A 230686-nucleotide genomic window follows, 5' to 3' on the forward strand; every position below is an offset into this window, starting at 1 on the left:
ATCCCATGGAAATTTTAAAAATGAAATTAGTTATTTGTGCTATTAGTATCATGTTTTTACCATATTTATTAACTAATATCTCATCTCCTTTCTATTTATTATTGTTGCAGTTTTTTATATTGATATTTAAGACAGAAGCATTTCCTGCGGAATCAATATTTTATAAGCAATTTCCTGTATTTAAACGTTTTAGATGTGTCAGTATTTCATGTGCTGTAATAAAGGCAATAATGTATGTCGTTACATCTTTTGGATTAGTTTATTTAATAGAGTATTTTGCTAATTGGGGAATAGTAATATTATTTATACCGTTTCTTGTATTATATGGCTTTGGTTTGCGTCATTTTGAAACATTAAAGAGGTTACGCAATAGCTCAATGTAAGATAAGTATACTACTCGTAAATGAAGAGTTGGTAGACGATAGTATAACTTCAAGAAGAGCTAGGCAGTAGCAAAGTCGAGCTGCTAGGCGTACATTAGTACGTGAGCAGCGGAGATATTTAGGCACGACGACGCCAATTCTTGAAGTTCTACCTGAGTATATAATTATTCTTAAAAAAAATGACTTCATGCTATTAGTGCAGATATATTTCGTGGTATAATATTATTTTAAACAACATTGACTTTAATAATTTAGGTATATAATGATTACAAATGAAGAAGTGCAAAGAATAGCAAAACTTGCTAGGTTTGACTTTAACCAAGATGAATTAAATAGTTTTGCTCAACAATTGACTGAGATAATGAATATGATTGACATTTTGAACGACGTAGATTGTAGTAACGTTCAACCACTTACTTCAGTTTGTGACATGAACCAAAGAATGCGAAACGACCAAGTATTGTATGGTGACATTTCTGATGAGTTATTTGCTAACTTGCCAAATGATAAAGCAGAACTTGCCAAGGAAGTAAAATGTTTTGTAGTACCAAAAGTAGTAGAGTAAAATATGTCAGAAATTATAAAATTAACCATAACACAAGCCTTGAAATCGTTAAAAAACAGAGAGTTTTCATGTGTTGAGTTGACTAAAGCTCATATTGCAGAAATGGGTAAGCATAAAGAGCTAAATGCCTATATTACTGAAACTACAGATACTGCTTTAGAGGGAGCTAAAATTGCTGATCAAAACTATCATAAGGGGGTAGAAAGATCATTAGAAGGTATTCCCATTGCTGTAAAAGATCTTTTTTGTACAAAAGGGGTGCGTACTACTGCTGGTTCAAGAATGCTTGGTAATTTTATACCAACATACGAGTCAACTGTCAGCCAAAAAGTCCAGGATCATGGGACAATAATGCTCGGTAAGGCTAATATGGATGAGTTTGCCATGGGTTCTGCTAATATTACCAGCTATTTTGGTAACGTTATTAATCCTTGGAAAGCTGTTGATGCACCTGCGATTCCACTAGTTCCTGGTGGCTCTTCTGGAGGCTCATCAGCGTCTGTCAGTGCTTTTTTGGCTATGGCAGCTCTTGGAAGTGATACAGGTGGTTCTGTTCGTCAGCCTGCTAGTTATACGGGAATTGTTGGATTCAAACCAACATATGGCCGGTGTTCTAGATATGGTATGGTTGCTTTTGCTAGTTCACTTGACCAAGCTGGCGTGCTTACAAGAACCGTCGAGGATACTGCCTTAATGCTACAAGCCATGATAGGTTTTGATGAGAAAGATTCTACTTCTATAAATTCCGATATACCACAACTAAGACCCGCCTGTAATGCTAGTGTAAAAAACATGAAGATAGGTGTTCCATTTGATATTATGAAACAAGATGGTATACAACCGGATATTATTAAAATGTGGCGTCATGCTATCGATGTTCTTAAAAATGATGGAGCAGAAATTATTGATATTTCATTGCCACATTCTAAATATGCTCTAGCTGCATATTATGTGATAGCACCTGCTGAGAGCTCATCTAATTTATCAAGGTATGATGGTATAAGATATGGTTTTAGGACAGAAAATAATGGAAGCTCTATTGAAGAAATGTATGAAAAAACAAGGAGTGCTGGTTTTGGTTCTGAAGTTAAAAGACGTATTATGATTGGTACTTATTTGCTTTCATCTACTCTTATGGATGCTTATTACTTAAAAGCACAAAAAATAAGACGTTTGATTTCAGATGATTTTAACAAAGCTTTTGAGCAAGTTGAGGCAATAATTATGCCATCCGCACCATCGGAAACTTTTAACTTAGGTGAGAAACAAGATAATCCTGTGACAATGTATTTGAACGATTTATTTACTATTCCAGCTAGTCTTGCCGGTCTTCCTTGTTGTTCTGTACCTGCTGCATTATCTTCTAGAGGATTACCTCTTGGCATGCAAGTAATAGGTAAAGCCCTTGATGAATATAATACTATAAAGGTAGCAGCAGCAATCGAACGTGGTTCAAGTAATATTAGTTTTATATATTCTAATAAACGGAGTTAATTGGATTATTAGAGCTTAGAATGTCAGAGTTACCTATCTTATCAATAAGCATTTTCTTGCCTTTACTAAGTGCATTATATATCTTATTGTTTATTAAACAAAGTAGGTCGGTTAATAAACAAATTTATGCGATATATGTTGCAGTTCTAAGCTCGGTATTGACACTAATATCTACTATTTATTTATTAGTTCAATTTGATAGTAAATCAAAACTTTATCAGTTCGTAGAACGCTATAGTTGGATTCAATCTATAGGTCTTGAATTCCACATTGGAGTTGATGGAATCTCAATATTTTTTGTTGTTCTAACCAGCTTTTTAACCCTTATTTGTATTATAGCTAGCCTATTTACCATCAAAAAATATATCAAAGAATTCTTGTTTTGTTTTTTATTAATTGAATCTTTCTGCATTGGGGCTTTTTCCTCAATGAATTTATTATTATTTTACTTGTTTTTTGAAGTAATATTAATCCCTATGTATATAATTATAGGAGTTTGGGGAGGTGAGAATAGAGTTTATGCGGCTATAAAATTCTTCTTGTATACTTTCTTTGGTTCGGTATTTTTCTTATTGTCACTCATATATATTTATAGTCAAGTTCATAGTTTTAATATGCTTGAACTGAACGAATTATTACCTTCATTAGCATTATCGGTGCAGAAAGTTTTGTGGTTGGCAATCTTTATAGCCTTTGCAGTAAAAGTGCCTATGATACCATTTCACACTTGGCTTCCTGATGCACACGTACAAGCACCAACGGCTGGGTCTGTCATTTTGGCAGGTATCTTATTAAAACTTGGAACATATGGTTTTTTACGTGTATCATTGCCAATGTTTCCGAATATATCAAAAGAATTTGCATTTTATGTATTAGTGCTGAGTATATTTGCTGTAATATATAGTTCATTAGTGGCACTAGCTCAAAGAGACATGAAAAAGATGATAGCTTATTCATCAATAGCTCATATGGGATATGTTACTGGGGGGATTTTTAGCTTGACAGAAATGGGGATTAAGGGAGCAATATATCAAATGATTAGCCACGGTGTGGTAGCATCTGCTTTGTTTTTGATAGTTGGTACTTTATACGACAGATTGCATACTAAAGAGATAGACCAATATGGTGGCGTGGCAAATAAAATGCCAATACTTGCTACTTTTTTTATGATTGCTATGCTTGGCTCTATAGGTTTACCAGGCACTAGTGGTTTTATAGGAGAGTTCCTAAGTTTGATAGGTATTTATCAAGCTAATGTAGTGATAGCCATGGTAAGTGCTGTTGGTATTATTCTTGGAGCTGTTTATATGCTAAAACTTTACAAAGAAGTAATGTTGGGACAAATTACTAATGTTCGGGTTGCAAATTTTAAAGATATGTATCTCTATGAGATAGTTGCAATCACACCATTATGTATAGTAATAATTTATTTAGGTTTGCTGCCAAATACGATTATGAACATGCTTGATATATCAATTCACAAAATTTTGTTACAACTATTATATGTTGTAAAATAATCGCTTAATTCGATATAATTAATAGGTATAATATGGCAGATCCTACTAAAATAGAGCCGAAACAACGGTGGAAAGATGCAATAGGAAAATTTAAACGAGCAATAATATCTGAGCAATATGGTCATGACGAATTAGTTGATTGCGTTAGAGTAAGGATATCAGGCACTATAGAGCAGGATAAAATTAAGCCATATCTTGAAGAAATTACTCAAGCTAAGCAAACTCTTAATGGTTACGAATATCCAATTCTACGGATGAGTGAAACTGAGTTAAAAAGTCATCAACTATTTTATGATAAACAATCTAATAGTTTAGTTGATAGTAATAATCAAATCGCCACTACTTTTGGTAAGGAAAGTAAACATACCAAAAACATTCAAGCTTTTGTAATGGCAAAAGATGGATCATTTTATATTGGTACTCATAAAGGGCAATATAATCCCATAGAGCCTACTCTAACACATGCTTCGTTTTTAGGTGGTAGACCAGCAGAACTGGCAGGTATGGTTAGTATTAATGAGGATGGTAAGATAGATATGATTAGTAGTGATAGTGGTCATTATGCCCCCGAATCATTGGATATGTATCGAGGAATTAAAAAATTACAAGAATTAATGCCAGGAGTTTTTACTTCCGATTCTAGCATCGGCTATTATTATAATGAAACTACCCATAATATGAAAGTGAGTGAATTCCTAGAAATGATGGAAAAACCTACTATTAATGGTATACCACTAAATCAAGAACTTAGAAATGAAAGAATTAAACAAACAAAAGAATATACAGAAAATCTAAAAAATGCTGTTTCTATCAAGATTGATAGTAATGAAGCAGATTTACCAAATGCTATAGCAAACTTAACTAAAGAAAAACAACAAGAATTAGCAAAAGGGCTAAAGCAACCAATGGTTAGCTTGTCTGTGATAGGTTCTGAACAAAAGCCTAAAGCTTATAGTGTATCTGAGCTAACAATTGCGGTTCTAAATTCTGGTAAAGCAGATTCTATGCAAAACTTATTGGACTCTGGGATCAGCAATAGGAAAGAATTTTATGAAATAAGACCTTTATATTATGCTACTGCACAAGGTAACACAGATATTGTGAAAACAATGCTTAATAATCCAAATATGCAGGAATCTTTAAAGCAAGAAACACTTTATCCAATACCTACTACTTTACATATGTCAGCTGCACTTGGTAATACTGATATAATAACTGAAATACTAAAATATCCTGTAGGACGTGAACTATTAACGCAAAAAGACTTGAACGGCGATATTCCTTTGGAAGTTGCTAACAGATATGGCAACAACTTAGCAGTTAATATTCTAGAGAAAGAATATTTTGAATTAGCTAAGGAACAGTTGGCAAAATATTTTAAAACACAGATGGAAGGTAAGGAACTTATTACTACAGCTCATCAGAATGAAATGAAAAAGGGTGTAATAGCGATATTATCTCCTATGATTACAGGAAATAGAAAATATGATGACATTACAGAAGTTGCCGGATCGATAGTTAGAAAATCTGCTAAAATTGCTGATAAAAAATTAGATTGGAAACAGAAATTTGCAGAAATAGGTGATATCATAAAGGATGCATTGCCAAAAATCTTTTTTAATGAAAGAAAGCAAAAATTTAGAAATATATTAAATGACAAAAATATTACAAATGAATTACAAAAACTCCGCAAAGATTATCAAGTAAAGAATGATAATAGCAATGTAAAAAAAACGACTCCCATAGCACAAATAAAAACTGTAAAAAATAATAAAAGAGATCAAATGAGTTTATAAAGATTTACTTTTAGTCAAGCCTATTTCTTGGACAAATAGAGCAGGGCGATTTAAAAGTCACAATTAATGGTAGAAAAATTTGTTTTAGAAAATGCATAAATGTCATTGCGAGTAGTCGCAAAGCGACGACGTGGCAATCCAGAAGTTGCAGCGGTAAAAATAAAACTAGCCAGCTGTTTATTTGGATTGCCACGCCACTTCGTGGTTCGCGATGACAATCATTCGTTTCTGTAATTTAGCGCCTTCTGTCATTAGTTGCAATTTTTAAATCGCCCTGTACTATACATGAAGTACGTGTGTGCTAGACTGATATTTTCAAAAAATAATTATTCAAAGCATTATTAGTTATTAATATTAATTAAATAAAGATATACCAATGAGCAAAAGCAAAATGAACAACTTAGTGTTCAATCTTATCTATGATTCCCTTTTCGATTCGTTTACTATAGGATTCCTTAATACAATATCAAAGAATTTAGCATTCTCAAACCATTTGGCTAAATCAACAGATCATATGCCATCAGGGTATGATGAACAAGTAAAAAAGATATTATGTGTTTTACATAGAATGAAGTTAAGGGAACTAGGAGACGAGCTAGAGCATAAAAAACATATTATTAGTATCCTCAGTAATGAACTATTATAGCACTTAACATATATGTTCATATTAGTGCTAGGTTATAAGAACGAACAACCGTCATATGTGGACGAAGTCCATTGATGGGTTTGGACGGAGTCCATGCCGTCATTGCGAGGAGTCACTTTAGGCGACGAAGCAATCCAAAAGTTGCAACAGCACGCTGTTCATTTGGATCGCCGCACCACTTCGTGGCTCGCGATGACGGTTGTTCGTTCTTATAATCTAGCACTAATATGAACATATATGTTAAGTGCTATACCTCTAAAGGAACTTGCCGTTACTTTATCTTAAGGCAATTAAGGAGGCAGCTACAGATGAGCGTAATGACATATTGAGTAAGTGTCAAAATAGTTCTGAATTGCTTCAGATAGAAAAGTTATTCTCTATTAACCGTGCTGTTAGCAATCCAGACTCTATTATTACTCAGTTTGGATTTATAATGAGAGAAGACGTTGTTGTATTTGTAGGAGAAGCTAGTGATAATAGTCTATATCATGAAACCTCTGTATAGATTAATAATCATAAACCTCTGCCAATAATCGCTCTTAGCTGGTTTGCTCTATCTTTTCTACGACAATAGTCGAATCTGCCTGCTTAGTGACTTTTTCAATCTTTAAGCGAGCGGCTTGTAGCTTTTTTTCACAGTGATCTTTTAGTAAAATCCCTCTTTCAAAGCTACTAATTGATGAATCTAAACTTTCTTCGCCAGTATCAATTTTTTTTACAATTTCTTTTAGTTCAGCTAAAGCTGCTTCAAAGCTCATATTTTCAATAGATATTAAGTCTGACATCACGATCTCTCCTAGTTCCTAGCGTATTTTCTATCTAGTTCGTTATATAACCTATAAATTGCCATCTCACGATCTTTAATCTTTTTACTAGCAATTTTTAGTAATCGCTCTGACGATTGCTCTGTTAACTGAATTGATGACTGCAATTGTTCAGCAAGCTTTTTCAGTGATTCCTGAATTTCTATAAAAGATTTTTTTAATTGAGATTTAACCGATATAGAAGAGCTTTCAATCTCATTAAGTTTTACATATACACGCTCTACTAGTTGATTAATTTTATCTTGCAGTAAACTTAATTGTTGTTTTCTGCCCTCTATTAGATATTTACTAGTCTCGTTTGCCCTCGCTTGTATTCTAATTTCAGGTGTAACTTCTAAATTCCAAGCTAGCCCTAATTTACTCATCAGATATATTATCCATTTATGGACATCGAAATGATACCACTTAGCACCATTACGATAATCTGATGGGAATGCATGATGGAAATTATGCCAATTCTCACCTAATAAGAATAAAGCCATCCACCAAATATCTCCGGCAGTACCTTTGTAATATTTCTTACTACCAACGAAATGACATAGAGAATTAACGCAAAAAGTTGCATGTTGCTGCAGTGCTCTACCAATAGCAATAAACAAGAAACCAGCATAGGCAGAGGTAATAGTTCCGCCAATCAAATAACCTATTAATGCAGGTGGTACAGTGTTCATAAATATAGAAATTCTCCAGTAATGTTTTAATTGCCATCTTAGCAATTTGTTCTTACCAAGTTTAACCATAGTAACTCGGTCAATGGACTTATAGCTTCCATCAATGATCATCCAGCCAATATGTGACCATAAAAACCCTAAAATTCTATTCTCAAACTTTAACGGGCTATGCGGGTCTTGTTCTTTGTCAGTATAAGTATGGTGTATGAAATGATTTGATGCCCATGATAACGCTGGTCCTTGTAACGTACCCGCTGACATCATGACAAGAATAAATTCAACCACCTTATTTGTTTTAAATGCATGATGTGACCATAGGCGATGCAACCCAACACCAACAGTAATATTAGAGCCATAATAACCTATTATAAACAAACTTATCTCAAATATGCCTATCTTATGGATAGTGTAGTATTTTATAGCCAAACATGAAAGTATGATTGGGTATATAATTAGCACAAAGAAAATAGACCAAACGATTCTTTTTAGCATATATCTAACTTTTAATTAAATAAAATATCCTCAGTATTATAGCAGGTAATGCAATATATTGCAATATGTTGTATTACATTTTACGCTTCCATAATTTATTAAACATACGTTGTCCGAAATAGAAGCTAATAATGCCGGCAAAAATAGCCTGATCATCTATATTCCATAAAACATCAAGATATTCCACAAGGATTGCCGTACTTTGTATGGTTTTATATTGCACATATTTAACATAGGCATACATAATAAAAAAACTATAGGCTAGAACAGGTCTAACTGAGCCATTCAAGGCATCGACCCAATTAATGCCTAATTTATATGTTGAATATAAAGTATTATTCTCCGCCATGTCTTTTGAAACGTTAAGCTCTGTGAGTAGTTTGGTATTACCTAATTTATGGCTTTCAATTTGCCGATCTAAAAGATTAAGCTCATGTTTTTTATCATTTTGATCCTTTAGAATTTTTAAAATTTCTGGGATAATTGAGCTAATAAAGCTCGTTATTGAAGCAAGTAGTGTAATCATAAAAATCTCATTAATTCTTGTATGAGATCATTATACTAAAATTTTTCTTTGCACTAATAGCTGTCATCCACTTTTTTTTAATTCTAATCAAATTATTTGACTATATAGCTAACCCTTTAAGATTCTAGATATTTTCTCCGTCATTGCGAGGAAGGCAATAGGTCGACGAAGCAATCCAAATCCAACTATTTTTCTGGATTGCTTAGTCGCTAAAGTAGCTTCTCGCAATGACGGAGAAGTTGTCTAGAGCCTTAAATGGTTAGTTGTATGCATTAAATAAGTCACAATTGGTAAAATTTTATAAATTTTTTGTAAACTATTTAAAACCTTCTTGACTCTATAATTATAGTACAATATCCTAAAAATTCCATATAATCCCAAATTATCCCAAATGTGACCAAGCCTAATTATGGAATAATTTGTATAGGGTATGGTTATATAGCTAATTTGATTATTACTCCATCTATTATCGAGGAGTGGGTAAGTATAGCACTTAACATATATGTTCATATTAGTGCTAGGTTATAAGAACGAACAACCGTCATATGTGGACGAAGTCCATTGATGGGTTTGGACGGAGTCCATACCGTCATTGCGAGGAGTCACTTTAGGCGACGAAGCAATCCAAAAGTTGCAACAGCACGTTGTTCATTTGGATCGCCACACCACTTCGTGGCTCGCGATGACGGTTGTTCGTTCTTATAACCTAGCACTAATATGAACATATATGTTAAGTGCTATACTACGAAGCAATGAATGTGGATTGTCACTACACTCACGTAGTCTCGCAATGACGACACTACCAATTCTTGGAAGGTAAATAGGTAAATGAATATTTTTTTGTCAAAATATATAAATAATCTTGATAAGAAAGGTAGGGTTTCAGTGCCAGCTAGCTATAGAGTCGCTTTGTCTGGTCAGTCATTTAACGGAGTCATTGTCTATCCGTCTTTTAGAAATAAGTGTATTGAAGGCTGTAGTTTAAAGAGGCTTGAGGAATTAAGTCAAATGATCCAAACTTTAGACCCATATTCTGAGGAACGAGATGCTTTTGAAACAATCATTCTTGGTGAGGCCATCCAACTTACGTTTGATGGTGAGGGTAGGGTGATTTTACCCAAATCTTTAATAGAGCATGCTGATATATCAGAACAGGCGTGTTTTGTAGGGAAGGGATTAGTTTTTGAAATTTGGCAGCCGCAAAATTTTGAAACTTACCTTTCTTCAGCTCGGCAAATTGCTCAAGATAACCGTTTAACTCTTAAGAATATTAATAAGGATATATGATACAAGAATCCGCATTATCTCATATAGCTGTTCTGTTAAATGAAGTTAAGGAAGTCTTGTGTCCTAAAGATGGGGGGAATTATCTAGACTGTACTTTTGGTTTTGGTGGTTATAGTCGGATGATACTTGATTGTTGTAATTGTCAATTAGTGGCAATTGATCGTGATCCAAATGTTATAACTTATGCTAAGCAATTGATAAATGATTATCCTGGTAAAGTGAGATTTATTCAGACAGGTTTTGCTGAAAGCTTTTCAGAATTAGGTCCGTTGAAATTTGATGGGATAGTTATGGATTTAGGGGTTTCTTCTATGCAGATTGATTCTGGAGATAGAGGGTTTTCTTTTACTCATGATGGACCACTTGATATGAGAATGAGTGGGATAGGGGAGAGTGCTGCAGATTTTATAAATAAGGCTGATGAACAAGAAATAGCTGATGTGATTTATAAATATGGGGATGAATCTTATTCTCGAAGAATTGCTAAAAAAATTGTAGAACATAGGCGGTTAGAGCCGATTATCAATACAGCAAGATTTGCCCATATTGTTCGCAGTAGTATAGGTTTTCGCAAAGGTAAAATTGATACTGCTACTAAGACTTTTCAAGCAATTCGTATTTATATTAATGATGAATTGGGGCAATTAGAAAGATTTCTAAGTAATAGCAAGAATATTTTAGCCCCAAATGGTTGCCTAGTAATTGTTTCATTTCATTCGTTAGAAGATCGAATTGTTAAGAATTTTTTTAAAGCAAATTCTGCTAAATTAGTTGCCAGGTCTAAATATGCGGCAAAATTTCTAGTTGAAGAAAATTCTAAGGAGTGGCTTAAAATTCTTACAAAAAAACCATTATGTCCATCGTCTAGGGAAGTTGCACTTAATCCAAGAGCAAGATCTGCAAAATTAAGGGCTGGACAAAAAATAGATGGTACTACATATGGTAGTTAGAATATTTAGTTGTATAATTGTATGCACTATAATTTTTTCTATTTATGGATTGTTTAGAGTTAAAGATCAGGTTATTGCCTTGCATTATCAGCTTGGTGAGGTTTCAAAACAATTGACTGATGAGAGTGATAGAATTCACGTGTTAAAAGTCGAACAATCATACCTTACTTCTCCTGCTAGACTAAGAAAATTAGCATCACTTTATTTACAATTAGATACTGTTAAAGTTAAGCAAATGATTAGTGATCCTTTGCTACCTGAGAGTAAGAAATATGCAAAGTATAACGAAGTAGGTGGTTCATATTTTAGTAAAATCAATGTTAAGTGGCGTTATAAAACAATTGCTAATAAATACATAAAAACTGTTTCAACTAGAAAATCAGAGTATATTCGATGAAAGGTGTTCTTTCTGTCTGGGCATATATAGCTAACCAGATTAATATATTTACTATATACGATCCACCCTTTAAACAGTTCGAATGTATAGATGGATAATAATATATTTTTATTAGCATTTATAAAAAATACTCTAACTAAAATGAAAAGAAATTTTGGTAATATTATTTTATGGGATATTTGTGCTGACAATACCAAAATTAGATTATTGATAGTCAGTTTTTGTTTTGCTATGTTGTTCTGTGGATTATCATACCGCTTAATAATTGTTGCAACTAATGGTTATGTTAAGCCGGAATATCAAGTAAAGAGTAGCAACTTTAGAAAAGAAATAGTAGATCGTAATGGTAATTTATTAGCAGTTAACTTACCCTCTTCCTCATTATTTGTCAATCCACAGAAAGTAATCAATCCAGAGCAATGTTTAGAAAAATTATCTAAGATATTACCTAAGATTGATAAAACGAAATTACTTGCAGAGCTAAAAAGTAATAAAAGTTTCGTATGGGTACAAAGAGATTTATTGCCAAAGGAGCAAGAGGCGATATTAAATTTGGCAATGCCAGGTTTTAGTTTTGAACAAGAACAAAAGAGGATATATACTTTTTCCAATTTATTATCACATATTATAGGATATGTGGGTAGGGATTTGGTTGGTCTTGCTGGGCTAGAAAGGAGTTATGATAAATTTCTAACTAATTCCGATACTGACCTGATACAACTAGAGCAGCTTAAAAAGCCACTTGAACTATCTATAGATGTAAGATTACAGAGCATCTTAAACGAAGAAATAGATAGGACATTAAAGGAATTTAGTGCAGTAGGAGCGGTAGGAATAATTGTCAATCCTAATAATGGTGAGATTTTAGCTATGGTTAGTAAACCTGATTTCAATCCACATTATCCGAGTAGTGCAAAGCCAGAAGAATTGTTTAATATGGCAAGTCTTGGTATTTATGAGATGGGATCGGTATTTAAAACCTTAACTATGGCAGTAGGCTTTGATACTGATGCTATAGCAATGAACGATGCTTATGATATTAGCTATATGAGGGTAGGGGGGTTTAATATAAAAGATTATCACCCAAAGCAAGGATGGCATAGTGTCCCAGAGATTTTTCTACATTCATCAAATATTGGTGTTAGTCAAATCATGTTAGAAATTGGCAAAAATGATTTCAAAAAATACTTAAAGAGGTTGGGTCTACTAGATCAGCTTAAAATTGAATTACCAGAGCGAGGCACTCCGTTATTTCCATCTGATAAGAGATGGAGTGATTTGACTAGTGCTGTTATGTCATATGGTTATGGTATTTCAATTAGTCCTTTACATTTTATTCAAGCAGTATTGCCGGTAGTAAATGGTGGAATATTATATGATTTAACCTTAATCAAAAGGCAAGATGAGCGTCTTGTTGGTACGCATATTTTTAGTGAAAAAACATCTAAGCAAATGAGTGAATTATTTCGTTTGGTGGTAAAAGAAGGGACGGGGCGTAGAGCTGATGTGAAAGGGTATCTTGTTGGTGGAAAGACTGGTACTGCTGAAAAATTAACTGCAGATGGGCATGGCAAAAGAAGATATCTTAAGAATAGCAGAATGTCATCATTTTTAGGTTTATTACCTGCCTTTAATCCGCAATATGTTATTTTTATAATGTTTGATGAACCTAAAGGGACAAAAGAATCATTTGGTTTTGCTACTGCCGGCTGGACTGCAGCTCCTACCGTTGGGAGAGTCCTTGAACGAATGGTGTCACTATATGGAATAGAGCCGATTGAAAAAGGCGAAGAATTGTGACATAGCTAACCAATATGGGCTATTTTTTAAGCCCCACCCCAATGAATGATTAGGTAGGTGTAGTATGCATATTTATCCAATTATCTCCTACTTTAGTTTCGACAATAAGTGGAACTGTTAATTTAGGTGAGTTTTCCATAGTAGTTTTAATTAGTTGTGTTGCTAGTTCTACCTCATTAATGGGGGACTCAAAAAGTAACTCGTCATGGATTTGTAAAATTAGCTTGGTTTTCAATTGTCGCTGTCGCATTTTACGGTCAAGATCAATCATCGCTATCTTTATTAGGTCGGCACTAGTTCCTTGGATTGGAGCGTTAATTGCTGCCCTCTCGGCAAATTGCTGTAAGGATTGTTTCTTATCATGAATTAGTGGAATAAAGCACTTTCGTCCAAAGAGGTTCAGGACATAACCATGTTCTTTGGCGTAGTTTTTTGTATATTCCATATATCTCTGAATTTCTGGATATTCTTCGAAATATTTCTTTATATATTCAGCGGCTTGTGAAGAGCTAATATGTAACTGTTTTGCTAGCCCAAAAGCACTAATACCGTAGATAATGCCAAAATTTATGGCTTTTGCTTTACGTCGATGTTCGGATGTTAACTCCTCTTTGGTAATTTTAAATATATTACAAGCTGTTTTACTATGAATATCCTCACCATTAACAAAAGCCTGCTGTAAGGATGGTATATCTGCCATGGCACTTAAGATTCGCAATTCAATTTGTGAGTAGTCAGCTGAAATTAATTTGTGCTTATCTTCTGCAATAAAAGCTTCTCTGATTTTATTACCTTCTTTCGAGCGAATTGGTACATTTTGTAAGTTGGGTTCTTGAGAACTAAGCCTACCAGTACTAGTTGAAGTTTGTAAAAATGTTGTATGCACTCTATTAGTTATTGGATTCACCTGAGTAGGTAAGCTATCCGTATAAGTATTTTTTAATTTAGTTAATTGACGCCATTTTAGTAATAAATCAGCAATGTCAAAGCCACTCTCGCTAATTTTTTCAAGAATTTCTGCACTAGTAGAATATGACTTAGCCTTTGATGACAATTTACCAAAAGGTAATTGCATTTTCTCAAATAACATTTCTCCAAGCTGTTTTGGTGAGGCGATGTTAAACTTTGTCCCAGTAATGGCAAAAATTTTCTGTTCTAATTGAGTAATTTCATCACCAAATTCATCCGATAGCTGATTAAGATATTGGGAATCGATCTTGACCCCGGTTTTTTCCATTTCATCTATTATATAACATAAAGGTAAATCAATCTCTCGATATAGTGTTAAGGCATGGTTATCTTTTAGTTCTAATAGCAGCTTTTGGTAGTTAGCACTGAAGTTGCTAACCACTTCTGCCACTCTTTCCAAGCTATCCTTCTGTGCCCCATCAAATGGATTTTTCTGAGGTTTGCCGGCAGAAATCAGATATTGCATTAGTTCAAGATCCTCGCATGAATATACTTCACTATCGACAAAGAATTTTAATAATGATTTCAGTTTATAAGTGATCTTCTTAATAGACTTGTTTTTTGGCAATTGAAGAATATCAGACATAAACCATTGATTCAGGTAGTTTTGACGAAAATCGTAAGCAAGTAAGTCAGACATATTGCCAGAAAATTTAGCAATGAATTTAATATTATAACATTTACCGTCAATAGATAAAATTATAGAAGGAGTTTGTCCGGGATAATCTAATAGATGAATATTGACGATCCCATGCTCTTCTGCCTTAGTTAGCACAGCATCAAGCTGTTGTTGAGAAGAAATTTCTTGAATTGTAATTTGCTTAGTAGGTAAAGATTCGTTGGTAATTTGTATTTGGAATAAATTTTCCACCCGCTTGTTTAGAGATTTAAACCCATATTCTGCCAAAAAATCAGAGATTTGCTTACTATCAGGTGGGGTATATTGCAATACACTAAAATCTAAATCAATATCAACATTATAATCTAAACTAAATAATTGCCAGGAAATTAATGCTAGCTCTTTTGAGGAGCTGATTATTTCCCTTTGACGGTCATTAGTGATTTGTCCGAGTGAATTTAATAGCTCTGCTAATGAACCAAACTGTTTAATAAGTGTCGCAGCAGTTTTAGGACCAATGCTTGGAACGCCTGGTATATTATCGGACTTATCTCCGATTAACGCCATTACTTCCCGGACTTTACTGGGTTCTACACCAAATTTTTCTATCACGTCATCTTCGGAAATGTATTTTGCTTTTATGGGATCATACATTTTAGTATGCGAATTAATTAACTGCATTAAATCCTTATCAGAAGAAATAATGATAGTATTTTGTTGTAATGCAGAGGCTTTATGGGCTAAAGTTGCGATTATATCATCTGCTTCGTAACCGGCTCTCTCGATTATTGGGAAATTTAGGCTACCAGCAGCTAGGCGAATAAGTGGTAATTGAGCCTTTAAATCCTCTGGTATAGGTGGTCTATTTGCCTTATATTGCTCATAAATATGGTGACGAAAATTCTTTCCCCCAGAGTCAAAAACGACAATAGCATGTTCTGGCTTAAAATCGTTCAATAGTTTTAACAACATTGAAGTGAAACCATAAAGCGCCCCGACAGCTAAGCCATCCGGAGAAGTTAATGGTGGCTGAACATGATATGCTCTGAAGACAAATCCGTAACCATCAATTAGTAATAAAGTATTTTTGTTAGTCATTTTGTTATTAGGACAAATTGTTATAACACGTAGTATACAACAATTATAATGTACACTAAGCTTTATTAGTAATTTTTTATAAAAATATTTAATTAATGCAGCTGTAGCTAACCAGATTAATATTTGTCCATAGTAAGCTGGCGTCATTGCGAAACCACGTAGTGGTTGTGGCAATCCATATTTATTAGATTGCTTCGTTGCCGCTAAAGCGGCTTCTCGCAATGACGTTTGTGGTTGGTATTACTTAAGCTAAAACCCTTTCTTCTACGGACTCGTCTATTGATATTTGAGTTTTTAATCTTCTAGATAAATACCAAAGACCGATGATCCCGATAAGACAACAAATGGGAATTATAGAAATTGCCGTAATAAAATCATAACGACTATAGATAGGTGTACCAGATTCACTCAGTAGTCCATCCCAATTATAAGAGATTAAATAACTCATAATTTTGTGAAAGAAATGACCGAAGGACATGATGATACAATTGACTATTGCAACGGCAAGTCCAACAGATTTTTCCGTAACAAGGTTACCGACAACGGTAAAAATTAGAACTTGGTAACAACAAAAAATTCCTAATAAAAACATTAAAGAACCGGTAGCAAAGAAATTTAATGAAGGAAAAGATAATAGAATGACAAAAATTATGCTCATTACCAATCCAGTGATTGTTATTACAAAATTAGGTGATTTTACTAAATTAGCCATAAGTGCAAGCACTGGTCCACCAAAGCACATACCTATATAAACGAATGAAGTAACCAAGTTACTTTCTATATCATTCATTTGATAAATTTGTTTGAAGAATGGGATGGCCCATAGATCAGCAAAACCTTCCAATGCTCCTACCATTAGAGCATCAAAAAATCCAATTAATAAAATTGTCGGATTGAATAGTAGTTTCCATATTGAAGGTTTAGAATTAGGAACAGTATGTGAGTTACTACTTGTATCATCATTTTTTATTACTAAAATAATTAGTCCAATGATAAATCCGACTAGAGCTAAACTATAAAAAGTTACGTCATAACCAAAATGAGTAAATAATAATTTCATTGGAGTAATACCAAATACTGCTCCAACTAAGCCAAAGGTAAAAGAAAATCCCAATATCATAGAATGATATTTTGCTGGAAAATAAGTCCTAGTAATCTTATTTACTGATAAAAAACCAACAGCAGAACCTGCTCCGATCATCAATCTTCCAATGATTAGCTGATTGAAATTTGAGCTTGCAGTAAAAACTAAAACCCCAAGAGAGGTAACGGAGATAGATATGAATGCAACAATTCTAAAACTAAATTTATCTAACATTATGCCGATTGGTATTTGCATTCCGGCATAACCTAAATAATAATATCCAGCAAGTGCACCAAATGCCATGGTATCAATGGTGAATTTTTGGATAATTTCTTCTCTAAGAATTCCAGTCGAAAGTCTTAATATAAACTGAAATGCAAAAAATAGGCTGGCAAGAGACCATAATAGAAATGGTTTTTTCAAGGATAGAGCTTTATTCATAAAAATTTTAAATTATAATATGTTGTATTTTGAGGCGTTAAATCTATAGTATAGTAGGGTATTTTGTCAAACTTTTATAAAAATAGTCTGAATTATGGACCAGTTGGAAGCTTATTCGTTATTATTTATCGATAGTTTAGTAGGTAATTTGGTTCTAAGTTTAGATAGTGAATTCATTGTTCATTCTATGAAGGTGTTTGGTGTTTATAATAATTTAATAATAGTTGTGGTAGCAACTATGGCCTCATTAGTTGCTACTAGTATCAATTATTTTCTTGGTATAATGTTATTAAGAATTTTTTATTTTTCTAAGAATACTCAGATTCATACTAATCAGCAATTATTATCTCAATTTTTTTTAAAATATAACATATTGATATTTTGGCTTATGCTAATGCCATTATGGGGAAGATTTATCCCTGTAATTGCCGGCTTTACTAAAATAAATTTTATAAGAGTTTTAGCTATTAGTGGTGTTATTAAATTATGCTATTATAGCTATAATATCTATAGCTAACCCGATACTCCGTCATTGCGAGGAGGCACGAGCCGACGAAGCAATCCATTTCTAATCATTTTTGTGGATTGCTTCGTTGCTACTAAAGTAGCCCCTCGCAATGACAGAGTAATACCAATCTAGTTAGCTATATACTCAAATGATTTAAAGAATTGTTTTTTGAAAATATCAGGGACTCGTATACTCACGTACTATAGTACGCTGCGTGTACTCGCCCCTCATTTTCAAATCCAATTCTTCAAATCATTTGAGTATACCTAATCGAAATAAAGGTAATTTAATGAATCTCTATAGAATTAACCCATCTTCATCGTTTTTAGATATATTAGCTGATTTTATTTTAGATAATTTCAGTAAGAAGAATTTTGTTGGCAATCTTAAAGTTATATTGCCGAGTGGTTTTGCTTGTTGGAAATTACAAAATATTTTGATTAACAAACAGAATATTGCGATTTTGCCGAATATTATCCCTTTATCTAATATTATGGCTGAAGGTGCAGAAGTCTTTGCTATTGCATCAGAAAATTTACAGCCTATAACGTTGTTGCAAGAAAGAATTATTCTAGCAGAAATCATTCATAGTTACCGTGAGTCACAATTCAGCATAACACAATCTTTGCAATTTTGTTCAACAATAGCCGAGTTATTTTATCAACTAGCTTGTAATAATTTATCGATAGACTCTGTAAACGAAATAGAAAAAATCAATGCATCGCAACATTGGAGTGTTATTTATCAATTTCTTAAATACACCCATTCCGAATGGCAAAAAAAGATAAAATTGTTAAGATTACTAGATCGGGTAAATTATCAAATAACTATGATGGATGCAGAGATAGCAAGGCTGAGAAGAGCTGGGACTAGTTTAATAGTAGCCGGTATAGTAGGGGATAATCCCATATTATGGAATTTTTTGAAGAATGTTGCTAATTCGCCTGATGGTTTTATAGTTTTGCCGCCTATAGCTAACCCGACTAGCATTACTCCTAATTTACAGGAGTCATTGCGAGTAGCCACTTCAGTGGCGACGAAGCAATCTAGAGAAGTGATTAGAGATGGATTGCTTCGTCGGCTCACGCCTTCTCGCAATGACGAAAATTTGTTTAGTAATTTGGCAGATTCTATTAGACCTCTTTTGAAACTCGCTTATGCTGAGGGATTTGAAGGAGACGCGGAACGCAGAACCGCAGCGTACTCTAATATACGTGAGGATTCGAGTACCGCATCGACGTACAAATCACCAGCAGAAGTAGAGTTTCAAAAGAGGTATATTGGTAATCCTGAAGAAGATTGCTTATATAATTTTAAAAAATTACTGACCATTCTCAATAAAAATTTATTGGATTTCCAACTTTTGGGTAACCATCAGTCAGATCATTTGATTTTCGATAAGATAATTTTTGACGATATTGATGAATCTCAACAATTAGCTATAGATCATATAAAATATTTTGAACTTGAAGATATTTTTCAAGAGGCAGAGCAAATAAGCCGAACTTGCCAACAATATAGTGATAAGAAAATAGCTATTATTGTTAATAATCAAACAACCAAGAATTTTTATTGTAATTTTTTAACCAAATATTCCTTAGAATTTCAAGATTTACTAGGTGATAATTTATCAGAAACACTGGTTAGTTCTCTAATTATTTCTGTTAGTGAAATATTATGTAATGATTTTGATATAAAAAAGTTATTTTTACTATTAAAGAATCCTTTGATTAACTGTAAATTAGTTGAAAGATTAGAGCTTTTAATGAGCGGCAAAAACCGTTTTATCCGGCAACCCGATCAAATGCTGTCTTTAGTAGAAAAAACCAATGATAGTGCATTAATAAAGTGGGGTAAGAAACTAATAGACTTACTTTATACCAATAGTGGTAATAATTTTGTTAAAATACTAAAATCCTCGATTAGCATTGCGGAGAAACTTTACCGAGATATTTGGCATGAACAGTCAGCTGCTGAATTATCAAATTTTCTATCGGAGTTAATAAAGACTAATTGTAATTTAACATTAGACAATAAAAAAGATTTTCCAAGGTTATTGAAGGGCTTAATGTCTAGTTGTAAGTATTTTGCCCATCAAAATTATTCTAAAAATATAATCATTGGTAAAGCTGAAGATTTAATGTTACTTAAATTTGATCTAGTAATTTTAACCGACTTTAATCAAGGATGCTGGTCGTCATCATCATCTATTAGCCAATGGATTAATGAGCAAACACTAAAAAAATTGCACATGGTTATTGGAGCTTCTATAGATCAATATTATTTCTATTTATTTCTGCATAATACCCAAGTAATAATTACTAGAGCAAAAAGACAAGATGGTAAATCTAGTTTATTACCATCGAATTTATTACTAAAATTACAATTTATTTTACAACAAAGTCTGATTTCAGAAAATTATTTAACATATTTATCAGAAAGTGACTTATCGTCATTGCAAGGAGCTACTCTAGTAGATCCTCGCAATGATGCCAATTTACTTAGTTATGTCAGTAGCCCAATTTTTCCCGAAACAATATCAGTTACTGATATAGAAATGTTAGTACGGAATCCTTATAGTTTCTATGCCAAGAAGATTTTGAACGTCAGAAGTAGAGATATGATAGGGCATGAGCCTAAAATATCTGAATTTGGTAGTTTTGTTCATAAGGTTTTAGAACAATATTCAAAAAATTATAATAAGTTAGAAAATAACAAAGTTGGCTTAATATTGGATATTAGTAATAATATTTTACAGAATACTATTTTGCCAACCTATACGCAAAAAATTTGGCAAATAAAATTTGTGCCTATTGCTGAGTCTTTTATTGAGTTTGATGAACAACGTAGAAATGATTGCAAATATATTTATTCTGAAAGTAGAGGAGAAATTTCATTGAATATTGGTGGGCAGAAATTAACAATAATTGGAGTAGCTGATAGAATTGAGATAGATGAGTTTGGGGCAGCTGTCATTATCGATTATAAGACTGGTAGTTTGCCGAGTAGAAAAGATGTGGAAACTGGATTATCCCCGCAGCTAATAATTGAGGCGTTAATGTTACAAGAAGGTGGTTTTGGTATAGAAGTTCATAATGTTAAACAGGCCGTTTATGTAAAAATTTCTAGCTCGAAGCCAATAATCCAAACTTTGGAGATAGAGTTCACTAGAGAAGAGTTGGCTCGTCATAAACAAGGTATGATGCGATTACTGGAATATTACATAACCAATAAAAGCTTTTCATATGATATTGACTTACTCAAGCATGATGACTGTGCTTACTTGGCGAGGAGAGGTAATTCCTGTGTTTCTTAAATAGTTTATAATGGATGGGTTATAGCTAACCAAGGATAGGAGACTGTCGGAGATAACTAATTAACCTGAGTTCGATGTAACAAGTTACATCGAACTCAGGGGTGTATATAGAAACAATCAGGCTTAAAGCGGTTTGGCACCTAACCCGGATATTGCATGAAGGTATCAATATTTATCTCTGAACCCATTGTAATATAAAGAGTTTAGAAGAATTGCACAAAAATACAAATTGTATATTTAAAATTTTATATATTTTAGCCTGTAGCCCTCATGAGACAAGGGCTAGCACAATTGGTTCATTTCTATCATGCAATATCCGGGTTAGGGGGGCATTATAGTTAAACACTATCTCCTGTAACTCGTACTATATTTGCCCCACAATTACTTAATTTTTTTTCCAAGGTTTGATATCCACGATCTAAGTGATAAATTCGACGTATTTTTGTTGTATCATTAGCAGCAAGTCCAGCTAATACTAGAGATACAGATGCTCTGAGATCGCTTGCCATAACTTCAGCCCCTGTCAGAAAAGGTACACCGTGTATTATAGCACTATTTCCTTTAACTGTTATCTTAGCCCCCATTCGACATAATTCAGGAACATGCATAAAGCGGTTTTCAAAAATAGTTTCGGTGATTGTTGCAGAACCGTTGCAAAGAGTCATAAGACTCATAAACTGGGCTTGGCAATCTGTTGCAAAACCTGGATATGGACTTGTATGGATATCCACGGGATTTAATCTGTCTACATAAGAAACTCTTAAACCATTATCAATAGGCTCAACTTTTATGCCAGCTTCAATGAGTTTTAATACTATATTTTCAACAATATTGCTGTTAATTCCATAAATATTTAAATTGCCTTTAGTAATGGCAGCCGCCATCATGTAGGTACCAGCTTCAATACGATCCGGCATGACTGAATAGTGGGTATTTTTTAAATAAGATTTGCCAATAATTCTTACTTCTCTTGTCCCAATTCCATCTATTTCTGCCCCCATTTTGTTAAGGCAATGGCACAGATCAACAATTTCTGGTTCTCTAGCACAGTTAAATAATATTGTCTCTCCTTCAGCCAAAGTGGCTGCCATTATGGAGTTAATTGTTGCTCCAACAGATATTTGTTTAAAAACAAAATGTACAGCTTTTAATTTGCCTTTGATCGTAGCATTAATATAACCATGATCAACATTAATATTGACTCCCATAGCTTGCAGAGCTGCTATATGTAGGTCTACTTGCCTAGCACCTATAGCACATCCTCCAGGTAAGGAAACCTTAGCTTTAGAGAATCTAGAGAGTAACGGTCCAAGAACCCAAATAGAAGCACGCATTTTACGCACTATATCATATGGGGCAGTAAAATTATTAATATTGCTGCTATCGATATCCATGCTCAAGTGATCTTGATGATCAGTTACAGTGATAACACTACCTAAATTCTCAAGTAATTTTTTCATTGTGAGAATATCAGTAAGCTTTGGAATATTATTAATACTAAGCTTATCCGTAAGCAGTGCAGCTGTCATAATCGGTAATGCTGCATTTTTAGATCCGCTAACGCTAATACTACCTTCAAGGGGAACACCCCCTTTAATCATTAAACTGTCCATGGGAATTCCTTATATATAATAGTCTGAATTTGATATGACAAGTTATATTAAATTCAGCTATAAGTCAATCAGGTTTAAAGCAATGTAGCCCCTGTATATTCTTCTGCTTTGAAGAATTGGCTTCGTAATAAAACTTCAGGATACTCATGTATGAACAATCCTTATCTACGCTCCGTTCGCTCACCCCTTGTTTTACGTTCCAATTCTTTAAATCATTTAAGTATATTAGTTAACCTGAGTTCGATGTAACAAGTTACATCGAACTCAGGTTATATAAGAATAAGATTATTAGCGTAAATCACTTATGTATGGAACTACCCTATATACAGAATGAATAGCAGATGTTATTCTTCTAGATTTAATGTTTAATGTATTAAAACAACAATAGGGAGCTCCAAAATGGAATATAACATAATAGGAATAGATTTAGCAAAAAATATTTTTCATTTGCATGCAGTAGATAAATATGGAAAAAATATTTTTAAGAAAAAATTAACAAGAGAAAAGTTTTTAGATTTTATGGCTAACCAACCAAAATCATTAGCCTGAATATTGCATGAGAAGAGGTTTATGGTATGGTTGTATGAATTTTGAAAATTAAAAATTAGCAAAGTAGAGAAAAGGGGGTAAAAATGCTCTAGCCTGAATAATGCATGATAGATAATAAACCAATTGTTCTAGTCCTTGTCTCATGAGGGATACGGGCTAAAATATATAAAACTCTAAATATACAATTTGTATTTTTGTACAATTCTTCCAAACCCCTTATATTACAAGGGGTTCATAGGTAAATCTTGATACCTTCATGCAATATCCGGGCTAGACAAACGGGACCACCATAATTTGTTAAACCATATGTTAAAAGCAATAAAAATGATTTTAAAGATGCAGAAGCAATATGCGAAGCGGTAGGTCGTCCTACGATGAGATTTATCCCAATAAAGTCGGTAGAGCAACAGGATGTTTTGTCTATTCACCGGGTTCGAGAAAGATTGGTAAAAAATCGTACAGCTTTGGCAAATGAAATTAGGGGTTTATTGCATGAATTTGGTATAACTATACCAAAATTCATCAATCAAATAATCTTTGTTAACAGTGTCTAATAGGTATACATTAATGACCAAAATATATAGATATATAGACTTACCAACTGCTCTAACATCTTCAAATCATTTGAGGATGTTATTGACAGCGAATGACAATTTCTTAACAGGTTTATATTTTGTCGGACAAGAACACATGCCAATTTTAAGCAATGATTATCATGAGCAGCAAATTTCTAGCATATTTGATCAAACTTACCAAGAATTAACAGAATACATAAATGGTTTTAGAAAGGAATTTACCACAGCTTATCGTTTCACGGGGACTAATTTCCAAGAAAAAGTATGGTTCGCTATCTCTACCATACCTTATGGTAGGGTGGTAAGCTATAAGAATATTGCGAATTTAATATTTGCTCCTCAAGCTGTACGTGCAGTAGCAAATGCTGTTGCACGTAACGCTCTGTCAATTATAGTACCATGTCATAGAGTTATAGGTACTGATGGCAAGCTAACTGGCTACGCTGGGGGGCTTGAGATCAAGAAGAAACTTTTAGAACTAGAAGAGGGCTAAGTTTTTTTTAAGTTTTAGAATATAGCTAATCTGAATAGGTTCTTGATATTGTTATAAGTTCCATACATATAAGTTCCATACATGAGTAGTTTTTTAAACTGTCCTGAAATACTACATAGAATTAATAGTTGACAATAGTTAAAGAGTGTAGTTAAATAAATTGAGGTAATATAACTAATTATAGCTATCTTGATTAACATTAGGCCAAATTCACAAACATCACTGTGAAAAACTGTTCACTAGGAGCAAAAAATGAATAAATACTTAATATTATTACTGATATTTATAATGCCCTTTAATTCATTTGCTCAACAACAAATATCTAATGTCGTTACACCAGTTACTTATTTTGTTAATCATGTTAAACAACTAAATCTACTCAAGAACAACTTAATTAAGTATCGGCAAGCGAGTATTATAGGTACCAGTGGTATGGGAAAAACCCAGCTTGCTAGGATGTATGCTTATGAGAATCAAAATGATTGTAAACTTATTTGGTTTATTGACTGTAATTTAGATATTAATCAAGAATTATTAAAACTAGCAAAAGTGATTAATAGTACTGCTAAATCTAATTTAATATCAGAAGATATAAAATTAATACGAAAAGAAGTAATGGACTATTTATCGAATCAAGAAAAATGGTTACTGATATTTGACAATCTGAAGGTAGGTGAAAATAAAAAAGTTCAAGAATTCGTTGATTGGGAACATAACGGGCATATTATATTTTGCTCCCAAGATAGTGAAATATTACCTAACATAGTTAAAATGACTGCATTTGAAAAAGGTGACATCATTACTCTTGCTAACAATATTTTAGAACATAATGATCCAAAATCAGTGGAATTCTTGAGCGAAGAATTTGCTGGTTATCCGATCTTGATAGTACAGGGTGCACAATTATTAAATAATGTACAAGGTTTAGATGGAAAGGGATATAGGGAGAAAATCCAACAATCAACAGACAAAATTAAATTAAATATTACATTAGTAATCAATGAATTAAAGCCAAGTGCAAGAAATTTATTAAATAAAATAGCCTTAATAAATAATCACGGTTTTTCAAAGGAATTGCTAAGTTTTATTACTGACGATCAAAGTACTATAAATGATGATATTTATCAATTATCTAAATTTGCCTTAATATCTAATATTACTCCACAGGAAACTAACCCTATCTTTGAGATGCATGATGTTATTGCTCAGAAAATAGCTGAAATTAATGGTAATAAGAATAATAAAGCTTATTTAGAGGATATCGTTACTAAATTAATCGGATGTGTACCAAAGGCTGTGGTAAAAGCTCAGCTTTTTAGGAAAGCAAAAACTATACATGAGAATCTTGAAATTCTTGCTAGGAATGCTGCAAAATATAATTCAAATATATATAAACTTCTGCAATTGAATGCACAGCTAATAATACAATATATGAATTCTGCCGATTACCTTAATGTAGAGAAATTAATTAATTGGTTCAATGAGAATGATCAAAATGGAACTGATAAGTTTAAATTATGGTCAATGAATAATGATGAAAAATATGCATATGCAGTGTTCCTACAAGCAATAGCATGGAATCATGCTATTAACCGTTCTGATTATATAGTAGCAATAAATTATTGTACAAGAGCAAAAGAAGTATTTGACAATATGAAAGGTTATGAATTTTCTGCGTGGAGTTTATATTATGCTTTAGCAATGTATAATATCTCATTAGGACGGGTTCAAGAAGCGGAAAAAAACATTCAAATTGTAGAACGAAGGTTTAATGAAGGTTTAATGGATAAAAGTGACCTGTCCTATATACATAGTGCGAAAACAGAGTTGTTCTTGCTACAAGGAAAGTATAGCGAATCATTAGAGCAAAATAACAAAACTATAGAAATAGATACTAAAAATGGATTAAGTCTTGACGATCTATTTCTTATAGAGCTTTACGTTCGTAAAGTAGAGATATTAAATTATCTTGAAGAATATCAACAAGCATATACTCAAGTTAAGCAACTATATGATTTGTGTAAATCATCCCAAAAAGATGTTCACGAAATATTAGGTCGTATTTATAGTCAAATGGCAAAAAGTGAGTTAGGACTGGATAAGATAGAGCAAGCCCTAAAACATGTTAACAAGGCTATCTCTATATTTTTATCCGACGAGCGTAGGAATCCCAAAGGAGCAGATTATTCGGAAGATCCAAATTTAGCAGCTAGTTATGTAATACAAGGTGATATTCTATTTGTCCAAGATAATATAAAAGCAGCAATAGAATCCTATAATAAAGCTAATACCATATATTATTACTTGTATAGAAATAATCGTAAGAATGTAGCCCAAGTTAGTTACCTATATACTCAAGGAGCAAAAGCTGCCTGTAAAGTAAAAAACTTATTTAGTTATAAATTTTTTGGCAAACTGCAAGTCAAGGAGTTTGGAATAAAGCACCCTAATACTGTATCTATGTTCGAATATTGTAAACAATATGATATGGATTTGTGGGCGAAAGAAAAATAAATGAGGAGTATATTCTTGCTTTAAATAATAGGACTCCTTTTAAAAAATGAACGAATTACAACAACAAGCATCAAACCCACAATATTCTGTTTGGGTTTCTGCATCAGCTGGCACAGGCAAAACAAAAATCCTAACAGACAGAGTACTCAGATTGCTAATTAATGGGACTCCATTTAACAAAATCTTATGCTTAACTTTCACTAATGCAGCTGCCCTTGAAATGCAGAGCAGAATTAGAAATAAACTTGCTGAGTTTGCTGTAGAGGAAAATACTAAACTGGCTAAAGAGTTAGGTTTATTACTTGCCAGGGAGCCTTTAGAAAGTGAGGTGCAATATACCAAAACTTTATATTACAAACTGCTAAACTCTGAAGAGGGGATTAACATTTATACTATCCATGCTTTTTGTCAAAAGATGCTTAAATTATTTCCTTTTGAAGCAAGTATTAATCCAGAATTTCAGATTCTTGACGAGATTACAGCCCAAGGGGTTGTTAACAAAATAAGAAACCAAATCTATTTAGATCCAACTTATAACGAGCTGATCAGTTTTTTTTTGACAAACTTTCATGAAGTAACCATCAATGATATTTTCTCTGAAATAATTCAGCAAAAGATTAAGTTTAAGAAATTATTTGCTAAGCAAATGGATTACAAGGAACATCAAACTATTAGTTCTTATATTCCTGAACAATTATCAAATATTTATGACAAGGCTCGGCAATTACTTGCAAAATATTCAATAGATATTAATCTAGATCAGGAAATTCAACAATTTTTTTTTACGAAAGAAGGTACTAAGCGTAAAAACATGTTGCCTAAATCTATGGCAACAAACTACCCAAAATTATTGAATGAGCTTGAATATATTCAGGAAGAAATCTTTCAGTTAGAGCAACAAGCTAAAATGCAAGATATGGAGAATTATTCAAATTTATTACGTAATTTGGCAAAGATTTTTCTTGATAAATATGATTCCTATAAAACTGAGTACAGTCTGCTAGATTATGATGATTTAATTTATTTGACACAATTATTATTAACAGATGATAGTACAAAAAGTTGGGTATCATATAAACTTGATGGCGGGATTGAGCATTTACTTGTTGATGAAGCACAAGATACTAGCCCAGAACAATGGACCATTATCACTGCAATTATAGCAGACTTTTATTCTTCCACTAAGCATAAAAAAAGTACTATTTTTGTCGTAGGCGATGAAAAACAGTCAATTTTTAGCTTCCAAGGAGCAAATCTTAGCTCTTTTAATGATGTTAATAAAAAATTATCTGGGGCAAATAAAAATTTCAGAGATATTACTCTTGAATGGTCCTACAGATCTACCGAAAAAATTATCGATATTGTTTATCTAATTTTACAACAAATTAAAAATACTACCCCTCAATTATTTCCCCCTGAAAATCCTAAAATTTTACCATTTCGCCAAACTGATAAAGGTAGAGTTGAAATCTGGCCGCTAGTTAGAGGCGAGAAAGAGACTAAGTTATTTTGGCCCTTACCAGAAGAGCATAATAAATCAAAATCTGCTCAGCAAGTACTTGCGGAACAAATTGCTAATTTTATAAAAAGCCAGATAGCAAGCCAAAAAATTCTACCTGCTACTAATTCGCCAGTGAAAGAATCAGATTTTATGATTCTGGTACGCAAGAGAGATGAATTGGTTTTTGAAGTTATTAACTGTCTTAAGCAACATGGTTTACAAGTAGAAGATGTCGACCGAATCACTTTAGACAAAAGTTTGTCAGTATTAGACTTAATAGCTATAGCAAAATTTGTGCTACTACCTCAAGATGATTTGAATTTGATTAGTCTATTAAAATCACCAATAATCGGTATGAGTGAACAAGAAATACAGTTGATTGCAATTTCTCGAGGGAAGAATTCTATTTGGGCATATCTGAAAACTATAGCGGAATATACAAATATATATAATAAATTATGTTGTTTTTTACAGCTATACAAAGTTAGTAATTGTAGGAATTTCTTCTCATTAATTGTCGATTGTTGGGATGTTAGAAGAACTTTAGTTGAGTCTAATGGGTTTGATAGTAATGACGTAATAAATGAACTGATATATTTAAGTACTAATTATGCCAATAATATAGATAGCTCTCTACAAAGCTTTGTTTATTGGTTTGAAAATAACAAAATTGACATTAAAAGGAATCTAGAATCGTCAAGCAAGATAAAAGTTATGACCGTACATGCTTCTAAAGGTCTACAAGCACCAATTGTTATTCTGTGTGATACTAGTTCAGTACCAACTAATAGCAATAAATTTATTTGGGATCAAGATGGCAAGATGTTCTCTGTCACTCAATCATCTAATAGCCCAGAATTTTTTAAAGCTCTCAAGGAACAGGAACAACAAAAAGATTTACAAGAATATATCAGGCTACTTTATGTGGCAATGACTAGAGCGGAAGATTATTTAGTGATATGTGGTTATCAGGCAAGTGGTAATAAGCTGCCACAAAATTGTTGGTATGAGTTAATTTCTAGAGCAATGAATATGCATGGTAAGCCATATGAGAATGGAATTATAGTTTATGAAACGGTTATTGATAAGGAGTGTCATCAATACGAAAACAAGGATAACATTAAGGAAAGTAGGAATAACACCAGTGATGGGGGTTACCCTTGCGAAAGTAGGGATATAGATTCTTACCTACACGGGGACGACATTAAATGGATACCTAATCTTTCTCTTATTAATAAAATTACCAAGCAAAATTATTCGGTCAATTCTCCTCTTATAGTTAATGATCATTTGGAATATGGTTGGATATTTCATAAAATTCTAGAAGATGCCGTAAAGATTAATGATTTTTCTAGTATGCATACCCACCCGTTTATTGAAAAGTTACCAGTAATTTTACAAGAGAAAATTCATGAAAATATTGATAAGTTACTAAATAATGCAGAATTTATGACACTTATTTCTCAAGAACTAAAAACTGAAGTAACTATAGGAACAAATCTAAATGATGATGCTAAAATAGGAAGGATTGATCTACTTGCCATTGATGCGAAGACAATAACCATTATTGATTACAAATCAGATGCCAACCCACCTAAAAACCGTCAACTAGTTAAGGAATCGTATATTGATCAATTGAATTTTTACCGACATATAGTAGCGAAGCTATATCCTGACAATGAAATCATTTGCAAAATTTTATGGCTAGAGGGTAGCAGTTTTATGACTATTAGACACTGTTAACAAAGCTTATTTAGTTGGTGAATAAAGTCTTTTTTGCTGCAAATTATAAGATTTTTTTGAAATAGGTACACTATTCCAGCAAAAATCTTATTAATTTTTGCTAAAAAATCCATTAATTCATCAATTAAATAAGCTTTGTTAACAGTGTCTAGCTAATCGTATAAGTGTCTAGTTTGTTGTGAACATTTCTTTTTTAATGGGAATAGATTACCATAGCTACATTTTTTATTTTATCGTGAAAGTGTAATTCGGTACGTGTATAAATTTAAGTAAAAAAGTTCTTCCCGACTTCCGCAGTTTTTGATAAGATCAAAGGTTAGAAGAGGCATGGATATAATGGTTACAGATTTTTAGGCACAACATTATTTACTTATCTGCTTATTCTTCTTTCAACTGTTCTATTTCTTCAATAGTTAACCCGGTAAATTCAATGATTTCATCCATTGGCTTTCTTTTATCCAACATTTTCTTTGCCACAACTATAGCATTTTCTTTAATACCTTCAGCTTTGCCTTCAGCTTTACCTCTAGCCTCAGCATCTTCAATCTTCTGCTGTTCTACCGCTAAATTATCAAGACGAGCTTTGGTCATTTGCTCATAGGTGTTAAGCTCTGCCTCTGACCAGCTAGCTTGGTCTACCGCTTCAAAGGCTCTTCTAATAATTTCATCTTTACCTATTAAATGCTCTATTTCTGTTAATGTTAATTTACTATCTCCGGCATGCTTAAAAAAGTACACCCACTTTTCTTCTATAGTCTTCAACTCATCTACAGCTTTGTTGAATTTTGCTAACTCTAAAAATACAAAGTAAAAATCTTTTAAATCATGGGCATAGCTCTCCGTATCTAAAAGACGATGTTCTGATTTCCAATGTTTTTTATCTTCAAACATCACAAAATCTGCTATTGCTAAAAATATTACTCCTTTTAATTTGGCGTATACTGCCAATTTCTTATGCTTCTCATCTTCCTCAACTCTTTGCTGAGAATATGCTTTAGCAGCATAAAATTGAGCTCTTTTTTCAAACCCTGGGTGTTTGCTTACCTGCATCTCCACTATGAATTGATTACCGTGTTGATCTTTACATAACACATCAACAATAGACTTTCTATAAATAGCAATATCAGGGTCTTGGATAGTGGGTAAAAACGTCACCTCAATTATTTTCTCATTTCCTTCACACTTAAGAACATCATTTAAAAAATGCACAAGTATATCTTTGTTCTTTTCCGTACCAAAGATTTTACGAAAACAAAAATCATTTTTAGGATCAAGAAACTTTGATAAAAACATGTAATCCAACCTCTTAATTATTATTAAATGTTATCTTTATTTATCTGGTTCATTAGCCCATTTGAGCTGAACCCTTTATGCTTATTTTACCATCTTCTTTACTAAAAAGCTTGCAATAAATTGATTTTAATGGCTCTTTTGTTAGTAAATTTGGTAGGGATGAGTTAATTGATAGTTTCATTTGCTCCTTACCATTATACCTGTTACATTTGCAGCATTGCGGTTTGTTGTGCCTAATAATCCATAATCCTTCCAACCTCGCTCTTTCTCAAAAATTGCGGAAGTCGGGAGTTCTTCTCCAAGCACCACTGCAAGATCACTTAGTGGTCGTGGCAATCCAAGAAAGTGATTAGAAATGGATTGCTTCATTGCCACCAAAGTATCTCATAGCAATAACGGCGTAATGTTAGTTGGGTTAGCTATAAATACCATTAATATAAATATTTTTGTTTGAGATAGTTTAAAAATATTTCTGATTGAATTTGATCTTCGCCCGTAGCGTCTTTAATTAATTCACCAGTGCTTTTTAAGGACCCATAGTTTCTAAGATTATTATTCAAGAATTGGTTTATACCGTTGAATTCTCCTCTGGTGATTTCCTTTTTCATATTGCGATTAACTTCTTGTGCTTTCTTCATAAGCATTGAAGCAATAATTGCTCCATTAGTATAAGATGGGAAATAACCAAAACTTCCCATTGGCCAATGTATATCTTGTAAGCATCCATTTGTATCTGTTTGTGGAGTAATTCCTAAATATTCTTGCATCTTATTATTCCAATAATATGGCAAATCATCCAAAGTTAGCTCTCCACTAATTAACAACTCTTCCAGTTCAAGCCTAACTATTACATGCATTGGATAAGTAACTTCATCTGCTTCTACTCTAATAAAACTAGGTTTTACTCTAGTCATTAATTTGTAAAGATTATCTCCAGAATATTCTTGTCCTTTAAATCCAAATTCGTCCTTAAGTAGCATTGATAGAAATTCACAAAATTCTCGTGATCTGCCTACTTGCATTTCCATAAATAAAGACTGACTTTCGTGAACAGCCATACCCTTAGCCTTACCTACGGGTTGATTTTTATATTTACTAGGCAAGTTCTGTTCATATAAAGCATGACCGGTTTCATGCATAATTCCCATAATCCCTGAAATAAAATTACGCTCATCATATCTATTAGTTAATCTAATATCATTAGGAGTGCCTTGACAAAATGGATGAGCCGATTCATCTAATCTACCTTTAGTGCAATCAAACTCCATTATTGTCATAAGCCTTTTGGCAATTAGTTTTTGCTGTTCTTTACTGATAGCATCAACTATAGGTAAAACATGTTCTTTGCTTTGTTTTTCTACTATCTGAGCAATTAATCCAGGTATGGTTTTTTTGATATTATTAAAAGTTATTTTAATTTCATCTAGCTTACGGTCAGGGTCATATGTGTCAAGCAAAGCATCATATACTGTGCAATTTAGTACTTTAGCTTTAGATTTGGCCATTTCTTGTACGCAATCTAATACTGTTTGTAGGTAAGGTTTAAGCGATAGGTAATCATTATTTTTTCTAGCATTCCGCCAAATTAACTCACATTTTGCACTAGCAATAAGATATTTTTTCCTTAAATCATCATCTATACAGTTAGATTCTACAATCCGTCTTTTTGTTTCTTGTAAATTTGCTAACTGCCAAATATCTAGTATATTTAGGTTTTCAGAAACCGCTGCTACTAATTCTCCGAGTTTTGGTGATGTTAATCTAGAATGTACCATGGAAGATAGTAGTGATATTTCGTTTGTTCTACTATCAATCGATCCTTGTGGAATGTTTACTGCAATATCCCAATAAAGTATACTAATCACGTTATTAATTTGAGAAATTTGCTCTAATTCTTGCTCTAACAATGTATAATGTTTCATATAATTATTCCCTACTGAATAAGTTATTTTAACTATTTTTATAGTATACTAGTTTAGCAAAATAACTATAATAAATATACTATATTTGTTTCCAACAATTGACCATTATGAAAAACACATATTATATTACTACTCCGATTTATTATGTCAATGATATACCTCACATAGGACATGCTTATACAAGTGTTGCATCCGATGTGATAGCAAGATTTATGCGTTTATCAGGTAAAGATGTAATGTTTCTAACGGGTACTGATGAACATGGTCAAAAGGTAGAAAAATCTGCTATTGCCAAAAATGTTGAACCGCAAATATTTACTGATACAGTATCTGAAACTTTTCGTACGTTAATGCATTCAATGAATATCTCTAATGATGATTTTATTAGAACTACAGAAGCTAGACATAAACAGGCGGTAAGTAGTTTGTGGCAAAAATTGCTTGATAATGGTGATATTTACCTAGATAGCTATAAAGGTTGGTATTCTATGCGTGATGAGACATTTTATAATGAATCAGAATTAACAGCAGACGGATTAGCTCCGACTCAGGCTCCGGTTGAATGGCTTGAAGAACCAAGTTACTTTTTTGCCTTATCAAAATGGCAAGATAAATTGTTAGATTTTTACGATGCCAATCCTGATTTTATCAGGCCAAATACTAGGCGTAACGAAGTTATTAGCTTTGTTAAGTCAGGGCTGCATGATTTATCTATATCACGCTCTAGTTTTAAGTGGGGGATTAAAGTACCAAACGACGAAAAACATGTAATATATGTATGGCTTGATGCGTTAACAAACTATATTTCAGCTTTAGGATATCCAAATGATACAAGCCAATATAATAAATTTTGGCCAGCTGATGTGCATGTGGTTGGTAAAGATATATTACGCTTTCATGCAGTATACTGGCCAGCATTTCTGATGGCAGCGGGATTGCCTCTGCCAAAATGTATTATGGCACATGGTTGGTGGACTAATGAGGGGCAAAAAATATCGAAATCTATAGGAAATGTCATTGATCCGCTGCAATTAATAAAAGAATTTGGTTTAGATCCAGTTAGATATTATTTGATGAGAGAGATAATATTTGGTTCAGATGGAAGTTATTCTCGAAGTGGTTTGATTAATAGAACCAACAGTGAGCTGTCTAATAAAATTGGTAATTTGTTACAAAGAACTCTAGCCTTTGTGTATAAGAATAATGATGCAAAAATTCCGGTAATTATCCAGGAATCTATCAATAGCATTTATGAATCATTTTTAATTAAAACATCACAACAAATTATATCAGAAAATTTAATATTTATGGATAGATTTGATATTAACTCGGTGTTAGAAAATATTATTACTTTAACTGAAGAAGCAAATATTTACATAGACCGAGAAGCTCCTTGGCAGTTAAAGAAAACTGATCCTATAAAGATGGGCAAGGTGTTGTATACGCTACTTGAAACACTAAGATATATTGCCGTAATGTTACAGCCATTTACCCCTGATTCAGCTAGTAAAATGCTTGATCAGCTTGGTGTGCCAGAAAGTCAGAGGATGTTTAAGCATTTAACCAAGGAGTTTAATTTAACTCCAGGCAGTAATATTAGTCAGCCAGAAGCTATATTTCCAAGATTCTAGGTATAGCTCTGACCGACTAACATTACTTCGTCTATTAGCAAAGAGTGTGTAAAGCCGCATACCCTATTTTTTATTTTGTAGTAAAAGTGTAATTCGACATAATGTACTAATTTAAGGAAAAAAAATGCTCTCTAACTGTCGCGAGAAGTCACTTTAGGCGGCGAAGCAATCCAAAAGACCAGAAGTGGATTGCTTTGTCGTGCTTATGTACTCTTGCAATGACGAGAAGTTATCTAAAACCTTAACGAATTAGCTATATGAACCTAATATGTTAACTGCTATAATTAAAGTATCTACGGTTTTGATATCCCCCCTACGAAAGTAGGTATCTGGAATAATATTTAAAATTAAATCTCTTTTGATGTTATTTCTTCTTGATCTTTTTATAGTATATCCTATATTTATGATTTGTTTTTGTACAAGCGAGTCTTTTACCTCAATTTGGGATAAGAACAATTGTTTTTATCCACAATTTTTAGTGTTTTAAAAGCGGGTGTAGCTCAGGGGTAGAGCGCTACCTTGCCAAGGTCGAAGTCGAGGGTTCGAATCCCTTCACCCGCTCCAGTACAAAAATTGTTCTAATTAGTAATACATATTCTCTCTACGGAGATGACATTATAAACATGTCTGGAATAGGGATGGCTGGAATAGAGTTAAATAAAATTGTTGCTTCTATTTTATTAGCAAGTTTAATTGCAATGATGGTAGGGTTTGTAACAAATATTCTGTATAAACCAGCTTTACATCCTGAGCCTCGAGGCTACAAAGTAGAAGTAACAGACGATTCTCCTAATAACCATGATGCCAAAGTAGTTGCAGAAGCACCAGTGAATATAGAAGAATTGATGAAAACTGCTAATGCTGAGGTGGGAAGGGAAATAGCGAAAAAATGTTTGATGTGTCATTCGTTTGATAAAAGTAAAGCTAATAAGGTTGGGCCACACCTATGGAATATCGTTGGGACGGAAAAAGCTAAAGCAGAGGATTATAAATATTCAAGTGCTCTATCTAGCAAAGGGGGAATATGGGATGAAGAAAGTTTATTTCATTTCTTGCATAAACCTAGCCAATATATACCTGGTACAAAAATGTCCTTTGCTGGTTTAAATAAACCTCAAGATATAGCTAATGTTATAATGTTTTTAAAGACATTTGTGCATGACTAAACACTGTTAACAAAGCTTATTTGATTGGTGAATAAAGTCTTTTTTGCTGTAAATTATAAGATTTTTTTGAAATAGGTATACTATTTCGGCAAAAATCTTATTAATTTTCGCTACAAAATCCATTAATTCATCAATCAAATAAGCTTTGTTAACAGTGTCTAGACTCCCCAAGGCGATTTAAAAGTCGCAACTAATGGTATAAAATACTAGGTTATAGAAACGAATAACCGTTAGCGAGCCACGAAGTGGCGTGGCAATCTAAATGAACAGCTTGTTGTTTTATTTTTACCGCTACAACTTTTGGATTGCCATGTCACAGCGAATAGACTCCTCACAATGACGCCAGTTTACTATGACTAAATGCTAATCGGGTTAGCTATATATACGAGCAACATGATTAGTTTTACAATCTTGTGCTTTTTATTTTTGCAAGAGCTTTTTTTATTATTCTATTCAATCCAGTTCTTGTATAGGCAGAAACTGCAAAAATTTCTTCACTGGTAATTTTTTGTAATTCAGTAATTTTGTTTTGAATTTCTTCCTCTAACAAAACATCGCATTTGTTTAAACAGATTATTTCTGTCTTATTTTTTAGTGAACTTGAATATGATTCAAGTTCATTTCTAATAGTCTTATAATCAGCAAGCAAATTATCACTTGTTGCTGATATCAAATGAATCAATAAATTACACCTCTCAATATGTTTTAGAAACTTATCGCCGAGTCCATGTCCCAGATGGGCTCCTTCTATTAAACCTGGGATATCAGCTATGACAAATTCTTCATCATCTATATAAACTACACCAAGATTTGGGCTTAGTGTGGTAAATGGATAATCAGCAATTTTAGGTTTTGCGGATGTTGTTGCTGCAAGAAAAGTAGACTTCCCTGCATTAGGTAAACCTATAAGCCCAACATCTGAAAGTAGTTTGAGTTGTAAATTTACCCACATCTCTTCTCCCACGATACCTTCAGTTCTACGTCGTGGAGCTTGATTGATTGATGATTTAAAATGGCTATTACCCAGTCCTCCTTTCCCCCCTTTGATTATTTCAAAAATTTGTTCATCTGAAGTAAAATCATATAGTAGAACATCATTATGTTCTGAAAATATTTGTGTTCCAACTGGTACTTGTAAGAGTAAAGCTGGTTTAGATTTACCAGTTCGGTTTGAACCTTTGCCATTTTCACCATTTTCTGCTTTAAAATGTAGTTTATACCTAAAATTTACTAAAGTATTAAGATGAGAATTGCTCTTAAAAATAATGCTACCACCACGACCGCCATCACCGCCGTCAGGACCCCCCATATCAATATACTTTTCTCGATGGAAACTAACCGCTCCATCACCACCATTACCCGCTTTTAAATATATTTTAGCTTCATCGATAAAATTCATAATTTATTATTATAAGTTATTAAGAGTTGAGTATACAGTTCCACAGCAACCTAGCAGAAGCCTATTATAGAAAATATTCTTTGCTAAATCCATTACAATTGTGTTACATTCCGCTATAGCTTTTCAGAATTTAGGAAAATCATTGATTGGATTATTCCATTATTAATTATTTCCTAATAATTTAAAATTATAGTATAATTATTATAGTATAACTTACAAAAAATTTAAGTGGATATGTTTAATATTACTGCAAAAAATAAACAACTAGATAGAGCTAAAGTATCTAGTGTTTTTTGCAAACTAGGACAAAAAGAAAAAAAAGAAAAGACTAGAATCAGTGAGTTGTTAACTGACTTTCATGAAAATGGTCTTCTATTAACAATGCTTTTCTTTGCCATACCAATTGCAATTCCTCTACCGTATCCTCCGGGTTTTACTACTATAGTAGGGATACCCTTGATTATTTTATCTATGCAGATGTTGCTTGGCTTTAGGCAAGTTTCTTTACCATCGAAAATTAATAACTATCAAATTAGCAATGATGTACTTATCAATATAAGTAACAAGATTGTACCAAAAATTAAATTGGTGGAAAAATATATACGACCAAGATTTAGTTTTGCATCTTCTATATATTGCGAACAATTTATTGGTTTAATATCGCTGATTTGTGCTATTGCCATATCAATACCTTTACCTCTAACAAATGCTGTACCTGCTTTTGGTATCACTATAATGACAGTAGGTCTTTTAAATCGAGATGGATTAACTATATTTCTTGGGTTTATAGTCTCTATAGTTGGTCTTATTATAGCTGTTATAGCAATTACTGCCAGCTGGATTAGCATAAAGTGTTTATTTAATCTATTTTTCTGACGTTATTCTTCCAATGAAACAAAAATTATATCAAGGATCAAGTAAAGCTCTTTATCAGTCACAAGAAGATTTTGCGTTTATTATGTCCTTTACTGACAAAATTACTTTAGAAAACGGTGAGATTTTTGATATTTCGGGTAAAGGGGTACTGAATAATAATATTTCATCCTTTATAATGAGTAAGCTTGATATGGTCGGGATAGAGAACCACTTAATTGAAAAAATGAATATGCGTGAACAATTAATACAATCTGTGGATATTTTCCCCATTCAAGTATCGGTTTCTACAGTAGCATGTGGCAGGTTTGTAAAAGAATTCTCCATGGAGGAAGGGTATGTATTTGATCACCCAGTTATCGATTTTAGAGTTAGAAGTAGAGAATTAAAGAACCCTATAATTAATGAGCATCAAATACTGAATTTTGGTTGGTTAAATAAGCAAGAAATTGATGAAGTGAAACATCAAACCATTAGAATACATGATTTTTTAAGTGGATTATTTGCAGGTATTGGTATAAGACTTGTTGAATGCAAGCTAGAATTTGGTAGAGTGTTTAATGGTGAAGACTTTATGGTAATGTTGGCAGATGAAATCAGCCCTGATAATTGCCGTTTATGGAATATGAGTAATAATGAGAAACTGGGAGCAGAAATGATTGCCACTGATCCTGAAAGAGCTATTAAATCTTATCAGGCAATAGCTGATTTATTAAGAGATAGAACTTATACTCAAATTATTTGAAGAATTGTTAGCTATAACCATCCGCTTTTATTGTCGCCTGAGCGGCAGCAACCCTTGCTATAGGGATGCGGTATGGTGAACATGATACATAATGCAAACCAACTTTATGAAAAAACTCTATAGAGTAGGGATTGCCTGCATGCTCCCCACATGCACCAAGTTTTAATGTAGGATTGTTTTTTAATCCACGTTTTATAGCAATTTCTATTAACTCCCCGACCCCTTCCTCATCCAATTTACTAAAAGGATCAAATGCAAAGATTTTTTTTTCTAAATAATCCGGGAAAAATGATGCTACATCATCTCGGGAAATACCATAAGTTGTTTGCGTTAAATCATTGGTACCAAAGCTAAAATAATCTACCTCCTCAGCAATTTCTCCAGCTTTTAAAGCAGCTCTTGGTAGTTCGATCATAGTACCAAGAGTGAAATCAAACTTGCATTTGTTAATATCTTCCATGTGAGCAATAACATCTTGTATATGGGTCTTTAATATTTTTAGTTCATTAACATCACTAATTAAAGGAATCATTAACTCCAAAATAGTATTTATATTTTCGTCAACTTGTAATTCTCTGATAGCGGTAAGAATCGCCGTTATTTGCATTTGATAAATTTCAGGATAAGAAATACCGAGGCGACATCCTCTATGTCCAAGCATCGGATTCACTTCATATAGTGCGTGCAAACGTTGTTCAACAACAGCTAATGGTAGATTCATCACATTTGCTAAGTTTCTTTTATCGTCCTCTGTTGTTGGTAGAAATTCATGTAGAGGTGGATCAAGCAATCTAATATTTATAGCTTTACCCTGTATAATTTTAAATAATGCTTTAAAATCTTGAATTTGCAAGGGTAATAATTTACTTATCGCCTGTTTCCTTCTCTCTATATCGGGAGCAATGATCATTTCTCGTACTAACGGAATTTTATCATGATCAAAAAACATATGTTCTGTTCTACATAACCCTATCCCATTTGCTCCAAATTTTATGGAAACACCCGCATCTAAAACAGTTTCCGCATTAGCCCTAACTTGTAGAGTAGCAAACTCATCTGCCCAATCTAGAATTGTTTGAAACTCCTTAGTAAAAGTAGGCTGAATCAATGGCACTTCTCCCAAGAAAATTTTTCCCGTTCCACCATCTATAGTTATTAAGTCACCATAATTGATGATAGTGTTACCTATTTTAAATAGCTGTTTTTTTTCATCTATTACCACATCATTTGCCCCACAAACACATGGTTTTCCTAGCCCTCTAGCAACTACCGCAGCATGTGAAGTCATCCCACCTCTGGCTGTCAGAATACCAGATGAAACATACATACCACTTATATCTTCAGGACTAGTATCATGGCGTACCAAAATTACTTTATGATGATGCGACATTTTCTCGGCATCATAAGGAGAAAAAACTACCATACCAGTAGCGGCCCCTGGAGATGCTGGCAACCCTTTAGAGATATGGTTTAAACTATTACTATAATCAATAGCCGTATGCAAAAGCTGAGTTAACGATTCCGGATCTATACGCATTATTGCTTGTTGTTTAGAAATCAGCCCTTCTTGTACCATATCAGTGGCAATTTTAATGCTGGCTAAAGCTGTTCTTTTAGCACTGCGTGTTTGTAAAATATACAAAGCACCGTTTTGTACGGTGAATTCAATATCTTGCACATCCAAATAATGCAACTCTAACTTCTTGCATATTCCTTGTAATTGCTCAAATATTTGGGGCATAACCATTTGCATTGAGGAATCTATATCATGCTCATTTGACATAATAGGGCTTGGGGTTCTTGTCCCTGATACAACATCCTCACCTTGAGCATTTACTAGATACTCACCAAAAAGCTTGTTTTCACCGGTTGCAGGACAACGCGAAAATACTACGCCTGTAGCAGAATTACTTCCTTGATTACCAAAAACCATTGACTGTATATTAATCGCTGTACCCCAATCATCGGGTATATTATGTAACTTTCTATAAGTTACCGCTCTATCACCTGCCCAAGATTTTAATACAGCTTTTATTGATTGTTCTAGTTGTCTATATGGGTCAGAAAATGATTGATCACAATGATTAGAAATTATCTTTTTAAATTCTTCAACTATGACTCTTAAGAAATCTCCTGTAATTTCTTTTTCTTGATAGAAATTACATTTGACCTTATGCATTTCAAATGCATTTTTAAATAAACCATTTGAAATTGATAATGCCATTGATCCATACATTTCTAAGAATCGCCGATAGCTGTCAAGAGCAAAAATTTCATTTCCAGTAATATTTGACAGTGCATCGCAAACTTGATCATTATATCCAAGATTAAGTATAGTATCCATCATACCAGGCATAGAAGCTCTTGAACCTGAACGGACAGATAATAATAATGGATTCTTATGATCCCCAAAGACCTTACCTGTAGAATTCTCCAAATTTTTAATAGCTATCACTAAATCATTATTAAAATTCTCAGGCAAACTGTAATTATTTTTGTAGAAATAATTACAAAGTTCCGTAGTAATAGTAAAACCATCTGGAATAGGTAAATTTAAGTTAGACATCTCGGCAAGACCAGCTCCTTTACTGCCAAGTACGTCTTTCATTTGGGCATTACCATCCCCACCTTTAGTACCAAAATAATAGATCCATTTGTTCATAAATACCAAAATAATTTATACGAATATAGTTTTCAGATCAGATTGCTGTGAGCTTTAATTCATACCCTACATTTTTTATTCTATCGTAAAAATAGCAAAAAATTATAAGGATATTATGCTGTACAAGCGTCATTGCGAGGAATCACTAGGCGACGACACAATTGTAATTTGTCATTCCCGCATACCTGCTTTTGCAGGTATGACACAAAATAGGATTGCTTCGCAGTGCTTATGCACTCCTCGCAATGACGGTTAGAGAATTTACTCAATCTACAACTGTAGTATATAATAAGAGCGTGATCTCTTACTGTTAAGTTTACAACATTTTTTATTTTACATTATTTAAGAAAGACTTTAGGAATTCTTAAGCCTTTTGAGTTACCAATTTTGATAATTTCTGCATGCATTTTTTGTTACCGATAAGACTCAAAATATTTTAATATACTGTAATTACTTTGTATGTCCATGTCAAGTAACTAGACACTTATATCTTTAAATTATGATATAAGTAATTGTAAGAGGGTGACTTGATAGACACTGGACTGAAATAGTCGTAAACAGAATAAGTACCCTCTTACAAAGTTTGCTTTGAACAAATTGCAGAAGGTGCTGGAAACAGCAGCCTTGCACAATAAGATGAAGGAGATTATATCATGAGTAAAATAATAGGTCTAGATGTAAGTAAAAAATGGTTAGATATATGTTTATATGAGTCTAACAATAAACCGATATATAATCGTTTTTCCAACGATAAGTTAGGGCATGAAGAACTGATAAAATTAACAAAAGAACAAGAAATTAAGCTAATAGTATGTGAACCTACTGGAGGTTATGAAGCGGATATTTGCCAAAAATTGTATAATAATAAACAACAGGTACATAAAGTCAATACATATAGCTTTAATTCATTTAGTAAATCGGTGAATTTGTGTAAAACTGATAAGAAGGACGCATTTAAATTAGCATATTATGGCGATAAGATGCAGCTTTCAGCTAATTATTTATATCAAGTTGAATCCGATACTTTGAAGAGATATCAGCAAAGGCGAGAAGATTTAGTATTAATGCTTAGCAATGAAAAGAAGAGGCTACATCATAGTATTGATGGTATTGATAAAAAGAGTATAGAAAAGCTCATTAAATTTTTACAGAATGAAATAGCTGAGCTTGATAAAAAATTAAGTGAAGTAATAGATGAGTCAGAAGAGTTGAAAGAGAAGGTAAAAATATTAGAGAGTGTGCCTGGTATTGGTAAATGCGTAGCTAAAAAACTAATTAGTTTTTTACCTGAATTAGGGAATAAAAATTATAGTAGTAATGAATTGTCAGCAATTGTAGGGATAGCTCCTTATGCCCGTGATAGTGGTAATAAGCAAGGACGAAGATTTATTAGAGGTGGCAGAAAAATACCACGATATGCTTTATATATGGCGGTATTGGCTGGTAAAAACGGTGTCAAAAATGGTTTTCAATATTTGAAAGCTTTATATGATAGGCTTGTTAACAATTTTAAACCTAAAAAGGTTGCTATAGTTGCATGCATGCGTAAACTACTTGAAGTATGCCATAAACTTATTCAACAAAAACGTTGTTTTGTTATTTAGATAAATATTTTTATTTTTTTGAAAATTTAGATAAAAGATAATTGCTGTTAACAAAGCTTATTTAATTGATGAATTAATGGATTTTTTTAGCGAAAATTAATAAGATTTTTGCTGGAATAGTGTACCTATTTCAAAAAAATCTTATAATTTAGATATATTATTGGTGCGCCACGAAGTGTAAATAAGCTAGCTGTTGCAAGAGCAGCCATAGAAGTGTTGACCTAGCACACTATGTATCGAGTCTTGAGCTGAGTTTGGTAACAAAGTCAGTTAAGCGTAGACAGAAATATTATAGGCCGTAAGCCGTAAGGTTGAAGCAATTGAGCCTCGTTAATGTCTTCTTTTGAGATCGCAGACTGTGTCAATAAACAGGAATGCAACAACATACATATCATAAATAGGCAGATATGTATGGGATCTCCGGGGTCTGAGAACATGGCATGTAATAAAAGTTTATTTATAAACGTGGGATATCCTATATTTTCTCTGAATTAGGAGTATTAGCTAACAAGTGTAAAAGCGAGGAAGCTGAAAAGAAATATAGGAAGTCAGATCCAGCATAGTACTGATGAAATTGGGTAATGCCAATGGAGGGAAGGCTGGTGGGTAAAATCGATCTCTAGAGGGAAATGTTATGATAACAACAGATTATCAAGTAATAACAGAAACAAAACTAAAGAGAATAGCATGGTTATCTTCATTGGATAAAAGTAAGAGATTTAACAACCTCATGCATTTGTTTAGTGAGAACGCACTTGCTGTCTGCTATCATGAGCTGGATGTTAAGAAAGCAACTGGAGTAGATGGAGTAAACAAAACTAATTATGGCTTAAAACTTACAGAAAATATTGGAAAATTGTCTGATAAACTAAAGAGGATGGCTTACATACCGGGCAATATTCGAGAGGTAAAAATACCGAAAGAAGGAAGCAATGGCAAGACTAGAACTTTAGGTATCAGCAACTTTGAAGATAAAATATGTCAGAAGATGATGCACAAAGTGCTTGAAAGTATATATGAGCCAATATTCTTGGAATGTTCCTATGGTTTCAGAACGGGAATAGGGTGTCATGATGCAATAAGAGGATTAACGCAACATCTTTATAGCAATGAGGTAGAGAGCGTAATAGACCTAGATTTGGCTAACTTCTTTGGTACTATTGATAGAAGGATATTGATAGAAATGCTGCAAGAGAAAATTCATGACAAGAAGCTAATAAGATATATAATCCGCATGTTTAAAGCTGGAATATTGTCTGAAGGAGAACTGATTGTTCAAGAAGAAGGGACGATTCAAGGAAACATTGCTAGTCCCATCCTTGCAAATATTTTTGCTCACTATGTTTTAGATGAATGGTTTGAAGAAGTGGTAAAGCAACATTGCAGAGGAACAGTAGCATTATTTCGCTACTGTGATGATGGTGTAATATGTTGTAGATACGAGGAGGACGCCAAGAGAATAAAAATAGCTTTAGCAAAACGACTTGAGAAGTACAAACTTAAACTCAACGAAGAAAAGACCAAAATGGTTAGATTTTCAAAGAGAAAATTTTCTCAGAACGAAAGGCAAGAGGCTTTTGATTTTTTGGGTTTCACCTTTTATTTTGGTAAGTCTAGGAAAGGTAAAATAATACCTAAGGTAAAGAGTTGTAGTAAACGAATAAGTGCCAAACTGAAGAAGGTCAATGACTGGTGTAAGGACATTAGAAACAAGCATAAACTGCATGTCATATGGAGAAGTTTTTGTAGCAAGTTGAGAGGGCATATACAGTATTATGGTGTGACTTTTAATATTAAAGCAGTGAATGGCTTCATAAGGCAATCAGTGAAGACATTGTTTAAGTGGTTAAATCGTCGCAGCCAAAGAGAATCATTCAGTTGGGAGAAGTTTTGTCTGTTTATCGAATGCAATCCATTACCAAAGGTAAGAATATACCACTCCTTAATGCAAGGCAGTATGTGAATGATGATATCTTGAGCCCATTGCCTTAATAGGGCACGATGAGGTTCTAACGAGGGGCGTAAGTGGCAACGCTTACGTCTACTCTATAAAATACATTTCAGAAATTTAAAGAATGGCGTGGTATAGCAACAAGATATGATAAAAATACAAAATCATACATGGCGGCTCTTTGTCTAAGGGGATTACTAATGTGGGCTAAAATCTCATGACGACATACCCTAAGACAAAAAAATATTTAAATACAGGCATACTATATGAAAAGCAAACCCATATAAATAAAAAAGCCCATATTTAGACTTAGAGCGTAATAATTCAAAAACTAGGTTCCCCCCCCTGCCATAACGATACTAAAAAGCCGTGTAATAGCCTTAAAAATAGCTAAAATAGGAGTTTAATAACAAATTAGCTGATGTAGTACTACTCCAAGCCAGAACAATTTATTTACAATAACTAAAAATTATTAATACTGAAAAAAATGTTATATTTGGCCCTAATACTGAAGGGAATGGGGTAATTTAATAATAATTCAACTTGACTTGTGCGGTGCTTGATATATCTCTGCTCTTTGAATACATACTAACTTTCTAATTAAAGCAAAATTTATTATCTAAGGAGAAAATATGACAGACAAAGCAACAAAATCAATAATTTTAGTTCGTGTTTCAACAAGGGAACAAGAAGAAGGGTATTCAATTGAAGCTCAAAAATATAGATTAGTAGAATATTGCCAACGTAAAAATCTTGAAGTTATCGAAACTTTTGAAATTATCGAATCTTCAAGCAGAGGGGAGCGTAAGCAATTTAAAGAGATGATCAAATTTGCTAAAAGCCATAGAGAAACAATTGCTATAGTTGCTGATAAAGTAGATCGAGTACAAAGAAGAATTTCAGAAATTTCATTACTAGAAGAACCAATAAAAGCCGGTAAGATAGAATTACATTTTAGAACAGAAGGTTACATAATAGATAAAGATTCTCAGTCTCATGCAAAGCTAATGTGGGGGATGAACGTATTAATGGCACAATCTTACGTTGATAGTTTAAGTGATAACGTTAAAAGGAGTCTAGATCATAAATTACGTAAAGGACAATGGATAGGTCCAGCCCCCCTTGGTTATCTAAATAGCAGGGACGCAAGTGGCAATAGCATAATAATTCTTGATCAGTCTAGAGCTTTTATTATCAAAAAACTATTTGAAGAATATGCGAGCGGGATATATACTCTTAGGTCTATGGTAAACATGGCTAAAGAATTAGGCTTAAGAAGTAAAAAGAATTGTCACCTAAATAAAACTGTTATACATCGTTTAATACAACAACCATTTTATTACGGTGAGATGAGAGTAAAAGGAGAGATGTGGTCACATGGTTATCAGGCAATTATAACAAAAGAGACTTTTATGGCATGTAAAGATGTACGTTTAGGGTGGAAGAAGAAGCCTTTTAAATATGGTGGTAAGGATTTTCTCTTTAGAGGATTAATCACCTGTGCGGTAACTGGCAAAATGGTAACATCTGAAATTCATAGTAAAACATATCCAAACGGTAAAGTGGATGAATGGACATATTTAGCTACTTGGGATCCACAGAATTTAGACAAGAAAATATATATAAGGGAAGATGAGGTTTTAAAGCAAATAGAAGATGTTTTTAAAAGAATAGGTATAAGAAGACCCCGAAATGCTAAAAGAGACTCTAGCCTATTTAAAAAACACAAATGAGCTAAAGAAAGATGAGCATGACCAAGCAACAGCTTCATTAAAGAAAGAACATACCGAAAATGAGAATAGATTAAATTCATTAATAGATTTGCGACTCAATGGAGAACTTAGCACAGAAGAATTTCAAAGAAAAAAACAACAATTAAAAGATCGCCAATATGAAATTGATCGTTTACTGAAGACTTATGATGAAGCAGATGATAAATTTACTGATACCGCTACAATGCTGATAACTCTAGCTTCTGAAGCCTATGAAACCTTCAAAGGTTCTGAAATGCCCCAAAAACGCAAAATGATAAATTTCGTATTTCAGAACCTCAAACTAAGAGGCAAAAAACTTGAGACCTCCCTACGTTTTCCGTTCGATATTTTTGAAAAAACGACGACCTGTACCGAATGGCGGAGAGAAGGGGATTCGAACCCCTGACACGTTACCGTGAACACGCTTTCCAAGCGAGCGCCTTAAACCACTCGGCCACCTCTCCATAACTACTACATACACACATTCAGGATAAAAAATTATCCGAATTCGGCTCTGTCCAATATAGGATAGTGACCCCAATTGTCAAACCAAAAAAAATAAGTTAATCCGTTTTTAACTATTTAGAAATTAACTATTTTTTATAATTAAAAAATACAGATAATACAAAATTTCAACATTATAATGGTCCCCATATTTTGGACACAAAAAAAGAAGAAATGAGATAGAATTCTTTAGCAAAAAAGGAGAGCTAGAGATGAAAAAACAAGTAAGGCAATATAGTGTTGAGGAGAAATCAAAAATTGTCATAGAGACAATCAAGGGCGAGCTAACAATAGCCCAAATAACTAGTAAGTATGGCGTTCATGCAACACAGATAAGTAATTGGAAAAAACAGGGACTTGAATTATTAGTACAAGGCTTTAAGAGTAAAACACAGAGTGCTGATCCAAATCAGCAGGAGTTAATCAAGAATCTATATGAACAAATTGGACAGTTAAGTGTAGAGCGTGACTGGCTCAAAAAAAATCTGCATTGTTTGGACTTAAAGGTTAGGTGTAATATGATAGAGCCTAATCATAATAAGTTAACAATTATACAACAGTGTAAGTTGTTGGGTATTAGTAGGTCAAGCTATTACTATCAACCTACTGGTATTAGTGAACAAGAGCTTAAGATCATGGCAATAATTGATGAGACCTATACTATGCATCCATATTATGGTATGCGACGGATGGCTAAATATTTACAAGCCCAAGGTTTTTCGGTAGGTCGTAAAGCTGTTAGACGTTACTACCAAATAATGGGTCTTGAAGCTGTTTATCCTAAAATGAATTTGAGTAAAAGAAATCAGGCACATAAAATATATCCTTATTTACTAAAAGATTTAGAGGTAACATACTCAAATCAAGTATGGTGTTCAGATATCACTTACATAAGGTTGCAACAAGGATTTGTTTATTTGGTAGCCATTATGGATTGGCACAGTCGTTATATACTTAGCTGGCGGGTATCTATTAGTTTAGAAAGTACTTTTTGTGTAGAGGCTCTTGAGGAAGCTATAGAACAATATGGTATACCAAAGATTTTTAACACAGACCAAGGAGTGCAATTTACGTCTGAGCAATTTATCTGTATTTTAAAAAAATATAATATTCAAATAAGTATGGATGGCAAAGGTAGAGTTTTGGACAACGTGTTTATAGAGCGATTTTGGCGTTCGTTGAAACAGGAAAAAATTTATCGAATAATTTTAACAATTGTAAAGGAGGCAAAAGCAGCTATTAAGGAATATATCGATTTTTATAACCACGAAAGAATGCACCAAGCATTGGGGTATAGGACTCCTAGCTTGATGTACTATAAACAAAAAGTTGCATAATAGTGACAATAATAATTTTATGGGAATTATATCTCTAAATTGCTAAAATTTTCTCTAGGTGTTTAGTCCCAGGGAGTGGAGGTTAGGGTTAATAATAAATTTATTTGGATCAGATGTCCATGTTTTTATGATAAATTCATAAGGAGTTAAACCTTTAAGAGCTTTAAGTCTTTTTGCGAAATTGTAGGCATTGATAAAATCATATAAATGTTGTTTAAGTTGCTGATGATTGTCATAATAAAAACGTTTAACAGTTGCCTCTTTAATAGTACGATTCATACGTTCTACCTGTCCATTAGTCCATGGATGATTAACTTTTGTTAGCCTGTGTTCAATATTGTATTCATAGCAAATACGATCAAAAATATGCATCCAAGCATGCTTATCTACTGTTCTGTTAGTAAATTGAATACCATTATCTGTCAAAATAGTATGAATTTTATAAGGTATAGCTTTAATTAAATTACGAAGAAATTGTGCTGTTTCTGTCTTGGTACATCTTGGTAAAAGTTCTACATACACAAACTTTGAAGTGCGATCAATAGCAACAAATAGATAGAGTTTACCTTCTTCTGTTTTGACTTCAGCAATATCTATATGGAAATAACCAATTGGATAAAGTTTAAACTTCTTCTTGGTTTTGTTATTTCCTTTTACTTCCGGTAACCTACTAACATTATGGCGTTGAAGAAGTCTATGTAAAGAAGATCTAGTAAGCTTGGGAATACTAACTTGTAAAGCATATAAGCAATCATCTAAAGATAATAAAGTGTGTTTACGAAATGCTATACACATAGCTTCTTCTTCAGAAGTTAATACTGTAGAAGATGGTTCTTTGGGACCCATACAAGTATCTTGTAATGTAGTTCGTTTCTTCCACTTAGCAACTGTTTTAGGATTAATAGAATATTTTCTTGCTAAAGTCTTTAAGCTCTCTTGACTATTTTGGATTGCGAAACGTATTGCCTCTGTCGTTTTGGCACAGCCGTGTAATATTTGTCCCATAATTCCTCTCTTGATGGTAATTCTTTATAATATACAACATTACACCCTGGGACTAAACACCTAATATTTTCAACTGCTTATTTCTTTCTGATTCGGGCAGAAAGATATCTTTAGCAGAATCAAGTAATTTTGCTTTCCACTCATGTAAATTGGTTTGAGGCACCTTATATTCACTACTAATCTTCACTACACTCTTTTTATCACTGATTAATTCTATATCTAACTTCGCCTTAAATCCTGGTGCATATTGTTTCTTAATACTCATTTTCTTTCCTTTCAATTTATTTTTAACAAATTTACTCGGATTAATCTATTTTTTTGGTCCTATTTTAGGGGGCATTATAAACATTTACTGTTTTGTAACTGTGGAATTCTTTTTGTTTGCCTCTAAAGCCTTTGTTAATTCATTTTCATCTAATGTTTTTATAGGCTCAAACATGGTACCTGATGTTTTTATTTTAAGATTTATAGGAGTATTTTTATTATTAGAGTCGCTCTGATTAGGTTTTAAGTCTGCTATATAGAAAGATAATATTGAAGATAATGCCATGTCCCAATTATATATATTTACAGCTAATGATGCAGCCCCACTAGTATATTTCGTGTTAAATATTATGTCTTTTACTGTAACTATTCCATTTTTTAACTGAATGTTACCACGAACACTATCCAACTCGGTTTGCCCTTGATACATAGCTTGGGTTACATCCTCTTTTAAATAATTTAGGTTATAGTCTTTATTATTAACTTTCTCTATAAATGAATCAATGGAGAAATTACTGATCTTAGCATTTTTTACTACAAAATCTGATTGAATGTTAAGCTCATATAATAATTTTTTCAAATTATCACCATTAGTGGTGAGTGTTCCATTGATACTCATTCCCCCATAATTGTTTAATAATCCTTTCGGCAAAATATTAGATAATTGAGCTAAATCAATAGAATTCAGTGCATAAACAAAGTTAATAGTATATGGATCTAATAAAATATTACCTTCTGCTTTTAATTTACCCAAAAGTAGATTTACTTCAAAGTTATTGATCTTAAATAAAGCATTATTATTTGCTAGACCAAGTTTTAAATTTTGCAACACTAGAGCACCTTGTATTATTGTTGATAACATGCAATCTAATTTTAATTCTATTTTTTCTAAATCAAATTCATTCAATAATTTATTTCGTAGATTAAGTAAAGATTCAGGAGTTAAAAAATTAACATTAAGAGAGCCATCATTTATTGTAACTTTTAATTGTGGTTTAATGTTACTTGCTAACAAATTAGCACTAAGATTGAGGTAATCACTACTGGTTCTTATATCAAAATTACTAATCTCAATATTACCTGGTGAAACATTTGCTAATATATACGCTTTACCAAATGAATTATTTCCAATAAGTAAATCATTGATCATGATGTCAAAATTACCTAAATAATCAACTGTCCTAATGGGGATATATTTAGCTAAGTATGATTCACCTTTCATATTTTCTGATAAGCTTTTAGCAAATTTTACTATTGGTGAGATTATCGGATAATCTTCCTTATTTAGATCTATCGAGGAAAAGTCAAGAACAGCTATAAAATGCGGCATAGAACCAATGAATCTAGCCGTAATATTGCCTGTAACTTTAGTATTTTCAGTTTTTAGCATAAGATTTTGTAAATATACATCTATTAAGGTTAGTTTTAAATCTGAAGATAAAATAAAAGCTGTAGGCTTTGTACTAACTGCCTGTTCATAACCTAAAGTATTCAAGATAGAATTAAGGTCATTATGCTGCAAGTGGATTGTGCCATCAAATATACTTCGTACTGAATTTTGCGTTACATTGCCTATCAATTGAAAACGGCCTCCAGATTTTATCATACCAGAAAAATCATTAACCACTAATACCCCTTTGTCTAAATTAAGCAAAATTTTGGTATTATTTAATACCTCATCGTTATTTAATATTATTTGATCAACTAAAATATCGGTTATGATTGATTTATTATCAAAAAGAAATCTTAACCCAAAGACTGAATTGCTAAATTGTTTAATATTATTGGATGAGGTAATCAGTGATTTTGCATTTATCTTAGGAAAATATAATTTTATTGTACTAGTAACATCGTCACTTTTATTTAAATATATTGAACCGTTACCTGCCAACGAATTAGACTCTATAGTTATATTCTCTAACTTAAGTAATTGTGGAGTAGGCAAAATATCAAATTTGATATTTATCTTTTCATTCGGATTAAATTTTCTAAATAAAGAATCTAAATCTGGCACTAGAATATGTAATATATCCGCTAAATGTTGTATTAGATATTCTGCTTTGCCATTTATCAGTTTAGAGTCTATATAAGTTTCTAACAGGTGAAAATTATAGTCATTATTAGCGATAGTAAGGTCTAAATTTATTTGGTTACCCTTTCTTTCAAAGAATCCTGACAATTTTCCCACATACCCCCCATCTCCTTTAAATGAGGTAATATTAGAAATAGGGTTATTTTTAAATAAAGAACAGTTATTTAAAGTGATAATAGGTTGTTTGTTTTTATTGAGAATAGTAAGGTTTTTAACATCAAAATTTATATTGATTATACCATTGGTTATGAATGAACTAACTATCCTATCATGGTTTATAATGTCAAAATCTTGTTCATCTGAATATATTGTGGCATTATATATGGTTACAGCGCTAATTTTTGGTCTGAGAATTAATAGTGACCATGGAGCAAAATGAATTTCTATATTTTCTAATTCTAATCTCCCGTCTTCTTTTATGTGATCAATAGTCAAATAAGGTACAGGAAATTTAGTTATTTTTATGTTCTTTAGATTTTGAGGAGAAATTTTTAATTCATTGATAAAACTACTACTGACAGAATCATAATTAACAAAGTTTACAGTAACTAATATAGAGCATATTAACAATGAAATAGCAATGATAGCAGATATAATTATTTTTTTTATCATAAAAGATTATCCCCTATACTAAAATAACTTGGTAAGGTTGTATCAATTATTATTTCTTTACCAAATATTTCCTCAGGTAATATTATGCTTTTTGCATGTAGTAACATTTCCTTGGATAGAGCTATTGCTTCTAAGGTGCCATATTTCTTGTCACCTATTATAGGGCAATCTAGCGTTTTTGCATGGAATCGAAGTTGATGCATCCTACCGGTAAGAGGAGTAAATTCCACCAATGTTAAACCATTATTGAAATTCTTAAGCAATTTATAGCGAGTTATTGATAATTTACCATTTTTTTCATCATTTTGGACAGCTTCATGCACTCCCCCCCTGTTTTTGCCTATCATACCACTAATTTCTCCTTCAAATTGTGGAAGCCTACCTAACACTACCGCAATATAGGTTTTTTGGATATCCTTTTCTTGAAAGGCTTTAACCAATTTTATACTACTTGTATAATTTTTGGCAATTAATAATATCCCTGAAGTATCTTTGTCTAACCTATGGACTAATTTAAAATCTGCCCCCTGACTATTTAAATATTGCAGTGCATCATCTATAGATAGATTTATCTTGCTACCACCTTGGGTGGCGAGACCTGCTGGCTTATTGATTGCTATAAGCCATTCGTCTTGATAAAGTAGATAATCCTTCAACAACTTGCCGGCCAGTATAATCGCTGAACTGGCAAAAACCCTATCAGGAGTTTTCTGAGGTTGTAAATTTAAACTATCCTCTATAAAAATTTGATCACCAATGTTTATTCGCAAATTGGCTGATACCTTACAAGAATTAACCATTATCTGCTTAAACCTTAAGGCACGCTCAATTACTCCTTGAGTAAGGCTAGGATATAATTTTTTCAAGTACCGATCCAACCTACAAGGTAGTTCTAGATCAACATTTAATATTGCCACTTATGCACTCTTTAATAAAAAATAACTCCATAATATACAAGATAATAGTATGATTGCACAAATCTGATGCAGTAAAGCTATTAATACAGGTACTGAATATAAAATGGTCACTATGCCAGCTAACATTTGTAATAGTAATACACCAACAATATAATAAGCAACTCTATTTAATTTAGGATGCTTGGTTTTTATTAAGCTCACTACTAAAAATCCAGCACTAACACAAACCATATATGCTCCCATTCTATGGAAAAACTGAACGATTACAGGATCATGTAAACTATCTATAGTAAGTAGTTTAAACGATAGTTCATCAGGTATGAAATTATTACCCATTAAAGGAAAACTATTATATACCTGCCCAGCATCAAGTCCCGCAACCAGCCCTCCTAAAAAAATCTGTATGTAAATTATACTAATAGTTATTACACAACAGAATTTTGCTAGATTCAAACTTGTTGTTTTTTCACTTAGTAAAATATCGAAACTATTTTTCATCAGCTGATAGAACAGCAAATTATAGATAATAATCGCTATGATCAAATGACCGGCTAAGCGAAAATGACTAACATATGGCTGCAAAATTAACCCACTTTTCACCATATACCAACCCATAAATCCTTGAACCGCAAATAATAACAATATCCCCAAATATACTGGTAGCGATTTACTAGCAATTTGCTTCGTTACCAAAAAATATAGTAATGGTATCAGATATAATAAACCGACAAGTCTACCAGCAAAACGATGAATAAATTCAATCCAAAAAATAAATTTAAACTCTGAAAGAGTCATGTTAGTATTCTTTTGCTTATATTCGATTGATCGTTGATATTTACCAAACTCGTCTTGCCACGCAGCATTGCTGAGTGGCGGTACAACACCTGCTACTGGTTTCCATTCAACAATTGATAATCCAGCGTCAGTAAGCCTAGTAAGACCACCCCAAAAAATCATAAATACCACCATGCAGCAACACACAGCCAACCAACGCTTTACTAATATTTGTAACATTAAACCCACTATCTTTAATATCTATAGCTAACCAGACTGACATTATATAGCACTTAACATATATGTTCATATTAGTGCTAGGTTATAAGAACGAACAACCGTCATCGCGAGCCACGAAGTGGCGTGGCGATCCAAATGAACAGCGTGCTGTTGCAACTTTTGGATTGCTTCGTCGGCTTATGCCTCCTCGCAATGACGGCATGGACTCCGTCCAAACCCATCAATGGACTTCGTCCACATATGACGGTTGTTCGTTCTTATAACCTAGCACTAATATGAACATATATGTTAAGTGCTATACAAAATTCAAAACATCTATTAGCGAGAAGCCACTTTAGGGTATGTCGTCATGAGATTTTAGCCCACATTAGTAATCCCCTTAGACAAAGAGCCGCCATGTATGATTTTGTATTTTTATCATATCTTGTTGCTATACCACGCCATTCTTTAAATTTCTGAAATGTATTTTATAGAGTAGACGTAAGCGTTGCCACTTACGCCCCTCGTTAGAACCTCATCGTGCCCTATTAAGGCAATGGGCTCAAGATATCATCATTCACATACTGCCTTGCATTAAGGAGTGGTATATTCTTACCTTTGGTAATGGATTGCATTCGATAAACAGACAAAACTTCTCCCAACTGAATGATTCTCTTTGGCTGCGACGATTTAACCACTTAAACAATGTCTTCACTGATTGCCTTATGAAGCCATTCACTGCTTTAATATTAAAAGTCACACCATAATACTGTATATGCCCTCTCAACTTGCTACAAAAACTTCTCCATATGACATGCAGTTTATGCTTGTTTCTAATGTCCTTACACCAGTCATTGACCTTCTTCAGTTTGGCACTTATTCGTTTACTACAACTCTTTACCTTAGGTATTATTTTACCTTTCCTAGACTTACCAAAATAAAAGGTGAAACCCAAAAAATCAAAAGCCTCTTGCCTTTCGTTCTGAGAAAATTTTCTCTTTGAAAATCTAACCATTTTGGTCTTTTCTTCGTTGAGTTTAAGTTTGTACTTCTCAAGTCGTTTTGCTAAAGCTATTTTTATTCTCTTGGCGTCCTCCTCGTATCTACAACATATTACACCATCATCACAGTAGCGAAATAATGCTACTGTTCCTCTGCAATGTTGCTTTACCACTTCTTCAAACCATTCATCTAAAACATAGTGAGCAAAAATATTTGCAAGGATGGGACTAGCAATGTTTCCTTGAATCGTCCCTTCTTCTTGAACAATCAGTTCTCCTTCAGACAATATTCCAGCTTTAAACATGCGGATTATATATCTTATTAGCTTCTTGTCATGAATTTTCTCTTGCAGCATTTCTATCAATATCCTTCTATCAATAGTACCAAAGAAGTTAGCCAAATCTAGGTCTATTACGCTCTCTACCTCATTGCTATAAAGATGTTGCGTTAATCCTCTTATTGCATCATGACACCCTATTCCCGTTCTGAAACCATAGGAACATTCCAAGAATATTGGCTCATATATACTTTCAAGCACTTTGTGCATCATCTTCTGACATATTTTATCTTCAAAGTTGCTGATACCTAAAGTTCTAGTCTTGCCATTGCTTCCTTCTTTCGGTATTTTTACCTCTCGAATATTGCCCGGTATGTAAGCCATCCTCTTTAGTTTATCAGACAATTTTCCAATATTTTCTGTAAGTTTTAAGCCATAATTAGTTTTGTTTACTCCATCTACTCCAGTTGCTTTCTTAACATCCAGCTCATGATAGCAGACAGCAAGTGCGTTCTCACTAAACAAATGCATGAGGTTGTTAAATCTCTTACTTTTATCCAATGAAGATAACCATGCTATTCTCTTTAGTTTTGTTTCTGTTATTACTTGATAATCTGTTGTTATCATAACATTTCCCTCTAGAGATCGATTTTACCCACCAGCCTTCCCTCCATTGGCATTACCCAATTTCATCAGTACTATGCTGGATCTGACTTCCTATATTTCTTTTCAGCTTCCTCGCTTTTACACTTGTTAGCTAATACTCCTAATTCAGAGAAAATATAGGATATCCCACGTTTATAAATAAACTTTTATTACATGCCATGTTCTCAGACCCCGGAGATCCCATACATATCTGCCTATTTATGATATGTATGTTGTTGCATTCCTGTTTATTGACACAGTCTGCGATCTCAAAAGAAGACATTAACGAGGCTCAATTGCTTCAACCTTACGGCTTACGGCCTATAATATTTCTGTCTACGCTTAACTGACTTTGTTACCAAACTCAGCTCAAGACTCGATACATAGTGTGCTAGGTCAACACTTCTATGGCTGCTCTTGCAACAGCTAGCTTATTTACACTTCGTGGCGCACCAATAATGTGCCTTAACTTATATAAATCCTTATCTATCTCTCTTTGAATCTTCCTGTTTCTTTTTGATGGTATTACAGGAATTATATTTGCTTGCTCAGCAAATTCTATTATAGTATTTGTGTCGTAAGCTTTATCTGCCATAAGGCATTCCTCTTCTATATTTTTATTAACTCATGAGCTTGAGTGCAATCATTTTCTGGAACCTTCTGTAATAATAATTCTGAAAAAAATGTAGGGTATAATCTTAGATTCCTGCCATTGCTAAGAATAACAACTTACAACTTGGGTTAACTATATTACCCCCATTCCCTACTTGCTTCGTATTTGCAACATTGCCAAAAGCAGTAACAAGCTGGTGAACATCTGTATACAAAATATAATACTACTCAGCTCTGGTAAGAATATAACAATCACAGGCTGTAATAAAATTGCCACGCCACTTGAAAACAAGGTTATCCTGATACAAGTTTGCCAAGAGGATTTAGGGCCAAAATAGTTAGTTAACAAATATATTAAGATGATAATAAAGCTTTTTTCAAATAAAATTGTTACAAAACGAAAGGCTACTATTATAGGCATTAAAATGTAAATAAATATCTTTGGTGCTTGTATTAAGGTTTTAGCAAAATGCTGTTTAATAACCTCTTCAGTAAGAATTTTTTGATCATCAGCAAATAATTTAGCATATCCAATGCTGAATAGACTCTTTTTTTTATCGGTTATTTCTACTGTAGTAATGGTTATATTATTACTACTAAATAGGATAGGAATTTTAAGTCTCTCACTATAAGATAATTGATTCTTTGAGTCTATAACCGCAAGTTTATTACCATCTTCATCGAGTAAATATATAGGTTCATCCTGATCAACTAAAATTTTAGTGCCATCATAATAGATTTCTGGTAATTGTTTTAATATATATTCAATAGTCATTGTGCCTTTTGTTAAACGATTTTCAGTAAAGTAATCGGTGAGAATTAACAAATAGTTAAAGATAACAATACAATAAACCAATGAAGATATAAAAGATACAGTAAATATATACTTAATTCCATATCCTTTATATGATTTATAAACATCTTTGTAGAAATTTACTGAACTAATTGATAGCCATAATTGATGTAATAAAGTACTAAACCATGAAAAAATGGATAATAGTGTTGTTGTCATAATATCTATTTTGATGTAGATTCATAAAAATTTTTATTCCTATCTTTTAACACAAAATTAATATTTATTATAATGAAGTTTAATAAAATCCCAAAATATTCAGAAGAATATTGTAAATTAAGTAATTGTATTAGGATTTTAGCAAGTGATAGCATAGAATATGCAAAATCAGGACATCCAGGTATGGTACTTGGCATGGCAGATGTAATGACCATGTTAGTATTTAATTTTCTAAAATTCAATCCTAATGATCCAACTTGGTTTAACCGCGATCGCCTAGTTCTATCAGCTGGACATGGTTCAATGTTGCTTTATAGTTTTTATTATTTAACAAATTATAAAAATTTTCACCTAGAAGATTTAAAACAATTTAGGAAATTACACTCAAAAACTCCTGGACATCCAGAATATGGGGCATATGAAGCTATTGAGGCTACTACAGGTCCATTAGGTCAGGGATTTGGGATTTCAGTGGGTATGGCGATTGCTCAAAAAAAATATCAACAAAAATTGGGAAAAAAGCTTAGTACCCATAAGATTTATTGTATAATTGGAGATGGATGCCTAATGGAAGGTATCAGCTATGAAGCCGCTTCTTTAGCTGGACATCTAGGCCTGAATAACTTAATCGTTTTATTTGATGATAATAAAATCTCCATTGACGGTCCTACCGACCTTACCGTATCTGAAAATCATCTGCAAAAATTTGCTGCCATGGGATGGAATACCGAGTCAATCGATGGACATGATTTTGAGCAAATTAATGCCAGCCTAATTAAGGCCCAAAATTCTGATAAGCCATATTTCATTGCCTGCCGCACTTTAATTGGCAAAGGTTCTATTAACAAGGTAAATTCAAATACCGCCCATGGCTCCCCGCTTGGCAAAGATGAGGTTAAGCTTCTTAAAGAAAATTTAGGTTTCAACGATCAGGAGTTTAATATACCGGCGGAATTAAAAGAGATATGGGGTACAGCTTGGTTAAGAAATCAAGTGAGTTATAATAATTGGCAGGAGAATTTTGCTAATATAACTCAAGAGCAAAAGGCTTATTTGAATAAAGCTAATATAGATTGTTCTTTTCTTGATAATATCCCTATTCCACAAGAAGATGAAGCAACTCGTTGTTTGTCTGGTAGAGTTATCGAATATTTAAGCAAACTATCAGATAAAATTATTTTTGGCTCAGCTGATTTATCATTATCCAATAATATCAAAAATACGTTTAGTAGAGTAATTAATAGAGATGATTTTAGTGGCAATTACATCCATTATGGTGTTCGCGAAAATGTTATGGGAGCTATCATGAATGGACTAGCATTGTCAGGGTTTCTACCTGTAGGGGCTACTTTCTTAGTCTTTTCTGATTATATGAAACCAACTATACGACTTTCTTCTATTATGCAACAACAAGTGATCTATATCATGACTCACGATTCAATTGGTGTAGGAGAAGATGGCCCCACTCACCAACCAATTGAGCATCTAGCGTCCTTTCGAAGCTTACCAAATATGATGGTGTTCCGCCCAGCAGATTATCTAGAAACAACTGAATCATGGCGAATCGCTTTATCTAATAAAGACCGGCCTTCTATTATAGCTTTAACCAGACAGCCGGTATCTCAAATAGTTAGCCGAATAATTTCACAAAATTTATGTTCCAAAGGTGGCTATATGCTATCAGGGAATGATCAACAAATAGTAGATATTGCTATATTTGCCACAGGTTCGGAGTTGTCAATTGCTTTAGAAGTAAAAGATATACTAAGTAAGAATGGTTTTAGTACTAATGTAATTTCAATATTATGTTTTGAGTTATTTTTTCAACAACAACCTAGCTATATCCAAAATATCTTATCCAATGCCAAGTTAAAAGTGGCTATAGAAGCTGCAACTAGCTTCGGCTGGCATCGAATCATCGGAGAAAACGGTATGTTCTTTGGCATGGAACAATTTGGTCTTTCCGCTCCATCTACTGATTTATACTCATATTTTGGGCTTACTGCCTCAAATATTTCCGAAAAGATTATGACGAAAATTAAGGAGATGTATAGCTAACCCGATTAGCATTATGCTATCATTGCGAGAACACTTAGTGGTCGTGGCAATTCACATTCACCAATTAAATAAGCTTTGTTAACAGTGTCTAAATCGCCCTGCAGTGTTTCAAACAAAAAAGTATTAGGGGAATTTTATGGTTAGCAATATAATCGGCTTCATGCCAAATAATTTATACAAAGATCAATGACTATTTTTTTGATAATCATTATTGTTCTAATGATAGGATGTTCCGCACTGCTCTCAGCTACTGAAACAGCTATAACCGCTTCTTCCCCTGGGAAAATACAAAAATTTAAGGTAGCAGGTATCAAGCGTGCTACGATTGTGTTGCAAGTTCTAAAGAACAAAGAAAAAGTAATCGGCACATTACTAATTGGTAATACCTTATTTAATACTGTTTGCACTACGATTGCTACTAGCATGTTTATCGATTGGCTAGGCGATAATGGTACTGTCACAGCTTCCGCAGTTATGGCATTCTTAATCATTGTTTTCGGTGAAATAATACCAAAAGCTATTGCTGTAGCAAAAGCAGAACAGTTAGCTTTATTCACTTCTCCGGCCATTATGTTCCTTCTAAATTTTTTGAGACCAATTAATTATGTTTTTGAGCTGGTAGTTAAGGGGTTTTGTTTTATTTTTCGTATTAATCTACAACAAAATATCTCAGGAGCAGAAGAAGTTAGGGGAGTTATTGAGCATTATCATCAAGAAGGTAATGTTTATAAGTCTGACCGTGATATGTTAGGTGGTATATTAGATATTAGAAAAATGACAGTATCTGAAATTATGATACACAGAAGTAATGTCATAGCCATTAATATAGATATGCCTAAAGAAGAAATAGTAAGGAAAGCATTGTTATCAAGCCCTCATACAAGAATACCATTATGGAAAGATACTCAGGACAATATAATTGGTGTGCTTCACATAAGAGATCTACACCGAGCTCTTTATGAGAAAAATAACGATGTAAAAAAAATTAATATCGAAGAATTGATAAGTCAGCCTTGGTTTATACCTGATAATGCTTTGGTAACTCATCAACTTCATGCTTTTAGAGAGAGAAAAAACCATTTTGCCTGTGTTGTTGACGAATATGGTGATTTACAAGGTATTATTACTTTAGAAGATATTTTAGAAGAGATTGTTGGTCCTATTATCGATGAACATGATTACCCTATTAACACAATCATAAAAAAATCTGAAACTGAGTTTATTATTGATGGATCTGCAACTATAAGAGATGTAAATAGAGAGCTAAATTGGAATTTACCTGATTATAACGCAAATACCATAGCTGGTTTGATTATCCATGAACTTGAACGTATTCCTAATCAAGGAGAATCTATCAAAATATTTAATTTAAGTATTACCATTAACAAAAAGGTATGTAACAGGCTTGATAGCATAAAAGTTACTGTTCTACCAAATGAAGAATTTGAAAGTGATCAGTAGCCTTGGCAATTATCTACAAATATTGGCAATGCTGTTCAGTATACTAGCAGTGATTAGTGCGTCATATCGGGCGGGTACTTTATTTTTTTACTTTAGCTGGTTGTCAACATTACTATCTTTTTTGCTATTAGTATGTGGATTTATTATATCGGATTTTTCTATACAGAATGTTTTTTTTAATTCTAGTACATTAAAGCCTCTAGGATTTAAGATTGCTGCTAGCTGGGCGAGTCATGAGGGGTCTATCCTATTATGGCTATGTTTGTTACAGACTATAGGTGTTATTTATATTGCACTATTTAATAGCCGTCCAATTCGAGTCTATCACATAATTGTACTAGCACTAATACAATTATTATTTGGTAGTTTCATTTATTTTACCTCTAACCCATTTGACAGCCTATCCTTCCGTCCCGCCCAAGGGCTCGGCTTAAACCCCATGCTGCAAGATATTGCCCTAATAATACACCCCCCTATATTATATTTAGGCTATGTCTGTTACGTCGTACCTTTTACATCAGCTTGCGTTATGTTGTCCACCTCTAGCTTAGATTGGGCTAATCTTAAAGCTATTAAAATATTTAGCAATTTAGGTATGCTGTTTTCAACCTTAGGCATAGCCCTAGGAGCATGGTGGGCTTATAGAGAACTTGGCTGGGGTGGATTTTGGTTTTTTGATCCAGTAGAAAATATTTCACTACTACCATGGCTGTCGGCTATCGTTCTACATCACTCAATCTTGGTAACGATAAAATCTGGACGAATGACAAACTGGAGCATAACCCTATCAATTATCACTTTTTTACTAGTAGTATTTAGTACGTTTTTGGTACGTTCAGGGCTAATCACCTCAATTCATTCTTTTGCCTCATCACCTGAGCGAGCAATTTACATGCTGGCAATATTTGCTATTATTGCTATATCAAGCTTAGTTTTACTATTAGTAAAAGGACAAAATATCACTCAACCCGATCCAGCAGGATTAGACAAACATAAATTTAAGTACAAACTTATTATTTGGGGTAGTATATTTTTCTTAACAGCCCTAGTAATATTACTATGTGCCACCATTTACCCAGTAGTTTATTCTTTATTATACCAAGAATCTATTACCATTAGTGAAAGATTTTTTATCAATAATTTTATAATCTTCCTTATTCCAACAGTTCTACTAGCTGGTATTGCTCAGACAAATCATATAGCTGACCCAACTAACTCACAGACGTCATTGCGAGGAGAGCTAAGGTTGACGAAGCAATCCAGACAAGTGATTAGAAATGGATTGCTTCGTAGGCTTATGCCTTTTCGCAATGACGTCTGCTTACTATTTATTTCTTTTTCAATAACTTTTATTAGCTCATACCAAATTCAGTATGGTTTTATTTCAGCATGTGCCGTGACATTCTCTCTTTTCCTAATAATACAAAATTGTTATTATATATTAGCAAAAAGCAATTTTTTTAGAACCAAACTAAAAGCTAATATTGCTATGATCTTAGGGCATTTAGGCTTTGGCTTACTTGTTTTAACTATTACTCTTAATTCATTATTACAAAGTGAAGTAGATTTTATAGGAAAAGTTGGAGACAAGGTAACAGCCGGTGGGTTTGAAGTTACCTTAAAAGATATGAGAGTATCCTCAGCCCAAAATTATTATCGGCAAATTGCTGAATTTTGGATTGAGGATCAACAAAATAATATTACCATCTTAAAGCCTGAGAATAGATTATATATAATAGAAAAACAACTATCCCAAGAAAGTAATATATATTCTTATTTAACTTATGATCTTTACGCAGTATTAAGTAAAATTGCCGATGATGTAATTCATGCAAAAATATATTACAAACCGATGATGAGTCTTATTTGGCTATCTATTATACTTATGGTTGGAGGATTGTTAATTGGATTATTTAATAAACTTAGCATATAGCTAACCAAATTAAGATTAATTTTATCCTTACAAAACTTCACAGCAACCTAAAGTAGAACGTTTAATGCCAATACAATGAAGTCGGAAGCAATACAATTATCCTGCAATAGCTCCATTTCTGTATAGAGGATAAACATAGGAAACATAAAATAAATGATTGACTCCGTTTCCTCTATTATTTCTGGCAAGTAGAACAATAAAAACTAGTCCTACCGGATTGTTTTATTTGTCTTATTATTCCTTGGCAGTTCAAACATTTTTGATTTTCTCGGGCATAGACCTGTAATTCTTGTTGGAAATAACCAGGTTTACTATCACCGCTAACAAAATCCTTAAGAGTGGTTCCACCTGCCGATATGGCTTTTGTTAGGACATGTTTAACGGCTAACAACAAATTGCTTATTTCGTTGTTTGATAAACTACTACCCAGTCTGCCTGGATGTATTTTAGCCATAAAAAGGCTCTCAGAGGCATATATATTACCAACACCGACGATAATACGATTATCCATTAACAAATTTTTTATCGGAACAGAGCGGCCCAGCAATTTCATTTTTAGATATTCACAAGACATATCCTCTGACAGAGGTTCTACACCTAAATTTACTAAAAATTTCTCCTCAATGAGATTTGTTTGCACGGTATAAATCATACCAAAACGTCGTGAATCGTTAAAAACTAATTTCTCGCAAGTCCCCAAAGAGAGAATAACATGATCATGCTTTTGTATTTGATAATTGCTAGGTTGGAGCGTTAGTCTGCCGGTCATACCAAGATGGACAATAATCGAATAATAATTATCTAGATCAATTAGCAAATATTTTGCCCTACGCCTTAAAGCGATAATTTTTGCTAATTTTACATCTGGCTCTAACTGACCGCTAAGCTTATAACGTAGTTTGTCTCGTCTTTTGTCAAGCTTATTGATGGTAACCCCTACTATTCGCTGTTCTAGACAGCGTTTTAATGTTTCAACTTCAGGAAGTTCAGGCATTCTTACATTTTAATATTATTTTTAATTTATTATATATTATATATACCACAAAAACAACTTAGCACTAGACACTGTTAACAAAGCTAAGCCGATTAGTATTTATCCATGTAAACTGGTGTCATTGCGAGAAGCTACTTTAGTAGTGACGAAGCAATAAAAGTGATTAGATTTAGAGTAGTTCGCTATTTCCTTGCAACTACGGTGTATTGCAAACTGACTCCTCGCTAATAGATATTGTGTCTGTAAATTCAAATTTTAATCGCTTGTAAATTTTTCAGATGGTAGCTTTGAGGATAGATTTCCCATGAGATTTTTGGCTATTTCACTATCTGACATGCCATTGTTTTTTGTAGATTTCATATATATAGCTACTAATTCTACCATTTTATCACAAAACTCAGATTGCAGTATTTGAGAAGCTTCTAGTTTTTGCCTATTCATTAAGTCTATAGTCTCGAGTTTCTTACTTTCTAGAAACTTATCAATTTCTACGTTTTGTTGTTCGATTAGGTTGTTGGCAGTTTCCCTGCCATCTTTTAGCATTTCTTCTCTTAGCACCTCAATCTGTTGTATCTGCTTTACAGCATCTTCAAATAATAAGGCCATATCTTCGTTAAGCTTTTGGGCTTCTACAACTTGGTTTTTGATAGCAATAATTTTGTCATCTAACGATTTTAAAATTATATTTTTTATCGGTCTATAGACTAAATACACAAAAATTAAGAAACAAATGGCTAGCCAAAATTTTTCGTCAAATAATTGCATTACTTTATCTTTTTGTAAGATTTTTTTAGTAATTCTAGATCAACTGGTTGATTAGTAATTTTTTGAATTAATAATTTTGCTAAATTGACACATGAATCATTTTCATCAAGCCAAAATGATTTGTTAGTTGTTTTAATATCATGATGATTATTTTTAATTTGTACCTTCAATTCATTATGGAGTTGCTTTTTTTTTGATAAAAAAGACGCTTCCATCGCATCTTTAGCTTCTTTCTTAATATTTTCCACGATATTTGATGTTTCTTCCAACTGACTAGCATACTGCTTGTGCAGGATATCAGCTTTTGCTGCAAGACTTTCTGCACTGGCAATATTAGTATCTATATAAGTTTCCCTACTCTTAAGAATCTTTTCAGTTAATGGCACAATGAAATTATGAACTATAAGGTATAAGAAGCTGAAGACTACTACCAACCAAAAGATTTGTGAACAATAAAAAGCAACGTCAAACTGAGGCATACTGATCTTAAGTAAATATCAACAAAATTGCAATTACAAACGAGAATAAACCCATAGCCTCGGTAAGCCCCGCTCCAATTAATGCCACTCTTTGTAATTGATCACTAGCTGAAGGGTTACGAGCAATTGAATTTAGTAATGCACTGAATATATTACCTACACCAATGGCAGCACCTAGCATACCAATAGCCATAAGCCCTACACCAATAAATTTTAGAGACATCGTATCCATATTATATAAACTCCTAAATATAAAATTTTTTAATGTGAATTTACAGCATCATTCAAATATACACAAGCAAGAATTGTAAAGATATAAGCTTGAAGTATTGCCACAAAAATTTCAAATCCAATAAGGATAACAATTAGTGGAATTGGCAAAAATTTAAGAAAAATCATTAATGAAACTATAAATCCTGCCATCACCTTTAATAATACATGCCCTGCCATCATGTTAGCCGCTAATCTTAAAGATAAACTTATGGGTCTTGCTAAATACGCAAATAATTCTATTACGATCATCAGCGGAGCTAACCAAAGGGGAGTACCTTTAGGTAAAAATATTGATAAAAAATGGAGACCATGATTAATAAAACCAATAATTGTCACCATAAAAAATATCGTGATTGCTAAGGCAAAGGTTACCGCTATATGACTAGTAACAGTGAACCCATAAGGGAGCATTCCGAGCAAGTTACATAATAAAATAAACATAAACAAAGTGAAAATGAATGGTATAAACTTACGCCCCTTCTCTCCAACATTTTGACTTAACGTCACTGTAATTATATCATAAATTATTTCTGCACTAAGCTGTAATCTAGACGGAATAATTTTTTCTGATTTTAAAGCTAAATAAAAATACAATAGAGCTATAACCCCAGCAAGCATCATATACAAACTGGAATTGGTAAAACTAATATCAAAACCACATAAGTTAATTTCTACTAGTTTCTTTATTGCGAATTGATCTAAAGGACTATGGGACATTATTTTTTATATTTAATTTATGCCAAATTATTCTAAAACCTACAAGCATACCTATTAATAAGAATATTATAATACAAAATGGTTTAGAATTAAACAACTTATCTAATGTAAGACCAATTAATTCCCCTTTTTCTAAAGAGTATCTCTTGACTTTTACAGCTTATATGAAATACATACAATATCATTCTTTGTTTTAATTTTACCCAAAATTATACTTATAATTTCTTTTGTTGTAGACAAATGTGTACCACCGCAAGGTACAGGTGCAAAGTTTTCAATCTGCATAACACGAAAGACTTTATTATTTGGGATGTGATAAGGCAATTTATAAAATTGCTGCTCAAACGATATGGGGTCGCTTTCAAAGATTATTATTTTATATCCTACAGCTATAATTTTATCTATATCATCTTGCAATTTATCTATATCTGGTATGTCAGAACCTTGAAAATTAACATAACTCTCATTAGGGAAAGAGTGTCCTTTAATAGCTTTTAAAGATGGGTATAGAGCTTCAACTATATTACCAAGTGGGTGGGCAGCAGTATGGTATCTTGCATTTAATATGCGTCTATCTTTATCTAATAAACACTTAGTTTCCTTACCATCTAAAGATAAAGTTGTATCTTCTAGATAATGACGTACTTCATTTTCTACTTGGCGTACTGATACAACTTTTAGAACAAAGTCGTCTCCCCTAATAAAGCCCTGATCAGAAGGTTGTCCTCCACCTTGTGGATAAAAAATTGTTTGATCTAGTAGGAGGTAGTTACCTCTATCATCTTCCTTTTTTGTTATGATATACGCATTTGATTCAAATAGATAAGTGTCTGTAAGATATAATTGCTTAGTCATATAATTATTATTCCTATCATTTAGATATAGGGCGAGTAGTAGAGTTATTTAATGCTTTATCAATTGCCTTAGAAAGAGTTTGCAAATCATAGCCGTTGGTTAGCATGCCATTAACAAAAAATGTAGGTGTACCAACAAAATTTGGAACGCTAGCAGCAAGGTTAGTATTGGCTAATAATGTTTCAACAATTTGGTTATCATTAAGACATTTAGCATAAGTTTCTGCTGACACTCCACCAATTTGAGCTATATTTGTTAGTAATTCACGATATCTATTACTGACTCCCCATTTATCTTGTTGTGATAATATTACACTTTGGAATTTAAGGAAACTATCTATATTATTTGGACAACGCTGCAAAATTGCTGCATCTAAATCCTGTTTATTACCAATAAATTCACGAATTATGTAAGCAATTTTATTAGTATCAATATATTTTTCTTTAAGTTTCGGTAGAATTGTGTCATGATAATAGGCACAGTGTGGGCAAGTTGGAGAAAAATACTCAACTACCACTACATTTGCCTTAATATTACCAAGGACTATATCATTTCGGCTAACATTGAACGTTGGCTTGTAAGGCATCTGTTGTGGACTAACAACCTGTACATCGGTCTTTATATCAGCAGATTCAGTTTTTACAGAATTCGTTGTCGTGTCTATAGGCTTATCCGTATTAGTTGAAGTTGTACGGTTAGGGTCTTGTTGGTCTACTATTATGTTCAATGGTTCATTAGCAATGTTGTCATTATTTTCTTCTGTTGGTGTTTTTTCCTGAGTCAGCTCAGTCTTATTACCAAGTTGCTTGTTTTTATCATTAGATTTATCACCTTCTTCTGAGCATGATATTAACAATAATGAGACTAGGATGATAAGGACATTATGCATAGTTTGGATATTATATTCTTCTAAGTTAAATTAAAACACAAATATTATGTAAATATAAAGTTTTACTTACCTTTAAGCAATAAAAACTTGTACTTTTAGGGCAATATATTTTGCTTCCCATTTTGGAAATTACATTAGACTTTGTTAACAGTGTCTAAATCTCTAATAGAGTTGTTGGTTAATTTACTAATTGGATGGTATAATAGTGGCAATTTGATTTATTTTTTAAGTCTAATGATTATGTTCAAACTTGCAGCAGTTACTGATATAATTGTTATTAACTTGGTCATTTTTTAAAGCTTATTGATAGCTGGATAAGTAAAAAATAAAATATGAGTTAAATTAAGCATAAAATGAGCAATTATACTTGCTTCGATTCTTTTCGTTACTTTATATATCCAACCATATAAAATTCCAGCTATTGTGGCTAAAATCACATATTTTAATCCTCCTAGATAGTGCATCCCCCCAAATAAAACTGCAGGTATTAGCACTGCTATATTCTCAGAATATTTATATTTTAACTGACTTAATGCCTCCTGGAAAAACCCTCTAAATAACCCCTCCTCAGCAACACAGGTAAAGAATAAATTACTGATTACCCATATCCATAAATCTTGTGGTATCTTTGGAGCAAATTTGATGTACCCAAATGCAATAGATAACAATACCATTACTGATATAACAATGGGTAATCTATAAAAAACTTGTGAGAGTAATATTTTCCATTCGTTGCGAGTAGATGCTAAATCTAAAGTTAAGCCTATAATAATTAATCCTACAATTGTTTTATCTAAGTTTAGATATAGCGTAAACGGCAAAGCATCGGGAGTAAATTGTATTTTATCTAAAACTAATAAATTATTAAATCCTGGCACTAAATGCAGCTCTAAAGCCGCTCCAAATATGAACACTACAGCCCATAAGGCACATTTCCGTTTAGTAGAAGATTTATGATACGAAAATACTAAATAACAAAACAACGAAATCGCTAAAATAGCAATCAGGTTAGCTATATTACTGACAAAGGACAATATTAAAGAAATAGACAGAAATAACTGCCATGGCTTAAATTTTCCTTTGACAGGAAGCCATAATGATAAAACACTAATTAATAATGTTATATATGTAAGATATTTTAGCCACATATTTTAGCTCTAATTACATTCGTTAACCTGATATTTAATTAAAAATACCCCAAGCTTGAGAGGCATTTGAACTTTGAATTCAAATGCCTCTTGCTTCTTCTGTCTATAATTTATTATCCAATATCAGAATGATCAGGTTCGCCTCCCAGCAGGTCTACTTTTGTACTTTCTTCTAGATTTACTGGCAAATCTTTTGTTAATTGCACTGTGTCTATACTTCCAAGTTTAACGTCACTTTCAGATGCATCAATTTTATATGTATCACTTTCATATTTAACGTCTCTCTTTAATGCTTTATTTATTTCATCCCTAGCTATTTTGTGTTTTGATGCTTCTTCCACTTCTCCAAGTCTTTGATAGACCATTACTAAACCGTCATTGGCATCTGCTTTGGTAAAATCATTACCTGTGGTTTTTGCTTCTGCTAAAGTAAATATCTGCTTAATAAAATTCAAATCATCTTCTTCTGTTAGCTTTAAACATTCACTTAACTTAGCCTTGAGTTCACCAATATCTACCCCTCGGTCATATAGCTTTATTAATATTTGCCCTAAAGTATTCTTTATAGAAGCATCCTTCCTTGGATTAACTAACATTTTCAATAGAGCAGACGATTCATCCTTCCCAACAAATTGATCGGCTATTTCCTGTACATATCCTGAATATTCTCCTTTTGGAAGAGCGTCAAATTTTATAGATAAGCATTTTGCTAATTGTTCATCACACTCTGCTTTATTATAAGCATCTTGAGCTGGTACAACCAAATTATACTTCTCATATCCTTCTTCTGTACCAGGTTTATACCCCTCCTTACATTCTATACTAGAATCTCTTAATTCTTTATATTTCTCTATAACTTTATTTATTTTTTCTAATGCTTGCTGGTAATCTCCATTTTTTATATCCTTCTCTGCTTCCTCTTTTAGTATTATCTGAAGCCCACTCCTGGCGCTTAAACATCCCTCAAAAAGCTCTAATTTCTTTCCTAAATATTCGGATAATTCAAAATATTTCTCGCCATCAACCTTATCTCCTTGATACATATAAGTTCTACCTAGTAAGTAGATTATACCTGTATACATTTCCGGTAAATCTTTAGCTACACGAAGCGCTTCCAATACCTCTGCTGGCTAACTATTAAAATCAAATGGAACAGCACTCTTATTTAATACATACTGCTCTGCCAATTTTTTAGAGCTAAGTAATATTTCCCGAGCTTTTTCTCCATTATGGTCGTAGTACATACGACAGCTTGCTAATACTTGCATAATATATACAGTATCTAATAATAGATCTACCGATACTTCTTTGCTCTTAAAATACTCGTTTATCTCTTCGTTGAAATAGGATAGGTACTCCTCAACTGCAGCGCGCTTAGGCTCTCCTTTCGGTCCTACCACATTATTAGCAGAACAAGTTTTAACCAATTCTGCAGCTTTCTGCTGCATCTCTACAATTATTTCTTCTCTAGATTTAGACATTATTATCCTCATTGTTTTATTGTTGATATTAATTGTTGTTTCTACATCGTATTATACTTTTATTATTATTACCATTATTTATTTTACTTTTTTATTACCTTACGCATGGTATTTAAAGTCACAGGGAAAACAGCCTAGCGTCATGTATGGAACTACCCAAAAATGCAAGAAAAAATAATACTTGACAGAAAAAAAGCAAATGCACTCATGTATTCGACTTAAGGCTCAATAAAGTGCCTTAGCCTTGATGGAATTCGCTAACTTACGAACTTTAACATTATCATTGCGACGGCTTCTATGAGCCTATGAAGATACCAGTTTTTTCGTAAGCTAAGGTTTGTCTTATTCACCATCAATATTATCATCTCTCACATATTCCTTGGTAGGAATTCCTTACTTTAATTATTTTCTCCTGACCACGGTAACCTTCTTCTTCTTCTAAGAAACTGCTAAAAAGTATTTTAGCAAGGTTCTATTGTAACCAGCTCAAAACCTAGCTTTACCGCTTGTTTTCTTAAATTTTCTATCATTTTTTCCTGATATTGCTTTTCATATGCTTCAATTCCTTGCTCTACATAATCCTGACCGTATTTTAGTAACCGATAAAATAAACATGCTAATTTTCTTGCAGTAGCAGTAATGGCTTTTGGTGACCCAATCTTGTTTTTCATCCGTCTATAATAACCAGCTAGTGCCGATTTCCCTTTCCCTAAACTCAAAGCAGACATTCGAAGTGCTATGCTTGCTTTATTAATTACTTTCTTGGTTCTTGTTTTAAAAACTTTTCCACCAGTAATTTGATTATTAGGGCTAAGACCAAGCCATGAAGTAAAATGCTTTTCTGTCTTCCATTTACTCATATCTAAACCTACTTCCGCTATCATTGTTTGCACGGTTAATACATCAAATCCTGGTATTTTGCTAAAATCTATCCCTGATACATTATATAAAGATTGTCTCAAATCAAATGTTTTAGGGGCATTTTTGCTTACTTTACGCTTTTTATCATTTCCCTCTAAAATAGCATCGCCATTATATTTATCAAATTCCTCGTAACATTCTTTGATTGATTTATCACATTCTTCTATTTTAGTGAGATAGAATTCATATAACTCTAACTCTTGCTTTAGGATAGCAAGCTGTTCTTTTCTATAATCTCCCTCTAATGCCTTAATGATAGTTTCACTGTTGCTCTTAATACGATAATCTTTAAATTCAGCTAACTTTTTAGCGTCTCTTTCTCCAACTATAATAGCTTTAATTATCTTCATTCCACTAATACCAGTGATGTCACTAATTACATGATGTAATTGGATATTCATTTCATTAAGGGCTTTTTGCATACGATTAATATGAATTCTACTACTTTTTATTAATCTATCTCTTTGCCTTAGATAACTACGCAATACGCATATTTGGTTATTAGGACGAAATGAACCGTTTAATAAACCATAGCTATGTAACCTTTGTAACCACTGACAATCTTTCACATCTGTCTTACGTCCAGGGACATTTTTTGCATAACGGGCATTAACTAATTTAACCTCAAACCCATTAGTCTCTAATATTTGAAACACCGGTATCCAATATACACCTGTTGATTCCATGGCTATCGTCTTAATCTTACATTCTTTTAACCAATTTACCATTTCTTTTAAATCACTAGTAAAAGCAGCAAATTTTTTAACAACTTCTTTATCTCTGCCAACTGGTACACAAACATAATGTTCTCTAGAGCCGATATCAATCCCTGCTGCATTAGGATTCATTATTTCCAATTTCTGTTTATCATTATTTTCCTTTACCATTTCACCTCCTTTTTGTAGAATATTGTTAAGCCAAGCTAATTTTAAGTTGGAGGGGCAATAGAATTACTCTTCTAAACGAGGTCTCTCATACACTTAAATATTTGTGTATGATGCCATCAATGATGTTACCAAAACTCCAAAACCATGCTGATGAACGGGCTGTGATCAACGCACCAATGGCATCGACGATTATTGTTCTTAATAATTAGCTTGGTTACTTTATTTTATAGAAATATAGCAAATAATACATCTGTTACTTAATGAATGATTATTGTTAAAAGGGGTACTACGCTGAAGTGTGGTACAGAGCCAGTTTCTTATATTTTGTTACATGGTGCGTAGTATACCAATGTTTAGGCTGATGATGAAATTCATGGCAATCAAGAGGGTAAGTTTTATCATGGATATTATCGTCATAATTGCTTTCTACCTTTATATGTTTTTTGTGGAAAAAAGCTCTTAGTAAGTTATCTCCGCAACTCAAAGCAAGAGCAAGCAAAGCATAGCTGGGCAATATTATCGTTACTAGTAAAGCGTTTTCGTCAATCATGGCCTGAGGTAGAGATTGTTTTTCGTGGAGATGGTGGATTTTGTCGCCATCAGATGCTGGATTGGTGCGATGAAAATAATGTAAAATATATAGTTGGGATAGCACAAAATACTAGACTCAACAAGCTGCTTGAACCCACTATGAAACAATCAACCCAAGCCTTTGCAGCTACCCAAGAAAAGCAACGTTTTTTTAGTGAATTTAACTATCAAGCAGATAGCTGGACTTGTCAACGTAAGATAGTTGGAAAAGCGGAAGTAACTAGCCTTGGCGAGAATCCAAGATATATAGTAACCTAGACACTGTATGCGTGGAGATATGGAAAATCGTATAAAAGAGCAACAGTTAGAGCTGTTTGCCGATCGCACTTCATGCCATAAATGGTGGGCTAATCAACTCAGACTAATTTTATCGAGCCTTGCCTATACATTAGTAGAATATATACGTGACAAGTTTTTGCAGGGTACTGAATTAGCTAAAGCACAGGTAGGAACGATACGTTTGAAATTGTTCAAAATCGGAGCAGTAATTATTCGCAATAGCAGACGTATCAAGTTTCTGCTATCTTCTTCATATCCTTATCAACATATATGGAATGATATATTGCAGGTTTTAGCTCTAGAATGAGCTAAATTAGCACTGTTCCCGGTGCTTAGATAAAATGGGGTAAGGGGGGATTTTATCTAAAATCAGAAAATTATCGATTTTAGAGCATTTTTACCCCCTTTTCTCTACTTTGCTAATTTTTAATTTTCAAAATTCATACAACCATACCATAAACCTCTTCTCATGCAATATTCAGGTTAGCAAACGTTCCCTCTATTTCCTAACTTTTTTCAATTATTTTCTTTCTTGGTATTTTGACTATCGCTAATAGTTGATTGTTGTTGATTCCTCAGTTTGTTCTTTTCTTCTATTGAGTTAAGGAAAAAATAAGTAAATGTTAGGAATCCAATTAGCATAGGAATAAAAACAAATATAATGGCATTGCGTTTTCTGACAGATTCTTCCCGATCTAAAAGACTTTCCTGTTCTTCGTATGTTTCTCCTAATTCATTACGCCATGTATCTTCTTGATCTGAGTTATGTTCTAGCATTTTATACCTTCTATTAAATATTTTATTTACAATGGTTTAGCAATCAAACTACAAAAAACTATATATTAATTTAAATTAAATCTATTGTAAAGATTATTGATTTTCTAATTAGTTATAAAACTTTAATATAGTGAAACCCTTTATATTAGGCGACAAGGATGCAGCGATAATTTCTTAAAGATTATTCCTATTCATATCACCTAATTCAATAGGTTTCACTATAATACCAATAATTTTGCCTCCTTATGATACCATACTGATAGAAAAAGTATATTGCTAAAATACTACAAGAATGCCAAATTATGCAAATTTAGCTCTTAATTGGCATCATTAAGTAATAATTCCCTAAAGTAATAAAAGATATCTGGCTAAAATACCACACGAAATTAAGGAGCTATTAACTATCAAAACCATATCCCATGCCGGTGAATTATTGGATATTGTCTTTATGGATATGAAACTGTAATTTATACAACAAGATTAGAAAATATGCATATTTTTAAAAATAAAAAGTAATAAATGCTTTAAGTAGTAAAAATTATAGTTTATAATGACTTTATAATTAGAGCATTATGGTTTCTTATGGGAGATACTAATAACTATTGTAATAATTCAATATACCAGTCTTGTGAATATGCTGAAAGGTTGATTAATGAATTAATTTTGTTAAATACAAAAGTAAAGCAACCAATAGATATTGATGTAGTAAAAAAAGGCATCTACTATGCTAAAAAATATCATGGCAGTCAAATGAGGCAGTCCGGCGAGCCGTATTATTCCCATCCAATAGAGGTAGCATATATGGTTGCCCAGTACACAGCACTAAGAATTCCAAAATATTTCAGAACAGACATGATTGTTACCGCATTACTGCACGACACCATTGAAGATACACAGCTGACCGAAAAGATGATTTTCTATGTTTTTGGGGATCAGGTTGCTAGTCAAGTGCAAGACCTAACTAGGGTCAAACCTCATGGCAAGATTAGCTCGGCGGAAACATTAAATATATTATTTCAACAAAAAAAATATGATGTAGCACTGATTAAAATTTTTGATCGGATTCATAATTTAGAAACGCTAGGAGCTAAATCACCGGAGAAAATAAAGAAGGTAATTCAAGAGACAATGGAAGAATTTATAATCGTTTCTATGTATTTAAGAATACCAATAATAACGCAAAAGTTAGTAGCTTTATGTTATCAAAATTTATCTATATCACAGAAGACTTTATCTATGCTACAGTTTGTTGAACATAATCTGTATAATACTTTTATCGATAATTCCCAGTCACTTTCTCCAATTTTTCTAGATGCAATAATCCAAACACATACCCTAAAATAACTGGAATCATTAAAATTAATAACCCCCAATGACCAAAATATTCTGTTAAATATACTACTCCAAAAGAAGTAATAACATACATTACAGCGCGTGATAAAGCAAATGTAAGACTAGCACAACTAAATCGTTTAAAGATAGGAAAATGTCTATACAGAACAGGGCCTGCTGGTAATTCACCAATAACACAAAGAATAGCAAAAGATTGAAGTAATAACAACTCAAACGGACTATTAAGGTGGGTGAGTAATTAAGGACAAACTAAAATAAAAGAGGTAAATATTATGGCAAAAACCTTAAGAATCTTTAATGGATGAATGTAGTAACTTAAATACGCTAATATTGCAAACCAACATAATTGTACAATTGAAATAATAAAATTATGGTGAATAATCTGTGCAGAATTATATCCAAAGGAGGTTTTTAGAATACTACCACAATAAACGTAGATAATATAGAAACATACTGGCCAACCGCATCCTATTAGAAACACAGACAGGATAGTTGTATTGTTACTTTTTTCTTTCCTTATAGGATTATCCTCCACTTTTCTCTGATCTATAGTGATAATATTCGAAACCTTAGCAATAGTTCTTTGTAATTGACGGTTAGCATCAGCAAACTCTGGCGTTTCTCTAAGAGCTGACCTTGCCACAGATCCAATAAGTGCAATTCCTGCACCAATCCAAAAAGCTATCCGCCAATTAAAGCCATGAGAAGTAACAAGGGTTGCTATACCTAAAGCAGCAGCTGGTCCTACAGCACCGAATACTCCAATTAATGCAACAGTCGGATATTGTATTGGTGGTTTCGTGATTTCAATCAAATAAAGCTCTGCTCCCACTATCTCTCCCATAGAAGATATTCCTTGAATAATTCGGCATATTGTTAATAGCCAAGCGGCAGCCACTCCTATTTGTTCATAAGTTGGTAAATTAGCCATGACAACACAAGAAATTGACATCATGAAGGTTGTAATAATAATAGTTGATTTACGTCCTATTGTATCCCCAATATAACCAAAAATTAATGCTCCAACAGGTCTAAAAATAAATGTAGAGCAAAAAGCTGTAGCAGAGTAAATTGCTGTAGTATGCTGATCAGCAATTGGAAAAAACAACTCATTAAGAAGTACAGCCATATGAACGTATAACATCAGATCAAAATATTCTAAAAATGTTCCAATTGATAATAGTCCAACTGCTTCTTTTTGTTCCATTGTTAAACTTTTTTGTTCCGATTGATCCCCTATCATCTCTTCACCTTAATATTTATTAATACTAAAATAGTATTTTGATATATTTGATTAATTAATAGCAAGAAAAAATAATACAGAAAATTGAAATAATAAATTTTGGTTGTAACAATATCACGGTTCTATAAACAGAATTAGAAGGGAAAAAGAGATATTGGTAAAAATATAGGCTGAGATCAAAGAGATGTTGATTATCAAAATCGTACAGCATATGAGTAGAATATTGGGTATTGTGTTAGTTAATGAAAAATAAATATTTTTAACTAAAAAAATTAGTTGACTATTATTTTAGAATTGATTCTAATTAAAATATGGCAACGTAAACCAACCCAATAATATGGCAAAATATAACATGGCTGATGATTTTGATGATGGGAATATGAGCAAAGGAGACTCTGCTTATGTTAGTCAGTTTGAGAATGTTATTAATGACATCAAATCTCAGCTGCATACTACTAACCCGGCTGAGCTAGCAAGACTCAATAGTGCCATAAGCAGTTTGTTGGCTAGTAATCTTCCAGCGGAAATACTAAAAAGTTTAGAATCTTTACAAGCTGCTGTTGCCAAGGAAGAGCAGCGTGCTGAACAAATGATTAATTACAGGCAAGAGGAGGAAGCCGGGGCAGCTAGAACTAAGTTACAAGAACAAATAGAGTTTTTAGAAAAGGAGGCTGAAAGGCTAGAAGCTGAGCAATCAGCACAGTTTCATCAAGAGAGCATAAAATTAAAAGAACAACATATAGAGTTTAACAAAAATGCTGATGCATATTTGACCGCAAGGAAAAGCGAGACCAATCAATTGCGTGATGTGGTTAAAGATCTTAAAGATGGCAAAGATGTAGAAAGTAAACTGCAAAAACTGGTAAAGAGCGAAGAGCAGATTAAACAACAAAATACAGAATATAAAAATTTACTTGAGCATCGTGATAAAATAAATGAACATTACGATGGAGTAATGAAGCACGATAAAAAATTAAGAGCAGAGAAGGTAAGGTTAGAAAAGGAAGCTGAGAAAGAGAAACAAAAACCGAAAGAAATCCATTCACCAAGTGTGCTTGAAGCAGTAACGCAAAAAATAAAACATCAGGATAAGAAAATTACAGATTTTGCTCCAGTTGTGGAACAAGCTCAAAAGCAGAAAGATGAGATGGATGCTAAGGTTCAGAAGATAGAGGCGGATAAAAATGAAGATAAGGAATTTAATGATCTTGATGAGTTAGTTAAACAATTACAACAGACAGATCCTGATAAACATAAGAAATTAAGTAAATTTACTACTTTACTTAAAAATCAAGAAGAGGCTATTGCTGGCAATGGAGTAGTTAATGACACATTGCTGCGTAGTGAAGTTACCAATAAAACTAAAAATGCAGAAAATTTAGAACCTGAAATAGCAGGAACTAACGTACCATCTTCCCCCTCTAAGCTAACTGAAGTAGCAAATGATAAAACACCACAAGATTCTAAAACTATTGACCAAGATAAAACACCAACAACCAATCTTAATAAAACTCTTAAAGACGAATCACGTAAGCTTGGAGATAAAATGATACAAGGATTAGGATATGATGACCAAGTTGAAATAATGAATCAAGTATCAGAAAAGCACTTAGAACAGCATATTACTAAGGGATTATCTGAGGCAAAGCCTGCTTCTCTAAAACCTGTGTCAACTCCTAATCCCAAATTTACTACTCTACACAAAGGTGACAAACAAAGGTAATCATTAAATAATAGGTAAATTATGGCAAAATCGAAAGACTCTCCAAAAAGATATTTAGACTAAAATAAAACTACATTACGCACTAGTAATAATTTATATAATTATGCTTCTGAACAATTTGACAAGGCGGAAGGTGCAAAAGAACAGGTTGGTTTAGTACCTCAAGTGATTGGTGGGTACAAAGCAGTTGCTAGATGTTGGAACGAATCCTTACTTTTTGGAAAAGCAGAATCTGCTGCTGGGCTTGCTTACCTTTATCGCGAAGGTTTAGGAGTAGAAAAGAGTGAATATAAGGATAAACTTTACGTATCTATTGGAGCTAAATTAGGCGATCCATCTTGCAAAGAATTGCTGCCTCAACGAGATCATAAAGATGTTGATTCGGAAGCTAAAAAATGGCTTGAGGCTATTAAAGTCATTACCACAAAATATCCAAACAAGGATGCAGAAATTTCTTTGTCTGCTGCAGTTTGGGCTGATAAACAATTAGAATTGTATTGTGGGCAATCTCACGCAGGTCAGGGGGCATCTTCTTCCCGGCATGATACTTCGTACGAAACTTGTCCTGATACGTCTGACTCGGAAGAAGAAGGTATAGTGCTAGCTGGAAAGACGACTGAGCTTCATATGTGTTGTGACATTATGTAGTATCAAAGTTTATAATAAATCACCCCTATGCCAATTGGTGTAGGGGCAACAATACTACAACTGTTGAAAGTTAGAAGAGGAAAGGGTTTTAAATAGAGTAACGTCATTGCGAGGAAGACCGTAGGTCAACGAAGCAATCTAGTAAATGTGGATTGCCACAACCACTACGTGGTTTCGCTAATAGCAGTTTGGGTTGCTTCGTCACTACTAAAGTAGCTCCTCGCAATGACGGAGAGGCTATCTAAAACATTAACGGGTTAGCTATAATGCATTGAAGAATGAAAAAAATAAGCAATTCTGCAGAAATAATGAGAACAGCTATTAGTGGAGAATAAAAATCTGTTATATTTATTCGATATAACCTAATAAAAATAATAAATCTAACCCAAATAAGTTATTAATATTCAAACCGTCCTTGCGAGACCACGTGAGTGTAGTGGCAATCCACATCTACTGGATTGCTTCGTTGACCTACGGTCTTCCTCTCAATGACGTGGGGTCGAAATGACACAATAGAAATTATGTTTAATAAAATTAATAACTGGAGAAATATGGATTATCCAACATCAACAACAAAATCAGGTCAACTACTATGAGCGAAGCTGTTCAAGAAAATGCTAGGATTATCCCTAATCAGCAGACTAGCCTGACAAAAGAACAAAAAGAAGCTGTTGGATTGCTTTCAATTGGAACATTCCTTGAGTATTTTGACTTGATGTTATATGTCCATATGGCAGCATTTCTTAATGAGTTATTTTTTGAACCAACTGATCCTCACACAACCTCATTAATGATGGCATTTGCTTTTTGTTCTACCTTTGTTTTTCGACCCATTGGAGCAGTATTATTTGGCTGGTTGGGCGATAATATAGGGCGTAAATCAACAGTGATCATCACAACTTTTATAATGGCTAGCTCATGTCTAGTAATGGCTAATCTACCTACTTATGCTCAGATAGGGATAACAGCTACTTGGATAGTGACCATTTGTCGGGCTGTACAAGGTGTATCTTCTATGGGAGAAATAACAGGGGAAGAACTTTATTTAACGGAAACGATTAAACCACCAGTCCAATATGCAAGTGTCGGATTAATGTCGGTTTGTGGTTCCTTGGGAGGATTAGGGGCTTTAGGAATTGCCTCACTTGTCACTTCGCATGGTTTTAACTGGCGTCTGGCATTTTGGCTTGGTGCGGCAGTGGCAGTGATTGGTTCTATTGCTAGAACAACCTTGCGAGAAACGCCAGAATTTGCTGATGCCAAACGTCGACTCAAAAGAATCTTTGAAAAAACTAATACCGATACAGCTAGCTTAACAAACCACCCCGCATGGCAAGAGAAAGTTAATAAAAAAACCATCATAGCTTTCTTTTTATTACAATGTGCTGGACCAGTATGTTTTTATTTCATTTATATATATTGTAGCAATATTTTAAAAAATACCTTTAATTATACAATGGCTGAGGTTATTCAGCATAATTTTATTGTCTGTCTAGTAGAGTTCTTAACCATATCAATATTATGTTACTTAAGTTTAAAAATATATCCATTATTAATCGTAAAAATTGCACTAATTATATGTTCTATTTTTATCATATTTTGTCCATATTTATTGAATAATGTTAATGCTCCTTACCAATTATTTCCGATTCAATTTGTTATATCTTTATTGCATGAATGTGTGGGACCTGCTCTTCCCATTCTTTATAAAAGCTTTCCGGTTTTTAAACGTTTTACCTGTGTTAGCATTACATTTGCTATATCTCGATCTTTGATGTATATAGTCACTGCTTTTGCTTTTACCTACCTTTCTGATAATTTTGGCAATTGGGGATTATGGGTTATTATGATTCCTCTAATTATTGGCTCTGCCTATGGGCTACGTTATTTTGAAAAATTGGTAAAAGAGTGTGGGAATTATCCTATTGGTTGGTTAGCCGAAAAAAAAACAATTACTTGAGTTAGCTATGAGTGAACCTGTTCAAGAAAATACTAGGATTACCCCTAATCAGCAGACTAGCCTGACAAAAGAACAAAAAGAAGCTTTAGGATTACTATCAATAGGAACATTCCTAGAATATTTTGACTTAATGCTATATATCCATATGGCAGCTTTTCTTAATGAGTTATTTTTTGAGCCTACTGATCCTCACACAACTTCTTTAATGATGGCATTTGCTTTTTGTTCTTCCTGTGTTTTCCGACCTGTTGGGGCAGTAATATTTGGTTGGTTAGGTGATAATATAGGACGAAAATCAACAGTGATCATTACAACTTTTATCATGGCTGTGTCATGTTTGGTGATAGCTAATCTACCTACTTATGCTCAGATAGGGGTTACGGCAGCTTGGATAGTGACTATCTGTCGTGCTGCTCAAGGTATATCTTCTATGGGAGAGGTGATAGGGGCAGATCTTTATTTAACGGAAACAATTAAACCACCAGCTCAATATGCAAGTGTGGTATTGATAGGGGCTTTTGGAGGACTAGGAGAGATAGCTGCTTTAGGTATTGCCTCACTTGTCACTTCACATGGATTTAATTGGCGTCTAGCATTTTGGATTGGTGCAGCAATTGCATTGGTTGGCTCTGTAGCTAGAACAACCTTACGAGAAACACCGGAATTTGCTGATGCTAAACGTCGAATCAAAAAAATCTTTGAAAAAACTAATACCGATACAGTTAGCTTAAAAGAGCATCCCGCATGGCAAGAAAAAGTTAATAACAAAACAATAATAGCTTTCTTTTTCTTACAATGTGCTTTTCCGATATGTTTTTATTTTATTTACATATATTGCGGTAATATTTTAAAAACTAACTTTGGTTATACAATGGCTGAGGTTGTTCAGCATAATTTTGTTGTTTGTCTAGTGGAACTCTCAATCACATTAATATTATGTTATTTAAGTTTAAAAATATATCCATTATTAATCATGAAAATTATACTGATCATAAGTTCTATTTTTATCATATTTTGTCCATATTTATTGAATAATGTTAATGCTCCTTACCAGTTATTTCTAATTCAATTTTGTATGATTTTATGGAAGAAATGCTTAAGTCCTACTCTTCCCATTTGTTATAAAAGCTTTCCGGTATTTAAGCGTTTTACCTGTGTTAGCATGATATTTGCTATATCTCGAGCTTTAATGACTGTTATTACCTCTTTTGGTTTTGTATATCTTGTTGACCATTTTGGCAATTATGGATTATGGTTTATTATGATTCCTGTAATTATCGGTTTTGCCTATGGGCTATTTTATTTTGACAAATTGGCAAAAGAGTGTGGGAATTATCCTATTGGTTGGTTAGCCGAAAAAAATAATTAGTTGAGTCAATTATGAGCGGAACTGTTCAAGAAAATACTAGGATTACCCCTAATCAGCAAACTAGCTTGACAAGAGAACAAAAAGAAGCCGTTGGTTTACTATCAGTAGGAACATTCCTAGAATATTTTGACTTGATGTTGTATATCCATATGGCGGCATTGCTTAATGAGTTATTTTTTGAACCAACGGATCCTAAAACAACCTCGCTAATGAGGGCATTTGCTTTTTGTTCTACCTTTGTTTTCCGACCTATTGGAGCTGTAGTATTTGGCTGGTTGGGTGATAATATAGGACGAAAAGCAACTGTTGAATTAACTGAATTAATTAAGAGTTATGACAAGATAGATGACAAATTATCAAAAAAGCTTGTAGACCTGATAATTATTACTACAAATGCCTATGAAACTTTTAGGGATTCGACGGTAGCTGAAAAACGGGAATTATTAAGTTTTATGTTTGCGAACCTAAATCTTAATGGTTCAAACCTAAAGTACACCTTGGCTTTCCCCTTCACAGAACTAGCAAAATTAACCAATTGTCCCATTTGGCGGAGAGAGAGGGATTCGAACCCTCGATACGGTTAACCCGTATAACGGTTTAGCAAACCGTCGCCTTCAGCCTCTCGGCCACCTCTCCAAGTCATGTGACCACAGCTGTTGAAAGTTAGAAAAGGAAGCCGTTTTGGAGGGCTTTCATAGGTAAAATTAAGTAGATATAATCAAGTGTTAGTTAAAAGATAAACCGACTAGTATAATTTACTTTGTTCATTGAGAAAAATTTTATCAAAGACATTATACTTTTTATCTACGAAATCTTACTAAAAGTCCTTTCCTTTGTAACTTTTTACAGCTGTGATCACATGACCATAGCACAACTCACTTATAGCATTGAATTGTTTGTATTTCCATAATTATTTTATATAAATTCAACTAGGGTGGTTTAAAAGCAATTAAAAATCTATTATCTTATCTCTTTCACCAAATACGCTATTGCTTAAGACCTTCTTTCCTCTTGAATTCTCTAACTTTATGAAATTTGCATTACTACTACTAAACATCCAACACCAAGCTAGACACTTATATCTTTAAATTATGATATAAGTAATTGTAAGAGGGTGACTTGATAGACACTGGACTGAAATAGTCGTAAACAGAATAAGTACCCTCTTACAAAGTTTGCTTTGAACAAATTGCAGAAGGTGCTGGAAACAGCAGCCTTGCACAATAAGATGAAGGAGATTATATCATGAGTAAAATAATAGGTCTAGATGTAAGTAAAAAATGGTTAGATATATGTTTATATGAGTCTAACAATAAACCGATATATAATCGTTTTTCCAACGATAAGTTAGGGCATGAAGAACTGATAAAATTAACAAAAGAACAAGAAATTAAGCTAATAGTATGTGAACCTACTGGAGGTTATGAAGCGGATATTTGCCAAAAATTGTATAATAATAAACAACAGGTACATAAAGTCAATACATATAGCTTTAATTCATTTAGTAAATCGGTGAATTTGTGTAAAACTGATAAGAAGGACGCATTTAAATTAGCATATTATGGCGATAAGATGCAGCTTTCAGCTAATTATTTATATCAAGTTGAATCCGATACTTTGAAGAGATATCAGCAAAGGCGAGAAGATTTAGTATTAATGCTTAGCAATGAAAAGAAGAGGCTACATCATAGTATTGATGGTATTGATAAAGAGAGTATAGAAAAGCTCATTAAATTTTTACAGAATGAAATAGCTGAGCTTGATAAAAAATTAAGTGAAGTAATAGATGAGTCAGAAGAGTTGAAAGAGAAGGTAAAAATATTAGGTGTTTAGTCCCAGGGTGTAATGTTGTATATTATAAAGAATTACCATCAAGAGAGGAATTATGGGACAAATATTACACGGCTGTGCCAAAACGACAGAGGCAATACGTTTCGCAATCCAAAATAGTCAAGAGAGCTTAAAGACTTTAGCAAGAAAATATTCTATTAATCCTAAAACAGTTGCTAAGTGGAAGAAACGAACTACATTACAAGATACTTGTATGGGTCCCAAAGAACCATCTTCTACAGTATTAACTTCTGAAGAAGAAGCTATGTGTATAGCATTTCGTAAACACACTTTATTATCTTTAGATGATTGCTTATATGCTTTACAAGTTAGTATTCCCAAGCTTACTAGATCTTCTTTACATAGACTTCTTCAACGCCATAATGTTAGTAGGTTACCGGAAGTAAAAGGAAATAACAAAACCAAGAAGAAGTTTAAACTTTATCCAATTGGTTATTTCCATATAGATATTGCTGAAGTCAAAACAGAAGAAGGTAAACTCTATCTATTTGTTGCTATTGATCGCACTTCAAAGTTTGTGTATGTAGAACTTTTACCAAGATGTACCAAGACAGAAACAGCACAATTTCTTCGTAATTTAATTAAAGCTATACCTTATAAAATTCATACTATTTTGACAGATAATGGTATTCAATTTACTAACAGAACAGTAGATAAGCATGCTTGGATGCATATTTTTGATCGTATTTGCTATGAATACAATATTGAACACAGGCTAACAAAAGTTAATCATCCATGGACTAATGGACAGGTAGAACGTATGAATCGTACTATTAAAGAGGCAACTGTTAAACGTTTTTATTATGACAATCATCAGCAACTTAAACAACATTTATATGATTTTATCAATGCCTACAATTTCGCAAAAAGACTTAAAGCTCTTAAAGGTTTAACTCCTTATGAATTTATCATAAAAACATGGACATCTGATCCAAATAAATTTATTATTAACCCTAACCTCCACTCCCTGGGACTAAACACGTAGAGAGTGTGCCTGGTATTGGTAAATGCGTAGCTAAAAAACTAATTAGTTTTTTACCTGAATTAGGGAATAAAAATTATAGTAGTAATGAATTGTCAGCAATTGTAGGGATAGCTCCTTATGCCCGTGATAGTGGTAATAAGCAAGGACGAAGATTTATTAGAGGTGGCAGAAAAATACCACGAGATGCTTTATATATGGCGGTATTGGCTGGTAAAAACGGTGTCAAAAATGGTTTTCAATATTTGAAAGCTTTATATGATAGGCTTGTTAACAATTTTAAACCTAAAAAGGTTGCTATAGTTGCATGTATGCGTAAACTACTTGAAGTATGCCATAAACTTATTCAACAAAAACGTTGTTTTGTTATTTAGATAAATATTTTTATTTTTTTGAAAATTTAGATAAAAGATAATTGCTGTTAACAAAGCTTATTTAGTTGGTGAATAAAGTCTTTTTTGCTGCAAATTATAAGATTTTTTTGAAATAGGTACACTATTCCAGCAAAAATCTTATTAATTTTCGCTAAAAAATCCATTAATTCATCAATTAAATAAGCTTTGTTAACAGTGTCTAATCTATCAGGTAAGCTAGAAGATTTATATGATAAAATTTACTGTATGCGTGGAGATATGGAAAATCGTATAAAAGAGCAACAGTTAGAGCTGTTTGCCGATCGCACTTCATGCCATAAATGGTGGGCTAATCAACTCAGACTAATTTTATCGAGCCTTGCCTATACATTAGTAGAATATATACGTGACAAGTTTTTGCAGGGTACTGAATTAGCTAAAGCACAGGTAGGAACGATACGTTTGAAATTGTTCAAAATCGGAGCAGTAATTATTCGCAATAGCAGACGTATCAAGTTTCTGCTATCTTCTTCATATCCTTATCAACATATATGGAATGATATATTGCAGGTTTTAGCTCTAGAATGAGCTAAATTAGCACTGTTCCCGGTGCTTAGATAAAATGGGGTAAGGGGGGATTTTATCTAAAATCAGAAAATTATCGATTTTAGAGCATTTTTACCCCCTTTTCTCTACTTTGCTAATTTTTAATTTTCAAAATTCATACAACCATACCATAAACCTCTTCTCATGCAATATTCAGGCTAACCAGAATAAGTTCTATATAATTCCTTTGTCATTGCGAGGAGCTACTTCAGTGGCGATGGCAACGAAGCAATCAAAAAGACCTGAAGTGGATTGTTTCGTCATGCTTACACACTCCTCGCAATGACCGCCGGGATGTTTTCCTGTGACTTTTAAATGTCATGCGTAAGATAATGGTATGGAACTACCCTATATACAGAATGAATAGCAGTTGTTATTCTTCTAGATTTAATGTTTAATGTATTAAAACAACAATAGGGAGTCCTAAAATGGAATATAACATAATAGGAATAGATTTAGCAAAAAATATTTTTCATTTGCATGCAGTAAATAAATATGGAAAAAATATTTTTAAGAAAAAATTAACAAGAGAAAAGTTTTTAGATTTTATGGCTAACCAACCAAAATCATTAGTGGGAATGGAAGCATGTGGAGGTTCTAATCATTGGGTTAGAGAGATAACAAAATTTGGTCATGATGTCAAGTTGATGGCACCACAATTTGTTAAACCATATGTTAAAAGCAACAAAAATGATTTTAAAGATGCAGAAGCAATATGCGAAGCGGTAGGTCGTCCTACGATGAGATTTGTGCCAATAAAATCGGTAGAGCAACAGGATGTGTTGTCTATCCACCGGGTTCGAGAAAGATTGGTAAAAAATCGTACAGCATTGGCAAATGAGATTAGGGGTTTATTGCATGAATTTGGCGTAACTATACGCAAGAGGAGTAAATAAAATAATTAGCCATGTAAATACAGCTATGGACGGCAATAAACTGAGTAATAAGAGTAAAGAAACATTTGGTTTATTACTGGAAGAATTTAGAGATAATAATAAGAGAATTATAGATTTAGAAAAACGATTAAATCAGATTGCTAAAAATAATGAGAACCATGCTAAATTAATGGCAATACCAGGGTTAGGTTTAATAACTGCAACGGCATTAACAGCCTCAATTGGCAATGCAGCAAATTTTGAAAATGGTAGACAATTATCAGCATGGCTTGGTTTAGTGCCAAAACAGCACTCAACTGGTGGGAAAGAAAGATTGCTAGGAATTAGTAAAAGAGGCGATGTATATTTACGTAATTTATTAATCCATGGCGCCCGGTCTGTTTTTACCGTTAGGGTATTAAGAACTAAGAAACTGGATAAAGTAACAGATGATAAGAGCAAATTCACTGATTGGATGCTTAAACTACAAGAGAGACGAGGTTATAATACTAGTGTAGTGGCGGTGGCAAATAAATTAGCAAGAGTAGTATTTGCGGTACTGAGAAATGATCAGCCATATAGTGAAACAAAAGTATGTTACTAAAAGTTTAATATTAATTATTTTTATAAAGGTGGCTGATTTTTTAAAAATTTAAAAAAATAAGGTTTAAATTTTAAAAAATCAGCGGTTGGAATAAAATAATTAAAGTAAGGAATTCCTACCAGGAATATGCGAGAGATGATAATATTGATGGTGAATAAGACAAACCTTAGCTTACGAAAAAACTGTTTTACTCATAGGCTCAAATGAAGTCGTTAAGGTGATAATGTTAAAGTTCGTAAGTTAGCGAATTCCATCAGGGCTATGGCACTTTATTGAGCCTTAAGTCGAATACATGACTGCATTTGCTTTTTTTCTGTCAAGTATTATTTTTTTTTCTTGCATTTTTGGGTAGTTCCATACATGAGTAACTAACAAAAAACATTAGTAGGCATGGAAGAATGTGGTGGTTTCAATCATTAGGCTAAAAAATAGTAAATTTTGTTCACACCTAAAATAAAACAAATTAGTTGCTTTAAGGCAAAATATTATCTAGCATCAAATACTAGTTATCATTTAAGAATGAGGGGGGAATGAGTAAAGACAGAAATTCTAGAGAATATTTTGAGTATTATGAAGATTTTAAAGATAAGATAAAGGGAGTTAGGGATGCATTAAAGGGTGCTGGAACAGTATATCTAGATGAAACAGCTCAATCTTTACTTGAAATCGTAAAGGGAACTTTAAAAGACAGTGCAGTCAGTTTTGATGCTAAAAAAAATATATTAGAGGGATTTGCTGAAATAATTAGAAATAATACAGAAGAACAAAACGAGTTGCCAGAATCTGACAAAATAGAAGTGCAATCGGAAGTGTTTGATAAATTTGCTGAAAAATTGGCAGAATCTATACAGAATGGAACAATTTCTGAAAATTGGCAGAAATATGTGGAGCAGTTGCAGGAAATCGTTACTGCTACCAAACCTCAAGAACGTACTCAGGACATCTTTTGCTTACCAGATGAGGAAAAAACACCTATAGAATTAGATAATTCTTCGATTGATATTCCTTCTTTTTCTGTTGATGATCTTAATGTTGATCCTATAACCCAAGCAATTAGAACCCAGATATTGACCAAGCAGAGAGAGATAATAGCGGAAGCTTTGGTAACTAATAATATAGCAAAACCAGAAGAACTTGATGATTTAAATAAGTTTCGTACATACTTTGAAAATGAACAAAATAAAGAAAAAGTCAGTGAATTTCTAAAAAAAGATGAAAATTTAAAACATACTTTAGAACAAGTTGAAATTTCTGGCTATAAAAGCGTTCATACGCAGTTTGCTGGTAGATTCAGTACTATGGAATGGCAGGATGGAGTTGCGCAAAATGCTGGTGGTATTAAACAACAGATCGTACGAGATGCAAATGGTCGTGAGATTGCTACATTAATAGAGACAACACACCAGATAAATCCTCCTCATACAGTACAAAAAAGTGATGGTACTAACGTAACAATTCGCAATTATAGAACGATAGATTTTCCGATAACGCTTGAGAATAAGAATGGTCCGATGCATTTATCATTAGCTGTCAAGGATCAGAATGGTAGGAATATTGCGGCAAGTAATGCTGTATACTTTACTGCTCACTATGATGATAATGGTAAACTTGTCGAGGTCAGCTCACCACATCCAGTTAAGTTTACTGGAAATAGCCCTGATGCAATTGGTTATATAGAACATGGTGGACAAATCTATACCTTACCAGTAACGCAAGCAAAATATAAAGCAATGATGCAAGAAGTTGCCAAAAACCTAGAGCACGGCGTGGATATTTCACCATCTATCGAGTCTGCCGAAGCACCTGATTTTACCGTAACTTCTAGACAGAAGATTGAAGAACAACAGTCGCATAAAGTACAAGAGACTATGATGCCTACTAATATCAAAAGGGAAGAAGTAGCATCAAAGGTTGATATTCCCGCATATCCTAAAGAACAGCAAGTTATTAGAGAGGAGAGGATAGAGTCTGTAGCTAAATCTCAAACTATGTCAAGAAACAGTGACTTTAGTCCAGTAGTAGTAGATCAAGTTGAAAACATTAAAGCCAATTTATTAAAATTACGACAGCCAAGTATTCCAGCTCGAAAGAATGATGAGGATATTGCAAAATTAGCAGGAATTTTGTCTAAAAATTTGTTAGGAAAAGATACTGAAGAACAAAAAAATCATATTGATAAAGAATTAAAAAATTTATCAACCCCTCAACAAATAAAGCTATTGCAGGAATTAGCAAAGACTATAGCAGAGAAAAGAGGAGAAGAACTTAAGAGAATTGATGTGGGAGAACGAAAAGCAGATGTAGATCCGGTTAGATTAATAACAGAAAATAGGGAAGTAGGTAAAGACGGATTAGCAAAAATAGGACAGAAGCAACGAAGAGCAGAACATGCTAATATTAAAGATGATGTAAAGTTACAAGCACTTATACATGATAAAATTAATGCAATATCCAAGAAAACAACTGTTGTTCCTAAGATTAAAAGTGCAGGAAGTTTTCAAAGTATGTAAATGTAATAATGATGGATTAATATATTATACCCTAAATTTTTTATTTTGTAGTGAAAGTGTAATTCAATATAATGTACCAATTTAAGGAAAAAAGCTGTTCTCTAATCTGTCATTGTGAGTAGACACTTTAGTGGCGCCGAAGCAATCCAAAAGGCCAGAAGTGAAGTTCTTCGTCAACCTACGGTCTTTCTAGCAATGACATAGAGGTTATCTAGAACATTGGCGGGTTAGCTTACTATAGGAGTATATTTTGTCTTGCTGCTTTAACTGTGTTCTTGAGTAAAAAAGCAACAGTCATTGGTCCAACACCGCCAGGAACAGGTGATATATATCGTACTTTATCTACAACATTTGGGAAATCAACGTCTCCTACCATCTTGTCACTATGGCTAAGTTTACTAATACCAACGTCAAGCACTATAGATTGAGAGTTAAAATATTCTTCGGTTAAGGTCAAAGGGGAGCCGATAGCTGATATTACTATGTCAGCACGGGAAGTTATAGAATTTAAGTTTTGAGTTTTTGAGTGACATATCGTCACAGTACAATCTTCTCTCACTAGTAAAGCTGCTAATGGTTTTCCTACAATATTAGAACGTCCTATAACTACAGCATTTTTGCCAGCTAAATTTTTCTCAACGTGTTTAAGTAATTCAATGCAGCCAAGGGCCGTACAGGGTATAAGGCCATTGCCTGAGTTACTATGTAGGTATCCAACATTTATAGGGTGAAAACCATCAACATCTTTGCTAGGGTCAATAGCAGATAAGATCAAATTTTTATTGATATGTTGGGGTAAGGGAAGCTGTACTATGATCCCAGAGATATTCGAGTCATTATTGAGTATATTGATTTCATTCAGTATATGGTCAATTTGAATTTCATTAGATAAATTTATTTGCAAAGCATTCATACCAATTTTTGTAGCGGCTTTTAGTTTATTTCTTACATATATACTACTAGCTGGATTATCACCCACTAGTATAATAGCAAGAGTTGGTATCAACTGATATTGCTCTTTGAGCAAGTTGATTTCTATCTTTAGTTTAGATAATATTTGTTCTGCAAAATATTTACCGTTGATTATATTGCCGTATTCTTTCACTATTTATTCGCTCCCTATTTGTACAGGGTAGTTTAAAAATTTTAGGAAAAACAATTGGTGTCATTGCGAGGAGGCGTAAGACGCACAACTGTCGAAAGTTAGAAGGGGGGGGGGTTAAATAGGGTAACGTCATTGCGAGAAGACCGAAAGTCGACGAAGCAATCCATTAAAATGATTAAATTTGGATTGCTTCGTCGTAGCAATGCTACTCCTCGCAATGACATTTCCTCGCCTAAAACAGCTTCCTCTTCTAACTTCCAACAATTGTGGCGCAAGACGACGAAGCAATCCATTTTTGGTAATTTTTTGGATTGCTTCGTCGCCGCTAAAGCGGCTTCTCGCAATGACGTAGGTTGTTTTTCTACGACTTTTAAATTACCCTACTATTTATGTATTCCTTTGGTAGTGGAATATTCGAAATGTAAGGCTTTACCTTCAAATACCCTGCTATAGGCATGATGTAAACTACTTGCTGCTTCTGCAAAACCAGTAAGAATTAATTTTAATTTTGCTGGATAGCTAGCAATATCACCAATTGCATAAATGCCTGGGATATTAGTTTCGAAATGACCTGACTCGACAATTATATGATTCGTTTTAACATTCAATCCCCAATTTTTTATCGGACCAAGTTCTTGGCTAAGTCCAAAAAATGGCAATAATATATTTGCCGGTAAGGTGCGAATGTTCCCTTCGAAATCTTTTACTCCAACTGCTTCTAGGATGCCATCTTTTCCTGCTAAATGCTCTAATTGATAATTAACTACCAACTCAATTTTGCCATTATCTGCTAATTCTTTCAGTTGTCTTATAGTTTTAGGAGCTGCCCGAAATTTCTCACGTCGATGTACTAGATATATTTTTTTAGCAATTTCACAGAGTGATATTGCCCAGTCTACCGCTGAATCTCCGCCACCAGCTATAACAATTTCTTTGTTGGCTAAATTATTGCGGTTGTTGATAAAATAAAATACTGATTTCCCTTCAAATGCTTCTATACCAACTAGTGGAGGTCTGTTAGGTCCAAAAGAGCCACAGCCAGCAGCTATAATAATAGCTTTAGCAGTTATTGTGACGTTTTTAGAAGTGGTAATTTGAAAATGCTCCTCTTCTCTTTTCAATTGGATAGCTTGCTGTTCGAGATGATAAACCGGATCAAACGGTTTAGCCTGCAATGCCAATTGTGCTACCAGCTCTTCTGCCATAATTTTAGGGTAGGCTGGTATGTCATATATCGGTTTTTCTGGATAAAGTATGCTACATTGCCCGCCTATTATTGCTTGCGAGTCAACAACATGGCAACGCATACCAAGCATTCCAGCTTGAAAAATTGCAAATAACCCAACTGGACCTGCTCCAATTATTATGATATCAGTGTCGTGCATAAAATAAATTTTTATAAATAAAAAAATCGTAAAACTCTTAGTGATACCAGGATATTATGCTAGAATGGATAAATAATCAACTAGGTTGTAAACATTTCTCTTGAAAATTAGGTCTATGATAAATTTTTATTTAGTCATCAATATTTTATTCGTTGCTTTAATGATTTATTTATTGCTTAAAAATATAAATATTTTTGTTAAACTATTAGTGTTGAATAGTTTAACTAGTATAATGACTTTATTCATTTGTTTTCTTGGATCATTTCAAATGAATAATTGTTATTTAGATATTGCTCTAATTTATTTTTTGTTAAGTTTTATAGCAAGTGGAGCATATTTAAAGTATTTTATCGGTCAGTCTAATAATGGGATGTGATGAAAAAAGAAATAGTAATATTAGGTTGTGGTTTAAGTGGCATGCTTACGGCGTTATCGTTTGCCGAGAAGAATATTAAAACTACTATCCTTGAGTATCAATCAATAAATTCTAGTAGCTTTTGTGCTGATATTAGGGCTATTGCCCTAACTCCTGCTTCTTCGCGATTCCTAGAAACGATTAATGTGTGGTCTGAGATTAAGCAAGTAGCTAGCAAAATGTTGGAAATTTATGTTGTTGATAACAAGGCGTCAGAAATGTTGCATTTATACTCAAAGCAGAAGAGTATATACTCAAAGCAGAAGAGTATATACTCAAAGCAGAAGAGTATATACTCAAATGATTTGAGTATACCAAATATCAAAGGCAATGATGCATTAGGTTACATAGTAAAAAACAGTGAATTTAAGCAGATATTACTAGAAAATGTTAAAAAGAACTCATTGATTAACATAATTGATCAGTGTGATTATAAAAAGATTGATAGTAAAGCTGATCGTTCGATCATATATTTGGATAATAATAAGACTATAAATAGTGACTTATTGATTGTTTGTGATGGGCATAATTCTAAAGCACGTCAATATTATTTTTTTAATAAAATAGAGAAAGCATATAACCAAACTGCCTTGACGTTTAATATTAGGCATGAGAAAAATCATGAAAATTGTGCTATTGAACATTTTATGCCATCAGGTCCTTTTGCCATTTTACCTCTTAAGGATCAAAAAACCTCATCTATAGTATGGACTGTCAGTCAAGAGCAAGCTGCATTATTGATGAGTTTACCTAGCGAAGAATTTGAATATTTGGTAGGTAGAAATTGTGGAAATTCTTTAGGCTCTATAGCGGTGGATAGTGATATTAGTTCTTTTCCTCTGAAAGCTCGAATAGCTAGTAAATATTTTCATAATAAAATAGTAGTCGTGGCAGATAGTGCGAAGGTAATTCATCCATTAGCTGGTCAAGCCTTGAATCAGGGCATCAAAGATATTGAGACTTTAACTGGATTAGTGGCTAGTAGTGGTATAAATTCAGCGATGCTAGAGAAATATCAAAAATTAAGGAAAAATGATAATTTTAATATGTATATGATTACTGAGGGATTAAATAGTATTTTTTCAAATCACTCAAAACCCTTATGGTATCTAAGGCGTTTAGGACTTAAAGCTATTGATAATATACAGCCTATTAAGAATTTGTTAGTAGAGTATGCCATGGGTCAAAGGTTTAATCTGAAAAATTAGAAGGTTATGCAAAAAAAGTTCAAAATACCAGTTGACAGGATGGTAGATTTTGCATATAATTACTCCTACGAAAAGATGAACACTAATTGTTCGTAGCTGTTTTTAAAAGTAAATAATCAGATATAGGTAGTGACAGCAAAATGTACTTATCACTAAAAGTGGTAAATTAAACCTGTCAATTTTTTGAATAAAAAGTAGACAGAATCAAACTTGAGAGTTTGATCCTGGCTCAGAACGAACGCTTTCGGTATGCTTAACACATGCAAGTTGAACGAATTAATTTTAGGGCTTGCCCTAAAGTCATTAATTAGTAGCAAACGGGTGAGTAACACGTGGGAATCTACCCATCAGTACGGAATAACATTTAGAAATAAATGCTAATACCGTATATTCTCTTCGGAGGAAAGATTTATCGCTGATGGATGAGCCCGCGTCAGATTAGGTAGTTGGTAGGGTAATGGCCTACCAAGCCAACGATCTGTAGCTGGTCTGAGAGGATGATCAGCCACACTGGGACTGAGACACGGCCCAGACTCCTACGGGAGGCAGCAGTGGGGAATATTGGACAATGGGCGAAAGCCTGATCCAGCAATACCGAGTGGGTGACGAAGGCCTTAGGGTTGTAAAGCCCTTTTCAGCAGGGAAGATAATGACGGTACCTGACCAAGAAAGCCCCGGCTAACTCCGTGCCAGCAGCCGCGGTAAGACGGAGGGGGCTAGCGTTGTTCGGAATTACTGGGCGTAAAGAGTGCGTAGGCGGTTTAGTAAGTTGGAAGTGAAAGCCCGAGGCTTAACCTCGGAACTGCTTTCAAAACTACTAATCTAGAGTGTAGTAGGGGATGATGGAATTCCTAGTGTAGAGGTGAAATTCTTAGATATTAGGAGGAACACCGGTGGCGAAGGCGGTCATCTAGGCTACAACTGACGCTGATGCACGAAAGCGTGGGGAGCAAACAGGATTAGATACCCTGGTAGTCCACGCCGTAAACGATGAGTGCTAGATATCGGGAGAAATTCTTTCGGTTTCGTAGCTAACGCATTAAGCACTCCGCCTGGGGAGTACGGTCGCAAGATTAAAACTCAAAGGAATTGACGGGGGCTCGCACAAGCGGTGGAGCATGCGGTTTAATTCGATGTTACGCGAAAAACCTTACCAACCCTTGACATGGTGGTCGCGGGAAGCAGAGATGCATCCCTTCAGTTCGGCTGGACCACACACAGGTGTTGCATGGCTGTCGTCAGCTCGTGTCGTGAGATGTTGGGTTAAGTCCCGCAACGAGCGCAACCCTCATTCTTATTTGCCAGCGGGTAATGCCGGGAACTATAAGGAAACTGCCGGTGATAAGCCGGAGGAAGGTGGGGACGATGTCAAGTCATCATGGCCCTTATGGGTTGGGCTACACGCGTGCTACAATGGTATCCACAGAGGGAAGCAATACGGTGACGTGGAGCAAATCCCTAAAAGATATCTCAGTTCGGATTGTTCTCTGCAACTCGAGAACATGAAGTTGGAATCGCTAGTAATCGCGGATCAGCATGCCGCGGTGAATACGTTCTCGGGCCTTGTACACACTGCCCGTCACGCCATGGGAGTTGGTTTTACCTGAAGGTGGTGAGCTAACGTAAGAGGCAGCCAACCACGGTAAAATTAGCGACTGGGGTGAAGTCGTAACAAGGTAGCCGTAGGGGAACCTGCGGCTGGATTACCTCCTTTAAAGACTTAACATAGCAAATATTACTTTTGTAATATTTGCCTAAGTTCGACTTTCGCTGTCACTACCTTTAACTGATTGTTTATTAAGCTTTTAAAAACAGCTATTTCTTTAATTTTTCCTTTGTACATTTATACTCTTTCCGTCAGTGCGCCAAGCAAAGTTCGTAAGTAACAGCTAGTGAGAATCCAGTCTACGTAAAGAATAGCCAACAGCGTAGAACCAAAATTTATAGTAGATAGTCTCCCCGTCAGAAGTCTAGAGATATAAGTATCTAAGGCACTTTATTGAGCCTTAAGTCGAATACATGACTGCATTTGCTTTTTTTCTGTCAAGTATTATTTTTTTCTTGCATTTTTGGGTAGTTCCATACATGACGGTTAGAGAATTTACTCAATCTACAACTGTAGTACTAATCTTGTAGATTTAAAATTATGAATGTTAAATTATTGATTATGCATAATTTAAGGTTGTAATATGTTGTAGTTTTTAACTTTCAACAGTTGTGACGTTAAGATGACGAAGCAATTTTTAATCACTTTTATCGCTTAGTTGCTACTATAAGTAGCTCATCGCTAATAGACACAAAATGCTAGTTTGGTTAGCTATACTGCTGTTCAATTTTTTGACTACTTAATTTTGTTTGTATAACTATAATAATATATTGCTTTAAAAATCATGATTCCCAATACCCAACTTGAAATTATTAATTCTATTATTTTATATTTTGTGGCTAGCTCTGGCTTTACAGCTTGCATATACCCAAAAAAATATTTGATTGAAAAGATGATGATTATCAATAGGAATGGTTGCCATGAGCCTGGAATAATTATTTTATTATTATTAATTTGTATAGGAGGTTTATCAAAAAATTGCCAATTAACAATAATCGAGATAATCAGTACTATAAAAAATAACACTAAGTCTTTTACATTAGAATACTCCTTTATAGAAAATAACAAGAACACGACAGGAGAAATAAATAATCTTAGTGGGAATACAACTCTTTGCTTAGTTGCTTTAACTCCTATAAAAACTAAGTAACCAAATAATAAGTATACATATAATGGTGTAGCCTTTAAAAAATATAAGACTTGCATGTTTGTTCCTTATAAATTCAAATGGTTAACATAATATAGCTAACCCTATTAGGTTCTTGCTATTGTTATAAGTTCCTAAATATTAATCGGATTAGCTATAACACTATTATCCTAGTTATACAATTTTTAAAAATTCCTCTAACTCTACAATAGTAGAAACATTAATCAAATTAAATTTATGATCCGTTTTTTTCAGCATATTCGTTAGAACCTTACCCGCACCGATTTCAACTATTTGTTCTATTTTTAGATGTTCTAATTTATCCAAGGTTTGACGCCACCTCACTCTACCACAAATTTGTGAGATTAAGTTTTGTTTTATTTCTATAGGATTAGTTGTTGGCTTAGCTGTAACATTTTGTATTACCGGAACAAACGGTTTGTTGATTGTTATTTTATCTAAAGCCTTTGCCATTTCATCTTCTGCCGGCTTCATCAAACCACAATGAAAAGGAGAGCTTACATTCAATTTAATAGCTTTATACCCTAAATCTTTCACAATAGACATTACCCGCTGCACCGCTATAATCTCCCCGCTAATTACTACCTGCCCCTCTATATTATCGTTAGCTATATCAAAGTTATCAACCTCTTTAACGATCTCTTCAAGCTTCCCTAGAGGAATGCCTATACATGCCGCCATTAAACCTTTGCCTAACGGATATGCTTCTTGCATGGACTTACTACGTACTGTTAGCAATTCGGTAGTCACTTGTATATCTATACTTTCCGCTGTACATAATGCACTATATTCTCCTAAAGAATGACCGGCAACATATGAACACAGATTACTAATATTTTTATTTGTTTGTTGTTTAATGACGTTCACTATTGCCATAGATATGGTCATTAATGCTGGTTGGGCATTAGTTGTCAGAGTCAAATCTTCACTTGGTCCATCAAAGATAATCTGACTTAATTTTCTGCCAAGAGTATCATCAACAATTTCAAAAGTCTCTCTTGCTACTTGAAAATTATCATAAAACTCTTTTCCCATACCAACTATTTGCGATCCTTGACCAGGGAAGACAAATGCTCTATTCATAATAACACCTTAATAATAATTATAATTTATACACTGCCGATTATGAGAATTCAGACAACACTGTCAATAGTTTTAATAATTCTAGAGCTATTAATATCAGAGTCAATAGCATACTCAAATGATTTGAGTACATTTGACTATGTTAAAGAAACTTTTATCCATCTAAACAACAAAGAATGGCAAGATTGTCAGAAGATGGCAAAAGCCTCAAAAGATCCAGCTTTAATCAAAATTGTTCTGTCTCAACAGTTCCTAGACCAAGATTATAAGAAAAATAGCTTTGCATCGGTAATAAAATTCATACAAGACAATCCCCACTGGCCACAGGTCAATAGACTAAAGGAGAAGGCTGAGCAATATTTAAATTATGACACAGACAAAACTTTAATCGTTAATTGGTTTAGTAAAAACGAGCCAATTACTGCTTTAGGCTATAAGTTCTACGCTTTAGCTAGTAAAAAATTAATAAAAGATCAACAAAAATTAGCGAAGATTATAAGAAATGGTTGGATTTATGGAGCCTTTACTGAACAAGAAGAAAAAGAGTATTTGATTAATTTCAAAAATATATTACGTGAAGAAGATCATGTGAAAAAGATTGATCAATATTTATGGGCAGCGGATATTAATAGTGCCAAAAAATATATGCATTATGTGGGTAAAGGCTATAAACAAAATTTCCTTGCCCAAATTTCTATACTAAACCAGTCTAGTAACGGTGAAAAACTTTTTCAAAAACTACCAGAAAAATATTATACCCCGGCTTTATTATTTCACTATTTGGATTCCAAGAAAAAAGAAAAGCTAACTAGCAAGAGTATTGCTCTATTTAAAAAAGTAAAGCTAGATGGTATACATTCTGCTCATTGGGGTCGTTTACAATCTTATTATGCACGAGAATTTATTGAACAAAAAGATTTTGCCAACAGCTATAAAATAATTACTATACCTCTTGCTGTTAACCATGGACATATAAGAGAAGCCGAATGGCTTAGTGGTTGGCTTGCCCTCAGGTTCTTATATAAACCTGACCTTGCTTTAAGTCATTTTAATAAATTTATGAAAGTTGCAACAAAGCCATTAAGTATATCAAGGGGACAATATTGGCTAGCTAGGACGTATCAAGCTAAGGGGGATATGAAACAAGCGAATAAATTTTATAATATGGCTGCTAAATATTCTGATCGTTTTTATGGGCAGTTGGCAAATATTGAACTTAACAAGAATCACTTAATTCTACCACAAAAACCAAAGTCCGTTAAGCCTAATATGGGAAATAGTGAGATTGTTAGAGCAATAAAATATCTAATTAAATATGGTAAGTATGGTTTAGCTTTCTCCTATGCTGACTCTGCTATTAGCAAATCATCAGAACCGTCTGAAATTTTATTAATTACCGACCTAATTAGTAGTTATGACAATATTTTTCATACGGTGGAAATAGCACGAATCGCTTGTCAATATCATGTTTTTATTAAAGATTATGCTTTCCCTATTATACATAGGAAGGCAGTAAAAACCGTTCCTATAGAGGGAGCTTTAACATATAGTATTATAAGGCATGAATCGGGTTTTAATCAATACGCAATTAATGACGCTAAAGGTCATGGGCTGATGCAACTTGAAAAGGCAGCCGCCTATGATACTGCAAAATCTCTTAATCATCAATGTCATATCAAAAAACTAACCTCTGATCCTGAATATAATATTATGTTAGGTAGTAATTATTTAAAAAAACTGCTACAGCAATTTGAGGGATCATATATTCTAACTATTGCAGCTTATAACGCTGGTCCCAATACGATACCAAGGTGGATTGATCTATTTGGTGATCCACGAAAACTAAAAAATTTATGGCAAATAATTGATTGGATGGAGCTAATACCATATCCTCTAACTAGGAATTATGTGCAACGTGTTTTGGAAAATATACAAGTTTACAGGACTATTCTTAATAAAAATAATAATTTAAAGTTAAAACAAGATCTTTTAACTTAGTGGAAATACAATTATATTGTATAATCTAGGGAGGGTGCTTATGAAATTATCAAAAAACAAGAAACAAAAAAACTATACACTATTATATATACTTGTGGTTATGGTGCTATTAGTGTATTTTGTAACTTTGATAAAGCTTTCGAGTTAAAATTATGGAAAGAAAAACTATCATTGGACTTTTTATAGGTGTTGTTCTCTTATCAGGGATAATAATTTTTGTAATGCATAATAAAGTTGCCTCTAAAGATAATGTAGATAATTCTATGTTAGAAATTGTAACGGTTATAAAAAACCATAGGTTTGAGCCTGATATAATTACAGTGCCTAGTGGTAAGAAAATTCGTTTTATTATCCACAACCAAGACAGTACCGTAGAGGAGTTTGAAAGTCATGATCTGCACCGCGAGAAGATCATTATGCCAAATGACTCTATAAGCATAATACTTGCCCCTTTAGCCCCTGGTAAATATGATTTCTTCGGAGATTTTCACCAAGAAACGGCTCAAGGGTCTCTCATTGTTAATTAGATTTATTTACGGTTTAAATGTTTAAAATAGCCTTAGTAGTATTTAGAGAATGCCTAGAAATAGCTTTGTTGCTTGGTGTAATACTTGCTGTAACAAAACAATTAGAAAAATCTAGAATTTATATAATTGCTGGAGTTATGCTTGGTACAGTATCTGCTGCATTATTTGCTTTCTTCACTCGCATTATATCCATATCATTTAGTGGTATGGGTGATGAGATATTTAATTCTGGGGTTATTTTATTAACAGTCGTGTTAATTGGTTGGACCATAGTATGGATGCAAGGTTATGGTATTAAGATAAAGCGACATCTTAATGATTTATCTATAAAAATTAGTAGTGGTGATAGTAGTTATGTAATGTTAGTATTGATTGTTGCGGCAACTATTCTTCGAGAAGGAATGGAAATTATTTTATTAGTTTATAGTATTTCCTCAGTTGAAATAATTGATGCTAATAGTTATCTACTAGGATTAATTATTGGCATGGTCAGCGGTCTAACACTTGGTATCGTTATATATTTAGGTTTTATAAAATTAGCTAACCAACAATATATATTTCGTATATCTTCAATTTTATTAATGTTTATTGCTAGTGGTTTTGCAGCAGAAGCGGCTGGGATATTAACCTCTTCTGGAATTGTTACTATCCTACCAAACCAGCTTTGGGATAGCTCATGGCTAGTTTCGGATAAAAGTATCTATGGTGAATTCTTACATATGATTACTGGATATATTGCTAAACCCAATGGATTACAAGTTGTTTTTTATATTTGTACTCTAGGTTTAATTAATATCTTCATACAAATAAAAATCAGATGCACAAAAAACTAGTAACGGAAAAATAAACCTAATTTATGCTTAACTTTTTATCAGAAATTGCTCCGCTTATAGCCTTTTTTGTCGGCTATTTTTATGGTGGTAGCATGCAAAGTGCGACGTTATATATACTCATTACTTCAATTATTTGTGTTAGTCTGTGTTATTTTATAGAAGGCAAGGTTTCAAGATCATCATTAATATCTTCCGGAGTTTTATTAGTATCAGCTAGTATAGTTTTGATCAGTGGTAACTCTATGTATATCAAGATAAAACCGACTATTCTATATTTAATTTTTTGTGTTGCATTTTTTATCAGTGCATTAAGAAATAAGGCATTCATGAAATATATGTTCAATCATTTTGTCCAACTTGAAGATAAGAGTTGGAATATTTTAAGCTATAGAACTGCAGCTTTTCTCTTATTCATGGCAGTATTAAATGAAATAATATGGCGTAATTTTGCAGAATCTACATGGGTTATATTTAAAATATTTGGAGCAATACCTATAATGTTCGTCTTCCTATTACTACAAATACCTTTTATCTTAAAGAACAAATTACCAGATTCAACAGATGACATAAGCTGAACTCCAAAAGTCATTACAAAGAGTTACTTGTATACTCAAATGATTTGAAGAATTGGATTTGAAAATGAGGGGCGAGCACACGCAGCGTACTATAGTACGTGAGTATGCGAGTCCATGATATTTTCAAAAAACAATTCTTTAAAGCAGAAGAGTATATCTAGGGGGTGGATGAGATTTGGTAACAGAGCATAAAAGATGATTTTGCTTCTATAAACCAAATTCTAAGACGCAATTCTCACATCTTTTAATTACAATTCTTAATATAAAATATACTAAAAGAGAGTTGTTGCTAAGTCTCAGCCAACCCCTTGAACAGATACGTTAGAAGAAGGGGCTTTAAGTAGGGTAATGTCATTGCGAGGAAGACCGTAGGTCGACGAAGCAATTCAAAAAATGATCAAAAACGGATATTTTTAACTTACAATTGCTTCGTAGGCTTACGCCTTCTCGCAATAACAGAAAATTATAACAATATCAAGAACTTATTAATGTTAGTACTACCCTGGATATTGCATGATAGATAATAAACCAATTGTTCTAGCCCTTGTCTCATGAGGGATACGGGCTAAAATATATAAAACTCTAAATATACAATTTGTATTTTTGTACAATTCTTCCAAACCCCTTATATTACAAGGGGTTCATAGGTAAATCTTGATACCTTCATGCAATATCCGGGCTAATATGTTAAGTGCTATGACAGTTTTATATTTTGCTAATTTTTACATTAAAGTGACATTAATTCCCTTTGCAAATCCACAATTTTATACTAGTATCTATATAAATTATAGTAGCTATATTATAGCTACTCCGACTAGCATTTGTCCTAACGAAAAGATGTCACCCCTAACTGCGACGGGTATCTAAAATAGTACTCAAAGTATAGATTCCTGCCTTCGCAGGAATGACATCCTTTTTGTTGAAACAAATGACTAAGTGTTAATCGGGCTAACTATAAATAATAAATGCAGGAATAATGATATTAAGATTGTGGCAATGACCTTAATGTTGAAGAGTATGAAAATGTACTACCATCGTGACGTTGCTAAAAGAGTTATATTAAAAGAATCTACAGCACTAATTGAATTATCTAATAATATTCCCAATAGCTTTAATAATGTAGTAGATCATATAATTAATTGCAAAGGCAGAATTATTTTAACTGGTATAGGAAAAAGTGGTTATATAGCTCATAAGATAGCAGCAAGTTTTGCTTCTACTGGTACAGCTGCTTTTTATATGCACCCAGCTGAGGCTAGCCATGGTGATCTTGGGATGGTAACTGAAAGCGACTTAGTTTTCATGTTATCTAATTCAGGAGAGACCAAAGAATTATTTGATATAATGAAATATTGTAAGCGATTTTCTATAAAGATAGTTGCCATGACTATGAATGCTAATTCTACTATAGCAATCAATAGTGATTTCTTATTATTAATACCAAGAATTAATGAAGCATCTTATATTGCCGCTCCAACAACTTCTGCAATAATGATGTTATCTCTTGGAGATGCACTTACTACTTCTGTACATGAAGCTCGAGGTTTTTCTGAAGATGATTTTCGGTTATATCATCCTGGAGGAAAGATTGGAGCTAATCTTATCAAGGTGGAAAGTTTAATGAGGGTAAAAGATCAGTTGCCTTTAGTATATGCCGATACTTCATTTACTGATACTATATTGGTTATGAATCAAAAAAGCCTTGGATGTGCGATGGTGGTAGATAAAGATTCATCTTTGGTTGGCATTATAACAGATGGAGATTTGCGTAGACATATTAATGATAGAATAAATATGAAATATGCACGTGATGTAATGACTGCTAATCCACAACAAATTTCTTCCTCGAAATTAGCCGGGGAGGCTTTAGGGATAATGAATAATAAATCAATTACTAGCATACCGGTAACTGAAAATAATATAGTTATTGGCATTGTTCACATCCATGACTTACTTCGGGCAGGAATTAGTTAATGAATGTCCATGATAATGTTGGTGATATTATGGTCAAAATTCCCTTCATCGATAAGAGTAGTGGTGCTATCATTTCATCTTATAGACGTTCAATTAGTTTATCAAAAGTCTTATCTTTTTTAGGGATAATATTAACCTTATATTTAATTTATGTAAATTTTAATCCAATCAATAGTAATAATTTAGAATTAACTGAAAAGCATAGCAACCATAACCATTTTAATCCAAATGATAAAACAGATTATGAAATAAAAATTTTAAATTCAACTTTTAAGGGTTTAAATAAAAACTTAAATCCTTATCAAATTCAGGCTATACAAGCGGTTAGGACTTTAGATAATAAATATGCCCTAGAAAAAATTAACGCTACATATAAAATAAGTGACAATAAGGTATTAGTGATCAATGCAAAAAATGCTATATTAAATGAGAATAGTCATATGTTAGAATTAAGAGATGATGTTCAGTTTTTTTTAGAAGAAAGCATATTAAAAGTCCAGGAAGCCAAACTAAATCTACTAAATAAAGAGACATTTGGTAAGGTAGGTGTGGTATGGTCTTATAAAAATTGTGAGATTACTTCTAATAAATTTAGTTCCACAAATGACAATAATATTATCAATTTCAAAGGTAGTGTATCAACGATTATTGATGTATCAGATTTTTAGCATGACTTGCTATATGTTGCTTTTTCTAATCATGAATTCAGCAATAGCTTACGGAGAACGCCCATACTCAAAACATTCTAGTATGGATAAATTATATATTAATTCTGATAATTTAGTAATTGATCAAACTAAGCAGCAGGCTTGTTTTACGGGCGAGGTGATTTTATGGTTTGATGATATAATGGTAAAAACGACTGATTTAGAAATTTTTTACAAAATAGTTGATAATAAAAAAACTATTAATTACATATCCATACCATCAAGATTGACTGCTAAGAGGAATGATAGTCAGGAGATATTAATTGCTACTTCTGCAAAATATTTTGTGGAAAGAAAAGAGCTAGTTCTGCTTGGTGATGTAATAGTACAAAATAAGGAAGGTATTATAAGAACCGACAAGCTAGTATATTATACGGAACTCAATAATATAGGTTATAGCAAATCCAAGAATTAATTGGAACAAAGAAATATGTCGCATTTAATAATAGATAAATTACAAGTAAATAGTATTTCAAAATCTTACAATAAGAGAGTAATACTAAACGACGTATCTCTTCAATTAAAAACAGGAGAGATAGTTGGGCTTTTTGGTCCAAATGGTGCAGGAAAAACTACCTGTTTTAGTATTATTATAGGACTTACCAAAGCAGATAGTGGATCATTGTTTTATAATGATCATGATATTACTCATTTACCAATTTATTTAAGAGCTAGGTTTGGTTTTAGCTATCTTCCTCAAGAACCATCAATTTTTCGTGGACTATCTGTCGGCGATAATATTAGATTAATGCTAGAGATTTTAGAAAATGACCAAGAAATTATTGAACAAAAAACATTAGCTTTGCTTAAAGAATTTTCTATTTTTCATCTAAAAGACATGCTGGCAATAGGATTATCCGGTGGAGAAAGACGTAGGCTAGAAATTGCAAGAGCAATAGCATTAGACCCCAAATTTATTATGCTTGATGAACCACTTGCAGGTATAGATCCATTAGCGATTGAGGATCTTAAAAACTTGATTGTCCACTTACGCAACCGCAATATCGGCGTCTTAATTACTGATCACAACGTTAGAGATACTCTCAATATAGTTGACAGGGCGTACATTATTTACGAAGGAAAAGTCTTATTAGAAGGACCTCCACAAGAAATAGCCACAAGCTGTCAAGTAAAGGAAGTCTATTTAGGGCAATCTTTTTCTTTATAACTCATGTATGGATCTACCCAAAAATGCAAGGAAAAAATAATACTTGGCAGAAAAAAAGCAAATGCAGTCATGCATTAGACTTGAGATATAATAAAGTATGATTTAATAAAAATGGCGCACCTTAGACACTTATATCTTTAAATTATGATATAAGTAATTGTAAGAGGGTGACTTGATAGACACTGGACTGAAATAGTCGTAAACAGAATAAGTACCCTCTTACAATTACTTATATCATAATTTAAAGATATAAGTGTCTAGCTTTGGATCAATTTGAGTACTTTGTGGTGATTTTAAATATGATTTATTGGAATGTAAAAGCCCGAAGAAGCATATATAATTGATTTCTACTAGAATACAAAAGTTAAGGTTTTACTTTGGATAAAAAATAGTATGATTAGCAAAAATTTTACTAATATCTATTAGTGGATAATAAAACAGGTGTATAATGATATTATATTCCGTAGAAACTCGTAAAAACAATGACAGAAAAAAAGAATATTAATTATCAACCAAAGATGTTAGGTGTTTAGTCCCAGGGAGTGGAGGTTAGGGTTAATAATAAATTTATTTGGATCAGATGTCCATGTTTTTATGATAAATTCATAAGGAGTTAAACCTTTAAGAGCTTTAAGTCTTTTTGCGAAATTGTAGGCATTGATAAAATCATATAAATGTTGTTTAAGTTGCTGATGATTGTCATAATAAAAACGTTTAACAGTTGCCTCTTTAATAGTACGATTCATACGTTCTACCTGTCCATTAGTCCATGGATGATTAACTTTTGTTAGCCTGTGTTCAATATTGTATTCATAGCAAATACGATCAAAAATATGCATCCAAGCATTCTTATCTACTGTTCTGTTAGTAAATTGAATACCATTATCTGTCAAAATAGTATGAATTTTATAAGGTATAGCTTTAATTAAATTACGAAGAAATTGTGCTGTTTCTGTCTTGGTACATCTTGGTAAAAGTTCTACATACACAAACTTTGAAGTGCGATCAATAGCAACAAATAGATAGAGTTTACCTTCTTCTGTTTTGACTTCAGCAATATCTATATGGAAATAACCAATTGGATAAAGTTTAAACTTCTTCTTGGTTTTGTTATTTCCTTTTACTTCCGGTAACCTACTAACATTATGGCGTTGAAGAAGTCTATGTAAAGAAGATCTAGTAAGCTTGGGAATACTGACTTGTAAAGCATATAAGCAATCATCTAAAGATAATAAAGTGTGTTTACGAAATGCTATACACATAGCTTCTTCTTCAGAAGTTAATACTGTAGAAGATGGTTCTTTGGGACCCATACAAGTATCTTGTAATGTAGTTCGTTTCTTCCACTTAGCAACTGTTTTAGGATTAATAGAATATTTTCTTGCTAAAGTCTTTAAGCTCTCTTGACTATTTTGGATTGCGAAACGTATTGCCTCTGTCGTTTTGGCACAGCCGTGTAATATTTGTCCCATAATTCCTCTCTTGATGGTAATTCTTTATAATATACAACATTACACCCTGGGACTAAACACCTAGATGAATTTCTAGAAAATAATAAAACCATAAAGCAAATAAGTCTTAGAGGTAATGATATTGGTGATGAGGGAGTGGATATACTGGCAGGACTTCTAACAAATAATGAAATTATAAAGCAAGTGGATATCTGTAGCAATAACATTAGTGATAAAGGAGCAATCATACTAGCAAGACTTCTAAAGAATAATAACACTATAAAGAAAATATGTCTTAATAATAATATTACTGACAATGGAGCAATAACACTGGTGGGACTTCTAGAGTCTAATAATAAAATTACAAGCAAAATAATAATAGATTTCACAGATTTTGAAAATGCAAATATTAGTTATCAAGTACAAGAGCTGTTAATTGAGACTCTAGAAAGTCACAACAAAAAACTGGAGGTATAATTTTAAAAATATTTATCTTTTTTTAATAGTGAATATATTGATGTGGTTAAAAAGGTATCTATTACACCAAAAAAGATCATGTTTTGCTTGCAACAATATCACGGTACTCAAATAAAAGCCTAAATGTTATAGGGGAGATTTTTGTACATAGGTGAATTTGCAAAATTCTTTTTGCAATATCTATGCCAATTGTAGTAATCTGTATTATAGATAGCTGCATTACAAATATATGAAAACTGTTTTACCCGAACGCTCCGTGATAATTCAAGAAAGACTTGATAATATCGTCAAAGAAATTCTCGCTGTATCAAAGCACAAGATTGCGATGATTATTTTATTTGGCTCTTACGCTAGAGGAGATTGGGTACAAGATGAGTATAAAAAAGGTCACATTACCTATAGCTATCAAAGTGATCTCGATATTATGTTAGTCATGAAGAAAGGCAAACATGCCGGTCTTGCAGGGTTAGCAATAGAAGATAAAATAGAAAAAAGGTTGGAAAAAAATCATTAAGAAATCCTTTTGAGTTATGGGTAACTTTGGTACTAGAATCAATCAAGACGGTAAATAGCCAGTTAGAGAAGGGGCATTATTTCTTTTCTGATATTAAGAAAGAAGGAATACTCTTATATGATAGTGGCGAGTTTCAGCTGGCAGAAGCTAAAAATTTACCTTGGACAGAAAGAAGACAAATAGCTGAAAAAGATTATGAGTACTGGTTTACAAAAGGAGCAGAGTTTTTTTTAGAATGTGGATATCCTTTAGAAAGAGGTAATTATCCATTTTCAGCCTTTTTACTTCATCAAGCTACCGAAAGTTTTTATAATGCTATCCTGTTAGTTTTTTCCGGTTATAAACCGAAACTGCACGATATACGAAAACTAGGTAGTATAGCTGGAAATTACAATGAAGAACTATGGCAAATATTTCCTCATTCTAGTATTGAGCAAAGGCAATGTTTTAGATTACTTGAACAGGCTTATATTGAAGCTCGCTATAACAAAGATTATAAAATAACTAAAGAACAGCTACTTTACCTTATTGATAGAGTTAAAAAATTAAAAACAGTGACAGAAAAAATTTGCTTGGAAAGGATTAATAAAGAGGTAATTTAAGCTCCTTAATATAGACAAAGTAAGTCTATAAACGCAATGACCTATAAGTTTGAGGGTATTAGGGTATAGTAGTTTTGTTGTTATGAATTATTATAACAATCTTTGCGGTGTTGAATTACTAGTATATTAATTGTTGTATCTACTATTTGATAAATCACTCTATAATCACCAATTCTGAGGGAGCGGCAACCTTTGAAGCTATGTTTTAAAGGTTTACCAAATTTTATTGGATCAGATAATAGCTTTTTTTCAATGGTTATCTTTATTAAATATTTAACTGGTGTAGAAAGCTTAGGGATATCTTTATGTATAACTTGATCTGAATAGAGAAGATTATACATTTATTTCCAAACATCCGTATGACGAATCCATTCCTTAGTATTACCTATCCTTTCATCTGCTAATTTAGCTAATATTTTGTCCTCTTGAAGTTCTAGACTAGTTATAATAAGGTCTTTTGCTACTTTAGATAGGGATTCATTGTTGATTTTAGCAAGACCTGCAATTTCATCAAATATTTTCTCGTCTAAAGACACTAATAATCGTTTAGCTGCCATAAGATCACTACAATTTATTTGTTATGACTCAATTGTATCATATCTGATACAGAATATCAATAAAAGGGATCGATGTAAATAGTGGCATTCAGTTAAGTTTTTAACTTATCTATTTTAAAGCAACCCCATATAAATAAAAAAGCCCATATTTAGACTTAGAGCGTAATAATTTAAAAAACTGATTCCCCCCCCTACCATAAGAACACTAAAAAGCCGTGTAATAGCCTTAAAATAGATAAATAGGGGTATCTATGATAAACCACTTGATAAAGTTACTCTTGCTACGAGTTAAAACAATTATTTTTACAATAACTAAAAATTATTAATGCTAAAAAAATGTGGCACTTGGCTCTAATACTGAAGGAGATGGGGTAATTTAATAATAATTCAACTTGACTTGTGCGGTGCTTGATATATCTCTGCTCTTTGAGTAGATACTACTTTCTAATTAAAGCAAAATTTATTATCTAAGGAAAAAATATGCCAGACAAAGCAACAAAATCAATAATTTTAGTTCGTGTTTCAACAAGGGAGCAAGAAGAAGGGTATTCAATTGAAGCTCAAAAATATAGATTAGTAGAATATTGCCAACGTAAAAATCTTGAAGTTATCGAAACTTTTGAAATTATCGAATCTTCAAGCAGAGGTGATCGCAAACAATTTAAAGAGATGATCAAATTTGCTAAAAGCCATAGAGAAACAATTGCTATAGTTGCTGATAAAGTAGATCGAGTACAAAGAAGAATCTCAGAAATTTCATTACTAGAAGAACCAATAAAAGCTGGTAAGATAGAATTACATTTTAGAACAGAAGGTTACATAATAGATAAAGATTCTCAGTCTCATGCAAATCTAATGTGGGGAATGAACGTATTGATGGCACAATCTTACGTTGATAGTTTAAGTGATAACGTTAAAAGAAGCCTAGATCATAAATTGCGTAAAGGAGAGTGGATAGGACCAGCCCCTCTTGGTTACCTAAATAGTCGAGATGAAAGAGGAAACAGTATAGTAATTCTCGATCCTTTAAGAGGTTCTATCATAAAAAAACTCTTTGAAGAATATGCAACAGGAATGTATACTCTTAGGTCTATGGTAAACATGGCTAAAGAATTAGGCTTAAGAAGTAAAAAGAATTGTCACCTAAATAAAACTGTTATACATCGTTTAATACAACAACCATTTTATTACGGTGAGATGAGAGTAAAAGGAGAGATGTGGTCACATGGTTACCAGGCAATTATAACAAAAGAGACTTTTATGGCATGTAAAGATGTACGTTTAGGGTGGAAAAAGAAGCCGTTTAAATATGGTGGTAAGGATTTTCTTTTTAGAGGCTTAATAACCTGTGCAGTAACTGGCAAAGTTGTAACAGCTGAAACTCACAGCAAAACATATTCAGAGGGCAAAGTGGACGAATGGACTTATTTAGGTACATGGGATTCAAAGAATCCAAACAAAAAGATTTATGTAAGAGAAGATGAGGTTTTAAAGCAAGTAGAAGAGGTTTTTAAAAGAATAGGTTAAGGACCCAGAAGTGCTAAAAGAGACTCTAACATATCTAAAAAACACAAATGAGCTAAAAAAAGACGAGCATGGGCAAGCAACAGCTGCTTTAAAGAAAGAACATACAGAAAATGAAAATAAACTAAATTCATTAATTGATTTGCGACTCAATGGAGAACTTAGTACAGAAGAATTTCAAAGAAAAAAACAACAATTAAAAGATCGCCAATATGAAATTGCTCGTTTAATTAAAGTTTATGAGGAAGCAGATGATAAATTTACTGATACCGCTACAACGCTAATAACTCTAGCATCTGAAGCCTATGAAACTTTTAAAGGTTCTGAAATGCCCCAAAAACGCAAAATGATAAATTTCGTATTTCAGAACCTCAAACTGAGGGGCAAAAAACTTGAGACCTCTCTACGTTTCCCGTTCGATATTTTTGAAAAAACGACAACTTGTACCGAATGGCGGGGCGTAGTGGACAATTTCAGAACCACAATAGAGATAAAATTACTAGTTATCCAAACGCTTACAGTCTATTACTAAAGCTCTTTAACTTGGTATTGTAACTCCATATTCTTACCGCAAAAAGCCATCGAAAGTTTAATGATTTTTTTGACATGAGAATATTCTTTTATCTTAGTGTCATATTGCTTATCTATAATCTTTTTCAATCCCATTTGGGCTACCAAGGCTAAATCTTCTGTATTTTTGGCGATCTTGTACTCAATAATAATAGCCTTATCTTCTTTACCAATCTTGGGGATCATAATAATATCAGCTCGTCCACTGCCTGACTCTTGTTCACTGGTTATGATGTAGCTAGAAGATAACATGTTAACAAGTCCTAGCATAAAACCACTATAAAATAATTCAGATTTTTTATTTCCTGTTTGGTGAAAACTAGTAGCGTTTAATAACAATTCCTGAAGCCGTTCTTTAAATTCTTCTAACCGACAAGCAGGTAATAGAGTAGCAAAAGAATAATATAGTGAACTATCAATCTGTAACTTATTACTAACCCATTGTAATAATCTCGCATTATAGATATGTTTTACCTCTCTATTAGGGGCGGATAGTTCATAAACATTCTCTTCTAACTCAATGACCATTGGATTCAAGTAACCACTAAACAGTAATAGACTAAATAGTCCTGAGCGTGAATTAATATCATTGAAACTTATTTGTTTAGTAATCTGCGATATAATACTCTTACCACTAGCAAGTAGTTGTAAATCTTGTTGCATTTCATCTGACAATAATGCCTTATCAATTATTCCCGTACCCCCAATATCTAGCCAGTAATGATCAAGTTCCCCCTCGCGGGCAAGATATTGCATAATTGACCATGGGTTGTAGATGATCTCTCCACCAAAAGTATAACCATTATACCAATTTTGAATTTCTTCAGGATTAGTTTTGGTTGGGACTTTGGTTAACAGCTCATCAACTTCTGCTTGAGTGAAGCCATAAAACTTAGCAAATTTTTTATCAAGTAAGGTATATTCAGTAACATTATTCAAATCTGAGAATAAATTAGCCTTAGCAATCCTTAATATACCAGTTATTACTCCTTTTTCTACACAAGTATTACCTTTTAGGCTGCTGCCAAACATCCCTCTAAAAACCTTAAGAATTCGTTCAAATTCTTTTGCTTTGTGACCAAATTCTAAATATGCACTATTAATTGGTGTATCATATTCATCTATTAATATGTAAACTTTTTGTTTAAAATGCTTATATAAAATCTGACTTAAAAACTTTAAGCTGTTTTTTAAATAGCCTATATTAATATCACCACTTAGATAATTTCTTAGCTTTACTTTTTGTGGAATACTTAGAAATGTATTATCTCCTTGAAGATATTGTTCCAAATAATAGAATTTTTCAAATAATTCTATTATTTGATCTGTTATGCCATTAACAATTTCCTGATAATTACTTCCTTTTGCCTCTTTAAAATTTATGTATATTACTGGATATTTCCCTTGGCGTTTTATGCTACTGGTTATATTGGCAATTTTTAAAGGCTGTAATTCTTTGTTTTCATCAAAGCCTAAATCTACTACACCGCCAGTAAAGAGTTTATGGTTTACTCTCTTTTCTTGAGGTAAAGGCTTACCTCTCTCATCCACCTCTATTTCAAAGAACTTCTTGATCATATCCATGTTCAAGCTCTTTCCCCAACGTCTTGGTCGAGTTATAAGTACTACACTGCCACTATCTTCAATAATCTCTTTAACCAGTAAACTTTTATCAACAAAAATATCACTATTAAACAATAGACTTTTAAAATCATCGTCTCCGACTCTCATTTTAGGTATTACTATATTTTTAGATGTTAATTCGCTTTCTTTATTCATTATATTATTCCAAATAGTTTCATTCTATGAGATTTAGGATTTTCAACAATCTCTTGCTACTCAAGATCAAACAATATTAATTTAAGCTAATGGTGTAAACACAAGAGTGTTAAGCTTCACAGTTCAGCTCTCAACGATTAGTGACAGCAATGCTTATCTTGTTCAAGGACTAGGTAAATCCTGATTTGTTTTAGATAAATCAATATCAGCAAGCAGAGTTACATTTATATCATCCATATTTATACTAGTGCTAATAGCACTGGTAGTCAATAACTCATTAGCAAGTAAGGACGTATTGATGAATGGAACATGATCAAGATCAGATACAGCAGCAGCTAATTTTTCTACTTCTTTTATCCAATATAAAGTATTATCAATATCTGGATTAGGTTTGTCATTGCATAGACTTCTCTGAATTTCTAAGCTTTCTTTTAGATGTTTACTTGCTTCCTCGTTGTGTCCTATGACACGCAGAGCGTTAGCTAAATTATTTAATGATATAGCAATATCTGAATGAATTAGATTTTTATTGTATAGTGTTCGTTTCATTTCTAGGCTTTGCGTGTGGTATTCAATTGCTATCTCATATTTTTTGTCATCATAATAAAGATTACCTAAGTTATTTAAAGTCTTAGCAATATCTAGATGAGATGAGTTGTTGTATACAACACGTTGCATGCTTAAACTCTTATCAAAGTATTCAATAGCCTTAGGATAATTTTTTTTGAGTTTATAAATTATACCTAAAGCATTAAAAGATGCTGCAATATCTAGATGACGTTCCTCATGATATATACAGTTCCGCATATTCAGGCTTATAGTGTGATACTCTATAGCCTTATCATACTCTCTACAAGCTTGAAACAGTTCTCCTAAACCATAGAAACTCATAGCAATGTGAGGATGAAACTTATCATTGTAGAGACTTTTCCTAATTTCTAGACTTTTTTCGAGGTATTGAATCGCATTACCTTTATACCCTTGAACTAAATTAACCATACCCAAATTATAGTAAGTCATTGCAATATTTGAATTAGATTTATTGTATATACTATTCAAGCTATCTTTGAGGTATTCCACCGCCTTATCATATTGTCCATTAGCTGCATATACTATACCTAAGTTAAGTAAAGATAAGGGAGTATTCAGTTTATCTATAGTTCTACAATGTTCGAACTGTTTTATAGCTTTTGGTACATCCCCAAAACTGTTATAGATAATTCCTAAAATATGATTTATTTGAAAATTATTTTGATTTTCTGTTTGTGCGACCCGAAAGTTTTATTTTTCGATAGGGAAATAGGACTAGTCGTGGTTATTGTGATGGTTAAATTCCATCTCCCCTATCATCGGGGTAAAAGTATATTCCACATTTCAAAGATTTGGCAATCTTTGTGATGCAAGCATGGAATAAAAGGGAGTAACTTTAAACTCAATAGAGAATTCTCCCAAACATAGTTGAATATGGTTACGCAAGAAACCTGTGTCTGAACTGTCGTAAGGTCGGAACATGCGAAAAGAGTTGATACGCATGAACCAAAAGGTACGAGACGTAATGGGTGATGAGGAGTGAATAGACCTCAATCAGATGTTCCCAGTCTCCGGCGGAAAGCAGGAACCTAAGTTCAACGTGAAACGATAATCATGGAACGGGGTAACCACTACGGATACTCTCAAAATTAATGAGTAAGTAGCCAACTATATGTTCTGTAGTGGAAGGATTGCCTCAGAAGCTAATGCCTATAGTAATGTTTAGGATATGCCGACGGAGACACGGTAATTTAGAAGATAAAGTTGTGAATAGTAGTGTACAAGTTATGAACCAATCATCGATTAGGTATAAATGGAATGATATCTCTTGGCACAAGCTTGAGAGAAATACATTTAAGCTACAAAAACGAATTTATCAAGCTTCTCAAGACGGTGATATTAAACGTATGCGTCGTCTACAAAAGTTATTGCTAAACTCAAATAGTGCAAAATTTTTATCTGTCAGAAAGGTAACTCAAGACAACCGGGGTAAGAAGACGGCTGGTATTGATGGAGTGAAAAGTCTTAATCAAAGTCAAAGGCTTTATTTAGCTGAAGGGATAAACTTGCGTAAGAAGGCTAAGCCCGTAAGGCGTATAATGATTCCTAAATCTAGAAGTTCTGAAATGCGTCCTTTGGGAATACCTACCATAGAAGACAGAGCAAAACAAGCATTAGTCAAAATGGTTATAGAACCTGAATGAGAGGATAAATTTGAGCCAAACAGTTATGGTTTTAGACCAGGAAGATCTTGTCATGATGTTTATGGAGCTATATTTGGAGCATTAAAGCGAAAAATGGCATATGTATTAGATGCTGATATTTCTGGGTGCTTTGATAATATTGACCACAAAGCATTATTAGAGAAACTCAATACCATACCTATGATAAGACGTAATATCAGAGGCTGGTTAAAAGCTGGTATAATGGAAAATAATACATTTTATAAAAGTGATAAAGGAACTCCGCAAGGAGGGGTAATTTCACCGTTGCTTGCAAATGTAGCCTTGCATGGTTTGGAATACGAAACCAAGCAGGCATTATCTAAAGACCTCTTTCAGTATATGAAAGGAAAACGTGGTAAAGCTTCTGTTATGCTATCTCAAGCAGCTATGAGTATTATTCGTTATGCAGATGATTTTGTAATTATACATGAGAGTAAAGAGATTATTCTCAAAGCAAAATCATTTGTAGAAAAATGGTTGAGTAATATAGGGTTAGAGCTTAAAGAGTCAAAGACTCACATATCCCATACTTTCAAAACTATCGAGGGAATAACACCAGGCTTTGATTTTCTGGGCTATACGATAAGGCAATTTACAGTTAATTGTAACAAACAAGGTTATAAATTACTTATTAAACCAAGTCATAAATCACAAAAAAATCACAGACGAGTAATTCGAGAAAAATTGAGAGCAATGAGAGGAGAAACTCAAGCAACAGTTATTAGTTGTTTGAATCCAATTATTAAGGGATGGTGTCGCTACTATATACCTGCAGTATCACGAAAAGTTTTTGAACGACAAAGCCATCTTACATATTGCAAACTATGGAAGTGGGCATTATGGAAACATCCGCACAAAGGAAAAGGTTGGGTTAGAAAGAAATATTTTCGAAAGCATGGTAATGATAAGTGGCGGTTTATGACTCACAAGAACGAGATTTTAGTTCGACATAGCGATTTCCATATAAAACGACATGTGAAAGTTATAGGTACAAAATCTCCATATGATGGAAATTTTGTATACTGGGCAACACGCTTGGGTCGTTCTCTAAATGTGCCACAAAGGGTAGCACAACTTTTGAAAATACAACATGGCAAATGTGAACAATGTCAATTCTGCTTTAAGGATACTGATCATATGGAAGTACACCATAAAGATCAAAATAGACATCACAATAATATTGACAATTTAGTGCTATTACACGGCTATTGTCATGATCATGTTCATAAAATGAGAAGTATGTATGACAAACACTGAATTACTGAGGAGCCGTATGATGGGAAACTATCAAGTACGGTTTTGGAGTCAAGTAGGAAGGGGTGACCTTTCCTACTTAGGTAACTATTTAAGGCTTGTTCTAAATTGTTTTGAGCTTCCGTATATTGTGCTAATCTATAATGAATAAGACCTTTATTAATAGAATTATCTACATAAAATTCAGTGTCCTGAAAAAACTTTTTTTGCTGGCATTATCTGATTTACAAAATTCTTCTAATTTCTCATATAAATGTAATGCAGTATAAAAATATTGAAACAACCCACCTTGTTCTCCTAAATCCCCTTCAGATAAATGGAATATCTGTTTAGCTTGTTCTTTAAGTTCAGATTCAGTTTCAGCGGGTATGACAAATATCGACATATCCTCCTTCTGTGTTTTATAGTGAGAATAAGTCTTTAATCTGAGGGTAGTGGCAAAAGTTATAGCATTTTTTAGATTAAGTGCTGCTTCTCGGCTGATTATTTCTTGCTCTGCTAATTTATCTACTGTATTCCAAGCACTATTTCCTTCAATACCATAATACAGACCAAGATTATATACCATACGATCAGGTAACCGGTATATCTCCTGCTTAACGTCAAATAATCTGCCTCCAGCCTCAGATAAGTTAGGTTTTAATTTGTCTAGATCACCTTTAAACAAAATTTCTTTAGGTTTTAGATCAGATAATGGCTGAAGATAGCTAATTTCCACCGCTCCTTCTTCTAGTAGCTTAACGGCTCTTATCTCACAGTTTAATCTGCCTTGTGAGTCATCTTTGTTTTTATCGTGCAGAAACTCTGTAACTTTACCTTTATAAGTTTCCACAAGTTTCTCATCTCCATACACATAACAAACATTTTCTAGTATATATGGTAGGTTCTTATCTATATTACTAGCTTTATCTCCCTCATTACGCACATAATGGAGCATCCAATCTACAGTTTTTATTAACTCATATGGTTTGTCACCTCCTATTCTTCCAAGTGGTGTTTTTCCTCCTAGATCAAAGTTAACCGCTACGTGTACTAGATGACTCATATCTAAACCATATTTACTGGTAGGAATAATGCTCTCCCCTAGATTGATCATCTTAAAATTTACTAAGTGGCTTAGATTCTTAAAATACTCCCTTACCTTTGGATATGAACTGTGTTTATAATCTTCATTCTCGGTAAGAATAGCAAACTCCAAGTCTGAATATGGCGTCATTTGCTTTAATGCCATAGAACCAAGTCCTACTAATGCGTATTTACATGGTGCTGCTATAGGCATTTGTTGTTCGCTATCATTATACAATTTAGCCAAAAATTTTTTCATTTCAGTAGCTGTATATTCAAACAATTCTCTTGCAGTGTTTATATATAACTCCTGATATTTTTGTTTCTCTTCTTGACTACCAATCTTTGCCTGTTGGCGGTAATCTTCTACTTCTTGTATCTTTTGATCAGTTTTATCTCTTAGTTCTAATAATAGCTGTTTATTTCTAGCTGCTTCCTCTTGAACAACCAGCATTTTTTCTTGATCTCCACCAACTGACAAGAATATCAGCTGCTGTAGGTTGCTTAATTCCTGATATGGATCTATTAAATGTTGTTTTTTAAATTCACTTTTATCCTCTGTACTTATTAATTTCTCGTCTAGCTTTTCATTCAGTATAGTAATGACATGTTGGTAAAATACTGCAGCCTCGGTATAATATTTCACCTCCCCACTTAACTTGCCTAGCTCGGTGGTTAAATAACCAAGATCATTTAAGATTATTACTTCCAACAAACTGCTATATAACATATTGATTTTCAGTATTTTCTGCTGTTAAAATAAATCCTAATTCTTTTGCACGTTTTTCAAGAGACTGTACTAATTTGTTCTTGTATTTTTGTTCATAATTGCTCATACCTTGCTCAACATATACTTGTCCAAATTTCAACAACCTATAAAATAAGCAAGCTATTTTCCTAGCAGTTGCTGTGATAGCTTTTGGAGTTCCTTTACTGATTTTTATTCTACGCATAAATGATCCAATAGCGGTTTTGGTTTTACCTGCTGCGGCAGCTGCAATTCTGAAAGCAGTGGAAGCTCTGTTGATTACTTTTCGAGTCCTAGTACTAAAGACTTTCTCTCCTGTTATTTTATTAGCAGGGCTTAAACCCAACCATGAAGCAAAGTGATTTTCTGACTTCCATTGCGACATATCTGTACCGACTTCAGATATAATTGTTTGGATAGTTAGTACATTAAGTCCTGGTATTGTACTAAAGTCAAGACCTGTCATGTTATAGAGTTCCTGCTTAAGATTAAATTTAGGCCTGTTGCTACCGGTTCTTTTTGAGTCATCTTTTATTACTTCATTCCCTTTGGGTTCAAAATCTTTATAATGCCCTTCTATTTCAATATCAATCTCTTCAATTTTTTTTAGATAACCCATGTATAATTCAAACTCCTGCTTCAACACAAAGATATGTTCCTTGCGATAATCACCTTGAAGTGACTTAATTATAGTTTCTTCACTACTTTTGATTCGGTAATCTCTAAATTTTGCCAATTTTACTGGATCACGTTCACCACCTATAATCGCTCTGATGATTGCCATACCTGTTGTGCCTGTGATGTCGGTAATTACATTACGTAGTTGCACATTCATCTCTGTTAAAGCTTTTTGTATACGAAATACATGCGTTGTAGAGTTTTTGATCAGACGCTCTCTTTGACGTATATAACTTCTTAGTACACAAACACTATCTTCAGGTCTGAATGATGACTGTAATAAACCACAACTATGTAATTTTTGTAGCCATTGGGCGTCTTGTACATCACTTTTGCGTCCAGGGACATTTTTAACATGTTTAGCATTGACCAGATATACTTTAAAACCTCTTTGTTCGAGTATTTGGTATACTGGTATCCAATATACGCTGGTTGATTCCATGGCAATAGTTTTAATACCACATTTTTTTAGCCAATCAGCAATCTTATGCAAGTCATCAGTAAAACTCCCGAATCTTCTTACATATTCTTTGTCCCGATCTTGTGGAACACAAACATAATGTGATTTTGATCCTATATCAATTCCAGCAGCATCAGGATTGATAATTTGTAATGTATTGGTATTATTATCGTTGTTCATAATAAATCCTCCTTATAGTATAGTTGCACATTAATCTTAACATGAACCTGCTACAAGTCAGAGGGATTTAAAAAATTATACTCTTCCAAACGAGGTATCAATGTCTGATCCATCAATGTACAAAACACCATCCTCCAAAGTCACGCTCCTAATCGGTTACAGAAAACACCATTGAACTTATCGACCATAACTCTTGTACAGATCCGATTCTAATTTTAAGGTATTGCGTCAGTTTATTCCATTATAAACTCTTAACAAACTAATTCCAATGACTGCTCTATTTTAACCACACTAAACCCTAGTCAGGTTGCCTGTTTTTGCAGATTTTTTACCATTGTTTCTTGGTATTGTTTTTCGTACGTTTCAATTCCCTGTTCGACGTAGTCTTGACCATATTTTAATAATCGATAAAACATACATGCCAACTTCCTTGCTGTTGCTGTAATAGCTTTTGGTGTACCAGCTCTACTTTTTATCCTTCTGTAAAATCCTGCTAGTGCTGATTTACCTCTACCTAGATTAAGAGCTGCCATCCTGAAAGCCATACTTGCTTTATTTTCTACCTTTTTTGTTCTAGTATCAAATACTTTACCACCGGTAATTTTATTAGCAGGACTTAAGCCAAGCCAAGATGTAAAATGTTTCTCTGTACTCCATTTGTCCACATCTAACCCCACTTCCGATACTATCGTTTGTACACTTAGCTCACTTAACCCTGGAATTGCAGTAAAATCTACTCCTGCTGCATTATATAGTGATTGTTGTAAATCAAACTTTGGAGCATTTTTACTTTTGCGTTGTTTATTACTATTGCTTAAATCACCACCACCACGTTTATCGAACTTTTTGTAGCATGTTTCTATTGCTTCATCACACTCACTGATTTGTTTTAGGTAAAATTCATAAATATCTAATTCTTGCTTTAATACTATAAGATGCTCTTTGCGGTAATCTCCTTCTAGTGCTTTGACTATAGTCTTTTCATCACTTTTTATACGATAGTCTCTAAATTCAGCTAATTTATTTGCATCCCTCTCACCAACTATAATTGCTTTTATTATGTTCATTCCTGTCACACCTGTTATATCACTAATCACATGATGTAATTGGATATTCATTTCATTCAGTGCTTTCTGCATACGGTTTACATGGGTTGCAGCATTCTTTGTTAATCTGTCTCTTTGTCTAGTAAGAGTTCTTAATTCACATATTTGATCTTGTGGACGAAATGAACCACTTAATAATCCATAGCTATGAAGTTGTTGTAACCACTGGCAATCAGCTACATCCGTTTTACGTCTAGGTACGTTTTTCACATGCCCTAGCATTCACCAATATAACTTCAAAGCCAGTAGTCTCTAAAATCTGAAATACTGGCAACCAATATATCCCTATTGATTCCATAGCTATCGTCTTAATTCCACATTTTTTCAACCAATCTGCCATTTCTCTTAAATCACTGGTAAAAGCAGCAAATTTTCGTACATTCTTTTCATCCCTATCAGCTGGTACGCAAACGTAATGTTCTCTAGAACCAACATCAATACCCGCTGCATCAGGATTGATTACAGATAATTTTTGCTTATTATTTTTACTTGTCATAAAAACTCCTCATTTAATTAGACCGAGCTAATATAAAGTTGGAGTATTGAATGAAAAAATTAATCTCTTAAACGAGGTCTCTTACGTATCATAAACACATAATGCCATCAATGATATTACCAACAACTCCAAAACCATGATTCAAAACGGGCTACTTCCGCTGCACCATTGAGATAGCCGGTCATAGCTCTCTAACCAACTCGGCTAACTTAAACTTTAACACAGAATAATCGCAAACACTATACCTTGAAGCTTATGGCTCACCACCAAAGTTTGTTTATGTTTTTACATAATGCTTAGCATTTTGTTTGGTGCTTCAAAGTCTCTGATTCAACTTGATATAAATAATTAGCTATAAGTTGCATCTTATCGCCATAATATGCTAATTTAAATGCGTCCTTCTTATCAGTTTTACACAAATTCACCGATTTACTAAATGAATTAAAACTATAGGTATTGACCTTATGTATCTGTTGCTTATTATTATACAATTCTTGGCAAATCTCTGCTTCATAACCTCCAGTAGGCTCACATACTATTATCTTAATTTCTTGCTCTTTTATTAATTTTATCAGTTCTTCATGCCCTAACTTATCATTGGAAAAACGATTATATATCGGTTTATTGTTAGACTCATATAAACATATATCTAACCATTTTTTACTTACATCTAGACCTATTATTTTACTCATGATATAATCTCCTTCATCTTATTGTGCAAGGCTGCTGCTTCCAGCACCTTCTGCAATTTGTTCAAAGCAAACTTTGTAAGAGGGTACTTATTCTGTGCACGATTATTTCAATCAAGAACCTATCAAGTCACCCTCTTACAATTACTTATATCATAATTTAAAGATATAAGAACCTAGATACCAGCCTTTCAATCTTTGGTCTTATTTTTATAGTCGTCTTGTATTCCTGTTCATCAAGGTATCTATTTAGTACGTGGCAACCCCTTACAGGATAAGGGTTTCAAGAAGAATAATTTTACCACATAATAAAAATTCTTAACGTTAGGATATGGGATTGCAGACAAGTGTTTAATTTAGCTCTTTGACAGCGAAATCTGCGTATATCAAGAGGTTAAAAGCATGCCGTTCACCTGAACAGATACTCATCAAGACGTACCCCCCATTTTTAGCTGGACTCCATTTATTGAACCTAAAATTATTTATGCCTTCATGCAAGCAACCTGTGTAAATGATCATCCTACATTCTGTTCTAAACACCAAACCGTAGGCTAGAGCTTGCAGACTTAATAAATTCTACAAATAGTGGATGAGGGGCAAATATTCTAGATTTTAACTCTGGATGGAACTGCACTCCTATAAAATATGGATGTTTTAACAATTCAACAATTTCAACCATATCATTATCAGATGCATAACCACTAAATATCATATCAGTATTTTGAAATTGTTTTTTAAACATCATATTAAAAGTATATCTATGTCTATACCTCTCTGTAATATTTGTTTTTTTATAAATTTTATAAGCAAGTGTATCATTTATAATAGAACACGGATAACTTCCTAATCTCATTGTTCCACCTACTTGTTGACTGTTTTCTCTATTTTCTATTAAACTACCTCTAATCCATTCTTTCATATTACATATTATATTAGTCCCTTTAATATTAAACTCAGAAGAAGTAGCATCTTTTATATTTAATACATGTCTTGCATATTCAATTAATGCTAATTGCATGCCTAAACAAATCCCTACAAAAGGTATTTTATTTTCCCTAACATACTTAATTGCTAGGATCTTACCTTCCGTATCACGTACTCCAAAACCACCAAGAACTAAAACTCCTGCACTGTCCGCAAGTTTTTCCGTAATGTTTTCTTCTGTTATTTCACCTGCATCAACCCACTTAATTATTACCTTATACCTATTAGCAACTCCCGCATGCATTAATGATTCAGTTACCGACTTATAAGCATCTTTAGTTTTCATATATTTTCCGACAATCGCAATGGTAATGTGTGTTTTTAAATTCGAAATTTGTCTAACAATATTATTCCATTTTTTTGTATTAGCTAAAATTGTAGGGGCTACTCCAAAATGCTTTAATATCTGTACACATAAATTATCACCTCTATATGCAGTAAGAGCTTTATAAATATTTTTTTGGTCTAATGCCTGAATTACTCTTTCTTGACTTATATTACAATGAAGAGCTACTTTTTGTTTTATGTCAATAGGAAGAGGTTTTTCTGACCTTAAAAGTAGTATATCTGGTTGAATACCTGCTCCTCTTAATTCTTTGACAGAATGTTGAGTTGGTTTGGTTTTAAGTTCTTTTGCTACTCTTAAATATGGTACTAAAGTTATGTGAATAAAAGCTGTATTCTCTTTACCTAGGTCATAACGAATCTGACGGATAGCTTCTAAGAAAGGTTGGGCTTCAATATCTCCTACTGTACCCCCAATTTCACAAATAATAAAATCTTCCTTATTAAGATTAGAAGTAATAAATTCCTTTATTAGGTTAGTAACATTAGGTATGACCTGTACTGTTTTGCCAAGGTAGACACCTTGGCGTTCCCCTAATAATAAATCAGAGTATATTTTACCAGCTGTAACATGATCACGTTTTGTAGTATTAACAGCAGTAAAACGCTCATAATGACCTAGGTCTAAATCAGTTTCTGCTCCATCTTCAGTTACAAAAACCTCTCCATGTTCATTAGGTTGCATAGTACCGGAATCAATATTAAAGTAGGGATCAAGTTTTCTTAAACGCACCCTATATCCATATTCCTGTAACAAGACACCAATAATCCCACTAGCAACACCTTTACCTAATGAAGAAACTACTCCTCCTGTTATAAAAATAAATTTTACTAAGTTATGCATTAAATAATTACTGACCTAAGCTAAAGTTATACTTGACCATTGAAAAGACAAGTACGATTATTGGTTCTTCAAGTTATAATTTACGCTACTATAGGAATAGTATATTGTTGCATTATTAAAGTTATAATAATTTTAAATAAGAAAAAGAGGAAATGGTTGCTCTTAGTATCTTTAATATATAAAATCATTGTAATAACTAATATCGGATTTAGTCTCTACTTGCTTTATTACCCAATAGATAAGGTCGTATGAGATGAATGGCTTATGTATAGTTTGAAGCTAGAGGAGAAATTCCTCTAGCTTCAAACTATACATATTATGATGCCTTATAAAGTATCTACCATACTACCACTTGCCCCATCATCTCCCATAGTAGTAACTGCTTTTGATGGTTCATGGCAGACAATTAATAGAGCTTGATCTACTATTTCTGATATCTTAGATTTGTAAGATTCATCTGTTAATTCTTGATATTTAGTACGTAATAATTTATTAAGGTCACTATGTATAGCATTTCCATCTTCTCTTACGCATCTATATTTTTGTGCTTCTATTATAGCGTTTGCTAAAACTCTACACTCATTTAGCTTTAATTTCTGATTATTACTAAACTTTTCATGATCAATAGCATTAATAAGCGTAGATAACCTATCAAATTTATTTTCAGCAATATACTTTATAATTAATGACTTTTCTGCTTCATAAAATGCGATTTTTGACTGAGCGTTTGTGTTGGAATTATCATTAATTAGATTTTCTTCTACCCATTGAGTAATAGGCTCAGGGTTATTAAGAATGCTATGAATAAAAAATCTCGAATGATTTTCCTCTAAAACCATTTGTAAGTTACTTTTAGGCATACAATGTTCTCCTGTAATTTGTTGATATGAAATATATTATACCTTTTAATTTAATAACTATTGATGCAATTACGTTACAAGCTTAGGTTAATTCATAATTATCTATCATAGGTTCAGATGCACCAGTTATATTAATAGACTCATTATATTTTACATACTCACTATTAATTTGTTCTTTCCACTGGTTATCCAAAGTTATTGTTTTCCCATGACAATCTTTAGTGTTTTTATAATCATTTTGTACTAATTTTAGAAATGCATTGAATATTTCTTTCATCCCTTCTTGACTATCATTTATTGTACATCCTGTTTTTAACCCTTTAAAAGGTATTAGTGAAATTATTATATGAGTAATAACTTTTTTTGTAGTATGTCTTTTATAGTGTTATTATCCATGTTTGAACGAAATATTGCATTATCATTGTAACCTTTTCTAGAATTATATTGTAATTCTCTATACAGTTTTCCTTCTTGTATTGAATATTTTGCTGTTGTTGTTCCACTGGCGGAAGGATATACTGCAATAGTATTATGAGCTTCACCTTTTTGTCTAGGTGCCAATACTTTTGTTTCTAACGGTTTAAAATCAAACACTGAGTATAGATGCTTTGCAACATGAAATTGAAAAATATTATGTAAATTATTATCAAAATCAATTTTTGTATTATATTGGGAATTAGTAGGGCTTACACCTCCTATTTTAACATTAAAATTATATTTAGTATTATATTGATCTTGATATTTATGCATTTCTTCTGTTATGTGGTGAATATTTAGTTTCCTAGATATTAAGGAATTTATAATATCTAATGCTTTCACTGCTCTTTTAACTATTGATCCCTCATTGTTTACAATTCTAATACGCTCATCATATTGTAGGACGGGATATTTAGTAATTTCAGTGTGAGACTTTATAGTATATTCCTGCTGTTCTAATTTTAATGTTGCTGCTTTTTTTGCATCATCTTTATTTTTATATACACGTATCTCTTCCAATAAAGAATTACCTTCGTCAGGGAAAGCAGCATACTTATCCTGATTAAATAAAGTTAATATTATTCTTGCAATTCCTTCACAAGTCATTGTTATAGTATTAAGGTCATTTGCATCCAGTATTACTTCAGTGAGGTATCTTATACCATAAGTGATATATTTGCTAAATTTAGAACTAAAATCTGTCTTAGCTTTATCTTTTTCGTTTTGAGAAAAATCATTACAATTTATAAATTGTGTTATAAGGGCATCGTCATATATTAAGTAATATTCTCTACTAGTAGTAGATAGTTTAAATATTTATTGTTCTTCAATTTGCAATGTGGAGTTAGCAACTAGTTTAGAATGTTGCTCAGTAGTTAAACATATTCCGTCTTTAGTGCTGATTATAGGCTTAATAGCTTCTAGTATATTTTCCATATAAGCCATGTAGTCACTTTGCTCTTTCTTTGCTACAACCATTTCCTTAATAGCTTTTTCTATGAAAGCATATGGAGTCACATGTCGCATTTGTTTTGTTGAACTTCCTAGTAGTTTAGGACGTCCTACTATTAAGATTTGATTATCGTTTATATCTTCATTAATTATGATATCTACTAACGCATCTTGACTCATATCTATTTTAAAGAGATGTTCTAAAAACTTATAAATATAAGATTTATGTTTTTTTGTAACAAGTAAAGGATTTATAGGTGTGGAGTGAAATACTTCAGCACTGCTACTACTAGGTAAGTTGGTTGATGAACTAGAAGATTGAGTGGAGATAATGCTTTGCTGACTTATAATATTACTAGATTCTTTTTTGCTTTTTCTATCCATAATTTTGTGTTTGTGTTAAATATAATTCCATATAAAGGTTCACGACGGGTATGTTAACATGTTTTATTTTGGAAAGCAACAAATTTTATAATTTAATTTAAATTAATTAACTATTTATGATTAGTTATGCTTTATGAGTATATGGCTGGATACTCTTAAATTAATAATACTTGGGGTATCAGTAATATTTCTGTTATTATTATAAATAGTTAGAGGTTGTCCGCAAACTAAAATTAAGGTATGATGAAGTGAACAAAGTATTATTAGTAAGAAGTATAAAAGAATGAGCAGAAAAAATTATCCAACAGATTTAACAGATGAAGAATGGTTAAGGATAGAGGGGTTGTTTCAAGTATCGTATGTAAAGGGAGGTAGACCTTTAAAACATAGCAAAAGAGAGATTTTGAATGCATTTTTATGTATTACGTACTGGGTGTCAGTGGAGATATATGCCGCATGACTTTCCAATTTGGAAGACAGTATATACTGCTCGTAAATGAAGGGTTGCAAAGATAGGAGAGATATTGTAGAGTTTAGGACATTATGAGTAAGAATGTATTGACAGAAGAACAAAGAGAAAAGTTGAAGGAACGTCATAAGACAGAACGAGACGGACGCATACGTGATCGTATTAAGGCAGTTTTGATGTATGACGATGGGTATAGTAATGTAGAGATTGCTAAGGTACTACTCTTGAGCCACGAATCGATAAGAAAACATATTGTTGATTATCAAAAAGCCAATAAGCTTGATACCAACAATGGAGGTAGCACAAGCAAATTAAGTGATGGTGAGAGGGAAGAATTAGCGAGTCACCTAGAAGCAAATAATTATGTTTATGCTAAAGATATCATGCATCACATTTAGAACAAATATGGGGTAACATATACGATAACGGGAGTAACAAAATTACTATACAAATTGGGTTTTGTTTACAAGAAGCCGAAAATAGTACCGGCTAAGCTGGATTTTGACAAGCAAGAATTATTTAAGTTAAACTACAGTTTACTAAAAGGGAATCTCAGAGATAAGGAAGCCATATATTTTATGGATGGTGTTCATCCTCAGTATCAAGCAAGGGCAAGGTGCGGTTGGATAAGAAAGAAGCAAGATAAGACCTTACCAACATTCAGTGGCTGGAGAAGAAAGCACATGATTGGTGCTATTAATCTAGCTGATTTACAGTTAGTAAGGACAGAGAACCCCAAAATAAATGGGGAGCAGATAGTTAATTTTCTACAGAGATTGGAAGAGGAGAATAGTGACAAGGAAAGAATATATTTAATCTGTGACAATGCTAGTTACCACAAATCCAAGAAAGTTAAAGAATACCTAGTAAATAGTAAAATAGAGCTAGTATTTTTGCCACCATATAGTCCAAATCTTAACCCAATTGAGAGATTATGGAAGTTTATGCATAGTATTACAACTAATAATAAATTTTATCATAATTTTGAACAATTTTCGGAAGCAATAAACAAATTTTTCAGCAACATCGCCGATTATAAAGATAGGTTACGTACCTTAATAAACGATAATTTCCAAACTATTACCGTTAACCATTTCTGCAACTCTTCAGGTTAATTGAGTATATGAACAATTTAGAAGATGGAAGAAGCAAGGTGTATTTGAACGTATGAACCATGAACTTATCAAGGATGTTAGACGAAAATTAGGTAGAAATGAATATCCTAGTGCTTGCATAATAGATAGTCAGTCTGTCAAGACAACAGAAAAAGGGGAGCTAAAGGTTATGATGGAGCTAAGAAAATTAAGGGCAGAAAGAGGCATATTATTACCGATACACAAGGCTTGGTGTTAGGTTGTTATGTCGGTTCTGCGAATGAGAATGATCGATACGGAGCTACAGTGCTACTCAGTAACATGCAAAAAGAGTACACTACTATTAAACAAATGTGGGCTGATATGGGGTATCAGTCTAAAGATTTAAAGGGTCTCATTAAGGAAAAGTATAACATAGATTTAGAAATTGTTAAACGACCAGTGTGCAGATTTTGGATACCAAAAAGTACACCACTAGAACTATTGCCAACAAGGGAAGTTGGGTTTAAAGTACAGCCAAGGCGATGGGTTGTTGAGAGAATCTTTGCTTGGATAAATAGAAATAGAAGGCTCTCCAAGGAATATGATTTTCTTACTGATTCTAGTGAAAATATAATTTTTTTGGCTATGAGTCGATTACTTCTTCGTAGGATTACTTCTATTACTTAGTTTGCGGACAAGCTCTAAATATACTAGTTTAATTGAAAAAATGGCTGATAATAGAACAAAAATACTTTTTTATTTAACTTACTCTGATGCTTATTTTGCCAATGGAGATTACAATAAAGCTAAACAGCAGGCAGAAGAACTGAATCTAGAGAAGGAATTAGATAATATTTAATATTTACAACAAAGAAAAAACTATTAAAGCCTTATTACAAAAAAGTTAACTAAATTTTACTATAACTATTTATTCCCTAACTATAACAATAATTTTACCCACTGTCTCCGTTTTGCCGCAGACTTATCGAATTTTATAAAAAAACACCTAGTACTAAAACTTCTCTAGACTCTGTTAGTGATGAGGGTAATATATTAGTAATGACTCACGTGGTGTGGTGTCAATCACCGAGGTTAGAAGCAAAGAATCGGAAAATTTTTAAATCTAACCTCAGTGTCCATTTTTATAGATAAAAAATAGGGAGTAATTACAATGGAGACCGATATTAAAGATCAACAACAGTGTGCCACGAAGTGCAAATAAACTAGCTGTTGAAAGAACAGCCCTAGAAGTGTCGACCTAACATACTAAGTATCGAGTCTTGAGTGGATTATAGTAATATAATCGGCTAAGCGTAGACAGAGATGTTATAGGCTGTAAGCCGGAAAGGGTTGAAGTGATTGAGCCTCGGTAAATTTTTTTTTCGAGATCGCAGACTGTTTTGTTGTACAGGAAAGCAATATCACAAATATCATAAATAGGCAGATAAATGTGAGGTCTCCGGGGTCTGAGAACATAACAGAAAATACAAGCTGCTCTATTACTTAAGCGACATGGATATAAACCATTACCGTCAAGGAGGATATATGTGTCTAAGAAGCAACAAGGAAAATTTAGACCAATTTCGATCCCAACTATGAGAGATAAAGCAATGCAAGCCCTGTGGCACATAGCTTTACTACCAATAGCAGAAGAAAGAGCTGACTTAAATTCCTACGGCTTCAGACCGAAAAGATCCACGAAAGATGCAAGTGAACAATGCTTTACTGTACTATCTAGAAAGCGATCTGCTGAATGGATTTTTGAGGGAGACATACATGCCTGCTTCGATAAAATCTCACATCAATGGCTACTAGAAAATATTCCTATGGATAAACAAATCCTTAGGAAATTTCTAAAAGCTGGATTTATGGAAAAGCAAAGGTTATATCCCACAGAGCTTGGAACTGGTCAAGGAAGTATTATTTCGCCAACTTTAGCATTGATGGCATTATCTGGAATCGAACAGAAAATCAGAAGCAGCAATATAAGAATGAGAGCCAAAGAAAAGATCAACTTTATCTCTTATGCGGATGATTTTGTTATTACAGGAAGTTCACCTGAAGTGCTGAAAGAAAAGGTAATACCAATTGTAACAGAATTCCTAGCAGAAAGAGGATTAGAGCTATCGCAAGAGAAATCTAAAATAACCCACATCGACGAAGGCTTTAATTTTTTAGGTTTTAATGTACGTAAGTATAAAGGGAAACTATTAATAAAACCTGCAAAGGAAAATATTAAAGAATTTCTAAAGGACATTAGGAGTAAAATTAAAGATAATTATTCAGCAAAGACAGAAGATTTGATAAACCTATTAAACCCTAAAATAAGGGGATGGGCTAATTATTTTCGTAATGCTGTGTCGTCTAGGGCTTTTTCATATGTGGATTACATGGTTTATACAATACTTAAGTCTTGGATATTACGAAGACACCCTAATAAAAGTAAATCTTGGACTACTAAGAAATACTACATTAGACGTGGGCTAAATAATTGGAATTTTCATGCTATAGTTAAAGATAAGAAAGGAAATAAAATTCCTCTCTACCTATACAAAGCAAGTGAAACTTCTATAAGACGGCACATTAAAATCAGGAGTGAAGTAAGTCCATTTAATCCTAAGTTTAAAGATTACTTTAAATACAGAGATAAGACGGACAATATTAGGTTCTGTGAAGTTTTCTAACGAAGCCATATAAAAGCTCCAACAAATTGCAAAAAAGACAAGAAAGCAGTAGCAGTTTTATCAAATCTCGAAAAAATTCGTCTAAAATGTTTAATTTTACCAAAAAAACATTCGATCGAATGACGTTCTTTATAGATATGTTTATCGTACTCCCTTTGCTGTTTTCGGTTCTTTTTTGATGGAATAACAGCTATACAATTTTGCTCTTCAAGCTGCTCAATAAAAGCATTGCTATCATATGCCTTATCGGCAAGGAGCATAGTATTTTTAATATCTTTAACCAATGAGTTGGCTTGTGTAATGTCATGTCTTTGACCTGCAGTTAAAATAAACTTTAAAGGATTACCAAGAGCGTCAACTAAGGCATGGATTTTAGTAGTAAAACCTCCTTTACTACGCCCTAAAGCTTCTTGATCTTGGCTATCTTTTTTATAACCTGCTGAGCATGCATGGGCACGAACTATAGTAGCGTCAATCATTGTTGATTCCATGTCAGGATTAGCTTGTACTTGCTCAAACAAATCGGTCCATATTCCTTTATTAGACCAAGTTTTAAACCTCATATGCACTGCTCGCCATGAACCATAAACACTCGGTAACAACCGCCATTGGCATCCTGAACGTGTTATGTACCATATTGCTTCAATAAATCGTCTAAGCTTATCCTCATTTCTTGTTTTTATATCTTTTCTTTTTCTTAATATTTCAATAATTTGTTGCCATTCTCTGATTTTTATATGATAATTCATTCCGGTAGTGTTTTTGATTGTCTAAAATAGAAAATACACTACCTCTCCTTCTTTTTAATTTATTTTTTTACAAAACTTCACAGAACCTAGACTAACAGTGGATAATCTTAGTCCTGAGTTGAGTATAAGACTGCTGGGTGGCAATGCTGCCTTACCTAGAACTTGAGCCGTGTGCAATAAAAGTTGCAAGCACGGTTACAACAATGTTGCACACTGATATTATTTTTATACTCAGGCAATTTGTTTACTTTATACACAACATTGATTTCTTCACTTCCAATTTCGATTCTTTTCACCACACATCTAATCATATTTCGTTTACCATGCCAATCCAATTTGTCAAGATTCTCATCAATTCCGACTGTAAAATTCTCTAAATTAGTAACAATCAACCCTATTTCTTTTGTTAAAGTTTCTTTCTCAACTAATTTATTTTGCTGCTCTTGAGTTCTCTTTAGACTTTGTCTCATAGTTTGGATTCTTGGCTCAAACTCATCTTTAATAATATATTGTTGTGCATAACTGTCAATCAACAATGAAATACCTTTTTCTAATTTTATTTTTCGTTTTTCAAGAGAAGCATATGCTTCATCTATAGGAGACTTTTCCAGTTCTACCAAACGTCGTTGATATTCTTCAAAAATACGCTTGGGATTTTTTAGCATTTTTTTTACTTCTTCCCACACAACCAATTCTATTGCAGTAGAACCCACTTGTTTATTATTGCACATTTTTGTGCCACCAAAGCAAGCAGAATCTGTGCCAGTACAACGATAATATAAATAAACAGTCTCATTTTTTGCATAACGTTTTGTAGATTTCCCACCACAATAAGCCCGCCCACAATACTTGCATACTAACAAACCTTGCAGTAAATAGGTTTCACCTTTTTTATGAATTCTTGCTCTTTTTCTATTTTCTTCTATTTGCTCTTGTACAGCATCAAACAATTGTTCATCTATAATGGTAGGTACAGAAATATAAATCCAATCTTCTTTATCCACAGAATACCTAGATGAATTGTTTTTTGGCTGCTCGCTCGAATCTCTTCGTGGTCTTATGTAGGATAATCTTACTCCAGTTTTTCTTCTTCCAAATGCAGCTTGCCCTTTATAGGTAGGATTTTTTAGCATGTACCAAACCGTACTTCTATCCCACCACATTTTGCCTTTCTTGGTCAAAATCTTATCCTTATTTAACAGGCGTATCACTTCTCCAATGGTTAGGCGATCTTTTCCAACCTAGTTGAACATTTTTCTTATAATTTCTGCTTCATCATCAATAACCTCAAAAGAGGCTTCTCCCTGACCTGTATGTTTGTCAATATAACGATAACCATAGGGTGCAACCGAAAGTACATTGACAGAACCTCTTTTTGCTGCATGAATTTTTCCCCGGCGATGTCGCTCCATAATTTTTGAACGTTCATATTCAGCAATCATTCCCTGCATTTGTAATAATAACTGTGACTCTGGATTTTCATTCAATTTTTGAAAATTTAAGAAAACAACGTCCGCACCATACCTCTCAAATTCTTCTATTAAAATCATTTGGTATGCATATTTTCTCGATAATCGATCAGGTGAGTGAATGTAAATTTTGTCTATTATACCTGCTGCAACTTGATCACGTAGTTTTTCTAATGCGGGGCGAACAAGGTTTGAGCCACTATAACCATTATCAATAAATTGATGCTCGTCTAATAGAGGTAAACTATCAGCAATTATTCTCGATTTTAAAGCTTCTACTTGACTTGCTACTGTATTTTCTTGAGCTTGTTTCTCCGAAGATACCCTTGCATATAATGCTGCTGTTATCATTTTAAATTTTCTCGAAAAATGGTTAAACAAGGTTTCAATTCAATATTCATTTCAGATTCTTTATTTTTCACTTTATACTTTTTTCTAGTTGTTTAGTCCCAGGGTGTAATGTTGTATATTATAAAGAATTACCATCAAGAGAGGAATTATGGGACAAATATTACACGGCTGTGCCAAAACGACAGAGGCAATACGTTTCGCAATCCAAAATAGTCAAGAGAGCTTAAAGACTTTAGCAAGAAAATATTCTATTAATCCTAAAACAGTTGCTAAGTGGAAGAAACGAACTACATTACAAGATACTTGTATGGGTCCCAAAGAACCATCTTCTACAGTATTAACTTCTGAAGAAGAAGCTATGTGTATAGCATTTCGTAAACACACTTTATTATCTTTAGATGATTGCTTATATGCTTTACAAGTTAGTATTCCCAAGCTTACTAGATCTTCTTTACATAGACTTCTTCAACGCCATAATGTTAGTAGGTTACCGGAAGTAAAAGGAAATAACAAAACCAAGAAGAAGTTTAAACTTTATCCAATTGGTTATTTCCATATAGATATTGCTGAAGTCAAAACAGAAGAAGGTAAACTCTATCTATTTGTTGCTATTGATCGCACTTCAAAGTTTGTGTATGTAGAACTTTTACCAAGATGTACCAAGACAGAAACAGCACAATTTCTTCGTAATTTAATTAAAGCTATACCTTATAAAATTCATACTATTTTGACAGATAATGGTATTCAATTTACTAACAGAACAGTAGATAAGCATGCTTGGATGCATATTTTTGATCGTATTTGCTATGAATACAATATTGAACACAGGCTAACAAAAGTTAATCATCCATGGACTAATGGACAGGTAGAACGTATGAATCGTACTATTAAAGAAGCAACTGTTAAACGTTTTTATTATGACAATCATCAGCAACTTAAACAACATTTATATGATTTTATCAATGCCTACAATTTCGCAAAAAGACTTAAAGCTCTTAAAGGTTTAACTCCTTATGAATTTATCATAAAAACATGGACATCTGATCCAAATAAATTTATTATTAACCCTAACCTCCACTCCCTGGGACTAAACACCTAGAGAGTTTGCAATATTATTGTAACTGTAGACACGGTTCTTAGAGGACTGACTCTCAGTAATGGGAGTTGGTTACTTGGCTACTTTGGACGAAATGAACCTTGCACATAATGATATTAACGATCAAGGAGCAGACATACTAGCCAAATTTTTAGCAAATAATAGGACTCTCAAGCGAATACATCTCGATAATAATCATATTGGTCCTAATGGTGGTTTTAAACTTTGTAAAGCTTTAGAACTTAATAGGACTCTAACCGAAATAACGCTTAATGGCACTTTGTTGTATCATAATGAGGCAGAGGAGCTTGTAAAAAGTTTAAAGAATAAAAAGATTGTCAGCAAAATAATGTTAAGTTTTTATGACCACGAAAAATATGATATGAATTCTAATTATCATAAACTATTAGAGTTATTAACCGAGACTTATAACTACATAGAATAAATATAAACTAGATATAGATTCCACTACTTTTTCAGTTAGTCTTGTATTGTTATTTTCCTGAAGACTAACTGAAATCTAAATTTATTGGTTTTATTACCGATCTTACTTACCTTAGCAAATTTCAGATAAAAAACTACCCACCAAAAGTAGTCTTTTACTAGTTCAATCTGCCTTTCAAGCAGTTTTATATTATTATAAAATCATTAAGTATTTCCAGTATATTTGTAATTTATACCTTTTCAAATTTTGTTTAGATTTATACCGTTCTTTTTTTACACCTAACTCATATTTTCTACCTATAGCTATGTATGGACCTACCCAACAATGCAAGAAAAAAATAATATATAACAGCAAAAAAATCGAATGCAGGCATGTATCCGGCTTATAGACAATAAATCAAGCAATTTATCCTATAGCCCTGATGGAATTCGCTGGCTTACAAACTTATACTTATTATTTTATCGACTTATAAATAGCCCTTAGCTAAATCAGTTTTTTTGTAAGCTAAGGTTCGTCTTATTTACCATCAATATTATCATTCTTCGCAATAATGTCATTTCATCAATTATTTGGAGTAGTTTTTTAACTACAAACTTTACTCTCGGTATAATCATCACCTGAACTGAGTAATGCAAATACCACCCTTGCTAGCTTATTAGCTACCGCGACAACTGTTTTATTATGACCGTTTCTCTCAGATAAATTAAACATCCACTCAGTAAACTTGCTATAATCTTTTTTAGATTTTTGTTCTTCCGTGGTAAATCTTATCTTGCTATTCAGAATGGATCTTGCCCCTTGAATTAACAAAGTACGTAAATAGATATCACCTCTTTTACTAATACCAAGCAACTTATTTTTGCCACCACTAGAGTGTTGCCTTGGCACTAATCCCAGCCATGCTGATAATTGCCTACCATTTTCAAAACAACTAGCATTACCTATTGAGGCTATTAAGGCTGTGGCAGTTATTAAACCTATACCTGGTATCATCATTAGTTGTTGGTGATTACTATACTGGCTAGCTATGATTTTTAATCGTTGTTCTAGCTCTTTTATTTTTTTATCATTTTCTACAAATTCTTCTTTTAAATCACTAAATGTTTGGTAGCTTAGCTGACTTAAATCCCCTTCGTCTAAAATCTCAGTTAATTTTGTTATAATCTTATTGATTCCTTGCGGAATAGTAAAGCCAAATTCATATAATAGCCCTCTAATCTCATTAGCAAGTGCAGTACGATTTTTTACCAATCTCTGCCTTACCCTATGAATAAATAAAATATCTTGTTGCTCTACAGTTTTAATGGGTACAAACCTCATACTAGGTCTTGCTACTGCCTCACATATTCCTTCTGCATCAGCTTGATCATTTTTATTGGTTTTAACATAAGGCTTAACAAACTGTGGTGCCATTAGTTTTACATTATGACCTAATTTTATTAATTCTCTTGCCCAATAGCTAGCTCCACCGCAAGCTTCCATGCCTACTAGACATTTTGGTACGTTAGCCATAAAAGTTAAAACCTGTTCTCTCATTAATTTTTTCTTTAATATTGTCTTGCCATTTTTATCTACACCGTGAATTTGAAAAATTCTTTTTGCAATATCTATATACCAATTGTGGTAACTTCCATATGGACCTCCTTATTGTTGTTTAGGATTCATTTCCTATCCTAGAAGATTAGCATACGCTTCTCATTCTGTATATAGGGTAGGTCCATACCATTATTTTAGATAAACCATTTTCTTTTTTACCTTTCTTTTCTTCACTCACCTATCTTACCTAAATTACCCCCCTCTTAAGGAGCATTTTGCTGCCTATATCAACCTTACCACACAAAATAAGCTGATTTATTTACGCACAAGGTTTTAGCACTTACAGCTGGAATTCCGGTAGGCGCACTTGGGCAAACTAGGTAAACCTAGTTTGCCTGCGCTCAAAGATTCGGTTCTTGTCATTGCTATTACCCAAAACTTACGGCTTAGATAGTATGGCAATATATCACTGTAGCAAATCAGAAGTACAAAGAAGCAAAGGACACAATGCAGTTGCAGCAAGTAGCTACATTTCAAGAAGTAAATTGCAACTTATTACCACTGAGAGTAGCACGGGAAGAAAACAAACTACTAGCTATAATTTGACCAGTAGAAAAGGACTCGCTCATAGCATAATTCTAGCTCCAGATGATGCTCCTAGTTGGGTATATGATAGACAAGAATTATGGAACAGAGCAGAAAGTAGCGAAACAAGAAAAAATGCTGAAACAGCTAGAAAGCTGATCATAGCTTTACCGAAAGAATTAACCTTACAGCAGAATATTGAGCTTACCGAACAATTTGCTTTGGAGTGTCTAGTTAGCCATGGCATGGTAGCAGACGTAAACATTCATTATGACAATGAAGATAATCCACATGCCCATATTCAGATGACTACCAGAAAGCTAATACGTTCACTAGAAAACGACCAAGTAATTTTTGGTGAAAAAGGACGTGATTGGGGAAGGAAAAAGTTTTTATATTATTACCGAGAAAATGTAGCTCATTTTATCAACTTGTATTTAGAAAAATACGGTCATTTAGATCGAGTATCACATTTATCACATAAGGCACGGGGCATTGATTTAATCCCAACTATCCATGAAGGAGCATCACATTATATAAAAGACTCAAAATTAAGGTTGATAAACGAACAAATACTAAAAAAAAATGCTGCCAAGATTAGAGCAAATCTAGAATTAGTATTTGATAAATTATCGATTAATAAGCCAGTTTTTACTAGGGAAGAAATTGCTACAGCATTATCTGATGCGTTAACTATATACCTTGAGTCAGGGCAAGCAGATAAACAAGAATTTCAGAAACGTTTAAGAGAGGTAGGTAAACAATTAGTAGCAGAAAAGTTAGTAACAGAAAATGTAACGGAAAGTCCTAACCAAGATTTAACTGTTTTAGCAGATGGTAGTAGTAAGCAAGATAGTGAAGTATCTAACAATAGTACTATAGAAGATAGTAATACTACTGGCAGTATTACTATTGATCATAGTAGTCATAATAGTACAGGACTATCAAATGTCGAGCTATTAAATCAAGCATATTCTACAGAATTTATGCGTCTCTATAGTAATTTATTGGCATCTGATAAGATTGGTTTAATAAATCCTAGTGATTTAAGAGGTCGTACTTTGTATGCATTAACCAAAAGGGTAAAGTTAGAGCAGAGATTTATTGGTACAGTAGAAGAATTACAACACAGTCAGAACCATAATTTGTCTATTGATGACAGGACAATAGATTCTATGATAGACAGATACTTAAAACTATATATGAAGAGCTAGTAGAAGGCAAAGGAGAATTGCAACAATGGGCTAAAATTATTTGTGATAATTATCACGGTAGTGTTAAGGATAAAGCTGTTGAGAATTCTGATGTTAAGGATCAAGTAAGTATGGTTGATAGAATTATCCAACTTGATTTAAATTATCAGACGATTCAAAAGCATGCTGGCTATTCATTTGATAAATATTTCTTTGAAAAAATCAATCAAGGAGCAACCTTAATTGCAAGTAGCCATTGGAGAAAGATGATGGAGATTTGTTATGGTTTGAGGACTCAGAATATCACCGTACCAAATATACTAAATAGCCAAGATATAGTTGATACAAGCAATAATAATACCGATTGGCTAAATATTTTACTACTAATTTAGCTGATTTGAATGAATTTATTAATGAAACTAAGTTGTCATTAATAGAAAAAACTGAACTATTACAGAAGACTAATTTTGAACATCAAGAGATAAAAAAAGAGCTAGAGGAAATAACTAATTATCGGGAGCAATTATTCCCAGAATTCTTAAGTCGTATATATAAAACTCCTATATCAGAAATACTACAAAAATGGCAAAATTTGTTAGTAGAATGCCGGCATGAGCAATTAGCAGATGCCATTTCTAAAGTAAAGCAAAATCCTAAATTATTGGGTAATCTTAGAGGTATTGGCTTTGGTAACATTTTGGGTATTAGCCGGCGTCGGAAAGATGCTATTAGCAATTTTGAGGTTGTAGCTAAAAGGTTCAGAAATTATGAACAAGGTGCAATTAAAGCACAAGAACTACAAGATAAACTAACGGCAGGAAATTATCAGAAGCTACTTGAGAGCTTATCAGCAGAAATAACGTTGTTAACTGATAGTTTGCCTAATAAATATGAACAGAGCTTTTTAGATCAGCTTGATATTTTACAAAAGGATGGCAAATTAAATATAGAAAATTTGTCAGCAATAGTAAAAACAGACGAGCTGCGAGGTCTTATTTATGAATATTATAGATATATTAATAATATAAAACTGGATAAATCAATTAAACCAGTTGACATACAAGGTGAACATCAACAAGAAATAAATAGCATCCTATCAATTAAAATTGATAAAACACAGACAAAAGAAAGTAAAGTTGAAATAGAAACTAACAAAGATAAAACTAATGAATATAATAGAGTTAATACAACTAGAAATAACAGATTAGACTTTAGTGAAGTTAGGCAAAGTTTAACCGAATATAATTATCGTAGTATTTTTGAGAGTTATGCTAGAAGGATTAATGGTGAAAATGTAAGGTTTAAAAAGAGTGGCTCTGAGATTAGCCTTGGTAGTTTAACGATGAATTTAAGAACAGGATTATGGATACGTCATAGCACTGGAGAAGGAGGTAATATATTTTCTTTTGTTCAGAAAGCTCTGTACTGTAGTAAATTAGAAGCGTTAGAGCGAGTAGCATCGATGGCTGGTATTAGTACTAAAGAAAATAACAATAATGCTATTAGTGGTAGAGAAAATAAGTGTTATAATAATTATCACAATGATAATTACAGAAGCTACAATAACAAGCAACTACAAGATGGAGAGGGACATGAAGAGGTAAAATCAATTAATGAGTGGTATGCACAACCTTGTGTTCCTGACTATGCAACTAAATTCGATCCAAAACTTCATTTGGCTGGTTTGCTAAAAAGTAACATTGTTGATGGCATCTATTATTACAGAAATAATCAAAAGCAACTGATAGGTTTAACAGTGAGATTGAGCAGCCGTCAAGATGGCAAGAAGCAAGTACTACCAGTTAGCTATTGCCGTAATGAGGCATTAAATCAAGAAGCATGGCGGTTAAAGGGTTTTAATGATAATGGTTATAAACCAATCTATCATATAGATAAAATAAAAGATGAAAGGAGGACTATCTTGATAGTAGAAGGTGAAAAAACCTGTGATAAAGCACAAGAATTACTGCCAGATTATATTGTACTATCGTGGCTAGGTGGTAGTAATGGAGCAGGTAAAGCGAATTGGCAGCAACTTGCCGGTAGGGAGGTAGTGGTTTGGGCTGATAATGATCAAGCAGGTATCACAGCAGCTAGAACAATAGGGCAAATGATTAATGAGGCTAATGGTCGTATTGGTTAACCGTTATTGATCCAAGTAGATTAGAATTTAATGGTACTATCAATGAAAATATCTTACCAGAAAAATGGGATTTAGCTGATAAATTGCCAGCAGGTTTAAATATAGATAATCTCAAGGAAGCTATTAGAAATGGTCAACAACAAAATATTTCATTGCATAATAGTCAATCTATTGCGGCAAAGCTACGGCAATTACTATACTCAAATGATTTGGAGAATTGGAACGTAAAACAAGGAGTGAGCGAGCGGAGCGTACAGTTAGTACGTGAGTACGCGAATGCTCCGAAGTTTTACGGGACCAATTCTTCAAAGCAGAAGAGTATACCACAATCCCAAGAACTAGCAATAGGAGAAAGAATATTGTGGCAAGCTAGAAGTAGTGGTACTCTACTTACAATAGAACAAATAATACAAGAGGCTACAACAGAATTTAGCTGGCAAGAAAAGCTTACCTTACCAGAAGCTAAGTACTATATGAAATATGCTGAAACTACAGGAAAAGATGGTAGTAAACATGAATTTTTAGGATTACAAGATGGTATATACCGTGATACATTAGTTGCTATAGCCCAAAATAGCAAAATTAAGGACAAAAAATCTTTAGAACTACCAGAATTAATATATGAATTACAAAGCGAGTATGAACAAAAACACAGGACTAGTCAAGTTGGTGCTTACCATAGTTTCGGTGATGATGAGCATTATCAATCTCACATCAAAGGTTTAGAGTCGTACGGTAGTGATAGAATAGAGCTATACCACGTTATGGTTAGAGATGTAAGTTTGTTACATCAAGAACAATTAACTGGAATAAGAGGTAAAATAATTAAAGCCCACCAAAAATCCATTGAGCAGAAAATATATGAGCAAATAAAAACTTACCAAGTAAAGCAAGCTAGAGGTCAGACAAGCAATAAATTAGACTATGATGATAAAGTAAAAATAGCTGGCAAAATCTATGATAATCTTTGCAGTAGTAAATTGTGGCAAAGTTTAGCAGTACAAGACCTAACCTATGTGCATAAATTACAACAAGAAATACAGCCAGAAGTACAAGGGATAAAAAAGCAGGAGATTGATGACTTGCCACAATCTATGGCTACAAAATTTGCTAAAACAAAAAATAATAGTTATGAGGAAAAAATAGAAAAGATAGTAGAAAAGTACAAAGGGCAGAATCATAATCCTGAATTGATAAATAAATGGACTGAAGAATTAGCAGAACTAAAAACATATAGTGTAGGTAGTCTAAGTAATATTATCAAAATAGGAGAAAAGAAAGGCTTAGAGCAAGCATTAAAAGAAATAGTGAGTATTAATGCTGATAAGAATAAAGAATTAAATGTGTTATTTGAAGTATATAAGGATAGGATAGACGAAATACAGAAATTTAATAATAAGTTAACTATAGAAAATATAAAGCATACAATAAAACCGTTAAAATATAACGATATGGTAAAGGCAATGGAGAAAATGCGGGTTGATAGTTTTAGAGATTGGATAATACCGCAATTTAATAAAATAGCAAAGGAACGGCAAGAAACACAAGAAGTTAAGAGATTACTGAATAGCCTTGAGCAAGAGAAGGAATTAAGCCTAAAGATAGCTAAGGAATATCAGAGTTTAACTTATAATGTATCAGAGGAAATGAATGGAGAAAGCATAAATGATAAAAGTAGAGTGTACGATAGTCAGCCTGATCTATTAGAAAATATTAAAAGAGATAGTTTATATATAGCAAAATACAATATATGGGAAGAAGAATTATTAATTAAAGAATTAAAGAGAAATACGTTAGAGCTAAAGAATAGAGTAGCACCGTTAATGTTTAAATTTAGTCAGCTTCATTGTAAAAAGCAAGCTGTTCAAGATATAAAGGTAATAGAGGAACAAGGGATATTAATTAAAGACAAAAAACAATTTAAAAATGTTCAAGATTATTTAAATGACTTAATGAATAATAAGGAAATGAAACCTTATATAAGGGGAACTGATCTTGATGGGATGAACAGAAACCAAGAGGAGCATAAGGATTATATTAAATCAGTATTTACTAAATATCATAGTAAAATAGAGACAATAGTTAAACTACAGCCGAAATATGATATAGAACAACTAAAAGATAAGATGAAATTAGAAAATGAGAAGGGAGTAATTAATTTACTAAGATCAGAATGGCTAAAATCATTCAAAGATTATGTAACACCCAAAAGAGCTGTAATGAACCAAGAGAGAGAAGAAGCAAAATCGGTGAGTGAAGTTTTACAACTATTAAAAAAAGAAAAAGATTTTTGTCTTGATATGTATAAGCAATATAAAGAGGTAGTAGATTATTATAGTAAAAAGGAGCAAGATCATTATTTTCTGACAATAGTTAATTCATATAAGGAACAACCTGAACTACTAGGTAATTTAGCAAGAGATATAAATAATATTAGTATATTTAAGATAGGAGGAGTTTATACAGGAGATAACATAGAAACAGATAACAAGCTAGTAGAAAGGATAAAAGATGCAACACAGGTAGGTATGTTAGCTAAGCAATTATATAAGACATGTCAAACACATGTATTAAAACAGATAAATTCTGAGATAAAAGAGCTAAATAGCCATGGAACGGTAAAGATTAACGATAATACTTACGATGAGATAGATTATTTTGAATATAGGATGAATGATAAGCTACTTGTGCCATATTTAAAAAATACCACGATAGATAAAAGACTAACAGAGCTATATAGGCAACAGCAACGTTTAGAACAACAGAAGCAATTATAGTTGGAAATGTATGAGAGTTTGTAACAAAGGGCATTTGTTAGAATAATTACTATGTTTCTGAAAACAGAAAGATTAAAATTTAAGCAAGATAATAATAAGTATTAGATGATAATTTAATAAGGGATTAAACTCTTGGCTAGTTAGTAGGGATATAGTAATGGAAGCAACGAGAACAACATTATGGGAAAGGAGCAGAAAGACCTACCCTAAACAAATTATTACAAAGATTATTCATAAAAGCTTTATTTTATTATCAAGTGAGCCTTTTATTATTATATATTGACTAAGATAGAACTTATATGCAAAATATAAATTTAATAGTTCGGTTGGTAATGCTATCTCCTTTGAGAACCGCTTTGGTAAAATTACTAAAGGCTGTTTAAAACTAGAATAAAGTAGAACATAGGAAAGACAGTTATTAACAATACAAAAATAAAGCTTATTTTATGGACGTACAAAACATAAATATTTGTGATGAAAATATTAGGTTTGAATTTACTATTTCCATACCTCCACTGGACATGTTGGGCTTTAAAGGATATGTGGAGAAATTTGAATGCCAAGCATTATATTCAATCTATGATGATGGTAACGATAAGCCATATGAAAAAGTAATTGGTAAATTAAATGGTTATCGGTTCTCTCTTCACTCTTGTTATTGGGATTATGACGAAAATAATGAAGATGCTCTCCTTCCTTTAGATATACTTGATATGATGGATGATAATGTAGCGAAGTTACTATGTTTATTTGATAATAATTGCGATGTTAAAGCTAAATATCAAAGAAAATTGGAAAGTATACTTGAGACGGATGATTTACCCGGACTTCCTAATATTGTTTTAATTAACCGTGTTGAGGTGTTAGCTGAATATAGAGGTAGGAAATTTGGTGAGACATTGATATCTAACAGCCTCTATACAACAGGAAAGAAAAATGATTTAGTAATAGTTGATTATATGCCATTGCAATTAGCATGTAAAGAAACAGGGGAGCCAAAAAATGAATGGGACGAAGAAATGAGATTTGATGAGCTTGAACAAGATGAAGAAACAGCAAGAAATAAATTAAAGAAGTATTATAAGAAACTTGGTTTTAAATTATTAAATAAAGAAGGATTACTATTTTTAATTATATGAGTTAAACGCTTTAGGAGTGAGCAGAATAATAACTCAAATGTAGAAGTCAAGATTTAATCTGACAGACTAAGGTGGTCCCCTTTGTCTAGACAAAAATTTAGGGGATAGCGCGACCCTTCAACCAATTGAACAGCACTAACATTACGGGTAGTAGATTTTTTGACTCTAACAAACATATCTTGATTTATTTCACATTAATCATTGAGATTAGTATATCTTTTTTAACAATACGTGTCAATAACAAAATACCATAGAGGCACAACAAATGCTTTCACAATTATCAAACCCACTTCTATCCGCTATTCAAATATATCTTTGCTATTTTATTTCCGAAGTCAGGAAAATTAGGTGATAATCAACAAATGGTACTAAAGTTTCACAGAATTTGTGATAAAGCAACAAAACTTACGCTATGAGAAGAAAAATGGTAAATTATGTTGAGTATAATTTACAAATGCCAAGAGGACAAAATTGCAAGCAATACCAATTAATAGGACGACAAATTACTGTCAATTTCTAATAGTGAGTCAAAATAATTATAGTTTGACTTACTATGCTGAACATGCCAAGCACCAAACAAAATGCGGTGCATTATGTAATAGCATAAACAAACTGTTGATAGTAAACTATGGTAAAAATAAAACCTTCTTTAGAACCAGTTTGTTAGAAGCCCACACTTGATACACGGCGACCTGATGAACAATTAGTGAATTTTTATTAAGGCATTAATAAAACGCTTTAAGTTATTTGATGACCAACCCATAGTAAGCATCATTTTTGGTTTGGTCTCTCTTTTGGTCTTTATTCTATTTAAAATATTCAATACAAACCTTCGGATAATAGCCATATTTGCAGGAGCATTGCCTTGACGTATGATGCTTGCATCTTCATTAAATACCACATCGAGTACCCAATGCATAGATTCAATTCCCCAATGAGATCTTATGCTTTTTAACATCGCTTCAGCGGAATTATTAGAACTACTAATATAATAATTTACTGATTCTGATACTTTATTTTTTTCAACTACTTTTCTTTTTACTTGAATAACACTATTCAAACCAGCCCATTGCTCATAACCAAATATATTTTTAACATCACGTATTACATAGCATTTTCTTTCTTCAACTCTACCATGCCCTTTATCATAAGTTTCTGCCACATCTGTTTCTAGAAACTTAGCTACATCTACCTGAAAGGACTTTTCAACCTCATTATACAATCCAGGATGATTCATCTTTAACCCTAAAATATAGTCAGCTTCTTTTTCTACAATCTGTTTGGCTATATTTTTTTGACACCCCATGGCATCAATAGTAACTATTGCATTTTTAATATCCAAACATTCTATTGCTTCTGGAATAGCTGTGATTTCATTGTCTTTGCTATCAATTGCTTGACCAAATAAAGTGACCCTTGATTCAGCTGCATAGCACCAAACAAAATGCTATGCATTATGTAAAAACCTAAACAAACTTTGGTGGTGAGTTATCAAGCTCAGGGTATAGTATTTACGACTATCCTGTGCTAAAGTTACAGTTAGCCGAGTTGGTTAAATAGCTATAATCGGAAGTTTCAATGGTGCAGCGGAAGCAGCCCGTGGCATAGCATGGTTTTGGAGTTGTTGGTAATATCATTGATGGCATTATGTGTCTATGATACATAAGAGACCTCGTTTAGGAGATTAATTTTTTCATTCAATACTCCAACTTAAAATTAGCTCGGTCTAATTCTTAACGTAGGAGATGATATGGTAAATAAAAAGAATGATAAACAGAAGTTATCTGTAATTAATCCTGATGCAGCGGGTATTGATATTGGTTCTAGAGAACATTATATTTGCGTACCAGCTGATAGGGATGAAAAGAATGTACGAAAATTTGCTGCTTTTACCAGTGATTTAAGGGAAATGGCAGATTGGCTAAAAAAATGTGGAGTTAAGACAATAGCTATGGAGTCAACGGGGGTATATTGGGTTCCAGTATTTCAAATCCTAGAGACTAGTGGTTTTGAGGTGATATTAGTGAATGCTAGGCATGTAAAAAATGTACCTGGACGTAAAACAGATGTTCAGGATTGCCAGTGGTTACAACAACTTCATAGCTATGGATTATTAAGTGGTTCATTTCGGCCAGAAGATCAAATATGTGAATTAAGAGCTCTGACGCGACAAAGAGATAGGTTAACAAAAAATGCTGCAACTCATGTAAACCGTATGCAAAAAGCATTGAATGAAATGAACATCCAGTTACATCATGTGATTAGTGATATAACAGGTGTTACAGGAATGAGTATAATAAAAGCAATTATTGCTGGTGAAAGAGATGCAAATAAATTAGCGACATTTAGAGACCATCGTATAAAAAGTGATGAAAAAACCATTATCAAAGCACTAGAAGGAGATTATCGTAAAGAGCATCTGATAGTGTTAAAGCAAGAATTAAATATTTATGAATTTTACCTAAAACAAATCACTGAATGTGACGAAACAATAGAAAGCTGTTACAAAGAGTTTGATAAACGTGGTGATGGTGATTTACCAAATAAGCAACGCAAAAGCAAAAACTCGCCAAAGTTTGATTTACAACAATCATTATATATTGCAGCAGGAGTAGATTGTACAGCAATCCCAGGGCTAAGTGAGTTAAGTGTACAAGCGATAATATCGGAAGTGGGGTTAGAGATGGACAAATGGAGTACAGAGAAACATTTTACCTCTTGGCTTGGTTTAAGTCCTAGTAACAAAATTACTGGTGGTAAAGTGTTTGATACGAGAACAAAGAAGGTAAAAAATAAAGCAAGTATTGTATTTAGGATGGCTGCTCTTAACCTAAGCAGAGGTAAATCAGCACTAGCAGGATTTTACAGAAGAATAAAAAATAGAGCCGGTACACCAAAAGCTATCACAGCAACAGCAAGAAAGTTGGCGTGTATGTTTTATCGATTATTAAAATATGGTCAAGACTACGTCGAACAGGGAATTGAGGTTTATGAAAAACAATACCAAGAAACAATGGTGAAAAACCTACAAAAACAGGCAACACGACTAGGGTTTAGTGTGGTTAAAATAGAATCTTTGGGAAGGGTAGTTTGTTAGAAGCCTACACTTGATACGCTTCGCGGTCAAGTTTATAATGGAATAAACTGACGCAATACCTTAAAATTAGAACCGGATCTGTACAAGAGTTATGGTCGATAAGTTCAATGGTGTTTTCTGTACCCGATTAGGAGCGTGACTTTGGAGGATGGTGTTTTGTACATTGATGGATCAGACATTGATCCCTCGTTTGGAAGAGTATAATTTTTAAATCCCTCTGACTTGTAACAGGTTCATGTTAAGATTAATGTGCAACTATACTATAAGGAGGATTTATTATGAACAACGATAATAATACCAATACATTACAAATTATCAATCCTGATGCTGCTGGAATTGATATAGGATCAAAATCACATTATGTTTGTGTTCCACAAGATCGGGACAAAGAATATGTAAGAAGATTCGGGAGTTTTACTGATGACTTGCATAAGATTGCTGATTGGCTAAAAAAATGTGGTATTAAAACTATTGCCATGGAATCAACTAGCGTATATTGGATACCAGTATACCAAATACTCGAACAAAGAGGTTTTAAAGTATATCTGGTCAATGCTAAACATGTTAAGAATGTCCCTGGACGCAAAAGTGATGTACAAGACGCCCAATGGCTACAAAAATTACATAGTTGCGGTTTATTACAGTCATCATTCAGACCTGAAGATAGTGTTTGTGTACTAAGAAGTTATATACGTCAAAGAGAGCGTCTGATCAAAAACTCTACAACGCATGTATTTCGTATACAAAAAGCTTTAACAGAGATGAATGTGCAACTACGTAATGTAATTACCGACATCACAGGTACAACAGGTATGGCAATCATCAGAGCGATTATAGGTGGTGAGCGCGATCCAGTAAAATTGGCAAAATTTAGAGATTACCGAATCAAAAGTAGTGAAGAAACTATAATTAAGTCACTTCAAGGTGATTATCGCAAGGAACATCTCTTTGTGTTGAAGCAGGAGTTTGAATTATACATGGGTTATCTAAAAAAAATTGAAGAGATTGATATTGAAATAGAAGGGCATTATAAAGATTTCGAACCCAAAGGGAATGAAGTAATAAAAGATGACTCAAAAAGAACCGGTAGCAACAGGCCTAAATTTAATCTTAAGCAGGAACTCTATAACATGACAGGTCTTGACTTTAGTACAATACCAGGACTTAATGTACTAACTATCCAAACAATTATATCTGAAGTCGGTACAGATATGTCGCAATGGAAGTCAGAAAACCACTTTGCTTCATGGTTGGGTTTAAGCCCTGCTAATAAAATAACTGGTGAAAAAGTCTTTAGTACTAGGACTCGAAAAGTAATCAATAGAGCTTCCACTGCTTTCAGAATTGCAGCTGCCGCAGCAGGTAAAACCAAAACCGCTATTGGATCATTTATGCGTAGAATAAAAATCAGTAAAGGAGTTCCAAAAGCTATCACAGCAACTGCCAGGAAAATAGCTTGCTTATTTTATAGGTTGTTGAAATTTGGACAAGTATATGTTGAGCAAGGTATAAGTAATTATGAACAAAAATACAAGAATAAATTAGTACAGTCTCTTGAAAAACGTGCAAAAGAATTAGGATTTACTTTAACAGCAAAAAATACTGAAAATCAATATGTTATGTAGCAGTTTGTTGGAAGTTCTGACGTTGTTTACTGCCCGCTGAAGTGACTTGCCTTGCTCTCCCATTATATCATAATTATGGCTTTCCCCACTATGTTCACGCTGTGCTAAGTTAGAAACAAAATCAGCTGTTTTGCTCAAGGTGTTACTCTTTGCATCTGATAGCGCTCTTTGATCTGACTTCAATAAACTTTCAGACGTGTGTATACCTTGAGTCACATGATTCTGGGCTGTTTGTTCCAGATTAAATTTGGTGATACCAACCGAAGTGTTAATACCTTGACCACCACTGTAAATTACGCTACCATCAGGATTATTACGAGCTATACTGCCGTCGGCTTGTTGCCAGCTATTGCCACCTTCGACATATTGCATATTATGGTCGGTCTTGTATCCTGACTTCATATATTGCTGATTATTCCCTTCTGACACATTATCAATGCTTCTATTACCACTTGCTACCTCTGATCCTATACTACCCGATGTTGCCTGCAGCCCACCAATAATTGATCCAGCTAAGTGACCAAGACTGCTAACACCTGATTGCATAATAGTAAATGCCAAAAATGGTATAACCATTTGCAAACCAGCTGCTACTGTTACTATTGTATCAATATGATTTATGATTGTGCTGCTACTACTGAAACTCAACATTAAACTTGAGCCAGTTTTTAAATTGCTATATGTACCCATGATCATATTAATAATGGCATTTAATGCTGGCCATAATTGTAATGATGCCACCAGTGTTAGGTAAGAAGCATATTTTGCTATGCCACCACTAAAGATTAACATTGGCACTAAAAACATAAATGATGCATAAACTATACATTTTATTACTACTAGTAACATTGGTAGATATAAGCTTGCCATGTCGCTTGATAACAGCCAGCTACTTTCCTGGTTAGTGCGTACTCTTGCCACCGCATAGTTACCAGATGTATAGTCAGATATACTATTGATCATCATTTGCTGACGTAATATGTCACCTGCTTTTTGACCACCGCCATAGATGGTTCTAATATTTTTCTCTAAAACATTTGATATAATACTTGATGAGCCAGTTGATTGAGTATAATCTGATCCACCTTTTGCTAAAGCAAATTCTGTATTGGCATTTTTTGACATTACTCTTTTTATTTCTTCATCAAAATAATTTTCAAAGAAATTTACTGCTTCTCTGCAAGTAACATTACGCATTTTATCTCCTATCCGTATATAAAGACGAGTTAAAGTTCCGGCTTTGCTACTTACTAATTTCCAAATATCTGGAGTATCTATTAATTGTTTAGGAGTAAATTGGTAGTCGATCATTGCTGGAAGTACAATACATTGCTTGATAAAAGATCGCATATTTTCTACAAATTCTGGATCTTTAATACGAACTTGACGTAATTCCTTTTTTAGTCTTGCACCAAATAACATACCATAATTATAATAAGAGAATGTAGGTGACCCAGAACTTACAATAGACTCTATCGGTGCATATACTTGCTCAAAACCAATAGTAATTAAATGACCAAATTCTTCTAATATACCAACAGGTAGGGCAAAAGCTATGGGAATATTATCAACCTTACCTATTCTTTTATTTACATGATCTTTAACAATCATTTCTGTTTTAGGCAATAATAATGCGTTAATTAGTACAATCATACCGAGTACTTTAAACATATATGCCCGCCACACCATATTACTATTACTGTACGACATTTTTACTGCATAATAGCATCCGGTAATTATGCATAGACTATTTACTAAATCTGTATAAAATTCACTATTACGTAACATTGCTAGACCATTTAACACATAGTACAAAGCATCGTAATAACCGTAAGTGTGAATTGTTAAATCAAGTTCCATATTTCTTACCTATTTTTCTTCTATAGCTAACCAGTTAGAGTTCTAATAACTTCTCCGTCATTGCGAGACCACATAGTGGTCGTGGCAATCCATTTTGGTTATTTTTATGGATTGCTTCGTCGATCTCATGACCTCCTCGTTAATAGACGGAGTACTGCTAATTGGAGCATAGCCATATCCCTTTTCTATCCATGTCCATTTCACATTTATCCATCCATGTCATTAGTTGACATAAACTCCTGAAACTTCATCTCAAAGTATTTTTCCTCTTGCAACATTCTCATCTTGGTTTGTTCGATAATATTATACCGCCTAAAGGCATTCTCTCTGCTACTTACCAAAAAACTAATAGTATTATTTACTTCCTGCTCAAAATTGGTAAATACCCCTATATCTGCCAGCTGCGAGTAGGCTAACTCTGATACTGCTTCAGAAGTTTGTTGTAATAATTTGGTAAGATAATTAGTTACCACGTCATAGCATAAGGTTTCAACAAACTCAGCCATACGGACTGTCAGGTAGCTACTATCAGCATTAGTGGCAAGTTCTCTCTGTATCTTATTAGTTAGTGGTATGGATGATAAGGCTATTAAGTTTTCCTCTTCTTCAGTAAAATCACCATTATTAGTTTTTATTTTTTTAACCATCGAAACTAACATATCATCAATACTGCCATATAATGTATCGCTAGCTGATAATCTGGTTTTTGCTTTTTGTGGAAATAAGCATAAATTTGTTTCATCACACCGATACTGTTCAACATCTACACTACCGCTTCTTATTCCAATAAATTCCTCTATTAATTCTTTATTAACTAGTGACTTTTTGTGAATTATAGAGCGACGTCCTTCACCATCTTTTTTGCCAATAATAGTCCCTGATATACTCATTAATAATTCTTTAAAACTAGTGGCATCTCCACCACTACTTGCTTTCTTGGTAAGAGCTTTCCATACTAAATTGAAATTATCACCTAGTAAACTTTCAAGCTCTTTATTGCTTTTGGTTGGGTCTCCATTATCTTTTCTAGCTTTATCTCTAATATCTGCCATATCACTTCCACCCCTAGTCATTGCCAAGTCACTTTGACGGGTAAGCTCTGCTCCTTTATTCATTCTGCTGGCTATACCATTACTTATCTGAGTAGCTATATCGCAGGAATTAATATTGAATTGGTTGATATTTCGTTGCATTTGTTCTAAGTAGGTCATAATATTCTCACATTGAGGGCAAATTGTTTTAATAGCCATGATTGCTGCATAGCCACCAACATTTTGTACCATTTCTTTAAGAAATTGCTCCATAGCAGCACTTTTTAGAAAAGATAATGCCCCACCTCTCAAATCAATTTGTGCTCCGCATGGAAGACCACCAAATTTACAGCTAGGAGCTTGAAAGTTAACAAGCTGCAAATCTTCTATAGGTGGAGACTTAATCAACACTGATCCACCAATTATATGACCCGCTAATTGATCATGTACTATCGCACTTTTACTAACATTGCTCATAGTACCATTTGGCATAACGCTTTTAATCAGTTTCTCTATACCGGCATAGCTATTACTGCTTACCAGTAAGCATATTGCTAATAAGCAATGAATAGATAGTTTTTTTATTAGATTTCTAATTATCATTTTTTACCTTAGTTTTTCTTATAGTTTTTCTGTCATTGCGAGGAGCTACTTTAGTAGCGACGAAGCAATCCATAAAAGTAACCAGAAATGGATTGCTTCGGAGGCTTACGCCTCCTCGCAATGACGTTTAGGAACTTATAATAATATCAACAACCTATTCGGATTAGCTATATTCCCTCTGTTCCTTCCATCTTGTTCAGATACTCAGCTGCAAATATTGCAGCTTCCTCAAGCTCTGACATCGATGCTGCTCCTCTAATTAGTTCAAAATTTATCTTACTATCATTAGTTACCACTACTATTGTTGGAGTGCGTTGCAAGTTTAACTTCTCAGCCAACCCTTTATTTTGATGGGTTTTAAAGAATTTACTTCGGCTATCATCTAGGCTTACCGCTTCTACCTTAAATCCATATTTTTTAGCAAAATCATTAAGTACTGGTTCTAATGCTGTGCAATAAGGACAAGTTGAGGAGAAGAATACAAAGAGTTCTATCTTGCAGCTAAGTTCTTTAAGCTTTTTCGTTGTTTCCTGCTCATTAATCTCTTCTTTTATTCTCCTGCCATATAGGTTAATTGGATTGTCAATTAAATTGATAATCTCAGGATAAAGAAAATTCACCATCCTAAAAGTATGAGCAAGTTTTAAGCTATCGTCTAACATCTGTGCTTCCTTTTCCTTATATCTCCTTGCATGTTCGATATTTTCTGGATATCTGATCATCATAAATTTTAACTCCTCTAGTTCTTGGCTAAATTGCTCTACTTCTTGTCTTGCTTTAGCATATTTTTGCTTTTGTATTTCCTTTAAGGTTAACTCCTTTTGTTTGTTAGTCACTTTCTCAGCTTTTTCTTTTTCCTCAAACCACATCCAACCACGGTAACGCTGATTAAAGAAGTTACTTGCGTAGCAGTAGTTAGTGATGCCGTAATTAGTGACAACTATGCAGATTAATAATATTTTTAAAATATATTTATAGTTAACCCGATTAACATTTAGCCATAGTAAACTGGCATCATTGCGAGGAGGCGTAAGCCGACGAAGCAATCCATTACTAATTACTTTTATGGATTGCTTCGTTGCTACTAAAGTAGCTTCTCGCAATGACGTTTGTGAATTTGGCTTAATGTTAGTCGAGTTAGCTATACCCATCACTAATTACCTTTTTGCAACTGTAGCTCTTGTCCCATTGGTTTTTCCTTGATTGTTGTCTTTTCTATTCTTTTTCGTTCTTCAAATATAGCTAACCCAAATAGGTTCTTGATATTGTTATAAGTTCCTAAACATCATTGCGAGGAGCTACTTTAGTAGCGACGAAGCAATCCAAAAGTAATTAGAAATGGATTGCTTCTTTGACCTATGGTCTTCCTCGCAATGACGTTTAGGTAAAAGCCTTTCCGTCATTGCGAGGAGGCGTAGCCGACGAAGCAATCCATAAAAGCAATAACAATTGCTTCGTTGCTACTAAATTAGCTCTTCGCAATGACTAGGAGGTTATCTGGAACTTAGCTATAGCATTCTATTTCCCTCAACCAACACATCTTTTATCTCTCTTTTTCAGTTTCCCATTAATCATCAGTTACCTTGGTACTCCAACCAGATTTATTATTTTCTTTATTATAAGGATTATTATCTCCTTTTCTGATGTTAGAGGTTTATACTGGACTGAAAAATCAAGACAAAAAAATAATAATTTTGTTTCCCATTTTTTCATTTTTCAAGCTGCAATTTGTTCATAATTTTGTATAGAATTTAGATAGACATTCATAGGTTTTTTGTAACCAATACTTGAATGAAATCTTCTATAATTATAGTGATTTATATAATCATCAATACCTCTCCTAAGTTCTTTAACATCTTTAAAATCGTTAATAAATATACAATTATATTTTAAAGTTCGAAAAAATCTCTCCATGATTATATTATCAATACTTCTTCCTTTACCATTCATCGAAACTTTAATGTTATGCTCTTGTAAAATTTGAATGTGTTCATTACTGGTATATTGACTGCCCTGTTCACTATTAAATATCTGCGGTGCAGAGTATTTGTTAAGTGCATCCTGCAATACTTCAGTTACCAAATTTACGTCCATACTATTTGATAATTTATAACTCAACACAGCTCTGCTATGCCAATCGATAATTCCTGCCATGTACATAAATCCCGAATTAGTTCGAACATAAGTTATATCTCCACTCCAAACCTCGTTACTGTTAGGTACATTTACAGTTTTACTTGTGCCTAAATTAGACCAGTATTTATCAAGCAAATAACTATAAATTTTATGCTGTTTATCTTTTTCAGACGTTAATTTTTTCCTCTTTGGATAAATAGCCTCTATGCCAATCATGTTCATATATTTTAGAACCCGATCCTTACCAATAACCAAGCCATCTTCTAATAATTGTCTATGGATATAACGATAACCAAATTCAGGATTATCAGTATATATTTCATCTATTTTATTTAAAATATTTAAGTTATACGCACTAAATGGTTTTACTTTATAGTACATTGAAGAACGATTAATCTTTAATAATTTATATTGCCTTGTCTTTGGTAACATTGCTAGCTTGGAATCGACAAGTTCTTTTCTATTTGATAAGTCCAAGCTTTGTAGCTTTCCCACAGCCCAATCTCTCTCTACTATTGTTTTTCCAAGAGTTTTAGCTAAGTCATCATTTTGTTCTTTCAGCATATTAATTTGTTCCTGATATTTACTTACTAGTTTTGTTGGTTCAAAAGCCAATGCTGCATTTGATATAAATTGTTTCTTCCAATTACTAATTGTCTTTGAGCTTATCTCATATTTTGATGCTATCACTGATAATGGACTATCTTCTTTCAGTACTTCTAATACTACCCTAGTTTTTTCTTCAGCACTAAAAACTTTTACTTTTTCTTTTGTCATTTTTTATCCTAATTTTTTCTTATTATTTTATCTTAATTAGGAAACTAATACCTCTTTTTTTCTGTCCATTTTTTCCAGTCCAGTATAGTTGCTGTACCTTTTATCCTGGTAGTAATGTCACCAACATTTGGTGCTTTGTATTTTCCAGCAAATTTAAGCTTAAAATCTTCAATAAATTCAGTAATATCCATTTTGTCAAAATCTAAACTCTGCAATTCTGTTAAAGTTAATCCCCGGCAATTAGGATTGCTGCCACTACCAAAATTCTTTTCTGTATTACTGATAAGTCCCTTGGCATATAATTGCTTTCTTCCTTCAACCTGAATAACCTTTTGTAGTAAATTACCAAAACAACAATAATAATGCTTTACTACGGTCTTCATCATTCCCCTATTTTCTTTGCCAACATAGACACATAGATTCTTTTTACGATTTTCAATTAGTTGTTTCTCATCGTTATTGCAGTGGGCTCCTAAATGACTGCCCCAACCTTTTAAACTAACTGCACAGCAGTTGATATAACCAACAGCTTTCTTACTGCAATGACTATTAAAACCAGCAAATATTTTAAAATTAGAATCCTTTGAATCTTTTATTTGACTCACCATGTAAAGCTTGGAGGCTGAATCCATCATCTCACCGTTAGTCTCGTAACTTTTATCAACACAGTTGCCGTCTATACAAGGTATCCCCCTACAAACTAATCCTTCTTGACCATCTTTCTCAGTTAAACCAGTCCTTACCTTTTGACTCTCTACTTCCGCCGGTATCCATCTTTTACACGAAAATTCCCTTTGTAAGTTTACGCAATTACCATAACTATCCCATGTCAGACATTCCCTATCTGCTACAACGTAGCAATGTCGCCATTTAACACAATCGTTTTTCGATGGATAGACTTGACAAGTCTTGCCATAACCATATTGCCAACACGGTCTAGTAATTTTTACCCCCTGAACGATTTTCTTACTATTAATATCCAAACATACCCTAGAAGTATCAGCACATTCTACACTCCCTACCTTGCCATCATGCATCCGGTAAGACGGAGTAAACTTTGTTCTAACTCCATCAGTGTACCTAGTCGCCTCCGCCATGGCAGAATTACTATCAAACATCAGTAACATTGCTAGCAGTAAGGCTACTAGCAATATTAACCCTCCTATGGTTCGGTGATATTTAACGTACATTTCTCACTCCAATTTTCTTGCCAGTTTAAACAAATACGCTCACTAACATCTAGATTAAAACTTACCTTATTTGATCCAAGAGTAATCGCCTTAATCTCCAGTCTATTTCCTCCCTGCCTAATGTAAGGCAATAAATCCACTACCTCAACCCTAGACCTATCCGCTATATAATCTAAACCAAGGGCATATTCACTAACACCAGTATTAACTTTTGGATAATTAGTGATGACATTCATTCTCCTACCAAACTTACCGGCATATTTTCTCCTCCCTTTAGTTGTAACTTCTTTATAACCATTGAGAAACAAGTTGTTGCCGCTACTTGGACCAACAAATACTACCGCACCATTTAATTTAATCATAATGAACGTACCGTAAGTAAGATCAGTTAACTGTAATCTATTAATCGTCATCACATTAGTAGCTACATTAAAATCTATGTACCAATTTGCTTCATTAGCACTATAAGTCGTTCCACTCGATTTATTTATCAGACCAAAACATACTGTACCTCCACCATAACTACTTATCCCACCATCAGAACCATATTTTTCTGCAAAACTAATACGTTTAATTGAACCTGCTATAGCCTGATTGTGCTTCATATTCGAGCCATTTACTGTCAGTTCGGCTACCTGCTCAGCAAAATGCAAACATTGCAGTATTAATTCATCAATGCAACGGTATTTGTTACGTAGTTCCTCACATATAGTTTTATCATAGACTGTATCTCCTTTATTTCGGTCAAGCTTTGTTATTAGCTGGATATGATATTGTGGTTCTATTTCCTTATTTCCTTTAACTTGCTTACAATCAATATCTAACCTTTTTAAAAAACCTAATAAGCTTGACATCATTTGTCCTGTTGCTTCAGTTATTTTACTTGCATCGTCTTTATGTCTCATCATTCCAGGTTTAGAGTAATCAACTAGATATTCATTAATCCAAGCTTCTTTAAATGATTCTCTTATTCCAGAACCTTCAAGCTCTTCTGCTCTGATATTACTTAATTCTGACCCCTTAGATCTTGCCTGCCTACTCCCTACTAGATCATTAAAACCTGCTTCAGATTCAGCTCCTTTTACTGCAGCTGCCTTTTGTCTTTCTAAAACTTGTTCAAAACCTTTATAGTTCTCTATTTTTTCATTAAACAATGGATCTACTTTATTGACATTAGTTTTAGCAGTAGGTTCAGTATATACAGCTAAACTAGTTAGATGCCAGAAGGGTAGCGAGGCTACACTGAGCTTTAGCAAGCAACAACTCACATAGCAAAAGTTTTTAAATGTTATTTTGTAATTATTTGTCATTTTAAACTTAACCATTTCTCAGTAACCTCTCAGCTTCTTGTGACAAATCACCATTGATCGCAAACTTCTCTAAAGCCTTTCTTACCCCTATACTGCCAGTAATCTTATCGTAAGTAACTTTGCAAAATTTACCAAAACACCCATCTAAATAACCTTCTTGTTTAACCAGCAAAATAGCTGGCACAACATTAATATCAAACTGATCAAAGGCTTCGTCATCTATTTGCATACTACCTACTTCACCATTTTCTGATATTGACATAACTAGTTTGGTAAGTTCTTTAAAGCTACCATTGGGCAATCCCTTAAATACCAATGTTCCGCCATATTTGACTGCTTGCTGATGATAGGTCTTAAGTAAATTACCTGGCATCCCGCTACTTACAAATATCTTAAGAACTGCTGGATTGATAAGGTTTTTGTCCACTAATTCTTTGTTACCGCAATTTTTCCCTTGTTTCAAACAATGCTGCTCATCTAACTCACGCAACTTTTGTAAAATAGCTTCTCTTGTTAACATTTGTCCTGCATGTCTCAATTCTTTAGTCCAATCTTGCTGCTGCTCAGTTATCTCAATATTTTTTATGTTATTTAGCAATTCACTATTAGTGCTGCCAATATTTTGTGCTATAGTTAAGTGACTACTGCTAAATAGTAATGCAACTAAAATGCACAACAATTTTTTTTGCGCCATACTAAATACCCCCAATCTTGTCCGTCATACGGATATTCTTTAAATGTTGAATACATCATGTCACTTAAACCTAATGGCCAGCAACCAATGCCGCTGGATGTTGATACTGGGTTGACCATCTGTAGTTTATATTGACTCTTTTTGATCTTTAATGCCCTGGACTTACGACACAATTTACCGCCACCTGTCATATAAGTGTTTTCATCAGTTGACGTTTCCTGAGCTAACCCTATTCGGTGCATCTTGGCAATTATTCGGGTAGCTAGTAAACTGCTACTCTGAACTCCACCAACATGATCAGCATTTGCCCCAGAAAATGGATACATATTACCCCAGCAACCAGCACACCAAAACATGCTATCTAACGGCAATCTGACTGTACTACTTGCACAATCTAAGACACAAGCTGCCTGGGCTATAGGGTTGGCAAATAAAAAAGCTTCAGGATTTAACAAACTCTGCAATTTTTCATCATTCCAAGTAACATCAAACTCACTCATATAAGCCACATCAAAGGTATTTTGTTCCAAACAAATAAAATCAGTTATAAGCTCAAGCCAATAAATCAGTGGGTAAATATAATAATGAACGTGATAGAAACTATCGTGAACATGCCTATCATCATATCCTCTATTAAAGCTACTAATCCTTTTTGCATCAGATCCAATAGATACTCCACCAAGATTAGTCATACAATAAGGTGTTCTTGTAACATCAATAAGTCTTACTGGTTCCCAAAATCCTATTGCTATTCCTGGTACAGGAATATTGGCTTTAACACATAAACAAACTGGTGATGAGGGATTTTTTGTATCTCTTTTTTTAGGCATAACACCGCTACCAATATTAATGCTATTACCTATACTTATTGGTAATATGCAGCTCCAACAAATGTCAGTAATTGGATTGACAAAATGCCCCTGACATGTGATACTGGCAGATACTGAAAATGGCATAAAAATAGCCACTATCAGTATGATGCTTAACCGTGTCTTTGCGCCTTGAGCTGGGTCGCCAAACTTTCTGCTCAAGGCTGCATTATTGATATTTGTCAATGTTTTTACCCCTATTACATCATTTAAATTCAAATTCCTCAAAAGGATTTAGTAATTTCACTCCAAATTTATTAAAATGTTTGGTATTACGAGTAACTAAAACCATATCATGAACTATTGCTTGGGCAGCCAATTGGCTATCTATATCATTTGTTCCATCTATTACTAATAACTCAGCCCATTTTTGACAGACAGCTAAATCAACATTTAATATTTTATTGGAATAGGTTATTAGTATTTCTTCTAGCCAATTCTCTAAATTTAACGCTGTTAATTTGTCAGTTTTAGCTTTCTTTAGTATCCCCTTTTTTATCTCCCCAACACTAATGCAGCTAATATATAATAACTTCGTAGGAATTTTATCAATCCATGCAAGCACTTTAGGATTTGGTATCTTTCTGTTTAATTCTGAAAGTATATTGGTATCAAGCATATATCTAATAATTCAACATCTCTAGCTTTGCCTTGAGCTCTTTCAAATAAATCTTCTTCGTCACCAACAGTTTTAGGTATTGATAAAAGCATTTCTTTAAAACTTTTCTTTGGAATTCTTGCTTTGTATTTTTCAGCAGAAACTATATATACTACGTCTCTAGATGACTTTACTATCTTTTGCATTTCACCATGCAATGCACTATCAACTAATTCCTCAAAATGTTCCTTTGCTTCTTGTAACTGCCATTTTTGCATAATTCACCTCTAATTTTATTAATTTACTTATAATACCATTTTATTAGCTATGACCATTGTACATTATAACTGTTTTTTTACGACCACTAATCAATTTTTACTTCTTTTATTCTTAAAACTTTTCCTTCCTGCTGAATTATCGCTGGTACTTGCTCAATTTTAAATTTTGTTGTTAAAACTCCTGCTTGATCAAAATATACTTCTCTATTTAGTTCTTTTTGCAAATCCAGTGGTCTACCAGCTATTAATATTAATTTGTCTTCTTCCTTTATTACCCCATTGCTTTGTTGCTGCTTAAACCACTCTATTTGCAAGCTATCTTTACCATTAATAAATATTAGTTTCTTGTCTAAATTCATGTGATCTAGTGGATTAACTCTTGTACCACTTGAATAAAGTAGTTTGCCATCAGGTAAGATAATATCCTCTTTTACTATATAGCTTGGCTCATAGGTAAAACTCTGTGCTTTCTCAGTTCGTTTTATATTTGTAACAAGAACAGGTTCCTCTATTCTATTTTTAGCAATCTCTAACATTTTTCTTTGCTCCTGTTTTATATCAACTAGCTTTAGTTTTCTTTGGATCATCGCTAAAAATCCTTCTTCTTTAACCTCAAAAATTGTTCCATATATACCGAAATCCTTGGCAATGGTTATTTGTGGTAGTAAGATTACTAAAGCTATTATTAGTTGTTTCATTTCTATTTAGTTCACTTAGTTTTTTATGTTTATGTCGCCTCAATTCTCTTGTATTTTCTTCAAATCTTTACCAAATTCTCGGTAGTGTTCGGCAATTTTTGGATTGATATCGAGCAACGTTTTGTTTGTTAGCAGCATACCGTAAAGAACATCAATATCTTTTGGATGTAAGTAATCAAGTCCTGCTTTTATTACTAACCCTCCTAACATGATCTTTTTTCTGGTGTCTTGTTTACGTTTTAAATAATTAGCATTTTGGTTACTATTTTGGCTATTAATTTGGTTGTTACTCTGATTGTTCATATGATACCTGTAGTTGTTACAATCATTACGAGATTGTGAGTTTGTATTTGAGTTTATATTTTGTTTATTCGTTTTGCTATAAAACGGATAATTAATTGTGTCGTACATTGTTAATTCCTCTATATTTATCGGTTATTATTTAATTGCTTGTTATTTGATAATTATGGTTGTTTATTAGTAATTACCTCTCCTAAATTATTATTTTCTATATTTGGTAGTGGTATAGTTAACATATATGTTCATATTAGTGCTAGGTTATAAGAACGAACAACCGTCATCGCGAGCCACGAAGTGGCTTGGCGATCCAAATAAACAGCGTGCTGTTGCAACTTTTGGATTGCTTCGTCGCCTAAAGTGGCTCCTCGCAATGATGGCATGGACTCCGTCCAAACCCATCAATGGACTTCGTCCATATATGACGGTTAGAGAATTTATTCAATCTACAACTGTAGCACTAATATGAACGTATATGTTAAGTGCTATAATTCACCATATTTGCTTGCCAAGACTTTTACTGCTTCATCTTTACTTAAGCCCCTACGTTTTGCCTCAAGTAAATATTTAAAATCAGCTGCTTCTGTTGAGTATAATCCTTGTGAATATGGATCTAACTCAAGTCGTCCAACAACTTTTAAGCCGGTAGATATAAGCAGCATCTCTGCATATTTACCTGGTACCAAACTAATAGATTCAATCAAGGGCATAATATCTTTAAAGCTTTCTGAAGCACTCAATGAGCTTAGTCCTTTTTCATCTTGCTTTAATATGACCAGCCATGAACTATTTTCTAAAATGCTTCTGCGTTCATCACTTCTCTGGAAATCACTAAAATTTTGTACGCAAATAACTAATGAACCACCATATTTTCTAACCGTTCTGCCAAAGCTTTCTAGGAATTTGGCTGAATAATCTAAAATCATCCAAGCCTCATCAACGATCAGTAAAAATTGTTTTGATCTATCACCACATAAAAATTGCATTGTTACTTGCATCAATACTACTTGTAATATTACACCAAGTAATACTGGATCATTCTTTACTTCCTCAAACTCAAATATAGTTAGCATTTCTTTAAATGAAGCAGTCTTGCCTTGCTTAAAGAATTTACCATGTACTCCTTTTTCAGTATAAGGATATAATGTTTCAGCAAGAGCCTTTGCAGCTTCTCCTTCCAGTTCTTCTAGTACTTTAGCAAGTTTGCTAATATCGAGTTTGCTGCCATATTTTCCTATGCCTTCACTTATTGCTCGCTCAATGATAGCTTCCTTATGAGCGTCCTTGCTAATGCCGCACATGCTACTTATAATGCTCTTGGCATAAATAATACTGTCCTTAGTAACAAAATGATTTTCTATTTGTAATATTTCTATTTTTTGATCTAAGACTAAATCTTGATCATCGTCTTGTTTTGCTTGCCATTGCTCTTTGGCAATATTATGATCTTGATGCTTAGTACTAGCACTCAGCATTTCAATTTGTTCTAAGGATAACCAGGTAACCGAACCTATTTCTACCAAATGACAATTTCCCTCAATCATAGAAAGAGCCTTAGCATGTTTGTTACCGCTACCTGCTATTTGAGCAAAAGGATTTAAAGAAATATTATTATGCTGATTGAATCTAATCGTTTCTCCGCCAATTAACTCACAAATATTTTGATAACTACCACCTATATCTAAAATAAATACGGCAAAGTTTTGGGCTAGCATTGAGGTAGCTAACTCCTGCAAAAATACTGACTTACCAGAACCAGATGGTGCCATGACCGATACGTTGTAATTACCGGCATTGATTCGAACAAATGGATTCCAATTAAATAGCTCCCCTCTACGTCCTAGTAATAGTACTCCGCTTTGCATAACTCCCTTCCATTCTCCATGTATGGGTAATTTAGCTATTACTTCCTTAGCCTGAGCAATTTTAACCAACTGAAAATGCTGTAAGAAGTTCCAACTAATCAGCTGTTGCATTGGTAATATGGATAACATTGCTGGTAATTGTAGGTTTTTGTTAATTTGTAATTGGAAGTCATTCGCGTTGTATAGACTCGTTAAGCATTCCTGGGCTATTTCTATTTCGCTTTCAGGAGCAGTAATCATTATTTGCAGAGACTCTGTTAAAAATTGTTCACCATTTTTAGCTTTAGCAATTATCTCTCGCCACTCTAGTGCTTCTTTTCTTAAATTAGTATCATGCCTTGCATACCATTGTTCAGCAGCATGGATGCTTCTATGTCCTCTTGCTAGAATTTTTGAGCTTTGCATTTTACTTACATTATTTGCTACTGTGTAACTAATTATTAGCCTAGCTGGTAAACCATAATCATTTGTTGAGCCAAGTAAATTAATCATCTCAAGTAATGACCACTGTTCTGGTAGCATACTTGGGTAAAAACATTTAGACACTAACTTGTTAGTTGATAATTTGTTTATCTTTAACCTATTATCGCTGTAAGTACTATCCAAATGAATTAGACAATCTTCTTGCACCATAGTTCTTGAGAGTGGTGTCAATATTTGACTAGCTAACGGATTGATTGGATCATATTTACGACTTAATCTTTCTTGCATTTGCATTTGAGCTATATCAGCTGCTACAAACATTAACTTTTCAGCATCACATATACGGGGAGATAGTTTTATTGATTGCAGCTTTTTCACTAATTTGCTTTGAAAAGCTACTATTTCTTCAATAGATATCACACTATTACTACTGTCATTTTTTTTGCTAAAAGAAATATATATCCTGAAATCTTTAGCCATCCTACCATGTGGATTAGTAAAATCTTTGGCACATTTACTAACATATTCCTTACGAAATTCTGTTAATTGCTGTAACATCTGATTAGAATTACTTCTAGCATTACTCCATAATTCCAGCTTTTGCTCTATGTTATGGCTGGCAATTAGTAAAAATTGTAAATAACAATTTGCTGGTAATTCATTGTTAAAAAATAGGCTTAAGTTTTTTTCTAAATTAATATCTGTTCCAACTATCGGAGCTATTTCTAACATGAACCCTATTATATTATTTTCATTAAAGAAAATATTGTATTTAGGGTCAAAATATCGGTAGCTTAAATATGGAGCTAAAGATTTTGCTCCTTTGGTATTATCATTGATATGTTCTTGCAACAGTTGTGTACTGCTGTAATTTACTTCTGCAGGAACTGTAAGACCGCAAATATTTCCTATATTTTGTAAAAAACTAACTATCTTCATATAATTGTTCTTCTTTCTCATCTATAATGTTTTATTTTTGACATAGAGTTATTTGATATATAACAAATTGCCATTTTTAAGTAGTTTCTGGTCAGTTTCTTGCTGCAACTTTACTTTATGAACTTTATTAATTTTAATATCAGGTTTTTCTGTAAGGTTTTTAACGTAGCACTTCCTTCCTTTACATTGTGTCCTTTCCTTTAATTCAACTTCAGTAATTTCTCCACTATTGATTTTTTGATCAACTATGCTCAAAGGCATGCAATCCAAACCACTTGCATCTCTGCAAGTAAATGATGAACCATAAACACCACAGCTAGATAAACTAAATAACATGATAATAAGCAGGACTTTTGGGTAAATTTGTTGTATTATTTTTCTTCCCGTTATTACTATTTTCTCTGTCATTATTGTTCTCCCGTTATTATTCTTCTTCATATTTCTTGTTTGCTAGATTTCCTTGTTTCCTTTCTTGTTTAATTTTTTTATGGGTAGTTAATTCCCCAATAAAAAAGCCTTTGGTGAAGATAACATCTACCTTTACCCCACCAGGTACAGTAAGAACAGGTGACATACTTTCTGCCATTCTTAAATAATAATCAGCTATTTTCTCAGCAGCATTAGATGCACCTGATAAAGCACCATTTGTTAGCATATCCTTAAAACCTTTCTTTTGGGTTGCAACTGCTCCAAGACTTGTTATCGCCATGCTCTCTTGACCTTTGCTACTTTGGCTAAGTCCGCTAATTACTCCACCGATCAAAGCATTTTTTATATGCTTACTACTAGTAGCTACTATTTTGCCCTTAATACCATTCATACCATCTGATCCATGCACAAGACCTGCTATATTACTGGTGGTTATTAGTTCTGTAGTTGGGTCAATGCAGATCATTTTCTCTAGACGAATAGTTGCTCTTTCACTTGATAAGTCACCATAGCTACTTCCTAAAATGCGGCAGGTAGTGATATCAAGATTAAAGTTCTTTGGTAAGTTGCCTCTTGCCGTTAGTCTAATTACTACAGGACTAGCATTTTCATCAGGAGTATTTAATGCGGTAGATACTGCAAGACCACCTAATAAATAACCACTAACATATGAAGTCTCTGGAATGTAAATTTTAGCATCTTTTGGTTTTTCAAATTCTATTTGGCTATTTAAGTCTACGGCACTAATATTCGTATCATTAGTCAAATCTTTGACATTTTGCTCTGCTTCTTGGTGAATTTGCTGCATTCTTTTTAGCTCTTCTGTGCTACTAATCAGCTCGTTCTTAGCAAAGTTTAGTTGAACCTGCATTTTAGCTAGTTCCGATTTTATCTCCTCTTGTAATTTTTGTTCTTTTTCGATAAAGTTTGTTTCTGCCCCTTGTAAACGTTCATCAAATTTACGTTTATTGTCATTTAGTAAGTCCTCAAAGTGGTTACGCCACATTTTCTCTGGGTCTAATGCTTCACTTGCCACCTCTAATTTTGGTTTAGGATTGTCATTAATAATTGCTTTGTGCTTATTCTTTCCCTGCATTATGCTGATCAGAACAAGTACAGCAATAATGCTAATGCCAAAAATCAGTAATAATAAATTATACTGTTTGGCTCGAATATCCTGATTAGCAATAACTTCTCCAGTATTGTTATTCCTTGTTAAAAATGGTATTCTTTCTTTAAGTTTAGCAAATATTTTCATATCAATCATCGGTTTGCTCCTTTGCTACTATCCAGACAAATCCTTTGGCTTTAGGAGGAAGTACGGTTTTTTCAATAGTGGTAGCTAAACAAAAATCAAATAGATTGCTAAAATACGCTTCTTTTAGGTTCTGTGAAGTTTTCTAACGAAGCCATATAAAAGCTCCAACAAATTGCAAAAAAGACAAGAAAGCAGTAGCAGTTTTATCAAATCTCGAAAAAATTCGTCTAAAATGTTTAATTTTACCAAAAAAACATTCGATCGAATGACGTTCTTTATAGATATGTTTATCGTACTCCCTTTGCTGTTTTCGGTTCTTTTTTGATGGAATAACAGCTATACAATTTTGCTCTTCAAGCTGCTCAATAAAAGCATTGCTATCATATGCCTTATCGGCAAGGAGCATAGTATTTTTAATATCTTTAACCAATGAGTTGGCTTGTGTAATGTCATGTCTTTGACCTGCAGTTAAAATAAACTTTAAAGGATTACCAAGAGCGTCAACTAAGGCATGGATTTTAGTAGTAAAACCTCCTTTACTACGCCCTAAAGCTTCTTGATCTTGGCTATCTTTTTTATAACCTGCTGAGCATGCATGGGCACGAACTATAGTAGCGTCAATCATTGTTGATTCCATGTCAGGATTAGCTTGTACTTGCTCAAACAAATCGGTCCATATTCCTTTATTAGACCAAGTTTTAAACCTCATATGCACTGCTCGCCATGAACCATAAACACTCGGTAACAACCGCCATTGGCATCCTGAACGTGTTATGTACCATATTGCTTCAATAAATCGTCTAAGCTTATCCTCATTTCTTGTTTTTATATCTTTTCTTTTTCTTAATATTTCAATAATTTGTTGCCATTCTCTGATTTTTATATGATAATTCATTCCGGTAGTGTTTTTGATTGTCTAAAATAGAAAATACACTACCTCTCCTTCTTTTTAATTTATTTTTTTACAAAACTTCACAGAACCTAGATGAATTAGTTTTTTAGAGTTTTTGTTGGTGACGTTTAGTCTTGCCCCAATAAATTTACCAAAACGATAAATCCTATCTTGCTCTATGGATAGCCCGATATTTTGCAAATGATTAATTTTTCTCTTTACTCTGATTACATAATATTTATCTTCTTTATCCAAGATCATACTCCTTATCATCCTTGCAATTTCTTGTTCTTGGGATTGTACTAACCATTTATTGTCAAGAGATGAGGCGAAGATGTTAGATGACTTATTATAAAAATTATCCATGGAGACTTTGATAATTTGCCCTTCTATATCTTCCACTTTAAGTATTAAATCAGCAACATTCCCAGAAGAATTAACTAAGGCTAGTTCAAAAGTTTCAGGAGCTAGAACCTTCGGCAACAAAAAAATATTTTGTGCTTTATCATCAGCTATTATTTTATATTTACTTTCATCACCAATAATTTGTGCTATAGCTATTTTACCAAATTCTATTCTATTAACGTTACTTGCACTTATTTTAGTCTTGATTTTACTTCCTGGTATATATTCAAATTCTTGAGCTGCAAGTACTCCGCTACTCGTTAATATCATGACAATCATTAGTGTTATTCTGATCATTATTTTGCTCATCATTTTATTCTCAGTTTTCTTATCTTTTATTTTTTATCTTTATAATTTTCTCTATTATGCTGTACTGACTCTGCTTCTTGATTTTCGTTGATTCTTACAAATTCTTTGAGTCTAAGTTGCCCGCCTAGCCATTCATAAGATAATTGATAACAAGCAGGACTTACCTCAAAGCCTTTATCACCAAATCTAGATGTCAGCATGCCAGCTGCTATTACTTGCAAGTTCTTACTATCAACTTCTAAATTCTTGATGGAAAAATATGTTGATAAGGCAAATTTTTTGTATTTTTCTTTGCTATCAGCAAAATAGTTTTGGATATTCTTCATATAAGTAGCATCACTTTGGGATATATATTTAAATATGATAGAGGCTTTGTAATCTACTATTTCTGGATTTAAATCAAGAAGCAGCGGTAGGTACATTAGGCTTGTTTCTTCCAGATATCCCTTAGAAACCCCGTTATTGCTAGTCCATACTTCTTGGCTAAGACTTGGTACCAAAATTACTTTTTCATTGCTCGTCAGTAATTTAACTGATAACCCTAGGCAACTAACGCAAAGTAGCATTGTTAGTATTAAAAACAAATTTCGCTGTCTTGTTACTTGCTGGATGTTACCTATAGCTACTATCTTTTCCATTCTTTAATCCCTAGTTATTCATATCTATTTACACTTAAATTTAATATCACTACATAAACAACCTTATATGAGACTCTGGTAAATTTGTTGATATAACCAGCCTACTAAATGGTAGATGCCAATAGAGCCAACGTTGGATTATGCCAAGCCACCATTTATCCATAAACCATCCACCTATCGCAAAACCAATGGCACTTGCCAAAAAAGACCACAACACCCCTTTAAAACATAGAAGGATTAACCCAAAACTAATACCCCCTACTATTGAGCCAATAGATATGTTCCAAAATCTCACCGGTTTGTTTAAGCAATTATTAAATCGTACTCTTTCCATAATTAAATCTCGTAAGTAAAAAAATTAAAAATCAAATATTGTTATAATTTATCCTTGATTTAAGCTATAGCAGCCAGTATACCCATACAAATAGCACTACTACCGACAAAAACCGTACCGCCACGAATTACTCGAACACGACCATCACCTTCAGACATGAGGGCTGTGAAAATACCACCAAGCCCAGCTCCATAAATCCAGTAATCCGTTGCAAATTTTACCAGTGGTTCAGTAACACCTTTGCCAAATCTACCTAAATCTACCGCTAAACTTTCAGAGGCAATAGTGCTAAGTAAAATGATAATTATTCCATAGCTGAAATGTGAGAGAGTATTGCTCCAATTATTATCTAGGCAATGCTGATTTTTTTGTTTGCTAGTTATTTTATTAGTTGTGTTTGGTATGTTCTTCGAATCCGCCATAATCTTCCTTTTTTATTAATTGTTTGCTATTGCTTTTTCTTACTACTTTCTACTGTGTAGCAGCATAACTAAGCTTAAGATGATAAATTATGTGATTCTCTTGAAAATAAATAGGTGTCATTATCACCCATTGTTTTTAATGCAAAAAGTTTTAAAGTAAGTGGTTGTAGAGGATTATGAGATTTTTGTAAGACTAGTAAGTTTTATAGGGAATATTTTGGCTTATTTGTTGGGACGAATTATAAAAAGTACTGCCAAATCAAAAATTAGATTAACGGTAAGTAACATTTAATTTAACTGATCTAGATGCAGGTTACAGTGGTTATTTTTCCACTGTCTCTTATTTGCAGCTTCTTTGGTTTTTTAAGAAAAATATTTGATTTTACTTTCCAATTTGCTTTACTCCTCTTCTAATATGGAATAGGTGTGGTGTTGATAGCACTTAATATCTTTAAGTTTGTTGTTAAGTTAGTAAGTGCCATCTAGTTAACTAACAAGTACAGAGGTTAGAATAAAACGCAAATTTTACCAAGCTAACCTCTAGTACCCCATTTTTTTGTAACCTAAAAAACGGTAGGAAAATCATATGACTAATAACGACCAAAATCAACAAAAAGAAATTATTAACTTGCACGAGATTCAGCCAAAATTGCTTGAAGCAAGGTTAACATTAACAAAGGTATTAGAAACGCTTTGTGCTAATGATGAGCTAATGCAGAAAGTATACGACTATTCAGGTGATAGTACTACAATCATTATATGGTATTTACAACAAGTCATAAAATACCTAGATGCCATCATTGCCAATAATAAAGTGATACTTGATGCTTTATCTGGTAAATTTTAATAAAATTATTTACCCTTGCTTTTTTAAGATTGTAGCTATTTAAGGTAATAAAATAGAAAATATGTGGCAACTTGAGTGTACCACGAAGCGTGGATAGACTAGCTGTTGAGAAAACAGCCTTAGAAGTGTTGACCTAGCACACTAAGTATCGAGCCTTGGGCAGAAATTGGTAACAACTATACTAAGCGTAGGCAGAGATATTGCAGGCCGTAGTGATTGAGCCACGTAAAGGCATTTACGAGACCGCAGACTTTGTTCAAGTAAAGGAATGCAAACATTACCTATATCGTAAATTTAGGCAGGTATAGGTTAGGTCTCCGAGGTCAGAGAGCATGGCATGTAATAAAAGTTTATCTATGAACGTGGGATATCCTATAGCCTCTTCTATTTTAGAAGTATCAGCCGACAAGAATAAAATTCAAGGGAGCTGAGAGGGGATATTATGTACTAGATGAATGGATTAAAAAAGTAGTTACCCAGCATTGTAAGGGAAATGTAGAGTTATTTCGCTACTGTGATGATGCGGTGATATGCTGTAGATATGAAGAGGATGCAAAGAAGATTAAAGCAGTTCTTGCAAGACGACTTGAGAAGTACAAACTTAAGCTCAATGAAGAAAAGACCAAAATGGTCAGATTTTCAAAGAGGTAGTTGTCTCGAGGTCTAAAACAGGAGTCCTTTGATTTTCTAGGATTTACCTTTTATCTAGGAAAGTCTAGGAATGGTAGAATAATACCTAAGGTAAAGAGCAGTGGAAAAAGAATAAGAGTCAAGTTAAAGAAAGTTAATGACTGGTGTAAAGGCATTAGAAACAAATACAAACTATCTATCATATGGGCAACATTCTGCAGTAAGCTTAGAGGACATATCCAATATTATGGAGGGTCGCACAATTGCAATGCAGTAGATAGTTTCATATGGAAGGCGGTTAAAATAATGTTCAAATGGCTAAACAGACGCAGTCAAAAGAAATCTTTTAACTGGGAACAATTTAAACTATTTATTACACGCCATCCTTTGCCAAAGGTAAAAGTATATCATGTTTGTTTAAGTGTACATACCGTGTAAATGATGATATCTTGAACCCATTGCCTTAATAGGGTACGATGCGGATCTAATGAGGGGCGTAATAGGTGACTATTACGTCTACTCTACTATTTCTAATTAATGTTGTCACACATTAAATCTTAATTAGCTAAATTATGTGCTTATTTAATAATAATTTTAGTCACTGTCTCTAGTTCAACACTACTATAATAAATTTTATAAAAAAATCACTAATCGTGCAAAAAACCTCTGTACTTCTGGGATTAATGAGGATATCTGTGAAGATGACGCTACGTAGTGTGGTGTTAAGCACTGAGGTTAGAAGCAATAATCACAAAATTTTTAAATCTAACCTCAGTGTCTATTTTCCTAACGAACAATAGGGACTAATTGTATGACGAGCGATGTCAGAAATCAACAACAAAATGATTCACAACAAAATAATTTAACAAATGAAAAAATAAATAATATCACTAACATTGCTGCACAAATACTTGGAAAAGTTTTGCAGAGCAATAATATAACTTATATAGAACTTATCGACGTTCATATAGGTTTAGAAGGAATTGCAATACTTGGCAAAGTGTTAGAACATAATAAGCTTATAACCGCATTACGTCTTTGCAACAACGATATTGACTTTGAGGAACTAAGTTTGCTTATCAAACTGTTAGAGAATAATCATAGTTTGATTAATATAGATATTGAATATAACAATATTGGGGTTCAAGGGCTAGTCACACTAGATGAATTTCTAGAAAATAATAAAACTATAAAGCAAATAAGTTTTAGAGGCAATGATATTGGTGATGAGGGAGCAGATATACTGGCAGACCTTCTAACAAATAATGAAATTATAAAGCAAGTGGATATCTGTAGCAATAATATTAGTGATAAAGGAGCAATCATACTAGCAAGACTTCTAAAGAATAATAACACTATAAAGACAATATGTCTCAATAATAATATTATTAGTGATATTGGGATTGTCCAGCTTGTTAAAGCTTTGGAAACTAACAGAACCATCAGCCAAATAAACCTCAGCTATAATAATATTACTGACAATGGAGCAATAGCACTGATAGGACTTCTAGAGTCTAATAATAAAATTACAAGCAGAATAATAATAGATTTCACAGATTTTGACAATGAAAATATTAGTTATCAAGTAGAAGAGCTGTTAATTGAGAGTCTAGAAAGCCACAACAAAAAACTAGGGATATAATTTTAAAAATATTCATCTTTTTCAAAATAGTAAATGCTTGAAAGTAGTAGGATTTTAGTTTAATATAACTTATGATTAAAATAATGTGTTAGGTATTTTATGGAAGATATTCATAATTGGCAGTCAAAATTTGAATCTTGTGAATATGTTGAGAGGTTACTCAATAAACTAACTCAGCTTAACCAGCAAGTAAAGCAACCAGTAGATATTGATGAAGTTAAAAAGGGTATTTATTACGCCAAAAAATATCATGGTGTGCAGAGGCGACAATCCGGAGAGCCGTATTACTCTCACCCGATAGAAGTAGCGTACATGGTGGCACAGCACACAGCATTAGAAATACCCCCATATTTCAGGACTGATATGATCGTTACCAGTTTACTGCATGATACTATTGAAGATACAGCTCTGACTAAAACTATGATTGATAATATCTTTGGTAGTCAGATTGCTAATCAGGTAGAAGACTTAACCAGAGTGAAGGTAGACAGAAAAATTAGTGCAGCAGAAACGGTAGAATTATTATGGGTACAAAAAAAATATGATGTCTTAATCATTAAGCTATTCGATAGAATTCATAATGTAGAAACTATTGGGGTAAAATCGCCAAAAAAAATTAAGAAGATAATAGAAGAAACTCTTAGCAGATTTATGAGTCTTAGTATCTACCTTGGAAGCCCAAAAATTGAGCAAATATTAGTAAGGTTATGTTTTAAGAATATGCAGATACAGAATGATCACCAAACTTTACATGATAATTTCCTGCTTCCTTCTCTAGTTTCACAAAGTAAAATACTCCAAATCCATAACCTATTGCCATAGATACTATAATCAAGGACACTCCCCATTGCCCAAAATATTTCTCACAATAGATAATTCCAAATGATGTAGTGATATGCATGATAGCACGAGATATAGCGTATATAAAGCCACCATAAGTAAAGCGTTTAAAAATGGGAATATGAGTATAAAAGACAGGGGTCGCTGGATTAGTGCTAAGTACAAATAACATAAAAAATGATTGAAGTGCAAATAGATGTAATGGACTGTTTATATGGCTTAGCAAGTAAGGACAAAGCAAAGCAACCGGACAGAATATAAACAGTTTTGCTTTCAATATCTTTAATGGATGTATTTTATAACTTAAATACATTAATAATATATAGCCAACTAAATTCACCATTGATACGATAAAATTTTGATTAATTACTTCTTCTGGTTTATAACCAAACTGATTTTTAAGAATATTTCCACAATAAATATATGTAAAATAAAAACATAGTGGCCATCCACACTGTATTAAAAATAAAGCTATAGTTGTTTTTTTACTTACTTTCTCATGCAATATAGGGTCACCTTGTAATTTAACCATACTTACACCTGATTTAGCTAAGATATTTTTTAACCGACGTGTTGCATCTGCAAAGTCCGTTGTTTCTTTTAGTGCTGTTCTTGCAATACCACCAACCATTGCAATTAGTGCTCCGAGCAAAAATGCAATACGCCAATTAAATTGATATTTAGTTGTAATGGATGCAACACCTAAAGCTACTGTTCCTCCTAAAATAGAAAAAATTGCAATTAACATTACAGCCGGATATTGTATAGGTGGTTTTACGAATTCAGTTAAATAAATCTCTGCACCTACTATTTCTCCCATAGATGACATACCCTGTAACATGCGGCACATGGTAACTAACCATGCGGCGACTATACCTATTTGTTCATATGTTGGAAGAGTAGCAATTATAATGCATGAAATAGACATAATAAAGGTTGTGATAATCACTATTGGTTTGCGACCAATTTTATCACCGATCCTACCGAAAATAAGTGCCCCTACAGGTCTTAAAACAAAAACTGAGCAAAATGCAAAAGCAGACTGCAATGAAGAGGTAAAAGGATCGCTTTTTGGGAAAAAAAGCTCATTTAGAAGAACCGCCATATGTACATATAGCATCAGATCAAAATACTCTAAAAACGTTCCAACTGAAAGTAACCCAACAGCTTCTTTCTGTTCCTTGGTTAAGCTCCTTTGTTCTTGCTGATGTCCTATCATTTTTCTACCTTACATTTTTATTCTAGTACTAATAAACATAGTGATGGTTTGGCTAATGATAGCAAGAAAAAATAGATGTAGGAAATTGAAATAATAAATTTTTGCTTGCAACAATATCACGGTACTCAAATAAAAGCCTAATAAAAAATAGACCAAGAGTATTAATTGTCCTCTAATGTTTTGATAGCTAAGGCGTATAGTTCTTGTTCTATCCATTCTACCCGAGCTAGTTTTGCCAGCGGGATAAAGTTCTTTAAAGTATCAAAAGCGATTCGTTTCTGTTTTTCTTTTGACTTAATATAATGAAGAGTTTGCATATTATGTAACCTATCAGCAAGCTTGATATACCATGCATCCGTATCTTCCGGATACAACAATTTCTGCAAAGCATGCTCTCCTTCAATTTTTACTTTTTTTGTTGTAATATCATCAAGCTTCGTTAGTTTGTCAACTAATTCTGCTATTTTTGTGCCAAATGAAAACCGTATCTGACTAATAGTAAGTGCTGTATCCTCTACAATATCATGCAATAAGGATGCTGCTATTATTTCAGTTTTACAGGAAATTCCGGCTGCTATTAATGCAACCTGCATTGGATGATGGTAAAATGACTCGCCAGAGTGTCGTTTCTGATCTGCTTGATGTTTAATAACGTATTCTAATGCCCGTGTTACAACAGGGATATCTATTATTGTACTGTGCCTTTTACTACATGTTTTAATTTTATCTAAGAACTCCTGTTTCAAAGATTCTTGTAGTTGTTGGCTATGAGGATGTAGCAGGATAATGACTTTTTGTTCGGTCATAAACGACTCCCTATTGAATGTTTACTCTGAAACTTGCTTAGTTATTACTTCGTCTATTAGCGAGGAGGCATGAGCTGGTGAAACAATCTAAGAATAGTTAAATTGCCACGACCACTACGCGGTCTCGCAATGACGAGTTATAAATGCATACGTCATTGCGAGGAGCTACTTTTAGTAGCAACGAAGCAATCTAGAAAAATGATTAGATTTGGATTGCTTCGTAGTGCTTACGCACTTCTCACAAGAACGATATCATTCTTGCTCGTGTAATGCCCCTGTTATTGGCACTTCATCCGTAGTTTCAGATAAACAATAAAACGTTGGTTCAACAAAATTACTCCAGTATTTTATTCCAGCAGCATTAGATTCTTGAATAGTTTGATAATATGAATGATCTGATACTTTCTTAACAAAATAAGCAAATGCCTTACCTCTAGACATCATCTCATCCCATAATATGTCTTGTCTACCTTCTATGCCTAGTTTATGTTGGGCAATTTCTGGCAAACATTTTTTGGCTATATCTAATATTTGCGGTGATATTGACCTTGTTGCCATTAGTTCAATTGATTGTTGATCTCCTAACTTTGCTCCTATTAGCAGAGTTAAATCAGTAAGGAAGTCATCTTGAACAGTACCATAACCTTTTCTTAGATACTCTGATAAATATGAAGCAACCTCTTGTTTCCCTGCCACTAAATGTAAGTATAAATTCCAAGCAGTGTCTTTTCGGTCATCATTAAATAATTCTTGGTATTTTGCAAATTCAGGCTTTTTAACTTTTTCCAACTTTAGTATATCTGAGTGATAATCTTCTAAAACGCTTGCAACATTAATTTGATATTTCTTACTTAAATAGTCATGAATTTGTTCTTGAACATGCCTTGATGTATCAGACATATGTGTTATACTATATAAAAATTTCTTACCTGGCATAGTTACCTCCTATTTACTTGAGTGTTGTTTAATTGTAATTTTGATGTATTTACTGGTGGCGGTGTATTAGATGGAGAGCCTCTACTCATAAACTTTTCTATCATACTACCTACTTTTTTAGTTGTTTCAGTTTTCATTTTTAAAGACTCATCCCTCAATAAAGGTAATTGTGGCTTTACCGGAGTTAAGCCTAATTTTTCATAACCACCACATATTTTTACAAGGTTTTCTAACTCTTCCAATGCTGTACTACTTGCATCTGCTGTTTTTTCTTTTTGATATGCTACCGCATGGGTATAATAATGTCTTGCTACTGACCTAGCAGCTAAAGTGGGATCTTGCTCGACAAGCTGTTGTAATAATCCTCTTTGCTGATCTCGCAAATCAGTTGCCGGTTGTAATTCATCCAAGATTGTTTGATACTTAACAATTGCTTGCTCAGGAGACATGTCATAGATACACTGAAAATTTTCTGACATTTTTTCAAATAATTGTCGATTAGCAACATTATCACTATTTTCTGTTAGCTGCACTCCACGTGATATCATTTCCGCTTGTCGTTTTGCTAATTCATAATGCTCAGCTGTTTTCTCTAATGTTTCTTCGGCTAATTTTAGCTTATCAAGATGATATTGCTTTTTTTCTTCTTGTATTGACAAATCACTATTAACAATATTAGCAGTAACTATCATATCCTGAGCAGTAGTGATATTTTGAGAGAGGTCAATTTCTTGTCCCTTATTTTTTTCCAAAGCTAACATCATTTCTCGATATTTACCTTGGGTTACTGGCAAACTATAGACATGCCTTAAATGTTCTATATAGCCTATTGCTTCATCTCCTTCACCATTAAATCTCACTGGCTTTGGACTACTGATCTCTGATAATTTACCTTGACTATCATAATGAGCAGTAAAATATACAGCTCGATCCTTGGCAATATTTCGACCATTTTCATCTTTTACAGCTAATGACAAATGCATAGGACCGCTTTTATTTGCCAATTCTGTTGGTAGGTCTATAGTTCGATAGCTATTGATTTGTTTAAATGTGCCATCTGACAAAGAAACTATGCTATTAATTTTATGAGTTGTTTCCTTGATAGTAGCTAACTCATCACCTGAATTATTTCTTACTATTTGGCTTCTGACATTGTTTTGCTTATCACCATCTTGCCAATTTATTGTATGAAATTGATCGGCAAAATTATGATGAACATTCTTATATCCTGCTATCTCTGTTTTTTCTAATTCAGCTTTAACTTTACCATCTAGAAATGCTTGATCAATTATTACTCGGTTATTGACATTTTTCAGATATTCAGCAAGTTTCTGATCATCATAGTCAATTACTGTTATGTCATAATACTGGGCTATATATTCTCTTAAAATACCACGCTGTTTTTGTAAGATTTCATGCCTGATGGCTTCGGTAATGGGGTCTAAGTCTTCTATACCCCCAAAGCTGCTACTAGCTGAACCTGCTAAAATAAACAAGTCTTGTGATTCTTCTGTTTGTTCTATAACCTCATTACTATTCTCTTGAGGACTATTAATGGGTTGCGGGTTATCTTTCATAATTCTTCTACTATTTTGCAATGATGTATGTGCCTATAACTCGTCATTGCGAGACCATGTAAGGTCGTAGCAATCCATAAAGTAATTAGAAATGGATTGCTTCGTCGTAGCAGTGCTACTTCCTCGCAATGACGCATATATACCGTCATTGCGAGGAGCTACTTTAGTAGCGACGAAGTAATCCAAAGCTTCTTGCAATGACGTTGATATTGGTAATATTTACGTTATAAAACTGCAAAAATAATAGAGTTTGACTAGAGGGAGAGATTTGTGTATGATCATAGGTACACCTCAATAAGGGTTATAATTTAATAGCAATAGCTATTGGATTAATTTCGCTAGTAAGTACTTTTCGTCTGCAAAACTTCTGAGTACTTACCTAGTTTACGACCTAAATGTAACATTCAAATTTTAGCCTTATTAATAAGCTAAACGCTTGAGTGTTACACTGGCTCTTTTGGTTTGAGACTTATAGCTAATCCGATTAGCATTACTCCGTCATTGAGAGTAGTCACTTCGTGGTGACGAAGCAATCCAATCTAATGAAAATGGATTGCCACGACCGCTCACGTGGTCTCGCAATGACGAAAGTGCTTTTTACCCAAATGTCATTGCGAGAAGTGCGTAAGCACTACGAAGCAATCCAAATTTAATCATTTTTTGGATTGCTTCGTCACAACTAAAGTGGCTTCTCGCAATGACAGTATGTTGCAAAGTGGCTTCTTACAATGACGCCAAAGCTAAATACTAATCGGATAGTTAAAACAAAATGTGTATTTTGGTTTAAAAAATTAGTCAGTAGTTACTGAACTCTCTTTTTTTTGGTCTCATCCTATTTTAGAGAGTTTAATATAATTATTTTGGGGTGTCAAGAAAATTTACCGCGTTTCGCTGAAAATAATTATGAGCATTTCTGAAAACATTAAAAACTTTTTAAGACTAAGGCTTAAAGATAAAAAGTTAAGAAGAAAGGATCTTATACAAGGTAGTGGAATTGCTTCTTCAACATTAAGTAATATCACTAAATCTAAACATTATAGTCCTGTACTTAAAACTATTATTACTATTGCAAACTACTTTGAATGTTCTATGGATGAAGTTGTTGGCAGAAATACACATATTTCTCTAAACATAGAAAATTATAAATTCCAAATAATCGATTCAGAACGTATTGGTGTTAATTTAAAAAAATTTCTTACTAAAAAACTAAAAGAACTAAATTTGAATCCTTATAAGCTAGCTATAGAACTTGGATTTAATGAGCATATTATCCATGATTTTGTAAAGGAAGATTCTTTGCAACAAACTTTAGGTAGTGCCGTAACTATAGCCCTAGCAGATTATTTTCAAGTATCACTAGATGAAATGATTGGCAGAATTAAGGCTACTGTTTCTGACAATGATAAGCCTTCTCAGCAAAACCCCGATTGTGACAGTGATTTGAAATAATAATTTATATCTATTGTTTCCTTTACCAATTTGAGTGAGATTTAACTTAAAAATTTCTTTCTTGCTTTTCTACTTGGAAATAGTGTCTTTAGAAAAATAGTTTCTTTATTTTCTTTAATGTAAGGTACAGCATATACTTCAGTTACTACTCTTACATATAAAATCTGTTGATCAGGATATTGCTCTTGATTGTGATGTTTCGTTATATCTAGCAGATTTCCATCTGCTATAGCCTGAATTATTTCTTCAAAACCTATTCCCCTTTCAAGTAATAATTTCGAATTTTTCTCATAATTATATCTAAATTTAATCAACTTACACTACCTAACAACATCTATAATCTTGTGGCTTCTTTATGAATCAGCATATTAATATATGTTTGATATGCTAATCCAGCCTTTGAAGCTTTAATTTTTATAGCTTCAATATCCTGTTGGGCTACTCTTATGGTAATCGGGTGTTTTTGCTTTAGATGTGTTTTAGCCGCATTTTGAAATAGACCAATATCCTCATGGTTTTTAATACTAGATTGTTTTTCAAAATTAATCTCTATTTCTTGTTCATATTTATCTAATTTGTAGTGCATAATTTTACATAGTTTTTATTTAATGACTATACATAGTATGTACATACTATGTCAATATATTTTAGAATTATTATATAAAAACATTATATTGACTTTAGATGTGTATATATATTAAAATCTAAGGCGGGATTACTGTAAAGTAATTCTAGAGGTTCGAAAGCCTCTATCTAACGGCGGTATGCATCAACCGTAAAAATGATGCTTCTCGGTCTTTTATGGTCGGGGGGATGGTAGAGTTTGGCTTAAGTGTTTACATTTAAGCCAGACGGTTACCATAGCTGTCTGTTAGCAGTCTTTCGAACCCCCGATCACCAATCTAGATTCACTTCTTCTAAAAATCTTGTCTTTGGTGGTCAAAAATTTACAATTTTTTGACATTCAGGGGAAGATTATATGCACTTAAGTTGGGATTTGGATACAATCATTTTTGTCACTTTTTTAATTTTTACCTTAGCAGTAGGTCTATTTTTTAGTCGTGGTATAAAAAATATTAACGAATATGCTATAGGCAACCGCAATTTCTCCACCAGCACTATAACTGCGACAATTATTGCCACTTGTATTGGTGGTGGTTTCTTTTCTGGAGCAGTCAGTGAATCTTATAAACAAGGTTTATACTTTATCATTCCGGCAATTGGTGAACCTTTAGCTCTCATAATTGTTGGTTACTTATTAGCTCCACGTATGGCAGAGTTTTTGGGTAATCTTTCCATAGCTGAAGCCATGGGTACTCTTTATGGTAAGAAAGTTCAATTGATTACAGCTATAGTAGGCATTTTCCTTTGCACAGGAATAGTTGCATAACAATTTAAGGTTTCATCTACCATGTTACAACTTTTCTTTAATGTTTCTAGTTTTTATGCTGTTTTGGCAAGTGCTGTTATAGTAATATTATATTCAGCTTTTGGTGGTATAAAGGCTGTTACTTTTACAGATATAATACAATTTCTTACTTTTGGTACTATTATTCCTATAATTACCCTGATCATTTGGGGAACTCTGCATGATCCTCATAAAGTTTTTGTAACAATTAATGAGAATCCTTTATTTGATTATAGGCAACTATTTAATTTCAACTCTGAGTCTATAAGTTCTTTTTTGACGTTATTATTTTTTCTAATTCCAGGTTTTCAACCGGTTTTCTTTCAAAGATTGGCAATGGCTAAGAACATCATACAAGCTAGACAGTCTTTTATAACAGCAGGTTTAATATGTCTTGTGATGTTAGTAGTAATAATGTGGGTTGGAATATTATTACTGGCAGACAATCCTAATCTTAATCCCAATAACTTGTTAGCCCATATTATAGAGAATTACAGCTATCAAGGATTAAGAGGACTTACTGCTATAGGTATTATTGCGATAATCATGTCTACGGCAGACTCATATATTAACTCTGCAGCTGTATTATTTACTAATGATATTTTAAAATTATTAGATTTTGAGATTATAAAAAAGATTCGTAATCTTAGTGATCTAATTATATTACGTGTTTTTGCTATTTTTGTTGGTATTTCTGCTATTTCCCTAGCTTTAAAAGAAAGTAGTATATTTGATTTACTGTTAGAAATATTAGGTTTTTATATGCCTGTAGTTTCTGTACCTTTCCTTTTAGCAATCCTAGGCTTTCGTAGTAGCAGTAAAGCAGTATTAACAGGAATGTTTGCTGGATTTATTACAGTAGTTAGTTTTAAAGTCTTAGGTGTAAAAATGAAGCCTGTCGTACCAGCTATGGTAGCTAATTTGTTAACTTTGATGTTTATCCATTACTTTTTTAAACAAGCTGGTGGTTGGATTGGTGTAAAAGATCCCAGCCCTATAATCGCTCTTAGACTTGAACGTAAAAGAAAATTCAGAAGAATTATTAGTTTAATCAAACAATTTAATCTGATAAATTTTTGTAAAGGTAATCTACCAAAAAATGAAATTACTTATTTTCTATTTGGCTTCTTTGCAATAATATCCACTTATTCATCGTTATTTACTATTTCAGAATCTTATAGCACAAAATATGCTGATATTTATCACTTCATTTATCATTCAGTATTAATAATAGCTACCGGGCTTGCAATTTATCCGATATGGCCTCATAAATTTAGAAACGAGAGCTTTATAGCATTAGCTTGGAATCTAGGTGTTTTATATCTGTTGGTTTGTGTTGGAATTATGCTGATTATGATTAGCGAATTTCATCAACTACAATTAATGATATTTATTATTAACTTATTAGTTACGGGAATATTGCTTAGGTGGCAGATAGCTTTATTTATCACAATTTTTGGTACATTCACATCATTGCAATTTTTTAAATGTTGCATGGGTAAAGACTATTTAACTAGTAATTTAGGTAGTATTCAATTTCAAATAAATTTATTTTTGTTGCTACTGAGTAGTGTATCAATAGCATTTCTAAAACCAAAACTAAAATATGAAGAATTATATGAAACCATGAAGAGTGCATGGGAAAAGAAATCAAGAAAACTAACTCATGATTTGATAAAAGTGGCACAACATGAAGAAGAGTTTTTTAGTAGAATAGAAGGTCAGGAACAACAACAACTCCATAGCTTGCAACTCCAACTTAAAGCATTATATACAAAACTACAAAAAACAGCTAATAAAGACCAAATTTCTCGGATTACTGAAGACTTATGTGAAGTGGCAAAACGAATAGAGGCAGGAGTTTTATATCTTTCGACTATTACTCACAGAGTAAGACGTCAAGTGCATATTAAGCTTACTAAAGTTAACATTATGGATTTAGTAAATGAAGTAGTAGTAGAATGTGAAAAATTATCTGAACAACCATTACGATTTGTTAGTCAATATAAAATAAAATATCCTAACATAATATGCGACCCAGAAAAACTGAAGGAAGTAATAAAAAGCCTGTTGATTCATGCTATCAACAATAATGTCGATAGTAATCTGGTGGGTATTTTTCTAGAGGATGATATTCTAGATTTTGAACTAAATATATCAAAAACTACTAAAAGTAAAAAACCAATTGAAGCAATAAGACTAACAATAAAAAATCAAGGAGATCACCTTACTGAACAACAACTTAAATTAATTTTTACTCCAACTTTTAGGCAAACTAATGAACTAACTTTTTTTGAATGTTCTAATATTATAGATGCTCACTATGGGAATTTTAAGGTTGATAATAACCAAGATAAAGGTATAAATTATAATATCACTATTCCTGCTAATATTAAGGAGATTCGACCTAAAGTAATGGATTTGCCTGATATAAGGATTGAGAACTTTGAAAAGATTACAGAAATATTTTTACAGGAACAAAAGGATGACAGATTAAACATAGCACAAAAATTACTGAAAGCAGGAGTTGACTTTGATATTATTGAGCAAGCTACCTTAATTAAAAAAGAAGAAATTACCAATATTAAGGTTATTTGAAAAATGGTGGCTATTACCAACATCTTTTTAAACCAAAAGTATGTTGGTAATAGTAAGTTCTAACAGAGGATCGCTCCTTGATCATGTCGTACTCAGTAATTTGTTATTAACACTTCATTAGATGTTCTTCGGTAATTTGATATCGAATATTTGATTGTAATAGTACTAATGTTAAAATCTTTATATAACTCTCTAATAAAGCTGGTATCACTGTTAGAGATCATAAGCTTGGTTCCTTTGTTAGATAATTCTATAGCAAAGCTCTTAAGCCTTACTTGATCATTTTCAGCAAACGGTACTCTAGTATAAAAACATTCACCTGATTTATGATATGGCGGATCAAAGTAAACAAAATCATTAGCTTGTGGTTCTATAAAAGAAAAATCTCCTGCGTAAATTGTCGTATCTTGTAAAGTACTGCTACATTGATTAAGTGTAGTAATAAAATTATCAGAATTAGCATAGTTTCTGCTAGAGCAAGACATTAGAATTTGATTATGTTTATTCACTCGGTATATTCCCCTAAAAGAATATCGATTTAAATATAAAAATCTTGCTGTAATTTCAGTAGGGTCATTGCTATTAATATTGTTATCTCTAACTTGGTTATAATATTCTTTATTATGTTTTAGCCGATATGATTCACATAGCTCTATAATTTTTGCTGGATTCTTTTTAACAGCATTATAGCTGGTGACAAGCTCAAGATTAATGTCAGATAGAAAACATTTATTAAATATATTTTTTATTTGAAAAAACAGTGCTCCACCACCAAGAAAAGGCTCATAATAATTATTTAAACCTAACGGAATGCGTTCTATCAGTTTATCAACTATTTTTCTTTTGCCCCCTAGCCATTGGAAGAACGGTCTAATAATTGAGTTAGTAGGGTTAATGGCAGTTATTTTAGTAATTGCTATGCTTGTATTGTCATTTATAAAAGTTTGTTGTTGCATCATGTTTAGTTCATTCTTTAATTATTCTCTAGAAAATCATAAGAGATTAACTAAAAACGAATAGTTGGCATTTTCACCTATTATTCTTGCTAATAAACTTCATACCATAGTAGAAATTTAAGAAATAAAAATGATCAATTTAAAATAATTAATTTTTATATTGAGTGATGCTACTTGCAATACTAGCAGTAGCAGGGTGCTTAAATATTTGGCTAGAAAACAGAAAATCAATTAATTGTCTATGGTTATAAATACCAATTTTATTTTTAGCATTTGTTATATGTTTTTCTGCAGTTCTGTACGATATGCCTAATCTACTTGCTATGTGCTTTTTAGGAAAACCGAGAGCTGCAAGTATCAGGCATTCCATAGCTCTTTGAGTAAGAATGAAAGACTTGCCTAAATATTTTACGTTAATTTTAGTTATTTTCATAATAGGGTTATTTTAGTTAGTTGCTTAAAACCCTTTCAGGAAATAATTCTGCCAAGCTATTGGGGCTAAAAATTTTTACGTATAAGTTATTATTGTGTAAGTTTTGGCAGTATGAATTACTGCATCTTATACTACCTAGAACTAGGCTAACATAAAGACTTACAAGACTAATAAACTGTTCAAAAGATTCAAAGTTGCTAAGGTAGTAGCTAATAATTTCCGGACTATTAGTTGATGGCAAAAAGTAAAACCCTTCAATTTTATCTTTAGTTCTTTGGTAAATGGCAAAACTGTTACATGCTTGCTGACTGTAGAATTGTATTAGAGATTGGTAGCTTAGATTTTTATTTTGGATATTTTGGCTATTGTTAATATTTTTGGTGCAAAATTTTCTTGTGCAAAAGCCCATAGTTGTCCCATCGCTTAAAAATTGACGATAGCCAAATTCCTGAATATTTAAGCTAAATATAGCCGTCAATTGGTCAGTTATCTTTGCTTGTAATTCATTTTTTACTAACTCAGCAAAAACAAATTGATTGATTAAACATTTACTCATTGTATTTTCAGCTGTTTGTTTATCCCTTTGTTCATAATTACTCTCATTGCTTTGGTAAAAATCATGCTCTTGTTCAACTAAATCAAGTTGTAATCCATATTTGATAGCTTTTTTGTTCATAATTTTTACTCTAATTGCTGTTATTGTTCAGATTATGACAGGGATTTTTCTTAAAACAATAGGCTTTTCATTGCATGAAATGATCTTTTGTATTAAAAAGAAAGACTAAAGCAAAAAAATAATTTAAATTATTTCATATTGTGAAATTTATTTTATCAAATGTACCTTTAACTTCCACTTGCCACTACCCCGCCTAACAGTATCGTTTTATCTCTGCAGTGAAATAAGCAAATGACCTTGGGTGTTGAAGTTGATGCTGGCAAATGCGAACTACTACTTGCTCGATTTTTTGGTAGATAAAATCTTTGCTAATACCGCTTTCTAACCATTCTATAAGCAACGACGCATCTGTTGGTAAAGGCATATCGTGCTTATTGAACAACCTTTGTAGCTTTTGAGTTAGTTCAGCTATTTCGGTTTTTGCTAATTTGGCAATCACTGGTGACTTATCCACATGCCTATCATCATCCTCTAATCTTATATCAATATAATTATCTTTAGACGCGTGCGCGCGTAGGTAATACGATCGTATTACGGTCGTATATACGGTCGTATCATTAGAGGGGGTATCTTTTTCCCCTGCGAATTCGATAAGTTGACTGCGATGTTTCTCCCATCTCTTTGCTATATTCAAGGAATTTTGCTGTGATACTTTTATGAGTTTTTGGTATTCGTTTTTCAACTTCAAATGTGTAAAAGTTTTATCAGAAAAAATGAAAAAATTTTGCAAAATTTTTTTATAATTTTGCCATTTTTTTAGCGAAATATTTAAAAAATGTGCTAATTTTTGGTCATTATTTGGCAATTTTCCGCCACTTATCCACATATGTTCAAGTAGTCTAATGTAAATTCCTAATTCATCATGTCTAAGTAAATTAGTGCCATGAAGAAAAGATGATAGAGAAAAGGGTTTGCTCTTAGATTTTAACATAATAATCTCCTATAATTTTAGATAATTTAGCTGTAAAAACTCATAAAAAACCCTCAAGAAATGGCAAAAAAAACTATACGAGCGTATAAATCAAAAAAAAACCTAAAAAAATGCAAAAAAAATCCCAAAAAAGTTATAAAAAAATCCAAATTTTACCTCTTATCCACAGGGTAAAAAAACTTATCCACGTGATATCCACATATTACACACATATTTATCCACAAATTAATGCACGGATTTTGTGGATAACTTTTATCACTTAATGCCTAAAATTAAGAAGATTTTATTGATATTTACAACTAATAATAACCTTGTTGTTTCGCTTAACTATAAAAACATATAATCAACTTAAATGATTATAATGTAATAAAAATAAGACTATTCTCTACCACTTACTGCCTAAGTAATTGGTCGATAAAAATGGAGATTTATAACGAACTGACAGTATCAGTAGCTAAAATCTATTTCAGGTTTGGGAGGGTTCTTTTTATTTTTTAGTTCTTCTTCAAATATTTGGTCAGAAAGCTTAAAAAAAATGTTGGCATCAACTGCTCCCTTAGTAACCGTGTAAATTTTGAGCATAGCTTTAGGTCCAGGTATTGTTTCTTCGTAGACATATTTATGTACTAAACTTTGATTCTTACCTATTATTTTAGCAAATTCTCGTACGGACACTTTAGACAATTCTAACCATGTGAGTAATTTCATAGCGATTAGTATTAAGATTTAATCCTTATTAACAAAACACTATTAGTTGTCTAAATACAAAGAATTTAAAAAAAATTTCACATCATGAAATTTTTTTTACATATAAAACCAAATAAGGCAGGAGTTTATCGGTTGTAGATCATTTCACGTTATGAAATGACTATTGTAAATCAAAAAGAAGTAGTTAACAGTAATATAAAAACAGTAGGGCTGAAAGATTAACAACAGAGGAATATTATGAAAAATGCCTATATACATCAGATAACAAAGAAAATAGACAATGATAAACGAGCATCAGAGGAAATTTATCAAGCAATCATAAACAGATTAAAAATTATTGGTAAAGACAAAAAGCTCACTAACCAAGAAACTCACGCAGCAGCTAGGAATCTAATTGGCTTCTGCCAAGAAATTATAAATTACAAAATAAAAAAGCAAAGGGATAAGAAAATACCATAGGATGGACAATATGAGCTAAAAAATAGGACTTTAAATTAGCAACAGTGCAACAGAGCTGAAGGATAAAAAATTAAACCTTAGCTAGGTGTTTAGTCCCAGGGTGTAATGTTGTATATTATAAAGAATTACCATCAAGAGAGGAATTATGGGACAAATATTACACGGCTGTGCCAAAACGACAGAGGCAATACGTTTCGCAATCCAAAATAGTCAAGAGAGCTTAAAGACTTTAGCAAGAAAATATTCTATTAATCCTAAAACAGTTGCTAAGTGGAAGAAACGAACTACATTACAAGATACTTGTATGGGTCCCAAAGAACCATCTTCTACAGTATTAACTTCTGAAGAAGAAGCTATGTGTATAGCATTTCGTAAACACACTTTATTATCTTTAGATGATTGCTTATATGCTTTACAAGTTAGTATTCCCAAGCTTACTAGATCTTCTTTACATAGACTTCTTCAACGCCATAATGTTAGTAGGTTACCGGAAGTAAAAGGAAATAACAAAACCAAGAAGAAGTTTAAACTTTATCCAATTGGTTATTTCCATATAGATATTGCTGAAGTCAAAACAGAAGAAGGTAAACTCTATCTATTTGTTGCTATTGATCGCACTTCAAAGTTTGTGTATGTAGAACTTTTACCAAGATGTACCAAGACAGAAACAGCACAATTTCTTCGTAATTTAATTAAAGCTATACCTTATAAAATTCATACTATTTTGACAGATAATGGTATTCAATTTACTAACAGAACAGTAGATAAGCATGCTTGGATGCATATTTTTGATCGTATTTGCTATGAATACAATATTGAACACAGGCTAACAAAAGTTAATCATCCATGGACTAATGGACAGGTAGAACGTATGAATCGTACTATTAAAGAGGCAACTGTTAAACGTTTTTATTATGACAATCATCAGCAACTTAAACAACATTTATATGATTTTATCAATGCCTACAATTTCGCAAAAAGACTTAAAGCTCTTAAAGGTTTAACTCCTTATGAATTTATCATAAAAACATGGACATCTGATCCAAATAAATTTATTATTAACCCTAACCTCCACTCCCTGGGACTAAACACCTAGCAAAAGTAGTATTTACGGTACTGAGAAATGATTAGACATATAGTGAAACAAAAGTATGTTACTAAAAGTTTAATATTAATTATTTTTATGATGGTGGCTGATTTTTTAAAAATTTAAATAATTAAGGTTTAAATTTTAAAAAATCAGCGGTTGGAATAAAATAATTAAAGTAAGGAATTCCTACCAAGGAATATGCGAGAGATGATAATATTGATGGTGAATAAGACAAACCTTAGCTTACGAAAAAACTGATACCGTCATAGGCTCATAGAAGCCGTCGCAATGATAATGTTAAAGTTCGTAAGTTAGTAGCGAATTCCATCAGGGCTAAGGCACATTATTGGTGCGCCACGAAGTGTAAATAAGCTAGCTGTTGCAAGAGCAGCCATAGAAGTGTTGACCTAGCACACTATGTATCGAGTCTTGAGCTGAGTTTGGTAACAAAGTCAGTTAAGCGTAGACAGAAATATTATAGGCCGTAAGCCGTAAGGTTGAAGCAATTGAGCCTCGTTAATGTCTTCTTTTGAGATCGCAGACTGTGTCAATAAACAGGAATGCAACAACATACATATCATAAATAGGCAGATATGTATGGGATCTCCGGGGTCTGAGAACATGGCATGTAATAAAAGTTTATTTATAAACGTGGGATATCCTATATTTTCTCTGAATTAGGAGTATTAGCTAACAAGTGTAAAAGCGAGGAAGCTGAAAAGAAATATAGGAAGTCAGATCCAGCATAGTACTGATGAAATTGGGTAATGCCAATGGAGGGAAGGCTGGTGGGTAAAATCGATCTCTAGAGGGAAATGTTATGATAACAACAGATTATCAAGTAATAACAGAAACAAAACTAAAGAGAATAGCATGGTTATCTTCATTGGATAAAAGTAAGAGATTTAACAACCTCATGCATTTGTTTAGTGAGAACGCACTTGCTGTCTGCTATCATGAGCTGGATGTTAAGAAAGCAACTGGAGTAGATGGAGTAAACAAAACTAATTATGGCTTAAAACTTACAGAAAATATTGGAAAATTGTCTGATAAACTAAAGAGGATGGCTTACATACCGGGCAATATTCGAGAGGTAAAAATACCGAAAGAAGGAAGCAATGGCAAGACTAGAACTTTAGGTATCAGCAACTTTGAAGATAAAATATGTCAGAAGATGATGCACAAAGTGCTTGAAAGTATATATGAGCCAATATTCTTGGAATGTTCCTATGGTTTCAGAACGGGAATAGGGTGTCATGATGCAATAAGAGGATTAACGCAACATCTTTATAGCAATGAGGTAGAGAGTGTAATAGACCTAGATTTGGCTAACTTCTTTGGTACTATTGATAGAAGGATATTGATAGAAATGCTGCAAGAGAAAATTCATGACAAGAAACTAATAAGATATATAATCCGCATGTTTAAAGCTGGAATATTGTCTGAAGGAGAACTGATTGTTCAAGAAGAAGGGACGATTCAAGGAAACATTGCTAGTCCCATCCTTGCAAATATTTTTGCTCACTATGTTTTAGATGAATGGTTTGAAGAAGTGGTAAAGCAACATTGCAGAGGAACAGTAGCATTATTTCGCTACTGTGATGATGGTGTAATATGTTGTAGATACCAGGAGGACGCCAAGAGAATAAAAATAGCTTTAGCAAAACGACTTGAGAAGTACAAACTTAAACTCAACGAAGAAAAGACCAAAATGGTTAGATTTTCAAAGAGAAAATTTTCTCAGAACGAAAGGCAAGAGGCTTTTGATTTTTTGGGTTTCACCTTTTATTTTGGTAAGTCTAGGAAAGGTAAAATAATACCTAAGGTAAAGAGTTGTAGTAAACGAATAAGTGCCAAACTGAAGAAGGTCAATGACTGGTGTAAGGACATTAGAAACAAGCATAAACTGCATGTCATATGGAGAAGTTTTTGTAGCAAGTTGAGAGGGCATATACAGTATTATGGTGTGACTTTTAATATTAAAGCAGTGAATGGCTTCATAAGGCAATCAGTGAAGACATTGTTTAAGTGGTTAAATCGTCGCAGCCAAAGAGAATCATTCAGTTGGGAGAAGTTTTGTCTGTTTATCGAATGCAATCCATTACCAAAGGTAAGAATATACCACTCCTTAATGCAAGGCAGTATGTGAATGATGATATCTTGAGCCCATTGCCTTAATAGGGCACGATGAGGTTCTAACGAGGGGCGTAAGTGGCAACGCTTACGTCTACTCTATATAATTTTGCTTTTCAAAAATTTTCTTTAAAAGAGCTTGAAAAGTGTAATGATATAGAGTTTTTAAAAGGAAACGGCTTGTCTAAAACAAAAATTGGTAGTAATGAAAAATATGAATGTATTTTATATGGCGAATTGTATACATTATATAATAATCTATTTATAAAGGAAATCTACAGCAGAACCGATTTAAAAGGAAAAGTTTTATCAAAAGAAGGTGATGTATTAATACCATCAACAACAACTGCCGATGCAGATGGCATTGCAATAGCAAGAACTTTATGTAAAAGCAATGTTATTATAGGTAGTGATATTAACATTATCAGAATACATGATAAAAATAGAATAAATCCGCAGTATTTATCTTTAGTCTTAAGCTATCCATTAAAAAGTGAATTGGCTAAATATGCAAGAGGAGCTAATATATTGCACCTTAATAATACAGATATAAAAAAGATAAAAATACCAATACCAAGTTTAGAAGAGCAAGAAAATATTATTAAATTATATCAAACAAAAGAGCAGGAAATCGAAGATTTTAAAAATAAAATCAAATTATTAGAAATGGATATGAAAAATAGCATAGAGGGTGCTTTTTTTCAGTCTAAACTCCATAACTCATGTATGAACCTGCCCGATTCTGTAGTTGCTGATAAAGGTTATGATGCTGACGAACGTATGAGAAATAAGCTAAAAGAAGAAGGTATAATAGCTGTAATTCCCTCCAAAAAAGAATCGCGTAATCCAGATTGATTATGATAAAGATATGCATAAAGCTAGACATTTAATTGAGAATTTTTTTGCAAAATTTAAGCAATATAGGGCTATCGCAACACGACATGATAAAACATCTCAGAACTTTTTAGTCGCTTCGCTCAGTACATGACAAAAAGATTAATATGACATAATAATGGGCAATCTGGGAATTAATGGTTTAATAAACATGTCAATAATGCTAGTTAGTTCCTTATGCATTTTATCTTGATTTAAATATGTTCTTTGTAAATAATCAAGTCCATATCTGAAAATTGACATTGCTTTTCTACCGTGGGCTTTCATTTTATAGGTTTAACCCGGATATTGCATGATAGAAATGAACCAATTGTGCTAGCCTTTGTCTCATGAGGGCTACAGGCTAAAGTATATAAAATTTTAAATATACAATTTGTATTTTTGTGCAATTCTTCCAAACTCCTTATATTACAAGGGGTTCAGAGATAAATATTGATACCTTCATGCAATATCCGGGTTAATGGAATGTCTCCATATGCCAACAGTATAAGCAAATGTAAAAGCTATAGCTAATATTCCTAGTAATTTGCTTATTCTATCTAAATGTACCAAATGAGTATTTTCAAAATTAAAACCCCTAGGCTGTGTGAACTATAGTGACCCCAATTGTCAAACCAAAAAAAATAAGTTAATCCGTTTTTAACTATATAATGACGCCTTTTGCATTTAAATATAGTAGTTGTTATATTCTAGACTTTTGACGGGTCGACTAGCTATACTTTCTTCAAAAAGAACAAACTTTTTATCGAGCAAATTCAGTTGTTTTTTCTTTTCCTCTTCCGTTAAGAAAGAATATTTAATACTATTGTAGACGACTTGTTTTAATTGATCATAAGAAGGCTTATAACGACTAATAAATAATAAATATTCTTGAGTTAAATTATTGCGGGATACTCCTGCATCATCAGTACAAATGGCAATTGGTATCCCATAACGCATATAGAGCTTGATAGGATGGTTATCACCTGCAATGCCTAAAATAAATTCATTACTAGTTAAATTAATTTCAATAAGTGCATTCTTTTCCAGTAATGTACTTATTAGTTGGTAAGGATTAGATTCATGCATAATATCTACCCCGTGACCAATACGATCTGCATCAGCTATCAATATAGCATCACGAATATGATGGCGTAGCCCTTCTGGAGGAACTTGCCCTAATGCTAATTCACCCGCATGCAAGGATAATTTAACATTAGGAAATTTCTGTTTAAGAAAACGAAACATTTTCATATGTAATGTATAATCGTTGATAGCAACAACTAAATGTTCTGCCCCCACTATATTTACACCAACTATTTTACGATTATTTTGTGCCAAAGAGAAAGCGGAATACAAGCCAGAAAACACCAGAGAGGGTTTATTACCACGAAATACATATGGTTGAAACCTCATGGTAAACCGCTCATCATCAATATCTCTAGATTTATCTGTTACCATCGTTGAATAGTAAGTAATATCTTGCTGTATAACTTTATCCTGTTCTAACAACAACATAGCTTTTTCTAAAACCTGATTAATAGTAAGGTCATCTGTATTGCTTGTTAATTTGTTGATATCGTCTAGAGCAACATTTGTACTAATAGGGGCAAAAGGGAATATAGTTTCTATATATTGTACATTTTCTGCTTCCGCTCTTTTCTTTAAATCCATCAAACCATCTTGAATAATATAGTCTTCTAAGAAACAAAAATAGTTAAAACAATCAAAGAATCTTTCATCCGGTGCTAATTGCTCGCGAGAATGATTGCTAAAATTTGCTGTTGACCAAACTGACAAAAGCTGATTATATTTCGGTATATCAGCACGAAGTTCGTCTACAGTCATAGATGTTTTTGTAGGTTTTTTAAGAATTTGATAACTGTTAGGATCAATACAGAACCCTTCTTTTTTAACATAATCTAAGAGAGTTTCGGCATGAATAGCACCGATAAAATGATGATGAATATCACCACCCTTGGGCAATATATTTACCAACATGCCAATCTCTGCTATAGGGGGATCATTGGAAGTTATTAAATTATTGTAGTAATCACGTGTAATGAGATAATGATCATTTTCATTTGTTTTTACAGTGTCTGCGTGAGTCTGCATTATTAAATATACTACCAATTAATAAGTATTGGAGTAATAAGTCTTGGTGAAATCACGGGCTTCTTGAAGTCTAATATTAGTTATCATATAATTATTTTTGCATTACGTGTGTTTAGTAAAAGCACAAAGTGAATGTTAATGGAATGGGCCAGTTATATCGCATTCACGTAGGTTGTAATAATTACAAGCTATATACTAATAACAACAGAGTATTGGTGACCCCTACGGGACTTGAACCCGTGTTTTCACCGTGAAAGGGTAACGTCCTAACCGCTAGACGAAGGGGCCATAAACTCTTTAAGTTCGTCTATATACTCTTAAATTTGCAAGGAGTATGTTCGAATGATTTAAGAACTATCAGCGTTCATTTTATACAGTATCCATGAAATATTGCAAGCATGATTTTATCGGTTCTTTTTCTTTTTTCCCTCAGTAGTTTTATTAAACCTACCAATATTCTTTACAAATTTTTGTAGTCCGTTTAATTCTGTACCATAAGTTTTCGTATATTCCCCCATTATAGTTATATCATCTTTATGCGAATCACTAAGTACTAAAACTTCCTCAATTACATTTTTTTTATTAAAAGTAATTTTTACTATTTTTTGTTCCATTACTTTTGGTTCAAACCATGCTCTCCTAGCTAAAGAACGTTGAACATAATACCAAGTATTAGGAGTATAGTCGGGTATAATTGTTGGTGTACCAATTAAATCTTCTACTTTCGATTTGTTAAATCTTTTTTCTTTAAGTGTATCTAATAAATTATCATCAACATACTGTCCCCTTGATTCTATAGTTTGGCAACTACACAATGTGAGTAACATAGATGAAATAAGAAAAGTTCGAATTATAATAAATTTCATAAATTTTATGTTTAAAATACCTAGATTTTGTAATGGAAGTATAATATACTGCTCCATCGATTTGACAAACACTTTTTATCCTAAAGTGTAATTTTTAAGAGGCAATATGGCAGTTCCAAAAAAGAAAACATCAAAATCAAGACGTAATATGAGACGTTCTCACCTTGCGCTTGGTAAAATTAATGTAATAATAGATTCTCAGACAGGGGAATATAAACTTCCTCATCATATATCTTTAGCTGATGGCACATATAATGGTCGTCAAGTTATTGTTAAGAAGCAAGAAAAAGATGAAGAAGTAGCATAAACCACAATGGCTTGTAAAATTCTTGGATGTGGTTTCTATTTGCCGGAGCGTGTTGTTACTAACGCAGAAATATCATTATCGGTTGATACTAACAACGAGTGGATTCGTTCAAGGACTGGTATATTAGAGAGGCATATTGCGGCTGATAATGAGTATACATCACATTTAGCTGTTAAAGCCAGTCAGGATGCTATAGATGACGCTGGATTAAAGGCATCATCTATAGATTTGATAATTACTTGTACCACTACTCCGGATAATAGTTTTCCTTCTACCGCCTCTAAGTTACAAGGTTATCTAGGGCTTGGTAATGTGCCTTCATTTGACTTACAAGCAGTGTGTTCGGGTTTTGTATACGGTTTACATGTTGCTGATTCTTTAATGAAATCCAGAAAATATAAAACAATATTATTAGTTGGTGCTGAAAAAATGTCGTCTCTAATAGATTGGAGTGATAGAGCTACTTGTATTTTATTTGGTGATGGTGCTGGTGCAGTAGTCTTGCAATATAGTGATGATAGCTCTGGTATAATAGATAGTAATATTTATTCGGATGGTCGTTATCACGATATTCTTTACACTGATGGTGGTGTAAGTAGCAATGGCAAAATCGGTGCAATAAAAATGAAAGGACAGGAAGTTTTTAGACATGCAGTAGAAAAGATGAGTAAGACAGGTGAGGAAATATTGCGTAATAATAATTTTACCGTAGAGAATGTTAATCATTTTATTCCACATCAGGCAAATGTAAGAATTATAGATGCAGTTGTAGAACGACTAAAAATTGATCCTAGTAAAGTAGTAAAGACAGTGGAAAAACATGCTAATTGTTCCGCTGCTTCAATTCCTCTAGCACTTGCTTCTTTAAAATCTTATGGTAATATTAAAAAAGGTGATATATTGCTTTTCACGGCTATTGGTGCTGGAGTAAGTTGGGGATCGGCTTTAATCAGATGGTAACAACTATGGCTAACCTGAATAGTATTTGTTTATTTGTTCTAACGGAAAATATGTCATTCCTGCGTAGGCAGGAATCTATCATAGATTGTCATTATAGCCTATGCGGGGATGTGGCAATTACTATCAGACTAAACCTTTTTTGAGTTAGCTATATGGTCGATTTAGGGGAATTTTATGATGATGAGGAAAAAGAAACTAGTTCTAGTATATCTAAATCAGTTAACTATACATCTATTACTAAAGAAAAGATCGCTTGTATGTTAAAAGCTAAATTGGGGCTATCAAGTCTTATATGTGAAGAAATAGTTAATCAAATATTTAACAATATTCAGCAAATGGCAAGCAAGCAAAGATTGACGTTAGCAGGTTTTGGTATTTTCTGTACTAGAATAAAAAAGCCTAGACCTGGTATAAATTTTCATACAAAAGAAGTAGTGATAATTCCAGAAAAAGAAGTAATACGTTTTATACCAGCCAGAAAATTAAAATTATTAATTAATAAAAATGCAGGATAAAAAATATTATTCTATTGGGGAAGTAACAAAACTTCTAAATATTCACTCTTACCAGCTAAGATATCTAGAGCGTATGTTGCCAAACCTAACTATACATAAGATACGTAATAGACGATATTATACAAGTCAGGATATTGAATATTTGAAGACCCATATGACAACAAAGAGTGTCCCTATAGAATTAGAACAGCCTCTTGACCTACTGGATAATCAAGTAAATAAGATTGATTGCCTAATTAAAAATTTTTATGATTTATCGTTAACTATCCAACAAATTCTGTCTAAGGTTGGTATATAGCTAGACACTTATATCATAATTTAAAGATATAAGTGTCTAGGTTTTATTTTCGGTATAAGGAAATTTTCTATATAAACTTCAAATACCTTACTATTACAACTCTCAGTAAAGACTAGTGATACCAAATTGCGTTAACAATATAGAGTTATATTAACAGGGTCTACTGTCGTAATATTTTGTAACATAATGTAACTTGCATATGATCGGTTAAAATACTAAAATGACTTAGATTTCTTAAATTAGCAGAATTGACCAATGCAAGTATCAATACTAAATCCCGTGAGTTGTTACGGGGTAGGCGTTCATTCTGGTAACATTACTCAGTTGACTTTAAGGCCAGCCGCAGAAAATACTGGTATTGTTTTTGTCAGAACTGATGTAAGGCAAGAGATAAATTTTATTCAAGCTAGTTGTTTGAATGTATCAAAGACTTCTTTATCTACTACCATAAAAAATGAGCATAATATTTCTGTTTCAACTATAGAGCATTTAATGGCAGCTCTTTGGGGATGTGGAATCGATAACTTAATAGTTGAAATTGATGGTCCTGAAGTGCCGATAATGGATGGCAGCAGTAAAGCATTTGTTTTTATGATAGAATGTGCTGGCAGACAATTACAAAACGCTCCAAAGAAATACCTAAAAATCTTAAAAGAAATTAGAGCTATTCACAAAGATTGCGAGTTAGTATGTAGTCCTGCTCGTAGCATGACGATTGATATGACAATAGATTTTGCTAGTAAAGCTATTGGTAAGCAAAATTTACTCTTTTCAGAAAATGAATCTTTCAAAAATAATATTGCTGATGCTAGAACTTTTGGATTTGTTCATGAACTTGAATATTTAAAAAGTAAAGGTTTGGCACGTGGTGCCTCTCTCGATAATGCTATAGGTATAGATCAAGATATTATAATAAATCACGATGGCCTTAGATATAGCGATGAATTTGTGCGGCACAAACTTCTCGATCTATTCGGAGATTTATATACTACAGGAGGTCATCTAATAGCTAACATCACTGGTTATAAAACTAGCCATGCTCTAAATAATCAATTTTTACGACAAGTATTTAGCGACCCTAGCGCCTATCAATGGGTTAGTGATAGAGAAATTTAAATTTTATTCACGGAGCTTAAGTATCCAAATTTAAGTCTATAATATACTTTGTGTATGCGTCAAGATAAGGTGTATTCATTACAGCATCTTCAGCCAATTTCTCAAAAATCTTTTGCCATACACCTTTCGTACTCCATCTTGTATGACGCGTGTGAATTACCCTAAAATCCCCGAAACGTTCAGGTAAATCTCTCCATGGTATACCAGCTCTATCCTGATATAAGACAGCTTCGATAAATATCCGGTTATCTTTGGTTATTATCCCAACAGTCTCCTGTCTTCCAGGCAAAATATCTTTGATTCGTTCCCACTGTTCATCACGTAAAGCATATCTTCTCATATAGAAAAATTATTATTGCTTTCTCTATATTAAACTCTTTTTTTATCCTAGACACTTATATCATAATTTAAAGATATAAGTGTCTAGTACTTGGCTAATTGATCCCAATCAATCAAACTACAAAGCAATTAGTGCCTATAAAAAAGCTGGTTTCCAAATAGTAGATAGCTTTGCTCCATCTACAGGCTATTTTAAGGATGTACCACATTATTTAATGATTCTGAAGAATTAAAAAGCAATTATTTTTTCAGAAAACTATTAGTGTTGGTATGTTTATAGTCTATAATGTTATTATTATGGAGGAAAATAATATGCAAGAATTTGATTTAATAGTGATTGGTAGTGGTCCTGCTGGTTATACAGGAGCAATAAGAGCAGCCCAGTTAGGTATGAAGGTTGCCTGTATAGAGAAAAGGGTAACGCTTGGTGGTACTTGCCTAAATGTTGGCTGTATTCCTTCCAAGGTATTGCTAAATTTCTCTGAGAAATATCATGAAGTATTGAACCATTGTACCGATATTGGCATTATGACCTCAGCCAAACTTGATTTACAAAAAATGATGACTAAAAAAAGTCAGATAGTATCAGACTTATGCAAAGGCATAGAAAGCTTGTTTGCAAAAAATAAAATCACTAAATTTACAGGAAGCGCCAAATTTATTTCAGCCAATCTTGTCGAAATTACTAACGGTACATCAATTGAACAGATATCGGCTAAAAATATTTTAATTGCTACTGGCTCTGATATTATTGAAATGCCCAATATTGTTGTTGATGAGGAATATATAGTTTCATCAACGGGAGCTTTGAGTCTTGCTAAAGTCCCAGAAACTATGGTAGTGATTGGTGGTGGTTCTATCGGTTTAGAGCTTGGTTCGGTATGGAATAGGCTTGGTTCTAAAGTAACGGTTATTGAATATGCTGGAAGTATTGTGCCAGCTTTAGATAAAGAGATTATTGGTCAATTTACCAAAATCCTGCAAAAGCAATCTATTGAATTGCGATTAAATACTAAGGTGCTGTCTGCTGAGAAAAAAGCAGGAAAAGTTATTTTGAATATACAACAAACAGCTGATAACTTAGTGCAACAAATAACTGCTGATATAGTGCTATTGGCTGTTGGTAGAAAAGCCCATACAACAGATTTAGGTTTAGATAAATTAGCTATTGAAACGGACAAACAAAATAGAATTACGGTAAATAGCCAGTTCCAAACAATAATTCCGAATATTTATGCTGTCGGTGATGTAATTGCTGGTCCTATGCTTGCTCATAAAGCAGAAGAGGAAGCTGTTGCTGCCGCTGAAATTATGGCAGGCTTAGCAGGTCATGTTAATTATAATCTTATTCCAAGTGTTATCTACACTTATCCAGAAGTGGCAAGTATTGGTTTAACAGAAGAACAATTAAAAGAAGCTAAGATTGATTACAAAGTTGGTAAATTTCCATTTTTGGCAAATAGTCGAGCGAGAAGCACAGGTTCTACTGATGGGATGGTGAAGATATTAGCTGATAGCGTAACGGATAAAGTGCTTGGAGCACATATTATAGGTCCTTCAGCTGGTACTATGATTGCAGAGCTTGTAGCATTTATGGAATTTGGTGCTTCCTCAGAAGATATAGCCAGAACTTGCCACGCCCATCCTACCTTGAGTGAAGGCATAAAGGAAGCGGCTTTGGCTATAGATAAGAGGGCTATTAATTTTTAGGAAGCTTTACCATCTATTGAGTATCAACTCAAATAATTTTAAGAAATCTATTAGTGAGAGAATAATTTTGGTTATACTAGGAATTGACCCATCTTTAGCTGGTATGGGGTGGGGGGTAATTGATACTGATCCTCTGAAATATTTAGCTAGCGGGGTTATAAAGACTAAATCAACTGAACTGATGCATAAAAGACTAGCTTTCATTGTTGCGTCCTTGCAAAAGGTAATAATACAATATCAACCTGTTGTTGTTGCGATGGAGGAGACCTTCGTTAATATGAATAGTGTATCATCTTTAAAATTGGGATATGCTAGAGGAGCGGTCATGTCGCTTATTGGAGGATATGATGTTGCTTTTCAAGAGTTTAAACCTAATGTTATTAAGAAATCGGTAGTGGGCTATGGTCATGCTGAAAAAAATCAAGTTTTGCAAATGATTAAGCTTTTACTACCAGGGACAAGTAGCATTAGTAACTTTGATGAAGCGGATGCTCTTGCGGTGGCTTATGTTTGCTTTGCTTATACCCCAAAAGTTTAAAAAATTAATATATAAATATATGTCACGAAACCAAAAACATCCAGGATAGAAAGATTTGAGTATGCCAATTATTGTTTTAGTAGAGCCTCAAATGGGTGAGAATATTGGTGCCGTTGCCAGAGCAATGAAAAATTTTAATGCTTCAGAATTGCGAATCGTTGCTCCGAGAGATGGTTGGCCAAGCAAACGGGCGCGTAGTGTGGCAGTATCGGCGGTGGATATCCTAGATAATGCTAAGATTTATGATAGTTTGGCAGCAAGTATTGAAGATATTGAGTATTTATATGCAACAAGCGTAGCATCACGTAATATCAATAAAGATTATGTTCTGTCAGAGAATTTAAATCAAGATTATCCAGTAGGTCTTAAGGTAGGTATCATGTTTGGTCGTGAAAGTTGTGGTCTACAAAACATAGAAATTACTCATGCCCACAAGATTATTAACATTAATACTGGAGATTTTAGTTCCCTGAATATTGTCCAGTCGGTAGTTATTATATGTTATGAGCTATTTCGTAATAAACAGTCGAGAATAAATGCTAGTAATGAACAGGAGTTAGCGTCAAGAGGAGAATTAGGGTATTTTTTTGAACATTTATTTGCTGAATTAAATAACAAAACTTTCTTTAAAGTTCCTGAGAAGAAATTACATATGACGCAAAATATTATGAATATTTTTACTCGTATAGATAAATTATCTACTGCAGAACTACAAACTTTAAGGGGGATAATTACAACTTTAAGTTCATAAAAATAGTTAATATAGCCAAGTTTATTAAAAACACTTTGCTTTTATAAAAAAATTAGCTATAGTTCCACCTGTTGCCTCTTAAAGTGAAAGTGGTAAGGTATATAGTTTTTCGTAACTTTAAGGATTTGTATATATTCTTATTAGATTAAGAGTCAAAAGAAATAATTTTGGAGTATTGGATGCCAACAAATAATCAGTTAGTACGTTTTGGAAGACAGTCGAAGATTCGTAGAACAAAATCCCCGGCTTTGGAATCCAATCCATTTTTGAAAGGTGTTTGTGTAATAGTGAAGACTGTTACTCCTAAGAAGCCTAACTCTGGCCTTCGTAAGATGGCACGTGTTCGCTTAAGTAATGGACAGTATGTTAATGCTTATATACCTGGTGAAGGACATAATTTACAAGAACACTCGACAGTATTGGTCAGGGGTGGAAGGGTTCCTGATCTTCCAGGTGTTAAGTACCATATAGTACGCGGTGCTTATGATACTCAGGGTGTAAAAAATCGTAAACAAGGACGCTCACGTTATGGTACGTCAGCGAAGCAGCAAGCTGTAAAAAAATAATTTGAAATAGAGAGATAAGATGTCACGTCGTCATGCCGCAGAGAGAAGGGTTGTCTTGCCTGATATGAAGTATAATAGCCCTCTGCTTGCTAGGTTCATTAATAATATTATGAGAGAAGGGAAAAAAGCTCTAGCTGAAAAAATAGTATATTCTGCTTTTAGTAAGATAGAGAAAAAGCATAAGGTAGATCCTTATGAAACTTTTAATAATGCAATGAATAATGTTAAGCCATATCTTGAAGTTACGTCAGTACGGGTAGGTGGGGCAAATTATCAGGTCCCGTCTCCTGTTGATGAAAGAAGAGGATATGCACTTGCATCACGTTGGATTATTAATGCAGCAAATAAACGTTCTGAGAAAATGATGATTGATAAGTTGGCAGAGGAATTATTTGAAGCGTCAAATAGTAGAGGAGTCGCTATTAAAAAGAGAGAGGATACCCATAAAATGGCTGAAGCTAATAAAGCTTTTGCTCATTTTAGTCCTAAAAAATCGTAACCAAGGTAATTAAGTTATATGTCAACTACGGAATTTTCTCTTGCTAATACTCGTAATATCGGGATTTGTGCTCATATTGACGCTGGTAAAACTACTACAACCGAGCGTATTCTTTTCTATACTGGAAAATCACATAAGATTGGTGAAGTCCATGAAGGTGGTGCTACCATGGATTGGATGGAACAAGAACAAGAACGCGGTATTACCATTACTTCTGCTGCTACTACTTGTTATTGGCAAAATAAGAGAATTAATATTATTGATACACCAGGTCACGTAGATTTTACTATAGAAGTAGAGAGATCTCTGCGTGTTCTTGATGGAGCAGTAGCGGTATTTGATGGTGTGGCTGGTGTTGAGCCGCAATCAGAGATAGTATGGAGACAGGCTGATAAATATGGAGTGCCTAGAATGTGTTTTGTCAATAAGATGGACAGAATGGGTGCTAATTTTTATCAATGCGTAGAAATGATCAAAGATCGTCTTGGGGCAAAACCTCTGGTAATTCAGTTACCAGTTGGTATTGAAGAAAATTTTAAAGGAGTTATTGACCTAGTTAAGATGAAGGCAATAATTTGGAAAGATGAATCTCTTGGGGCTGAATATTCATACCAAGACATTCCTAGTGATATGCTAGAAAGGGTTGAAGAATATCGTGCCTTGCTTCTTGAAATGGTTGCTGAGATTGATGATCATTTGATGGAAAAATATTTGTCAGCTGAGGAGCTTACTGAAGAAGAAATTAAATCAGCAATAAGGAAAGGGACAATTGATAGAGCTTTTTTCCCGGTATTATGTGGTAGTGCTTTTAAAAATAAAGGTGTACAGCCTTTGTTAGATGCAGTTGTTGATTATTTACCTTCACCGGTTGATATTGGAACCGTTAGAGGGGTAGATGTTGATTCTGGAGAAGAAAAAGATTTTAAAATTTCAGCCTCTGAGCCTCTTGCTGCTTTAGCATTTAAAGTAATGACAGATCCATTTGTTGGGTCTCTTACATTTGTTAGGATTTATTCTGGTAAGATTAGTTCTGGTGTTACCGTGATTAATACGGTAAAGAACCAAAAGGAACGAGTAGGTAGAATGTTGCTTATGCATGCTAATGAAAGGGAAGATGTTAAAGAAGCTTTGGCAGGAGATATTGTTGCTTTAGCTGGTCTTAAGAATACTACTACTGGTGATACTTTGTGTGGTGCAGATAAGCAGGTTATTTTAGAGAGAATGGAATTTCCTGAACCGGTTATTGAATTAGCCGTAGAACCAAAATCAACTGCCGATCAAGAAAAAATGGGAATGGCTTTGTCTAGGTTGGCTGCTGAAGATCCATCTTTTAGAGTGTCGACTGATCAAGAAAGTGGTCAGACTGTTATTAAAGGTATGGGTGAGCTGCACCTAGAGATCATGGTTGATCGTATGAAACGTGAATTTAAAGTTGAGGTTAATGTTGGAGCACCACAAGTAGCTTATCGTGAAACAATTACTAAGAAGTGTGAGATTGATTATACACATAAAAAGCAATCTGGTGGAGCTGGGCAGTTTGCACGGGTTAAAATAATATTCGAGCCTCAAGAAGCTGGGGAAGGATTTATTTTTGAAAGCAAAATTGTTGGTGGAGCTATACCAAAGGAATTTATTCCTGGTGTTGAAAAGGGTCTAAATAATATTAAAGATACAGGGGTAGTTGCTGGCTATCCGATGATTGATTTCAAAGCAACTTTGATAGATGGAGCATTCCATGACGTGGATTCAAGTGTACTAGCATTTGAGATAGCTACCAAGGCTGCTTTTAGGGAAGGTATGCCGAAAGGTAGTCCAAAGTTACTTGAACCAATTATGAAAGTGGAAGTGATTACTCCAAATGAATATATGGGTGATATTATTGGCGACCTAAATAGTCGTAGAGGACAAATGCAAAGCATGGATCCAAGAGGTAATGCACAAGTTATAACTGCCAATGTACCTCTAGCTGAAATGTTTGGCTATGTTAGTACTTTGCGTTCTTTATCGCAAGGTAGGTCTCAATATAGTATGCTTTTCTCTCATTATGAGCAAGTACCATTACAGGTGGCTGAAACTATTAAAGCTAAGAAATAAAAATATTTTCCACGTAAAGTATTAGTGGAATATATATAATGTGCTATTGTAATTTATGGTGATTTAATAAGTTGGGTGTGGTCAAAGTCATTGCGAGAAGACCGTAGGTCGACGAAGCAATCCACAATAGACTTGCTGCATAAATCAAAGATAGTTGAGGGATTTTTAGGAGAAACGAAGCCGAGTACCGCAGCGTACACGGACGTACGTGAGGAGCGGAGGCGAGTTTCGACGACAAAATCACCAACTAGATTGACTTATGCAATAAGTCTAATAAGTAACCAAAATGGATTGCTTCGTAGGCTTACGCCTACTCACAATGACATTGGTTGTTTTTTCTATAACTTTTAAATTGCTGTGATTGTAATTTATTAAGAAATAGTTTGATTTTTTAATAAAAATATGATAGGAGTGTAGCTCAATTGGTAGAGCATCGGTCTCCAAAACCGAAGGTTGCGGGTTCGATTCCTGTCGCTCCTGCCAATATAATGAGTTCGTATAATATGTTAAAGGAAAATATAGTATATAAATTTTACGGGCAAGTAAAGCAAGAAGTTTTTAGAATTGTTTGGCTTGGTAAGAAGGAATTGATAACTTCAACTATTATAGTAGTAGTGGCTGTATTTATTTTTAGTATAATTTGTTTGGTATTAGACTACGGTATACATAGTATAATGCAGCTTTTACTTAATATTGGGAAGTAGGAATACTCAAATCAGATCAGAAGAATAAAGAATAAGTTTAAGGAAAATTGTGGTGCAGTGGTACGTTATTCATACATTATCTGGTTCAGAAAAGCGTGTAAAGCAAATGATTCTTGATCAAATTGCTAAGCAGGGTATGTCGGAGTTTTTTGAGGATATTGTTGTTCCGGTTATTGAGGTGCCTGAAGTTAAACGTGGTAAGAACATCAAGACAGAAAAGAAATTTATGCCTGGTTATATTCTGATTAAAATGAAGATGACCGATGATACTTGGCATTTGGTAAAAAGTGTAACTAAGGTTACAGGTTTCTTAGGTGGTAAAAGTACACCGCAAGCTCTTAGTGAAAAAGAAATACAAAATATTTTTAGCAAACTTGAGTCTGAAACCAAGGACGCTAGAATTTCGAAATTGTATGAGATTGGTGAAGCAATAATTGTTACTGATGGTCCATTTGAGACTTTTACAGGGGTTATAGAAGAAATTGATTATGACAAAAATAGGTTGCGTGTGTCTATATCTATTTTTGGTAAAGCGACTCCTATAGAATTAAATTTTACGCAAGTGAAAAAAAATAATTAGGCTGCTTTGTGGCGATTAACTGTCATCGCGAGGAGTGGCTTTGCGGCGGCGAAGCAATCCAATTTAATGAATAGTGGATTGCCGTGATCACACTACGTGGTCTCGCTAATAGACGTATAATGAGATTTTTGTAGTTAAACAATAGACTTGCTACATAAATCAAAGATAGTTGAGGGATTTTTAGGAGAAACGAAGCCGGCTACCTTCGCGTACACAGACGTACGTGAGGAGCGGAGGGCGAGTTTCGACGACAAAATCACCAACTAGATTGACTTATGCAGTAAGTCTAATATGCCAACTGGTAAGTTATTATTAGATAATTACCAATTGTTGTTAAATAAGTAAAGATAGGACTATAATGGCAAAAAAAATAACAGCTTATATTAAATTAACTGTGCCAGCGGGTAAGGCTAATCCATCCCCTCCTATTGGTCCTGCCCTTGGTCAGAAAAAACTTAATATTATGGAGTTTTGTAAGGCATTTAATGCTGCTACTCAAGGCGTTGAACCAGGGATGCCTATTCCAGTGGTAATTACTGCTTACGAAGATAATAGTTTTACTTTTGTAACTAAGACTTCTCCGGCATCGTATTACTTAAAACAATTTGCTAAAATTCCGAAAGGTTCTAGTGCTACTAAAAAAGAAGCATTTGTTGGTAAGGTTACCATGTCAGATTGCATTGAAATTGCAAAAATTAAGATGGTAGATCTTAATACTGATAGTTTAATAGCTGCCGCTAAAATTATTCGTGGTACTGCTGAATCTATGGGTCTTGAAGTAGTAGGAGATTAATGTATGATAGTTGATAAAAAGGATGCTGTGAATAATAGAAAACTAACTGGTGGTAAGAAGATAAGGGCAGCGAGGAAGAATATAGAGCTGGCTAACAACCGTACTTTAGCAGAAGGAATAGAAGCATTAAAGTCTGTATCCTATACTAAATTTGACTCTACTTTGGAAGTGGTGATGAAACTAGGAGTAGATCCTAAACACTCGGATCAAATGGTACGTGGTGTTGTTGCATTGCCAGCTGGTACCGGTAAAGTTAGCAGAGTCGCAGTGATTTGTAAGGATGAACAGATAGAAGAAGCCAAGGCAGCTGGAGCAGATATTGCTGGTTCTACGGAAATTATTGATGATATTAAGGCTGGGGAAATTAATTTTGACGTTTGTATTGCAACACCAAATATGATGTCAGTAATAGGTACGGTGGCAAGAATTCTTGGTCCAAAGGGTTTAATGCCCAATCCAAAACTTGGGACGGTAACTACAGATATCGTAACGGCAATTAAAAATGCTAAAAGCGGTCAAGTAGAGTATAGGGTTGAAAAGGCTGGTATTATTCATGCTGGAGTTGGTAAATTATCATTCTCCAAACAAGACTTGCTAAATAATGCATCAACCTTGATATCTGCTGTAGTTAAAGCAAAGCCTTCTGGTGCTAAAGGAAATTATTTAAAAGCAATATATCTATCTTCTACTATGGGTCCATCAGTAAAAATAGATTTAGCAAGTATATCGTAAAACACGACAAGGAGAGTTAAGGTGTTAAGATCAGAGAAACATGAGTTTGTTGTAGAACTTGAAGGAGTGTATCAGCGGTCAAACTCCGTGATAATTACTCATTATCATGGGCTTACTGTTAGTCAAGTAACTACACTACGTAGGTCTCTTAAAGCAAAAAATGTGGGGTTCAAAGTAGTTAAAAATACTTTATCAAAAATAGCAGCCAATAAGGCTGGTATTGATAATATTGCACATTTGCTTGCTGGTCCCACAGCGTTAGCATATTCTGAAGACCTTGTTGAAGCTGCAAAGCTTATCGTAGAATTTGCCAAAACTAATGAATGTTTAAAAGTAGTTGGTGGGTTAGTAAATAATCAAGTATTAGATGCACATTCTGTACAACAATTGGCAAAATTACCTTCATTAGATGAGCTTAGAGGCAAAATTATTGGGGTGCTACAAGCCCCTGCAACTAAAATTGCAGGAGTTATACAAGCTCCGGCATCTAGGCTTGCTAGAGTTTTGCAAGCTTATGCAGATAAAAGTTAATTTAATAAAAAAGTTTTAAAAGGAAGAAAATTATGACAGACCTAGTAAAAATTGTAGATCAATTGTCAACACTTACGGTAATTCAAGCTGCAGAGCTTTCAAAAATGCTGGAAGAAAAATGGGGTGTAACAGCCGCCGCTCCTGTAGCAGTGGCTGCAACTGCTGCCGCATCAGAAGCAGTTGCAGAAAAGACAGCATTTGAAGTTGTTTTAGTTAGTAGTGGTGATAAGAAAATAGAAGTTATTAAGGTAACTAGAGAGCTTACTGGTCTTGGCTTAAAAGAAGCTAAGGAGTTAGTTGATGCTGCCCCAAAAACAGTTAAGTCAGGCGTAAATAAAGAAGAAGCTGAAAGCTTTAAAGCAAAATTAGAAGCAGCTGGAGCAAAAGTTGAATTAAAATAATTTCCATAATATCAATTATTTTATGAAAATTATAGGTTGATTTGATTGGAGTTGATACAAATAACTTACCTTACACATGGCAGTTTAAAAGTCATAGAGAAAATAGCTTGGCATTTATTAGTGAAGAATTACTTTGATAGATAACGAAGCAATCTTGTTTTTTGTCATCCTTGTGTAAGTAGAGGGATATAGATTCTCGCTATTGCTAAGAATGACAACTTATAATTGCTTCACTACTATAAAATAGTTCCTCGCAATGACATTTGTGGATTTGGTGCGATGTTAATTGTGTTAGTTATACATAGATAGTTTGATGAAAGAATTTTTAGTACTAAATCTAGGTTTGTATTGTTGATAATGGGAATGAACTTGTTGTGTGATATTCTATTTTTCTTAAGAGTTATGGTGCTAAATATATTTTTGTGCCTACAAAAGCTATTGCATTTTATACAAAAATATAAACAAAAAGCTATTAAACTTCTAGGGCAGATTTTTTTTGTCATGGGAGAATTTTGTATTTGTTTATCTAAAATTCTGAATCAGGTGAGTATTTGCAACAGATTTAGTAACCCACATTATATTTTTACATTAAAAAATTTATTCATACTGTTTAGCGAAAATAAGAATAATTTAAGATTATACTCGAATAATTTAAAGAATTGGTTCCGTAAAACTACAAACTATGCAGATGCTTTTGTTCCTAGTATGCATGCTAAGCTTCTTTCTTGTTTTATATTCCAATTCTCTAAATCATTCGAGTATGGATTATTTCTAAATCGAGTTCTTTAAGTGGCTTTTTGCTTGGTTTCAAAACAAAAAATTATTAAAAGCTATAATTTTTATCAAAAATATGACAAAAACTTTGTTCACAGCAATAAGTCTATTTTTTTAAGATTACAGCCGAGTTACCAATTATATATTGGCAACTCGCGTTAAGATATAGAAATTAATCAGGAGATTATATGACAACGCAATCTTTATCAATTGGTAAACGCATAAGAAAGAATTTTGGTCACATAAATTTGGTGGCATCTATACCAAATTTGATTGAGGTTCAAAAAAATTCTTATGAAAAAGGTTTTTTACAATTTGGCGTTAAAGACCTTAAGCGAGAAAACAAAGGATTACAATCAGTATTAAGTTCAATCTTTCCGATTCATGATCCATCTAATATTGCCTATTTAGAATTTGCTAAATATGAATTTGATAATCCTAAATATGACGTTGAGGAATGTACTCAAAGAGGTCTTAGTTATGCTGCTCCCCTTAAAGTTACATTGCGATTGAGTATTTGGGACATTGATGAAGATACTGGAGCAAGAGAAATCAAAGGTATTAAAGAACAAGAAGTTTATATGGGGGATATTCCCCTAATGACCAAAAATGGTACCTTTATTATTAATGGTACAGAAAGGGTAGTAGTATCACAGATGCATAGGTCACCTGGGGTATTTTTCTATCATGATGAGGGCAAAGTTCACTCTTCAGGGAAGTTTTTGTATTCTGCTAGGGTTATACCCTATAGAGGATCATGGCTAGATTTTGAATTTGATGCTAAAGATATTATGTATTTTAGAATAGATAGGAAAAGAAAGCTTTATGCTACTACTCTTCTGAGAGCTATTGGAATGTCTACTGATGAAATTATGAAGTTCTACTATGATACAGTAACCTGTTTTACCAAGAATGGATGTTGGGCAACGAAGTTTATACCGGAATCTATAACCGCTCATAGACTTGTTACTGATTTAGTTGATGCGGATACTGGCAATATGATACTTGCATCTAGTCAGAAGATTACCCCTCGTTTGGCTAAGAAGTTTGCTCAAGATGGAGTAAAAAATATTTTAGTAGAACGTGAGTATTTAGTAGGAAAATATTTATCACGTGACCTTATTAATCCGGATAATGGTGAAGTATTAGCTGCCATTGGTGAAATGATCACAATAGATATGCTAGATTCTATTATGGCTCTTGGAATTTCGTCTGTCGACGTACTTGCTATAAATAGCCAATCAGGTCCTTACATAAGAAATACCTTATTTGCTGATAAAAATCAAAGCTATGAATCAGCGTTGATAGACATATTTAGGGTATTAAGACCAGGAGAACCTGCTAATATTGACGCTGCTAAGGTATTATTTAATAATTTGTTTTTTGAACCTGAAAGATATGATCTTTCAGAAGTTGGTCGTATTAAAATGAATTCAAGATTGGAAATGAATATACCAGAATCTACAGCTATTTTAACTCTTGAAGATATTAAACATATTATTAAAGTTTTAGTAGATCTAAAAGATGGTAAAGGTTCGATAGATGATATTGATCACCTTGGTAATAGAAGAGTTAGATCAGTTGGTGAGTTAATTGAGAATCAATTTAGGATTGGTCTTGTTCGTATGGAGAAATCTGTGCTTGAAAGAATGTCCGTGGTTGATCTTGATGCGGTTATGCCTCATGATTTAGTAAATTCAAAGGTTTTAGTTTCTGTCGTAAAAGAGTTTTTTAGCACTTCACAACTTTCTCAGTTTATGGACCAAACTAATCCATTATCAGAAATAACTCATAAGAGAAGATTATCAGCTTTAGGACCTGGTGGAATTAGTAGAGAGAGAGCTGGATTTGAAGTAAGGGACGTTCATCCTACCCACTATGGACGTATTTGTCCAATTGAAACACCAGAAGGACAGAATATAGGGTTGATTAATTCCATGGCTACTTATGCTAGGGTTAATAAACATGGTTTCATTGAAACGCCTTATCGAAAAGTTGTAGATGGTCATGTAACTGATGAAGTTGTTTACTTATCAGCTATTGAAGAAGGGAAATATAAAATTGCTCAAGCTAATGCAGTCATCGATCAAAAGGGTTTGTTACAGGAAGAGTTAATTAATTGTCGGATTGATGGTGGTAATTTTGTTATGCTTACCCCGAGCGAAATAGATTATATTGACGTTACCCCGATGCAAGTTGTTTCTGTTGCTGCATCACTTATTCCATTTTTGGAAAATGATGATGCTAATAGAGCATTGATGGGATCAAACATGCAACGTCAGGCTGTACCACTTATTAGGAGTGATGCCCCTTTAGTTGGGACTGGTATTGAAGGAATTGTTGCACAAGATTCTGGCGTTTCAGTTGTAGCCTTACATGATGGAATAGTAGAGCAAGTTGACTCAACTAGAATAGTAATAAGGACTAAGGAACAAAAAACAGATGGCTCACCTGGTGTAGATATTTATAATTTATTAAAATTTCAAAGATCTAACCATAATACTTGTATTAATCAAAAGCCGTTAATTAATGTTGGTGATTATGTAGTAAAAGGTGAAGTAATTGCTGATGGACCAAGCACAGATAATGGAGAGATAGCTCTTGGCAGAAATGTTCTGGTAGCTTTCTTACCATGGAGTGGTTATAATTTTGAAGATTCAATTTTAATATCAGAACGTATTGTAAAAGATGATGTTTATACTTCAATTCATATTGAAGAATTTGAAATAATTGCTCGAGATACTAGGCTTGGTCCTGAAGAAATTACTCGTGATATTCCAAATGTTAGTGATGAAAGTTTACGTCATCTTGACGAAGTAGGTATAGTATATGTTGGGGCAGAAGTAAAACCTGGCGATATTTTGGTGGGTAAGGTTACTCCTAAAAGTGAGTCACCTATGACTCCAGAAGAGAAATTACTTCGTGCTATTTTTGGAGAAAAGGCTTCGGATGTGCGGGATTCATCTTTACGTGTTCCTTCTGGAATCGCTGGTACAGTGGTGGAAGTACGGGTATTTTCTCGTAGGGGAGTAGAAAAAGATGAGCGTGCTATAGCTATTGAAAAACAACAAATTGAAAAATTATCAAAAGATAGAGATGATGAACTTCGCATCGTAGAGCATTTTGTTTTTATGCGTTTGGAGAAGATTTTAATAGGTCAAACGGTTGTTAGTGGCCCTAAATCCGTAAAATCCGGTCAATTAATTAGTGATCAAACCCTTAAATCATTATCTAAAGGACAGTTTTGGCAGCTGATTGTTGAAGATGCTGATGTAATGAATGAAATTGAACAAATTAAACGTCATTATGATGAAAAAAAAGATAGGCTCAATAAGCGTTTTTCTAGCAAAGTAGAAAAATTACAAAGTGGTGATGACTTACCACAAGGGGCTCTTAAAGTTGTAAAAGTATTTATTGCGACTAAACATAAGCTACAACCTGGGGATAAAATGGCAGGAAGACACGGGAATAAGGGGGTGATCTCTCGTATTATGCCAGAAGAAGATATGCCATTTTTAGAAGATGGTACAGTAGTTGATATAGTTCTTAACCCACTTGGCTTACCTTCACGGATGAATATAGGACAGGTTCTAGAGACTCATCTTGGTTGGGCGGCAGTGAATCTTGGTAAAAAAATATCTTCTATGTTGGAGCAAGTTCATAACAATAATATTGATATAGAAGAGCTTAAATCTTTTGTATCCACAGTATATGGACATAATTCAACGTCAAAAGATATAAAGAAAATGTCCACTGAAGAAATTATGGCATTTTGTAATAATATCGATAAGGGGGTATATTTTTCAACTCCGGTTTTTGATGGAGCAAAGGTTGAGAATGTAAAAGAAATGCTAACTTTGGCAGATCAAGACCCATCCGGTCAAATTAAGTTGATTGATGGTAGAACAGGAGAATATTTTGATCGTACCGTTACAGTTGGCTATAAATATTTCCTAAAACTACACCATTTGGCTGATGATAAAATCCATGCTCGTTCTATTGGTCCTTATAGTTTGGTAACTCAACAACCATTAGGCGGTAAATCGCATTTTGGTGGTCAGAGGTTCGGTGAGATGGAATGTTGGGGCTTGCAAGCTTATGGTGCTGCTTATACGTTACAAGAAATGCTAACTGTAAAATCGGATGATGTGGTTGGTAGGATTAAAATTTATGAGTCTATTGTCCGAGGTGATAATAATTTTGAATCTGGTATTCCAGAGTCATTTAACGTAATGATCAAAGAGTTCAGATCCTTATGTTTGAATGTAAAACTTGAAGATACTGCAACAGATTAGGTTTTGTGATAAGCTGAATTTAATAATAGTCATCCTGGGTTCTCTTGGGTCTTGGAGTCTTCTAGGTCATCCTGAACTCTCCTTTCCTAAGTCATCCTGAATTTATTTCAGGATCTTTTGTGTGTACAGGCTAGATCCTAAAATAAGTTCAGGATAACCTAGAAGGCTTCAAGACCCAAGAGAACTCAGGATGACGTAGGAAAGGGTGCTTAGGATGGATGGCCCAAGAGGCTTCAGTATGACGTAGGAATTTAATCTCCTAGTGTGCCTATACGGAAATTGCAATTTTATGCAAAAATAATGAAAGCAGCTATTAGTGCAACATAAAAATCTGCTATATTTATAGATATAACCTAATTTGGAATAACTTGCTATATCAAATTCAGGCTAGGAGACTGTCGGATATGACTAATTAATTAGTCATATCCGACAATCTCCTAAACTAGAGCTGATAAAATTTTTTGAGGAAAAATCTTTATGACAACAGGAATGACAAATTTTTATGGGCAATTAAGCAGTACTCAGCAATTTGATCAAATAAGAATTAATATTGCTAGTCCTGATCAAGTGCGTTCATGGTCTTTTGGTGAAGTGATGAAACCTGAGACGATAAATTACCGTACGTTTAAGCCTGAGAAAGAAGGGTTATTCTGTGCTAGGATTTTTGGGCCTGTGAAAGACTATGAGTGTCTTTGTGGCAAATACAAGCGTATGAAATATCGTGGTATTACTTGTGAGAAATGCGGTGTTGAAGTTACTACATCTAGGGTTCGTAGAGAAAGAATGGGGCATATTGAACTAGCAGCACCAGTTGCTCATATATGGTTCTTGAAATCTTTACCATCAAGGATTAGTACGTTGCTAGATATGACTATGAAAGATTTGGAGAAAATTCTGTATTTTGAAAGTTATGTTGTAGTTGATCCTGGTTTATCTGTCCTACAGAGAGGGGAACTTCTATCGGAAGATGGCTTGCAAAGAGCACAAGATGAATATGGAGAAGATAATTTTACCGCTTCTATTGGAGCAGAAGTAGTCCGTCAAATGCTTTCAGAGCTTGATTTGCCTGAATTAAAGAAGAAGTTGCAGGAGGATTTATCAAGTACCTCTTCAGAGGTTAAAAAGAAGAAGATTATCAAAAGACTTAAGTTAGTGGAAGATTTTCTTGAATCTGAGAATAAGCCGGAATGGATGATTATGACTGTCCTGCCAATTATTCCACCTGAGATTAGACCATTAGTTATGCTTGATGGAGGAAGATTTGCAACTTCTGATCTTAATGAGCTTTATAGAAGAGTTATTAATAGAAATAATAGATTAAAAAGACTATTGGAACTAAAAGCACCGGATATTATCATCCGAAATGAAAAAAGGATGTTACAAGAATCGGTCGATGCATTATTTGATAATGGTCGTCGTGGTAAAGTAGTGAAAAATACTAATAAACGTCCGTTTAAATCACTTAGTGACATGTTAAAGGGTAAACAAGGTCGTCTCCGTCAGAACTTGCTTGGTAAAAGGGTGGATTATTCTGGTCGCTCGGTTATCGTTGTTGGACCAGAGCTTAAGTTGCATCAATGTGGTTTACCAAAGACTATGGCGTTGGAATTATTCAAACCATTTATTTATTCAAAGCTTGAATTACATGGAATTGCTACCACTATAAAAGCTGCTAAAAAAATGGTTGAAGCTGAGAAACCAGAAGTATGGGATATTTTAGAAGAAGTTATACGTGAACACCCGGTATTGCTGAATAGAGCCCCAACTTTACACCGTTTAGGTATTCAGGCTTTTGAACCTTTACTGATAGAAGGTAAAGCTATCCAGTTGCATCCTTTAGTATGTGCTGCATTCAATGCTGACTTTGATGGTGATCAGATGGCAGTGCATATCCCTCTTTCAATTGAGGCTCAGCTTGAAGCAAGAGTACTAATGATGTCGACAAACAACATATTAAGCCCAGCAAATGGTCGTCCGATTATCGTGCCTGATAAGGATATAGTACTTGGTCTTTATTATTTAACCATGGTTTTTGACAATGAACCTGGTGAAGGAATGGTATTTGCCAATATATCGGAGGTTGAACATGCTTTGTATAATAAGGTAATAACTATTCACTCAAAGATAAAATTTCGCCGCGATATGCTTAATGCTGAAGGAAAAATTGTGGCAACTATGGTGGATACTACCTTTGGTAGATTAATTATCGGAGAGTTATTGCCTCGCAATTATAATGTTGGATTTAAGTTTGTAAATAAAGCCATGACTAAAAAAGATATATCTGGGGTAATTGATTTGGTGTATCGCCATTGCGGTCAAAAGGCTACGGTGATTTTTGCTGATCAGCTAATGAAACTTGGATTTAAATATGCTTGTTCCTCAGGTATTTCTTTTGGTATGGACGATATGGTTGTACCAAAATCAAAAAGTAGTCATATTAATGCAACATTGACTGAGGTAAAAGAGTTTGAACAACAATATTCTGATGGTCTGATTACTTATGGTGAAAAATACAATAAAGTAATTGATTCTTGGTCTAGATGCACTGATAAAGTAGCAAATGACATGATGAAAGAAATTGCGATGATGCCGGTTAATGATAAGCCTAATCATCAAAAAGTAAATTCTATATATATGATGGCTACTTCAGGAGCAAGAGGATCAGCAGCACAGATTAAGCAGTTAGCTGGTATGCGTGGTTTGATGGCTAAACCATCAGGTGAAATTATTGAAACTCCTATTATCTCTAATTTCCGCGAAGGTCTTACTGTTCTTGAATATTTTAATTCTACACATGGCGCACGTAAAGGTTTGGCGGATACGGCATTGAAAACAGCTAACTCTGGGTATTTGACTCGTAGATTAGTTGATGTTGCTCAAGATTGCATAATTACCGATGAAGATTGTCAAACTACAAAAGGTATAGAAGTTAGAAGTATTATTGATGGCGGCGAAGTTATTGTATCACTAGCAGAGCAAATTTTAGGCAGAACAGTGGCGATTAACGTATATCATCCAGTTACTAATAGGCTATTACTGTCAGCTGGTGAATTAATTAATGAAGCAAAATTAGAAGAAATCGAATCTTCTGGTTTAGATTCGGTGTTAGTAAGATCTGTTTTAACATGTGAGATTGCTGACGGAATATGTGTAAAATGTTATGGTAGAGATTTAGCTACTGGTTCCTTAGTTTCAGTAGGAGAAGCAATCGGAGTAATTGCTGCCCAGTCAATCGGTGAGCCAGGTACTCAGCTAACTATGAGAACTTTCCATATTGGTGGTGCTGCAACAAAAGGTGCTGAAATATCTTCAATAGAAGCCTCTCATGATGCAAAAGTAAAGATTCTAGGGCGTAATGTCGTTGTTGATTCCGAAGGTCGTAAGATTGTAATGGGGCGTTCATGTGAGTTATTATTATTGGATAGTAATAATAATGAGAAAGCAAGACATAAAGTACCATATGGGGCAAGATTAATAGCTGATGATTCAGATAAGGTAAAAAAAGCACAAAAATTAGTAGAGTGGGATCCGTATACTATTCCAATTATTACCGAGAAATCTGGTAAAGTTGTATTTAAGGATATGGTAGAAGGGGTATCAATTCGCGATGTTACTGATGAAGCAACTGGTATTTCTAGCAAAGTCATAGTTGAATCAAAACAATATTTACGTGGAGCAGAGTTACGTCCTCGTATCCAATTAGTTGATGAGAATGAAGAAACTGTCATGTTATCCAATGGTTTAGAGGCTAGATACTATATACCAGTAAATGCTATTTTAAGTGTTGAAGATGGTGCTAAAGTATCAGTAGGTGATATTTTGTCACGTATTCCAAGGGAATCAACTAAAACAAAAGATATTACTGGTGGTCTTCCAAGGGTAGCTGAGCTTGTTGAAGCTAGACGTCCAAAAGATCATGCCGTTATTGCAGAAATAGATGGTAGAGTTGAATTTGGTAAAGATTATAAGTCAAAAAGGCGTATTATTATTCAGCCAAGTGAAGGTGGTATGCCAATTGAGTATATGGTACCAAAAGGTAAGCATGTTGTTGTTAATGAAGGTGATCTTGTTAAAAAAGGCGATATGTTAATTGATGGCAATCCAGTGCTACAAGATATTTTAAAGGTAATGGGAGTGGAAGCTCTTACAAGTTACATGGTTGGAGAAATACAAGCAGTCTACCGTTTGCAGGGTGTGAAAATTGACGATAAACATATCGAGGTAATAATTCGTCAGATGCTACAAAAAGTAGAAGTAACTCATTCTGGTGACACGACATTGATGGTTGATGAGAAGATAGATCATCGTGAATTTGCCGAAATTAATGAAAAAGCTATCAAGAATGGTTTAAGACCGGCTGAAGCTCAACCAATCTTACAAGGTATTACTAAAGCATCGTTACAAACTAGATCATTTATTTCTGCTGCTTCTTTCCAGGAAACAACAAGAGTTCTAACGGAATCTGCTATAGCTGGAAAAGTCGATAAATTACGTGGACTGAAGGAAAATGTCATAGTTGGTAGGTTGGTACCGGCAGGGACAGGTTTCTATATGAATAGGATGCGTAAATTTGCAGCTAAGCTAGATCATGACGAGATGGACTATCAGAAAACTTTAGTTGACTATAATGGTCCTCATACTTTGGACAAAAAAATAGAAGAAGTAAGGTAGAATTCTTGAGCTAAAAAAGGAGAGCTAGAGATGAAAAAATAACCCACTTTACGCATAATCCACATGGCAATTTAGAAATTGCAAAAAAGTACAAGGTGTTGTTGTGAGCATCATATCTTTACCCATAAGTTGTAATCTACATGATTATTGCATGGAGAATTTTATTTTTAACTACGGGTAAAGATATGAGTGGTCGTGGCAATTCGCATTCATTATATGGTACCTCTGACTGGACTTGAACCAGCACGCCTTTTGAGCTGTAGATTTTGAGTCTACCGTGTCTACCATTCCACCACAGAGGCATTAATTAGATTTTTTAGACCTTGTCAACAAAATAGCTGTATCTTTGTAAGATGTAAATAATTACTTGATTAAAACTAAAAGAATATTTCAGAACTTTTTCCATGCGATTTTTAAGTTGTCCTTCGTAGGATATTTTTTCTATTGCGTAGAATTACACTTTCAGAGCTTGTCCGCAAACTATAGCTGTCGTTTTGTCAAGGATCTAGATGATTTGCTGTTAAGCATTACCCGTTCTTGAAGAAAAATGAGATTCTTTAATACCAAGATTTTGCAAAGCATTGTGCCACTTATGTTCTGGATGACCAGAAAAAATAAACTCTTTATCACAATCTGTTATTATCCACAGATTATCTTTAATCTCTGCTTCAAGTTGTCCTGCTTTCCAAGAAGTGTAACCAATAATAAATAAACTATTTTTAGGACCTTGACCAGAAGCAATATCATGAGGGATTTGGGGATTAGAACTAACTGCTAAATGATTCTGAAACTTCAATAATAAATTCTCGTTATAATCATCAGAATGCAGGAAAAATCCGCGTTCATGCTCAACTGGTCCTCCCAAATAGATAGGCATCATAATATTATCTACCTGATCATCAGATATTTTGAAGAACGATTTTATTTCTATATGATTTACTAAATTATTGAAAATTAAACCCATCGCTCCTTCTGCTGTATGAGAGAGCATATAAACAAGTGATTTATTAAATATACCATCAAGCATGTAAGGAGTAGCTATTAAAACCTTACCAGATAGATTATCAAAAATTTTGTTATTTTTATTCATAATGTTTATTGTATTATTAAATTTATTTAGTCTCTATTAAATATATACACTAGCTTTTAAATACATATAGTGTTAAATTACGTCTATTCAATAATACTCTTGAATATGAAAACAAATATATCCTACACTTATTCTAAACCTAAAGTAATTTTTAGAAAAGTCTAATGTTTACTTGGTTTGACATAATAATACTGGCAATTATTACCGCTTCATCAATGTTAGGAGTCTATGGGGGGCTAATAAAACTTACTATTAACTTACTTTGCTTTATATTTTCAATTCTTTTTGCCTATTACCTATCTCCATATATTACTGAAATTGTTACTCGATATTTTGTTAACCATGTTGCGCTAGTAATCAGTTCTGGGATTATCTCCTATATTATATCTTGGATCGTATGTTCTTTCTTAACCCATAAATTTCTTTTGATAATTTCTGTTATAAGTGGTGGGGTCATTGATAGAACTCTAGGCCTAGCCGTTGGTATGCTTAGGGGTATGATTATTTGTTTGTTTCTATTTCTAATCTTAACAATTTTATTTTCTGGTAGTTATCTGCAAGCAAAAACGCTAAAAGACATTATACAAAATACTACCATTGATAAATATCCGGAATGGCTTAAAGAATCAGCGACTACTCCCTATCTAGATAATTTAAGTAAAAACCTTATAAAGACTCTACCACAAGATAGTTTGGAATCCATTAAATTACCCATAAAATCAGAGATTATTGATACTACAAATGTGTTAAAAGAATCACAATCTAAAGAATCTTCCAATAAAGTGAAAAAACTGCCTGAAGATCTTAGGCAAGAACTTAATGAAGTATTGTTTCAAGAATTAGAGAAAAATGATTAGCTTATTTCAAGCAAAAATACAATGTCATTCCTGCGTAGGCGGGAATCTAGACACTTATATCATAATTTAAAGATATAAGTGTCTAGATACATGTTTATGCAGGTATGACAAAAAACTGGATTGCTTCGTCGACCTACGGTCTTCCTCGCAATGATGTTAACCACAGATGATTTAAAACACCATACTTAAAATACCTTTCCCCTTCTAACTTTTGACAGCTGTGGTGGGAATCTAATATCCTTGCTTTCGTAGGGATAACATTTAAGTTAAGCTGACAAACATTATAAATAGTTAATTTATGAAATCATATACATTTAAAGAACATTTTTTAGAGTTAAAAGCTAGATTTTTACGAGTGTTTGTTGCATTCGTTATTGGTTTTATTATTTGTTATTATTTTAGTAGTAATATATATGATATTTTGTTAGAACCACTGGCAGAATTAAGTCATTATAATACAAGAAGAGTGATCTATACTGGTCTTACTGAAGCATTTTTTACTTACATAAAACTTGCGGCTTTTGTTTCTTTTATCATGATTATACCAATTATTAGCATAGAATGCTTTTTATTTATAAAACCTGGATTATATTCACATGAAAAAAAATATGCGGCTTTTATTCTTTTTATGGCTCCTGTTTTGTTTTGGTGTGGGGGGATATTTGTGTTTTATTTTGTTATGCCACGTGCTTGGCAATTTTTTCTGAGCTTTGAAAATAATAATGTCATTATTCCGCTAATTCTAGAAGCTAGAGTTAGCGAATATTTAAACTTAATAATTCAGCTAATTATTGCTTTTGGTGTAGCTTTCCAATTACCAATTGTTATGTTAATATTGAATTTATTGAAAATATTAACAGCAAAAGACTTAGTGAACAAGCGAAGATGGTCTATAATAATTATTTTTATTATTGCTGGTATTTTAACTCCACCGGATGTGCTTAGCCAATTTGCTCTTGCAATACCAATGCTTTTATTATATGAAACTTCAATCATTATGTGTAAATTTGTAGAAAATCGAGGAAATTAGATGTTAGATATAAAATGGATTAGGGAGAATAAGCAGGAATTTGATGATTTACTTATTAAAAGGGGAATTGCCCCAATGTCCAATAAAATTACTAAACTAGATGAAAGCAAACGTCAACTTACTAATCTTATTCAACAATTTCAACATGCAAGAAAGAAAAAATCTAAATGTTTAGGTAACATGCCTAATAAGATTGGTAAGGAATTTGAAGAATTAAAGCGTGATGTGGAGCATATAAATGAAAAATTAGAAGAACTGAATCTAAAATTAAATAGTAATCATCAGCTAAACGATATGCTTGAGGTATTACCAAATCTTCCTGATGATGATGTGCCGTACGGTACTGATGAAAGTATGAATAAACTAATTAGAATAGTTGGAGACATTACAACAAGACCATCTCCAATATTCGCTAAGCAGCATTTTGAGCTTGGTGAAAGTTTAGGTATGATGGATTTTGTACGTACAGCTAAAATGTCTGGTAGTAGGTTTGTAACTCTAAAGGGAGATTTAGCAAAGTTAGAGAGAGCATTGATTAACTTTATGATTGATACTCATACTCAGGAATTTGATTTTACTGAATTATCCCCCCCATCTTTAGTACGACCAATGGCTATGTATAATAGTGGTCAATTGCCCAAATTTGCAGAAGAGTCATTTGAAACGGTGAATAATTACAGGTTAATTCCAACAGGCGAAGTACCTCTTGTTAATATGGTATCTGATACTATCATAGCTAGGGAAGAATTACCTATACGTTATGTCGCTTATACCCCATGTTATAGATCAGAATCTGGAAGTAGTGGTAAGGATACTAGAGGTATGATACGTATGCATCAATTTGGTAAAGTTGAATTGGTTATAATAACTACTGCAGAAGAGTCTAAGCGTGAACATGAATATATAACTAATGCTGCTGAAACCATTCTAAAAAAACTTGATCTACCATATAGAGTTATGTTGCTTTGTACTGGGGATATGGGATTTACTGCACAAAAAACCTATGATCTGGAAGTATGGTTGCCAGGCCAAAATTTATATCGTGAGATTTCAAGCTGTTCTAATTGTGGAGATTTTCAGGCGAGAAGGATGAAAGCTAGATATAAAGAATTTGGTAGCAACGAAACTACTTTTGTCCATACGTTGAATGGTTCTGGTTTACCAATTGGTAGAACAATAATTGCAATTCTAGAAAATTACCAAAATGCTGATGGTTCAATAACGGTTCCAGATGTTTTGGTAAGTTATATGGGTGGGTTAGAGCGAATTCATACTAGTAATAAATGATCCTGATAATTGATCTTACTTTCTAAAATTATCATATTTTAATATAAATTTCTTGTATTTAACAATTTGCTTTACTACAATGGAATAATATTAACTATTTAGGTAACTACCCAATGTATATTAATACACTGACTATTAGTTCTAGGGGGCAGATTGTTTTACCAAAAAAAGTTAGAGATATTTTTAAATCTAACATTGTTACTTTAGAGGTCAATGAGAATAATCAATTAATAATATCCCCTGTCTGTGACCTTGGGGGAACTCTTTCTATTTATAAGAAAGATTCAGAGATTTCATTTGATGGAATCAGACAGCAATCATGGTTTGATAGTACCTATTCTAAAGAAGCTACAGCTAATAAGGTAGTGAAGTGAAATATATTTGTGATAGCAACTTTATCCTTCGTTATCTTCTTGCGGATAATCCAGAAATGTTTAGTAAAACCAAAGAAATATTTGATCAAGCTAAAATCGGTCATATTACTCTTGTAATTGAACAAGCAGTATTTACTGAGGTGATATTTGTCTTATCCTCTTTCTATAAGATTCCCAAGGATAAAATAACTTTGACCTTATCTGAAATGTTAACTTACAAAGGGGTTCAAAGTGATAAAAACCATCTTTTATTAGCTCTGGATTATTATTTAAAATATAATTTGCATATAGTTGATTGTATTCTTCTGGCTAAAGCTGTTACTACAGATTTACCTGTTCTTTCCTTTGATCAAAAATTACTTGATTTAGTAGTAAAAAAATAATTCTTAAAAAGAGAAAAATTATTGTTTTTTGACTTAGTGGATGAGAATTTTAGAGTATACTACATAAATTCAGTATATTAAAAACAAAAGAATATAAATAATATATGTTTATTTAATAGGTATCATTGGTGTTTAAAATAGCTAGCAATTCGAGGAAAGTTGATAAGGATTTGTATAATAATTCGGCAGAGAATTTTATTCCTATAGCTTGTCACTATAATGAAAATACTCTGTTAACTAAGAATGGGGAACTACTCCAGACTATCCAAATAAATGGTATCAATGCAGAAAATATTAGTGATAAACTATTCAATTTACGAGAAGTAGTACGTAATGCTATCAAGAAAAATGTTCGTAATAAAAGTTTTGCATTTTGGATACATACTGTAAGACGTAAGACAAATTTAGATGATACAACTCCTTACAATAAATTGTTACCAGCTAATATTCACAATCTATGGAGACAAAAGAATTATTGGGATGATAAATTTGTTAATACCTTATATATCTCAATAATTTATGATTCTAATAACATTAAAGTTAAAGATATCAACTCTTTGATAACTTCTTTGTCTTTCGATAAACTTGTCAATTACCAAAATAACTATTTAGATAGTGTTTTTAAAATGCTAAATAGTACTGTTGACAAAATACTTCTGGATTTACAAGATTTTGGTGCAGTAAAGTTAGGAATAAGATTTGAAGGAGAAGAATCTTACTCTGATCTGATGTTTTTATATCGTAGAATAGTCCATCTTAATGAGGAATATTGTCTAGTACCGATTACTAATTTATCTAATGCTTTAGCCTCTAATCAATATGCAGTTGGTAACGATAAGATTGAAGTAATAAGCCAACATGGTAAAAAGTTTGCATCCATTATTTCAATAAAGGAATATCAAGAAGTATCATCAGCTGCCCTTGATGGATTCCTACAATTACCTGTAGAATTAATAGCAACAGAAATATTTTATTTCGTTGATAAAAAAGAAGTATCTAAAGCATTTGAAGAACAGGCATATATTTTACAAGTTAGTAAAGATGCTAAGCTTGCTGAAATCACCGGAATAGATAAAATAATGAATCTTGATGATTCAATCCCAAACCAATTTTGTAAACAACAAATTTCCATTGCTATTATAGGATCAGACTTGCACAAATTGGATCAATCAATTGCCCAGGCATCTAAGGAACTTGCTAAAATTGGGGTTGTCCATGTACGAGAAGATATAAATTTAGAATCGACATTCTGGGCACAACTTCCAGGTAATTTTTCCTATATTAGAAGGTTAGCTCCAACAATTATCGAAAATACAGCTGCCTTAGCTTCCTTACATAATTTTCCAACCGGAAGCCAAAATAATATATGGGGTAAAGCAGTAACCTTGCTTAGAACGGAGAAGGGAACGCCTTACTTTATGAATTTTCATGCGAAAAGTAATAATCGAGGAAATACTTGTATTTTTGGTACCGCTAATACCGGCAAGACTGTACTAACAAATTTCTTAATTTCTGAAGCAACTAAGTATAAGCCAACAATATTGTATCTTTCCAACAATAATGATTCAAAGATTTTTATTGAATCAATTGAAGGACAGTGGTTTGAAAAGGAGAAAAACCTAATAAATCCGTTTTTACTAGATAATACTCTAGAATCAAGGCATTTTATTATCGAATTGCTTAAGATAATTTGTAATAATTCTTTTTATCCCCTAAACGAGGTTGAATTAGCTTTTTTAGAAAAGTTTGCTGATAAAATTCACAGTTTAGATAATAAGAATCGTAATTTTTCATCGATTTTAAAAATAATGGATTTTTCTATAGAAGGTGGGGATTTAATCAAACTAAAATTAACTGATTATGCAGAAGGAGGATTATATGATGGTATATTTGATAGTGATAAATTTCCTTTATCCGAAGGCAATATAATAGGATTTAATTTATATTCTTTCTCTGAAAAATCCTTTACTGAACGTTTTTATCCAACAGATAGAAAACTTCAAGAAGTATTCTCAATGAATTTAACTAAGCATAATAGTTTATGTGCAGGGTTAGTATATGCATTTAACTATCATTTAACTATTACAGGGAAGAATCCAAAAATATTAGTAGTAGATAATCTTGATTCCTTGTATAGACCAGAAAACTTTGATAATATGTCACAGATGATTTCTGATAGATTGATGAAAAATAATGGGATCATGGTTAGTAATCTTAATTTCAGTTATTTGCAGTCGATAAAAACTAGAGTGTTACAAAATTGGTTGGACTTAACAGACACTAAAATTATTTTACCATCAGAAATAAAATTGCAGTATTTAGACCAAATTTTAGGATTAAATGAATCAGAAATAAAGAAATTATCGAAATTTACAATTGCTTCTAGAATGTTCTTAATAAACCAAGATGGTCAATCTATTGCTGTGGAATTAAGTATAGGAAGCTTAATTGGCATTATCAAGATTTTATCCTGTGGAATCGAAGAACTGAAAATATATCAAAAAATATTACAACAATATCCAGGGCATCCTGATAATTGGATTAATCATTTGTATATAGCATTAAATCATATTTAGTTGAAAGAGGAATTTGGTGCTAAAAAAATATTATCTAGTATTGTTCTTATTGATTTACTCGGGCAATAGCTATGCATCATTTTGGAATGAAGTTGCGCAATGTATAACTAATCCCTGTAATTGTGGTTACAGTACGATAGATGAAAAATGGAACAACACGGTTAAAAGAACAATAAAACCAAATCCTCTATGTCCACCATGGAATAGACGGGATGGACGTGATACAGATAATTGCCTGATTCAATTTGATCCGCCAGAGAATTGGATTGGGTTCTATCTGCAGCATTGTGCAGAACGTACCAGAGAAAGCTCTTACTTTGCCCCAAGAATTCGTATAAGAACTCAAAGTTGTAATGCATTTGCTTGCTGGAATCAATCCACTACTCTAAATTGGGATGGTGAATGTGTAATATGGCCTGGGGCTTATGGTTTACCTCTACTCAGAATTTGTGCTAGAGTTGCTGTTCCTGCGGTTGAACGGACGTCATTAAATAGTAAAGGAACACCCGCAGATCCTGGTTACACTCCTGGAAAACACTTGAATGATGTTGGTTTTCCAGAAGATGACGAATTATTCATTGGAGACGATGGCACAGCACTTAAATTTGATAGACCAAAATTATGTGCATATAGTGATCCTGGTTTGGTAAATCTTGTTTCAGCTACCGGAGTTCACTTAGATCCGCTGGATTGGAATCCAGTAAAACAGCCTCTTCATAAAACAGATGAATTACACCCTCTTACAAAAGTCCTAGTATTTTTAATAGACCTTAAGACTAGTCTGAGTATGTCAGCATTATTAGGTAAGTTATTAGATATGATGGGTGCTGAAAATACGCCAGGTCTTAATGTTATACGAGAAATAGTTAAATGGGTGGGGAAAATTCTTGAGCAACAATGGATGTATGATATAGCAAAAGATGTCCTTAAAACAATTGGTACACTAAATCGTTCTGTTGATGATTATCAATTTGGTTGCGTTGAATTACCATTTGGCCCTTTCCCGCCACCATATTGCCCTAAATTAGCTTCATTAATTACTACTCCCACTACAAGTTCTGTATGCAGTAAGAAGAAAGATGGTCTATTTGTTCAGTCTTCAGATGCACCATGTGTGGTGTCTAAATTAAGGAATAATCTTATTCATAATGTCGTGCGTGTTAGCTTAGACAATTTGATACCTCTTTGTAAAAATAAAGAAGAACCTCAAAAAACTGATAAATGTGTAGTAATAAAAAATCTTGCTGCATTCTCAGCTCAAAAAGTTCATACAGATAGCGCTCAACATGATGTAATAAAAAAATGTCCGACTGATAACGAAAGACCTTGTGTTGATACTAAAATTAACTTTAAATGCAGTGTTACTGAAAATGGTTGCGAAGATGGCTTTAGGATAGTATACGCACAAAGAATAGGTGAACACTCCACACCAAGTAATTACTATGTTGATGATTTACCTGATTGTAATAGCAAGGATGCAAATGGTAAAACTACCTGTCAAGAAATATGGGGAATAAATATTGGGGAATTTGTCGATGTTAAGATTGAATTTCCCAAGGTACAAAGTCAGGATGGTAACAATTTATTACAACTAAATAAAACCTTTGAACTCCAAGATAATAATGGCAATAACCGGTCTTTTGTTGCGTCAATTGCTAAAGATGCTTTTTTCGATCAAGACTTCTCTTTTCATCGTGATCCCAAATCTATTTGTGTAACGGAAGAAGAACAGTTGGTCGGTTGCGAAAAAAGAGTGACAGATGACTACCAAATCTTAACCCAAGAGTGTGGGGTAGATCCCGAAGTTATTTGCCCTAATAATAGCTATTATACCCCTCAATTTGTTACGTCAATAAGGGTATTAAATAAGGATGGGAGCATAGTTGATGCAACTAGCACTGTTGTTACACCATTATCGGTACACTCGCCTGATAACCAGAAGACAGAAGAAATAATAAATTTAGCAGGATATAATTTTACTTCCTTTATGGCATATATTTCTAATACCCCGCCAGCTATATATACTGCTATGCCATTTTCTGGAGAAAAATCTATGAATCCTTCAACGATATATGGTGAATATAAAAACGACAAGATACCCTATGATACTAAAGGAAGCCCTATTACAGATGTGGTATATTTGAAAGGTCTTGAATATATAAATGGTAAATATATTCAAGGGGCAACACATGGCTGTTTACAATCAAAAGATACAGAAAAATGTATTCCTGGAGTAAATGATACTAATTGTGTGCTAGCAAAACTACTTGAATCAGATACAGTTGACTGTTCAATGTTTAAGGAAAAAAGGACTGATCCCAAATATCTAAATCTTAGAATTCGTCAAAAGAGTGATACCAATTGTAACAAGACAGATTCTATATCAGGCTTAAATGGTGGTGCTGGTATTACGATTTATGCATGTGATAATTCTGTGTATTGTTATACAAATGATCGTAATGCAGGGGTTGAAGTATGTAAAGTTTCTATAGATGCCAAGGATAGAATTAATCCACTCCCATCACTAGGAAACCCAATAAATACCGGGCAGCATTACACTAATGCCTTTGATAAGAAAAAAGGTACTCCTAACTACAATCAGAAGACTGAGGCAATCCGAGATAAAACTCTACAGGAATTAGGTTTTTGCACCCCAATTAATGTCCCTAAATGTGAACCAATTTCTACCCCAACTGATATTAGTGGTAACGCAACATGGAAGTCTGATAACCCAAATGACTCAAAAACAGAAATAGGTCATTTGGCACTAGGAACTTGCAAGCCTGGTTGGGTATTAATTGATCCGAATAAACCACTGCAACGTTATTGTCTATCAAATGTAGCTACCAAAACCGTTGCTTTTGAAGCATTACCTGAAGGTGTTGGCTGTAAAGAAAGTCCTAGTCTTAGATTCGAATATACAAACAACTTTAAAAGTAATTTTCCTGTTGAAAATAGCTATGATTTTCCAACTAGAACTGGTACCTTTGTACTTGGTGGTCCGCATGGTTCTGCAGCAGATCTAACAGATACATTACGTTGAGCGAATTATGAGTTTGATATACCCAACACTAATATGCTAACCTCTTTTACAATAGGTGGTGCTGGTTCGTATTATGATGATTACTTAATGATTAAAGTCAATGATAAACTTGTTTATACCGGTCCCCCTAATCATGAATTTAAACGTATGGAATGTAGAGATTATGAAGCTGATAAATGTATTGTTTACATTTCTAACACTGATAAAGAAGATTTTGTGAAAGCAGATGATATATATAGACTTACTAAGTTACCACAACTTGATCTGATACCACATTTACGCAATGGTAAGAATAATATTAAGATTTATGTGGGAGTTATTGGTGGAGGGATTTTAAATCTTACTATTAGATACCAGCTGAAATCACAATAGCAAGTTTTTGAGAGTATAGCTAGCCTCCCCGTCAAAAGTCTTAGGGATTGATAAACAAATAACTATTACAGAGGCATTATGACTGGTAAACTGAGACATTCCATTAAACCTATAAAATTGAAAGCCCACGGTAGAAAAGCGATGTCAATTTTCAGATATGGACTTGATTATTTACAAAGAACATATTTAAATCAAGATAAAATGCATAAGGAACTAACTAGTATTATTGACATGTTTATTAAACCATTAATTCCCAGATTGCCCATATTATATCATGTTAATCTTTTTGTCATGTACTGAGGAATTTGCCCCAATTTTCATGAAAAATTGACCAATATTATTAATTCAAATAACTTGTAAAATTTTAATTAAAATTAGAGGAGAAAAGC

202 protein-coding genes, 6 tRNA genes, 1 rRNA gene and 16 pseudogenes (1 of these 225 running past the window's edge) are annotated in these 230686 nt (G+C 33.3%); 125 read left to right on the forward strand and 100 right to left on the reverse strand.

The genetic code is table 11. The features are described 5' to 3' along the window. From AAGD39_RS03225 to AAGD39_RS03250, 6 genes are all read left to right on the forward strand, one after another. Positions 1-383, forward strand: the end of a protein-coding gene (locus AAGD39_RS03225; protein WP_341757158.1) for an MFS transporter. It extends 931 nt beyond the left edge of the window; only the last 383 of its 1314 coding nucleotides appear in the window; its start codon lies beyond the left edge, outside the window; its stop codon occupies positions 381-383. Between the two features lie 262 nt (positions 384-645). Continuing rightward, positions 646-948 (forward strand): Asp-tRNA(Asn)/Glu-tRNA(Gln) amidotransferase subunit GatC, encoded by a 303-nt coding sequence (gatC, locus tag AAGD39_RS03230; RefSeq protein ID WP_341757159.1) that lies wholly within the window; start codon positions 646-648, stop codon positions 946-948. Positions 949-951: 3 nt separating this feature from the next. Beyond that, positions 952-2442: an Asp-tRNA(Asn)/Glu-tRNA(Gln) amidotransferase subunit GatA gene (gene gatA, locus AAGD39_RS03235; RefSeq protein WP_341757160.1), complete on the forward strand. Its 1491-nt coding sequence runs from the start codon at positions 952-954 to the stop codon at positions 2440-2442. Between the two features lie 20 nt (positions 2443-2462). Further along, positions 2463-3959 (forward strand): NADH-quinone oxidoreductase subunit M, encoded by a 1497-nt coding sequence (locus AAGD39_RS03240; RefSeq protein ID WP_341757161.1) that lies wholly within the window; start codon positions 2463-2465, stop codon positions 3957-3959. A 32-nt stretch (positions 3960-3991) separates the two neighbouring features. After that, the gene (locus tag AAGD39_RS03245; RefSeq protein ID WP_341757162.1) at positions 3992-5755 is read left to right on the forward strand and encodes an ankyrin repeat domain-containing protein; all 1764 of its coding nucleotides are present in this window, start codon (positions 3992-3994) and stop codon (positions 5753-5755) included. 376 nt (positions 5756-6131) lie between these two features. Beyond that, complete coding sequence (locus tag AAGD39_RS03250) at positions 6132-6401, forward strand: hypothetical protein (RefSeq protein WP_341757163.1); 270 nt, start codon at positions 6132-6134, stop codon at positions 6399-6401. Between the two features lie 112 nt (positions 6402-6513). Here AAGD39_RS03250 and AAGD39_RS03255 read toward each other — a convergent pair whose 3' ends face one another. Continuing rightward, positions 6514-6636, reverse strand: coding sequence for a hypothetical protein (locus tag AAGD39_RS03255; RefSeq protein ID WP_341757164.1), 123 nt, complete (start codon positions 6634-6636; stop codon positions 6514-6516). A gap of 30 nt (positions 6637-6666) precedes the next feature. Between AAGD39_RS03255 and AAGD39_RS03260 the strand changes: the two genes are divergently transcribed. Beyond that, a complete protein-coding gene (locus AAGD39_RS03260; protein ID WP_341757165.1) occupies positions 6667-6906 on the forward strand; it encodes a hypothetical protein in 240 nt (79 codons plus the stop codon). A gap of 34 nt (positions 6907-6940) precedes the next feature. Here AAGD39_RS03260 and AAGD39_RS03265 read toward each other — a convergent pair whose 3' ends face one another. The 4 genes from AAGD39_RS03265 to AAGD39_RS03280 form a co-directional block, all read right to left on the reverse strand. Continuing rightward, positions 6941-7186: an exodeoxyribonuclease VII small subunit gene (locus AAGD39_RS03265; protein WP_341757166.1), complete on the reverse strand. Its 246-nt coding sequence runs from the start codon at positions 7184-7186 to the stop codon at positions 6941-6943. 11 nt (positions 7187-7197) lie between these two features. Further along, complete coding sequence (locus AAGD39_RS03270) at positions 7198-8388, reverse strand: fatty acid desaturase (RefSeq protein ID WP_341757167.1); 1191 nt, start codon at positions 8386-8388, stop codon at positions 7198-7200. A 73-nt stretch (positions 8389-8461) separates the two neighbouring features. After that, positions 8462-8914 (reverse strand): hypothetical protein, encoded by a 453-nt coding sequence (locus tag AAGD39_RS03275; RefSeq protein ID WP_341757168.1) that lies wholly within the window; start codon positions 8912-8914, stop codon positions 8462-8464. Between the two features lie 602 nt (positions 8915-9516). Beyond that, positions 9517-9639, reverse strand: a complete 123-nt coding sequence (locus tag AAGD39_RS03280) for a hypothetical protein (RefSeq protein ID WP_341756945.1) — start codon at positions 9637-9639, stop codon at positions 9517-9519. 103 nt (positions 9640-9742) lie between these two features. On the opposite strand from AAGD39_RS03280, the gene AAGD39_RS03285 reads away from it, so the two are divergent. The 4 genes from AAGD39_RS03285 (at position 9743) to AAGD39_RS03300 (ending at position 13348) form a co-directional block, all read left to right on the forward strand. After that, entirely contained in the window at positions 9743-10201 is a 459-nt protein-coding gene (locus AAGD39_RS03285) for a division/cell wall cluster transcriptional repressor MraZ (RefSeq protein ID WP_341757169.1), read from the forward strand. Continuing rightward, positions 10198-11151, forward strand: coding sequence for a 16S rRNA (cytosine(1402)-N(4))-methyltransferase RsmH (gene rsmH / locus AAGD39_RS03290; protein WP_341757170.1), 954 nt, complete (start codon positions 10198-10200; stop codon positions 11149-11151). Before AAGD39_RS03285 ends, rsmH begins: the two co-directional genes overlap by 4 nt. Then, entirely contained in the window at positions 11141-11548 is a 408-nt protein-coding gene (locus AAGD39_RS03295) for a hypothetical protein (protein ID WP_341757171.1), read from the forward strand. The genes rsmH and AAGD39_RS03295 overlap by 11 nt, the downstream gene beginning before the upstream one ends. A 120-nt stretch (positions 11549-11668) precedes the next feature. Beyond that, positions 11669-13348: a peptidoglycan D,D-transpeptidase FtsI family protein gene (locus tag AAGD39_RS03300; RefSeq protein ID WP_375359836.1), complete on the forward strand. Its 1680-nt coding sequence runs from the start codon at positions 11669-11671 to the stop codon at positions 13346-13348. Positions 13349-13397: 49 nt separating this feature from the next. On the opposite strand, the gene polA is transcribed toward AAGD39_RS03300, so the two are convergent. After that, positions 13398-16034 carry a DNA polymerase I gene (gene polA / locus AAGD39_RS03305; RefSeq protein ID WP_341757217.1) on the reverse strand — a complete coding sequence of 879 codons (2637 nt, stop codon included), beginning with the start codon at positions 16032-16034 and terminating at the stop codon, positions 13398-13400. Between the two features lie 244 nt (positions 16035-16278). Then, complete coding sequence (locus AAGD39_RS03310) at positions 16279-17559, reverse strand: MFS transporter (protein WP_341757172.1); 1281 nt, start codon at positions 17557-17559, stop codon at positions 16279-16281. Positions 17560-17653: 94 nt separating this feature from the next. Between AAGD39_RS03310 and AAGD39_RS03315 the strand changes: the two genes are divergently transcribed. Both AAGD39_RS03315 and AAGD39_RS03320 read left to right on the forward strand, forming a co-directional pair. Continuing rightward, complete coding sequence (locus tag AAGD39_RS03315) at positions 17654-18076, forward strand: DedA family protein (RefSeq protein WP_341757173.1); 423 nt, start codon at positions 17654-17656, stop codon at positions 18074-18076. Between the two features lie 280 nt (positions 18077-18356). Beyond that, entirely contained in the window at positions 18357-21383 is a 3027-nt protein-coding gene (locus AAGD39_RS03320) for a PD-(D/E)XK nuclease family protein (protein WP_341757174.1), read from the forward strand. 338 nt (positions 21384-21721) lie between these two features. Here AAGD39_RS03320 and murA read toward each other — a convergent pair whose 3' ends face one another. After that, positions 21722-22996 (reverse strand): UDP-N-acetylglucosamine 1-carboxyvinyltransferase, encoded by a 1275-nt coding sequence (gene murA, locus AAGD39_RS03325; RefSeq protein WP_341757175.1) that lies wholly within the window; start codon positions 22994-22996, stop codon positions 21722-21724. Between the two features lie 399 nt (positions 22997-23395). Between murA and AAGD39_RS03330 the strand changes: the two genes are divergently transcribed. From AAGD39_RS03330 to AAGD39_RS03355, 6 genes and pseudogenes are all read left to right on the forward strand, one after another. Next, positions 23396-23545, forward strand: a complete 150-nt coding sequence (locus AAGD39_RS03330; protein WP_341757176.1) for a hypothetical protein — start codon at positions 23396-23398, stop codon at positions 23543-23545. A gap of 293 nt (positions 23546-23838) precedes the next feature. After that, positions 23839-24063, forward strand: a pseudogene (locus tag AAGD39_RS03335) (IS110 family transposase); the annotation flags it as partial. Between the two features lie 49 nt (positions 24064-24112). Continuing rightward, the gene (locus AAGD39_RS03340; protein ID WP_341757177.1) at positions 24113-24613 is read left to right on the forward strand and encodes a methylated-DNA--[protein]-cysteine S-methyltransferase; all 501 of its coding nucleotides are present in this window, start codon (positions 24113-24115) and stop codon (positions 24611-24613) included. A gap of 252 nt (positions 24614-24865) precedes the next feature. Further along, the gene (locus AAGD39_RS03345) at positions 24866-27127 is read left to right on the forward strand and encodes a tetratricopeptide repeat protein (RefSeq protein ID WP_341757178.1); all 2262 of its coding nucleotides are present in this window, start codon (positions 24866-24868) and stop codon (positions 27125-27127) included. 46 nt (positions 27128-27173) lie between these two features. Continuing rightward, positions 27174-29642: pseudogene (locus AAGD39_RS03350) on the forward strand (UvrD-helicase domain-containing protein); the annotation flags it as partial. A 435-nt stretch (positions 29643-30077) separates the two neighbouring features. Then, positions 30078-30371 carry a PD-(D/E)XK nuclease family protein gene (locus AAGD39_RS03355; protein ID WP_341757218.1) on the forward strand — a complete coding sequence of 98 codons (294 nt, stop codon included), beginning with the start codon at positions 30078-30080 and terminating at the stop codon, positions 30369-30371. Between the two features lie 378 nt (positions 30372-30749). Here AAGD39_RS03355 and AAGD39_RS03360 read toward each other — a convergent pair whose 3' ends face one another. The 4 genes from AAGD39_RS03360 to AAGD39_RS03375 form a co-directional block, all read right to left on the reverse strand. Beyond that, positions 30750-31664, reverse strand: a complete 915-nt coding sequence (locus AAGD39_RS03360) for an Rpn family recombination-promoting nuclease/putative transposase (protein WP_341757179.1) — start codon at positions 31662-31664, stop codon at positions 30750-30752. A 52-nt stretch (positions 31665-31716) separates the two neighbouring features. Further along, entirely contained in the window at positions 31717-31845 is a 129-nt protein-coding gene (locus AAGD39_RS03365) for a hypothetical protein (protein ID WP_341756455.1), read from the reverse strand. After that, on the reverse strand, positions 31842-32033 hold the full coding sequence (locus AAGD39_RS03370; RefSeq protein ID WP_341757180.1) for a hypothetical protein: 192 nt from the start codon (positions 32031-32033) through the stop codon (positions 31842-31844). The genes AAGD39_RS03365 and AAGD39_RS03370 overlap by 4 nt, the downstream gene beginning before the upstream one ends. Before the next feature lie 62 nt (positions 32034-32095). Beyond that, positions 32096-33586 carry a carboxypeptidase M32 gene (locus tag AAGD39_RS03375; protein WP_341757181.1) on the reverse strand — a complete coding sequence of 497 codons (1491 nt, stop codon included), beginning with the start codon at positions 33584-33586 and terminating at the stop codon, positions 32096-32098. 107 nt (positions 33587-33693) lie between these two features. Here AAGD39_RS03375 and metG point away from each other — a divergent pair, with 107 nt between their 5' ends. From metG to AAGD39_RS03390, 3 genes are all read left to right on the forward strand, one after another. Next, a complete protein-coding gene (metG, locus tag AAGD39_RS03380; RefSeq protein WP_341757182.1) occupies positions 33694-35217 on the forward strand; it encodes a methionine--tRNA ligase in 1524 nt (507 codons plus the stop codon). A 489-nt stretch (positions 35218-35706) separates the two neighbouring features. Further along, positions 35707-35781, forward strand: a tRNA-Gly gene (locus AAGD39_RS03385). A gap of 74 nt (positions 35782-35855) precedes the next feature. Next, positions 35856-36383, forward strand: coding sequence for a c-type cytochrome (locus AAGD39_RS03390; protein WP_341757219.1), 528 nt, complete (start codon positions 35856-35858; stop codon positions 36381-36383). Between the two features lie 403 nt (positions 36384-36786). Here AAGD39_RS03390 and obgE read toward each other — a convergent pair whose 3' ends face one another. Continuing rightward, positions 36787-37782, reverse strand: coding sequence for a GTPase ObgE (gene obgE, locus AAGD39_RS03395; protein ID WP_341757183.1), 996 nt, complete (start codon positions 37780-37782; stop codon positions 36787-36789). Positions 37783-38016: 234 nt separating this feature from the next. On the opposite strand from obgE, the gene AAGD39_RS03400 reads away from it, so the two are divergent. Both AAGD39_RS03400 and AAGD39_RS03405 read left to right on the forward strand, forming a co-directional pair. Next, complete coding sequence (locus tag AAGD39_RS03400) at positions 38017-38658, forward strand: exopolysaccharide biosynthesis protein (protein WP_341757184.1); 642 nt, start codon at positions 38017-38019, stop codon at positions 38656-38658. A 13-nt stretch (positions 38659-38671) separates the two neighbouring features. Continuing rightward, positions 38672-39400: a phosphoribosylaminoimidazolesuccinocarboxamide synthase gene (locus tag AAGD39_RS03405; protein ID WP_341757185.1), complete on the forward strand. Its 729-nt coding sequence runs from the start codon at positions 38672-38674 to the stop codon at positions 39398-39400. A 7-nt stretch (positions 39401-39407) separates the two neighbouring features. On the opposite strand, the gene ppdK is transcribed toward AAGD39_RS03405, so the two are convergent. Further along, positions 39408-42062, reverse strand: coding sequence for a pyruvate, phosphate dikinase (ppdK, locus tag AAGD39_RS03410; RefSeq protein ID WP_341757186.1), 2655 nt, complete (start codon positions 42060-42062; stop codon positions 39408-39410). A 653-nt stretch (positions 42063-42715) separates the two neighbouring features. Between ppdK and AAGD39_RS03415 the strand changes: the two genes are divergently transcribed. The 5 genes and pseudogenes from AAGD39_RS03415 to AAGD39_RS03435 all read left to right on the forward strand — a co-directional run bounded on the left by AAGD39_RS03415 (position 42716) and on the right by AAGD39_RS03435 (position 47777). Next, positions 42716-43666: a transposase gene (locus AAGD39_RS03415; RefSeq protein WP_341756716.1), complete on the forward strand. Its 951-nt coding sequence runs from the start codon at positions 42716-42718 to the stop codon at positions 43664-43666. A gap of 634 nt (positions 43667-44300) precedes the next feature. Next, a complete protein-coding gene (locus AAGD39_RS03420) occupies positions 44301-45629 on the forward strand; it encodes a reverse transcriptase domain-containing protein (protein ID WP_341756048.1) in 1329 nt (442 codons plus the stop codon). Positions 45630-45730: 101 nt separating this feature from the next. Further along, positions 45731-45838: pseudogene (locus AAGD39_RS03425) on the forward strand (IS5/IS1182 family transposase); the annotation flags it as partial. Between the two features lie 411 nt (positions 45839-46249). After that, positions 46250-47350, forward strand: a complete 1101-nt coding sequence (locus AAGD39_RS03430) for a recombinase family protein (protein ID WP_341757187.1) — start codon at positions 46250-46252, stop codon at positions 47348-47350. Further along, complete coding sequence (locus tag AAGD39_RS03435) at positions 47310-47777, forward strand: hypothetical protein (protein ID WP_341757188.1); 468 nt, start codon at positions 47310-47312, stop codon at positions 47775-47777. The genes AAGD39_RS03430 and AAGD39_RS03435 overlap by 41 nt, the downstream gene beginning before the upstream one ends. Here the strand turns inward: AAGD39_RS03435 and AAGD39_RS03440 are convergent. After that, positions 47748-47835: transfer RNA gene (locus AAGD39_RS03440), tRNA-Ser, on the reverse strand. The two genes, AAGD39_RS03435 and AAGD39_RS03440, sit on opposite strands and share 30 nt — an antisense overlap. A gap of 252 nt (positions 47836-48087) precedes the next feature. On the opposite strand from AAGD39_RS03440, the gene AAGD39_RS03445 reads away from it, so the two are divergent. After that, positions 48088-49212 carry an IS3 family transposase gene (locus AAGD39_RS03445; protein ID WP_341756042.1) on the forward strand — a complete coding sequence of 375 codons (1125 nt, stop codon included), beginning with the start codon at positions 48088-48090 and terminating at the stop codon, positions 49210-49212. Between the two features lie 54 nt (positions 49213-49266). Here AAGD39_RS03445 and AAGD39_RS03450 read toward each other — a convergent pair whose 3' ends face one another. The 5 genes from AAGD39_RS03450 to AAGD39_RS03470 all read right to left on the reverse strand — a co-directional run bounded on the left by AAGD39_RS03450 (position 49267) and on the right by AAGD39_RS03470 (position 55116). Beyond that, complete coding sequence (locus AAGD39_RS03450; RefSeq protein ID WP_341756043.1) at positions 49267-50217, reverse strand: IS481 family transposase; 951 nt, start codon at positions 50215-50217, stop codon at positions 49267-49269. 52 nt (positions 50218-50269) lie between these two features. Then, entirely contained in the window at positions 50270-50482 is a 213-nt protein-coding gene (locus AAGD39_RS03455) for a hypothetical protein (protein ID WP_341756044.1), read from the reverse strand. A gap of 84 nt (positions 50483-50566) precedes the next feature. Then, on the reverse strand, positions 50567-53185 hold the full coding sequence (locus tag AAGD39_RS03460; RefSeq protein WP_341756045.1) for an AsmA-like C-terminal region-containing protein: 2619 nt from the start codon (positions 53183-53185) through the stop codon (positions 50567-50569). After that, a complete protein-coding gene (locus AAGD39_RS03465; protein ID WP_341757220.1) occupies positions 53182-54096 on the reverse strand; it encodes an RluA family pseudouridine synthase in 915 nt (304 codons plus the stop codon). Before AAGD39_RS03465 ends, AAGD39_RS03460 begins: the two co-directional genes overlap by 4 nt. Positions 54097-54102: 6 nt before the next feature. Continuing rightward, a complete protein-coding gene (locus tag AAGD39_RS03470) occupies positions 54103-55116 on the reverse strand; it encodes a COX15/CtaA family protein (RefSeq protein ID WP_341756046.1) in 1014 nt (337 codons plus the stop codon). 62 nt (positions 55117-55178) lie between these two features. Between AAGD39_RS03470 and AAGD39_RS03475 the strand changes: the two genes are divergently transcribed. Further along, positions 55179-55379 (forward strand): hypothetical protein, encoded by a 201-nt coding sequence (locus AAGD39_RS03475; RefSeq protein ID WP_341756047.1) that lies wholly within the window; start codon positions 55179-55181, stop codon positions 55377-55379. A gap of 84 nt (positions 55380-55463) precedes the next feature. On the opposite strand, the pseudogene AAGD39_RS03480 reads toward AAGD39_RS03475, so the two are convergent. The 4 genes and pseudogenes from AAGD39_RS03480 to AAGD39_RS03495 form a co-directional block, all read right to left on the reverse strand. Beyond that, positions 55464-55571: pseudogene (locus tag AAGD39_RS03480) on the reverse strand (IS5/IS1182 family transposase); the annotation flags it as partial. Positions 55572-55672: 101 nt separating this feature from the next. Further along, positions 55673-57001, reverse strand: coding sequence for a reverse transcriptase domain-containing protein (locus AAGD39_RS03485; protein ID WP_341756048.1), 1329 nt, complete (start codon positions 56999-57001; stop codon positions 55673-55675). A gap of 409 nt (positions 57002-57410) precedes the next feature. Continuing rightward, complete coding sequence (locus AAGD39_RS03490; RefSeq protein ID WP_341756049.1) at positions 57411-57614, reverse strand: hypothetical protein; 204 nt, start codon at positions 57612-57614, stop codon at positions 57411-57413. 168 nt (positions 57615-57782) lie between these two features. Beyond that, positions 57783-58643 (reverse strand): DUF1189 family protein, encoded by an 861-nt coding sequence (locus tag AAGD39_RS03495; RefSeq protein ID WP_341756050.1) that lies wholly within the window; start codon positions 58641-58643, stop codon positions 57783-57785. Between the two features lie 72 nt (positions 58644-58715). Between AAGD39_RS03495 and tkt the strand changes: the two genes are divergently transcribed. The 3 genes from tkt to AAGD39_RS03510 all read left to right on the forward strand — a co-directional run bounded on the left by tkt (position 58716) and on the right by AAGD39_RS03510 (position 64095). Then, the gene (gene tkt / locus AAGD39_RS03500) at positions 58716-60701 is read left to right on the forward strand and encodes a transketolase (protein ID WP_341756051.1); all 1986 of its coding nucleotides are present in this window, start codon (positions 58716-58718) and stop codon (positions 60699-60701) included. Between the two features lie 186 nt (positions 60702-60887). Beyond that, on the forward strand, positions 60888-62162 hold the full coding sequence (locus tag AAGD39_RS03505) for an HlyC/CorC family transporter (protein WP_341756052.1): 1275 nt from the start codon (positions 60888-60890) through the stop codon (positions 62160-62162). Positions 62163-62211: 49 nt separating this feature from the next. Beyond that, a complete protein-coding gene (locus AAGD39_RS03510; protein WP_375359837.1) occupies positions 62212-64095 on the forward strand; it encodes a heme lyase CcmF/NrfE family subunit in 1884 nt (627 codons plus the stop codon). Between the two features lie 175 nt (positions 64096-64270). On the opposite strand, the gene mutM is transcribed toward AAGD39_RS03510, so the two are convergent. From mutM to AAGD39_RS03565, 12 genes are all read right to left on the reverse strand, one after another. Further along, entirely contained in the window at positions 64271-65089 is an 819-nt protein-coding gene (mutM, locus tag AAGD39_RS03515) for a bifunctional DNA-formamidopyrimidine glycosylase/DNA-(apurinic or apyrimidinic site) lyase (RefSeq protein ID WP_341756053.1), read from the reverse strand. Between the two features lie 255 nt (positions 65090-65344). Next, positions 65345-65854, reverse strand: a complete 510-nt coding sequence (locus AAGD39_RS03520; RefSeq protein WP_341756054.1) for an ATP F0F1 synthase subunit B — start codon at positions 65852-65854, stop codon at positions 65345-65347. Continuing rightward, the gene (locus AAGD39_RS03525; protein WP_341756055.1) at positions 65854-66333 is read right to left on the reverse strand and encodes an ATP F0F1 synthase subunit B'; all 480 of its coding nucleotides are present in this window, start codon (positions 66331-66333) and stop codon (positions 65854-65856) included. Before AAGD39_RS03525 ends, AAGD39_RS03520 begins: the two co-directional genes overlap by 1 nt. A gap of 7 nt (positions 66334-66340) precedes the next feature. After that, positions 66341-66565, reverse strand: a complete 225-nt coding sequence (locus AAGD39_RS03530; RefSeq protein ID WP_341756056.1) for a F0F1 ATP synthase subunit C — start codon at positions 66563-66565, stop codon at positions 66341-66343. Positions 66566-66594: 29 nt separating this feature from the next. Beyond that, positions 66595-67323, reverse strand: a complete 729-nt coding sequence (locus tag AAGD39_RS03535; protein WP_341756057.1) for a F0F1 ATP synthase subunit A — start codon at positions 67321-67323, stop codon at positions 66595-66597. Continuing rightward, positions 67313-67420, reverse strand: a complete 108-nt coding sequence (locus AAGD39_RS07035; protein WP_375359822.1) for a hypothetical protein — start codon at positions 67418-67420, stop codon at positions 67313-67315. The genes AAGD39_RS03535 and AAGD39_RS07035 overlap by 11 nt, the downstream gene beginning before the upstream one ends. A gap of 56 nt (positions 67421-67476) precedes the next feature. Further along, positions 67477-68178, reverse strand: a complete 702-nt coding sequence (locus AAGD39_RS03540) for an alanyl-tRNA editing protein (protein WP_341756058.1) — start codon at positions 68176-68178, stop codon at positions 67477-67479. 16 nt (positions 68179-68194) lie between these two features. Next, positions 68195-69067 (reverse strand): DsbA family protein, encoded by an 873-nt coding sequence (locus tag AAGD39_RS03545; protein ID WP_341756059.1) that lies wholly within the window; start codon positions 69065-69067, stop codon positions 68195-68197. Between the two features lie 293 nt (positions 69068-69360). Continuing rightward, complete coding sequence (locus AAGD39_RS03550) at positions 69361-70215, reverse strand: CPBP family intramembrane glutamic endopeptidase (protein WP_341756060.1); 855 nt, start codon at positions 70213-70215, stop codon at positions 69361-69363. Between the two features lie 113 nt (positions 70216-70328). Continuing rightward, entirely contained in the window at positions 70329-71333 is a 1005-nt protein-coding gene (locus AAGD39_RS03555) for a hypothetical protein (RefSeq protein ID WP_341756061.1), read from the reverse strand. A 12-nt stretch (positions 71334-71345) separates the two neighbouring features. Next, on the reverse strand, positions 71346-71696 hold the full coding sequence (locus tag AAGD39_RS03560) for a hypothetical protein (protein WP_341756062.1): 351 nt from the start codon (positions 71694-71696) through the stop codon (positions 71346-71348). 461 nt (positions 71697-72157) lie between these two features. Beyond that, entirely contained in the window at positions 72158-73504 is a 1347-nt protein-coding gene (locus AAGD39_RS03565; protein WP_341756063.1) for an IS110 family transposase, read from the reverse strand. Positions 73505-73873: 369 nt separating this feature from the next. Between AAGD39_RS03565 and AAGD39_RS03570 the strand changes: the two genes are divergently transcribed. Together AAGD39_RS03570 and AAGD39_RS03575 are read left to right on the forward strand one after the other, a co-directional pair. After that, positions 73874-74353 carry a transposase gene (locus tag AAGD39_RS03570; protein WP_341757222.1) on the forward strand — a complete coding sequence of 160 codons (480 nt, stop codon included), beginning with the start codon at positions 73874-73876 and terminating at the stop codon, positions 74351-74353. A gap of 19 nt (positions 74354-74372) precedes the next feature. Continuing rightward, positions 74373-74681: a transposase gene (locus AAGD39_RS03575; protein WP_341756064.1), complete on the forward strand. Its 309-nt coding sequence runs from the start codon at positions 74373-74375 to the stop codon at positions 74679-74681. Between the two features lie 209 nt (positions 74682-74890). On the opposite strand, the gene AAGD39_RS03580 is transcribed toward AAGD39_RS03575, so the two are convergent. Beyond that, a complete protein-coding gene (locus tag AAGD39_RS03580) occupies positions 74891-75151 on the reverse strand; it encodes a hypothetical protein (protein ID WP_341756065.1) in 261 nt (86 codons plus the stop codon). A 582-nt stretch (positions 75152-75733) separates the two neighbouring features. On the opposite strand from AAGD39_RS03580, the gene AAGD39_RS03585 reads away from it, so the two are divergent. Next, positions 75734-76495: an HD domain-containing protein gene (locus tag AAGD39_RS03585; RefSeq protein ID WP_341756066.1), complete on the forward strand. Its 762-nt coding sequence runs from the start codon at positions 75734-75736 to the stop codon at positions 76493-76495. Here AAGD39_RS03585 and AAGD39_RS03590 read toward each other — a convergent pair. After that, positions 76425-77747 (reverse strand): annotated as a pseudogene (locus tag AAGD39_RS03590) (MFS transporter). The gene AAGD39_RS03585 and the pseudogene AAGD39_RS03590 sit on opposite strands and share 71 nt — an antisense overlap. A gap of 337 nt (positions 77748-78084) precedes the next feature. On the opposite strand from AAGD39_RS03590, the gene AAGD39_RS03595 reads away from it, so the two are divergent. The 5 genes and pseudogenes from AAGD39_RS03595 to AAGD39_RS03615 form a co-directional block, all read left to right on the forward strand. Beyond that, complete coding sequence (locus AAGD39_RS03595; protein ID WP_341756067.1) at positions 78085-79470, forward strand: hypothetical protein; 1386 nt, start codon at positions 78085-78087, stop codon at positions 79468-79470. Between the two features lie 165 nt (positions 79471-79635). Further along, the gene (locus AAGD39_RS03600; protein ID WP_341756068.1) at positions 79636-80118 is read left to right on the forward strand and encodes a hypothetical protein; all 483 of its coding nucleotides are present in this window, start codon (positions 79636-79638) and stop codon (positions 80116-80118) included. A gap of 592 nt (positions 80119-80710) precedes the next feature. Then, positions 80711-82078 carry an MFS transporter gene (locus tag AAGD39_RS03605; RefSeq protein WP_341756069.1) on the forward strand — a complete coding sequence of 456 codons (1368 nt, stop codon included), beginning with the start codon at positions 80711-80713 and terminating at the stop codon, positions 82076-82078. Positions 82079-82085: 7 nt separating this feature from the next. After that, the gene (locus AAGD39_RS03610; protein ID WP_341756070.1) at positions 82086-83447 is read left to right on the forward strand and encodes an MFS transporter; all 1362 of its coding nucleotides are present in this window, start codon (positions 82086-82088) and stop codon (positions 83445-83447) included. Between the two features lie 11 nt (positions 83448-83458). Continuing rightward, positions 83459-83773: pseudogene (locus tag AAGD39_RS03615) on the forward strand (MFS transporter); the annotation flags it as partial. A gap of 219 nt (positions 83774-83992) precedes the next feature. Here the strand turns inward: AAGD39_RS03615 and AAGD39_RS03620 are convergent. Beyond that, positions 83993-84083, reverse strand: a tRNA-Ser gene (locus AAGD39_RS03620). Between the two features lie 609 nt (positions 84084-84692). Here AAGD39_RS03620 and AAGD39_RS03625 point away from each other — a divergent pair. The 6 genes and pseudogenes from AAGD39_RS03625 to AAGD39_RS03650 all read left to right on the forward strand — a co-directional run bounded on the left by AAGD39_RS03625 (position 84693) and on the right by AAGD39_RS03650 (position 91228). Then, a complete protein-coding gene (locus AAGD39_RS03625; RefSeq protein WP_341756071.1) occupies positions 84693-85280 on the forward strand; it encodes an IS110 family transposase in 588 nt (195 codons plus the stop codon). Positions 85281-85332: 52 nt separating this feature from the next. Next, entirely contained in the window at positions 85333-86283 is a 951-nt protein-coding gene (locus AAGD39_RS03630) for an IS481 family transposase (protein WP_341756043.1), read from the forward strand. Positions 86284-86288: 5 nt separating this feature from the next. Next, a complete protein-coding gene (locus tag AAGD39_RS03635; protein WP_341756072.1) occupies positions 86289-86654 on the forward strand; it encodes a transposase in 366 nt (121 codons plus the stop codon). Positions 86655-86849: 195 nt separating this feature from the next. Beyond that, the gene (locus tag AAGD39_RS03640) at positions 86850-87221 is read left to right on the forward strand and encodes a transposase (protein WP_375318877.1); all 372 of its coding nucleotides are present in this window, start codon (positions 86850-86852) and stop codon (positions 87219-87221) included. A 446-nt stretch (positions 87222-87667) separates the two neighbouring features. After that, positions 87668-88718 (forward strand): annotated as a pseudogene (locus AAGD39_RS03645) (IS110 family transposase). Between the two features lie 530 nt (positions 88719-89248). Then, positions 89249-91228, forward strand: a complete 1980-nt coding sequence (locus AAGD39_RS03650; protein WP_341756073.1) for a Sca4 family protein — start codon at positions 89249-89251, stop codon at positions 91226-91228. Between the two features lie 235 nt (positions 91229-91463). On the opposite strand, the gene AAGD39_RS03655 is transcribed toward AAGD39_RS03650, so the two are convergent. Both AAGD39_RS03655 and AAGD39_RS03660 read right to left on the reverse strand, forming a co-directional pair. Beyond that, on the reverse strand, positions 91464-92333 hold the full coding sequence (locus tag AAGD39_RS03655; RefSeq protein ID WP_341756074.1) for a bifunctional 5,10-methylenetetrahydrofolate dehydrogenase/5,10-methenyltetrahydrofolate cyclohydrolase: 870 nt from the start codon (positions 92331-92333) through the stop codon (positions 91464-91466). Positions 92334-92716: 383 nt separating this feature from the next. Next, entirely contained in the window at positions 92717-93718 is a 1002-nt protein-coding gene (locus AAGD39_RS03660; RefSeq protein WP_341756075.1) for an NAD(P)/FAD-dependent oxidoreductase, read from the reverse strand. Positions 93719-93833: 115 nt separating this feature from the next. Between AAGD39_RS03660 and AAGD39_RS03665 the strand changes: the two genes are divergently transcribed. The 3 genes from AAGD39_RS03665 (at position 93834) to AAGD39_RS03675 (ending at position 97055) form a co-directional block, all read left to right on the forward strand. Further along, complete coding sequence (locus AAGD39_RS03665) at positions 93834-94094, forward strand: monovalent cation/H+ antiporter complex subunit F (RefSeq protein WP_341756076.1); 261 nt, start codon at positions 93834-93836, stop codon at positions 94092-94094. Then, entirely contained in the window at positions 94094-95341 is a 1248-nt protein-coding gene (locus tag AAGD39_RS03670; protein WP_341756077.1) for an FAD-dependent monooxygenase, read from the forward strand. Before AAGD39_RS03665 ends, AAGD39_RS03670 begins: the two co-directional genes overlap by 1 nt. A gap of 206 nt (positions 95342-95547) precedes the next feature. After that, positions 95548-97055: ribosomal RNA gene (locus AAGD39_RS03675) — 16S ribosomal RNA — on the forward strand. A 627-nt stretch (positions 97056-97682) separates the two neighbouring features. On the opposite strand, the gene AAGD39_RS03680 is transcribed toward AAGD39_RS03675, so the two are convergent. Next, complete coding sequence (locus AAGD39_RS03680) at positions 97683-98153, reverse strand: hypothetical protein (protein ID WP_341756078.1); 471 nt, start codon at positions 98151-98153, stop codon at positions 97683-97685. 115 nt (positions 98154-98268) lie between these two features. Beyond that, positions 98269-99198 carry an ACP S-malonyltransferase gene (gene fabD / locus AAGD39_RS03685; protein WP_341756079.1) on the reverse strand — a complete coding sequence of 310 codons (930 nt, stop codon included), beginning with the start codon at positions 99196-99198 and terminating at the stop codon, positions 98269-98271. Positions 99199-99240: 42 nt separating this feature from the next. On the opposite strand from fabD, the gene AAGD39_RS03690 reads away from it, so the two are divergent. From AAGD39_RS03690 to lptB, 8 genes are all read left to right on the forward strand, one after another. Next, a complete protein-coding gene (locus AAGD39_RS03690; protein ID WP_341756080.1) occupies positions 99241-101196 on the forward strand; it encodes a lytic transglycosylase domain-containing protein in 1956 nt (651 codons plus the stop codon). 263 nt (positions 101197-101459) lie between these two features. Next, positions 101460-101723 carry a cupredoxin domain-containing protein gene (locus AAGD39_RS03695; RefSeq protein WP_375359838.1) on the forward strand — a complete coding sequence of 88 codons (264 nt, stop codon included), beginning with the start codon at positions 101460-101462 and terminating at the stop codon, positions 101721-101723. 17 nt (positions 101724-101740) lie between these two features. Further along, positions 101741-102556 (forward strand): FTR1 family protein, encoded by an 816-nt coding sequence (locus tag AAGD39_RS03700; RefSeq protein ID WP_341756082.1) that lies wholly within the window; start codon positions 101741-101743, stop codon positions 102554-102556. Positions 102557-102579: 23 nt separating this feature from the next. After that, on the forward strand, positions 102580-103131 hold the full coding sequence (locus AAGD39_RS03705; RefSeq protein WP_341756083.1) for a septation protein A: 552 nt from the start codon (positions 102580-102582) through the stop codon (positions 103129-103131). 1023 nt (positions 103132-104154) lie between these two features. Then, positions 104155-105105 (forward strand): SIS domain-containing protein, encoded by a 951-nt coding sequence (locus tag AAGD39_RS03710; RefSeq protein ID WP_341756084.1) that lies wholly within the window; start codon positions 104155-104157, stop codon positions 105103-105105. Continuing rightward, positions 105105-105773: an LPS export ABC transporter periplasmic protein LptC gene (gene lptC / locus AAGD39_RS03715; protein ID WP_341756085.1), complete on the forward strand. Its 669-nt coding sequence runs from the start codon at positions 105105-105107 to the stop codon at positions 105771-105773. Before AAGD39_RS03710 ends, lptC begins: the two co-directional genes overlap by 1 nt. An 82-nt stretch (positions 105774-105855) precedes the next feature. Beyond that, a complete protein-coding gene (locus AAGD39_RS03720; protein WP_341756086.1) occupies positions 105856-106227 on the forward strand; it encodes an LptA/OstA family protein in 372 nt (123 codons plus the stop codon). A gap of 30 nt (positions 106228-106257) precedes the next feature. After that, the gene (gene lptB, locus AAGD39_RS03725; RefSeq protein WP_341757223.1) at positions 106258-106980 is read left to right on the forward strand and encodes an LPS export ABC transporter ATP-binding protein; all 723 of its coding nucleotides are present in this window, start codon (positions 106258-106260) and stop codon (positions 106978-106980) included. 521 nt (positions 106981-107501) lie between these two features. Here the strand turns inward: lptB and AAGD39_RS03730 are convergent. Then, positions 107502-108452, reverse strand: coding sequence for an IS481 family transposase (locus tag AAGD39_RS03730; protein WP_341756087.1), 951 nt, complete (start codon positions 108450-108452; stop codon positions 107502-107504). Positions 108453-108587: 135 nt separating this feature from the next. Here AAGD39_RS03730 and AAGD39_RS03735 point away from each other — a divergent pair, with 135 nt between their 5' ends. The 3 genes from AAGD39_RS03735 to AAGD39_RS03745 all read left to right on the forward strand — a co-directional run bounded on the left by AAGD39_RS03735 (position 108588) and on the right by AAGD39_RS03745 (position 110024). After that, on the forward strand, positions 108588-108908 hold the full coding sequence (locus tag AAGD39_RS03735; protein WP_341756088.1) for a hypothetical protein: 321 nt from the start codon (positions 108588-108590) through the stop codon (positions 108906-108908). Positions 108909-109137: 229 nt separating this feature from the next. Continuing rightward, positions 109138-109422: a nucleotidyltransferase domain-containing protein gene (locus tag AAGD39_RS03740; protein WP_341756089.1), complete on the forward strand. Its 285-nt coding sequence runs from the start codon at positions 109138-109140 to the stop codon at positions 109420-109422. Between the two features lie 26 nt (positions 109423-109448). After that, the gene (locus AAGD39_RS03745; protein WP_341751180.1) at positions 109449-110024 is read left to right on the forward strand and encodes a HEPN domain-containing protein; all 576 of its coding nucleotides are present in this window, start codon (positions 109449-109451) and stop codon (positions 110022-110024) included. 80 nt (positions 110025-110104) lie between these two features. On the opposite strand, the gene AAGD39_RS03750 is transcribed toward AAGD39_RS03745, so the two are convergent. Both AAGD39_RS03750 and AAGD39_RS03755 read right to left on the reverse strand, forming a co-directional pair. After that, positions 110105-110365 carry a type II toxin-antitoxin system RelE/ParE family toxin gene (locus tag AAGD39_RS03750; RefSeq protein ID WP_341755541.1) on the reverse strand — a complete coding sequence of 87 codons (261 nt, stop codon included), beginning with the start codon at positions 110363-110365 and terminating at the stop codon, positions 110105-110107. Further along, entirely contained in the window at positions 110366-110581 is a 216-nt protein-coding gene (locus tag AAGD39_RS03755) for a hypothetical protein (protein WP_341751182.1), read from the reverse strand. A gap of 480 nt (positions 110582-111061) precedes the next feature. On the opposite strand from AAGD39_RS03755, the gene AAGD39_RS03760 reads away from it, so the two are divergent. Both AAGD39_RS03760 and AAGD39_RS03765 read left to right on the forward strand, forming a co-directional pair. Then, the gene (locus tag AAGD39_RS03760) at positions 111062-112108 is read left to right on the forward strand and encodes a recombinase family protein (RefSeq protein ID WP_341756090.1); all 1047 of its coding nucleotides are present in this window, start codon (positions 111062-111064) and stop codon (positions 112106-112108) included. A 10-nt stretch (positions 112109-112118) separates the two neighbouring features. Beyond that, complete coding sequence (locus tag AAGD39_RS03765; protein ID WP_341756091.1) at positions 112119-112637, forward strand: hypothetical protein; 519 nt, start codon at positions 112119-112121, stop codon at positions 112635-112637. Here AAGD39_RS03765 and AAGD39_RS03770 read toward each other — a convergent pair. After that, positions 112634-114454 carry an AAA family ATPase gene (locus AAGD39_RS03770; RefSeq protein WP_341756092.1) on the reverse strand — a complete coding sequence of 607 codons (1821 nt, stop codon included), beginning with the start codon at positions 114452-114454 and terminating at the stop codon, positions 112634-112636. The two genes, AAGD39_RS03765 and AAGD39_RS03770, sit on opposite strands and share 4 nt — an antisense overlap. Before the next feature lie 162 nt (positions 114455-114616). Next, on the reverse strand, positions 114617-115693 hold the full coding sequence (locus tag AAGD39_RS03775; protein ID WP_410520865.1) for a tetratricopeptide repeat protein: 1077 nt from the start codon (positions 115691-115693) through the stop codon (positions 114617-114619). Between the two features lie 509 nt (positions 115694-116202). On the opposite strand from AAGD39_RS03775, the gene AAGD39_RS03780 reads away from it, so the two are divergent. The 3 genes and pseudogenes from AAGD39_RS03780 (at position 116203) to AAGD39_RS03790 (ending at position 117966) form a co-directional block, all read left to right on the forward strand. Then, entirely contained in the window at positions 116203-116688 is a 486-nt protein-coding gene (locus tag AAGD39_RS03780; protein WP_341756094.1) for a reverse transcriptase N-terminal domain-containing protein, read from the forward strand. 66 nt (positions 116689-116754) lie between these two features. Continuing rightward, a pseudogene (locus AAGD39_RS03785) lies at positions 116755-117234 on the forward strand (reverse transcriptase/maturase family protein); the annotation flags it as partial. A gap of 168 nt (positions 117235-117402) precedes the next feature. Beyond that, entirely contained in the window at positions 117403-117966 is a 564-nt protein-coding gene (locus AAGD39_RS03790; protein WP_341757224.1) for a group II intron maturase-specific domain-containing protein, read from the forward strand. Between the two features lie 169 nt (positions 117967-118135). Here AAGD39_RS03790 and AAGD39_RS03795 read toward each other — a convergent pair whose 3' ends face one another. The 9 genes and pseudogenes from AAGD39_RS03795 to AAGD39_RS03835 form a co-directional block, all read right to left on the reverse strand. Next, positions 118136-119758: a hypothetical protein gene (locus tag AAGD39_RS03795; protein WP_341756095.1), complete on the reverse strand. Its 1623-nt coding sequence runs from the start codon at positions 119756-119758 to the stop codon at positions 118136-118138. Then, the gene (locus tag AAGD39_RS03800) at positions 119748-121094 is read right to left on the reverse strand and encodes an IS110 family transposase (protein WP_341756096.1); all 1347 of its coding nucleotides are present in this window, start codon (positions 121092-121094) and stop codon (positions 119748-119750) included. The genes AAGD39_RS03795 and AAGD39_RS03800 overlap by 11 nt, the downstream gene beginning before the upstream one ends. Before the next feature lie 302 nt (positions 121095-121396). After that, a pseudogene (locus AAGD39_RS03805) lies at positions 121397-122696 on the reverse strand (IS110 family transposase). Positions 122697-122992: 296 nt separating this feature from the next. Beyond that, positions 122993-123388, reverse strand: coding sequence for an IS110 family transposase (locus AAGD39_RS03810; RefSeq protein ID WP_341756097.1), 396 nt, complete (start codon positions 123386-123388; stop codon positions 122993-122995). A 529-nt stretch (positions 123389-123917) separates the two neighbouring features. Further along, positions 123918-125558, reverse strand: a complete 1641-nt coding sequence (locus tag AAGD39_RS03815; RefSeq protein ID WP_341756098.1) for a CTP synthase — start codon at positions 125556-125558, stop codon at positions 123918-123920. Between the two features lie 326 nt (positions 125559-125884). Then, on the reverse strand, positions 125885-126418 hold the full coding sequence (locus AAGD39_RS03820; protein WP_341756099.1) for a hypothetical protein: 534 nt from the start codon (positions 126416-126418) through the stop codon (positions 125885-125887). A gap of 82 nt (positions 126419-126500) precedes the next feature. After that, positions 126501-126695 (reverse strand): hypothetical protein, encoded by a 195-nt coding sequence (locus AAGD39_RS03825; RefSeq protein WP_341756100.1) that lies wholly within the window; start codon positions 126693-126695, stop codon positions 126501-126503. 65 nt (positions 126696-126760) lie between these two features. Then, positions 126761-127501 carry a hypothetical protein gene (locus AAGD39_RS03830; RefSeq protein ID WP_341756101.1) on the reverse strand — a complete coding sequence of 247 codons (741 nt, stop codon included), beginning with the start codon at positions 127499-127501 and terminating at the stop codon, positions 126761-126763. 210 nt (positions 127502-127711) lie between these two features. Next, positions 127712-128230 carry a hypothetical protein gene (locus AAGD39_RS03835; protein ID WP_341756102.1) on the reverse strand — a complete coding sequence of 173 codons (519 nt, stop codon included), beginning with the start codon at positions 128228-128230 and terminating at the stop codon, positions 127712-127714. Between the two features lie 283 nt (positions 128231-128513). Between AAGD39_RS03835 and AAGD39_RS03840 the strand changes: the two are divergent. From AAGD39_RS03840 to AAGD39_RS03865, 6 genes and pseudogenes are all read left to right on the forward strand, one after another. After that, positions 128514-128715: pseudogene (locus AAGD39_RS03840) on the forward strand (transposase); the annotation flags it as partial. A 58-nt stretch (positions 128716-128773) separates the two neighbouring features. Then, positions 128774-129097, forward strand: a complete 324-nt coding sequence (locus AAGD39_RS03845) for a helix-turn-helix domain-containing protein (RefSeq protein ID WP_341756103.1) — start codon at positions 128774-128776, stop codon at positions 129095-129097. Positions 129098-129151: 54 nt separating this feature from the next. Further along, positions 129152-129814, forward strand: coding sequence for an IS630 family transposase (locus AAGD39_RS03850; RefSeq protein ID WP_341756104.1), 663 nt, complete (start codon positions 129152-129154; stop codon positions 129812-129814). A gap of 4 nt (positions 129815-129818) precedes the next feature. Further along, a pseudogene (locus tag AAGD39_RS03855) lies at positions 129819-130462 on the forward strand (IS5 family transposase); the annotation flags it as partial. Positions 130463-130502: 40 nt separating this feature from the next. Beyond that, a complete protein-coding gene (locus AAGD39_RS03860) occupies positions 130503-130634 on the forward strand; it encodes a hypothetical protein (RefSeq protein ID WP_341756105.1) in 132 nt (43 codons plus the stop codon). Between the two features lie 688 nt (positions 130635-131322). Beyond that, a complete protein-coding gene (locus AAGD39_RS03865) occupies positions 131323-132459 on the forward strand; it encodes a reverse transcriptase domain-containing protein (protein WP_341756106.1) in 1137 nt (378 codons plus the stop codon). Here AAGD39_RS03865 and AAGD39_RS03870 read toward each other — a convergent pair. From AAGD39_RS03870 to AAGD39_RS03880, 3 genes are all read right to left on the reverse strand, one after another. Beyond that, entirely contained in the window at positions 132456-133208 is a 753-nt protein-coding gene (locus tag AAGD39_RS03870; RefSeq protein ID WP_341756107.1) for an IS5 family transposase, read from the reverse strand. The two genes, AAGD39_RS03865 and AAGD39_RS03870, sit on opposite strands and share 4 nt — an antisense overlap. Positions 133209-133363: 155 nt before the next feature. Next, entirely contained in the window at positions 133364-134419 is a 1056-nt protein-coding gene (locus AAGD39_RS03875; RefSeq protein WP_341756108.1) for a recombinase family protein, read from the reverse strand. Between the two features lie 30 nt (positions 134420-134449). After that, positions 134450-135028, reverse strand: coding sequence for a recombinase family protein (locus tag AAGD39_RS03880; protein ID WP_341756109.1), 579 nt, complete (start codon positions 135026-135028; stop codon positions 134450-134452). A 148-nt stretch (positions 135029-135176) separates the two neighbouring features. On the opposite strand from AAGD39_RS03880, the gene AAGD39_RS03885 reads away from it, so the two are divergent. Further along, entirely contained in the window at positions 135177-136127 is a 951-nt protein-coding gene (locus tag AAGD39_RS03885; RefSeq protein WP_341756043.1) for an IS481 family transposase, read from the forward strand. Positions 136128-136185: 58 nt separating this feature from the next. Next, positions 136186-136569: a hypothetical protein gene (locus tag AAGD39_RS03890; RefSeq protein ID WP_341756110.1), complete on the forward strand. Its 384-nt coding sequence runs from the start codon at positions 136186-136188 to the stop codon at positions 136567-136569. A 582-nt stretch (positions 136570-137151) separates the two neighbouring features. On the opposite strand, the pseudogene AAGD39_RS03895 reads toward AAGD39_RS03890, so the two are convergent. Then, positions 137152-138203, reverse strand: a pseudogene (locus AAGD39_RS03895) (IS110 family transposase). A gap of 318 nt (positions 138204-138521) precedes the next feature. On the opposite strand from AAGD39_RS03895, the gene AAGD39_RS03900 reads away from it, so the two are divergent. From AAGD39_RS03900 to AAGD39_RS03925, 6 genes are all read left to right on the forward strand, one after another. Next, a complete protein-coding gene (locus AAGD39_RS03900) occupies positions 138522-139904 on the forward strand; it encodes a MobA/MobL family protein (RefSeq protein ID WP_341756111.1) in 1383 nt (460 codons plus the stop codon). A 17-nt stretch (positions 139905-139921) separates the two neighbouring features. Beyond that, positions 139922-140275, forward strand: a complete 354-nt coding sequence (locus tag AAGD39_RS03905) for a hypothetical protein (protein ID WP_341756112.1) — start codon at positions 139922-139924, stop codon at positions 140273-140275. After that, on the forward strand, positions 140248-142026 hold the full coding sequence (locus tag AAGD39_RS03910) for a toprim domain-containing protein (RefSeq protein WP_341756113.1): 1779 nt from the start codon (positions 140248-140250) through the stop codon (positions 142024-142026). The genes AAGD39_RS03905 and AAGD39_RS03910 overlap by 28 nt, the downstream gene beginning before the upstream one ends. A gap of 83 nt (positions 142027-142109) precedes the next feature. Next, a complete protein-coding gene (locus AAGD39_RS03915) occupies positions 142110-144803 on the forward strand; it encodes a hypothetical protein (protein WP_341756114.1) in 2694 nt (897 codons plus the stop codon). Positions 144804-145249: 446 nt separating this feature from the next. Continuing rightward, positions 145250-145942: a hypothetical protein gene (locus AAGD39_RS03920; RefSeq protein ID WP_341756115.1), complete on the forward strand. Its 693-nt coding sequence runs from the start codon at positions 145250-145252 to the stop codon at positions 145940-145942. Positions 145943-146413: 471 nt separating this feature from the next. Then, complete coding sequence (locus tag AAGD39_RS03925) at positions 146414-146623, forward strand: hypothetical protein (protein WP_341756116.1); 210 nt, start codon at positions 146414-146416, stop codon at positions 146621-146623. 22 nt (positions 146624-146645) lie between these two features. On the opposite strand, the gene AAGD39_RS03930 is transcribed toward AAGD39_RS03925, so the two are convergent. Next, positions 146646-147335: an ISAs1 family transposase gene (locus AAGD39_RS03930; protein ID WP_341757225.1), complete on the reverse strand. Its 690-nt coding sequence runs from the start codon at positions 147333-147335 to the stop codon at positions 146646-146648. A 357-nt stretch (positions 147336-147692) separates the two neighbouring features. Here AAGD39_RS03930 and AAGD39_RS03935 point away from each other — a divergent pair, with 357 nt between their 5' ends. Then, positions 147693-149039, forward strand: coding sequence for an IS110 family transposase (locus AAGD39_RS03935; RefSeq protein WP_341756117.1), 1347 nt, complete (start codon positions 147693-147695; stop codon positions 149037-149039). A 278-nt stretch (positions 149040-149317) separates the two neighbouring features. Further along, on the forward strand, positions 149318-150664 hold the full coding sequence (locus AAGD39_RS03940) for an IS110 family transposase (RefSeq protein WP_341756118.1): 1347 nt from the start codon (positions 149318-149320) through the stop codon (positions 150662-150664). On the opposite strand, the gene AAGD39_RS03945 is transcribed toward AAGD39_RS03940, so the two are convergent. The 12 genes from AAGD39_RS03945 to AAGD39_RS04000 all read right to left on the reverse strand — a co-directional run bounded on the left by AAGD39_RS03945 (position 150626) and on the right by AAGD39_RS04000 (position 163119). Then, positions 150626-152524 (reverse strand): conjugal transfer protein TraG N-terminal domain-containing protein, encoded by a 1899-nt coding sequence (locus tag AAGD39_RS03945; RefSeq protein WP_341756119.1) that lies wholly within the window; start codon positions 152522-152524, stop codon positions 150626-150628. The two genes, AAGD39_RS03940 and AAGD39_RS03945, sit on opposite strands and share 39 nt — an antisense overlap. A gap of 206 nt (positions 152525-152730) precedes the next feature. Further along, the gene (locus AAGD39_RS03950; RefSeq protein ID WP_341756120.1) at positions 152731-154158 is read right to left on the reverse strand and encodes a conjugal transfer protein TraH; all 1428 of its coding nucleotides are present in this window, start codon (positions 154156-154158) and stop codon (positions 152731-152733) included. 167 nt (positions 154159-154325) lie between these two features. Continuing rightward, positions 154326-155309, reverse strand: a complete 984-nt coding sequence (traF, locus tag AAGD39_RS03955; protein ID WP_341756121.1) for a conjugal transfer protein TraF — start codon at positions 155307-155309, stop codon at positions 154326-154328. A gap of 565 nt (positions 155310-155874) precedes the next feature. Beyond that, entirely contained in the window at positions 155875-157071 is a 1197-nt protein-coding gene (locus AAGD39_RS03960; protein WP_341756122.1) for an IS3 family transposase, read from the reverse strand. A 44-nt stretch (positions 157072-157115) separates the two neighbouring features. Continuing rightward, positions 157116-158261, reverse strand: a complete 1146-nt coding sequence (gene traN, locus AAGD39_RS03965; RefSeq protein WP_341756123.1) for a conjugal transfer protein TraN — start codon at positions 158259-158261, stop codon at positions 157116-157118. After that, the gene (locus tag AAGD39_RS03970) at positions 158234-159586 is read right to left on the reverse strand and encodes a hypothetical protein (RefSeq protein WP_341756124.1); all 1353 of its coding nucleotides are present in this window, start codon (positions 159584-159586) and stop codon (positions 158234-158236) included. Before AAGD39_RS03970 ends, traN begins: the two co-directional genes overlap by 28 nt. Next, a complete protein-coding gene (trbC, locus tag AAGD39_RS03975; protein WP_341756125.1) occupies positions 159579-160265 on the reverse strand; it encodes a type-F conjugative transfer system pilin assembly protein TrbC in 687 nt (228 codons plus the stop codon). The genes AAGD39_RS03970 and trbC overlap by 8 nt, the downstream gene beginning before the upstream one ends. Then, positions 160235-161353: a conjugal transfer pilus assembly protein TraU gene (traU, locus tag AAGD39_RS03980; protein WP_341756126.1), complete on the reverse strand. Its 1119-nt coding sequence runs from the start codon at positions 161351-161353 to the stop codon at positions 160235-160237. The genes trbC and traU overlap by 31 nt, the downstream gene beginning before the upstream one ends. Next, complete coding sequence (locus AAGD39_RS03985) at positions 161340-161753, reverse strand: type II toxin-antitoxin system VapC family toxin (RefSeq protein ID WP_341756127.1); 414 nt, start codon at positions 161751-161753, stop codon at positions 161340-161342. Before AAGD39_RS03985 ends, traU begins: the two co-directional genes overlap by 14 nt. Next, complete coding sequence (locus tag AAGD39_RS03990) at positions 161723-162010, reverse strand: type II toxin-antitoxin system prevent-host-death family antitoxin (protein WP_341756128.1); 288 nt, start codon at positions 162008-162010, stop codon at positions 161723-161725. Before AAGD39_RS03990 ends, AAGD39_RS03985 begins: the two co-directional genes overlap by 31 nt. 86 nt (positions 162011-162096) lie before the next feature. Continuing rightward, positions 162097-162708, reverse strand: a complete 612-nt coding sequence (traW, locus tag AAGD39_RS03995) for a type-F conjugative transfer system protein TraW (protein WP_341756129.1) — start codon at positions 162706-162708, stop codon at positions 162097-162099. Positions 162709-162747: 39 nt separating this feature from the next. After that, positions 162748-163119 carry a conjugal transfer protein TraD gene (locus AAGD39_RS04000; RefSeq protein ID WP_341756130.1) on the reverse strand — a complete coding sequence of 124 codons (372 nt, stop codon included), beginning with the start codon at positions 163117-163119 and terminating at the stop codon, positions 162748-162750. 127 nt (positions 163120-163246) lie between these two features. Here AAGD39_RS04000 and AAGD39_RS04005 point away from each other — a divergent pair, with 127 nt between their 5' ends. Then, positions 163247-163474: a hypothetical protein gene (locus tag AAGD39_RS04005; protein WP_341756131.1), complete on the forward strand. Its 228-nt coding sequence runs from the start codon at positions 163247-163249 to the stop codon at positions 163472-163474. A 16-nt stretch (positions 163475-163490) separates the two neighbouring features. Here AAGD39_RS04005 and AAGD39_RS04010 read toward each other — a convergent pair whose 3' ends face one another. The 6 genes from AAGD39_RS04010 to AAGD39_RS04035 form a co-directional block, all read right to left on the reverse strand. Continuing rightward, positions 163491-166253 (reverse strand): TraC family protein, encoded by a 2763-nt coding sequence (locus AAGD39_RS04010; RefSeq protein ID WP_341756132.1) that lies wholly within the window; start codon positions 166251-166253, stop codon positions 163491-163493. A 27-nt stretch (positions 166254-166280) separates the two neighbouring features. Beyond that, positions 166281-166640 (reverse strand): hypothetical protein, encoded by a 360-nt coding sequence (locus AAGD39_RS04015; protein WP_341756133.1) that lies wholly within the window; start codon positions 166638-166640, stop codon positions 166281-166283. 16 nt (positions 166641-166656) lie between these two features. Continuing rightward, positions 166657-167928, reverse strand: a complete 1272-nt coding sequence (locus AAGD39_RS04020; protein WP_341756134.1) for a TraB/VirB10 family protein — start codon at positions 167926-167928, stop codon at positions 166657-166659. Between the two features lie 133 nt (positions 167929-168061). Further along, positions 168062-168814, reverse strand: coding sequence for an IS5 family transposase (locus tag AAGD39_RS04025; protein ID WP_341756107.1), 753 nt, complete (start codon positions 168812-168814; stop codon positions 168062-168064). A 54-nt stretch (positions 168815-168868) separates the two neighbouring features. Continuing rightward, positions 168869-169528 carry a type-F conjugative transfer system secretin TraK gene (locus AAGD39_RS04030; protein WP_341756135.1) on the reverse strand — a complete coding sequence of 220 codons (660 nt, stop codon included), beginning with the start codon at positions 169526-169528 and terminating at the stop codon, positions 168869-168871. Between the two features lie 23 nt (positions 169529-169551). Beyond that, positions 169552-170163, reverse strand: a complete 612-nt coding sequence (locus tag AAGD39_RS04035; protein WP_341756136.1) for a TraE/TraK family type IV conjugative transfer system protein — start codon at positions 170161-170163, stop codon at positions 169552-169554. A 140-nt stretch (positions 170164-170303) separates the two neighbouring features. On the opposite strand from AAGD39_RS04035, the gene AAGD39_RS04040 reads away from it, so the two are divergent. After that, the gene (locus AAGD39_RS04040) at positions 170304-170516 is read left to right on the forward strand and encodes a hypothetical protein (RefSeq protein WP_341756137.1); all 213 of its coding nucleotides are present in this window, start codon (positions 170304-170306) and stop codon (positions 170514-170516) included. Between the two features lie 40 nt (positions 170517-170556). On the opposite strand, the gene AAGD39_RS04045 is transcribed toward AAGD39_RS04040, so the two are convergent. After that, positions 170557-170919 (reverse strand): hypothetical protein, encoded by a 363-nt coding sequence (locus AAGD39_RS04045; protein ID WP_341756138.1) that lies wholly within the window; start codon positions 170917-170919, stop codon positions 170557-170559. A gap of 586 nt (positions 170920-171505) precedes the next feature. Between AAGD39_RS04045 and AAGD39_RS04050 the strand changes: the two genes are divergently transcribed. The 4 genes from AAGD39_RS04050 (at position 171506) to AAGD39_RS04060 (ending at position 174860) form a co-directional block, all read left to right on the forward strand. After that, positions 171506-171766 carry a hypothetical protein gene (locus AAGD39_RS04050; protein ID WP_341756139.1) on the forward strand — a complete coding sequence of 87 codons (261 nt, stop codon included), beginning with the start codon at positions 171506-171508 and terminating at the stop codon, positions 171764-171766. A gap of 459 nt (positions 171767-172225) precedes the next feature. Further along, the gene (locus AAGD39_RS07040) at positions 172226-172417 is read left to right on the forward strand and encodes a reverse transcriptase domain-containing protein (protein WP_375359839.1); all 192 of its coding nucleotides are present in this window, start codon (positions 172226-172228) and stop codon (positions 172415-172417) included. 790 nt (positions 172418-173207) lie between these two features. Beyond that, positions 173208-174038 carry a hypothetical protein gene (locus AAGD39_RS04055; protein ID WP_341756140.1) on the forward strand — a complete coding sequence of 277 codons (831 nt, stop codon included), beginning with the start codon at positions 173208-173210 and terminating at the stop codon, positions 174036-174038. Positions 174039-174137: 99 nt separating this feature from the next. Next, entirely contained in the window at positions 174138-174860 is a 723-nt protein-coding gene (locus tag AAGD39_RS04060) for an HD domain-containing protein (RefSeq protein WP_341756141.1), read from the forward strand. On the opposite strand, the gene AAGD39_RS04065 is transcribed toward AAGD39_RS04060, so the two are convergent. From AAGD39_RS04065 to AAGD39_RS04080, 4 genes are all read right to left on the reverse strand, one after another. Then, positions 174751-176097 carry an MFS transporter gene (locus AAGD39_RS04065; RefSeq protein WP_341756142.1) on the reverse strand — a complete coding sequence of 449 codons (1347 nt, stop codon included), beginning with the start codon at positions 176095-176097 and terminating at the stop codon, positions 174751-174753. The two genes, AAGD39_RS04060 and AAGD39_RS04065, sit on opposite strands and share 110 nt — an antisense overlap. 161 nt (positions 176098-176258) lie before the next feature. After that, entirely contained in the window at positions 176259-176903 is a 645-nt protein-coding gene (locus AAGD39_RS04070; protein WP_341756143.1) for an HD domain-containing protein, read from the reverse strand. Positions 176904-177155: 252 nt separating this feature from the next. Further along, a complete protein-coding gene (locus tag AAGD39_RS04075) occupies positions 177156-177839 on the reverse strand; it encodes a hypothetical protein (RefSeq protein ID WP_341756144.1) in 684 nt (227 codons plus the stop codon). A 2-nt stretch (positions 177840-177841) separates the two neighbouring features. After that, positions 177842-179416, reverse strand: a complete 1575-nt coding sequence (locus tag AAGD39_RS04080; protein ID WP_341756145.1) for a Sca4 family protein — start codon at positions 179414-179416, stop codon at positions 177842-177844. Positions 179417-180319: 903 nt separating this feature from the next. On the opposite strand from AAGD39_RS04080, the gene AAGD39_RS04085 reads away from it, so the two are divergent. Then, positions 180320-180865, forward strand: a complete 546-nt coding sequence (locus tag AAGD39_RS04085; protein WP_341756146.1) for a helix-turn-helix domain-containing protein — start codon at positions 180320-180322, stop codon at positions 180863-180865. A 41-nt stretch (positions 180866-180906) separates the two neighbouring features. Here the strand turns inward: AAGD39_RS04085 and AAGD39_RS04090 are convergent, their stop codons facing one another. Together AAGD39_RS04090 and AAGD39_RS04095 are read right to left on the reverse strand one after the other, a co-directional pair. Then, positions 180907-181179 (reverse strand): hypothetical protein, encoded by a 273-nt coding sequence (locus tag AAGD39_RS04090; protein ID WP_341756147.1) that lies wholly within the window; start codon positions 181177-181179, stop codon positions 180907-180909. Positions 181180-181199: 20 nt separating this feature from the next. Then, a complete protein-coding gene (locus tag AAGD39_RS04095) occupies positions 181200-181451 on the reverse strand; it encodes a CopG family antitoxin (RefSeq protein WP_341756148.1) in 252 nt (83 codons plus the stop codon). A 393-nt stretch (positions 181452-181844) separates the two neighbouring features. On the opposite strand from AAGD39_RS04095, the pseudogene AAGD39_RS04100 reads away from it, so the two are divergent. Continuing rightward, a pseudogene (locus AAGD39_RS04100) lies at positions 181845-184871 on the forward strand (sodium:solute symporter family transporter). A 92-nt stretch (positions 184872-184963) separates the two neighbouring features. On the opposite strand, the gene AAGD39_RS04105 reads toward AAGD39_RS04100, so the two are convergent. The 5 genes from AAGD39_RS04105 to AAGD39_RS04125 all read right to left on the reverse strand — a co-directional run bounded on the left by AAGD39_RS04105 (position 184964) and on the right by AAGD39_RS04125 (position 188575). Continuing rightward, positions 184964-185830 carry a DNA adenine methylase gene (locus tag AAGD39_RS04105; protein ID WP_375359756.1) on the reverse strand — a complete coding sequence of 289 codons (867 nt, stop codon included), beginning with the start codon at positions 185828-185830 and terminating at the stop codon, positions 184964-184966. Positions 185831-185975: 145 nt separating this feature from the next. Next, on the reverse strand, positions 185976-186260 hold the full coding sequence (locus AAGD39_RS04110) for a helix-turn-helix transcriptional regulator (protein ID WP_341756149.1): 285 nt from the start codon (positions 186258-186260) through the stop codon (positions 185976-185978). Positions 186261-186276: 16 nt separating this feature from the next. Beyond that, positions 186277-186936: a hypothetical protein gene (locus AAGD39_RS04115; protein WP_341756150.1), complete on the reverse strand. Its 660-nt coding sequence runs from the start codon at positions 186934-186936 to the stop codon at positions 186277-186279. Positions 186937-187129: 193 nt separating this feature from the next. After that, entirely contained in the window at positions 187130-187867 is a 738-nt protein-coding gene (locus tag AAGD39_RS04120) for a DUF1376 domain-containing protein (protein ID WP_341756151.1), read from the reverse strand. 447 nt (positions 187868-188314) lie between these two features. Further along, complete coding sequence (locus AAGD39_RS04125) at positions 188315-188575, reverse strand: hypothetical protein (RefSeq protein WP_341756152.1); 261 nt, start codon at positions 188573-188575, stop codon at positions 188315-188317. 237 nt (positions 188576-188812) lie between these two features. On the opposite strand from AAGD39_RS04125, the gene AAGD39_RS04130 reads away from it, so the two are divergent. The 4 genes from AAGD39_RS04130 (at position 188813) to AAGD39_RS04145 (ending at position 193112) form a co-directional block, all read left to right on the forward strand. Then, entirely contained in the window at positions 188813-189034 is a 222-nt protein-coding gene (locus tag AAGD39_RS04130) for a hypothetical protein (protein ID WP_341756153.1), read from the forward strand. A gap of 145 nt (positions 189035-189179) precedes the next feature. After that, a complete protein-coding gene (locus AAGD39_RS04135) occupies positions 189180-190130 on the forward strand; it encodes an IS481 family transposase (RefSeq protein ID WP_341756043.1) in 951 nt (316 codons plus the stop codon). An 814-nt stretch (positions 190131-190944) separates the two neighbouring features. Further along, positions 190945-192273, forward strand: a complete 1329-nt coding sequence (locus tag AAGD39_RS04140; protein WP_341756154.1) for a reverse transcriptase domain-containing protein — start codon at positions 190945-190947, stop codon at positions 192271-192273. A gap of 62 nt (positions 192274-192335) precedes the next feature. Beyond that, positions 192336-193112: a restriction endonuclease subunit S gene (locus AAGD39_RS04145; RefSeq protein ID WP_341756155.1), complete on the forward strand. Its 777-nt coding sequence runs from the start codon at positions 192336-192338 to the stop codon at positions 193110-193112. Positions 193113-193253: 141 nt separating this feature from the next. On the opposite strand, the gene AAGD39_RS04150 is transcribed toward AAGD39_RS04145, so the two are convergent. The 5 genes and pseudogenes from AAGD39_RS04150 to AAGD39_RS04165 form a co-directional block, all read right to left on the reverse strand. Further along, entirely contained in the window at positions 193254-193394 is a 141-nt protein-coding gene (locus AAGD39_RS04150) for a hypothetical protein (protein ID WP_341756156.1), read from the reverse strand. A gap of 222 nt (positions 193395-193616) precedes the next feature. Further along, positions 193617-193730, reverse strand: a pseudogene (locus tag AAGD39_RS07045) (IS4 family transposase); the annotation flags it as partial. 87 nt (positions 193731-193817) lie between these two features. Further along, positions 193818-195245, reverse strand: coding sequence for an adenosine deaminase family protein (locus AAGD39_RS04155; protein ID WP_341756157.1), 1428 nt, complete (start codon positions 195243-195245; stop codon positions 193818-193820). Positions 195246-195458: 213 nt separating this feature from the next. Then, positions 195459-195533, reverse strand: a tRNA-Glu gene (locus tag AAGD39_RS04160). 116 nt (positions 195534-195649) lie between these two features. Then, entirely contained in the window at positions 195650-196111 is a 462-nt protein-coding gene (locus tag AAGD39_RS04165) for an outer membrane protein assembly factor BamE (protein WP_341756158.1), read from the reverse strand. A 106-nt stretch (positions 196112-196217) separates the two neighbouring features. Here AAGD39_RS04165 and rpmF point away from each other — a divergent pair, with 106 nt between their 5' ends. The 5 genes from rpmF to lpxC all read left to right on the forward strand — a co-directional run bounded on the left by rpmF (position 196218) and on the right by lpxC (position 199307). Next, a complete protein-coding gene (rpmF, locus tag AAGD39_RS04170; protein WP_341756159.1) occupies positions 196218-196418 on the forward strand; it encodes a 50S ribosomal protein L32 in 201 nt (66 codons plus the stop codon). 6 nt (positions 196419-196424) lie between these two features. After that, a complete protein-coding gene (locus AAGD39_RS04175; protein ID WP_341756160.1) occupies positions 196425-197378 on the forward strand; it encodes a beta-ketoacyl-ACP synthase III in 954 nt (317 codons plus the stop codon). A gap of 257 nt (positions 197379-197635) precedes the next feature. Next, positions 197636-197893: an HU family DNA-binding protein gene (locus tag AAGD39_RS04180; RefSeq protein WP_341757227.1), complete on the forward strand. Its 258-nt coding sequence runs from the start codon at positions 197636-197638 to the stop codon at positions 197891-197893. Beyond that, entirely contained in the window at positions 197883-198191 is a 309-nt protein-coding gene (locus AAGD39_RS04185; protein ID WP_341756161.1) for a MerR family transcriptional regulator, read from the forward strand. Before AAGD39_RS04180 ends, AAGD39_RS04185 begins: the two co-directional genes overlap by 11 nt. Before the next feature lie 255 nt (positions 198192-198446). After that, positions 198447-199307 (forward strand): UDP-3-O-acyl-N-acetylglucosamine deacetylase, encoded by an 861-nt coding sequence (gene lpxC / locus AAGD39_RS04190; RefSeq protein WP_341756162.1) that lies wholly within the window; start codon positions 198447-198449, stop codon positions 199305-199307. A 55-nt stretch (positions 199308-199362) separates the two neighbouring features. Here lpxC and AAGD39_RS04195 read toward each other — a convergent pair. Next, positions 199363-199647 (reverse strand): annotated as a pseudogene (locus AAGD39_RS04195) (transposase); the annotation flags it as partial. 311 nt (positions 199648-199958) lie between these two features. Between AAGD39_RS04195 and lpdA the strand changes: the two are divergent. The 16 genes from lpdA to rpoC all read left to right on the forward strand — a co-directional run bounded on the left by lpdA (position 199959) and on the right by rpoC (position 219285). Beyond that, complete coding sequence (gene lpdA, locus AAGD39_RS04200; RefSeq protein ID WP_341756163.1) at positions 199959-201356, forward strand: dihydrolipoyl dehydrogenase; 1398 nt, start codon at positions 199959-199961, stop codon at positions 201354-201356. A gap of 67 nt (positions 201357-201423) precedes the next feature. Then, on the forward strand, positions 201424-201894 hold the full coding sequence (gene ruvC, locus AAGD39_RS04205) for a crossover junction endodeoxyribonuclease RuvC (protein ID WP_341757228.1): 471 nt from the start codon (positions 201424-201426) through the stop codon (positions 201892-201894). 61 nt (positions 201895-201955) lie between these two features. Then, entirely contained in the window at positions 201956-202645 is a 690-nt protein-coding gene (locus tag AAGD39_RS04210; RefSeq protein ID WP_341756164.1) for an RNA methyltransferase, read from the forward strand. A gap of 179 nt (positions 202646-202824) precedes the next feature. Beyond that, entirely contained in the window at positions 202825-203211 is a 387-nt protein-coding gene (rpsL, locus tag AAGD39_RS04215; RefSeq protein WP_341756165.1) for a 30S ribosomal protein S12, read from the forward strand. Between the two features lie 19 nt (positions 203212-203230). Beyond that, positions 203231-203710 carry a 30S ribosomal protein S7 gene (rpsG, locus tag AAGD39_RS04220; RefSeq protein WP_341756166.1) on the forward strand — a complete coding sequence of 160 codons (480 nt, stop codon included), beginning with the start codon at positions 203231-203233 and terminating at the stop codon, positions 203708-203710. Between the two features lie 18 nt (positions 203711-203728). Continuing rightward, positions 203729-205804: an elongation factor G gene (gene fusA / locus AAGD39_RS04225; RefSeq protein ID WP_341756167.1), complete on the forward strand. Its 2076-nt coding sequence runs from the start codon at positions 203729-203731 to the stop codon at positions 205802-205804. 90 nt (positions 205805-205894) lie between these two features. After that, positions 205895-206155, forward strand: a complete 261-nt coding sequence (locus AAGD39_RS04230) for a hypothetical protein (RefSeq protein ID WP_341756168.1) — start codon at positions 205895-205897, stop codon at positions 206153-206155. A gap of 56 nt (positions 206156-206211) precedes the next feature. Beyond that, positions 206212-206287, forward strand: a tRNA-Trp gene (locus tag AAGD39_RS04235). A gap of 20 nt (positions 206288-206307) precedes the next feature. Continuing rightward, positions 206308-206508 carry a preprotein translocase subunit SecE gene (gene secE, locus AAGD39_RS04240; protein WP_341756169.1) on the forward strand — a complete coding sequence of 67 codons (201 nt, stop codon included), beginning with the start codon at positions 206308-206310 and terminating at the stop codon, positions 206506-206508. A 31-nt stretch (positions 206509-206539) separates the two neighbouring features. Next, the gene (gene nusG / locus AAGD39_RS04245; protein ID WP_341757229.1) at positions 206540-207088 is read left to right on the forward strand and encodes a transcription termination/antitermination protein NusG; all 549 of its coding nucleotides are present in this window, start codon (positions 206540-206542) and stop codon (positions 207086-207088) included. Between the two features lie 358 nt (positions 207089-207446). After that, positions 207447-207881 (forward strand): 50S ribosomal protein L11, encoded by a 435-nt coding sequence (gene rplK, locus AAGD39_RS04250; protein WP_341756170.1) that lies wholly within the window; start codon positions 207447-207449, stop codon positions 207879-207881. A gap of 3 nt (positions 207882-207884) precedes the next feature. After that, a complete protein-coding gene (rplA, locus tag AAGD39_RS04255; RefSeq protein WP_341756171.1) occupies positions 207885-208613 on the forward strand; it encodes a 50S ribosomal protein L1 in 729 nt (242 codons plus the stop codon). 21 nt (positions 208614-208634) lie between these two features. Further along, the gene (gene rplJ, locus AAGD39_RS04260; RefSeq protein ID WP_341756172.1) at positions 208635-209144 is read left to right on the forward strand and encodes a 50S ribosomal protein L10; all 510 of its coding nucleotides are present in this window, start codon (positions 208635-208637) and stop codon (positions 209142-209144) included. Positions 209145-209176: 32 nt separating this feature from the next. Continuing rightward, positions 209177-209545 carry a 50S ribosomal protein L7/L12 gene (gene rplL, locus AAGD39_RS04265; RefSeq protein WP_341756173.1) on the forward strand — a complete coding sequence of 123 codons (369 nt, stop codon included), beginning with the start codon at positions 209177-209179 and terminating at the stop codon, positions 209543-209545. Positions 209546-210507: 962 nt separating this feature from the next. After that, positions 210508-214614, forward strand: a complete 4107-nt coding sequence (gene rpoB / locus AAGD39_RS04270; protein ID WP_341756174.1) for a DNA-directed RNA polymerase subunit beta — start codon at positions 210508-210510, stop codon at positions 214612-214614. Positions 214615-215091: 477 nt separating this feature from the next. After that, the gene (gene rpoC, locus AAGD39_RS04275; RefSeq protein WP_410520853.1) at positions 215092-219285 is read left to right on the forward strand and encodes a DNA-directed RNA polymerase subunit beta'; all 4194 of its coding nucleotides are present in this window, start codon (positions 215092-215094) and stop codon (positions 219283-219285) included. A gap of 217 nt (positions 219286-219502) precedes the next feature. Here rpoC and AAGD39_RS04280 read toward each other — a convergent pair. Beyond that, positions 219503-219587 (reverse strand) — tRNA-Leu (locus AAGD39_RS04280). 218 nt (positions 219588-219805) lie between these two features. Then, complete coding sequence (locus AAGD39_RS04285; RefSeq protein WP_341756175.1) at positions 219806-220375, reverse strand: YqgE/AlgH family protein; 570 nt, start codon at positions 220373-220375, stop codon at positions 219806-219808. Positions 220376-220539: 164 nt separating this feature from the next. On the opposite strand from AAGD39_RS04285, the gene AAGD39_RS04290 reads away from it, so the two are divergent. From AAGD39_RS04290 to AAGD39_RS04330, 9 genes and pseudogenes are all read left to right on the forward strand, one after another. Beyond that, the gene (locus AAGD39_RS04290; protein ID WP_341756176.1) at positions 220540-221232 is read left to right on the forward strand and encodes a CvpA family protein; all 693 of its coding nucleotides are present in this window, start codon (positions 220540-220542) and stop codon (positions 221230-221232) included. Positions 221233-221530: 298 nt separating this feature from the next. Further along, positions 221531-222285, forward strand: a pseudogene (gene tatC / locus AAGD39_RS04295) (twin-arginine translocase subunit TatC). Beyond that, positions 222263-223549, forward strand: coding sequence for a serine--tRNA ligase (gene serS, locus AAGD39_RS04300; RefSeq protein ID WP_341756177.1), 1287 nt, complete (start codon positions 222263-222265; stop codon positions 223547-223549). Before tatC ends, serS begins: the two are co-directional and overlap by 23 nt. 113 nt (positions 223550-223662) lie before the next feature. Further along, complete coding sequence (locus tag AAGD39_RS04305; RefSeq protein WP_341756178.1) at positions 223663-223923, forward strand: AbrB/MazE/SpoVT family DNA-binding domain-containing protein; 261 nt, start codon at positions 223663-223665, stop codon at positions 223921-223923. Beyond that, positions 223920-224306 carry a PIN domain-containing protein gene (locus AAGD39_RS04310; protein ID WP_341756179.1) on the forward strand — a complete coding sequence of 129 codons (387 nt, stop codon included), beginning with the start codon at positions 223920-223922 and terminating at the stop codon, positions 224304-224306. The genes AAGD39_RS04305 and AAGD39_RS04310 overlap by 4 nt, the downstream gene beginning before the upstream one ends. 137 nt (positions 224307-224443) lie before the next feature. Continuing rightward, positions 224444-226882 carry a VirB4 family type IV secretion/conjugal transfer ATPase gene (locus tag AAGD39_RS04315; RefSeq protein WP_341757231.1) on the forward strand — a complete coding sequence of 813 codons (2439 nt, stop codon included), beginning with the start codon at positions 224444-224446 and terminating at the stop codon, positions 226880-226882. A 16-nt stretch (positions 226883-226898) separates the two neighbouring features. Beyond that, a complete protein-coding gene (locus AAGD39_RS04320; protein WP_341756180.1) occupies positions 226899-229925 on the forward strand; it encodes a hypothetical protein in 3027 nt (1008 codons plus the stop codon). A gap of 33 nt (positions 229926-229958) precedes the next feature. Continuing rightward, positions 229959-230297 carry a hypothetical protein gene (locus AAGD39_RS04325; RefSeq protein WP_341756181.1) on the forward strand — a complete coding sequence of 113 codons (339 nt, stop codon included), beginning with the start codon at positions 229959-229961 and terminating at the stop codon, positions 230295-230297. 78 nt (positions 230298-230375) lie between these two features. Then, a complete protein-coding gene (locus AAGD39_RS04330) occupies positions 230376-230597 on the forward strand; it encodes a hypothetical protein (RefSeq protein ID WP_341757273.1) in 222 nt (73 codons plus the stop codon). Positions 230598-230686: the final 89 nt, after the last annotated feature.

The sequence above is a fragment of the Candidatus Tisiphia endosymbiont of Nemotelus nigrinus genome, from assembly GCF_964026475.1.
Taxonomy (GTDB): Bacteria; Pseudomonadota; Alphaproteobacteria; order Rickettsiales; family Rickettsiaceae; genus Tisiphia.

Excerpts from the sequence above, each read along its gene's own strand:
- AAGD39_RS03890 (WP_341756110.1), top strand. The coding sequence starts at position 136,186 with ATGGGAGTTGGTTACTTGGCTACTTTGGACGAAATGAACCTTGCACAT.
- AAGD39_RS03490 (WP_341756049.1), bottom strand. The coding sequence starts at position 57,614 with ATGGCAGATAAAGCTTACGACACAAATACTATAATAGAATTTGCTGAG.
- AAGD39_RS04095 (WP_341756148.1), bottom strand. The coding sequence starts at position 181,451 with ATGCACTACAAATTAGATAAATATGAACAAGAAATAGAGATTAATTTT.
- AAGD39_RS03730 (WP_341756087.1), bottom strand. The coding sequence starts at position 108,452 with ATGGGACAAATATTACACGGCTGTGCCAAAACGACAGAGGCAATACGT.
- AAGD39_RS04030 (WP_341756135.1), bottom strand. The coding sequence starts at position 169,528 with ATGATGAGCAAAATAATGATCAGAATAACACTAATGATTGTCATGATA.
- AAGD39_RS03720 (WP_341756086.1), top strand. The coding sequence starts at position 105,856 with ATGGATAAATTATATATTAATTCTGATAATTTAGTAATTGATCAAACT.
- AAGD39_RS04110 (WP_341756149.1), bottom strand. The coding sequence starts at position 186,260 with ATGAAAATAACTAAAATTAACGTAAAATATTTAGGCAAGTCTTTCATT.
- AAGD39_RS03250 (WP_341757163.1), top strand. The coding sequence starts at position 6,132 with ATGAGCAAAAGCAAAATGAACAACTTAGTGTTCAATCTTATCTATGAT.
- AAGD39_RS03315 (WP_341757173.1), top strand. The coding sequence starts at position 17,654 with ATGGACCAGTTGGAAGCTTATTCGTTATTATTTATCGATAGTTTAGTA.
- AAGD39_RS03365 (WP_341756455.1), bottom strand. The coding sequence starts at position 31,845 with ATGAAACTATCAATTAACTCATCCCTACCAAATTTACTAACAAAAGAG.
- AAGD39_RS03835 (WP_341756102.1), bottom strand. The coding sequence starts at position 128,230 with ATGGATAGAAAAAGCAAAAAAGAATCTAGTAATATTATAAGTCAGCAA.
- gatA (WP_341757160.1), top strand. The coding sequence starts at position 952 with ATGTCAGAAATTATAAAATTAACCATAACACAAGCCTTGAAATCGTTA.
- AAGD39_RS03990 (WP_341756128.1), bottom strand. The coding sequence starts at position 162,010 with ATGCAAAAATGGCAGTTACAAGAAGCAAAGGAACATTTTGAGGAATTA.
- AAGD39_RS03320 (WP_341757174.1), top strand. The coding sequence starts at position 18,357 with ATGAATCTCTATAGAATTAACCCATCTTCATCGTTTTTAGATATATTA.
- AAGD39_RS03505 (WP_341756052.1), top strand. The coding sequence starts at position 60,888 with ATGACTATTTTTTTGATAATCATTATTGTTCTAATGATAGGATGTTCC.
- AAGD39_RS04105 (WP_375359756.1), bottom strand. The coding sequence starts at position 185,830 with ATGATGCAACAACAAACTTTTATAAATGACAATACAAGCATAGCAATT.
- AAGD39_RS03815 (WP_341756098.1), bottom strand. The coding sequence starts at position 125,558 with ATGCATAACTTAGTAAAATTTATTTTTATAACAGGAGGAGTAGTTTCT.
- AAGD39_RS03405 (WP_341757185.1), top strand. The coding sequence starts at position 38,672 with ATGAAACAAAAATTATATCAAGGATCAAGTAAAGCTCTTTATCAGTCA.
- AAGD39_RS03540 (WP_341756058.1), bottom strand. The coding sequence starts at position 68,178 with ATGACTAAGCAATTATATCTTACAGACACTTATCTATTTGAATCAAAT.
- AAGD39_RS04070 (WP_341756143.1), bottom strand. The coding sequence starts at position 176,903 with ATGACCGAACAAAAAGTCATTATCCTGCTACATCCTCATAGCCAACAA.
- AAGD39_RS03660 (WP_341756075.1), bottom strand. The coding sequence starts at position 93,718 with ATGCACGACACTGATATCATAATAATTGGAGCAGGTCCAGTTGGGTTA.
- AAGD39_RS03245 (WP_341757162.1), top strand. The coding sequence starts at position 3,992 with ATGGCAGATCCTACTAAAATAGAGCCGAAACAACGGTGGAAAGATGCA.
- AAGD39_RS03330 (WP_341757176.1), top strand. The coding sequence starts at position 23,396 with ATGGAATATAACATAATAGGAATAGATTTAGCAAAAAATATTTTTCAT.
- lpxC (WP_341756162.1), top strand. The coding sequence starts at position 198,447 with ATGCAAGTATCAATACTAAATCCCGTGAGTTGTTACGGGGTAGGCGTT.
- rpmF (WP_341756159.1), top strand. The coding sequence starts at position 196,218 with ATGGCAGTTCCAAAAAAGAAAACATCAAAATCAAGACGTAATATGAGA.
- rsmH (WP_341757170.1), top strand. The coding sequence starts at position 10,198 with ATGATACAAGAATCCGCATTATCTCATATAGCTGTTCTGTTAAATGAA.
- AAGD39_RS03755 (WP_341751182.1), bottom strand. The coding sequence starts at position 110,581 with ATGGCAGCTAAACGATTATTAGTGTCTTTAGACGAGAAAATATTTGAT.
- rplK (WP_341756170.1), top strand. The coding sequence starts at position 207,447 with ATGGCAAAAAAAATAACAGCTTATATTAAATTAACTGTGCCAGCGGGT.
- AAGD39_RS04020 (WP_341756134.1), bottom strand. The coding sequence starts at position 167,928 with ATGATTGATATGAAAATATTTGCTAAACTTAAAGAAAGAATACCATTT.
- AAGD39_RS03750 (WP_341755541.1), bottom strand. The coding sequence starts at position 110,365 with ATGTATAATCTTCTCTATTCAGATCAAGTTATACATAAAGATATCCCT.
- AAGD39_RS04005 (WP_341756131.1), top strand. The coding sequence starts at position 163,247 with ATGTTCATATTAGTGCTAGGTTATAAGAACGAACAACCGTCATCGCGA.
- tkt (WP_341756051.1), top strand. The coding sequence starts at position 58,716 with ATGAAGTTTAATAAAATCCCAAAATATTCAGAAGAATATTGTAAATTA.
- AAGD39_RS04050 (WP_341756139.1), top strand. The coding sequence starts at position 171,506 with ATGACTAATAACGACCAAAATCAACAAAAAGAAATTATTAACTTGCAC.
- AAGD39_RS04025 (WP_341756107.1), bottom strand. The coding sequence starts at position 168,814 with ATGAATTATCATATAAAAATCAGAGAATGGCAACAAATTATTGAAATA.
- AAGD39_RS03270 (WP_341757167.1), bottom strand. The coding sequence starts at position 8,388 with ATGCTAAAAAGAATCGTTTGGTCTATTTTCTTTGTGCTAATTATATAC.
- AAGD39_RS04055 (WP_341756140.1), top strand. The coding sequence starts at position 173,208 with ATGACGAGCGATGTCAGAAATCAACAACAAAATGATTCACAACAAAAT.
- AAGD39_RS03460 (WP_341756045.1), bottom strand. The coding sequence starts at position 53,185 with ATGATAAAAAAAATAATTATATCTGCTATCATTGCTATTTCATTGTTA.
- trbC (WP_341756125.1), bottom strand. The coding sequence starts at position 160,265 with ATGGCGCAAAAAAAATTGTTGTGCATTTTAGTTGCATTACTATTTAGC.
- AAGD39_RS03530 (WP_341756056.1), bottom strand. The coding sequence starts at position 66,565 with ATGGATACGATGTCTCTAAAATTTATTGGTGTAGGGCTTATGGCTATT.
- AAGD39_RS04180 (WP_341757227.1), top strand. The coding sequence starts at position 197,636 with ATGTTAAAAGCTAAATTGGGGCTATCAAGTCTTATATGTGAAGAAATA.
- AAGD39_RS03265 (WP_341757166.1), bottom strand. The coding sequence starts at position 7,186 with ATGTCAGACTTAATATCTATTGAAAATATGAGCTTTGAAGCAGCTTTA.
- AAGD39_RS04080 (WP_341756145.1), bottom strand. The coding sequence starts at position 179,416 with ATGAAAGATAACCCGCAACCCATTAATAGTCCTCAAGAGAATAGTAAT.
- AAGD39_RS03280 (WP_341756945.1), bottom strand. The coding sequence starts at position 9,639 with ATGTTCATATTAGTGCTAGGTTATAAGAACGAACAACCGTCATCGCGA.
- AAGD39_RS04000 (WP_341756130.1), bottom strand. The coding sequence starts at position 163,119 with ATGTACGACACAATTAATTATCCGTTTTATAGCAAAACGAATAAACAA.
- secE (WP_341756169.1), top strand. The coding sequence starts at position 206,308 with ATGTTAAAGGAAAATATAGTATATAAATTTTACGGGCAAGTAAAGCAA.
- AAGD39_RS04060 (WP_341756141.1), top strand. The coding sequence starts at position 174,138 with ATGGAAGATATTCATAATTGGCAGTCAAAATTTGAATCTTGTGAATAT.
- AAGD39_RS04325 (WP_341756181.1), top strand. The coding sequence starts at position 229,959 with ATGCTAACCTCTTTTACAATAGGTGGTGCTGGTTCGTATTATGATGAT.
- AAGD39_RS03535 (WP_341756057.1), bottom strand. The coding sequence starts at position 67,323 with ATGTCCCATAGTCCTTTAGATCAATTCGCAATAAAGAAACTAGTAGAA.
- AAGD39_RS04165 (WP_341756158.1), bottom strand. The coding sequence starts at position 196,111 with ATGAAATTTATTATAATTCGAACTTTTCTTATTTCATCTATGTTACTC.
- AAGD39_RS03945 (WP_341756119.1), bottom strand. The coding sequence starts at position 152,524 with ATGGAACTTGATTTAACAATTCACACTTACGGTTATTACGATGCTTTG.
- AAGD39_RS03310 (WP_341757172.1), bottom strand. The coding sequence starts at position 17,559 with ATGAATAAAGCTCTATCCTTGAAAAAACCATTTCTATTATGGTCTCTT.
- metG (WP_341757182.1), top strand. The coding sequence starts at position 33,694 with ATGAAAAACACATATTATATTACTACTCCGATTTATTATGTCAATGAT.
- AAGD39_RS03435 (WP_341757188.1), top strand. The coding sequence starts at position 47,310 with ATGCTAAAAGAGACTCTAGCCTATTTAAAAAACACAAATGAGCTAAAG.
- AAGD39_RS04305 (WP_341756178.1), top strand. The coding sequence starts at position 223,663 with ATGTATATTAATACACTGACTATTAGTTCTAGGGGGCAGATTGTTTTA.
- AAGD39_RS04085 (WP_341756146.1), top strand. The coding sequence starts at position 180,320 with ATGAGCATTTCTGAAAACATTAAAAACTTTTTAAGACTAAGGCTTAAA.
- AAGD39_RS03360 (WP_341757179.1), bottom strand. The coding sequence starts at position 31,664 with ATGTTTTTATCAAAGTTTCTTGATCCTAAAAATGATTTTTGTTTTCGT.
- AAGD39_RS03780 (WP_341756094.1), top strand. The coding sequence starts at position 116,203 with ATGTTTAGGATATGCCGACGGAGACACGGTAATTTAGAAGATAAAGTT.
- AAGD39_RS03255 (WP_341757164.1), bottom strand. The coding sequence starts at position 6,636 with ATGTTCATATTAGTGCTAGATTATAAGAACGAACAACCGTCATCGCGA.
- AAGD39_RS03240 (WP_341757161.1), top strand. The coding sequence starts at position 2,463 with ATGTCAGAGTTACCTATCTTATCAATAAGCATTTTCTTGCCTTTACTA.
- rpoC (WP_410520853.1), top strand. The coding sequence starts at position 215,092 with ATGACAACAGGAATGACAAATTTTTATGGGCAATTAAGCAGTACTCAG.
- AAGD39_RS03830 (WP_341756101.1), bottom strand. The coding sequence starts at position 127,501 with ATGACTTGTGAAGGAATTGCAAGAATAATATTAACTTTATTTAATCAG.
- AAGD39_RS03885 (WP_341756043.1), top strand. The coding sequence starts at position 135,177 with ATGGGACAAATATTACACGGCTGTGCCAAAACGACAGAGGCAATACGT.
- AAGD39_RS03705 (WP_341756083.1), top strand. The coding sequence starts at position 102,580 with ATGCTTAACTTTTTATCAGAAATTGCTCCGCTTATAGCCTTTTTTGTC.
- AAGD39_RS04065 (WP_341756142.1), bottom strand. The coding sequence starts at position 176,097 with ATGATAGGACATCAGCAAGAACAAAGGAGCTTAACCAAGGAACAGAAA.
- AAGD39_RS03970 (WP_341756124.1), bottom strand. The coding sequence starts at position 159,586 with ATGGTTAAGTTTAAAATGACAAATAATTACAAAATAACATTTAAAAAC.
- gatC (WP_341757159.1), top strand. The coding sequence starts at position 646 with ATGATTACAAATGAAGAAGTGCAAAGAATAGCAAAACTTGCTAGGTTT.
- obgE (WP_341757183.1), bottom strand. The coding sequence starts at position 37,782 with ATGAATTTTATCGATGAAGCTAAAATATATTTAAAAGCGGGTAATGGT.
- AAGD39_RS03340 (WP_341757177.1), top strand. The coding sequence starts at position 24,113 with ATGACCAAAATATATAGATATATAGACTTACCAACTGCTCTAACATCT.
- AAGD39_RS04040 (WP_341756137.1), top strand. The coding sequence starts at position 170,304 with ATGCCAAGCCACCATTTATCCATAAACCATCCACCTATCGCAAAACCA.
- AAGD39_RS03630 (WP_341756043.1), top strand. The coding sequence starts at position 85,333 with ATGGGACAAATATTACACGGCTGTGCCAAAACGACAGAGGCAATACGT.
- AAGD39_RS03475 (WP_341756047.1), top strand. The coding sequence starts at position 55,179 with ATGTTCATATTAGTGCTAGGTTATAAGAACGAACAACCGTCATCGCGA.
- AAGD39_RS03390 (WP_341757219.1), top strand. The coding sequence starts at position 35,856 with ATGGCTGGAATAGAGTTAAATAAAATTGTTGCTTCTATTTTATTAGCA.
- AAGD39_RS03690 (WP_341756080.1), top strand. The coding sequence starts at position 99,241 with ATGAGAATTCAGACAACACTGTCAATAGTTTTAATAATTCTAGAGCTA.
- AAGD39_RS03415 (WP_341756716.1), top strand. The coding sequence starts at position 42,716 with ATGAGTAAAATAATAGGTCTAGATGTAAGTAAAAAATGGTTAGATATA.
- serS (WP_341756177.1), top strand. The coding sequence starts at position 222,263 with ATGTTAGATATAAAATGGATTAGGGAGAATAAGCAGGAATTTGATGAT.
- AAGD39_RS04175 (WP_341756160.1), top strand. The coding sequence starts at position 196,425 with ATGGCTTGTAAAATTCTTGGATGTGGTTTCTATTTGCCGGAGCGTGTT.
- AAGD39_RS04075 (WP_341756144.1), bottom strand. The coding sequence starts at position 177,839 with ATGCCAGGTAAGAAATTTTTATATAGTATAACACATATGTCTGATACA.
- AAGD39_RS03585 (WP_341756066.1), top strand. The coding sequence starts at position 75,734 with ATGGGAGATACTAATAACTATTGTAATAATTCAATATACCAGTCTTGT.
- AAGD39_RS03355 (WP_341757218.1), top strand. The coding sequence starts at position 30,078 with ATGACACTTATTTCTCAAGAACTAAAAACTGAAGTAACTATAGGAACA.
- AAGD39_RS03525 (WP_341756055.1), bottom strand. The coding sequence starts at position 66,333 with ATGCCTCAGTTTGACGTTGCTTTTTATTGTTCACAAATCTTTTGGTTG.
- AAGD39_RS03800 (WP_341756096.1), bottom strand. The coding sequence starts at position 121,094 with ATGAACAACGATAATAATACCAATACATTACAAATTATCAATCCTGAT.
- AAGD39_RS03880 (WP_341756109.1), bottom strand. The coding sequence starts at position 135,028 with ATGATAACAGCAGCATTATATGCAAGGGTATCTTCGGAGAAACAAGCT.
- AAGD39_RS03825 (WP_341756100.1), bottom strand. The coding sequence starts at position 126,695 with ATGAAAGAAATATTCAATGCATTTCTAAAATTAGTACAAAATGATTAT.
- AAGD39_RS03545 (WP_341756059.1), bottom strand. The coding sequence starts at position 69,067 with ATGCATAATGTCCTTATCATCCTAGTCTCATTATTGTTAATATCATGC.
- AAGD39_RS03940 (WP_341756118.1), top strand. The coding sequence starts at position 149,318 with ATGAACAACGATAATAATACCAATACATTACAAATTATCAATCCTGAT.
- AAGD39_RS03810 (WP_341756097.1), bottom strand. The coding sequence starts at position 123,388 with ATGAGTAAAATAATAGGTCTAGATGTAAGTAAAAAATGGTTAGATATA.
- AAGD39_RS03680 (WP_341756078.1), bottom strand. The coding sequence starts at position 98,153 with ATGCAAGTCTTATATTTTTTAAAGGCTACACCATTATATGTATACTTA.
- rpoB (WP_341756174.1), top strand. The coding sequence starts at position 210,508 with ATGACAACGCAATCTTTATCAATTGGTAAACGCATAAGAAAGAATTTT.
- AAGD39_RS04010 (WP_341756132.1), bottom strand. The coding sequence starts at position 166,253 with ATGAGAAAGAAGAACAATTATATGAAGATAGTTAGTTTTTTACAAAAT.
- fusA (WP_341756167.1), top strand. The coding sequence starts at position 203,729 with ATGTCAACTACGGAATTTTCTCTTGCTAATACTCGTAATATCGGGATT.
- AAGD39_RS03495 (WP_341756050.1), bottom strand. The coding sequence starts at position 58,643 with ATGACAACAACACTATTATCCATTTTTTCATGGTTTAGTACTTTATTA.
- traN (WP_341756123.1), bottom strand. The coding sequence starts at position 158,261 with ATGTACGTTAAATATCACCGAACCATAGGAGGGTTAATATTGCTAGTA.
- ppdK (WP_341757186.1), bottom strand. The coding sequence starts at position 42,062 with ATGAACAAATGGATCTATTATTTTGGTACTAAAGGTGGGGATGGTAAT.
- AAGD39_RS04015 (WP_341756133.1), bottom strand. The coding sequence starts at position 166,640 with ATGACAGAGAAAATAGTAATAACGGGAAGAAAAATAATACAACAAATT.
- AAGD39_RS03960 (WP_341756122.1), bottom strand. The coding sequence starts at position 157,071 with ATGACAAAAGAAAAAGTAAAAGTTTTTAGTGCTGAAGAAAAAACTAGG.
- AAGD39_RS04120 (WP_341756151.1), bottom strand. The coding sequence starts at position 187,867 with ATGTTAAAATCTAAGAGCAAACCCTTTTCTCTATCATCTTTTCTTCAT.
- AAGD39_RS03935 (WP_341756117.1), top strand. The coding sequence starts at position 147,693 with ATGGTAAATAAAAAGAATGATAAACAGAAGTTATCTGTAATTAATCCT.
- AAGD39_RS03710 (WP_341756084.1), top strand. The coding sequence starts at position 104,155 with ATGTACTACCATCGTGACGTTGCTAAAAGAGTTATATTAAAAGAATCT.
- AAGD39_RS03400 (WP_341757184.1), top strand. The coding sequence starts at position 38,017 with ATGTTTAATATTACTGCAAAAAATAAACAACTAGATAGAGCTAAAGTA.
- AAGD39_RS04140 (WP_341756154.1), top strand. The coding sequence starts at position 190,945 with ATGATAACAACAGATTATCAAGTAATAACAGAAACAAAACTAAAGAGA.
- AAGD39_RS03650 (WP_341756073.1), top strand. The coding sequence starts at position 89,249 with ATGAGTAAAGACAGAAATTCTAGAGAATATTTTGAGTATTATGAAGAT.
- lptC (WP_341756085.1), top strand. The coding sequence starts at position 105,105 with ATGAATGTCCATGATAATGTTGGTGATATTATGGTCAAAATTCCCTTC.
- AAGD39_RS03345 (WP_341757178.1), top strand. The coding sequence starts at position 24,866 with ATGAATAAATACTTAATATTATTACTGATATTTATAATGCCCTTTAAT.
- AAGD39_RS04130 (WP_341756153.1), top strand. The coding sequence starts at position 188,813 with ATGAAAAATGCCTATATACATCAGATAACAAAGAAAATAGACAATGAT.
- AAGD39_RS03470 (WP_341756046.1), bottom strand. The coding sequence starts at position 55,116 with ATGTTACAAATATTAGTAAAGCGTTGGTTGGCTGTGTGTTGCTGCATG.
- AAGD39_RS03760 (WP_341756090.1), top strand. The coding sequence starts at position 111,062 with ATGCCAGACAAAGCAACAAAATCAATAATTTTAGTTCGTGTTTCAACA.
- AAGD39_RS04155 (WP_341756157.1), bottom strand. The coding sequence starts at position 195,245 with ATGCAGACTCACGCAGACACTGTAAAAACAAATGAAAATGATCATTAT.
- AAGD39_RS03430 (WP_341757187.1), top strand. The coding sequence starts at position 46,250 with ATGACAGACAAAGCAACAAAATCAATAATTTTAGTTCGTGTTTCAACA.
- traW (WP_341756129.1), bottom strand. The coding sequence starts at position 162,708 with ATGAAACAACTAATAATAGCTTTAGTAATCTTACTACCACAAATAACC.
- AAGD39_RS03950 (WP_341756120.1), bottom strand. The coding sequence starts at position 154,158 with ATGATAATTAGAAATCTAATAAAAAAACTATCTATTCATTGCTTATTA.
- AAGD39_RS03285 (WP_341757169.1), top strand. The coding sequence starts at position 9,743 with ATGAATATTTTTTTGTCAAAATATATAAATAATCTTGATAAGAAAGGT.
- AAGD39_RS03485 (WP_341756048.1), bottom strand. The coding sequence starts at position 57,001 with ATGATAACAACAGATTATCAAGTAATAACAGAAACAAAACTAAAGAGA.
- AAGD39_RS03450 (WP_341756043.1), bottom strand. The coding sequence starts at position 50,217 with ATGGGACAAATATTACACGGCTGTGCCAAAACGACAGAGGCAATACGT.
- AAGD39_RS04210 (WP_341756164.1), top strand. The coding sequence starts at position 201,956 with ATGCCAATTATTGTTTTAGTAGAGCCTCAAATGGGTGAGAATATTGGT.
- AAGD39_RS04045 (WP_341756138.1), bottom strand. The coding sequence starts at position 170,919 with ATGGCGGATTCGAAGAACATACCAAACACAACTAATAAAATAACTAGC.
- AAGD39_RS03695 (WP_375359838.1), top strand. The coding sequence starts at position 101,460 with ATGTTAGAAATTGTAACGGTTATAAAAAACCATAGGTTTGAGCCTGAT.
- AAGD39_RS03790 (WP_341757224.1), top strand. The coding sequence starts at position 117,403 with ATGAGAGGAGAAACTCAAGCAACAGTTATTAGTTGTTTGAATCCAATT.
- AAGD39_RS03375 (WP_341757181.1), bottom strand. The coding sequence starts at position 33,586 with ATGAAACATTATACATTGTTAGAGCAAGAATTAGAGCAAATTTCTCAA.
- murA (WP_341757175.1), bottom strand. The coding sequence starts at position 22,996 with ATGGACAGTTTAATGATTAAAGGGGGTGTTCCCCTTGAAGGTAGTATT.
- AAGD39_RS03665 (WP_341756076.1), top strand. The coding sequence starts at position 93,834 with ATGATAAATTTTTATTTAGTCATCAATATTTTATTCGTTGCTTTAATG.
- AAGD39_RS03560 (WP_341756062.1), bottom strand. The coding sequence starts at position 71,696 with ATGTCTAAATCTAGAGAAGAAATAATTGTAGAGATGCAGCAGAAAGCT.
- AAGD39_RS04035 (WP_341756136.1), bottom strand. The coding sequence starts at position 170,163 with ATGGAAAAGATAGTAGCTATAGGTAACATCCAGCAAGTAACAAGACAG.
- lpdA (WP_341756163.1), top strand. The coding sequence starts at position 199,959 with ATGCAAGAATTTGATTTAATAGTGATTGGTAGTGGTCCTGCTGGTTAT.
- AAGD39_RS04135 (WP_341756043.1), top strand. The coding sequence starts at position 189,180 with ATGGGACAAATATTACACGGCTGTGCCAAAACGACAGAGGCAATACGT.
- AAGD39_RS03795 (WP_341756095.1), bottom strand. The coding sequence starts at position 119,758 with ATGTTATATAGCAGTTTGTTGGAAGTAATAATCTTAAATGATCTTGGT.
- AAGD39_RS04115 (WP_341756150.1), bottom strand. The coding sequence starts at position 186,936 with ATGAACAAAAAAGCTATCAAATATGGATTACAACTTGATTTAGTTGAA.
- AAGD39_RS03455 (WP_341756044.1), bottom strand. The coding sequence starts at position 50,482 with ATGAGTATTAAGAAACAATATGCACCAGGATTTAAGGCGAAGTTAGAT.
- AAGD39_RS03820 (WP_341756099.1), bottom strand. The coding sequence starts at position 126,418 with ATGCCTAAAAGTAACTTACAAATGGTTTTAGAGGAAAATCATTCGAGA.
- AAGD39_RS03275 (WP_341757168.1), bottom strand. The coding sequence starts at position 8,914 with ATGATTACACTACTTGCTTCAATAACGAGCTTTATTAGCTCAATTATC.
- AAGD39_RS03595 (WP_341756067.1), top strand. The coding sequence starts at position 78,085 with ATGGCAAAATATAACATGGCTGATGATTTTGATGATGGGAATATGAGC.
- rplL (WP_341756173.1), top strand. The coding sequence starts at position 209,177 with ATGACAGACCTAGTAAAAATTGTAGATCAATTGTCAACACTTACGGTA.
- AAGD39_RS03575 (WP_341756064.1), top strand. The coding sequence starts at position 74,373 with ATGGAAAATCGTATAAAAGAGCAACAGTTAGAGCTGTTTGCCGATCGC.
- AAGD39_RS03550 (WP_341756060.1), bottom strand. The coding sequence starts at position 70,215 with ATGTGGCTAAAATATCTTACATATATAACATTATTAATTAGTGTTTTA.
- AAGD39_RS03740 (WP_341756089.1), top strand. The coding sequence starts at position 109,138 with ATGAAAACTGTTTTACCCGAACGCTCCGTGATAATTCAAGAAAGACTT.
- AAGD39_RS03370 (WP_341757180.1), bottom strand. The coding sequence starts at position 32,033 with ATGAAGCAATCCATTTCTAATCACTTTCTTGGATTGCCACGACCACTA.
- AAGD39_RS03845 (WP_341756103.1), top strand. The coding sequence starts at position 128,774 with ATGAGTAAGAATGTATTGACAGAAGAACAAAGAGAAAAGTTGAAGGAA.
- AAGD39_RS03860 (WP_341756105.1), top strand. The coding sequence starts at position 130,503 with ATGGCTGATAATAGAACAAAAATACTTTTTTATTTAACTTACTCTGAT.
- rpsG (WP_341756166.1), top strand. The coding sequence starts at position 203,231 with ATGTCACGTCGTCATGCCGCAGAGAGAAGGGTTGTCTTGCCTGATATG.
- AAGD39_RS04185 (WP_341756161.1), top strand. The coding sequence starts at position 197,883 with ATGCAGGATAAAAAATATTATTCTATTGGGGAAGTAACAAAACTTCTA.
- AAGD39_RS03920 (WP_341756115.1), top strand. The coding sequence starts at position 145,250 with ATGGACGTACAAAACATAAATATTTGTGATGAAAATATTAGGTTTGAA.
- AAGD39_RS03520 (WP_341756054.1), bottom strand. The coding sequence starts at position 65,854 with ATGCAATTATTTGACGAAAAATTTTGGCTAGCCATTTGTTTCTTAATT.
- mutM (WP_341756053.1), bottom strand. The coding sequence starts at position 65,089 with ATGCCTGAACTTCCTGAAGTTGAAACATTAAAACGCTGTCTAGAACAG.
- rpsL (WP_341756165.1), top strand. The coding sequence starts at position 202,825 with ATGCCAACAAATAATCAGTTAGTACGTTTTGGAAGACAGTCGAAGATT.
- AAGD39_RS03610 (WP_341756070.1), top strand. The coding sequence starts at position 82,086 with ATGAGTGAACCTGTTCAAGAAAATACTAGGATTACCCCTAATCAGCAG.
- rplA (WP_341756171.1), top strand. The coding sequence starts at position 207,885 with ATGATAGTTGATAAAAAGGATGCTGTGAATAATAGAAAACTAACTGGT.
- AAGD39_RS03420 (WP_341756048.1), top strand. The coding sequence starts at position 44,301 with ATGATAACAACAGATTATCAAGTAATAACAGAAACAAAACTAAAGAGA.
- AAGD39_RS04150 (WP_341756156.1), bottom strand. The coding sequence starts at position 193,394 with ATGTCAATTTTCAGATATGGACTTGATTATTTACAAAGAACATATTTA.
- AAGD39_RS03985 (WP_341756127.1), bottom strand. The coding sequence starts at position 161,753 with ATGCTTGATACCAATATACTTTCAGAATTAAACAGAAAGATACCAAAT.
- AAGD39_RS04290 (WP_341756176.1), top strand. The coding sequence starts at position 220,540 with ATGTTTACTTGGTTTGACATAATAATACTGGCAATTATTACCGCTTCA.
- AAGD39_RS03605 (WP_341756069.1), top strand. The coding sequence starts at position 80,711 with ATGAGCGAAGCTGTTCAAGAAAATGCTAGGATTATCCCTAATCAGCAG.
- AAGD39_RS04125 (WP_341756152.1), bottom strand. The coding sequence starts at position 188,575 with ATGAAATTACTCACATGGTTAGAATTGTCTAAAGTGTCCGTACGAGAA.
- AAGD39_RS03700 (WP_341756082.1), top strand. The coding sequence starts at position 101,741 with ATGTTTAAAATAGCCTTAGTAGTATTTAGAGAATGCCTAGAAATAGCT.
- polA (WP_341757217.1), bottom strand. The coding sequence starts at position 16,034 with ATGACTAACAAAAATACTTTATTACTAATTGATGGTTACGGATTTGTC.
- AAGD39_RS03565 (WP_341756063.1), bottom strand. The coding sequence starts at position 73,504 with ATGGTAAAGGAAAATAATGATAAACAGAAATTGGAAATAATGAATCCT.
- AAGD39_RS03580 (WP_341756065.1), bottom strand. The coding sequence starts at position 75,151 with ATGCTAGAACATAACTCAGATCAAGAAGATACATGGCGTAATGAATTA.
- AAGD39_RS04285 (WP_341756175.1), bottom strand. The coding sequence starts at position 220,375 with ATGAATAAAAATAACAAAATTTTTGATAATCTATCTGGTAAGGTTTTA.
- traF (WP_341756121.1), bottom strand. The coding sequence starts at position 155,309 with ATGGGTATAGCTAACTCGACTAACATTAAGCCAAATTCACAAACGTCA.
- AAGD39_RS04330 (WP_341757273.1), top strand. The coding sequence starts at position 230,376 with ATGACTGGTAAACTGAGACATTCCATTAAACCTATAAAATTGAAAGCC.
- AAGD39_RS03870 (WP_341756107.1), bottom strand. The coding sequence starts at position 133,208 with ATGAATTATCATATAAAAATCAGAGAATGGCAACAAATTATTGAAATA.
- fabD (WP_341756079.1), bottom strand. The coding sequence starts at position 99,198 with ATGAATAGAGCATTTGTCTTCCCTGGTCAAGGATCGCAAATAGTTGGT.
- AAGD39_RS03445 (WP_341756042.1), top strand. The coding sequence starts at position 48,088 with ATGAAAAAACAAGTAAGGCAATATAGTGTTGAGGAGAAATCAAAAATT.
- AAGD39_RS03625 (WP_341756071.1), top strand. The coding sequence starts at position 84,693 with ATGAGTAAAATAATAGGTCTAGATGTAAGTAAAAAATGGTTAGATATA.
- AAGD39_RS03295 (WP_341757171.1), top strand. The coding sequence starts at position 11,141 with ATGGTAGTTAGAATATTTAGTTGTATAATTGTATGCACTATAATTTTT.
- AAGD39_RS03770 (WP_341756092.1), bottom strand. The coding sequence starts at position 114,454 with ATGAATAAAGAAAGCGAATTAACATCTAAAAATATAGTAATACCTAAA.
- AAGD39_RS03670 (WP_341756077.1), top strand. The coding sequence starts at position 94,094 with ATGAAAAAAGAAATAGTAATATTAGGTTGTGGTTTAAGTGGCATGCTT.